The organism is Streptomyces bluensis (assembly GCF_014650715.1).
Classification (GTDB): domain Bacteria; phylum Actinomycetota; class Actinomycetes; order Streptomycetales; family Streptomycetaceae; genus Streptomyces; species Streptomyces bluensis.
The window spans coordinates 56640-285196 of sequence record NZ_BMVM01000010.1; the positions used below are offsets into that span (position 1 = coordinate 56640).

Below are 228557 nucleotides of genomic sequence, written 5' to 3' on the forward strand. Positions count from 1 at the left end.
GCCCGCCCCCGATCCCAGGGCCAGCCCGGTGAGCAGGGGACCGGACCAGCCGACGCCCGTGCCGCGCTGTTCCAGGAGGGCGGGCAGCATGAGTTCGGCCAGACCGAGGATGGAGAGGGAGGCCGCGCCCGTGACGTAGACCGGCCAGGCGCGGGCCAGGAGGCGGAGGACCGATGTGCCGTCGCCGTCCGCCTTGTCCGCTTCCCAGCCCACGGGCAGCAGCCACAGACCCGCCACGGACGATCCCATGAGGGCGGCGGCGAGCAGCAGCGGAACCCAGGGGGCGACGCCGAGCGCGAGACCGGTGACCGCGGCCGGGGACACCGCCCATATGGCGGACACCAGCATCGACTCCGTGGACAGGGCCTGGGCCACGGCGCGCTTCGGGACGATGCTGGTCAGCAGGGCGCGGAGACCTCCGGTGGCCGCGGCGGGGGCGGCGCCCGCGAGGAAGGCGAACGCGGCGAGGACCACCGGGTGCGCGGCCGGTAACAGACCGAGTCCCGCGAAACCGGCCGCGCCCGCCGCGAGGCCCGCGGCGAGCTGGGGGCGGGCTCGCTCGGGACGGGTGCGCATGCCCAGGAGGGGAGCGCCGATGATCTCACCGATGACGTACGCCGCCGCGAGCGCCGCGCCCAGGGGGTAGCCGCCCGGACGTTCGCGGACCAGGAAGACCAGGGCGAGCGGGGCCATGGCGACGGGCATACGGGCGCCGATGGACACGATGGCCCAGGTCAGGACCTGCTGGGAGGCGATGTCTCGGTAGGTCATACGTCGAAGGTAGGCCACGGGACTGACAGTGCCCCAGGCGTTTTCGGGCCTGTACGCCGCACCCCCGTGGGGGTGCCCCGTCGGGTGCCCCGCGGGGGTGCCCCGTGGGGGTGGCACCTCAAAACGTGAGCACGCCGCGCGCCACCCTCCCCTCCCTCGCGTCCTGTGCCGCCTTCTCGAAGTCCTCCACCGGGTACGTCGCCGTCACCAACTCGTCCAGCAGCAGGCGTCCTTCGCGGTACAGGTCGGCGTACAGGGCGATGTCGCGCTGGGGGCGTGAGGAGCCGTAGCGGCAGCCGAGGATGGACTTGTCCAGGTACATGGACGAGACCTGGAAGGACGCCTCGGCCGTCGCGGGCGGCACCCCGAGCAGGACGGCCTGACCGTGGCGGTCCAGGAGGTCGACGGCCTGGCGGATGAGGTCGACACGGCCGACGCACTCGAAGGCGTGGTCCGCGCCCGTGGGGAGAATGTCCCGTACACCGTCCGTCGAGGTCAGGAAGTGGGTCGCACCGAAGCGGCGGGCCACCGCCTCCTTGTCCGGGTTCGCGTCCACCGCCACGATCCGCAGCGCGCCCGCGATCCGGGCGCCCTGGAGGACGTTGAGGCCGATACCGCCCGTACCGATCACCAGGACGCTGTCGCCGCGGTCCACGCGCGCGCGGTTCAGTGCCGCCCCCACACCCGTCACCACCCCGCACCCGATCAGGGCGGCCGACGGCAGCGGGATGTCCTTCGGGATGCGGACCGCCTGCACGGCCCTGACGACGGTGCGTTCCGCGAAGGCCGAGTTGCTCGCGAACTGGTACAGCGAGCGCCCGTCCCGCGTGAACGGGCGGCCCGGCCTGCCGATCGCGCTCCGGCACATCGTCGGCCGGCCCCGGTCGCAGTCCGCGCAGGCACCGCAGTTCGCGAGCGTGGACAGCGCCACGTGGTCCCCCGGCCGGACGTGTGTGACGCCCTCGCCCACCGCCTCCACGACCCCCGCGCCCTCATGGCCGAGCACCACAGGTACGGGGAAGGGTATGGTCCCGTCCACCACCGACAGATCGCTGTGGCACAGCCCGGCCGCCGAGACCGCGACCCGCACCTCGCCGGGCCCCGGCTCCCGTACCTCCAAGTCGTCGACGACCCGCACCCGTTCCCCGTCGAAGACCACGCCTCGCATCACAACCCCCTTCAGCCCCTGGGCTCCTTCGGCAGGCCGAGCACGCGCTCGGCGATGATCGTGCGCTGGACCTCGTCGGAGCCGCCGTAGATGGTGTCGGCCCGGGAGAAAAGGAACAGGTGCTGCGACGGGTCGAGTTCGTACGGCTGCGCGGGCGACCAGTCCCGCGGGCCCACGGCCGCCCCCGCGCCCCGTACCAGCATCGCCAGTTCCCCGAGCCGCTGGTGCCAGCCGCCCCACAGCAGCTTGGCCACGCTCGGCACGCCCGTCTCACCGCCCGAACCCCCCAGCGTCCGCAGGGCGTTCCAGCGCATGGTGCGCAGCTCCGCCCACTGGCGTACGAGCCGGTCGCGTACGACGGGGTCGCCGGCGGCGCCCGTCTCGACGGCCGTACGGATGACCTGCGCGAGCTCCTCGGCGAAACCGATCTGCTGGGCGAGCGTGGACACCCCCCGCTCGAAGCCGAGCAGGCTCATGGCGACACGCCAGCCGTTGCCCTCCCCGCCGACCAGGTGCTCGGCCACGGCCCCGTCGAAGAAGACCTCGTTGAACTCGCTCGTCCCGGTCATCTGCCGGATGGGCCGCACCTCGACGCGGCCCGGCTGGTCCATCGGGACGAGCAGGAAGGACAGGCCGTGGTGGCGGCGCGAGCCGGGCTCGGTGCGGGCGAGGACGAAACACCAGTCCGCCTCGTGCGCGAGGGAGGTCCAGATCTTCTGGCCGGTCACCCGGTACGTCGTCGTGGCGCCGTCGCGGACCGCCGCGGTGCGCACGCCCGCCAGGTCCGAGCCCGCTCCCGGTTCGCTGTAGCCCTGGCACCAGAGTTCCTCGCCGCGTGCGACAGGCGGCAGGAACCGCCGCTTCTGCTCCTCGGTGCCGTGCTCGATGAGGGTGGGGGCGAGGAGTTTCTCGCCGATGTGCCCGGACCGGGCGGGTGCCTTCGCGCGCGCGTACTCCTCGGCCCAGACGACCTGCTGGACGAGACTCGCGGTCCGGTTCCCGTACCCGCCCTCCGGCCAGCCGATGCCGATCCACCCACCGCGCCCGAGCTCCCGCTCCCACGCACGCCGGCTCACCCCCTCGGCGGGGTGCGCCCCCAGCCAGCCCCGCACCTCACCCCGAAACGCCTCGTCGTCCGTACCGAACCCGAAGTCCACGGGCTACCTCCTCACCCGAGCTGCACGCCCCCGTCAAGGGGCGCGGGGAACTGCGCGACCAGCCACCGAAAAACCCGCACCCGCCGTACGACCTCTCCCACCACCCCCTTAGGCGTTCGGCCGACCCCCCGCGGCAGCGGCCCGCGCCATCGCCTCCACCCGCTCCAGCATCGGCATCGGATCCACCCCCACGCTCCCCGGCAGAACCTCCGCGATCCGCTCCGGTGTCCAGGAGCCCTCCGCGAAGGCCGAGCGCAGCTCGCGCGGCTGGGCCCAGACCGCGATCCTGGGCCCGGCGACGGTGTAGACCTGCCCGGTGATGCGTGCCTCGCGCGCGCGGTCGCTCAGCAGGTAGACGACCAGGGCCGCCACGTCCTCCGGCTCACCGATCTCCGCGAGTTCCATCGGGACGTTCGCCGACATCCGGGTACGGGCCACCGGCGCCACCGCGTTCGCCGTCACCCCGTACTTGTGCATCCCGAGCGCCGCGCTGCGGACCAGGGAGATGATGCCGCCCTTGGCCGCGCTGTAGTTGGCCTGGGACACCGAGCCCTGGTGGTTGCCGCTGGTGAAGCCGATGAGGGTGCCGGACTTCTGCCGGCGCATCAGGGCCGACGCGGCGCGGAAGACGGTGAAGGTGCCCTTCAGATGGGTGGCGACGACCGGGTCCCACTCCTCCTCGGACATGTTGAAGAGCATCCGTTCGCGGAGGATTCCCGCCACGCACACCACGCCGTCGATCCGGCCGTACACCTCGACGGCCGTGTCCACCACCCGCTGCCCGCCGGCCATGGTCGACACGTCGTCGGCCACCGCGACCGCCTCGCCGCCGGCCGCCACGATCTCCTTGACCACGGCCTCGGCGACCGCACTCGTCGGCTCGGAGCCCTCGATGGAGACCCCGTAGTCGTTGACGACGACCCGAGCGCCCTCGGCCGCCGCCGCGAGCGCCACCGCCCGGCCGATGCCGCGCCCGGCCCCCGTCACGGCGACGACCTTGCCTGCCAAGAAGTTCCCCACGCCCGACCCCTTCCCGCAGTTTCTGACGGACCGTTAGATTCGGCGGTCGGGCCGATTCTACGACCCGTCAGATACCTGGAGACAAGACCCCGGAGCGGATGGGGAAGACCGGCAGACCGCGGGACGAGGGGGGAACAGGAGGGATCATGTCGTTGCCGGAGGAGTTCCACGAGATCGCGGGGCGCGTGAACAACTGGGGCCGTTGGGGGTCCGACGACGAGATCGGGACGCTCAACCTGATCACCGACGAGGTCGTACAGGGCGCCGCCGCCTGCGTGCGGACCGGGCGGCGCGTTCCGCTCGGCCTCCCGCTCCAGCAGGACGGCGTGCAGACCGGCATGGTCCCCGGCCGCGTCAATCCGCTGCACACGATGGTGCAGATCAACCTGGAGACGTTCGGCCCCGGCACCGTCGCCTGGAGCGACGACGCCGTGACCATGGGGCTGCAGTCCGCCACCCACTGGGACGCCCTCACCCATGTCTCCCACTCGGGGCGGATCTACAACGGCCGCCCGGCGGACACCATCACCCCGCACGGCGGCGCCGAGTTCAGCGGCATCGACAAGGCGCGGCACATCGTCACGCGCGGTGTCCTCCTGGACGTCCCGCGCGCCCTCGGCCTGGACCGGCTCACGGGCGATCACGCGGTCACCCCCGACGACCTGGAGGCGGCCGAGGAACTGGCGGGTACGCGGGTGAGGAGCGGTGACGTCGTCCTCGTACGGACCGGGCAGATACGGACCTACCTCGCCGGCGACCGGCACGCGTACGCGTACCCCTCACCCGGCCTGTCGGTGCGCACACCGGAGTGGTTCCATGCCCGCGACGTCGCCGCCGTCGCCAACGACACGCTCACCTTCGAGATCTTCCCGCCGGAGATCGAGAACCTGTGGCTGCCCGTACACGCGCTCAACCTGGTCGAGATGGGGATGCTCCAGGGCCAGAACTGGAATCTCGAAGAGTTGTCCACAGCCTGTGGAGAAGAAGGGCGCTACAGCTTCCTGCTGTCCGCGACACCTGAACCGTTCGTCGGCGCCACGGGCACTCCGGTGGCACCCGTGGCCGTGCTCTGAGGTGCCGCCGGGGATCCGGGACCGCCGGACCCGCCCTGGCCCCCCAACTCCACCCACTCCGCTCTCCGGATGGCGGCGCGCTCCCCCACCTCCCGTCCGCGCTCGGGCGACAGCGCCCCCACCTCGCCCCGAGCGCGGCATCGCGCGCCGCCATCCGGTTCCGGCGTACCAGCTCTCGCTCCCCGGACGTCCCCGTGCCGGCGGGCCGTCCGGCCCTGTGGGAGCCGACGCCGAATCACGACCCACGCTCGTCGAGGGCGCCCGTCACCGGAGCCCTCGCCGTCCCCTCACGGTGAATCGTTGAACACAAGCGTGATCAAACGGACACGGCACGTCAACACCCGTTCGGGGATTTGCCCGTTATGAGCTTTTCATTACGGCGCGCAATGGAGCACACCCCCGGCGCACCGACCCCGGTCCTCCCCGGATACGTCCGGGCCCGTGCGACCGCGCGCAGGCGCATGCGTCGTGACGCCCCGGCCGAGGGTGACCCCATACGGCCACATACGACCCTATACAGCCCTATACAGCCCTATACGGCCTCGTACGCGCACCCCACGTACGCCATGGAGGTCGAGACGGGGGTGCTGGCCGCGCCGCGGCGGGGGCCGGGGTCATAGCGGTCCAGTTCGCACCAGATCCGTTTGCCGACGCCCTCGGAGTTCCAGCCCCAGCGGTCGGCCAGCCCTTCGACGAGGGCCAGGCCGCGGCCGTTGGTGTCGTCACCCTCCGCGTGCCGGGGCACGGGCGGCCGCTCACAGGTGTCGGCCACCTCCAGGCGGACGGTACCCGCCGAGCCGTCCCGCACCCCGGACAGCAACAGCCGCAGCACCGCGGGGCAGCCCGTGTGCACCACGGCGTTGGTGACCAGCTCGGACACCAGCAGGACCAGCGTCTCGGCCAGTGGCTCATCGGCCTCTATCCCGGACCCGGCGAGCCGTGAACGGGCCCATTTCCGGGCGCGCCCCACCTCCGTGGGGTCGGGCCGGATCTCCAGCTGCACTTGAAGCACCTGCACCGCTCACACCATCCGAACCGGCGGGCACATCACCGCGTGCCTCGCCAAGGCCACGATCGTGGTCATCTTCTGCACGGCCATCGACTGCATGGCCCGGACAGGGATCACCGAACGTGATCCCGTTACGTACCAGCATGGTTGACGTACAGTCACCCCAACAAGCGCTTCGGGCATATTCCAGCGCGAAGGAGTACGCATGCGGCATACTGTGCGACGCTCGCCACGGGGAGTCGAACAGGCGGAGCCACACCCCCGCCCACCAGTGCGAGTGGCGCGCATCGCCCGATCCGGCGTCGCCTCGGGGGCGACACCGGGATGGCTCGTTCTCGGAACCACTCGCACCTCACACAAGGTACCGGAGCGGAGCTTCGACTCCAGGGCGTGACAAGTCACGCGTAGGACACAAGCCGATATCAACGCTCGGTAATTCCCCTGTGCCACGATCCACGGCATCCGCCACAGGAGCCCCGGTGACCCCCTGGTCAGACGACCGCACCCGGCGGATCGCCCAACAGGTCACCCGCGAGCATCTCCTCACTCTGCGTCACGTCGCCGCTGCGGCGGGCGCGCACCCAGGCCCGCTTGAGGTGCAGGTGAACGTCGGACTCCCAGGTGAAGCCCATGCCGCCGTGCACCTGGAGGCAGTCGCGGGCACCGTGCAGGGCCGCCTCGTCGGCGAGCAGCCGGGCCGCGGCGATGTCCAGCGGGTCGGCGGTGACGGCCGCCGCGTACACGGCGGCCCGCGCCGTCCCGACCCGTTCCAGCATCCCGGCGCACAGATGCTTGACCGCCTGGAAGGCTCCGACGGGCCGTCCGAACTGCTCTCGGGTCCGGGCGTGTTGCACGGCGAGTTCGCAGGTGCGGGACGCCGAGCCGAGCTGCTCGGCGGCGGTCAGGAGGACGGCGAGGGGATCGGCCGGGAGATCGGCCAGCCGATCCCTTCCGCCTCCGTCCGGTACGCGGTGCAGCGGGGTCAGCGGATCCACCGACCGCAGCGGTACGGCGCCGGACGCGTCGCCCCGTACGACGTCCGCCTCCTCCAGCCACTCCACCAGACCGCCCTGCACGGCGGTCACCACGGCCTCCCCCGTCGCGGCTCCGGGCACCCGCGCGTCCGCCGCGAGATGCGTGGCCACCAGGGGCCCGGGCAGCAGGACCCGGCCGGCCTGTTCGAAGGCCAGGACCGCTTCGGGGAGCCCGAGCCCGACCCCGCCCTCCGCCTCGGGCAGCGTCAGCGCGAAGAATCCCGCCTCGCCCAACTCGCGCCACAGGGTGCGGTCGAGTCCGGGCGTGTCCAGGGCGATGCGCAGCGCCTGACGCCCGAAGCGTCCTTCGAGCAGTGCGCGCACACCGTCCCGCAGCGCTCGTTGATCGTCGGTGAGTTGGAAGTGCACGGATCGCGTCACCGCCCCTTCGGCAGGCCCAGGATGCGCTCGGCCACGATGTTGCGCTGGATCTGCGAGGTCCCGGCCGCGATCGTGTACGACAGCGACGACAGCCGGTCGAGCACCCACGGCCGGTCGAGGTCGAGCGCCTCCGGGCCCAGGATGTCGGCGGCCGTGTCGTACAGCTCCTGCCGTGCGTGCGAGTAGCGGAGCTTGAAGACCGAGCCGCCCGCGCCCGGGACCCCGCCGCTGCGCTCGGCCTCGCTGACATTCCACTGCGTCAGCCGCCACAGCGCGCGGAACTCGGCGTTCAGCCGGCCCAGCCTGCGCCGGAGCGCGGGGTCGTCCCAGCGGCCGTTCTTCCGTGCCTCGCGCGCCAGCTCGCCCAACACGCGACGGCACGAGACCACTTCGCCCACGAACGCGGTGCCCCGCTCGAACGACAGTGTCACCATGGTCACGCGCCAGCCGTCGTTCTCCGCCCCCACCCGGTGGCCGACCGGCACGCGCACCTCGTCGAGGAAGACCTCCGCGAACTCCGCCGACCCCGCGAGGGTCTTCAGCGGCCGTACGGTGATCCCCGGGGCGTCCATGGGCATCGCGAGCCAGGTGATCCCCCGGTGCTTGGGCGCCGAGGGGTCCGTGCGCACCAACAGTTCGCACCAGTCGGCGACTTCCGCGTGGGACGTCCAGATCTTGGACCCGCTCACCACGTAGTGGTCGCCGTCCCTCCGCGCGCGCGTGCGCAGCGCCGCGAGGTCGGAGCCCGCGTCCGGTTCGCTGAAGCCCTGGCACCAGACCTGTTCGCCGCGCAGGATGGGCGGGAGCCAGCGCGCCCGCTGCTCGGCCGTGCCCTCGGCGGCGATGGTGGGTCCCGCGTGCAGCAGTCCGACGAAGCCCGCGCCCACGTAGGGGGCGCCCGCCCGCTCGGTCTCCTCCAGGAAGATCAGGTGCTGGGTGGGGGTGGCCCCCCGGCCGCCGGCGTCCACCGGCCAGTGCAGCCCCGCGTATCCGGCGTCGTACAGCATCCGCTGCCAGCCGAGGTCGTAGGCCCGGCGTGCCGGCCAGTCCTCGGGCGGCGGCTTCGGCGGCAGTGTGGGCAGCACCCCGGCCAGCCACTCCCGCAGCCGCGCCCGGAACTCCTCCTCCTCCGGGGTGTACGTGAGGTCCATTCCGAGCCTCCTCCGGCATCTTTTCTGACGGCTCGTCAGGCAATGCCTGCGGGAAGGCTAGCCCCGCACCCCTGGACCGACAAGGCGGGGCGCCCTACGCTCTTCCCACGACCTGACTACTCGTCAGATACCGACCGGCGAGTGAGCCGAAGGGGCGCGCCGGTGTCGAGAGCGCATGGGGTCCCCCCGCGCGAGCGAAGCCGAGCGTGGGGGAGCGCGGAGGCCCGAAGGGTCGAGCACGGTCGGGCTCTCGACACCGGCTCCAGCGCACCGGAGGCGAACCGAGCCTCAAAAAAAGGGGGGCCCGCCGTGAACGAGAACGACACCGCCCACGCGCTGAGCACGTCCCGCACCCTCTGGGAGCTGCTCTCCCGTCGCGCCGACCTCACTCCCGGCCGGCCCGTGCTCCTCCAGGACGACCGGGTCCTGACCTTCGGTGAGTTGCGCGGGCGGGCCGAGCGGGTGGCGGCGGGGCTGTACGGCATGGGGGTGCGCCCGGGCACGGTGGTCGCCTGGCAGCTGCCCACCCGTGTCGAGAGCGTTCTGCTGTCGTTCGCGCTGGCCCGCCTGGGCGCCGTGCAGTCACCGGTCATCCCCTTCTACCGGGACCGCGAGGTCGGCTTCGCGCTGCGGGAGTCGAAGGCGGAGTACTTCGCCGTGCCGGGCGAGTGGCGCGGCTTCGACCACACGGAGATGGCGCGGCGACTGGGCGCGAAGGGCGTCTTCGAGGCGTACGACCGCCTCCCGGACGGCGATCCGGCCGTCCTGCCCGCGCCGCCCTCGGAGGGCACCTCGGTCCGCTGGATCTACTGGACGTCGGGCACCACCTCCGACCCCAAGGGCGTGCTCCACACGGACCGTTCACTGATCGCGGGCGGCTCCTGCCTCGCCCACGCCCTCCACCTCTCGGCGTCCGACGTGGGTTCGATCGCGTTCCCGTACGCGCACATAGGCGGCCCCGACTACATGGTGATGCTGCTGCTGTACGGCTTCCCGGCGGTGCTGTTCGAGCACTTCGCGCTGCCGGACGCGCTGGAGGGGTACCGCAGGCACGGGGTGACGGTGGCGGGCGGGTCCACCGCGTTCTACTCGATGTTCCTCGCCGCTCAGCGCGAACAGCCCGGCACGCCGGTCGTCCCGACGCTGCGGCTGCTGGCGGGCGGCGGAGCTCCGAAGCCGCCCGAGCTGTACCACCGCGTCGTGCGCGAGATGGGCGTCCAGCTCACCCATGGGTACGGCATGACCGAGGTGCCGATGATCACGATGGGGTCGCCGGACGACTCGGCGGAGAACCTGGCGACGACCGAGGGGCGGCCCCCGGAGGGGATGGAGATACGGATCGTCGACGGGTCAGGCAGGCCGGTGGCGTACGGCGTCGACGGGGAGGTGCGGCTGCGGGGGGAGGCCGTGTGCCAGGGGTATCTGGATCCGGCGCAGACGGCACAGGCGTTCGACGCCGACGGGTTCCTCGTCACGGGTGACCTCGGGCGTCTCACCGAGGACGGTCACCTGGTCCTGACGGGCCGCCTCAAGGACGTCATCATCAGGAAGGGGGAGAACATCTCCGCCAAGGAGATCGAGGACCTGCTGCACCGGCACCCGGCGGTCCGGGACGTCGCCGTCGTCGGGCTGCCGGATCCCGAACGCGGGGAGCGGGTCTGCGCCGTCGTCGAGCGGGTGCCGGGGGGCGGGGAGTTGTCCCTGGACGACATGACCTCGTACCTGCGCTCGGAAGGGCTGTCCGTGCACAAGCTGCCCGAGCAACTGGAGGTGGTGGACGCCCTTCCGCGCAACGACACCCTGCGGAAGGTGCTCAAGTACAAACTGAGGGAACGCTATGCGTGACGTGAGGGAACGCTGTTCGTGCGGTACGTGAGTTACGTGCGTTATTCGGGCACCGTGAAGTAGCGCGCGAAGGCCGTGACGACCTCCGCCTCGCCCACCTTGCCGTCGGCGTCGGTGTCGAGGGTCGCGGCGGCCGCGGCGGCGACGTGCTCGGGCACACCGAGGGCCCTGAGGACACGGGTGGCCGCCTCGACCGTGACCGAACCGTCCCCGTCGTCGTCCGCGACGGCGAGGGCCGCGTGCAGGAAGGGGCGGGCGATCTCGGCGAACCGGCCGGGGTTGTCGCGCAGGCGCTTGACCGCGCCGTTCACGAACTCCTCCCGGGTGATGCGCTGGTCGCCGTCCCGGTCCGCTATCCCCGCCATGCCCTGCCACAGGGCCTCGGCGCCGCCGTACAGGGCCTGGCCCTTGTCGGACCGGGGTGTGGTGGCGAACTCGGCGAGGACCGCCTTGGCCGCCGCGCTGAAGTCCGCGCGGTCGATGTAGCCGTTGCCGTCCTGGTCGAAGGTGGCGAACCGGGCAGCGATCCTGCGCTCGTACTCGGTGCTGACCATGTCTGTTCGGGACCGCCTTACGTCGTCACGAGGGGATTGGTCTGAACGGAGCGTACGACGTCAGGGGCCGGGTCGGTGCGGGAAAACGACGCTTGTGCCAAGACCGGGGGAATTTCGCGACAACGGCGTGGCGTGCGCGTGACCTGCGCGTGGCCCGGGTAGGGGCGCCTTCGCGTGCGTGCCGCTCACGCCGACAGTGGGCCGGCCTCCTCGTCGTCGTCCGGGGCGCCGTCCACAGCCGTGGCCACGTCCGGGTGGACGTCGAACAGGCGGCGGACCCCGAGGGCGCCGAGAACGCGGTTGACGTGCGCGCCCTGTCCGCGTCCGCCGTCCGCCCCGCCCCCGCCGGCGGCTGTGCCGGTTCCGTCGGTCGGGAGTATCAGACGTAGTTCGCCCCGGCAGGAACGGATGAGGCGGCGGGTGGCGATGAGGACACCGACACCGCTGGAGTCGCAGAACACGACACCGGAGAGGTCCAGGACGAGGCTGCGGCGGCCGTCGGCCACCGCGTCGTGCACCCGTTGCCTCAGCACCGGGGACGTCACCAGGTCCATCTCGCCCGACACATGGAGCACGGCCCACTCGCCGTGCTCGCCGCCGGTCACCTTGAGCGTCACCACCACGCCTCTCAGTCGCCGGAAATCCCTGGAACTCCCGGAATGAGCACCGGAAACGGAAGCCGCAGTTACGCTTCCATCTGCGCGGCTGCCCCAGCCTCGTTCCATGAAACACCGAGGCCTGGCCGAAAGCGTGGGCTAAGACTGGCCATTTCAGTCCGGATCGGTCTTGTACGATCCAATACGGTCACGCTTGATCGGTTTCGCGCGGGGTAGGTGCAGCGCAGCAGCGAAGGCCGACCGGCCGCGGCCCATACCACCCCGGGCCTTCCCGGGGGCGCACATTGCCGCAATGGGGCGTGCGCCGCTGGTGGTGCCGACTACATTCGAGGTGGCACAGGACACAGGCTGGGTTTGGAGAACGGCGCACAGCACGAGCAGGGATGAGGGGCCACATGGCGACGAACGACGCGCCGCCCCGCTGGGACCGCAGGATGCAACAGCGGCTGGCGCACGGCGAGGCGGCGGCGCTCGGCGAGTTGTACGACCGGTTCGCCTCACTCGTCCACGGCCTCGCCCATCGCGTGCTGGGAGACGAACCCGCGGCCGACGCCCTCACCTGCGACGTCTTCGCCCACATCTGGGAGCACCCGGACGCCTACGACCCGCACGAGGGCCCGATGCGCTCCTGGGTCGCCGCGCTGACCCACCGCCTCGCCGTACAGCGCCTGCGCACCACCGGGACCGCGGCGCTGGCACGCGGCGGCGAGGGCACCACGGAGGACCTGGAGCGCAGGGTCCACCGCGCCTCGGCGGCCGCCCGCGCCGACTACATCGTCCAGTCCATGCCCACCCCGCTCCGCGCCGCCCTCGAACGCGCCTACTTCCAGCGCCGCGACTACCGTCAGGCCGCCGCCGACCTCGGCATCACCGAGGACGAGGCACGCCGCCGCCTGCGCCTCGGCCTCCAGCTCCTCTCCACGGCCCACCACACCGGGCCGTCCGGGGTGCCTCCGGAACACGGAGGCGCGAGGTGAACGGGGGTGCGGAGCGGTTCGAGAGATTCGAGGGGTTCGGCAGGCACGAGAGGCGGCAGGTCGGCGCGGGCGACGACAGCCGTGACGGCAGCGGCGGCCGCGACGGTGGGGAGGCCGTGCCGCCGCGGGTGCCCGCCGAGGACGGCGGACAGCCGGTGCCCGAGCCGCTGACCGCGCCACCCGTCCTGGCGCACGGGGTGCTCAAGGCGCTGCTCGGCGCATGGGCTCTCGCGGCGTGCTCGGCTCAGGAGACGGCCGCCGTCGAGGAGCACCTGGGGACGTGCGGCCCCTGCGCGGACGAGGCGCTGCGGCTGCGCGAGGCCGTGGGGCTGCTGCACGCGGAGGACAGTCTCGACCTCGCCCCGGCCCTGCGCACCCGTGTCCTTCAGGGTTGCCTCGACCGCCGGGCGCCCCGCATCCCCGTACCGGACTGGGTTGCTCCGTACGACGCGGAGACGGCCCGGCTCGACGCACTGCTGCAGGACATCGGGAACGCGGAGTGGCACGCTCCGGTGCGGCTGCGGTGGTTCGAGGGCGACCGGCCGGTGAGCCGCCGTACGACCGTCGCCGGGGTCATCGCGCATCTGCTGAGCGTCGACGGGCTCGTCGCGGTGGCGCTGGGCCTCGACGACCCGCTGCCCAGGGCGGCGGACGCCCCGACGCCGACGGCCCGCACCGAGGCGTACCGGCGGGCCTCCCGCTTCCCGCCCTCCCGCGGCGTACGCGGCCCATGGCGCGAACAGAGCCACGCCCTCGTCCGCACGGCGTCCCTCACCAGCGGGAACTCCGGGTCCGAGAAGCTCAGCGTGTCGTACGGCGACTTCGAGCTGCCGTTGCGGGACGCGATGCTGGACCGGGCCTTCGAGTGCTGGATCCACGCGGAGGACATCGCGGAGGCGGTGGCCTACCCGTACGAGCCGCCCGCACCGCGCCATCTGCACCGCATGATCGACCTGGCGGCCCGCGTCCTGCCGACGGTCCTGGCCGAGCGCCGCCGGGCCGGACTCGCCACACCGCCGCGGCAGACCCGCCACCTCGTGCCCGCCGGTTCACCCGGCCGCAGCCTGCGGCTGGAGATCGAGGGCCTCGGCGGCGGCGAGTGGCTCATTCCCCTCGACTCCCCCGCCGCGGTGGGCTCCGCCGATCACGCCGTGGCCCACGTCGCTCTCGACGGCGTCGAGTTCTGCCGGCTGGCCGCGGGCCGGGTGTCCCCGGAGGACGCGGCCGCGGGGCAGGAGGGCGACCGGGAGGCCATCAGAGACGTGCTGTCCGCGGCGGCGTCCTTGAGCCGGATGTAAGTCCGTAGGCAGCCCGTATGGTCCGTCGGGCTACGCGAAGACCACCGTCCGCCTGCCGTTCAGCAGGATGCGCCGCTCCGCGTGCCACTTCACCGCCCGCGCCAGGGCCTGGCACTCCACGTCGCGGCCGATGGCGACCAGCTGGTCGGGGGTGACGTCATGGCCGACGCGTTCGACCTCCTGCTCGATGATGGGGCCCTCGTCGAGGTCGGCGGTGACGTAGTGCGCGGTGGCACCGATCAACTTCACGCCGCGGGCGTGCGCCTGGTGGTACGGCTTGGCGCCCTTGAAGCTCGGCAGGAAGGAGTGGTGGATGTTGATGATCCGGCCACTGAGCTGCTTGCACAGGTCGTCGGAGAGGACCTGCATGTAGCGGGCCAGAACGACCAGCTCGACGTCGTTCTCCCGGACGATCTCCAGCAGCCGCGCCTCGGCGTCCGCCTTGGTGTCCCTCGTCACCGGAATGTGGTGGAAGGGGATGTTGTACGACCCCACGAGCTCGGCGAAGTCCGTGTGGTTGGACACCACCGCCGCGATCTCCACCGGCAGCGCGCCGATCCGGGCGCGGAACAGCAGGTCGTTCAGGCAGTGCCCGAACCTGCTGACCATGAGGACGACCCGCATCCTCTCCTCGGCCCGGTGGATCTGCCAGTCCATCTGGAACGAGTCACCGATCGCCGCGAAGCTCGCCCGCAGCTTCTCGACGGTCACCGGGGCCTCGGCCGAGAAGTGGACCCGCATGAAGAACAGGCCCGTGTCGTGGTCGCCGAACTGCTGACTGTCCTCGATGTTGCAGCCGGTCATGAACAGGTAGCTCGACACGGCGTGCACGATTCCCTGCTTGTCCGGGCAGGAGAGGGTGAGGACGTACTGGTCGGGGCGCGACGCCGCGGCTCGGATGGACTGCTCGCTCATGCGAGACAGGGTCCCACACACAGAGGGCAAGCCCCGGTTAGGGGCGCAGCCCCTAAGAGGGGCGCGGGGAACTGCGCGACCAGCCACAACAAACCCGCAGCCGCAGAACAACCGCAGCCCTACGGCGAAAAGGCGCAGACCACCCCCAACGAACCCGCACCCTCAAACCGCGCCCCAAGCGGAGCGCCCAGGCGGAGCGCCTACGCCGAGCGCGTCAGAATCCGCAACACCTCAAGCGTCCGCGGCGGCGCCTCCGGATCCTCCCCGTCACTCATCGCGAGCCGCACATGCGCCTCGCGGGCCGCCCGCACCGCCTCCGGCCACCCGTGGTGGTCGACGTAGGTGCTCACTGGCGCGTCGGGGCCCACCTGGTGCATGATCCGCAACACACGCAGCACGGCGGTGTCGACGAGGGCCGCCTCCTGCTCGTCGCGGAAGATCGTGCCCACGTACTTCTCGGCGGACCAGTTGTCCAGCCAGGTGTCCTCGACCAGGCGGTACACGGCGTCGGTGACGTCCCCGTACCCCTCGACACCGGCCAGCCAGACGTCCCGCTGGAACACCGGGTCGGAGAGCATGTGCAGCGCGGAGCGCACATTGCTGCGCCAGCGCCACCACGGCATGTCATTCAGTGGCATGCCGCCCATGGTGGATGAGCGACGCCCGCGACGGGAAGGGTTCTCCGAGTCATGCACAGTCACTGATCGTACTTTCCTCACGAAAACTCGGTCATCCCGCCTCGCAATTCACCTCTACGTCACCTGCCGTTGACCGTGAGGCACCCTTGGGTTGACGGTGTAACGGAATCGTGCGTGACCATGACCGGCAGGCGACGCACGCGCTCCTTCCTCCCCGTCCGCATCCGGCCCGTCCGCAGCACCGCGAGAGGGACACGCTCACGCGGGAAGTCCCTCGCGCTGTCCGCCGGCGCGCTGGCGGCGTGTGCCTCGCTCGCCGCCGGCTGCGGTGTCGTCCCCGGTACCTCGGGGAGTTCGGACGATCCCGTCACCGTCATGACCTGGGCGCCCGAGAAGACCGCCGCCACCAACGAGCCCGGCATGCCGGCCATGGCCAAGGCGTATGCCCGCTGGGTCAACTCCCGGGGCGGCATCAACGGCCGCAAGCTCAACGTCCTCACCTGCAACGAGAAGAACGACGCCGTGGCCGCCGCGAAGTGCGCCAGGCGCGCGGTCGACGCGGGCGTCGTCGCGGTCGTCGGCTCCTACAGCCAGCACGGCCGGTCCTTCCTCTCCCCGCTGGAGGCCGCGGGCATCCCCTACATCGGCGGCTACGGCGTCACCGACGACGAGTTCACCAGCCCGCTGTCGTACCCCGTGAACGGTGGCCAGCCCGCGCTCATGGCCGGCCTCGGCGAACAGCTCGCGGGGCCCTGCGGGCCCGTCGTCCTCGTCCGCCCGGACTCGGTCGCCGGCGACCTGATGCCGGAGCTCCTCAACGCCGGCCTGCGCACCGGGCCGCACGCGGCCGCGACGGACCAGCTGGCCGCGGAGGACGCGACCCAGTACTCGGAGCAGACCCGGAACGCGCTGCGGCGGGCCAGCGCCGACCCCGCCCGGATGGGCTGCCTGGTGCCCTCGCTCGGCGACCGTACCGACACCTTCATGGACTCCGTGCGGCGCGCCCGCGAGGACTACCCGGAGGTCCGGACCGCCGGCGTGCTCGGCAGCATCGACCAGCCGCTCATCGACGCGTCCGGCGGCAAGTCGGGACCGTACGAGGGGGCGTACGTCACCGGCTGGTACCCGGTGGGGAACGACAAGCGCTGGAACACCATGAACAAGGTGATCCGCGAGCACGCCTTCGGTGACAACCGGATCGATCCGGCGGACCCGGGCGTGCAGACCACGTGGATCGCGTACACGGTGCTGAAGTCGATCGTCCAGGAGCTGGGCGACGGCGAGGTGAGCGCACGCACCGTGCGCCGGACCCTCGACAACGGGACGAAGGTGACCACGGGCGGGCTGACCCCGCCCCTGAGCTGGCCCTTCGACAACCTCGTCGCCCCCGGCGGCTTCCCGCGCCTGGTCAACGCGAACGTCACGTTCCAGGTCGTCCGTGAGGGCCGTCTGGTGGCCGCCCGGCAGGGCTTCGTCAGCGTGCTGAAGACGCTGGAGGACGCCTGAGCGACCCCGGGGACCCGCTCAGCCAGGGCGGCGGGACCTCACAGCTGCGTCGGCTGGCGCTGGGTGAGTCCGTAGGTGGACGCGATGGAGTTCCACAGCTCGGCGGCCTTCGCCTTCTCGGTGCTCGCCGTCGTGCTGGCGCGGTTGCCGGCCTTCGTCCGCTCCGTGACGCGGGCCTGGCCCTTCTTGCACCCCTTCTTCTGGGCGGTCTGGTCGGCCCAGGCGGCGTAGTGGTCGTCCGCGGCGGCGGAGGCCTTCCAGGCGCGGGTGAGCGCGCTGGTCAGCGCGGCGTTGTCCGGCAGCTTGTCCACGGAGAGCTGGGACAGGCGCGTGACCAGGTCGTTGCGCTGCTTGGCCGCGTCACGCAGGTCGGTGGCGGCCTTGCCGAGGTTGTCGCAGCGCCGGATGTCCGCCACCGCGTTGATCACGGCGGTGCGGCTGTCGCCGCTGTCGGCGAGGAGCTTGTCGAGGGCGACGGCCTGCTCCTTCGCCGGGTCGGCGGACGGAGACGGCGACTCGGCGGCGTCGGACGCGGCCGCGACGGGCTTGTTCTCGGCGGCCTGCTTGTCCTTGCCTCCGCCGTCGCTGAGCAGGGCGCCCGCGCCGACGCCGAGGACGGCGATCCCGATGCCGACGGCCGCGATGAGGGGAACCCGGGAGCCCGTACGGCCCCGCGCGCCGCTGTCACGCCGCGCCGCGGCCCGCCCGCCGCCTCCGTGCGGGGCCTGCGGGGCGTGCGGTGCCTGCGGTGCCTGCGGGCCGTACCCGCCCTGCGGAGGCTGGACACGGGGCATCTGCTGGGTGGCCCCCGCCCCGTCAGCGCTCGGCTCGCTGCGGAAGAGGCTGTCGAAGACGTCCGGCTCCGGCCGCTGCCCGGCTCCGCCGGGGGCCCCACCGTACGGCTGTGCGGGTACGGGAGCGATGTACTGCGTGGCCTCGGCGTCGGGGTTCCCGGGGGCGGCCGCGGGCGGCGGCGGGGCCGTTGCGGGCATGGGTCCGGCGCCCGGTCTGGAAAGGTGGCCCAGGACCTGCGTCTGGTCGGACGACACCTCGGGCGGGAGTGCGCCGGGGCCGACCGGCGGAAGGAACTGCGTCGCCGCCTCGTCCCCGGGAGGGGCGGTGACCGGGGGTATGAGCTGGGTGGCGCCCTCGTCGACCGGCGCCGGGGGCCCGGCGGGCGGCAGCGGCGCGCTCTGCGCGGGGGACGACGGCGGGCCCGGCGGTGGGAGCGGGCTGCCCGCCTGCCGTTCGACCACGCCCGCCTGCGGGGGCAGCGGGACCGCCTGCTGGGCGCCCTCGGGCGGCATCGCGCCGGGCGCGGGCTGAGTCGGCTGAGGCGGCTGGGGCTGATGGGGCGCCTGCGGGTAGGCCTGCTGCTGCGCCTGGGAATAGTGTTGCGGCTGCGGCTGCGCATGGGGCTGCTGCGGCTGCTGGTGGGCCGGCGGCGGTGCGCCCCAGCCCTGGTCGCCCCAGGCAGGGGCCGGTCCCCCGGCCTGCTGCTCACCCGGTGAGTACCACGGCTGGGCCGGCGGCGGAGCCGGGGCCGCCGACGCGTCGGGCCCCCACGGCCCGTCCCAGGACCGGCCGGGCGCCGGTGCCGACTGCTGCTCGCCGGGCAGGAGGGGTGCGCTGCCGTCGGAGGGCAGCACGATGCCTTCGCGCGGGATCCGCGCCTCGGGCTCCTCGCCCTGTCCACTCTGCGTCACCGGGGCTCCTACGAACGGGGGACTTTCGGAATCGTCGGCTCACGCTACCGGTTCCCCACAAGCCGATGCCACGCAGCGCAGAGCGTGATAGCTCACGGCTCCGGCCGCTTCAAAGGGGCCGCAGGCCCCCTTTGAAGGGGCGCGGGGCTGTATCGACATGCGGCTCCGCCGCGTGGGCGCGACAAGCCACGACGAACCCGCACCCCGCAACGAACCAACCCCCGACGACGCACCCCGGAACCGCTCAACCAGCGGAGCTAAGCCGCCTGCAACTCCATCCGCGCCCCGAACTCCCGCACCACCGGCTCGTCCCGGAACGGTTCGAGCCGCTGCCGGAAGTCCTCCAGATACTCGGCCCCACGGTTCGACCGCAGCGTGCCGAGCAGATCGACCGCCTGCGAAGCCGTGTGACAGGCCTGTTCGACCTCGCGCCGCTGCACCTGCGCGGTGGCCAGCAGGACGAAGCCGATCGCGCGGCGCCGGGCGCGCGACTCGGGGTGCCCGTCGAGGGACTGCTGCGCGCACCGGGCCGCCGCGTCGGCCTGCCCGAGGTCGCGGTGGCAGTGCGCCAACTCGTCGGCGAGATACGCCTCGTCGAAGTGCCCGATCCACACCGGGTCGTCGCCGGACGCCGGATCGGCCGCCTCCAGGGCCGTGACCGCCCGCCCGGAGGCCAGTTGGGCCGCGCGCGCGTCACCCAGCAGCGCGTGCCCCCGCGCCTCCGCGGCGTGGAACATGGCCTCCGCGCGCGGTGTCACACGCCCCCGGGCCCCTTCCTGCGCCGCGCGCGCCAGTTGCGCGATCTCTCTCGGGTTCCCGAGCTGCGCCGCCAGGTGGCTCATGGACGCGGCCAGCACATACCCGCCGTACCCGCGGTCGCCCGCGGCCTGCGCGAGCCGCAGCGCCTGGATGTAGTACCGCTGGGCCAGGCCCGGCTGCCCGGTGTCGACGGCCATGTAACCGGCGAGCTCCGTCAGCCGCGCGACCGCCGCGAACAGGTCACGCCCCACGGCCTCCCGGTACGAGCCCGCCAGCAGCCCGGAGACCACGCTGTTGAGGTAGTGCACGACGACCGGGCGCACATGCCCGCTGCCGTACTGGTGGTCCAGGTCCACCAGGGCCTGGGTCATCGCCTTCACGGCGGCCACGTCGGACTGCCCGACCCGTGGCCCCGCCGAGCGCGACACCTGCGAGTCGGGCGCGGAGATCAGCCAGTCACGGCTCGGCTCGACCAGCGCGGACGCGGCGACGGACGAGCCGGAGAGGAAGTCCCGGCGGCCGACGTCGCTGCGCCACAGCTCGCAGACCTGCTCGATGGCGCCCAGCACGGTCGGCGAGAACTGCAGGCCCACGCCCGAGGCGAGGTTCTTGCCGTTGGCCATGCCGATCTCGTCGATCGTGACCGTACGCCCCAGCTTGCGCCCGAGTGCCTCGGCGATGATGGCGGGCGCCCGCCCGCGCGGCTGCTGTCCGCGCAGCCAGCGCGCCACGGACGTCTTGTCGTAGCGCAGATCCAGAGCGTGTTCCGCGCCGCACATGTTCACCCGCCGGGCCAGCCCCGCGTTCGAGCAGCCCGCTTCCTGAATGAGTGCCTGCAGCCGTTCGTTCGGCTGCCTGGCGACGAGAGGCCTTGCGGCCATGGCGTACCCCCTGTGGCATGCGGTGCCTGCCCACGCACCGAGTTGACATGTCTTCAGTGACCGGAAAAACCGAAAGAATCCGGCCTTGAAGATCAATGCCCCGCCAACATGCTGACAATGCGGGACATGTGAGGATTGCCGGAGTAGTGACGACTACCCATCGACTACCGATCCCCCACACGTGGCTACCCAGCCCCCATGGACATTCCTCCTACGCGCCCCCGGATGTGCGCCCATGCGCCCCGGACGGGGAGCCGGTGCCCACCCCCGCGCATGTGACATCCGTAACCCCTGATGACGGCTAGAGTTGTGTTCATCGTGGAAGAGACCATCGCGGGCCCTGAAGCTGCCCAAATTCCCCAGCAGCGCGGCGAATCGCTCCTGGAAGCCGCCGTACGTTACGCCGAAGAACGCCACTGGGACGTGTGCCCCGGTACATGGCTTGAAGCCGTCGACGGGGAGCATCACTGCTCCTGCGGTCAGCCCGCGTGCGCCGTCCCCGGCGCACACCCGGCGCGTAAGGACTGGGCGTCGCAGGCCACGGGCAGTGCGACCGTCGCGCGCCGGCTGTGGTCCCAGCAGCCGACCGCGTCGATCCTGCTGCCGACGGGCCTCACGTTCGACGCGATCGACGTGCCCGAGAGCGCGGGACTGCTGGCGCTGGCCCGGATGGAGCGCATGGACCTGACGCTCGGGCCGGTGACCTGGACCCCGGACCGGCGCATGCAGTTCTTCGTACTGCCCGGCGCGTCCGCGAAGATCTCCGATCTCGTACGGAAGTTGGGCTGGTCGCCGCTCTCTCTCGACCTGACGGCGCTCGGCGAGGGCGCGTACGTGACGGCTCCGCCGACCCGGTACGGCTCCCGGGGCGCCGTGCAGTGGGCTCGCCGCCCGACTCCGGCGAACCGGTGGTTGCCGGATGCGGAGGAGCTTATTTCTCCGTTGGCGTACGCGTGCGGTCGGGACGGGCGCCGGTAGCTCCGCGGGGGGCACCGTAGAACCGCGGGTGGGTCCGCGACTGCGGGCCGTCTGTGGTGGGTCGCGCCCGCGCGGTGGGAGCCGCATATCCAGTACAGCCCCGCGCCCCTTCGGGGGGCGCCCGGCCCTCGTATCGTGAGCGGCATGACTGAAGGCGCAGTGGGCGGGGCCGCCGTACGTGTGCGGGGGCTCTGGAAGCGGTTCGGGCAGCAGGTCGCCGTCGCGGGGGTCGATCTGGATCTGCCTGCGGGACGCTTCATCGGGCTGGTCGGGCCGAACGGCGCCGGGAAGACCACCACCCTGTCGATGGTCACCGGCCTGCTCCGGCCGGACCAGGGCACCGTCGAGGTCGTCGGGCACGACGTGTGGCGGGACCCGGTGGAGGTCAAGGCCCGGATCGGGGTGCTGCCCGAGGGGCTGCGCCTGTTCGACCGGCTGTCCGGGCGGGAACTGCTCGCGTACACGGGCAGGTTGCGCGGTCTGCCCGGCGCCGAGGTCGACAAGCGCGCCACCCAGCTCCTCGACGTCCTCGACCTCGCGGGCGCCCAGCACAAGCTCGTCGTCGACTACTCGACCGGCATGCGCAAGAAGATCGGCCTCGCCGCCGCCCTCCTCCACAACCCCGAAGTCCTGTTCCTGGACGAGCCGTTCGAGGGCGTCGACCCGGTGTCGGCCCAGACCATCCGCGGCGTCCTGGAGCGGTACACGGCCTCAGGCGCCACCGTCGTCTTCTCGTCCCACGTCATGGAGCTCGTCGAGTCGCTGTGCGACTGGGTGGCCGTCATGGCGGCGGGCCGCATCCGCGCGCACGGTCCGCTCGCGGAGGTGAGGGGCGAGGCGCCGTCGCTCCAGCACGCGTTCCTGGAACTGGTGGGTGCGCACACGCGGGACACGGGATCGGCCCTGGACTGGCTGGGCGGCGGGGCGCGATGAGCTCGGCCGCGGGAACGGGTACGGGCACGGGTACGGAACGCGCGGCCGCGGCAGGGGCTTCGGTCACCTCTGTCGTCGTACGGCTGAAGCTGTCGCTGTTGCGCAACGGGCTGCGGCAGTCGGGCGGGCGGCGGGCCGCCTATGTCGCCTCCACCGTCCTCGTCCTGCTGTTCGCCGCGTTCCATCTGCTCGGGCTGATCGCGCTGCGGGGCAACGCGCACGCCGCGTCCGTGACCGTGCTGCTGGTGGCCGTGCTGGCGCTCGGCTGGGCGGTGATGCCGCTGTTCTTCCCGAGCGGCGACGAGACCCTCGACCCGACACGGCTGGTGATGCTGCCGCTGCGGCCGCGCCCGCTGGTCCGGGCGCTGCTGGTGGCCTCGCTGGTGGGCATAGGGCCGCTGTTCAGCCTGTGCCTGCTGGTCGGCTCGGTGATCGCGGTGGCCCGTGGCGCGGCCGCGTACGCCGTCTCCGTCGTGGCCGTCCCGCTCGGGCTGCTGGTGTGCCTGGCCCTCGCGCGGGCCGTGGCCGCCGCCAACATCCGCCTGCTGACCAGCCGCAAGGGCCGGGACCTGGCCGTGCTGAGCGGTCTGGTGATCGCGATCGGGGCCCAGCTCGTCAACTTCGCGGCCCAGCGCCTGGAATCGGCCGGACTCGGGCAGCTCGACCCGGCCGCGAACGTGCTGAGCTGGGTGCCGCCGGCGTCGGTGGTCGGCGCGGTGGACGCGGTGAGCGAGGGATCGTACGGCGTCGGGGCGGCTCGGCTCGCGCTGAGCGCCGTGGCGTTGGCCGGGCTGCTGTTCCTCTGGTCGCGCACCCTGACCCGGCTGATGACCTCGCCGGACTCCTCCACGCTCCCGGCCGCCGAACCGGCACGGGACCGTACGCGGTCCGCGGGGCTGGGCCGGATCCTTCCCGCGGGCCGCACCGGCACCATCATGGAGCGCAGCCTGCGGTACGTGTGGCGCGACCCGAAGACCAAGGCGGCCTGGGTGACATCGCTCGCCATCGGGCTGATCGTCCCCGTCTTCAACGCCCTCCAGGGCACCGGCTCGATCTACTTCGCGTGCTTCGCCGCGGGGATGCTCGGCATCCAGACGTACAACCAGTTCGGGCAGGACACATCCGCGTTCTGGATGGTCGCGATGACCATCTCCTCGCCCCGGGACGCGTACGTCGAACTGCGCGGCCGCGCCCTGGCCATGCTGGTGATCACCCTGCCGTACGCGACGCTCGTGACCGTCCTGACGACGGCGATGCTCGACGGCTGGCCCGCGCTGCCGGAGGTGCTGGGCCTGTCCTTCGCGCTGCTCGGCGCGATGCTGGCCACGGGTGCCTGGTCCTCGGCCCGCTTCCCGTACTCCATCCCGCAGCAGGGCTACAAGAACGTGGCCCCCGGGCAGGCGGGCCTCGCCTGGATATCGATCTTCGGCGGCATGGTCGCGTCGGCCCTGCTGTGCGTTCCGGTCATCGCCCTCACCATCTGGCTCAACGTCACGGCGGGCGGCGACGACTGGACCTGGCTCCTGCTCCCCCTGGGCACCGCGTACGGCGCGGGCATCACCCTCCTGGGCCTCCGCCTGGCGGCCTCCCGAACGGCAACGAGACTCCCGGAGATCCTGTCAGCGGTCAGCAGGGGGTGAGCTCCGCGCCCCGAAAGGCCTGCGGCCCGTGAGGGGCGCGGCCTTTCAGGGGCGCGGCCTTTCAGGGGCGCGGCCTTTCAGGGGCGCGGCCTTTCAGGGGCGCGGCCTTTCAGGGGCGCGGGGAACTGCGCGACCAGCCACAACTCACCCGCAGCCAAAAGACGACCCGCACATCAACGGCGCTCGCTTTTCACGGCGCCCCGAGCGGAGCGACCCCGTCCAGAAACGGCTCGATCGCGGAGCGCCACGCGTCCGGCTGGTCGTAGTGGACGAGGTGGCCGGCGTCGGCGACCTCCGCGTACTGGCCGTTCGGCAGGACGCGGACCATCTCCTGGGACTCCGCGCGGCCCAGCTCGCCGTCGAGGCCACGGACGACGAGGGCCGGGCACCGGACCTGGGCGAGTTCCTCCCAGTGCGCGTCGTACACCCAGGTCTCGCGGGACTTGAGCATCTGGTCGAGGTCGAAGACCGGGCGCCAGCCGTCCGGGCCCTCGTGCATGACCTCGGCGTAGAACTCGCCGCGGGACGGGTTGGGGCGCTCCACCCGGGGGTCGTCCTCGCCGAACCACTTGCGGACGTCGGCGAGCGTGGCGAAGGGCAGGGGCCAGGTCTTGAACCAGTTCTCCCACTCGCGCTGGGAGGCGGCGCCCAGCGCGGAGGCCCGCATGTCGCAGATGATCAGCCCGCACACCAGGTCGGGGCGCTTGGCGGCGAGCTGCCAGGCGGTCAGCGCGCCCATCGCGTGGCCGATGAGGACGGCCGGGGCGAGCCCGAGCTGTTCGAGGGCGGCCTCGACGTCGTCGACGTAGGCCTCACGGGTGTACTCCGCCTCGGACGGCTTGGCGCTCTGGCCATGGCCGCGCTGGTCGAGCGCGACGGCGCGGCGGCGCTCGGAGAGCCAGCGGGCGGTGGGCGCCCAGTGCGAGGCGCGGCCCATGAGACCGTGCAATAACAGCACGCCGGGCGCCTGCGCGGCGCCGGAATCCGCGGGTCCTTCGGCCGCCTCGCCCCGCGCCTCGTCCTGCGCACCGGACCCGACGGCGGGACCGGCCCCGACGACGGGGTCCGGCCCGGTCGGGTCGGTCTTGGGAGGGTCCCCGAACTCCCAGGCCGCGAGACGTACGCCGCCCGCTCCGGTCACGTCGATGCGCCGCACCATTGGCACCCCCCAGGCTCCCCTCGGACCGCTCTGCTCCCGTTCCGAGCCGGCCGGTCCCTCGTCCTACGGCTTGTTGTTCCGCTGCTTCCGCTGCTGCGTCCGGGCTTCTGCTGCTGCTTCTGCTGCTGGCCTTGCTCTTGCTCGCGGTGCTGAAGTTGTGTTGCTTCTGCGTGCCGCACGTGACGGCCGATCTTGATTGTTACAGCGTGCGTCCCGCCCAATACGTCACGTGGGCACCTCCGGGCGCACGTTCCCCGGGAGTACTTCCCCTTCGTTCTCCCGTGCGTTTCCTTTCCCCACACCCCTGACAGACCCCCCAGATTATCGAATGTGCATTCGAAGAGGTCGTGTCTGGCGGCAACACCCCTCGTTCGAGTGACCCCCCGCCAGGATTGCCCGCTGTCGCCGCGGGGAGATCTTCACCGGGAGGCGGACCGCTCGGGGAAAACGGTCCGAGGGGAATGACCCTGAGAGCTCGGGGCTCCGGGTCAGCACAGGGGAGGACAGGCCCCGGCGCCACTCGGCGCCGGGGCCCTCCCAACGTCTCGCCCGCATATGCCCGCCCCCTCACTCCTGAGGACAGACTCGCACGCAATCCGCGAAAGCGCTGCGATTCGGGCCAGCCACCTTCTCAGCCGTCGAACAGCCGAGCCCAGCGACCCGGACCCCGCGGCACTCGGTGCCGCCTCGTGTCAGCGCTTGGCCACGAAGACATGCGAGGCGACGTCCGACTGCAACTCCGCGGCCTCGCCGCCGCTGCCCACCAGCACGCCGCCCGCCGACTCCGTCACGCTCACCACGGAACCCGGCTGCACACCCGCCCGCCGCAGCGTGTACATCAGCTGCGCGTCGGTCTGGATCGGCTCACCGATGCGCCGTACGACGACGGTCTTGCCCTCCGTGCCCGGGTCGAGGTCGGACAGCGCCACCATGCCCTCGTCCAGGAACGGGTCCGCGCCGTCCTTCTCGCCCAGCTCCTCCAGGCCCGGGATCGGGTTCCCGTACGGCGACTCGGTCGGGTGGCGCAGCAACTCCAGCACGCGGCGCTCCACGGCCTCGCTCATCACGTGCTCCCAGCGGCACGCCTCCGCGTGCACCTGCTCCCACTCCAGGCCGATCACATCGACGAGCAGGCACTCCGCGAGTCGGTGCTTGCGCATCACGCGCGTGGCCAGGCGGCGGCCCTCGTCCGTGAACTCCAGATGGCGGTCCGGGGCGACCGACACCAGACCGTCGCGCTCCATGCGCGCCACCGTCTGGCTGACCGTCGGGCCGCTCTGGTCGAGCCGCTCGGCGATCCGGGCGCGCATCGGGACCACACCTTCCTCCTCCAGTTCGAGGATGGTGCGGAGATACATCTCCGTGGTGTCGATCAGTCCGGACATTCGTGTGCCCCTTGATGAGATCTGCCGGGGGCTCGACGGCTCCTCGGCGTGTGCGCTGGCCCTGGATTCAATTCTGCCGGATACCACTGACAACCGTGCCGCGCCGGTGAAACCACGCGGTGACGACTGGGGTCATGACCGTACCGACGGGAACGCGGAACCGTCTCCCCGGGCCGCGATCCGGCGCGCAGCCATGGCGTGGAGCGGACCGGCCGCTCGTACGGGCCGGGGAGTCGGCAGGGAAGGCGGCAGGCAAGTCGGCCGGGAAGTCGCAGGGAGTTGACAGGGAAGTGGTCCAGACCGCACCGTGATCGGCATCCGTTCCGCGGGCACGACGGGACCGCGACGGGCGACACCGGACAACGGGCGGCACCTGAACCGGAAGGGCTGTTTTCGGATGGGCGACAGCAAGCTGGCCGAGCGGTTCTTCGACGCCGCGACGGACCTGCTGCGGCAGGTGCGGGACGAGGAGGCGGAGGCCATCACGGCGGCCGGCACGCTGATCGCGGACACCGTGGCCGACGGCGGCCGGCTCTTCGCCTTCGGCGCCGGGCACTCCTCGCTCGCCGCGCAGGACATGGTCTACCGCGCGGGCGGCCTCGCCCTGATGAACCTCCTCGCCGTGCCCGGCGCTGTCGGCGTCGAAGCACCCGCCACGCTGGGCTCCGCCCTGGAACGGGTCGGCGGACTGGCGACCGCGGTCCTGGACACCAGCCCGCTCCGCTCCGGCGACCTCCTCGTGATCATCTCCCTCTCCGGCCGCAACGCCCTCCCGGTCGAGATGGCGGCGCACGCACGCGAGCTGGGAGTGAGGGTCATCGGCGTGACGTCGGTGGCGTACGCCTCGCAGACCACGTCCCGGCACGCCTCCGGCACGTATCTGAAGGACCACTGCGACGTCGTCCTCGACTCCAAGATCCCCGTGGGCGACGCGGAGCTGACCACCGAGAACATCGAGGCCCCCTTCGCCCCCGCCTCCACCGTCGTCACCACCGCCCTCCTCCAGGCCGTCATGGCCACCGCCGCGGGCACCCTGGCCGACCGCGGCACCGAACCCCCGCTCCTGCGCTCCGGCAACGTGGACGGCGGCCACGAGTGGAACGACCGCATCATGCGCGAGTACGGCGACCGGATCTTCTACCTGCGGTCCTAACGATTTCCCTCAATCTTGCGAGAAGCTGGTGTGTGCTGCGTCACGTTCGAGTTGAATGACTCCTGAGTAGCAAACCGACGCGCCGTACGTGCGGACGCAGCCTGCAGGGGGTTCAGGTGAGTGCTTCCCGGCGTAGGGGGACCACGGAGGAACTGGGGCCCGACGAGCCCGAGCGCGACGACTCGGACCTGCTGGCCGCACTGCTCGACGGGATGGACGCCGCGCTGTGCGCTTTCGACGCCGACGGGGTCGTCACGCACTGGAACCGGGAGGCCGAGCGCATCCTCGGCTGGACCGCCACGGAGGCCGTGGGACGCCATGGATTCGCCGGCTGGGCCGTACGGACGGCCGACGCCGAGGAGGTCGAGGGGCGGCTCCTGTCCGCCATGCACGCCCCCGGACGGCAGGTGCACGAGTTCGCGCTGCTGACCAAGGACGGCGGACGCGTCCTCGTCCGCACCCAGTCGGCCGCCGTACGCGGACCCGACGGCAAACCCGCCGGCGTCTACTGCGCCTTCAGCGAGGTGCACGCCCAGATAGACCTGGAGCGGTCCATCGCCCTCAGCGAGGCACTCTTCGAGGACGCCGCCTGGGGAGTCGTACTCGTCGACGCCGACCTGCGGCCCGCCGTCGTCAACGCCCACGCGGCCCGCTCGCTCGGCACCGGACGTACGACCGTGCTCGGACGCCCCCTCGGCGAGCTCCTCACCCAGGGCGTCGAGGAACTCGAAAGCGCCCTCACCCACGTACTCGCCGAGGGCGCCCCGCCCGCACCCGCCGAGATCTGGGTGGGCGTGCGCACCCCCGACGGCGAGAAGCGGCGCTGCTGGCGCAGCGGCTTCCTGCGCCTGGCCTCCCCCCTCGCGGAGGAGCCCGTCCCCCTCGGCGTCGGCTGGCTCTTCCGGGACGTCACCGAAGCCAAGCAGAGCGAACAGGAAGCCGCGCTGCTCCGCTTCCGCACCAACCAGCTCCACCGGGCCACGCGCGCCGCCGCCGAGTGCGAGGACCCCGCCGAGGCCGCCACCGTCCACCTCGACTTCTCCCTCGCCGGCTTCGCCGACCACGCGATCGTCGACCGGGTGGCCCCGGGCCCGGCAGCGGACGCCGACGCCCCGGTACGGCTCGTACGCGCCGCCGCCACCCCCTCCGGCACCCCAGGGCCCAGCCACCTCACCGGCCACGCGGGCCTTCCCGTCCGCTACCCCGAGGGCCACCCCGCCCTCCAGTGCGTCGAGCGCGCCGGTTCCGTACGCGCCAGCGCCGACACCACCACGCCCGAGATCGCCCGCGCATGGGCCACCGCACGCCAGTGGCCCCCCGACACCGTCCACGCCCTGTGCACCGTCCTCCGCAGCCGCGGCCGCACCCTGGGTGTCGTGACGTTCCTCCGGGGCAGGGGCCGCACCCAGTTCGAACGCCCGGACGCCGGCTACGCGGAGGACGTGGCGGCGCGGATCGCGGGGGCGCTGGATCTGGCGGGCTTGGTGGCGGAGTAGCCGGTCAGTGCAGTGATCTTCCTGGGGAGATCTCCTCGGGAGATCTCCTCGGGAGATCTCCTCGCAAACCGCCTCCGAAAATGGCCACGGAAAATGGCTTGAGCGCCTCCGCGCTCCTTCTTAGGGTGGGTTCCACGCGTGAAAGGAGGTGATCCGGTACATGTATGAATCCCGGACTCGCGAGGTGGCTGCGGGCTAGCGGCCCGTCACCACACTCAGTGCGGTGCCGGACCAGCGCGTCAGACGAGCGCGCAGCCGGCCCAATCTCAAGCAGTCACCCGACCCGCAGGCTCGCCGGTAAGTCCGGCCGGCTTCTCGCCGTGAGGCGAGGACCAGAGCCTGCGGGTCGTCTGCGTCTCAGGCGGCCCGCACGGTTCAGGGCACCCCGGCGGTCTCAGCGCGCCATGTCCTCGTAGCCCTCGATCTCGCGGGGGTTGCGTGGGCCGGGGCCCACGTAGCGGGCGGAGGGGCGGACCAGGCGGCCCGTGCGCTTCTGTTCCAGGATGTGGGCCGACCAGCCCGCCGTGCGGGCGCAGGTGAACATCGAGGTGAACATGTGGGCGGGGACCTCGGCGAAGTCCAGGACGATGGCCGCCCAGAACTCGACGTTGGTCGCCAGGACGCGGTCGGGGCGGCGGGCGTGGAGTTCCGCCAGGGCCGCCTTCTCCAGGGCTTCGGCGACCTCGAAGCGGGGGGCGCCCAGGTCGCGGGCCGTACGGCGCAGGACGCGGGCGCGCGGGTCCTCGGCCCGGTAGACGCGGTGGCCGAAGCCCATCAGGCGCTCGCCCCTGTCCAGCGTCTGCTTCACGTACGCTTCCGCGTCGCCCGTGCGTTCGATCTCTTCGATCATGTGCAGGACTCGGGAGGGGGCGCCGCCGTGCAGGGGGCCGGACATCGCTCCCACCGCGCCCGACAGCGCCGCGGCCACGTCCGCGCCCGTGGACGCGATGACGCGGGCCGTGAACGTGGACGCGTTCATGCCGTGCTCCGCGGCGCTCGTCCAGTACGCGTCGACCGCGGCCACGTGCTTGGGGTCCGGCTCGCCGCGCCAGCGGATCATGAAGCGCTCGACGACGGACCGGGCCTTGTCGATCTCCCGCTGGGGAACCATGGGCACACCCTGGCCCCTGGCGGACTGGGCGACATAGGACAGGGCCATGACGGCGGCGCGGGCGAGGTCCTCGCGGGCCTGTTCGGCGTCGATGTCGAGGAGGGGTTTCAGGCCCCAGACCGGGGCCAGCATGGCGAGCGCCGACTGCACGTCCACGCGGATGTCACCGGAGTGGATCGGGATGGGGAAGGGCTCGGCGGGCGGCAGGCCGGGGTTGAAGGCGCCGTCGACGAGCAGGCCCCATACGTTGCCGAAGGAGACGTTGCCGACCAGATCCTCGATGTCGACACCCCGGTACCGGAGGGCACCGCCCTCCTTGTCCGGTTCGGCGATCTCCGTCTCGAACGCGACGACTCCTTCGAGTCCGGGTACGAAGTCGGACATCAGGCGGCTCCTCGTGATGTGTGCGACGGATGGCGTTGTGTGTGGTCCGTGACCTGGTCTGGCGGTCTGTCTATGGCCGGAAAGCGGTGCTCACCTGTCGGTTCCACGGTCTTCCCGAAGACTCGCGGTCCGAAGCGGTCACCCCGGTGATGCCCCGTAGGGCCGGCGGTCATCCAATCGGAACGATGGCAGAACCATATCCCTGAGTGCCACCTTTGGGGAGAGTCCGCGGCACTGAGTGCCAGGGAGTGAAGGAGGACACCCTGGGGCGCCCCGCGTACCGACACCCGCCGTGCGACGGCGGGCGTATACGGCAGGATGACCATGTGACCGATCACGAAGCCGTCTACGATCCGTCCTCCCCTCTTCCGGACCCCGCCGCGATGCGCAAGCAGTACCGGGCCGAGGGGCTCGACGAGGGCGAGCTGGCCGGGCACCCGATGGTGCAGTTCGCGAGCTGGTTCCGGCAGGCCTCGGCCCAGGGCGCGGTGTTCGAGCCGAACGCCATGGTGGTGTCGACCGCGGACGCGGCGGGCCGGCCGAGCTCCCGTACGGTGCTGATGAAGGCGTACGACGAGCGGGGCTTCGTCTTCTACACGAACTACGAGTCCCGCAAGGCCCGCGACCTGGCGGAGAACCCCTACGTCTCGCTGCTGTTCCCCTGGCACCCGATCGCCCGGCAGGTGATCGTGACCGGTACGGCGCGCCGTACGGGCCGCGACGAGACGGCGGCGTACTTCCGCACCCGGCCGCACGGCTCCCAGCTCGGGGCCTGGGCCAGTGTGCAGTCCGCGGTGATCCGTTCGCGGGCCGAACTGGACGCCGCGTACGAGGAGTTGAACGCCCGCTATCCGGAGGGCGAGCAGGTGCCGGTGCCGCCGCACTGGGGCGGTTTCCGCGTCGAGCCGCAGTCGGTGGAGTTCTGGCAGGGGCGGCCCAACCGGCTGCACGACCGGTTGCGGTACGTGGCGAAGCCGGACGGGTCGTGGCGGGTGGAGCGGCTCGGCCCCTGAGAGCGGCTGTGGCCTTCTTTCTTTCAGACGAGCGCCTCGTCCAGCAGCACCGCCCACTGCGCCACCACCCGGTCGCGGCGGCCGGTGTCGTCGGTGAGCAGGTTCGCGAGGCCGAGGCCGCGGGCCATGTCGAGGAGGCCCTGGACGGTCTCGCGGACGCCGGGGACGGACTCGTCGGCGCCGAGCAGGTCCACGGCGATCCGGTGCGCCTCGCGGCCGACGTGTGCCTCCAGTTCCGTGACCCTCGGGCGGAGCTGGTCCTCGTTGGAGGCGGCGACCCACAGGTGGAGGGCGGCGCGGAAGAGGGGGCCTGTGTAGAGGTCGACGAGGGCGGCGATCACCGCCCGGCGGTCGCCGGCGCCGTCGGGGAAGAGAGCGCGCAGGGCCGTGGAGCGCTCCTCGGCGACGTACTCGACGGCCGCGGTGAACAGGTCCTCGCGGGTGGGGAAGTGGTGCTGGGCGGCGCCGCGCGAGACTCCGGCGCGTTCGGCGACGACGGAGACCGTGGAGCCCGCCCAGCCGTGTTCGGCGAGGCAGGCCACGGCGGCCTCCAGGAGCCGCTGCCGGGTGGCCCGGCTGCGGTCCTGCTTGGGCACACGGTCGGGAACGCGATCGGGTACGTGGTCGGGCACGCGACCGGGTACCTGGTCGGGCACGCCGTCGATGGTGTTCACTCCGCCCATGTGGGGTCCCGTCGTTCGAGGAAGGCCGTCATTCCCTCGCGGGCCTGCGGGGAGGAGAACAGCCGGGCCGAGAGCGCCGTGAGGTCGGCCGCGTCCCGGTCGAATGCCTCCAGCACCCTAGCCGTGAGCAGCTGTTTCGTCTCGGCCAGGCCCTGGGGGGAGGCCCGGCGGAGGCCGTCCAGCACGGGGGCGAGGACGTCGTCCACGTCGTCGCCGGTCGCCGTGAGCAGCCCGATGCGGGCCGCCTCGGGCGCCTCGAAGCGTTCGCCGGTGAGGCAGTAGCGGGCGAGGGCGCGCGGATCTGTGCGGGGCAGGAGGGGCAGCGAGATGACGGCGGGCGCGACGCCGATGTGCACCTCCGTGAAGGCGAAGGTGGCCGTGGTGGAGGCCACCGCGATGTCACACGCGCCGAGCAGGCCGAGGCCGCCGGCCCGTACGTGTCCGGTGACCCGGGCCAGGACCGGTGTGCGGAGTTCGACGATCCGGCGCATCAGCCCCACCAGGGCGTCCGGGTGCGGGGGGTCGCGCAGGTCGGCGCCCGCGCTGAAGGTGTTCCCGGTGTGGGTGAGGACGACGGCGCGGACGCCGTGGTCCTTGCCGCACCGGGTCAGCGCGTCGGAGAGTGCGCCGACGAGCGTGGCCGACAGGGCGTTGCGGTTGGCGGGTGAGTCGAGGGTGAGGGTGGTGATGCCGCGGTGGTCGGCGCGGTGGACGAGTTCCGTCACTGCTTCTCCGTGTTCTCCCGTACTCAGTACGACTTGGGCAGGCCCAGGGTCTGGTGGGAGACGTAGTTGAGAATCATCTCCCGGCTCACCGGTGCGATACGGGACACGCGCGCGGCCGTGATGAGGGAGCCGAGTCCGAACTCGCGGGTGAGGCCGTTGCCGCCGAGGGTGTGCACCGCCTGGTCGACGGCCTTCACGCAGGCCTCTCCGGCGGCGTACTTGGCCATGTTGGCGGCCTCGCCGGCGGCCGCGTCGTCCCCGGAGTCGTACAGGAAGGCGGCCTTCTGCATCATCAGACGGGCCAGTTCGAGGTCGATGTGGGCCTGTGCGAGGGGGTGGGCGATGGCCTGGTGGGCGCCGATGGGTGTCTTCCACACGGTGCGGTCGCGGGCGTACTCGACGGCCTTGGCGACGGCATGGCGCCCCATGCCGATCGCGAACGCTGCCGTCATGATGCGTTCGGGGTTGAGTCCGGCGAAGAGTTGCAGCAGGCCCGCGTCCTCGTCGCCCACGAGCGCGTCGGCGGGCAGCCGTACGTCGTCCAGCGTCAGCTCGAACTGCTTCTCGGCGGACTGGATCTCCATGTCGATCGGCCGTCGTTCGAACCCGGGGGCGTCCCTGGGGACGATGAACAGGCAGGGCTTGAGGGTGCCGGTGCGGGCGTCCGCGGTGCGGCCGACGATGAGGGTGGCGTCCGCGATGTCGACGCCGGAGACGAAGACCTTGCGGCCCGTGAGCAGGTAGTCGGCGCCGTCGCGGCGGGCGGTGGTGGTGATGCGGTGGGAGTTGGAGCCGGCGTCGGGTTCGGTGATGCCGAAGGCCATGGTGCGGGTGCCTTCGGCGATTCCGGGGAGCCACTGCTGCTTCTGGGTGTCGGTGCCGAAGCGGGCGATGACCGTGCCGCAGATGGCCGGGGAGACGATCAGCATGAGGAGGGGGCAGCCCGCGGCGCCGAGCTCTTCGAGGACGATGGAGAGTTCGGCTATGCCGCCGCCTCCGCCGCCGTATGCCTCCGGCAGGTTGACGCCGAGGTAGCCGAGCTTGGCTGCCTCGGACCAGAGTTCGTCGGGGTAGCGGCCTTCTTGGGTGACGGTGGTGAGGTAGTCGCGGCCGTAGCGATTGCCGAGGGCGGAGGCTGCTGCTCGTAGGGCCTTGTGTTCCTCGGTTTCCATGAGGGTGGGCACGGGACTCCTAAGGGGGAGGGACGGATTGCTGGTTGGAGAGTGCGGGTTGTACGTGGCTTGTCGCGCAGTTCCCCGCGCCCCTTATGCGTGAACCACCGCCAAGAGGGTGCCCACTTCTACCTGCTGGCCCGGAACTGCGTGCAGGGCCGTGAGTGTGCCTGTGGCCGGGGCTGTGATCTTGTGTTCCATCTTCATCGCCTCCAGCCAGAGGAGGGGCTGGCCCGCCTGCACCTGAGTGCCCTCGGTGAGGCCCTCGGCGATCCGTACGACCGTGCCCGGCATCGACGCGAGGAGGGAGCCGGGGGCCTCGTCGGCCGTCGGGTCCGGGAAGCGGGGTAGCGCCCTGAGTGCCGTGGTGTTCACGTACACCTCGTCGCCGTAGCGCGTCACCTCGAACCTGCGCTGGACTCCGTCCACTTCGAGGACGACCAGACGGGCGTCGGCGTGCACCACACGTACGCCCTGGGTCGTCAGGCCCGCCCGCGTGTGGTGGTAGCGCACCTCGTGTTCCTCGCCCGCCATGGCGTACCGCTTGGTCTGCGGCTGGGAGGGCAGGTTGCGCCAGCCGCCGAAGCGGGAGCGGCCGTGGGCGTCGGCGAGGGCGGCGGCCAGGGGGGCGTAGGGGTCGGAAGCGGAACCGGTGAGGGCGGGCAGGTGGCGGTCGTAGAAGCCCGTGTCCATGCGGGCCGTGGTGAACTCCTCGTGCCTGAGCGACCGTACGAGCAGGTCCCTGTTGGTCGTCGGGCCGTGGATGTCCGCTCGTTCCAGGGCGGCGGCGAGCTTGCGCAGGGCCTCCGCGCGGGTGGGGGCGTGGGCCACCACCTTGGCGAGCAGGGGGTCGTAGTGAACGCCGATGGGGTCGCCGTCGGCGTAGCCGGTGTCCAGGCGGACGCCGTCCGGGACGGTGAGGCGGTGCAGGGTGCCGGTCTGAGGGGCCCAGGCGCGGGCCGGGTCCTCGGCGTACAGGCGGGCCTCGACGGCGTGGCCCCGCACGCGTGGGGGGCCGTCGGGGTCGTTTTCGGGAGCCCCGAGAGCGCGGCCCTCGGCGACACGGATCTGGAGGGCCACCAGGTCGACGCCGAACACCGCTTCCGTGACGGGGTGTTCGACCTGGAGGCGGGTGTTCATCTCCAGGAAGTGGGCCGTGTCGCCGGACACGAGGAACTCGACCGTGCCCGCGCCCACGTAGTCGACGGCCCGGGCGGCCCGTACGGCCATCGCGTACAGCGACTCGGTCAGTTCGGAGGACAGGCCCGGCGCCGGGGCTTCCTCGATGACCTTCTGGTGGCGGCGCTGGAGGGAGCAGTCCCGGGTGCCGAGCGGCCACACGGTGCCGTGGCTGTCGGCGAGGATCTGCACCTCGACGTGCCGGCCGCCCTCCACATAGGGCTCGACGAAGACCTCGTCGTCGTCGAAGGCGCTCAGGGCCTCGGCGCGGGCGGCGGCCAGTTCGTCCTGAAGGGCGGCGAGGTCGCGGACGACGCGCATGCCCCGTCCGCCGCCGCCCGCCGCCGCCTTCACGAGGACGGGCAGGTCGTCCTCGGTGACCTTGTGGAGGGGGAGGGTTTCCAGACCCATGAGCTTCTTGGCGCGCGTCTTCGACGCCATGGCCTCGATCGCCTCGGGGGACGGGCCGATCCAGACGAGACCCGCGTCGAGGACGGCGCGTGCGAAGCCGGGGTTCTCGGAGAGGAAGCCGTACCCGGGGTGGATGGCGTCCGCTCCCGCGTCCAGGGCGGCCTTCACGATGAGGTCGCCGCGCAGGTAGGTGTCCGAGGCCGCCGCGCCCGGCAGCCGGACCGTCGCGTCGGCCACGCGCGCGTGGAGGGCGTTTTCGTCGGCGTCGGAGTGCACGGCGACCGTTCGGATGCCCGACTCACGGCAGGTGCGGACGATACGGCAGGCGATCTCGCCCCGGTTGGCGACGAGGACAGAAGTGATCACTGAGGGCTTCCTTGTCTCCGTCATGGTCCCCACCGTCATCGTCTCCGTCTTGGTCTCCGTCTTGGTCTCCGTCACGCTCTCCGTCACGGCCTTCACATCCGGAAGACGCCGAAGCCGCCGCGCGCACCCTCGTAGGGCGCGGTGTGGATCGCGGACAGGCACAGGCCGAGGACGGTACGGGTGTCGCGCGGGTCGATGACCCCGTCGTCGTACAGCCGCCCGGACAGGAACATCGGCAGGGACTCGGCCTCGATCTGCTGCTCCACCATGGCGCGCAGGGCGGCGTCCCCGTCCTCGTCGTACGGCTGCCCCTTCGCGGCCGCCGACTGCCGGGCGACGAGGGAGAGGACCCCGGCGAGCTGCTGCGGCCCCATGACGGCCGACTTGGCGCTGGGCCAGGCGAACAGGAAGCGGGGGTCGTACGCCCGGCCGCACATCCCGTAGTGCCCGGCGCCGTACGACGCGCCCACGAGCACGGACAGATGGGGCACGCGCGAATTGGAGACCGCGTTGATCATCATCGCGCCGTGCTTGATGATGCCGCCCTGCTCGTACTCCTTGCCGACCATGTAGCCGGTGGTGTTGTGCAGGAAGAGCAGCGGGATGTCCCGCTGGTTGGCGAGCTGGATGAACTGGGCGGCCTTCTGGGACTCCTCGCTGAAGAGGACCCCTTGGGCGTTCGCCAGGATGCCGACCGGGTAGCCGTGCAGGCTCGCCCAGCCGGTGGCGAGGCTGGTCCCGTACAGCGGCTTGAACTCGTCGAAGTCGGAGGCGTCGACGATCCGGGCGATGACCTCGCGGGGGTCGAAGGGGGTCCGCAGGTCGCCCGGGACGATGCCGAGCAGTTCGTCCTCGTCGTACTTGGGGGGCGCCGCCGGGCCCGGATCTCCGTACGCCTTGCGGTGGTTGAGGCGGGCGACCACGCGGCGCGCCTGGCGCAGGGCGTCCGGCTCGTCGACGGCGACGTGGTCGGCGAGGCCCGACACGCGTGCGTGCATGTCGGCGCCGCCCAGGGACTCGTCGTCGCTCTCCTCCCCCGTCGCCATCTTCACCAGGGGCGGGCCGCCGAGGAACACCTTCGCCCGCTCCTTGACCATGATCACGTGGTCGGACATGCCGGGGATGTACGCGCCTCCGGCGGTGGAGTTCCCGAAGACGACCGCGATGGTCGGGATGCCGGCGGCGGAGAGCCGGGTGAGGTCCCGGAAGATGGCTCCGCCCGGGATGAAGATCTCCTTCTGGGAGGGCAGGTCCGCGCCGCCCGACTCGACCAGGCTGATGCAGGGCAGCCGGTTGGCGAGGGCGATGTCGTTGGCCCGCAGGGCCTTCTTCAGGCTCCAGGGGTTGCTGGCGCCGCCGCGTACGGTCGGGTCGTTCGCGGTGATCAGGCACTCCACGCCCTCGACGACTCCGATGCCGGTGACGAGCGAGGCGCCCACCGTGTAGTCGCTGCCCCAGGCGGCGAGCGGCGACAGCTCCAGGAAGGGTGTGTCGGGGTCGAGGAGCAGCTCGATACGTTCCCGGGCGAGCAGCTTGCCGCGCTCGCGGTGCCGTGCGACGTACTTCTCGCCGCCGCCCGCGAGGGCCTTCGCGTGCTCGGTGTCGAGCTCGGCGAGTCTGGCGAGCATGGCCTCGCGGTGGGCCGTGTAGTCGGGGCTGCCCGTGTCCAGGGCGGAGCTGAGGACGGTCACAGCAGGGTCTCCGGTATGTCCAGGTGACGGGAGCGGAGCCATTCGCCCAGGGCCTTGGCCTGGGGGTCGAAGCGGTGCTGGGCGGCGACGCCCTCGCCGAGGATGCCCTCGACGACGAAGTTGAGGGCGCGGAGGTTCGGCAGGGCCTGGCGGGTGACGGTCAAGTCCGCCGTCTCTGGGAGGAGTTCGCGGAAGCGGTCGACGGTGAGGGTGTGTGCGAGCCACCGCCAGGCGTCGTCCGAGCGGACCCAGAGGCCGACGTTGGCGTTGCCGCCCTTGTCCCCGCTGCGGGCACCCGCGACCAGTCCGAGGGGCGCGCGGCGGGTGGGGAGCCCGGAGGGGAGCGGCTCGGGGGGAGGAGGTTCGGGCGGAGGGGGTTCGGGGGTGGGCCGGGGTACGAGGGTGCCGTGGGCCGAGGCTGTGTGGGCCGAGGCTGTGTGGGCCGAGGCTGTGTGGGCCGAGGCTGTGTGGGCCGAGGCTGTGTGGGCCGAGGCTGTGTGGGCCGAGGCTGTGTGGGCCGGGGGTATGTGGGCCGGGGGTATGTGAATCCGGCGCCCGTCCTGGAGGACCGCCACATGGTCCGCGACCCCATGGTCTACGTACACATCCTCGAAGACCCCATAGGGTGCGCCCTTTCCCGGTGGCGCCAGCACATGGAACCCGGGGTAGCTCGCGAGCGCCAGCTCCACGGCGGCCCCGCTGAGCGCCCGCCCCACGGTCTTCTGGTCCGGGTCGCGCACGACGAGCCGCAGCAGCGCGCTCGCGGTCTCCTCGGTGGGGGCGTCGGGGTGGTCGGTGCGCGCGAGGGACCAGGTGACCTGCGCCGGGCGGGACGTGGCCGCGTTCAGCGCGGTCTCCATCTGGTCGCGCACCAGGGCGGCCTTCTTCTCGATGTCCAGCCCGGTCAGGACGAACGCGACCTCGTTGCGGTAGCCGCCGATCCGGTTGAGGCCGACCTTGAGCGTGGGAGGCGGGGCCTCACCGCGCACACCGGTGATCCGTACGCGGTCGGGGCCCTCCTGGGTGAGTTCGACCGTGTCCAGCCGGGCGGTGACGTCGGGGCCCGCGTACCGGGCGCCGGCCGTCTCGTACAGGAGCTGCGCGGTGACCGTGCCGATGTCCACCACACCGCCCGTACCGGGGTGTTTGGTGATGACGGCGGTGCCGTCCTCGTGGAGTTCGGCGAGGGGGAAGCCGGGGTGGCGCAGCCGTCGTACGCCGTGGTCGGTGACCTCGGTGAAGTCGGTGAAGAAGGCGTAGTTGCCGCCGGTGGCCTGGGTGCCGCATTCCAGCACGTGCCCGGCGACGACGGCGCCCGCGAGCCGGTCGTACGCGTCCGGGTCCGGCCTCCAGCCGAAGTGCGCTGCGGCCGGGCCGGTGACGAGGGCCGCGTCGGTGACCCGCCCGGTGACGACGACGTCGGCGCCCTCCCGCAGGCAGGCCGCGATCCCGAACCCGCCGAGGTAGGCGTGCGCGGTGAGGGCGTCCGAATGACGGTGCGTGAGGTCGTCGCCCTCGACGTGGGCGACCCGGACGGGGATGCCGAGGCGGTCCGCCAACTCCCTTACGGCGTCGGCGAGTCCGGCCGGGTTGAGGCCGCCTGCGTTGGTGACGATGCGGACGCCCCGCTCATGGGCGAGCCCCAGGCACTCCTCCAGCTGGCCGAGGAAGGTGCGGGCGTACCCGGCCGCCGGGTCCTTCAGACGGTCGCGGCCCAGGATCAGCATGGTCAGCTCGGCGAGGTAGTCGCCGGTGAGGACGTCGAGTTCGCCGCCGGTGAGCATCTCGCGCATCGCGTCGAAGCGGTCGCCGTAGAAGCCGGAGGCGTTGCCGATGCGCAGGGTCCGTGGGGATTGCGCCGTCCGCGGGGTCACTGTGCGTCCCCCTCCGGGGGCCGCCCCGCACCCGGCGGCCCCGCGAAGGCCTGGGCGATGTCCAGCCAGCGGTCGGCGTCGGGGCCCTCGGCGCGGAGGGCGAGGTCGGCGCGGTGGGCCCGCCGGGTGACCAGGCGGCAGAAGTCGAGGGCGGGGCCGGTGACGCGCTGCGGGGCGTCTTCGGGGCCGTACGTCCAGAGGTCGTCGGCGGGGCCGGTCAGCTCGACGCGGAACTCCTCGACGGGGGCGGGGAGACCGTGCACCCCGAAGGCGAAGTCCCGGGTGCGCACCCCGATCCGGACCACATGCCGGAGCCGGTCGGTGGGTGGGCGCACCACACCCAGAGTGTCCGCGATGTCCTGGCCGTGGGCCCAGGTCTCCATGAGCCGGGCGGTGGCCATGGAGGCGGCCGACATGGGTGGGCCGTACCAGGGGAAGCGCGTCTTGGCGGGTGCCGCCTCCAGGGCCGTGGCGAGGGCCTGCCGTCCGGCCCTCCAGTCGGCGAGGATCCGGGCGGGGGGCAGCGCGGCGCCCTGCTCGGCGCCCTCGTCGACGAACCGGTCGGGCGCGCTGAGTGCCTTCTCCACCTCCCGCGCGAAGGCGTCGGGATCGGTGACGGCGAGCAGCGCTGATCGGTCGGTCCAGGCGAGGTGCGCGATCTGGTGGGCGACGGTCCAGCCGACGGCGGGGGTGGCGAGCGCCCATTGCTCCTCGCTCAACTCCCCCACGAGGGCGTCGAGTTCCTCGCTCTCCCGCTCCAGGTCGCCGAACACGTCCACGGTGGCGCTCCCTCGGGCACGACGGTGTGTGGTCGGGAGCATGCCAGCGGGGACAGAAACAAGCAAGCGTGCTTGCATTTTTGAAACTCGGCCGCATGCCGGAATGCGGGCCATGCACGCACCCCTCACCCCCACCAGGTCCATTACTGTGCACGAACGAGTGCACTACACTGAACAAGCCCAGCCCGACCCTCCTGGACGGCCCCCGTGAACCTCTCCAGCGCTGACCAGTCCGCGCCCACACCCACGCCCGCACTCGCACCCGCACCCACGCCCGCAGCGACCGCCGCGCCCACACCTGTCGGCCGAGCCCGGGGGCGGCGTGCCCTCGGGCCGGTCGGGCTGGTACTGGCCGGGGGGATCTCGGTGCAGTTCGGCGGGGCGCTGGCCGTGAGCCTGATGCCTCGGGTCGGGGCGCTCGGGGTGGTGACGCTGCGGCTGCTGGTGGCCGCCGTCGTGATGCTCATCGTCTGCCGGCCCCGGGTGCGCGGGCACTCGCGGACCGACTGGGGCACGGTGATCGCCTTCGGCGTCACGATGGCCGCGATGAACGGCCTCTTCTACCAGGCGGTCGCCCGTATCCCGCTCGGCCCCGCCGTCACGCTGGAGGTGCTCGGCCCGCTCGCCCTGTCCGTGCTCGCGTCGCGCCGCGCGGTGAACCTGGTCTGGGCCGGGCTGGCGCTCGGCGGAGTCTTCCTGCTCAGCGGCGGCGGCTTCGGCGACCTGGACCCGGTGGGTGTGGCCTTCGCCCTGGGCGCCGGAGCCATGTGGGCGACGTACATCGTCTTCAGCGCGCGTACGGGGCGCCGCTTCCCCCAGGCCGACGGGCTGGCGCTGGCCATGGCGGTCGCGGCGGTGCTGTTCCTGCCTCTCGGGGTCGTCGAGTCGGGGGTACGGCTGCTCGACCCGGTCACGATCACGCTGGGCGCCGCCGTCGCCGTACTGTCGTCCGTCCTGCCGTACACGCTGGAGCTTCTCGCGCTGCGCCGGCTGCCCGCCTCCACCTTCGCCGTCCTCATGAGCCTCGAACCGGGCATCGCCGCCATCGCCGGTTTCCTCGTCCTCGGCCAGGCCCTCTCCCTCACCGAGGGCCTCGCCATCGCGCTGGTCATCGCGGCGAGCATGGGGGCGGTACGGACGCAGGTGGGGCGGGGGAAGCCGAAGTCGGCACAAGGGTGACGCCCTCGACTTCGCCGGGTGCTGTGGGCGCATGCGCCGGTGACACCCAGCACGTCCCGCACGGTGTCAGCGGCGCGCCATGTACAGAGCCATCGCCTTGTGCAGCAGCCGGTTGAGCGGGAAGTCCCACTCGCCGAGGTACTCCACCGCCTGTCCGCCCGTGCCCACCTTGAAGCGGAGGAGGCCGAGGAGGTGGCTGGTGTCCTCCAGGGTGTCGGTGATGCCGCGCAGGTCGTAGACGGAGGCGCCGAGCTCGTGGGCGTCGGTCATCATGCGCCACTGGATGGCGTTGCTGGGCTGGACCTCGCGCTTGCGGCTCGTCGAGGCGCCGTACGAGTACCAGACGTGCTCGCCGACCGTCAGCATCGTGGCCGCCGCGAGGACGTCGCCCTCGTGGTGGGCGAGGTACAGGCGCATACGGTCGGGGTCCTCGGACGTGAGCGCCCCCCACATGCGCTGGAAGTAGGCGAGGGGGCGCGGGACGAAGCGGTCGCGGCCCGCGGTCTCGACGTACAGCTCGTGGAAGACGGGCAGGTCGTCGTAGCCGCCCTGGACCACCTTCACACCCGCCTTGTCGGCCTTCTTGATGTTGCGGCGCCACTGCTGGTTGAGGCCGGAGCGGATGTCCTCCAGTGTCCGGCCGGCGAACGGCACCTGGAAGACGTACCGCGGCTGCCCCGCCGCGAAGCCGTCCTCGCCGCCCGGGTCCGGCTGCCGCCAGCCGGTCCGGCGGAGCGCGTCGGCCACCGCCGTGGCGCGCTCGTCGTGCTCCGTGGCCCGCGCCCCGTGCAGCCGCCGGGCCGCCGGGTCCGCGATCGCCGCCTTCACCGCGTCCGCGCTCCAGCGCCGTACGACCACGGGCGGGCCCATCTTCACGGAGAACGCCCCGCGCGACTTCAGATACGCCAGCATCGGCTCCAGCCAGCGCTCCGCGAGATCGGGCGCGTACCAGTCGATGACCGGGCCCTCCGGCAGGTACGCGAGGTGGCGCCCGATCGGCTTCGGCAAGGGGCGCATCAGGACCAGGCCCACCCCCGCCAGCCGGCCGTTCCCCTCGAACCACCCGAGGCTCTCCGCCCGCCAGTCCGGCTTCACATCGCCCCACGACGGCACCTGCATGTGACTGGCCGAGGACAGCGACTTCACGAACGCCAGGTGCTCGTCCCGGGTGATGGCCTGGAGGCGGAGCGGCATGCGGGCTCCCTGTGGGCTGCGTACGGTCGGGTGCGCCAGCGTAGGCACGCCGAGCTGCGGATCGCCTGTTGCCGCGCGGGCTCGTACGACCCCCGTACTACGCCTCCTGCACCCCGGAGGGCTTCGTGCCGGGCTTCCGCGAGGCGGATGGGGTCACACGATCAGCGGCCGTCTTCCAGGGGTGCCCACTGTCGGCTGAGCCTGAGCACGTCGCTGACAGTCCGGGGGTCGGTGCTTCCGCGGAAGGCAGGGACGGGGTTGGCCTGAGGGCCGATGAGCAGGCCGGTCCGCCCGTCGAGTGAGGCGTCGGTCGCTGCGACGATGGACGACCGGGCGGCCACGGACGCGGGGCCGGCGGTGGAACGCTCGAAGGTCCGCCGGACCAGCGGCCACAGCAGGCGCAGTGCCGGGGAGACGATCTTCGGTGAGCGCATGGTGCCATGGGTCAGGTCGGTCGCGGCGCCGCCGGGATCGGCCGCGAAGACCGTGATACCGCTGCCGCGCAGGCGCTCTGCCAGATCCAGGGTGTAGGCGAGGTTGGCGAGCTTGGCCCGGCCGTACCAGTGGAAGCCGTAGTAGCCACCCGGGGGTTCGACGGTGTCGAAGGTGCGCTTGGCGGCCCGGATCGCGCCGGAGCTGACGTTCACGATCCGGCTCGGTCCCCCGGCCCGGAGCTGATCGAGCAGCAGTTCGGTCAGCAGGTACGGCGAGAGGTGATTGACGGCGAAGGTCGCCTCGATCCCGTCGACGGTCTGCTGCCGGTCCGCGAACATCGCCCCCACGTTGTTGACCAGAACCTTCAGCGGCCCTTCGGCCGCCAACTGGGCTGCGAGGGCCCGGACGTCGCCGAGCGATGCGAGGTCGGCCGCCACGAACCGCGGCTCGCCTCCGGTCGCGACCGCGCCGATCCGCTCCACCGCGCGGGCGCCCCGCTCGGTGTCGCGGCCGACCACGGTGACGGCGAGCCCGCACGCCGCCAGTCCCCTCGCGGTCTCCAGGCCGATGCCCCCGGTCCCCGCCGTGACGACCGCCCGCGGCTCCATAAGGTCCGCCCTCTCTGTACTCCGCCGTCCCACCACCGAAACCGGATAGCTATCCGGTTCGACGGAAGGCACGCTAACACAACCGGATAGCCATCCGCTTAGGGGGAGCCTGAAGCACCCGTTGGTCCCTTGAGCCGATGTGCGGATGTGCGGATGTGCGGATGCGCGGATGCGCGGATCGTTGAGCCGGGGTCAGCGCGGGGGACGCAGGCCCTCAAGGAGCACGTCGAGGTAGACCTCGGTGTGTGCCGGGTCGCTGTCGCCGGAGCGTACGGCGTGCTCGATGCCACAGAGCAGGCGGCGCACGTCGTCGGCCTCGACGTCGCGCCTGATCGCACCGGCCCGGCGGGCACGGTCGAGCAACTGCGCGACGGCCCGGTCCAGCTCGGCCTTCAGCGCCGAGGTCTGCGCCTCGGCATCGCCGGCGGATTCGAGCACGGCGGCGAACCCGCTGTCGTCCAACATGCGCATGAGGGTGAACCGCAGCAGATGGTGCAGACCCGCGAGGGCGTCCTCGTCGTCGGCGGCGGCCCGGGCCTCGTCGACCAGCTCCTGGAAGCGCTCGGCCGACAGTGCCTCCCACAGCGCGTGGCGGGTGGGGAAATGCCGGTACACCGTTCCCACGCCTACGCCGGCGAGCCGGGCGATGGCGTTCAGCTGGAGCGAGTCGTCACCGGCGGCCAGTTGTTCGCGGGCCACCCGCAACACCCGGGCGCGGTTGCGTGCGGCGTCCGCCCGCAGCGCCGGCCCCTGCTCGCCTGTCGGTGTCACGGGCCCAGCTTAAAGGCCTGCCGACCACAGCCCGACGCTCCCCGTTTCCCCTGACTGGCCCGTCCAGCGTCTGGCCCAGCGGGTACGGCGACAGCATCGGTTACACGGCATCGGTCACGTGGAGGGGTGTCGTCCCCGGGGTTGTCCCGGCCGCTCCTCCAGCGCCCCCGCCAGCCCCTCCGCCAGCACCTCCGCCAAGTGCCTGCCCTTCCGTCCCGCCAGCTGTTCCAGCTGGGTGCGGCAGGAGAAGCCGTCCGCCAGGATCACCGCGTCACGCGTCGCCGCGCGTACCGCCGGCAGCAGTTGCTCCTCCGCGCAGGCCGTGGACACGTCGTAGTGGCCCTGCTCGAAACCGAAGTTGCCCGCGAGGCCGCAGCAGCCGCCGCTCAGTTCGCCGGTCAGGCCCGCCGCCTCGCGCAGGCGGCGCTCCGCCGTGTCGCCGAGGACAGCGTGCTGGTGGCAGTGGGTCTGGCCGACGACCGGGCGGTTCACGGCGGGAGGGGTCCAGTGCGGGGCGTGCTCCGCCAGCGTCTCGGCGAAGGTCCGTATCCGTGAGGCCAGTTGAGCGGCTCTCGGGTCGTCGTGGAGCAGTTCCGGTACGTCCGTGCGGAGTGCCGCCGCGCAGCTCGGTTCCAGGACGACGATCGGGGCGCCGGAGTCCAGGACCGGTTCCATGAGGTCCAGCGTGCGGCGCAGTACCGCGCGGGCGCGGTCCAGTTGGCCCGTCGAGATGTACGTCAGGCCGCAGCAGGGCCGCTCCCGGCGGAGGGCCGGGCCGAGCGCGGCCCGCGCTGTTCGCGACCTTCCGTCCCCGATCGGCGCCCGCGCCCAGTGGACCGTCGGGGGCAGGGCCACGGTCAGGCCGGCCTCCTCCAGCACCCGTACGGCCGCGCGCCCCACCGACGGCGACAGGTACTCCGTGAAGGTGTCCGGCCAGAGGATCACCACCGGCCCGGCACCGGAACCGACACCCTCCCCGCCACCGGCCCTGGCCCCGTCGGGCACCCGCCTGCGCGCCCACCATCGGCTGAACGGCTCCCGCGCCAGCCGGGGGATCTCCCGCTCACCCGCGATCCCGCCGAGCCGCTTGGCGAGCCGGGCCAGTGGTCCCACCGCGGCAAGGGAGTTCACCAGCCGTGCCGCCCTCAGCCGGGCAACCGTCCGCAGCCACACCGGGAGCCACCCCAGCGCGTAGTGCGCCGCCGGGCGCCGACGGCCCGCGTAGTGATGGTGCAGGAACTCCGCCTTGTACGTGGCCATGTCCACCCCGACCGGGCAGTCCGAACGGCAGCCCTTGCAGGACAGGCACAGGTCGAGGGCGTCCCGGACCTCCGTGGAGCGCCAGCCGTCCGTGACCACCTCGCCCGTCAGCATCTCGTGCAGCAGCCGCGCCCGGCCCCGCGTGGAGTGCTCCTCCTCCCCGGTCGCGCGGAAGGACGGGCACATGACCCCCGAGCCGGAGCCACTGTGTGAGCCGGCGGTCGTGGCGCGGCACTTGGCCACGCCCACGCAGCGGCGCACCGCCGCCGAGAAGTCGCCGCCGTCCTCCGGGTACCCGAAGGCCACGTCCACCGGTTTGCGGGGCAGGACCGCGAACCTCAGGTTCGAGTCGAGGGGTGCGGGGCGTACCAGCATCCCCGGGTTGAGCAGGTCGTCCGGGTCCCACACGCCCTTCGCCCGCTCGAAGAGCCGGACCGCCTCCTGCCCGTACATCCTCGGCAGCAGCTCGGCCCGTGCCTGGCCGTCCCCGTGCTCGCCCGACAGCGAGCCCCCGTGGGAGACCACCAGATCCGCCAGCTCCTGCGAGAAGCGGCGGAAGCGGGCCACCCCGGCGTCCGACAACAGGTCGAAGTCGATGCGGACGTGGATGCAGCCGTCCCCGAAGTGGCCGTACGGCGTACCGCGCAGGCCGTGCGCCGACAACAGCGCCCGGAAGTCCCGCAGGTACGCACCCAGCCGGGCCGGCGGCACCGCGCAGTCCTCCCAGCCGGGCCAGGCCTCGGAGCCGTCCGGCATACGGGTCGCCGTGCCGCTGGCGTCCTCGCGGATGCGCCACAGGGTGCGCTGGGCGGCCGGGTCGGCGACCACCAGCGCGTCCACGACGTCGGCCGCCCGGACGACGGCCTCCGCGCGCGCCCGCGCCTCGGCCGACGAGTCGCCGCCCGTCTCCACGAACAGCCACGCCCCGCCCCTCGGCAGCCCCGCGCCCTCGCGCACCAGGTCCGCCGCCATGCCCTCGACCGTCAGCGGCCGGTACGACAGCAGTCCGGCGGCCGCCTCCGCCGCCGCGCTCTCGTCGGCGTACGCCAGCACGGCCAGCGCACGCGCGCGGGGTGCCTGGACGAGCCGTACGACCGCCTCCGTCAGCACCCCGAGCGTGCCCTCGGAGCCGCAGAAGGAGCGGGCCACGTCCGCGCCGTTCTCCGGCAGCAGGGCGTCCAGGGCGTAGCCCGAGATGCGGCGCGGGAGGCGGGAGAGGGAGGGGAAGTCCGTGCGCAGGCGCGCCAGTTCCCCCTCCACCAGCGTCCGTAGGCCGGCGGGGGCACCGGCCCAGTCACGACCCGGCCGCAGCAGGTCACCCGTACCGCTGATCACCGACAGCTCCTGGACGCTGTCCGCCGTCGTGCCCCAGGCCACCGAGTGGGACCCGCACGAGTTGTTCCCGATCATTCCGCCGAGTGTGCAGCGGCTGTGGGTGGACGGGTCGGGGCCGAAGCGGAGGCCGTGCGGGGCGGCGGCCTCCTGGAGGCGGTCCAGGACCAGGCCCGGCTGGACGACGGCCCGGCGGCCCTCGGGGTCGAGGGACACGAGCCGATTCATGTGGCGGGTGAAGTCCAGCACCACGCCCGTGCCCGTGGCCTGGCCCGCGATCGACGTGCCTCCACCGCGCGCCACGACCGGCACGCCGTGCTCCCGGCACACGGACAGCACCGCCGCCACGTCGTCCGCGTCCCGCGGCGCCACCACGCCCAGCGGCACCCGGCGGTAGTTGGAGGCGTCCATGGTCGTCAGCGCCCGCGCGGTCGCGTCGAAGGCGACCTCACCGCGCACGGCCGCCCGCAGCCCGGCCTCCAGCCCTGCCCTCACTTCCCCGAGATCCGTCATGCCCCCAGCATGCCCTCCACCACTGACAGTGACCGCCCGACCACCCATCGCTCCACTCGCCGCCCCCGCGTATCACCGAGTGAGAAGTCCGGTCGGATTCCGAGAACGCCTCCGGAACCCGCCCAACCCGATCACGAACTCCCATATAGTGACGGCCAGTTGTGCACCAAGTGTCACTTCACCGTCAGAACATGATCAAAGACCGGAGGTGGCGGAGGCACGGAGGCGCGGAGGAAGGTTCAGGACGCGCCGGCCACGGTCGGCGTCCGGTGGAGCGCACCCAGGGCGCACACCAGGCAGAACAGCTCGCACCGCCCGTTCACCCGGCACCTTCACCCAACACGTACACCAAGCACGTTTGGCAGGCCCGCGCACCGAGCACGTACGACAGGCCCGCACAGAACGCTCGCACCACAGGCCCGCACACCCACACGCGTACCAGGCACACACGCACCCGAGGCCACGACCAACGCCACAGCCGAGGCCACGACCGAGGATCAACTCATGACGCCGCCCATCCCCCGAGGCGAACGGCCCGCCCTCCGCACACTGGTGCCCGCGCCCCTGCTCACCGCCGTGCTCACCGCGCTCGCCGTCGGCGGGTCGGTCGCCGTGGCGCCCGAAGCGGTGCGGCCGGCGCTCGCCTGGGGGGCGGGCGCCGCCGCCGTCCTGCTCACCGCCGCGGTCGCGAGGGCCACGCACGCCGCGCAGACCGTCAAGCTCGTCCGCCGCCGCCTCGACGCCGTCTCCCAGGACACGGGGCGGCTGCTGCAGGAACGGGCCCGGCTGGCCGAGGAGTTGCGCCAGGAGCGGGCGCGGCTGAGCGACGGCTTCGTACGTGAGCGGGCGCGCCTCGCGGAGGACTTCGAGCGCGAACGGACCCGGCTCGCCGAGGAGTCCGCACAGGAACGGCGCCGGCTCACCGCCGACCGCGCCCGCCTCGCCGAGGAGAAGGCCGAACTCGCCGGCCGGGCCCGCAAGGCCGAGAGCGAACGCGCCGCCGCCGTCGCCGCCACCGCCAACGCGGCCGGCCGCATGCAGGCGCTCGCCACCGGCACCCTCGCCGACCTGCGCGAGATGGAGGAGCGCCACTCCGACGAGGACGTCCTCGCCGACCTCCTGCACCTCGACCACCGCACCGCCCAGGCGAGCCGTCTCGCCGACTCCGTCGCCGTGCTCTCGGGTGCGCGTTCGGGCCGCCGCTGGGCGCGGCCGATCCCCATGGAGTCCATCCTGCGCGGCGCGATGGGCCGCATCGGCGGCTACCAGCGTGTGCGTCTGCACTCCTCCAGCGAGGCCGCCGTCGCCGGACACGCCGCCGAGGCCGTCATGCACGCACTCGCCGAACTCCTCGACAACGCCGCGACGTTCTCCCCTCCGACGGCCGAAGTGCACGTGTACGTCGAGGAGGTACCCGCCGGCGTCGTCGTGTCGGTCGAGGACGCGGGCCTCGTCATGAGCGACGTCCAGCTGCGCCGCGCCGAACGCGCCGTCTCCGGCGAGGGCGCCGACCTCGGCGGGCTCTCCGGCACCCGGCTCGGGCTCGCCGTCGTCGGCCGCCTCTCCCGCAAGCACGGTCTGAAGGTGTCCTTCCGCCCGTCCGCGCGCGGTGGCACCGGCGTGCTGATGCTCATCCCGCAGGACCTGCTGGCCGGCGCGTCCGCCCCGGCGCCGACGCCGACGCCGGCGCCACGGCCGGAGCCCGCCCCGCGATCCTTCGGACCGTCGTCGTACGCCACCGCCCGCGCGCCCCAGGACCTGGACCCCGAGCCCGTTCCGACGCACGAGTCCGCGGCGAGGCCGAACGGCCACAGCCTGACCGCGACCGGCGCGCCTACGCCGAGCGATCCGTCCCCGAGCGTTCCGTCCCCGAGCGTTCCGTCCGGCGATCAACCCGGCGAGCTGCCCAGCGAAGTGCCCATGGATCTGCCCATTGATCTGGCCGGCGGGCTGCCCAGGCGCCGTCGCGGTCAGAGCCTCACCGCCGCTCAGGCCCGCACCCGCGGCCGCATCCCGCCCCGGCCCGCGCCCGAGACCCGCCCCGCCACCGATCCACAGGTCAGGGCCGCCCGGTTCAGCAGCTTCCGCAGCGCCGTCCGCGGCACGGTGCCGGACCAGGCGCTGGTCCAGGGCACGACGACGGAGGTGCCGGTCGTACCGGAGCCGGTGGAGGCGGACGCCACGGCCCCGCAAGACGCCGTACGAGACACGCCAGAGGCACCAGAGGCACCAGAGGCACCAGAGGCCCCCGCCACATCGCAACGGCAACCGCAACCGCAACCGCACTTACAGTCGTACCCGCACCCGGAAGGTGACCCCACTTCATGACCGGCCCCCTCGGCACCAGCACCGCCGACGAGAAGCTCGCCTGGCTCATCCAGGGCCTGTTGGAGCGCACGCCGGGCGCGCGGCACGCACTCGTGCTCTCCCGGGACGGCCTGAAGCTGTGTCGCACGCCCGAGCTGTCCGTCGACCAGGCCGACCATCTCGCCGCGATCGCCGCCGGTATCCAGTCGCTGTCGCAAGGGGCGTCGGTCGGGTTCGGCGACGGCAGCGGTGGCGTACGGTCGGCGATGGCCGAGTTCTACGGCGGGGTCCTGTTCATCGTGGAGGCCGGACGGGGCGCACACCTGGCCGTCGTCACCGACGAGGACGCGGACGCCGGTCTCGTCGGGCACAACATGAGCGAGCTGGTGGAGCAGCTCGGCGAGCACCTGAGCGCACAGCCGCGCGCGGTCCGCGGCCCGGCACCCGGTACGGCCCCAGGCACCTCATGACCCGGCCCGGCAGGGACGACGCGCCCGACCGGCTCTACACCCTCACGGGCGGGCGCAGCCGGTCCGCGCCCGACAACCCGTTCGACCTGGTGACGCTCGTGGTCGCCGAGTGCGATCCGGCGCCCGGCATGCAGTCGGAGCACACGGCGATCCTGCGGATGGCCCGGAAGCCGATGGCCATCGTGGAGATCGCCGCCGAGCTGCGGCTGCCCGTGAGCATCACCAAGGTCCTGCTCTCCGACCTCCTCGCCGCCGGCCGTGTCAGCGCCCGCCACCCGCACATGGCCGCGGTCATCGACCCCGACATTCTGGAACAGGTGCTCGTTGGACTCCGCAGCCTCTGAAGACGGTACGAGAACCGCTCAAGACGGTACGAGCGGTACGAGGACCGAGGGCCTCACGGGCCCCGAAGAACACACCAGCCTCGCCCCCGCGCGCGTGCCGCTCGGCGGACCCCGCTTCCAGAGCGAACCGGACGCCGTGTACCGGGAGTTGCGGCAGGAGCACGGGGCCGTGGCGCCCGTCGTGCTCGACGGTGGGGTGCCGGCGTGGCTGGTGCTGGGGTACCGCGAGCTGCATCAGGTGACCGGCGATCCGGTGCTGTTCAGCCGCGACTCCGAGCTGTGGAACCAGTGGCCGGACATCCCCGACGACTGGCCGCTGCTGCCGATGATCGGCCGCAAGCAGCCCTCGATCCTCTACACGGTCGGCGAACGCCACCGCGAGCGCGCCGCGATGATCAGCAACGCCCTCGAAGCCGTCGACCCCTTTCAGCTCCGCGCCCTCGCCGAACGGCTGGCCGACGAACTGATCGACGCCGTGTGCCACAAGGGCGAGGCAGACGTCGTAGCGGACTACGCGATGCTGCTGCCGATGCGGGTGCTGGCGACACTCTTCGGCTTCGCGGAGGAGCAGGGCCCCGGGCTGGTCGACGCCCTGAACGACATGATCGACGGCCAGGAGCGCGCCCTCGCGGGCCAGGCGCACCTGGCCTCGTCCATGGACCGGCTGGTGGCCGACCGGAGAGCGGCCCCGGCGGACGACGTGGTGTCGCGGATGCTCGCGCACGCTGCCGGGCTCGGCTCCGGGATCGGCTCCGGGATCGGAGACGAGTTCACGGACGAGGAGATCGTCCAGGACCTCATGGTCATGACGGCCGCCGGGCACCAGCCGACCGCCGACTGGATCGGCAACTCGCTGCATCTGATGCTGACGGACGACCGTTTCGCCGCCTCCCTCTTCGGTGGCCGCAACAGCGTGGCCGAGGCCATGAACGAGGTCCTCTGGGAGGACGCCCCCACCCAGAACGTGGCCGGCCGCTGGGCGTCCCGCGACACCCGGCTCGGCGACCGCCACATCCGCGCGGGCGACCTGCTGCTGCTCGGCCTCCAGGGCGCCAACTCCGACCCCCGGGTCCGTACCCACGGCTCCGCCCTGACCGGTGGCAACAACGCGCACTTCTCCTTCGGGCACGGGGAGCACCGGTGCCCGTTCCCCGCTCAGGAGGTGGCCGAGGTCATCGCGCGGACGGGCATCGAGGTCGTACTGGACCGGCTGCCGGACATCGATCTGGCGGTACCGGCCGGGTCCCTGACCCGCCGGCCCTCCCCGTGGCTGCGCGGCCTGACGGAACTGCCGGTGACGTTCACGCCCACCCCCGCCCTTGGAGGCACGCGCGCATGACGACTGACGTCGAACAGACCCGTATCGTGCTCGACCCCCTCGTCTGCGACCTGGACGGGGAGAGTGCCGCGCTGCGTGCCGCCGGGCCGCTCGCCGCGGTGGAGCTGCCGGGCGGTGTCCCCGTGTGGGCGGTCACCCACCATGCCGAGGCGCGGCAACTGCTCACGGATCCCCGGCTGGTGAAGGACATCAACGTCTGGGGTGCCTGGCAGCGGGGCGAGATCGCGCCAGACTGGCCGCTGATCGGGCTCGCCAATCCGGGCCGCTCCATGCTGACGGTGGACGGAGCGGATCACCGTCGTCTGCGGACGCTGGTGGCGCAGGCGCTGACGCCGCGCCGGGTGGAGCACATGCGCGACAAGATCACAGAACTGACGGAGGACCTCCTCGACCGGCTGCCCACGGACGGGACGGGGGACGGGAACGCGTTCGGGACCGGGGACGGGGGCGGGGGCAGGGGCAGGGGCAGGCCGGTGATCGACCTGAAGGCGGAGTTCGCCTACCCGCTCCCGATGTACGTCATCGCGGATCTCATGGGCCTCGACCAGGCCCGGCTTCCCCGGGTGAAGGTGCTCTTCGACAAGTTCTTCTCGACGCAGACGCCGCCGGAGGAGGTCGTCGCGACGCTCACCGAGCTGGCGGGGATCATGGCGGAGACGGTGACGGCGAAGCGGGCGCAGCCCGGCGACGACCTCACATCCGCGCTGATCCAGGCCTCCGAGAACGGTGACCACCTCACCGACCAGGAGATCGTCTCCACGCTGCAACTGATGGTGGCGGCGGGCCACGAGACGACGATCTCGCTCATCGTCAACGCGGTGGTGAACCTGTCCACGCATCCGGACCAGCGCGCTCTGGTCCTCGCGGGGAAGGCGGACTGGTCCTCGGTGATCGAGGAAACGTTGCGCTACTCGACGCCGACGTCGCACGTACTGATCCGCTTCGCGACGGAGGACGTGCCCGTCGGTGACAAGGTCCTTCCTGCGGGGGACGCGTTGATCGTCTCGTACGCCGCCATCGGCCGGGACGAGGCGGCCCACGGGCCCTCGGCCGGCGTCTTCGACATCACGCGCCCGACCGCGAACCGGCACATCGCCTTCGGACACGGCCCGCACGTGTGCCCCGGCGCCGCGTTGTCCCGCCTGGAGGCCGGGGTGGCCCTCCCGGCCCTGTACGCCCGCTTCCCGTCCCTCGATCTGGCGGTCCCGGCGGGCGAACTCCGCAACAAGCCGGTGGTGACCCAGAACGACCTGTACGAACTCCCGGTCCGCCTGCACGGCTGACCGACTCACCGACTCACCCACTCACCCACTCACCGGCTGACCGGCTGATCCGGCTGATCCGGCGGCGAAAACTCGTCTCACCCGACGGACGAGGTTGCGCCCGGGTTTCCAGAAAGGGCTACGCTCCCTCCCGTGGCTGATATCCAGATTCCCGCTGACATCAAGCCCGCCGACGGACGGTTCGGCGCCGGCCCCTCCAAGGTGCGCACGGAGGCGCTGGACGCCCTCGCCGCCTCCGGTACCTCCCTGATGGGCACCTCCCACCGCCAGGCCCCGGTGAAGAACCTGGTCGGCGCGGTGCGCGAGGGCATCAGCGAGCTGTTCCAGATCCCCGACGGCTACGAGGTCGTCCTCGGCAACGGCGGCTCCACCGCGTTCTGGGACATCGCGACCCACGGACTCATCGAGAACAAGTCGCAGCACCTCTCGTTCGGCGAGTTCTCGTCGAAGTTCGCGAAGGCCGCGAAGCTGGCCCCCTGGCTGGCCGAGCCGACCGTCATCTCCAGCGACCCCGGCACGCACCCGGAGCCCGCCGCCGAGGCTGGCGTGGACGTGTACGCGTTCACCCACAACGAGACCTCCACCGGTGTCGCCGCCCCCATCAAGCGCGTCGACGGCGCGGACGAGGGCGCGCTCGTCCTCGTGGACGCCACCTCCGGCGCCGGCGGCCTCCCCGTCGACATCAGCGAGACCGACGTCTACTACTTCGCCCCGCAGAAGTCCTTCGCTTCGGACGGCGGCCTCTGGATCGGCGTCTTCTCCCCCGCCGCGATCGAGCGCGCCGAGCGCGTCCACGCCTCCGGCCGCCATGTCCCGGAGTTCTTCTCCCTGCCGACGGCGATCGACAACTCGCGCAAGAACCAGACGTACAACACCCCGGCCCTCGCCACGCTCTTCCTGCTCAACGAGCAGCTGAAGTGGATCAACGGTCAGGGCGGGCTGGCCTGGTCCGCGGGCCGTACGGCCACCTCCGCCCGGACGCTCTACGGCTGGGCCGACGACAGCAAGTACGCGAACCCGTTCGTCACCGACCCGGCCAAGCGCTCCCAGGTCATCGGCACGATCGACTTCTCCGAAGAGATCGACGCGGCCGCCGTCGCCAAGGTGCTGCGTGCCAACGGCATCGTCGACACCGAGCCCTACCGCAAGCTCGGCCGCAACCAGCTCCGCGTCGCCATGTTCCCGGCGGTCGACCCGGCGGACGTCGAGGCGCTGACGAAGTGCGTGGACTATGTGATCGAGAAGCTTTGACCTCTCGACGCGTACGACAGTGAAGGGCGCCCGGTGAGCAACCGGGCGCCCTTCGTCATGTGCCGTACGTCAACCGCGCTGGATCCCCATGGTGTCCAACAGCAGGCCCCTGCGCTGGTCTTGGGTCTGGACGAGGATCGCATCGCCATGCCGTGCCACGGCCAGATACCAGGTTCCCGGTGCCAGCTCCGCGATGATCTGCCCGCTGCCGTCCTCACTCCGCAGCGGGCGCGGCACCGGTACGGCGAACCAGAACGGCTCGGACCCATGCCCGGATCGCGCCTGGTGGCCTGTGGACTCGGGCCCGGTGACGAGGCCTGCGGCACGCATGGCGCTCTGCAGGTTCCGCAAGGCGCGCTCCCGGCCGGTCTCCACCGCGCCGACCCCGGGTTCGCCCGAGGAGCCCGGCAGACCCGACATCTGCTGGAGGAATTCCGTCTGCGTCGGCTGCTCCTCGTTCGGTTCCTTCTGTATACCGCTTGTGTCGAGCAACAGCCCACGAGTGCCGTCGCTGCCGACCACCGTCATGGCATCACCGCGCCGCCCCACTGCCAAGTACCAGGTGCCTGGGGCCAGTTCGGACCGCGGTTCCAGCGAACCGTCCTCGGCGTACAGAAGGCGCGGCGCCGGAACGGCGAACCAGTGCGGTGCGTAGGTGACATCAGGTGAGGCGGCGATCGCCCGTGCAAGGCGCTGCGCGGTCTCAAGCTGCTGTCGGAACTGGGCTTCGGCCGCACGGCGCAGTTCCTCCGACTCCCGGCGCAGCCGTTCCTCCCGTTCCTCCATCTCCGCCAGCCGCTCGGCGGCCTCCCGCCGACGGGCCGCCGCATCCAGGTCCTCCCCGCCGCCCGGGCCTGGCGCACAACGATTCCGCGCGATCGCGATCAGGCCCCCGGTGTTGCGACTGCGCTGCTGGGGAAGCGGGCGGGAGCGGGCGGCCAGTCGTCGGTGGACATGCCGATACAAGGTGTCCATGTCGACCGGATCGGGCCCCTCGGCGATGCCGTCCCGCAACGCTGCGATCAGCTCGCCCGTGAATGCGGTGTACGTCTCCCCCGGCGGCGAGAGCGCGGGCCGGGTCTCGGCCGAGGCCGTGAGCAGACAGGTGCCCTCGACCACCGCCTGATCGGCGATGTGCGCACTGGCGCTCATCCGGCCGAGCAGGGCGCGCCCGCTGTAGCAGCAGTCGAGGATCACGACGGTGCGCCGGGCGCGCACCCCGAGGTCCAGGACGGCCCGGCGCAGATACTCGTAGCGCAGCGAGGTGTACTCGCGTTCGGGGTCGGAGTTCGTCAGCGCGAGGTACAGCTCGTCGGTGTGCAGGTCGGTCAGGCCATGTCCCGCGTAGTACACGAGGAGGGTGTCCTCGGCCAAACGGCCCTTCTCCCGTACGACATCCAGCACCTGGTCGGTGCGCGACGGCTGCTCGATCACCGTGCAGGACTCCTCGGCCAGCCCCCATACGGTGGGCTCGGCCAGGATCTCGCGCAGTCCCCGCAGATTGTTGGCGACCGCCGGCAGGTCCTCCAGCACGGAATACGCGTGCACGCCCACCAGCACGGCCTGGGAACAGGCCGGATCGGACAGCGCGACCACGGCTAGGCGTCTTCGCCGTCCGCGCCGGAGCCCACGGGGTCGGGGGCGTCACCGAAGCGGGCGAGAACCTGCTCGACGGTCTCCGGCGATGCGTCGTGGACCGTGACCACGACGCCGTCCCGCTCCAGGGTGATCTGCGGGGGCCGTGGGCGGGAGGAGCGCCAGCCGGCCAGAGCGACGAGCAGGGAACCGAGGGCGATGGAGTTGCTCACCACGACATTGATGACGTCCAGGCCCCCGCCCCCCATGGTGCCCGCTGCTGCGGCGCCGGATGGCGGGGCGATGGTGACCCCGCCACGCAGCTCCGGATCAACCGCGAGCCAGCGCTGCAGGGACGCCTCCGCCGCGCCGGAGGACGCAGGCTCCTCCACGATGGTGATGCCGAACTCCATGCGCCCCTGGCCCCCTTCTCCTGGTCGCCCGGTGTGGGCTCACCACTGCTTCATCCTAGAAGCCAACACCGACAGCGCTCCGCCGCGTCCTTCGACGCGTACGACAGTGAAGGGCGCCCGGCGGAGTGCGTTCCACCGGGCGCCCTTCGTCGTTGCGTGCGACGCCTACGCGAACTGCTGGAGGAAGGCCTGCCAGCTGTCGCGGGAGACGGTGAGGAGGGGGCCGTGCGGCTGCTTGCTGTCGCGGACGGCTCGGCCGTTGCCGGTGGTGTCGGCGATCTCTACGCAGTTGCTCTGAGCTCCGGAGTACGACGACTTCCGGAAGGGGCCTATAACCTCGATCACGATGCGTCTTCCTTCAAGCTCCGCAGTACGCCCCGAATGAGCTTCGCGCTCGCGTCCGGTGCCAGTGCCGACGATCGTAGTAGGTCGTACATATTGGCGTAAGCGGTGAGGTCTTCCGGACCCTCAAGGACCGATGTGCCTCTCAGGTTCTCCAGGGCCACGGCTTGGGCCGTCGGTTCGGAGTCGAAGCTGAAAGCCGAGAAGGCAGAAGTCACGGTGGCCAGTGCTCCCACGCTGAACGGGAGTACCTGCACGGTGACGTTCTTCCGCTTGCCGACCTCAAGGATTGCCGAGAGTTGCTCCCGGTGGACTTCGACGCTCACCAGAGGGTGTGCGATCACCGCTTCCCAGATGATGGCGGAGTACGTTGCCCCGCCCTCCTCGATCTTTGCCTGGCGAGCCTCGCGCACCTTGACCATCTGGGCGACGCGTTCGGGAGCCATGTAGTCGGGGCTCGTCTGGATGACAGCCTCTGTGTAGGCGGGAGTTTGCAGGAGCCCTGGCACCAGTACTTGCTGCCACTCCCGGATGTAGGTCGCGTCGTCCTCCAACGCGATGTGATCCATGTAGTCCGGCCGCAGATGTTCCGCATGCTCCAGCCACCACCCCCGGTTCTTGGAGTGCTTCGCCAACTCCTCCAAGTTGGCGCGCACTTCCGGATCCGTAACGCCGTACGCGTCCAGCAGCAGCCGTACTTCGATGACGCGCGCGGTGACGTGGCCACTCTCAAGACGGCTGACCCTGGCCTGACTTGACGCGATGATGTCGGCGGCCTGCGGCTGATCGAGCTTCGCGTCCTGCCGGTACTGCCTGAGCGCCGTACCCAGGCGCCTGCTGCGTACGGTCGGCCGTCCACCTGCGGGCATGGAAACTCCCTTCTCCAGCGGCCACGATGCCACACGAGTTGTCGCATTTGAGAGCCCATCACTCGATCGAGTGGACGACTGCATGTATTCACTTGAGCGAATTGTGCGTGCACCGAATGCGGCCGTAGCTTCGTGAGCGCGCCGCTACGGAGCGCAACCTTGACGCCACGTCAGGAGGTACGGCACCCCCATGCCCGAAACCGCAACCTTCCGCATCCCCAAGCGCAGACAACACGTGTCCACCGCCCGCCAGCGCATCCGCAAGGCCCTCGCGGACTGGGGGATCACCGACGAACTCGCCGACGCCGTCATCCTCTCGGCGAACGAACTCGTCACCAACGCCGTCGCCCACTGCCGGACTTCGTACGCCGAGGTCGAGGTCACGCTCACTGTCGACGGACCGGAGTTACTGCTGGAGGTCTCGGACCTGGACAGGGACCGGCTCCCCCGCCCCCACGACTCCGCCCCGGACGAGGAGTGCGGTCGCGGACTGGCACTCGTGGCGGCGCTGGCCGACACCTGGGGGCATCGGCAGGAGTCGTACAGGAAATGCGTGTGGGCGCGGTTCACACTCACGGAGAGCCCCACGCCAGCAGCGCCGTACGTTCTCAGACCGTGATGCTCCGGCGGACGCGGGCGATCACCTGCTGGGCGTCGGCGCCGAAGACGGCCGACTCCGCGAAGGTGTCCCAGACTCGGCGGTAAAGAGCAATCGTTTCGCCGTCGTCCAGCCAGAGTTCGGCGTGCCAGTCCTCGACCACGACAAGGCGCTGGTCCAGCATGCAGAACGAGTTGCCCAGCGCCAGACGCAGCGGGGCGTCCAGCGGCAGGATGCCCATGCGCACGGTGTCCATGCCCACCACACCAAGCAGACGGTCCAGTTGAGCCACCAGTACTTCGGGTGGGCAGACCCGAGCCCACAGCACGCTCTCATGCATGAGCAGCTTCAGCTCCTTGCCCGGCAGGTACAGCCACTCCTGTCGTTTCATGCGGGCCCGCACCGCGTCTTCCGTGTCCCGTGGCGCATTCTGGAGTGCTGTGTGGTGCTCAAAGATGTATCGGGCGTAGTCGGCCGTCTGAAGCATCCCGCTGATGGCGGCGTTGCTCAACGCGTGCATCGTCCGCGCGTTGGAGACGAGAGTGTTCCAGGTTTCCTGGACTGGCCCATGTCCTGCCGCGAGCTGGCGCCGCCAAGACCGGATATGACTCTCGAACCCCTTCAGCCGGGCGCGCAGTTCTCCGAAGACCGCAGGCTGCCCCGTCGCACGGGCCCAGGCCAGGAGATCTTCGTCCGTGGGGGTCTGGCGGCCGTTCTCCAACTTACTGATCTTCGACTGCTGCCAGCCCAGCCGCTTTGCCAGGTCGACACCGGTGAGCCGGCCATCCGGGCTCTCGACGCGCAATTCCCGAAGCCTGCGGCCCAGTTCCTCGCGCGCCCTCTGATAGTCCGTGCTCACCGGTACCCGCTCTTGTCCCTACGCGTCGCCGTTCATCTCGGCCGTGAACCGTTGCCACGGTACGGCGTGATGCCAAGCAGCATCCCGCACCATGGAGCAGCGCACCACCTCTGCGGGTTCGGTGATCAGATCCACATGCGTGAGCTGATCGTCGTCGTCGAACCGCAGGAGCGCGATAAGGCGACTGTCGAACAGCCAGAAGTCCTCAGCAGGGAGCCGCAGTCGATCCGCGTCGGCGCGCCACATATTGCGAATGTCCTCACCGACGCCGATGTTCCACCTGGCGCTGTCGAGGAGGTAGCGCTGGCCGACGGTGGCGGGCTGATCCACGATGCGTACCCGCTCGATCCGCTTTCCCTGTGCGGTCTGCGCGCGGATGTTCTCGGTCCACCAACTGAATGCCGGGCCTGATGCCGAGTTCTCGCCGACCGTTCCGGTCTCGATGAACCGGCGCCAGCGGTCGCTTGCCTCGTCACTCGCGTACCGCCGCCGCGTCTCCAGCCGCCATGCGGTGTGCTCGAACTTCGTGAACAAGCCGTTGAACTCGTCAAGATCAATCGCCCGCACCTGCCGCTTTCGCCCCTTCGGGGACCAGTCGACCAGCAGGTCCCTCGGGACCACGATCGCGACTTCTCCCTCCGAGAGGTGCTGGAGTTGCGCGACGTCCTCCGGGTCGCTGAGCGGAGGGCCATGCACGATCACCTCCCCGCTGTCCAGGTCCTCATGAACGGACGGGCATCCAGTGACGTCACTTCCCGTCCCGTTGAACCGCAACCTGCGCGCCATACGGCCACCCCCTGGAGTCTCGACGATGTTCGTGCGCCCAGCCTGTCGGTACCTCTGGGTGAATGTCCATGCATTCAGAGTAACCGCACGCGAATAATCGAGAATATTCGCCTTCTTGCTGCTCTCCCGGCACCTACGGTCATCCCACCCGAAGCCACACCAACTCCCGCAGACACAACAACCAAGCAGGAAGGTGCAAGCGATGCCGAACGGAACTGACCTGTACACGCTCGACCTCAGCGGTGCCTCGTTCGTGAAGGCATGTGGAGGTCCCTGTACCGAAGGGTGCGTGACCCTTGCCCGGATCGGAGAGGACGCCTGGGCCCTCGGTGACAGCAAGCGGCCGGAGGCCCAGCCGCTGCGGTTCACCACCGAGGAACTGGCCGTGGCCGGAATCGATCCGGTGCGGTTCGGCCTGACCGTCTGACGTCTCGCCCTCCACGGCCGGTCCTGGCGTGCCCTCGTGCGGGCCAGGACCGGCCGCCTCACGGATGCCGACACCGAACTGGACGACTCGTGCACCACCACGGCTACCTGTGGACCGGCCCCAAGTCCCGCTTCGACCAGGAGGCGCTACGGCGCCCGCCTCATCCCGACCCGCCCCCCGCAGGGAGCAGACCGGAACTGGTTCAGCGCTACCGGGAGGTGGCGGCGGAATTCCCCACATCGGATCTGCCACCGCTGGAAACGGTGTACTGGCTCGTCAAGCCGCGTTCCCTGGTTCGTGGCACGTGGCCGGACCCGCGCGAGGCGGCGGCGTGGCTGAGCGACCGGTTGACCGAGTACGCACCCCGGTTCGCGTCCGAGGCCCAGCGTGAGGTCAGCCATCTGACCACCCTCGTCACCTCCGCGGCCGAGCAACTGGATTCAGGCGGTGACGTATCCCTCGGCTTCTACCTCGAACGTCCCTCGTTCCTCTCCCTGGCCCTGGTGACGTGTTCCCCCAACAAGGGAAACCGCCTCCTGCCGTGCCCGCTCGCGGCCGGGTCCAGTGGTGGGACCAGAAACGGGGCACAAAATCAGGGTACGCACGCCTCAGAGGCGCCCGGCGAGCGCCGGGCACCCCCGTCTTCCAGGACTTGATCGCTGTCGTCCCGGGCGTCGGCCGCCTTCACCTCGGTGTTGCGGCCGTCGTCCCAGCCACTGCTGACGGCGTAGCGCCCGTGCCGCGAAATCCGGGCGCCTTGATGCTCGCCAGATACCCGTCCTTCACCGTGTCCACGGTCGACCAGTCGTCCTTCAGGATGCCGCCCGTGTCACCGGAGTTGGGGTTCCAGGACCAGAAGGTCCAGTGGAAGCTGTCGGCGCCGTACGCCGACGTCGACCGCAGGTACGTCACCAGCGCGGCCAGCCACTTCTGGTCCACCGTCGACTGCAGGGTCGTACCGAACTCGCCCACCCACACGGGAGCGATGTTCTGCTTGAAGATGTAGCCCCAGTACTTGTCCCAGATCCCGGGCATGTTGTTGGGGAACGACGGGTCATTGAACCAGGGCTGCTGGGCCACGGACGTGGCGTAGTCGTGGGCGGAGTAGACGACCCGGTTGGGCACGTCGAGCTGCACCGGGTACTGGGCGACGCCCATCAGGTTGCCGCCCCACCAGCCGTTGACGCCGTTGTACGACTGCACGCCCTCGACCAGGATCAGCAGCTCGGGGTTGACGGACAGGACCGCGTTGCCGGCGCGCTGGGCGGCCAGCCGCCAGTCCCTCGTGGTGTCACCGCAGCCCCAGCAGGCCGGATCGTGGGGTTCGTTGTGCGGGTCGATGCCGACGACCGTGGAGTTGCCCTTGTAGCGCGTCGCCAGGGACTTGAGGTTGGCGATCCACGTCGACTCCGGCACGGCCGCCGTGTACCAGAGTGCCGACTGGCCGCCCGCGTCCGGGCGGTGCCGGTCGAGGATGACCTTCAGGCCGGCCCCACCGGCATACGTCACGATCTTGTCCATCACCTGGAGCGAGGTCAGGCCCTGGAGGTCGGCGTTCTTGCCGTCGGAGAAGTTGATGCTGTCGGGCATGGTGCCGCTCTTGAGGATGTCGTCGCTGTAGGGCAGCCGGATCGTGTTGTAGCCCAGCGACTTCATCTGGTCGATCATGCTCTTGTAGTCGCGTGCCCAGAGACCGTGAACGACGTGATTGCCGGTCTCGAAGCCGAACCAGTTGATCCCGGCGATACGGACCGGCTGCCCGGCCGCGTCCAGGATCTGGCGGCCGCTGGTGTGCCAGTAGCCCGCCCCCGGCTCCGCCGCATCGGCCGTCTGCGCGGCGGCCAGCGGTAACAGGAGCGCCGCGGCGGCTGCGCACAGCGCTCTTCGCAAGCTGCGGAACATGTCGCTGCTTCCTCTCGGGAGGCACGGGCCCGGAACGAGTGGGAGCGCTCCCACAGCCCTGCACCTCCCATGAAAGTCAGGCAACATGAACACGTCAAGGTGTCGGGACTGCCGGCGTGGGGGCCGATGAGTTCTCGATGGCGAAGAGGTCTGCACGGTTATGACTACGCACGTGCTTGAGACTCCCGAGGCCGACCTCGCCTACGACGTTCACGGCCCGCTGCCGACTGCTGACGGACGCCCACCGCTGGTCATGATCGGACAGCCCATGGACGCAAGCGGCTTCGGCTCATTGGCGTCGCACTTCCCCGAGCGCACCGTGATCACGTACGATCCGCGCGGTCTCGGCCGCAGCACCCGCAAGGACGGCCGCGCCGACCACGTACCCGAAACCCAGGCCGCCGACGTGCACGCCGTCATCAGGGCGCTCGGCGCGGGCCCGGTCGACATGTTCGCGAGCAGCGGTGGTGCGGTGACCGCGCTCGCCCTCGTGGCGGCGTACCCCGATGACGTGACCACCCTGGTGGCGCACGAGCCGCCGCTCATTCCGCTCCTCCCGGACGCCCAGGCCGCCGAACGCGCCGGGGCCGCCGTCCGGGACGCGTACCAGAAGAAGGGCTGGGGTGCGGGCATGGCGGCCTTCGTCGTGATGACGTCATGGCAGGGTGAGTTCACCGATGACTACTTCGCCCAGCCGGCGCCGGATCCCACCGTGTTCGGGATGCCCACCGAGGATGACGGCTCCCGTGACGACCCGCTGCTCTCCGACCGGTCCTCGGCGGTCAGTGGCTACCGGCCCGATGTCGACGCGCTCACCGCGGCGCCGACGCGGGTCGTGATCGCGGTGGGCGAGGAATCCCGCGACACCCTCACCGGACGCACCGCGGTGGCGACAGCCGGGCTGCTCGGTCAGCAGGCGACGGTGTTCCCGAGCCACCACGGCGGCTTCCTCGGTGGCGAGTCCGGCTACGCCGGGCAGCCCGAGGCCTTCGCGCGCAGGCTGCGCGAAGTCATCGACAAGGCCGGCTGAGGGTCGCGTCTCCCGGCGTCTCCCGGCGTCACGCGGCGTTCGTCCGGCTCTCCAAGGGAAGTGCGGCGCGCAGCGCGCCCAAGGAGGCCTGACACGGGGTCCGGTTCAGGGTGGGGCGGCGCTGCTCCGCCCCACCCCCTCACCTCAGCGGCTGAGCCGCTGGAACCTCCGCACCGCCAGCGGCAGGAACACCGCCGTCAGGACCAGCGGCCACACCCCCGCCATGAGCAGCGCGTGCTGCTCCACCCACGAGTCGCCGCTCCCCACCGGCGTACCGAACAACTCACGTGTCGCGGCGGCCGTGGAGGAGATCGGGTTCCACGCCGCCACAACACCCAGCCAGTCGGGCATGAGCTGGGGCGCGACGTAGATGCTGGAGATCATCGTCAGCGGGAAGGCGACCGCGAACAGGCCGCCCGCCGCCTCGGGGTTGGGCACCAGGAGCCCGAGCCACACGCCGATCCAGATGAGCGCGAAACGCAGCCACAGCAGCAGGGCGAAGGCGGCCAGGAAGCCGGCGCCGCCGTCGGGGCGCCAGCCCATCGCCACTGCGGTGAGCATCATGATCGCCAACTCCGCGCAGGCGGTGATCAGGTCGGTCACCCCGCGTCCCGCGACCACCGCCGACGACGCCATCGGCATGGAGCGGAAGCGGTCGATGACGCCCTTGGTGGAGTCGTAGACCACGACCGTCGCCGTGTTGATGAAGCCGAACGTCATCGTCATCACGAACATGCCCGGCATCAGGAAGTCCTTGTAGTCCCCGCCGCCGGGCACCTTCATGGCGCTGCCGAAGACATAGCCGTAGAGGAGGACGGAGAGGATCGGGAAGCCGAGTTGCCAGGCGATGTTGACGGGTTGGCGCTGGTAGTGGGTCAGGCCGCGGCGGACGATGTTCCAGCAGTCGGCCAGCGCCCAGTACGCCCGTCCGTGGGCGGGCCGCTCGGTGAGGTCCAGGGAACTCATGCCGCCGCCTCCTTCCCCGGGTCCCCCGTGGTCCCCGCACCCGCCGAAGGTGCCGTACGGTGTCCGGTCAGGCGCAGGAACACGTCGTCGAGGCTCGGCCTGCGCAGTCCGATGTCCTCGACCACCACGCCCTCGTCCCGCAGCGTCCGCGCCACCTCCGTCAGGGCCGCCACGCGGTCGGTCACCTGGGCGTGGACGCGCGACGCCGCCTCGTCGGCCTCCGGTTCGCCGTCCGCGACGCGGGCGACCACCTTCACCGCCCGGGGGAGGTCGGACCGCTCGGCCACGACGACCTCGATACGGTCGCCGCCGACCGTGCTCTTCAGGCCGTCCGGGGTGTCGTCCGCGATGTCGCGCCCCTGGTCGATGACGGTGATACGGGAGGCCAGCTTGTCGGCCTCCTCCAGGTACTGCGTGGTGAGCAGGACGGTCGTGCCGTCGGCCACCAGCGCCCGTACGGACTCCCAGACCTCGCCGCGGCTGCGCGGGTCGAGCCCGGTCGTCGGCTCGTCGAGGAACAGCACGGCCGGGGCGAGGATCATCGAGGCGGCGAGGTCGAGGCGGCGCCGCATACCGCCGCTGTAGTCGCCGACCCCCTTGTCCGCGGCGTCCACGAGGTCGAACCGCTCCAGCAGTTCACCCGCCCGTCGTCTCGCCCGCTTCCCGCCCAGGTGGAACAACCGGCCGAACGTCTCCAGGTTCTGCCGTCCCGTCAACACCTCGTCCACCGCCGCGTACTGGCCGGTGAGCCCGATCCGCGCCCGTACGTCGCGCGGTCGGCGCGCCACGTCGAGTCCGGCCACCGTGGCGCGGCCCTCGTCCAGGCGCACGAGCGTGGACAGGATGCGTACGGCGGTGGTCTTGCCCGCTCCGTTCGGCCCCAGCAGGCCGTGCACGGTGCCTTTGCGCACCGCGAGGCCGAAGCCGTCGAGCGCGCGCTTGGCGCCGTACCGCTTCACGAGGCCTTCGGCCCTTACGGCGTATCCGTCGTCTTCCAACGCCGCCTCCCCCTTCACTTTCACCTTCACCATCCCCATAACCGCCCAATAACTGAGTACGGTGTACCCGTAAAAGAGTACGCCGTACTCAATTTCTGTCCACTGGTTTCCCGAGGCCCGGCAAAGAGCCATGTCAGGAGGGCTACGCTGAGGTTCATGGCGAGGACCGAGACCAGCGGTGGCGGCAACATCAAGCTCACCCTGAAGCTGCTGTGGGGCGGTGGCGAGCGCCCCAGCCGGGGGCCCAAACCGGGGCTGGCCCTGGACCGGATCGTCGCCGCGGCCGTCGGGATCGCCGACGCCGAGGGGCTGGAGGCGGTGTCGATGCGCCGCCTGTCCACCGCGCTGGACGTCGGCACGATGTCGCTGTACCGGTACGTACCGGGAAAGGCCGAGCTGCTCGACCTGATGCTCGACCGGGTGCAGCGCGAGGCGCTGGAGGCGGACCAGGAGAACCTGGCCGGCCAGGAGAGCGCGACGGCACCGACCGGCTGGCGCCGGGCCGTCGAGTCCCTGGCCCGCGGCTACCTGGAGCTCTACCGGCGCCACCCGTGGCTGCTGCGGGTCAACGAGGCCCGCTCGGTTCTGGGCCCGAGTTCCCTGCGCTCGCTGGAGGTCGCTCTGATCCCGCTCCAGGGCATGGGGCTCAGCGACCCCGAGCTGATGTCGGTGATCATCTCGGTGCAGTCCTTCGCCGGGGGCATCGCGCGCATGGAGATCGACACCGACGCCGCCGCGAAGGAAACCGGCCTGAGCCACGAGGAGTTCTGGGAGCAGCAGCGGCCGTACCTCGAACAGGCCATGGAGAGCGGGCAGTTCCCGGTACTCGCCACGCTGGCCGAGGACACCTTCTCGGAGGACTTCGACCACTTCGCCTTCGGCCTGCGGCGGTTCCTGGACGGCCTGGAGGTCCTGGTCGCCGAGCGGGCAGGGCGGACCGGGCGGCGCGGAGAAGGATGACCCGGCACGCCCCTCCGGGACCGCTGTAGCCCTGGGGGCGGCCGGCGGGGCTGGGTTCGCACGGTGGTCGGCCACCGAAGTCGACACGGCCGCGTTCCGCGCGCTGGGCGGGGAGTTCCCGCGGAGCGTGTGAGAACGGCCCGGTCGTATACGGGGGTTGCTCCCTGCCCACGGCAACGAAGGGCGCGCGAAGACTGCCTGACCCAGGAAATGATCTTCGGCCCGGCGCGTACGACAATCGTCGAGTTCTTTTGAACCCTGTCTCGTTCCGTGGACCAGGAGGGCTTACCTGTGAGATTGTCCCGCGCCGCACTGTCCGTCGCCGCCGTCGCTCTGACGCCGACGCTGCTGCTCGCCGCGCCCGCCTTCGCCACCGACACGGTCAGCACCTCGTCCACCGGCGCGGTGACGGCGTCGGACACCACCGACCCGACCACGCCGGTGTCCGAGATGTCCGACGACGACGTCCGGGTGGCGATCATGCGCATCATCGCCGACCCCGCCACCGGCAGCGCCGTCCGCGCCGCCGCGCAGGCGGCCATGGACGGCACCATCGCCGACCAGCGGTACTTCCTGGAGACCGGCCGCTGGGAGGCCCAGTTCGAGGACGACCGGGTCGCCGTCGCCCGCATCCTGTACCTCGCCCAGCAGAACGGCAGCAAGGCGGTCGTCCGGGAGGCCAATGCCGCCCTCGACGCCGGCACCCCCGAGGCCCTGCGCGCCTTCCTGGAGACCGGGTACCGCCTCGCCCAGGCCGAGGACGACCGGGTCGCCATCTCCCGCATCCTCGCCGACCCGGCCACGAGCGACGCGCTCCGCGCGGCAGCGGAGGCGGCCCTCGACGACGGCTCCCCGGAGGCACTGCGGTACTTCCTTGAGCACGGCCGCTATGAGGTGGGCGCCTAGGACCTCCCAAGCCGCTCGGGATACGGGCCGTGCTCGCCTGTCGGCAGTCACGGCCCGCTGAACTCCCACCCCGCGTCTGTGGGTTGCACTCGCGTCACGGCGGGAGATCTACCGGGTCCACGCTTGATCACGAGGGCGGAAACGACAGTTTGATCAGAACTCGGTACGCACCCTAGGACGGGCGCCGCGACAGCCTCTTCAGCCCCCACAGAACGACGATGCCGGCCCCCACGAGGATCGCGCCGGTCTTGAACCCGGAGCTCGCGCCGCCACCGCCGCCCCCGGCGGCCTCCGAACCCCCGTCCCCACCCCCGGAGGACGAGGCCGAGCCGCCGGTGGCCCCGCCGGGCGCGTCCCGCGCCACGACCGTGCTGCCCTCGCCCTCAGTGCCGTACAGGATCTTGGACCCGTCGGGCGTGTACGTCACCGACTCGCCCTGTCTCTGCAGGGGGACGCTCAGCTGCTGGATCCGCTTGATCTTCCCGTCGTTCCAGTCGTACAGGATGCCGCCGAAGTACCCGCGTACGGCGAGCCGCTTGCCGTCGGGTGAGAAGGCCGCGTCGGTGGCCCACAGGTCGACGGGGGCGACGGGCTCGTAGACGTTCGTGCCGGACGCGGAGAGCTTCGCGGGCCCCTCGTACAGATGCCCGCCGTCCTCCTGCTTGTCGATGATGTAGACGCGCCCGGTCCTGGGGTGGACGACCAGGGACTCGGCGTCGCGGGAGCCGTCGGAGTACTTCACGACGTACTGAGTGGCCCGGATCGTCTGGTCCTTGAGCTCCTTGGGCTCGGGCAGCTGGTAGATCCACACGTGGGGCCAGGTGACGCCGTCGTTGTCGCCGATGTCGCCGACCCAGATCTGGTTGCCGGGCCCGATGGAGATGGCCTCGACGTCACGCGGTGTGCCGACGCCGGTCATGGTGACGGTGGCGACGGTCCTGCCGGTCCTGCTGTCGACGGCGTAGAGGTAGGCGCCCGTGTCCTGGTCGTTGTGGGTCCAGTAGATCCCCGGGTGCAGGCGCGAGGCCGCCAGGCCGCTGGACTCGGTGATCCTCGGGTCCTTGAGGGCGAACTCGCCGTCGTCGTCAGCGGCGACCGGCGCGGCCGAGGCGGCGGCGAGGAGAACCCCGGCGAGGCCGACGAGGACGGGGAGGAGGGGAAGGCGAGGGAGCCGGAGGAGGGATCGACGCGGCAATCGACGAGGCATGCCGTCAACCGTATGCCGTCTTCCGCCCACGGGCTGTGCCCGTCCGGTACCGCGGCAGTCCCCGGCACGTGGCGAGGCTCACAGCGCGGAACCGCCCCGCAGCGCCTACCCCTTGGTAGCGCTGCATCATGATGGCCGGATGCTCAGGTTCATGCCCGTCGGCGACTCCATGACCATCGGCAGCGCGGGCGATCACACGTGGCGTTACCGGCTGTGGCAGCACCTGTGCGCGACGTACGGCGGTCCCTTCAAGATCGTCGGCCCCCGGGAGGCGCTCCACGACAAGATCACGGACACCGCGACGTCGTACGCCTACGCGGACCCGGACTTCCCACGTGCCCACCTGGCGGGGTGGGGCGAGGGCTGGCTCCACATGGCGCCGCTGATCACGGAGACGGTGCGGACCCACCGCGCGGACGTGCTGCTCGTCTCGCTGGGCCTGATCGACCTGGGCTTCTACACGGACGCGGACCAGACGGCGGAGAACGTACGGCGCTTCGTGGCCGGAGCCCGCCTGGGGAACCCGCGCGTCCGCATGGTCCTGCTGCCCGTGATCCCGAACATCCGGGCGGAGTCGGACGCCTCCTTCGCCGCCCAGGTGACCCGCTTCAACGAACTCCTCGCCAAAACGGCGGCCGACCTGGACGAACCCCGCTCCCCGCTCCTGCTCGCCTCGTCCCCGCCGTCGTACGACATCCACCGGGACACCTACGACGGCACACACCCGAACGCGAGCGGCGAGCACCGGATAGCGGCGGCCTTCGCCGACACGATGCACCAGGCGTGGGATCTGGGGGAGCCGTACGACGCTCAGCGCTGAGGCCTCCGAGTAAGAGAGCCGTGTCCCCGGCGCCGTGCGTATCGTTATACCGCGCGGCTTCACTCGTCCATGGGGCAGCCGGCGAGGAGCGCCACGATGACCGTCCTTGAAGACAGGATCGCGATGGCCGAGAGCGACAACACGCGCCAGCTCGACGAGATGTTCGAGCGGCTCGAAAAGATGCCCGTCCCCGAGGGATACAAGGTCGAGATCGTCGAGGGGGCCGTCTACATGTCGCCGCAGCGGGATGTTCACTGGGAGACCATCCGCATGATCATCTGGGCGCTCGAAGATCGCTTCGGCAGGCGTGCGAAAGTATTCTCGGATGTCCGCATCGACTTCCCCGGCCACCTGAACGGCCTCGCCCCGGACGTCGCCAAGCTGCGCGACGGCGCCGAGAAGGACCCCGAGGGCCGCTGGCGTCCCGAGGACGTGGAATTCATCGGCGAGGTCATCTCCAAGGACACGGCCAAGAACGACTACGGCCCCAAGAAGACCGCCTACGCCCTCGCCGAAGTCCCCGTGTACCTCATCGCCGACCCCTACCAGGGCAAGTGCCACCTCTACACCCAGCCCAAGGGCGGCGAGTACCTCACCGAACTGTCCGTCGCCTTCGGCGCTGACGTCGACATGACCACCACCCTCCTCGGCCTCACCCTCACGACCGACAAGTTCCCCCGCGACTGACGCGCCCGGACCACGGACACCTTGCGTAGAGCGCACTCCACGCCGTTGGCTAGGGAGTCATGAAGTACACACAGCTCGGACGCACGGGACTCAAGGTCAGCCGGCTGGTCCTCGGCACCATGAACTTCGGCCCGCAGACGGACGAAGCGGACAGCCACGCGATCATGGACGCCGCGCTGGACGCGGGCATCAACTTCTTCGATACCGCGAACGTGTACGGCTGGGGCGAGAACAAGGGCCGTACCGAGAGCATCATCGGCAACTGGTTCGCCAAGGGCGGCGAGCGGCGCGACAAGGTCGTGCTCGCCACCAAGGTCTACGGGAACATGAGCCCCGACGACACCTCCGTCTGGCCCAACCACCACAAGCTCTCCGCGCTCAACATCCGGCGGGCGGTGGAGGCCAGCCTGAAGCGCCTCCAGACCGACTACATCGACCTGTACCAGTTCCACCACATCGACCGGAACACTCCCTTCGAGGAGATCTGGCAGGCCATCGACGTCCTCGTGCAGCAGGGCAAGATCCTGTACGCGGGCTCCAGCAACTTCCCCGGCTACAAGATCGCCCAGGCCAACGAGGTCGCCGCCCGGCGGGGCGGCACCATCGGCCTCGTCAGCGAGCAGTGCCTCTACAACCTCGCCGAGCGCCGCGCCGAGATGGAGGTCATCCCGGCCGCCCAGGAGTACGGCCTCGGAGTCATCCCGTGGTCGCCGCTGCACGGCGGGCTGCTGGGCGGTGTGATCAAGAAGGAGGCCAAGGGCGGGCGCAGGACCGGCGGCCGGACCGCCGAGGCGCTCACCGATCCCGCCGTCCGCGCGCAGGTCCAGGCGTACGAGGACCTGCTGGAGAAGCACGGCACCGAGCCCGGCGAGGCGGCCCTCGCCTGGCTGCTGACCCGTCCGGGCATCACGGGCCCGATCGTGGGCCCGCGCACCGCCGAGCAGCTGGAGTCGGCGGTACGGGCGTCCGAGCTGGAGCTGTCCGCGGAACTGCTGACCGCACTGGACGAGATCTTCCCGGGCCCGGGCCCGTCTCCGGAGGCCTTCGCCTGGTAGGAGCCGCCCGTGTAAAGGGGCGTAAAGGGGCGCTCCTACCAGGGGAGCGCCCCGCGCGGTTCCACGGCTCGCCGGGGGGGGGCGGGCGACTACCTGCCGAGCGCCGAGGCCATGGCGACGAGGGCGAACATGAGCACGAGCACACCGGCCATGATCCGGTTACGGGTCTTCGGGTCCACGTAGGTGAGGTTAACCGGCCGCCCCGAGCGCCCAGCGGGCGACCGTCTCATACCGGGGCTGCTCCCCCGGCACCCCCGACCTCGGCAGGTTGCTGCGCACCATCGCCAGCTCGGACACCGTCCACGTACGGCTGGTGAACAGGGCGAGGCTCTCGACGTACGGCCGTACGCGGACCGTCTCCCGGCTGCGGGCCACCGTCAGGTGCGGCGTGTAGCGGCGGTGCTCCCCCATCGGCACCCCCGCCTTCCGCGCCGCCGCCTCCGAGCGGTCGGCCAGCAGCCGCAGGGCGTTCAGGTCGCCCTCCGCTCCCGCCCACAGCGCCCGGCCACGCCCGAAGTGCCCGCCGCCCCGCACCGCGAGCGGGAACGGCTCGGTACGCCGCGCGGCACGCTCCAGCCGCTCCGACAGGCCGGGGACGAGGTCCTCGTCGACCTGGCCGTAGAAGGCGAGGGTGAAGTGCCACCCCGGCCGCCCGGTCCAGCGCAGCCGGTCCGCCCCCGGCAGCTCCTTCAACTCGCTGACGACGCGCCCCAGTTCGTCGACCACGTCGGACGGTGGCAGCACCGCCGCGAACAGTCTCATGGTGCTCATCGCCCTCACGCCCCAACGACGACGTCAGCTTCTCAGGCCGAGACCGCGGCCGGCTGCTCCTTCGGTACGAACCGTACCCGCGGGTGACCGTCGTGCCAGCCGACCGACAGGCGCAGACCGCCCACGCGGGCCAGGACCAGGCCGATCGTGACCGCGGCGGTCACGGCGACGGCACCACCGAACGCGAAGCCGACGCGGGGACCGTATGTGTCCGTGATCCAGCCGGCGATCGGCGCGCCCAGCGGCGTACCGCCCACGAACACCATCATGTACAGCGCCATCACGCGCCCGCGCATGGCCGGATCGGTGGCCATCTGGACGGCGGTGTTCGCGGTGACGTTGACCGTCAGGCCGAACATCCCCAGCGGGGCCATGAGGAGCGCGAAGATCCAGTACGACGGTGCCAGCGCGGCCACGACCTCCAGGGCGCCGAAGGCCGCCGCGCCCGCGATCAGTATCCGCATCCGGGCCGTGCCCCGGCGGGCCGCCAGCAGGGCGCCCGCGACGGAACCGACCGCCATGAGCGTGTTGAAGAGGCTGTACGCGCCCGCGCCCGCGTGGAAGACGTCGTCCGCGTACGCCGAGAGCCAGACCGGGAAGTTGAAGCCGAAGGTGCCGATGAAGCCGACGAGGACGATCGGCCAGATCAGCTCAGGACGGCCGGCGACGTAGCGCAGCCCCTCGCGGAGCTGGCCCTTGGCGCGGGGCGCGGGCTCGTTGACGTGCAGTTCCCGGGCGCGCATCATCAGCAGCCCGGCGATCGGCGCGACGAACGACAGTCCGTTGAGCAGGAACGCCCAGCCGGTGCCCACGCTCGTGATCAGCACACCGGCGACGGCCGGGCCGACGAGGCGGGCGGACTGGAAGTTCGCGGAGTTCAGGCTGACCGCGTTCTGAAGTTGCTCGCGGCCGACCATCTCGGAGACGAAGGACTGGCGGGCCGGGTTGTCGACGACGGTGGCCATGCCGACGGCGAAGGCGGCCAGGTACACGTGCCAGACCTGGACATGTCCGGAGAGGGTCAGGAAGGCCAGCACCACGCCCGTGACGGCCATGGCCGACTGGGTGACGAGCAGGGTGGGGCGCTTGGGAAGGCGGTCGACCAGGAGACCGCCGTACAGACCGAACAGGAGCATCGGCAGGAACTGCAGGGCCATGGTGATACCGACGGCGGTCGACGACCCGGTGAGACTGAGCACCAGCCAGTCCTGGGCGATGCGCTGCATCCAGGTGCCGGTGTTGGAGACGACCTGACCGATGAAGAAGAGCCGGTAGTTCCGGACCCTCAGGGAACGGAACATCGAGCCGTCGGACGCCTTGGCCTTGACCTTGGCCTCGGCCTTGGCCTCGATTGCGGCCTTGGCTTCGATGTCGGCGTTCGTCTCGATGTCGGCCTTCGTCTCGATACCGGCCTTGGTCTCCATGTCCCCGGGTATCGATTCGGGCGTAACGGTGCCGGCGGCCACGCGGATCAAGGCTGAGGCTGCCGGGTCGTGGGTGGGCAGGGAGTCGCGGGTGGTCGGTGCGGGGGCGGAATCTGCTCCGGGTCCCGAACTCAAAGGGGTTCGCCTCCTCGGCTGTCACGGACTTCGTCGGCCGTCCTCGGGACTGCGCCGGCGTCGGCAGTCACGATCATCGTGGTCCTCGGCGCCGCCCTCGGGAGGGGCGCCCAGGGGTCTCACGGAGGCGCGGCTCGCTGCGGGGCGGCATACGCGCGCCGTGGGCGCCCTGTGCGGCGGCTCACAGGTGCGCGAGCTTCTCCAGGACGGGCGCGGCCTCGCGGAGCTTGGCCCACTCGTCCTCGTCAAGGCCCTGGGCCAGGGTGGTCAGGAAGGCGTTGCGCTTGCGGCGGCTCTCCTCAAGCATCGCCTCGGCACGCTCGGTCTGCTTGACCACCTTCTGGCGCCGGTCCTCGGGATGCGGCTCCAGGCTGACCAGCCCCTTGCTCTCCAGCAAGGCGACGATGCGCGTCATCGAGGGCGGCTGCACATGTTCCTTGCGGGCCAGTTCGCCCGGGGTGGCGGTGCCACAGCGGGCCAAGGTGCCGAGCACCGACATCTCCGTGGGGCTCAGCGACTCGTCGACCCGCTGGTGCTTGAGCCGGCGGGACAGACGCATCACGGCGGAGCGGAGGGCGTTCACGGCGGCTTCGTCGTCGCCATCGGTCTGATCGGACATGTTCTTTAGGGTAACTCATTACCCTCCCTAAAGACCACTGCGATGCCACAGGTATGCCCGTGACCCCGCCCACTCATGCGACCCGTCAAGGGGCCATCACCCATACGGGTGAGTCAGGCGCGAAACGTGACACACCGCCGCCGAACGGGCCCGACCCTCGTGTCCATGGGGACCAGCGTGCTCAGCCTGCGCATAGACCGCGACCTGCTCGAACGCCTCCGACAACACGCCGCGAAACGCGGAATGAGCGTCCAGGACTACGTCGCCCAGACGCTCATTCGTGCCGACTTCGACGAGCGGTTCCAGACCGCGGTCGAGGAGACGGAAAAGTTCTACGGGGTCAGGTGACTCAAGCCACTCAGCGACATCACGTGAGGCCCAGCGCCGGCATCAGGTAGTAGAAGGCGAACACCGCCGACACCACGTACATCGCGACCGGCACCTCCCGGCCCCGCCCGGCGGCCAGGCGGAGCACCACGAAGGTGATGAAGCCCATACCGATGCCGTTGGTGATGGAGTACGTGAACGGCATCATCACCATGGTCACGAAGGCGGGGATCGCGATCGTGTGATCGGCCCAGTCGATCTCCCTGACCGAGTTGGCGAGGATCAGGAAGCCGACCGCGAGCAGTGCCGGAGTGGCCGCCTGGGACGGGACCATCGTGGCGACGGGCGTGAGGAAGAGCGCGACGGCGAAGAGCGAACCGGTGATGACGTTGGCGAACCCGGTCCGGGCCCCCTCGCCCACGCCCGCCGTGGACTCCACGAAACAGGTGGTGGCGGAGGAGGAGCTCGCACCGCCCGCGGCGACCGCGATTCCGTCGACGAAGAGGACCTTGTTGATGCCGGGCATGCCGCCCCGCTCGTCGGTCAGCTTCGCCTCGTCACCGACACCCATGATCGTGCCCATCGCGTCGAAGAAGCACGACAGCAGCACGGTGAAGACGAAGAGCGTGCCGGTCAGCAGACCGACCTTGCCGAACCCGCCGAAGAGGCTGACCTGGCCGATGAGCCCGAAGTCGGGCGTCGCCACCGGGTTGCCGGGCCACTTCGGCGTGGTCAGGCCCCAGGACGGCACCTTGGCCACGGCGTCGATGACCACCGCGAGCACGGTCATGGCGACGATCGAGATGAGGATGGCCCCCGGCACCTTGCGCACGATCAGCGCGAGCGTGAGCAGCGCCCCGAGCACGAAGACGAGGACGGGCCAGCCGCCCAGGTGACCGCCGGCGCCGAGCTGGAGCGGCACGGTGGTCTGCGCGACGTCCGGGATACGCGAGACGAACCCGGAGTCCACGAGACCGATGAGCATGATGAACAGGCCGATGCCTATCGAGATGCCCTTGCGCAGCCCGAGCGGTACGGCACTCATGACCCGCTCGCGCAGCCCGGTCGCGACCAGCAGCATGACCACGAACCCGGCGAGCACCACCATGCCCATGGCGTCCGGCCACGACATGCGCGGGGCGAGTTGAAGCGCCACGACGGTGTTGACACCGAGGCCGGCGGCCAGGGCGATGGGCACGTTCCCGATGACGCCCATGAGCAGGGTCGTCAGTGCGGCGGTGACGGCGGTGGCGGTGACCAGCTGACCGTTGTCCAGCTGATGCCCGTACATGTCCTTCGCGCTGCCGAGGATGATCGGGTTCAGCACGATGATGTAGGCCATCGCGAAGAAGGTGGCGAAACCGCCCCGGATCTCACGGGAGAGCGTGCTGCCCCGCTCCGAGATCCTGAAGTAGCGGTCGAGAGCGCCGGGCGCGGGCCGGGATGCCGGCTCCTGGGGCTGGGGCGCGGTGGCCTTGTCGGGGGCCGAGGTGGACATGCGGGACCTCATCACCAGCAGCGTCCCCTCGGAGCTGTTGGCGTTTCCTACGAACACAAGTGGCCAGGGACAAACGGTTTCAGTATGAACATATGAGGCCCGTGAAATGAAATCGTCACCCGAGGACCTCCCCGCCCCCGATCTGCCCTCCCCACCCCCGATCTGCCCTCCCTTCCTCCGACCTCCCCTCCCCCGACCTCCCCGCCCTCCCTGACCACCCTCGTAAGCTGTCCCCATGGCGAAGTGGACCCCCAAGCACGAGGCGCCGGAGCCCCTGGAGGGCCCCGTGGTCGCGACGATCACCGGCGGCACGATCGTGTGGTTCGTCCTCTTCCTCGTCCAGCTCCCCTTCTACGACTGGTTCGCCGACCGCGGCCACACCTGGTGGCTGTGGACCTGCCTGGCCGGCGGCGGCCTCGGCCTGATCGGCACCTGGTACGTACGCAGGCGCGACGCGGCACTCAAGCGGGCGGCGGCGCGGGACGCCACGGAGCGGACCGAGCAGACCGCGGGCCTGGACGGCCGGCCCTGACGCAGGCCGTACTACTACGGCATCACCCCTGTCCTCCCCAGGTCGGATCTTTCGCCCACTCGGCGGGTGAAGCACCAAATCCGCACGTACCGTCTAAGGCATGACGCACATCGACGCGGGCGCGGAACTCGATCCTGTGCATCCGGTCCCCCTCCCCGCCCCCGGACGGGCGCTCGGGCTGACGGCCGCGGAGGTGGCCGAGCGGGTGGCCCGCGGCGAGGTGAACGACGTCCCCGTACGGAGCAGCCGCTCCACCGCGGACATCGTCCGCGCGAACGTCTTCACCCGGTTCAACGCGATCATCGGTGTGCTCTGGCTGATCATGCTCTTCGTCGCGCCGTTCCAGGACAGCCTGTTCGGGTACGTCATCCTGGCGAACACGGGCATCGGGATCATCCAGGAGTGGCGCGCCAAGAAGACGCTGGACTCGCTCGCGGTGATCGGGGAGGCACGGCCGACGGTGCGCAGGGACGGCGTCGCCGCCCAGGTCGCCACGTCCGAGATCGTGCTCGGGGATCTGATCGAGATCGGGCCGGGGGACAAGATCGTCGTCGATGGCGCGTGCGTGGAGACCGACAACCTGGAGGTCGACGAGTCACTGCTCACCGGGGAGGCCGATCCCGTCGTCAAGCAGCCCGGGGACCAGGTCATGTCCGGGAGCTTCGTCGTCGCGGGCGGCGGAGCCTTCACGGCGGCCAGGGTCGGGCGCGAGGCGTACGCGGCGCAGCTCGCCGAGGAGGCGTCCCGTTTCACGCTGGTGCACTCCGAGCTTCGCTCCGGTATCTCCACGATCCTGAAGTACGTGACGTGGATGATGATCCCGACCGCGATCGGGCTCATCATCAGCCAACTGGTCGTGAAGGAGAACGCCTTCAAGGACTCGGTCGCCCGGACCGTCGGCGGCATCGTGCCGATGGTCCCGGAGGGCCTGGTCCTGCTCACGTCCGTGGCCTTCGCCATCGGGGTGATCCGGCTCGGGCGCCAGCAGTGTCTCGTGCAGGAGCTGCCCGCCATCGAGGGGCTCGCCCGTGTCGACACGGTCTGCCTCGACAAGACGGGCACGCTCACCGAGGGCGGCATGGACGTCACCGAGCTGCGGCCGCTGGACGGCGCCGACGAGTCGTACGTACGGAAGGTGCTGGGCGCCCTCGGCGAGTCCGACCCGCGCCCGAACGCCTCCCTCCAGGCGATCATCGACGCCTACCCGGACGGCGACGACTGGCGCTGCACCGAGTCGCTGCCGTTTTCCTCGGCCCGCAAGTACAGCGGCGCCACCTTCAGCGAGGGCACGGGCGAAGCGAGTACGTGGCTGCTGGGCGCCCCCGACGTGCTGCTGGCCGACGGCGACCCGGCGCTCGCCGAGACCGAGCGGCTGAACGAGGAGGGGCTGCGGGTCCTGCTGCTCGCGCGGGCGGCCCGGGACCTTGACGCCCCGGACGTCGTGCACGGCGCCCGGCCCACCGCGCTCGTCGTCCTGGAGCAGCGGCTGCGCCCGGACGCCGCCGACACACTGCGCTACTTCGACGAGCAGAACGTACGGGCCAAGGTCATCTCCGGCGACAACGCGATCTCCGTCGGCGCGGTGGCCGGGAAACTGGGGCTCAACGGAGAGGTCGTCGACGCCCGGCGGCTGCCCGCCGAACGGCACGCCATGGCGGACGCCCTTGACACGGGCACCGTGTTCGGACGGGTCAGCCCACAGCAGAAGCGGGACATGGTGGGCGCCATGCAGTCGAAGGGGCACACCGTGGCCATGACGGGCGACGGCGTGAACGACGTGCTCGCCCTCAAGGACGCCGACATCGGGGTGAGCATGGGCTCCGGCTCGGAGGCGACCCGGGCCGTGGCGCAGATCGTGCTCCTCAACAACAGCTTCGCGACACTGCCCTCGGTGGTCGCGGAGGGCCGGCGGGTCATCGGCAACATCACGCGCGTGGCGACGCTGTTCCTGGTGAAGACGGTCTACTCGGTGCTGCTGGCGATCCTGGTGGTGTGCTGGCAGGTCGAGTACCCGTTCCTGCCCCGGCATCTGACGCTGCTGTCCACCCTGACGATCGGCGTCCCCGCCTTCTTCCTCGCCCTCGCACCCAACAAGGAGCGGGCGAAACCGGACTTCGTCGGGCGGGTGATGCGGTACGCGATTCCGGGCGGTGTGGTGGCGGCGCTGGCGACCTTCACGACGTACCTGATCGCGCGGCACTACTACACGGGTCCCGGCTCGCTGGACGCGGAGACGAGCGCGGCCACCCTCACCCTGTTCCTGATCTCGATGTGGGTGCTGGCCATCATCGCCCGCCCGTACACCTGGTGGCGCCTGTGCCTGGTGGCCTCGATGGGCGTCGCGTTCCTGGTGGTGCTGGTCGTGCCGCGGTTGCAGGAGTTCTTCGCCCTCAAGCTGGTGGGCGCCGCGATGCCCTGGCTGGCCGTGGGCATCGCGGCGGTGGCGGCGGTCGCCCTGGAGTTCCTGTGGAGGCAGGCCGACCGCCGTCTGCCCGGCTGACCGCTCCGCCTCCTACTGCACGTCGACGAAGTCACCCGACGACGTGACCGCCGGCGTGGTCGACGTGCCCGCGAAGACAAAGCGGAAGGTGCCGTCGGTGGTGGCCGTGACCGTGGTCTTCAGGGCGCCCGCGGAACCGGACTTGATCGTCTTGACGTCCGCGTAGGTGGTCGCACCCTTCTTCTTGAACTGGAGCTTCACGAACTGGTTTGTGTAGCCGGCGTACTTGCCCGTGTCCCAGTTGGCGCGGGTCAGGGCGCCCGTGACCGTGATGGTCTTGCCCTTCTTCACCGGCTCGGGCGAGGCGTTGACCGTCAGCCTGGAGTAGCGCTTGACGCTGTGGGTCTTGTACGCGTCCTTGAGGACGTAGTCGCCGTCCTTGCCCAGGGCACCGGCGAACACCTTCCACTTGCCGGCGAGGACGTTGCTGTAGATGTTCTCGTTCGGGTCGGCGACGACGGTGACCTTGCAGGTCGCGCTGCGCGCGTTCAGAGCGGTGCAGGTGCCGGTCTCGGCGTCCGGGACGATCGCACCGTCCACGTCCGTGTCGATGTCGGTGCCGTGCCACAGGAACGCGTAACCGTCCTCGATGCCGGACGGGTCGGTCGCGGTCACCGAGATGGTGAAGGTCTTCTTGTTGGTGGTGCCGACCACGACGTCCTTGCCGCCGTTGACGGTCACCTTGTCGATCACGGTGTCGCCGACGACCTCGTCCGCCGCGGCGGTGGCACCGAACGCGTCGGCACCGAACGGCGTGACCGACGACGCGAGTGCGCCGGGCTCGGCATCGGCCTGCGCGGCCGGTACGGCGAGGGCGGAGAGCGCCAGGGCGCCGGAGACGGCGGCCACGGTGGCACGCATGCGCATGTGTTTCCCCACGTGTCAGGGGGGTCCCGCGGCAGCTGGAGTTGCTCAGCTGCTCGACTGCTCAGCTGCTCAGCTGCTCGGCGGGAGCCCGAGTTGGTCCTTGGTGCTGATGAACCGGATGGCTCGGGGGATCAGATCCACGTGGGGACAGAAAGGTTGTACGGGAGGTGAACACAATGCGCAGATGTCGCGTAGATCACGTTCAGTCGAACCAGCGGTCCCGCGCCAGTTCCTCCGTCCTGGACGGGTCTTCGAGCAGCGCGGCCACCTCGAAGCGGCGCGGCCACTGGCCGGCGGCCCATGCCAGCCCCGCCGCGACGCCCTCAAGGGTCGCCGCGTGCAGCACACCGTCCCGGGTACGGCGCCAGTCCAACTCGACGCCGTCGACCACGAGTTCCTCGTGCTCGACGTAGGTGGACGGGGTGGCGGGGCCGAGCAGCACGCGCACGGACTCCGGTACGTCGTGCTCCGTGCCCTCGGAGTCCACCTCGCCCGTCACCGACTCGCTCAGCCGCCGCACCTGGAACAGTTCGGCGAGGTCGGCGGCCCTGGACGGCCGTACGGGCAGCAGCGGCACCCCGCCCGTGAACGGCAGCAGATCGGGCGAGTCGACGACCACCGCCTCGGCCGCGTCCACGACCACGACCTCCCCGTCCAGCACGGCCCGCAGCGCGTCCGGCAGGGTCACCTGCTCGGGGTCGAGGTCGGCCAGCGCGCCGTACAACGCGTGCAGTTGCGCCGACGACACGTGCCGCTCCGGGTCGGCGAGGCGGTCGAGGAGCTCGGCGGCGCCGCCGGGCTCGTCCAGCAGGGCGGCCACGGACGTGCGGACGCCGAGCGCCCGCAGTACCTGCTCGTCGTCGAAGCCGGTGGCGTCGGCCTCGTCGTACAGGCCGTGGAGGAGCGGGTCGCCGCCCGCGGCGCGCAGTCCCGCCGGGCGGCGCCCGTCGAGCACCGGGTTCCCGCGCAGCCACCACGCCGTGTACGAGCGGACGATCTCGTGCGTCCCGTCCGGCAGCAGAACGCGCACCGGCTGGGTGAGCGCGTCGCGCAGCGGCGGCCGCGACAGCAGGGCGAGGGCCTGCGGCCAGCGGTCGTCGTCCACGAGGTCGAGATCCCGCACGGCGACGATCTCGGTCGCGACGGGCGGTACGGGCGTGTCCGGGAGCCGGTCGAGGACGTCCTCGCACCACACGTCCACGGCGTCGAGGAGCCCCGCGTCGTCGGGCTCCGCGAAGTCGCCCTCCCTGGGCTCCAGTTCGTCCGGGTCGAGGACGACGTCCGTGGCGCGGACGAGCAGGAAGTTCGCGAGCACACCGCACGCGGCCAGCGGCTGTTCGCCCCAGCGTTCGGCCAACTCGACTTCGACGAAGGCGAGTTCGTCCTCGCGCATGACCTGGGCGAACGCGCTGCCGGGGAGGACGAGCTCACCGGCGGGCGCGAGCTCTCCCTCCTCGTCGGGAAGGGCGAGGGCACCGAGCCAGGGTTCGTCACCGGGTTCGAGGCCCGCGTCCCGTACCAGCCCGAGGACGATGTCCGCGAGTTCCTCCGCGTCGAGGGCGTCCTCCTCCCAGGCCCCGGAGTCCTCGTCCAGGGAGGCGGCCACGGCGGCACGCACCTGCGGCGTGGTGAGCACGGCACGGGGCGTCGCGGGCAGCGCGCCCAGCTTCTCCAGCAGCGGATGGGCGGCGTCCGGGTGCGCGACCTTGAGGCCGAGCCGGGCCAGGGCCTCCGGCTCGATACGCGCCGCGTCCGGGGCGGGCAGCAGGACCTGCCGGGGCCCGATCGTCGTACGACCGTCGGCCAGCGGCACCGGCAGCCCGGACAGCCGGTCGGGGTCGACCCCGGCGAGACTGTCGTAGAGCCGCCGCCACCAGCCGGGGTCCTTCTCCAGCCCGGCGAGACGGTCGACGGCCTCGGTGAGCGGAAGCCGGGCCACGCCCAGCGTCCGCAGCTCGACGCGGCGTTCCAGCCCGGCGGGCAGCAGGCTCGGCAGCACCTCGGCGAGGACACGTACGGTCTCGGCCCCGGCACCCTCGACGACCTCCGCGTCACGGGGCCGGAGCGCCTCCGGAAGCTCGTCGCGCTGAGTCGGGCCGATCTCAGCCGGGCCGACCGCCGTCGTGCCGATGGCCGTCGGGTCAATGGCCGGAGGCAGGAAGGCGGTCCTCGGAAGACGGTCGAGGACCGCCTGCCGCAGCGCCCCGTCGAGCTCGCCCTTGCCCAGCGGGCCGGGCACGAGGTCGATGCTTCCGGGGGTCACCGGCCGCCAGTCGGCGAGGAGTTCGGCGTACGCGTCGGCCGCGCGCTCCACGAGGAAGCGGGTGAGCGGGCCGGGCGCGGCGTGGCGGCGCGTGGTGTCCAGCGGAAGCGTGGCGATGAGCAGCGCGGGCACGCCGAGCGGCTCGTCGCTGGGGGTGGGCGCGTGCACGACGGGCGCGGTGCGGGGGCGGACGGGGGTGCCGTCCGCGTCGATGGGCACGGCCCAGGTCACGGACCAGTAGGGGCGCAGCCGCTCCTCCACGGGCCGGTCGGCGAGGAGCGCCGGGTCGAGGGGCCCTGCCTGCGAGACCGTACGCCAGTAGGTGGTGCCCTCGCGGGAGTCCTCGACGGTCACACCGTGCTCGCGGGGCCGGCGGCGCAGCGTACGGGTGCTGTCCCCGACCTCGACGACGACTTCGTCGAGTCCGGGCAGGGCGAGCAGCAGCGCATCGTCCACACCGTTCAGGAGCCGCTCGGCGAGATCCTCGGCGGCGGCGTCCCGCAGCGGCAGGATCACGACCGTGTCGTACGACTCCGGTGCGGTGCCCTCGGCCGGGAACGGCAGCCGCAGCAGGGGTACGTGCCCGTCGCGGCGCCGGATCTCGTCGCCCAGCCCCGGGCTGTGGCGGGCGGTGTCGGCGGCCAGCTCACGCGCCTCGGCGAGGGACCAGCGGACGCCTCCGTGCCGCCCCACGACGGCGGGCTCGTCGGTGACGGCCAGTACGGCGGCGAAACCGACACCGAACCGTCCGACGGTGACCCCGGTGATCTCGGTGCCCTCGTGCGTGTCCCGCTTGGCGGAGGCGCGCAGGGTGGACAGGGACTCCACGCCGGTCGCGTCGAGGGGCGCGCCGGTGTTGGCGGCGACGAGGACACCGCCGCGGAGGGTGAGCCGCAGCCGGCCGGGAACCTTGGCCCGCGCGGCGGCGTCGGCGGCGTTCTGGGCGAGCTCGACGACGAGCCGATCCCGGTACCCGCCGAGTACCAGGTCCTCCTCGGCGTTGGCGTCCTCGCGGAAGCGGGCCGGGCTGGTGGCCCAGGCGTCCAGTACCCCACGCCGCAGCCGGGCCGTGCCGAACGGGTCCGCACCCTCGGCCGCGGGCCGCACGAACTTGCTCACGGTTCTTCTCCTCGTCGACGTGAGGACGAAGGTACCGCCTGAGGAGCGCGGGCGTGCGCGCCGCCCGCCCTGGACCTCGGCCGCGGCTTTGGGCCTTCGTTGTCAGTGTGAGGTTTTGGCTGTGTCCACTACCTCGGAGCCTTCGCGACGGATCCGCTCGACACCCCAGGCACCGAGCGGCCCGAGTGCCTGGTTGAGCGTGCGCCCGTGCTCGGTCAGGGAGTACTCCACCCGCGGCGGCACCTCGGCATGGACCTCCCGGTGCACAAGACCGTCCTCCTCCATTTCGCGCAGGTGCTGGGTCAGCATCTTCTCGCTCACCCCCGGCAGACCACGACGGAGCTCGGAGAAGCGGCGTACGCGATGGGCGTCGAGCTCCCAGAGGATCAGCCCCTTCCACTTGCCGCTCACAACGTCGAGCGCCGCGTCGATGCCGCAGATGTAGGGCCCGCGTCTCGGCGCCTTGGCCATCGCTGAACTCCCCCTTACGAAAAGGTAAGTACCGCAGTATTAAGTGGGTACTTCCGAGATTAGTGGCGCACTCCGAGCATGGAGCGGTGAACGAACAACACACCCCATCCCCCAGGCAGGACAGCCCCGTCACCGTCATCGGGCTCGGCCCCATGGGCCAGGCCATGACCCGCACCCTCCTCGCCGCCGGCCACCCGGTCACCGTCTGGAACCGCACCGCCGGCCGAGCAGACGGAGTCGTCGCCGACGGAGCGACACGCGCGGCCACACCGGCCGAGGCGGTCGAAGCGAGCGATCTGGTGATCCTCAGCCTCACCGACTACCAGGCGATGTACGACATCCTGGGCAGCGTCTCCGGATCACTCGCCGGCCGGACGCTCGTCAACCTGAGCTCGGACACCCCCGACCGGACCCGCGCGGCAGCCACCTGGGCAGCAGACCACGACGCCACCTTCCTCACCGGCGGTGTCATGGCCCCGGCGCCGATGATCGGCACGGAGGCGGCCTACATCTACTACAGCGGCCCCGAAGAGGCACTGGAACGTCACCGGGCGGTGTTGACCCTGCTCGGCACACCGAAGTATCTGGGCGAGGATCCGGGCCTCGCCCAGATGATGTACCAAGCCGCGCTCGCGGTGTTCCTCAGCACCCTGTCCGGACTGATGCACGCGACCGCGATGCTGGGCAGCGTCGGCATGAAGGCCCAGGAGGCACTGCCGGAGTTGCTCACCCTCTCCGACTCGATCGGCGCGATGATGAGAGCGGGCGAGGCGACTCCTGGCGCCGCGCTGGATGCGGGGGAGCATCCGGGCGACCTCAGCACCGTCACGATGATGGGCGCGACATCCGACCACATCGTTGACACCAGCAGATCGCTCGGCCTCGACCTCGCTCTCCCGGAAGCCGTCCAGGCGCACTATCGGCGCGCGATCGAAGACGGACACGGCGGTGACAACTGGACCCGCATCATCGACGGCATACGCGCCCCGCGCTGACCCGGCAGCCCTCGGCCACGTACGGCACGAAGCGCGCCCACGCGTCCGGGGTGAACGTGAGCCGGGGGCCTTCGATGTTCTTGGAGTCGCGGAGGTGGACGGTGCCGGGGGTGACGGCCAGTTCAACGCAGGACTCGCCATTCGTGCCGCCGCTGTAGCTGCTCTTGAACCACGCCAGTTCGGAGGCGTCCCTGGCGGAGGCCTTGCGCATCATGTCTCTCCCAGCAGTTTCTCGATGAAGGCCAGCGACTCCCGTGGCGGGAGGGCCTGCGCCCGGATGGTGCCGTACTGCAGCTCCAGGATGCGGAGTTGCTTCGGATCGGAGACGGGCCTGCCGTTGAACAGGCCATCGGACCGTCCCACCGCCGTACCGTCCGGGAACTTCAGCAACTCGATCCTGCCGTCCAGTCCTGGGTGGGCGTCGGCGTTCGTCGGCATCACCTGAAGCGTGACGTTGTTCAACTGCCCTACCTCCAGCAGACGTTCGAGCTGCTGTCGCCACACCATTGTGGTCCGAGCGGGCCGGGGGGTGCGGGATTCTGCGGGCTCGCACCCCCTACGAACTGGCCCGGAGCCCATGCGCCCCTGCCGACTAAGCGATTGAGCTCGACGCGCACTGGGGATTGAACTAACGGGCCTCGCCTGTTCGAGAGTTGGCCTGGACATCAGATCCAGCGCCGAGAGTCTGTGAGGTGTGCATGGCGGGTTCGCGTACCGCATCCGAGCCGGGGACCTTGTTGGAGCGCTGGGACGAGCGGGGGCTGGCCATCGCCTGCATTGTCGCCGTCGGTGGGTCGGTGACCGCTGCACTCTTCGGATTGTCCGCCGCCTGGCAGATGCCGTTCCTGTTCACGGCGGTGTACGCGATCCTGCGCTCTCTCGTCCCCCTGACCGCGTCGCGCCGAGAACTGGCCACTCTCCACGCCGAAGTCGAACTGCTGCGGCGCGACTTCGATCGGGTGAACTCGTCACGCATCGAGCACTATCCGGACGCGTCAGCCTTCTATCAGGCGGAGATCGACTATCTCGTCAACCGCCACCCCAGACATATGGACGCCTGGTACATGCGGCTCGAAACTCCCGATGATTTCAGGGCGTCAACTGCGGCCTTCTCGGACTACTTCCAGGCCGTACTCGACTGGGCGGGCAACGGCGGATCGGTGCGGCGCCTGTTCTGCCTCGGCTCGTCCAGGGGGTATGCGGGCTGGACAGTACGGCACCGGGAGGAGACCCGCCACCTGCGCAGTTACAGCATTCGCGAGGTGACCTGGCCCATCAAGGCCGACCTTATGAGCATGGCCATCATGGACACGAGCGCGGTGTTCCTCGCATTCACCGTCGGCGACCGGGTCCAAGGCATGCGCATCGAAGACCGCGAGGCCGCGGCGTACTTCAAGGCGTACTTCGACCGGCACTGGGAGAACGCCAGGGAGGTGCGCATTGCAACACCTTGAAGTGCGCTCAAGAGATCATTTTGGCATCGGTGTCGCAGCCGCGGCCCCCTCCCACCACCCATGCCGGGAAAAGGGCTCACCTTTGAGGTAGTCGTACGCGTCGCGCGGGACGGTGGCGAGAGTCCGGTGAGAGTGGGCTCGGATCGGGCCCCGGTTGCGCCACTCCCCTACAGTCGCTTTGTGTTCTTTGGCATGGTGTGCGCCCTGGGTGCGGCAGTCTGTTTCGGTACGGCGACCGTGTTGCAGGCGATGGCCGCGCGCCAGGTGGCGGGCACCGGTGGGGGCGGGGACGCGGCGCTGTTGCTGCGGGCGGTGCGGCAGTGGCGGTACCTGGCCGGGCTGGGGCTGGACGGGCTCGGGTTCCTGTTGCAGATCGCGGCGCTGCGATCGATCCCGATCTATGCGGTCGGCGCGGCGCTGGCGTCGAGTCTGGCGGTGACCGCGGTGGTCGCGGCGCGGTTGCTGCGGGTGCGGCTGAGCGGGGTGGAGTGGGGTGCGGTGGCGGTGGTGTGCGCCGGGCTGGCGATGCTGGGGCTGGCCTCCGGGGCGGAGGGCCATCGGGACGGCTCCACGGCGTTGAAGTACGCGATGACGGCGACGGCCGTGGGGGTGCTGCTCCTGGGGACGGTCGGGGGGCGGTTGCGGGGGCGGGGCCGGGCGCTGTTGCTGGGGCTGGGCGCCGGGTTCGGGTTCGGGGTGGTGGAGGTGGCGGTGCGGCTGATCGACGACCTGGCGCCGGCGGCCCTGTTCACCAACCCGGCCACCTACGCTCTGCTGCTCGGCGGGGGCGCCGCCTTTCTGCTGCTCACCTCGGCCCTGCAGCGCGGCTCGGTGACGACGGCCACCGCCGGGATGGTGATCGGGGAGACGATCGGCCCGGCGGCGGTGGGCGTGGTGTGGCTGGGCGACCGCACGCGCGAGGGTCTGACCTGGCTCGCGGTGCTGGGCTTCGCGCTGGCGGTGACGGCGGCCCTGGCCCTGGCCCGCTTCGGAGAGGCCCCCGTGGCGGGGGCCCACCCGGAGGACGCGTAGGGCTTGTCGTCACACTCCCGACGCTCCCGCGAACTGCGGGCGCAGCCCCGGGGCTACCGGCCACCGGCCACCGGCTACGAGTGACCCAGTTCCGCCGACGCCTCGTCCGCCGTCACCGGTACCGACCCCGAGTCCGGGGACGGACGCAGCGGGAAGTGGTCCACCCTCGTCTCGTCGATCACCGGCGGAGCCGGCCGCGGCGGCTTCGGCATGACCGCGGCCTCCGAGTGGCCCCCGCACCCGTACGACAGGGACACGACGCGCCCGTCCGCCGGGGAGAACTCGTTCGCGCACACACCGAACGCCTGACCCAGCGACCCCCCGATGGGCGTGAGGAAGCCGCAGCTCACACAGGACGCCGGCGCCGCCTGCGCCATGGCCGTCTTGGGGCCGTACGACTCCTCCCAGCGGTCGGCGGCGCTGTGCAGCCCGTAACGCGAGAGGACCCGGGCCCGGCGCATGCCGAGCTCCTCGGCGACCGCCGCGATCGAACCGCGCGCGGGCGCGATCGGCAGGTTCGCCGGCACCCCGGCGGTGACCTCCGCGTCCTCCGCCTCCACCAGCTCGGCCATGTCCTGGGACACGGCGGCGTTCGGCGTCGGCAGGTCCTCGCCGGAGAAACCGGGCTCCAGGCGCAGATCCTCGGCGTCGGTGGGCAACAGGTCCCCCGGACCCATGTCACCGGGGCGCAGCCGCTCGCTCCAGGGCACCCACTCGGGGGCGAGGAGGGCGTCGGGGCCGGGGAGCAGGACGACCTCGTCGAGCGTCACGATCTTCGCGCGCGACGCCCGTGCGACCGTCACCGCCCAGCGCCAGCCGCGATAGCCGAGCTCCTTGCACTCGAAGAAGTGCGTGACAACGCGGTCCCCCTCGGAGATCAGCCCCGCGTGCCCGCCGACGACACCGGGCGCGGCGGCCTCCTCGGCGGCGGCCCGGGCGAGGTCGACGGCCTCCGCGCACAGGCGGTCGGGGGTCCGGCTTCGCGTTGTCGCTGCGCTCACAGGTATCGCTTCTCTCCTACGCCGTCTCATCGTGCGCGGCCCCTTGGCGGGGGGCGCGGACGGAGCGGACCAGTGGGCCGCGTCGACGTCCGTGCGACCGCGCTCGGGCGCACTTACGTCATCCATTCTGCGCTATGCGAGGGCGCGGCGTGGCACCGGCTGTGCGGTGGCCCTGCGGGCGGCCTTCTCGGGTGCCTCTTCCCGGGGCTGCGCCCCGGGTCCCCGATCAGCGACAGCCCCTTCATGTCGTGGGTCGGGTGCGGGTCGTCGGTGGTTGATCGCGCAGTTCCCCGCGCCCCTGGTATGGGGCTTCGCCCCCATATCCCCATCAGCACCAGCCCCGCCTCGCCGTGCGTCGGCCACCGGCCGTCGGTGGCTTGTCGCGCCCACGCGGCGGAGCCGCACCATGTCACAGCCCCGCGCCCCTGATATGGGGCTGCGCCCCAAACCCCCATCAACACCAGCCCCCCACGCCGTGCGTCGCGGGATGTGACCCGCCGGAGGTCGTCCGGGGCGTTACCGCACTACCCGGCCCCGAGTCGGGGCACTATGACGGAGTGGCAGCCGCGAGGTCGTCCCAGGGTGCTACCGGGGTCGGTGGGGCCAAGGTGGACAAGGAGAGCAGCTGGAGTGGCGGATCGGGCCGGGTGACCGGAGCCGTCCGTTCCGTCGGGCGTGCCCTGCACCTCCCCGTGACCGGGGCCGCGCGGGGCATCAGGAAGGCCACGCACGCGCAGGGGGCCGGGGAGTCCGGGCTCGGCAAGCTGATCGAGCTGCACGCGGTCAACGGCGCCGGGGACGTCATGATCACCGTGGCGCTGGCGTCCACGGTGTTCTTCTCCGTGCCCACCGACGAGGCCCGGGGCCGCGTCGCGCTCTACCTCGCCATCACCATGGCCCCGTTCGCCCTGCTCGCCCCCGTCATCGGCCCCCTCCTCGACCGGCTCCCCCACGGCCGCCGCGCCGCCATGGCCGGAGCCATGCTCGCCCGCGCCCTCCTCGCGCTGCTGCTGTCCGGTGCCGTCGTCACGGGAAGTCTGGAGCTGTATCCGGCCGCCCTGGCCGTGCTGGTCGCTTCCAAGGCGTACGGGGTCGTCAGGAGCGCCGTCGTACCGCGGCTGCTGCCGCCCCGGTTCTCGCTCGTGAAGGCCAACTCGCGCGTCACGCTCGGCGGGCTGCTCGCCACCGGGGTGGCCGCGCCGATCGGGGCGGGGCTGCAGTCCCTCGGGCCCCGGTGGCCGCTCTACGGCGCCTTCGTGATCTTCGTCGTCGGTACGTTTCTGTCCTTCTCGCTGCCCCCCAAGGTCGACTCGGCCAAGGGCGAGGCCACGGCGCTGCTCGCGGCGGACCCCGAGCACCTGCACGGGCCGCGCCGCGGCAGGGCGCTGAAGCGGCCGGGCCTGCGGACCGTCGGTATCGCCGTCACCCACGGTCTCGGCGCCAACGCCTCGCTGCGCTGTCTCTCCGGGTTCCTGATCTTCTTCCTGGCGTTCCTGCTGCGGGAGCATCCGATCGCCGGGCAGAGCGCCGCCGTCTCGCTCGGGATAGTGGGCGTCGCGGCGGGAACCGGCAACGCGCTGGGTACGGCCGTGGGGGCGTGGCTGAAGGCCCGCGCGCCCGAGATCATCATCGTGACCGTCGTCGCCTTCGTGCTGGCCGTCGCGATCACGGCGGCCGCCCTCTTCGGAGCCGTCATGGTGGCCCTGCTCGCGGCCGTCGCCGGGTTCGCGCAGGCCCTCGCCAAGCTGTCGCTGGACGCGCTGATCCAGCGGGACGTCCCCGAGCTCGTCCGTACGTCCGCGTTCGCGCGCTCCGAGACGCTGCTCCAGATGTCCTGGGTCCTGGGTGGCGCCATCGCCATGGCCCTCCCCCTCAACGGGGTCCTCGGCCTCGCGGTGGCCGCCGCGATCGTGTGCACCGGGTGGATCACGACCGTGCGCGGACTGCTCTCCTCCGCCCGGCAGGGGAGCGCGCCCAGAGCGCGGGTGGCCTGAGAGGGCCTGAGGAGACTCAAAGAGGTCCTCGTACCCCTCCTGGCAGTGCCGCTGGACATGCCAGATAGCCTTCGGCCATGACCTCCCTGCGTTCCGAAGCGCGCCGACGTCGCGCCGTCGCCACCCTCGGTGCCGTGTCCGCCGGCCTTCTCGTCCTGTCCGCCTGCGAGAAGCCGACCCCGCTGGCCACCGTCACGGTCGGCACGGACTCGGTGAGCTCCGAGACCGACTGCTACAACGAGGGCAAGAGCGTCCCCACCGGCGAGCTCGCGAAGTGCCTGAAGAACAAGGACATCAAGTCCATCAAGGTCGACCCGGACGAGACGGTCCGCTTCGGCGTCGACCCGAAGATCGCGGACAAGGGCTGGACGATCCTCATGAACGGTCAGCCGCTGACCGACAACAGCACGAAGACGTACCGCACGATCCCGGGCAGCGTGTTCTTCAACGCCCAGTACGGCGCCCAGGGCAACACCACGGTCGTCTCCGTCCAGCAGGGCGAGACCAACGTCACCGGACTGTGGTCCTTCAAGCTCACGAAGGACGCCTGATCACTGCCCCGGGGCCGCGCGTGCTCGTGGCCACGGCGGTCCCGGCCGAGAGGGACGCGGTGGCCAGGGCGTTCGGTACGCGCGCCCATGAGGTGCCGCTTCCCGGCGTGAGCACAGAGACGCTGCACCGCGTCGGCGACGACCGGTACGACCTCCTCGCCGTCGGCGTCGGTCCCGCCCTGGCCGCCGCCTCCACCGCCACCGCGCTCACCGCGGCGGCCCTGCACGGCACGCCCTACGCCCTCGTCGTCTCGGCCGGCATCGCGGGCGGTTTCGCGCCGGACGCGCCCCTCGGCTCGCTCGTCGTCGCCGACGCCGTCACGGCCGCCGATCTGGGCGCCGAGACGCCCGACGGCTTCCTGCCCGTCACCGAACTGGGCTTCGGCACCGTCCACCACCGTCCGCCGGAATCACTCGTACGAGAGACCGCGGCCGCCACCGGAGCACGCGTCGGAACCGTACTGACCGTGTCGACGGTGACCGGCAGCGCCGAACGCGCGGCCGAGCTGCGCGCCCGCCACCCCCGCGCCCTCGCCGAGGCCATGGAGGGCTTCGGGGTCGCCGAGGCCGCCGCCGCGCACGGTACGCCCGTGCTGGAGCTGCGGGCCGTCTCCAACCCCGTCGGCCCCCGCGACCGGGCCGCCTGGCGCATCGGGGACGCCCTGGCCGCGCTCACCGAGGGCTTCGGGAAGCTCGCGCCCGTACTGGAGAGTTGGACCTCATATGACCGCCATGACCCCGCAGAACGAACCCCGTGAAGCCCGTGAAGCCCATGGACCCCGTGAAGCCCTCGGTCCGCTGAAGATCGCGTACTCCCCCTGCCCGAACGACACCTTCGTCTTCGACGCCTGGGCCCACGGCCGTGTGCCGGGCGCACCCGCGCTCGACGTGACGTTCGCGGACATCGACATCACCAACGGCATGGCCGAGCGCGGCGAGTTCGACGTGCTGAAGGTGTCGTACGCGGTGCTGCCGTACGTCCTCGACGAGTGGGCGCTGCTGCCGTGCGGAGGCGCGCTCGGCCGGGGCTGCGGGCCGCTGGTGCTCACCAGGGAGCCGGGCGTCGACCTCGCCGGCCGTACGGTCGCGGTGCCGAGCGAGAGGTCGACGGCGTATCTGCTGTTCCGTCTGTGGGCCGCGGACACGGTGCCCGGCGGCGTCGGGAAGATCGTGGTCATGCCGTTCCACGAGATCATGCCGGCCGTGCGGGACGGGAAGGTCGACGCGGGGCTCGTCATCCACGAGGCGCGCTTCACGTACCAGAACTACGGGCTGCACAAGCTCGCCGACATGGGCGAGCACTGGGAACGCACGACCGGGCTGCCGATCCCGCTGGGCGCGATCATCGCCAAGCGCTCCCTGGGCACCCGGACGCTGCGGCTGCTCGCCGAGTCGCTCCGTACGTCCGTACGAGCCGCCTGGGACGACCCGGAGGCCTCCCGCCCGTACGTCCTGGAACACGCCCAGGAAATGGACCCGGCGGTCGCCGACCAGCACATCGGTCTGTACGTCAACGAGTTCACGGCCGACCTCGGCGAGGACGGTTACGCGGCGGTTCGGGGACTGCTGACGCGCGCGGCGGCGGAAGGGCTGGTACCGGCGCTCGGGCCGCACGCGCTGGCGTTTGTCTGAGTCTTGGCCTCGCTCCGATCTCGATGTCAGTGCGTCGTCCTATTCTGACTCGCATGAGCCTCCTCGCCCCAGCTGCATATCCTGAGAACGCGCCGCAGCAGAATTTTGGCGCGGTGTTCACACGCCGTTGGGTAGTCGACCTCATCCTCGACCTCAGCGGCTACACCGCCGACGTGGACCTGACTCAGCTCACGGCCGTCGAACCGTCGGTGGGTGACGGTGCGTTCCTGTCCGCTATGGCCGACCGGCTGCTGACTGCCCGCGCCACGCATGCGCCGGATGCAACATGGGCATCACTGGCAGGTTGCATCCGCGCTTGGGACCTTCAGGAATCCCACGTCAAGACGTGCAGAGAACTGGCCTCGGCCTCGCTCCGTGCTGCCGGGTGTCCTGCTGAGATCGCCAACTCACTTGCCACGTCGTGGGTGCGAGCAGGTGACTTCCTCCTGGACACCCCGGACGAGGAAGCCGCTGATTTCGTGCTGGGCAATCCGCCCTACATCCGGATTGAGGACCTCGCCCCGGATCTCCTTGCAGCGTACCGCCGGGCATGTCCCACCATGGGAGGGCGAGCAGACGTTTACATTGGTTTTCTCGAGCGGAGCCTCGATCTCCTCAAGCCCGGCGGCCGACTCGGTTTTATCTGCGCAGACCGCTGGATGCGCAACCAGTATGGCAAACGCCTGCGACAGAAGATCGCCAAGCAGGGCTTCGCCTTGGACTACGCGCTGACCATGCACGAGGTCTCCGCCTTCGCTGTCGAAGTCAGTGCGTACCCCGCCATCACTGTCCTCAGACACGGTCCTCAGCGAACAGCCATCCTTGGCAACGCCGCTGAGGCTTTCGGCCCCGCCGAAGCCACCCGCTTCCAAACCTGGGCGCTGACTGACAGTACCGTCGAGCTCCTCGAGCCGTCCGTTACCGGCGCTCGTCTTCCCCACTGGCAGTCGACAGCCGACTCCTGGCCCGATGGGTCTCCCCATTTGCTGGCTTGGCTTGATGAGCTGAACGAACGCTTCCACCCCTTGGAGAGCTCGGACTCCCACACACGGATCAGCATCGGTGTCGCCACGGGTGCCGACGCCGTGTACGTCACAAAGAACGCAGAGGCTGCTGAGCCGGAGCGGATGTTGCCGCTTGCCATGGCGGCCGATATCGCGTCGGGCACATTCATCTGGGGTGGAAACTACCTCGTCAACCCATGGGAACAGAACGGCCTGGTGAGCCTCGCCGACTGGCCTGAACTACGGAGATACCTGACCCAGAACAGCGCGGCGGTACGTGGCCGAGCCATCGCCAAGAAGAACGAGCGAACGTGGCACCGCACCATCGACCGGGTCACGCTTCCCCTGACGAAGCAGCCCATGCTTCTACTCCAAGACATGAAGGCCCGTATCCACCCCGTCCTCGCACCGGCCGGTTTCTACCCACATCACAACCTGTACTACATCGTCTCCGAGACCTGGGACCTGGAAGTGCTCGGCGGGCTCCTGCTCAGCGAAGCGGTCGAGCGGCAGGTGGCGGCCTACTGCGTCAAGATGCGGGGGGGCACGCTGCGCTTCCAGGCTCAGTACCTGCGTCGAGTGCGGGTCCCCCAACAGGAAGAGATCCACGAGGTCGTACAGGAGGAGCTGCGCCTGGCATTCCGCAGCCGGGACCGGGATCGAGCGAACACAGCGGCCCTGCTCGCGTACGGCTTGGAATCCTTGCCAGACTAGACCCAGCTAGCACGCAAATCTCGCCAACGGTGGAACTTGAGACTCCGTAAGCTTGCCGACAGGATGCGAGCATGGACGAGAGCACGCAAGTTCGAGTAGGTCGCGCCTGCCGCAGCTGGGTGAACGTCCGCACGGCTCAGGCTGTAAGAGCCTCAGCAAGCGGTCGGGGACAGGAAGGGTCACGATCTGCGGTCACTGGTGGCAAACATCTTGATGGATTCGACCAGTTGGTGCAGGACGAACTGATCGCAGCCGGTGGTAGCGGTCTGAGGTTCCTGTCCGGACGCAAGGCAACGCTTCCGGGCTACTACCGCGCCACGAAGTCCTGGGACCTCATAGCATTGCAGGACGACGAACCGATCCTGGCCGTGGAATACAAGTCCATGCAGGGCAGCGAGGGCAAGAACCTCAATAATCGCGCAGACGAGGTCTTCGGAGTTGCGGAGGACCTGCGGGCGGCTGAACAGGCCGGACTCCTGGCGTCCACGATGCGCAGGGCCTACATCTTCGTGATGGGCATCGCTCCCGAGAGCACTTCTCCTGCGGGAGTTTCCCGGGTCGCCGCCGGAAAGACCGACGCAATCTTCCAGGGTGCCTCCTACCTTGAGCGCGCTGCCATCATGTGTGAGCGCATGCGCAGCACCGGCCTGTACCACCTGACGTGGACTGTGGGCATCCAGGAAGCACCCTTCAGCTGGAGTGAACCACGCTTGTCGGTGGGGTGGGACGCATTCGCTCAAGGCATCAGCGACATGTTCGAAGGTGGGAAGGTGAAGCCGCTCCCTCGCGACGAGATCTGACAGGCAGCACCGCTGCGCCATGCAGCGCATACTGCGATTGCCAGTTCTGGCGTGGGACCGGAGTTCGCACCAGGTCCACACCGGGCGTACTTGACGCTGACGTTCGCCTTTGGACCAGCACCAGCTTGGGCACCTGACACATGCCGTGCCCTGCACATGCACCCGCCGCTCGCACCCAGGGGCGGCTCGTCGGTGGTGACTTCAACCATCACCGACGAGCCGCCATGAACGTCAGACGTCCAGTTGGTCGGCGACCGCTCGCAGCAGGCCCGCGATCTTCTTGCCGGAGGCCTTCTCGGGGTAGCGGCCCTTCTCCAGCATCGGTGTGATGTTCTCAAGAAGGGTCGTCAGGTCCTGCACGATGGAGGCCAGTTCATCCGGCTTCTTGCGCTGCGCGGCCGCGACCGAGGGCGTCGGGTCCAGGATGGTCACCGAAAGCGCCTGGTCACCGCGCTGGCCCGCGACGACGCCGAACTCCACACGCTGGCCCGGCTTGAGCGAATCGACTCCGGCAGGGAGGACCGAGGAATGGACGAAGACATCGCCGCCGTCGTCGCGGGAGAGAAAGCCGAAGCCCTTCTCGCTGTTGAACCACTTGACCTTGCCAGTCGGCAAAGCACACACCTACTTCCGCTACACAAGGCCAACGTTTGGACCAGCCTACCGGGGCTCTCCCCACTCGATCACCTGTGAAAACAGAGAGAGCTCTTGCCAGGATCAGCAGAGACTCAAAGTGACCGCAGCGGCAGTGAGTCCAGGTGGCGGTACAAAGCGGTGCGGGAGACTCCCAGAGCCTCAGCCTGCCGCGCTGATGGGTGGTCAAGCGCTGCTGGCAGCGGGGAGGACCACCAGGGCGCACAGCTCCTACAGGTTGGTGGCCTCGCACGGACACAGGCCCCCTACGCGAGCAACCCGGGCTCGGACCGGAAAGTTGCAGCCGCTACGTGTGACCTTCGAATTTAGACGGGTGCGCCACGAGGCGCCGGTGCGCCGTGAGGCGCGGTGAATCGAAGGAGGTGCAAGACCTCCTCGCCAGGCTGTCGCAGCAGTCTGGTGGGAGCTGAGCGCAGTCCGACCCGGGAGGCGCCGGGGAGGGCGGGAAGCAGCGCTGACAAAGCCGGGACGGTCTGGAACTGCCAGACGGGCCGGGTCCGGCGAGCGGGATCAGAGGGCATACGAGAGGAACCAGTGGTAAAGCTCCGTAAGCGTGACACCGGCTCAAATCTGTTGGATATGGGCCGGGTTGCAGCGCACAGTTCGTCCGAAGGGCGGGCTGACTCCGTAGCCGACTTGGCGTGTCGGTGGGGAGGCCACGGCGAAAGCCTGCGGCGTAACCGTGGCGATGCTGCCGGGGCAAAGCTGGATGCCGGACTGATCGATCGATTCACCGTGAACACGGGAACCATCCCGCACCACTCCCTTGTCCCGGAATCCATCCGGGCCCGAGGGATAGATGCGTCGTCCGTCGAAGGCGCGGGATGGGGCGGAGGCCCCGTAGTAGTCCGAGCGGGCGAGAGGTCCGCGCATGGCGAAGGGGGCCAGCAAGTCGGCAGTACGGATGCTGGAATGCCGGGAGGGCGTTGGTGAATACCGACGAGCTGGAATACGCCTTACTCAAGGCCGAACGCCGGGTACTGGAGATCCAGACCAAGCTGCACCGATGGGCCAGTGATGATCCTCATCGCAGGTTCGATGATCTGTACAACCTCGTCACCGACCCGGGCTTCCTGCTGGTGGCCTGGGATCGGGTGCGGAACAACAAGGGCGCACGCACGGCGGGAGTGGACGGCGAGACCGCCTACTACATCGAGTCCGTGCGTGGGCTGGAGGGGTTCCTTTCGGAATTGCGGGAGGGTCTCAAGGCCCGCACCTTCCGTCCCCTCCCGGCGCGACGGCGCGCGATTCCCAAGCCTGGCGGCAAGGTCCGCTACCTGGGGATCGCGACCATTCGTGACCGGGTGGCCCAGGCGTCCTTGAAGCTGGTGTTGGAGCCGATTTTCGAGGCGGATTTCCTCCCGTGCTCCTACGGGTTCCGTCCGAACCGCCGGGCCCATGACGCAGTGGCCGAGGTGCACCATTTCGCATCCCGCTCTTACGAGTGGGTTGTCGAGGGTGACATCAAAGCCTGCTTCGACGAAATCTCGCATTCCGCCCTGATGGATCGGGTGCGGTCACGCGTCGGGGACAAACGCGTCCTGGCCCTGGTGAAGGCATTTCTCAAGGCGGGCATCCTCGATGAGGACGGCACGCTGGTGGATACCGACGCCGGAACTCCACAAGGGTCGATTCTTTCCCCGTTGCTGAGCAATGTGGCTCTCTCGGTCCTGGACGAGTACATCGCCCAGGGCCCGGGCGGCCCCGGAGCCAGCCCCTATGGAAGGGCCAAGCGACGCCGTCAGGGTCTGCCCAACTACCGCCTCGTGCGGTACGCAGACGATTGGTGCCTGCTCGTGTCGGGCACCAAGGCACACGCCGAAGCCCTACGGGAAGAACTCGCCGGGGTCCTCTCCGCGGTGGGTCTGCGCCTGTCGCCGGAGAAGACCCTGATCACCCACATCGACGAGGGCCTTGTCTTCCTCGGCTGGCGCATCCAGCGCCACCGCAAGCGAGGCACCGGCAAACAGTACGTCTACGTCTATCCGGCCAAGAAGGCCCTGGTGGCCGTCATGGCCAAGGTGAAGACGATCTGCCGGCGGAGCACGAACCTGACGCTCGAAGACCTGCTGCGTCAGCTCAACCGGATGCTGCGGGGCTGGACCGCGTACTTCAAGTACGGATGCTCGAACGCGACTTTCAGCTATCTGAGGGCCTACCTCTGGAAGGAGATCGTCAGATGGCAGGAGCGCAAGCACCGGCGTGTCCCCTGGAAGGTACTACGCCGACGCTACGGCATATGGCCCGCCGAGGGCGGGATGGAACTGTTCGACCCGGCCAGGGTGAGCGCCAAGCGCTACTACTACCGGGGGACACGCATCCCGACACCGTGGCCGAGCACAGCATGAAGTGAACACAAATCCACGGGACTTGTGGAGAGCCCGGTGCGCTTAGCGGTGCACGCCGGGTTCGGGAGGCGACCCGGAGAAACGGGCTGGTCGTGAGGCCAGTACCGCGCTCCGGGTCGACCTCACTTGTTTCGATAGGTGAGAGACCTTCGCCTTCCTCCTGTCGCAGCAGGGCGTTGAAGCTGGGGCAGCCTGATCCGGGTAGTTCCGGGGAGGGCGGGAGCTCCCTCATGGACCGGGTACAGGCCAGGGTCAAGACAAAGGTGTGCCGGCGTTCGTGAAAGCGTTACTCAAGGCCGGAGTCCTCACCTCGGGCCATCAACAGTCGACCATGGCGGCCAGCTGGCGAGTTTCGGGCATCTCAGAGTCTGCGCACCGGGAAAGGAACTGAAGCACGGGTGGCCGATGCGGAGGCGGTCGGTGCCGGTGCGGACGCAGGCGAGCAGGTCCTGTAGCGGGTCCATGGGCAATCCAGGCGGTCAGCGGTGTGCGGAAGCGGCTCTGGATGGCACTACCGCGAGTCGTCGAGACCCGCGGTACCAAGGCTCTTCAGCTGTTGGTGGTTTGCCGTGGTTTCCTGCTCGGATCGGGCGGTGTCGTCGGGGTGCGTGTCTTTGTGTGATGGTCGGTCGTTAGCTCGATCAGATGCGGGGGTGTGCCTGGTCGGGGCCGCGCGGGAGGGGGTGGTGGGTGTGGGCCGGTTGATGGCGACTGCTCCCTGTACCGCCTTTGGCGGTGTGGTCGAGGGCAGTGGGGAGCGGGTCGGGGGGCGGTTGCTGTATCAGCGGGTGTCCTTCCTGGCGGAGCTGTGCGGTGGCCTCACCCGGCAGTTGGTGGCTTCCCGGTGGGATGAGGACTCGCTGGATCTGCTGGCCGCCGGGGTCGACGGGCAGGGCGAGTCGCTGCCGTCCAAGGGTTGGATGGCGCTGCGGCGGTTGGGCTGGGCGCAGGCTGCCGCCCCAGCCGAGGGGGTGTATGTGTCGGACCGGGTGCGGCGGGCGTCGCAGGAGTACGCGGCACGCACCCTGCGGCTGGCCCTGCACCGGCGCGCCCTGGTCGCGGCGATCCTGGCCACGTGGCCGGGCGATCCCCACCGGCGCAGCGAGGCGGAGTGGACGGCGCTGCGAGCCGCCCTGCCCGCGGGAGTCAGCAAGGCGGAGATCCGTAACCGTAGTCGGCAGGTGAGCGCCTATGTGCGCGAGCACGGGCGGCTTCCGGCGGGGCTGTGTGAGCTGGAGGGCCCGCCTGAGGTGGCGGGGCTGGTGGTGCTGGCGGCGATGGACCGCCAGCAGGTCACCCTGGTTCGGGTGGGCGAGGCCACGGCCCGGCTGCGGGTGAAGCTCCCGCTGTGCCCGGCACCGGCCTCCGGGCGGGACTGGGCCTGGCATGTGATCGACATCCGCCTGCCGGGCACCGTGGGTGCGGATGCGGTTTTGCACACCCCGACGCTGCGCCCCACTCGTAGTGGCCGGATCGCGGTGGACCTTCCCCACTCACAGCCCGCCCCGCCGGTCAAGTCGACCGGGCATCGGGGGGCGGTCGGGTTCGACTGGGGCGTCAACACCCTCCTCACCGGCACGGTGGGCCGCCTGTCCGGCCAGGGACCGGAGAGCCGGGTGGTCACCGACGGCCGCCCCCTGATTTTCGACGCCACCGCGATCAGCGCGAAACTGCACCGGCTGCGCGGCCACCGTGAACACCTCGCCGCAAAACGCGACCACTGCCAGCGTCTCGCCGAGGGACTCGGCGCCCCACACCTGGCCTGGGCCGAGCTTCTGGACAAGGCCGCCGTGCTGGAGGTGGAGCATCAGCGGGTATGTGCCCGGATCCGTCACCTCAACCAGGCGCTGGCCTGGTCGGCGGCCCGCTGGGCCGTCGACCAGACAGCCGCACTCGGCGCGAGCGTCATCTACCTGGAGGATCTGGCCACACTGGAGGCCCGCGGCCGAAGGCGCGGTAACGCCCGGCTGTCCGGGCAGGTCCGCGGTACCGTCGCCGATGCGATCCGGCACCTGGCCGCCAAGGCGGGTATCGCGGTGGCCACCGTCCCGGCCCGCGGCACCTCCGCCCAATGCCCCGGATGCCTGGCCCCCCTTAACCACCATCCCGCCCCGAACCGGCTCGATGAGCGCGGCTGGAGTTGGGCCCACTGCACCCGCTGCGGGCTGTCCATGGACCGCGACCATGCCGCCGCCCGACGGATCGTCTCCCGTGGTCTGCTCGCCCAAGCCCACACCGTCACCGAACGCGCCACCGGCACCCGCACCATCCGCACCACCGTCGACGGCACCGTCCGCCCGGTACGCCGCCCGAAGAAGACCACCCGCCGCCTGCGCCGCGCCCGCCAGGCCGCCATGGCCCCACCCCGGCCAAGCGGGCCGAAGACCACCCAGAGCAAGGGCCGCCCCACCCCCAGCAGACCAACAGCCACACACCAACGGCGTCCCCCACACGCCCCCGGACAACCAGCCACAGCCACCACCGCACCCACCACCACAGCCGTGGCCAAGGCCGGGGCTGTGGTGGGGGCTGTGGCTGTGAAGATTTCCCGCCGTATGCCCGATGTGCGTACGGTCCCCGCCACCACCCCCCAAGGGGTGGTCCAGCGTCCGGCGGGGCATGACACCCAGACACCAGCCCTTCCCGGGCCGGTATCAGGTCATGGAGTGCCCACCCCACCCTGCACGGAAGAACCACATCCGAACACGGCGGGGCGGCTCTCACGCGGAACCTGTCGACGGCGCACAGACGCCGCCGAGCGGACCGGCTTCCACCACCTGCACGCCACCGAAGTCCACACCCTCACCCCGAGGTTCGGACCTCACCCAGGCGACAGACGGCCACGCCGCGCCCGAAAAGCCTGAACCCACAGGCACACACAGAGTTCCAGAGACGCTAATGCTCAGGAGCCCGGTGACAAGACGTCACCCGGCTGTTCCCTTGCGCTGGGAACTACCCTGGTCCGGTGCGTGACAAAACCCAAACGAATTCCGCCGAACCCGGCGACCGGCTGATCCGTGCCGGTTCCGTCGTGTTCTTCCTCGGTGCCGTGGCCACCCTCGTCACCCTGGCCCCGCTGTTCCTGGGAACGACGCCTTTCCCGACGTACATGTTCGGACTGAGCATGCTCATGGGCGTCGGATTCCTGATCGCCGGGGCGGGCGTCCTCCAGTCGATCGCGGCGGGCCGCCGCCGGGCCCGCCGCGCGGGCGGCACCGGCGGCGCGGGCAGCGTGGGCGACCGTCAGGCCGCCGCCTCACGGTAGTTCGCCAGCCAGGCCGGGAACGCGGTCAGGTCCGGCAGGACGGCGTCCGCGCCCGCCGCGCGCAGCGCCTCCGCGTCGAACGGTCCGGTGGCCACGGCGAGGGAGTACGCCTCGGCCGTGCGGGCGCCGCGTATGTCGCCCGTGTGGTCGCCGACGTACACGGCCGCGTCGTACTCGCGCAGCGCCAGGGCCTTCTGCTCGGCCCACAGGTCGCCGATCACGGCGTCCGGCTCGATACCGAGATGTTCCAGATGCAGCTTGGCGTTCGGCTCGTACTTGGCGGTGACGACGATCGCCCGGCCGCCCGCGTCCTGGACGGCCCGGATCGCCTCGCGGGCGCCGGGCAGCGCGGGCGTCGCCGTGATGGCGACTGTGGGGTACATCTCACGGTAGAGGTCACCCATGACCGCGAGCTGATCGGCCGGGAACCAGTTGGCCAGTTCCTCCTCCAGTGGCGGCCCGAGCCGGGTGATCGCCAGGTCGGCGTCGATGTACGTGCCCGTCCGGGCGGAGAGCGCCTGGTAGCAGGCGTGGATGCCGGGGCGCGAGTCGATCAGGGTCATGTCGAGGTCGAAGCCGATGGTCAGCGCGGGAGAGGTCGTGAAGGCCATATGGGCCATTGTGCCCAGCCCCGCCCGGGTGACGCCGATCCCTCCCCGGCCCGCACCCGAGGCAATGGGGTCACCCCTGGTCACCCCCACCCCCGCACGGCCTGCGCACACCCCACCCATAGACTCAGGCCAGCCTTGCCTTCCCTCACCCGTCACCCCGGAGCCCGCCCATGCCCGCCGCCCGCCGCGTCCTCGTGATGACGGTGGCCGTCGTGGCGCTGGGCCTGGCGGTGCTGCTGAGCCTCGCGGTCGGTGCCCGCGCCCTGGCTCCCTCGGCGGTGCTCGACGCGCTGCTGCACGGCGGCGACAGCGCAGCCGCCGACGTCGTACGGAGCCTGCGGCTGCCCCGCACCCTCGTCGGGCTCATGGTCGGGGCGGGGCTCGCGCTGGCCGGAGCAGCCCTTCAGGGCATCACGCGGAACCCCATCGCCGACCCCGGCATCCTCGGTGTCAGCCAGGGCGCCGCGGTCGGTGTGGTGCTGGCCATCGCGTTCGCGGGGGTGCACACGCTCACCGGCTACGTCTGGTTCGCGTTCGCGGGCGCGGGGATCGCCTCGGTCGTGGTGTTCGCGATCGCGTCGAGCGGGCGCGGCGGCGCGACCCCGGTGAAGCTGGCCCTGGGCGGGGCGGCGGTCAACGCGCTGCTGGTGTCCGTGACCTCGGCCGTGCTGACCACCCGGGCGTCGGCGCTGGACGAGTTCCGGTTCTGGCAGGTGGGTTCGCTGGCCGGGCGGGACGCCGAGCTGGCGGCGCAGGTGTGGCCGTTCCTGCTGCCCGGGGCCCTGCTCGTGCTGTCCGTGGCCCGCGGGCTTGACGCGCTCGCGCTGGGCGACGACGTGGCGCGGGGGCTCGGGCACCGGGTCGCGACCGTACGGGTCGTGGGCGGGCTCGGCGCCACGGTGCTGACCGGCGTGGGCGTGGCCGCGGCCGGACCGCTCGCGTTCGTCGGCCTCGCCGTCCCGCACCTGGCCCGCGCCCTCGTCGGCCAGGCCCACCGCTGGGTCCTGCCCCTGTCGGCACTGCTCGGGCCGACGATGCTGCTCCTGTCGGACACGATCGGGCGGGTGCTGTTCCCGCCGGCCGAGGTGCCGGCGGGCGTGATGACCGCGCTGATCGGGGTGCCGTTCCTGGTGTTCCTGGTGCGCGGCAGGGCGGTGGCCGCGTGAGCGTCCTGGACTCGGCCGGATACACGGTCGTACGGGCGGGCCGGACGTCCGTCCTCCTGCACCGCAGGGCCACGCTGGTGGCCCTGACCCTGACCGCGCTGCTCGCGGTGACGAGCCTGGCGTACCTGTGCGTGGGCGAGCGGTTCGTACCCCCGGGCGAGGTCCTCAAGGTCCTCACCGGCGAGCCCTCGTCGGCGAAACTCGTCGTGGGCACGCTGCGGGAGCCGCGACTGGTGGTGGGCCTCCTGGTCGGGGTCGCGTTCGGCGTGGCGGGCGGCCTGATCCAGACGGTCGCCCGGAACCCTCTCGCCAGCCCCGACGTCATCGGGATCAGTCAGGGCGCGGGCGCGGTGACGGTCGCGGCGATGACGTTCGGGGTGACGTCGTACGCGGTTCTGCCGTACCTGTCGGTGGCGGGCGGTCTGCTCGCGGCCGTGCTCGTGTACGTGCTGGCCTGGCGCGGCGGCCTGCAGGCGACCCGCTTCGTCCTCATCGGCATCGGCTGCGCGATCGCGCTGCGCTCCGTCACGACCCTGCTGATGACCAAGGGCGACTACCTGGTGGCCCAGCAGGCGCAGATCTGGATGACGGGCTCGCTGAACGGCCGCGGCTGGGATGAGGCGCAGCCCCTCGGCTGGGCGCTTCTGCTCCTGCTGCCCGCCGTGGTGTGGGCGGCCCGGGCACAGCGGTGGGCCGGCCTGGACGACGCCACGGCGGTCGCGCTGGGCGTACGGCTCGGGCGGGTACGGCTCGGTCTGGTGGCCCTGGGTGTGGTGCTGGCGTCCATGGCGACGGGAGCGGCCGGCCCGGTGGACTTCGTCGCCCTGCTGGCCCCCCAGATCGCCCGCCGTCTGACGCGCACGCCCCAGATCCCTCTCGTCTCCTCGGCACTGCTCGGAGCCTTCATCGTGGTCCTGGCGGACCTGCTGGCCCGCCGCCTCTTCTCCCCCACGGAACTGCCGGTGGGAGTGCTGACGGCGGCGGTCGGGGCGCCGTACCTGATCTGGCTGATCATCCGCAGCCGTACGGTGCGCACGGCGGGAGTCTGACGACAGGGCCGGGGCCCTGTCGGCCTCAGCGCGGGCGCTGGGAACGCCAGAGCAGGTAGAGGGCGGAGGCGACGGCCGCGGCGCGCAGGACCCAGGGCCAGGTGTCGGTGACCGCGTCGTTCATGTGTCCCTCGGCGATGGGATCGCCCCACCTGCCGTCCGTACGCCCCCACAGCCAGACGACCCAGGCGGCGGCGACCGTTCCGGGGACGCCCAGGACGGCCCACTTGGACTCGTTGGTGGTGAGACGGCGGGACAGATAGGCGATCAGCCAGCCGAGGGCGAGCGGAACGAGACTGCCCATGACGGCGCCCGCGACGAGAAGGGCGGCGGCGAGGAGGAGCAGGGGGTTGTTCCAGCCACCACCGCCACCGGGACGCAGCCGGGGAAGGAGACGGACACGCCGACGGGTACGCCCGCCGCCGGTTGCGCCTCCGGGGCCCTTCTCCGTCTCACCGCCCTCACCGCGCTCACTGCCCTCACCGCCCTCTTCGGCCTTCTCCAGACCGACCGCGCCGTCCTTCTTCCCGGCCCCCTCGGACTCCGGCGGCTTCGGCGGCGTCGGCGACTTCTCCGGGGGAGGCTTCAGCAGCTCGGGGATCTCCACACCGCCGACGAACCCGGGCACGCTGTCGCCGAGATCGAAGTTGCTGCCGTGCAGACCGCCCTGCGGGCGGGCCAGGGGGTTGCCGTCCACCCGCCACCATTCGGCCTGTACGGCGCTGCCGCTGTCGCCGAGCTCGTCGAGTCCGGCGAGGTGCGGCGGGGTGGGCCCGGCGTCCGGGGCCTGCGTCGGCGGGGGCTCGGCGGGGCGCGGCCGGGGCACGACCCTGCGCAGCCCCCTGGGCCGGTCCTCCGGTTCACTCTCCCGCTGCACGGGAACGGCGGCGCGGGGCTCCTGCGGGCCCGCCGCCCCGCCGTCGGAGCCACCCGCGGCGGCCACGACCTCGTCAGGGGTGCCGAGACGGGCGAGGATGCGGCGCACCGCGGCCGGACTGTCCACCGGCGCCTTCGCCCGCCGCTGGTCGATCTCGTTGCGCAACTCCGCCACGAGCCGCATCCGCGCCCCCGACGGCAACTGCCGCTGCTGAGCCAGGTCACCGACCCGGCTCAGATACTCAAAGACGACCTGGTCACTCTCAATCCCCACGAAGTCCCCTCCGGGGCGGGTACGTTGCGAACGCGGCACGGCAGACGTTACCGCGCCCCCAGGGGGCGCGACGCGACGGAGGGGCGCGCAGCTGTGATGGGGCGCAGCCCCATCCAGGGGCGCGGGGCTGTATCGATATGCGGCTCCGCCGCGTGGGCACGACCAGCCACAAACAGATCGGGGGCATGGGGGCGCAGCCCCCCATAGGGGCACGGGGAACTGCGCGACCAGCCACAACCAACCCGCAGATCTCCCACGACATAAGGGGGCTGTCACCATCAAGCGGGCCTGGGGCGCAGCCCCAGAAAGACGGCGCCCCCACCTCACCGCACCCGAATGATCAACGGCGCCCGAACGACACCCGGTACCGTGAAACGGATGAGCACCGAGGAGCAACCGGACCGCACCCCCGAGGGCGCCCCCCGTTCCCTGGCGGAAGCCCTCCGCACGAGGGACGACCGCTCCCTGTCCGCACTCCTCCGCACCCGCCCCGACCTCATCACCCCCGTCCCCACGGACCTCACCCAACTCGCCACCCGAGCCGGCACCCGCGCCTCCGTCGTCCGCGCCCTGGAACGCCTGGACCACTTCGCCCTGCAGACCGCCCAGGCCCTGGCCGTGGCTCCCGACCCGGCCCCGTACGACGCGCTGCTCGGCCTCATGGCGGGCGACACCCCCGACGAGACGGTCACCGCCGCCCTCCCCCGCGCCCTCGGCACCCTCCGCGAGCAGGCCCTGGTCTGGGGCCCCGACGACCGTCTGCGTCTGGTCCGCACCGCCCGCGAACTGCTCGCCCCGTCCCCGCAGCACCCGTCGCCCACCGGCCTCGGCCCGACCGTCGCCGAAGCCACCGCCGGGATGTCACCGGGCCGCGTCCAGGAGATCCTCACCACGGCCGGCCTCCCCAGCACCCACGACTCGGTCTCGGCCGTGGCGTCCCTCACCGCCCTCTTCACCGACCGCACCCGCATGGCCGCGCTCCTGTCGGCCGCGCCCGCCGAGTCGCTGGACGTGCTCACCCGACTGGTCTGGGGCCCGCCCTACGGCCAGGTCACCGCCCACCCGGCACCTCATCTGCGCTGGCTGCTGGACCGCGGCCTGCTTCTGCCGACGGCACCCGGCACGGTCGTCCTGCCCCGCGAGGTCGCCCTGCGCCTGCGCGAGGGCCGGGCGCACCGGGAGACGGAACCCCTGGCTCCGCCCTTGGAGGCCGCCGCCACGCACCGTCCACAGGCTGTGGACGCCGCGGCGGCCGGCCAGGCGTACACGGCGCTCACGACGGTCGAGGAACTCCTGAAGGACTGGGACGAGGGCGGCCCGGCCGTGCTCCGGGCCGGCGGCCTGAGCGTCCGCGACCTCAAACGCACCGCCACGGCCCTGGACGTGTCCGAACCGATCGCCGCCTTCTGGGTCGAACTCGCCTACGCGGCGGGCCTGTTGGCGTCCGACGGTGAGGCGGACGAGCGGTACGCCGCGACGCCCGCGTACGACGAGTGGCTGGAGCTGCCCACCGCCGAACGCTGGATCCGCCTGGCCACGGCGTGGCTGACGGCGACCCGTACGGCGGGCCTGGTCGGGGGGCGGGACGCGAAGGACCGTACGCTGTCCGCGCTGGGCCCGGGCCTGGACCGGTCGGCCGCGCCGGAGGTCCGGTACCGGGTGCTCGCCCTGCTGGCGGGGCTCCCCGAGGGCACATCGGCCACGGCCGACTCGGTACTCGCCCGCCTCCGCTGGGAACGCCCGCTGCGGAGCCCCCAGACCGACCCGCACAGAACACCAAGCACCCCAAGCACCCCCGGCCCAGGCGGCACCCCGAGGGACGACCTGCGCTCCCGGCTCGCCCAATGGACGCTGTCCGAGGCGGAGATGCTGGGCGTCACGGGCCGCGGCGCCCTGTCCTCGCACGGCCGGGCACTGCTGGGCCTGCCCACGGCGACCACAGCCGGCACAGCCGACACAGCCGTCCTGCCCGCGGAACCCGGCGACAAGCTCCCGGCACACCACCAGCACACGCCCCCGACCGCCCCCTTGGAGCCCCTCGGCCCGGCCGAGCAGGCCGCGGCCGCCGTCCACGCCGCCCGCCTCCTCACCCCGCTGCTCCCCGAACCGCTGGACCACGTCCTCCTCCAGGCGGACCTGACGGCGGTGGCTCCCGGCCCGCTGCAACGCCCGCTGGCCGACACCCTCGACGTGCTGGCGGACGTGGAGTCGAAGGGCGGGGCCACCGTCTACCGCTTCACCCCGGCCTCGGTGCGCCGGGCCCTGGACGCGGGCCGCTCGGCCTCCGACCTGCACGCGTTCCTGACGGCCCACTCCCGCACCCCGGTCCCGCAGCCGCTCGCGTATCTGATCGACGACGTGGCCCGCAGGCACGGCCACCTCCGCGTCGGCGCGGCCTCCGCCTACGTCCGCTGCGACGACGACACGATCCTGGGCGAGATCCTCGCCGACAAACGCTCCGCGCCCCTCCGTCTGCGCCGCCTTGCCCCCACCGTGCTGGCCGCCCAGACGGACCCGGCCACCCTCCTGGACGGCCTGCGTTCCCTGGGCTACGCCCCGGCCGCCGAGTCCGCCGAGGGCGACGTCCTGATCACCCGCGCCCACGCCCACCGCACCCCGCCGCGCACGGCTCCGGAACCGGTCCCGGAGGGTCCGCCGCCGCCGGACGACACCCTCCTCACGGCCGCCCTCCGCGCCATCCGCGCGGGCGACCGCGCCTCCACCGCTCCCCGCAAGGCGACGGCCCCCGCCCCCGGCGGCTCCCTGCCCCGCACCAGCTCCGCCGAGACCCTCGCCACGATGCAGGCCGCCGTCCTCACCGGCGAGGCCCTCTGGATCGGCTACGTCAACGCCGAGGGCAGCGCCAGCCAGCGCGTCATCGCCCCCGTCCGCGTCGAGGGCGGCTTCGTCACGGCGTACGACCACACGGCGGACGAGGTGCGCACGTATCCGCTGCACCGGGTGACGGGCGTGGCGGAGCTGGCCGACGGCACGCCGTAAGTCGGCAGGCCATGAAGCGGAACGCCTGGCCGTTCCCCCTCACGAGGGAGCTTGCCGCGCGCCCCGCATCGCGGCGCGCGCCGCTGGGCAGCCACTCACGGCCCGTCCGAACCGTGAAAGGCCGCCACCACTCATGCACACCGCATCCGTCACCCCCAGCGCGAACGCCACCTGTTCCCGCGCCGCCCTCCTCGCCGCCGTGACCGTCGTCGTGCTCGGCGCTCTCGCGCCCGCGACAGCGGCGGCGTCGGCAACGGCGGCCAAGTCGTCGCCGCTGCCCCTCCCGGCCGCCGAGTCCCTGGTCACCGAGTCCCTGGTCACGGTGGAGGGGCCGTTGATCAACAACCTCACTCTGCCCATGACGAAGTAGCCCGCCGCGTGCGGTAGCTCTCCCCGTCGAGCCGGACGATCTCGGCGTGGTGGGCGAGCCGGTCGGCCATCGCCGCCGCGGCTCCCCCGCCGAAGATCTCGTCCCAGCGGCCGAGCGGGCGGTCGCTGGTCACGATCAGCGAGGCGCGTTCGTAGCGGTGCGCTACCAGTTGGAAGAACAGGTGGGCCGTGTCCGCGTCGAAGGGGACGTAGCCGACCTCGTCGACGATCAGCACGGCGTGGGCGTCGAGCGCGGCCAGTTCCTCGGCCAGCCGGCCCTCGGCACGGGCACCGGACAGCCGGGCGGCCCACTCCGCGGCGGTCGCGAACAGCACCCGGTGACCGGCCTCGCAGGCGCGGACGCCGAGACCGGTCGCGAGATGCGTCTTGCCGGTGCCGGGGGCACCGACGAACACGACGTTCCGCCGGGCGGTGACGAAGTCCAGCTTGCCGAGCCGGGCCACGGTCTCCCGGTCGAAACCGCGCGGGTGGTCCTCGTCGAACTCCTCCAGCAGCTTGCGGGAGGGGAACCCCGCGGCACGGATCCGGGTCTCGGCGCCCGCCTCGTACGCGGCCGGGGTGCGCTGGACCTGGGCCGGAACCGGAACCGGAACCGGGGCGGAAACCGGAACTGAGGCCGGAACCGGCACCGGGTCGGAAACCGCAACCGGGGCGGGCGGCGCGGAAAGCTCGTGCCGCGCGGGCCGGTGCTCACCGCGCGCTCCGGGCTCCCCGTGCCCGTCGCCACGCCCGTGCTGTTCCTCCCGCTCCTTGTGTCCCCGGTCCGCACGCATCGCCATCGGCCCCGACATGTACGCCAGGATCGCCGCCGACGCGATGAAGGCCATGTGGATCACCGTGCCCCACAGCAGGGCGTGGCGCGAGGTGTGGTGGACGTCGACGAACATCTGGAGGAGATGGACGGAGGAGATGCCCACGATGGCGGTGGCGAGCTTGACCTTCAGTACGTTGGAGTTGACGTGGGAGAGCCATTCGGGCTGGTCCCGGTGGCCTTGGAGGCCGATGCGCGAGACGAAGGTCTCGTAGCCGCCGACGATCACCATGATGAGCAGGTTCGCGATCATGACGACGTCGACGAGTTTGAGGACCGCGAGCATCACGTACGTCTCGGTCGCCTGCCCCGTCACGCAGCGGAGAATTAAACTCCACAGCTCCTTGAAGAACTTGTAGACGTACACGCCCTGGGCCGCCACCAGCCCGAAGTACAGCGGCGCCTGAAGCCAGCGGGTCGCGAACAGGGCGTACCCCAGCGTCGCGGTCGTCGGGGAGGCTGGGGACGTGAGGGACTGACTGCGACCGGGCAAGGGGCTCACTCCAGGGCTACGGCACGGGCTGTGACCTGCACGGTCCGCCATTCTGCGCAGTCAGTGCCGTATATCCGAATTCCGGCCACTCATTGGAGTGGATAGACATCCGATACGACGTGACGCGGACGTCACCCTCGATCCGCACCGGCCCGCACCCCGACCGGGCCCGATCGGGCACACTGGACGTTTGGCCGAGCAGAGCCATCCTGAAGGCCACCCGAAGGCCATCCCGAAGGCCACCCCGAAAGGCAGCCGCGCGTGACTGGTCCACTCATCGTCCAGAGCGACAAGACCCTCCTGCTCGAAGTCGACCACGAGCAGGCCGACGACTGCCGCCGGGCGATCGCGCCGTTCGCGGAGCTGGAGCGGGCTCCGGAGCACATCCACACCTACCGTGTGACCCCGCTCGGCCTGTGGAACGCGCGGGCGGCCGGGCACGACGCCGAGCAGGTCGTGGACGCGCTGGTGCAGTACAGCCGGTATCCGGTGCCGCACGCGCTGCTGGTGGACGTCGCGGAGACGATGGACCGCTACGGGCGGCTGACCCTCACCAAGCACCCCGCCCACGGACTCGTCCTCACCACCACCGACCGGCCGGTGCTGGAGGAGATCCTGCGGTCGAAGAGGGTCGCTCCGCTCGTCGGGGCCCGTATCGACCAGGACACCGTCGCCGTGCACCCCTCCGAGCGCGGGCAGATCAAGCAGACGCTGCTGAAGCTGGGCTGGCCGGCCGAGGACCTAGCCGGGTACGTGGACGGCGAGGCGCACCCGATCGAGCTGGCCGAGGACGGCTGGGCGCTGCGCCCGTACCAGAAGCAGGCGGTGGAGAACTTCTGGCACGGCGGCTCCGGGGTGGTCGTGCTCCCCTGTGGCGCGGGCAAGACGCTGGTCGGCGCCGGGTCCATGGCCCAGGCCAAGGCGACCACGCTCATCCTCGTCACGAACACCGTCTCCGCCCGGCAGTGGAAGCACGAGCTGGTGCGGCGCACCTCGCTGACCGAGGACGAGATCGGCGAGTACAGCGGGACGAAGAAGGAGATCCGGCCGGTCACCATCGCGACGTACCAGGTGCTGACGACGAAGCGGAAGGGCGTCTACCCGCATCTGGAGCTCTTCGACTCCCGCGACTGGGGTCTGATCGTCTACGACGAGGTGCACCTGCTGCCCGCGCCGGTCTTCAAGTTCACGGCGGATCTTCAGGCGCGCCGGCGCCTCGGGCTGACCGCGACGCTCGTACGGGAGGACGGCCGGGAGTCGGACGTGTTCTCGCTGATCGGGCCCAAGCGGTTCGACGCGCCGTGGAAGGAGATCGAGGCGCAGGGCTACATCGCGCCGGCCGACTGCGTGGAGGTCCGGGTCAACCTCACGGACGGCGAGCGGCTCGCGTACGCGACCGCCGAGACCGAGGAGAAGTACCGCTACTGCGCGACGACGGACACGAAGCGGAAGGTGGCGGAGGCGCTGGTGCGGCGCTTCGCCGGGCAGCAGATCCTCGTCATCGGGCAGTACATCGACCAACTCGACGAACTGGGCGAGCACTTGAACGCGCCGGTGATCAAGGGGGAGACCAGCAACGCCCAGCGGGAGAAGCTCTTCGACGCGTTCCGTGAGGGCGAGATCAGCGTGCTGGTGGTGTCCAAGGTCGCGAACTTCTCGATCGACCTGCCGGAGGCGACGGTCGCGATCCAGGTGTCCGGCACGTTCGGGTCACGGCAGGAGGAGGCCCAGCGGCTGGGGCGGGTGCTGCGGCCCAAGGCGGACGGTCACCAGGCCCACTTCTACTCCGTCGTCGCCCGCGACACCATCGACCAGGACTTCGCGGCCCACCGCCAGCGCTTCCTGGCCGAACAGGGCTACGCGTACCGGATCGTGGACGCGGACGAGCTCCTGGCCGAGAGCTGAGCCCGGTCAGTCACGGAAGCGGGCGGTGCCTCCGCGGCGGCGTACGCCCGCCTCGTCCGTGTACTCGCCCAGCACGGCCACCTCGAAGGCGGCGCCGACGAACACCTTGATCGCGCGCACCGCGTCGCCCAGCCAGTGACGGTGGTGGTGGCCGTCGTCGACGGCCGTCGCCCCGGACGGCGGACCGTGCCGGGAGGGGATCGGGGAGAAGGTCGCTGCACTCATATGTCCATGATGCGATCGATGCCCCCCGAATGGCGTCGGTCCAGGGAGCCAATTCTCCCGGCCGCTCCGTCCCTCTCAGGTCTGCCGTCCCGTACGCCTCTGAGGTGAGGCGATCCCCTAGGGATACGGCGTCCCAACCCCGAGGCCGACTGACTTCCGAGCTCCGAGCCCCGAGGCCGACTGACCTCCGAGCCCCGAGTCCCGAGTCCCGAGGTGCAGGAAAATCCGTTCGCCGCCGCAGCTCTGCCTCCCCTACAATCTCCGCTCTTGCCCGCCTCCCTTCGGAGTGCCGCCGACCGGACGGAAACCGGACGGTACAGCCACACGTTCCCGCGTCATCACCCACGGCAGTCGACCGGTCACGCGCCCGCGGTACCTCCGTCCCGCGCCACCGGTCGGCACACCGTCACGCCCGGAGGCAGAACCCGTGTCCACCCAGCCCGCCGACCTCACCGATCCCGCCGACCCCACCGATCCCGCCGATCCCACTGACCCGCTCGCCCGTGAGCGGGCCCATCTCTCCTCCTCCCGGGCCGCGCTGCGGACCATGCGGGAGGACGTCGAGTCGCTCGACATCCGTGACGTCACCGCGAACTGGGTGAACGCGGAGGCGCTCCAGCACCAGATCAGCGAGCGCATCAAGGCCCTCGCCGACCTCAGCGACACGCCCCTCTTCTTCGGCCGCCTCGACTACCTCCACGCCCCGGGCGCCGAGCAGGCGGAGGGCGCGGAAGGGGAGAGGTTCTACATCGGGCGCCGTCATGTGCACGATGCGGCCGGTGACCCCATGGTCATCGACTGGCGTGCGCCCGTGTCGCAGCCCTTCTACCGGGCGTCCAAGCGGGACCCGATGGACATCGGTCTGCGCCGCCGTTTCGGGTACACAGGCGGCGACCTCACCGCCTACGAGGACGAGCACCTCTCCGACCCTTCCGAGGCGGCCACCACCAGCAAGCTGCTCCAGCAGGAGATCGAGCGCCCGCGCGTCGGTCCGATGCGCGACATCGTGGCGACGATCCAGCCCGAGCAGGACGAGATCGTCCGGAGCGGGCTGGCGGGCACGGTCTGTGTGCAGGGCGGTCCGGGCACCGGGAAGACGGCCGTCGGCCTGCACCGCGTCGCGTATCTCCTCTACGCCTTCCGTGAGCGTCTCGCCCGCACGGGCACCCTCGTCATCGGACCGAACCGTTCCTTCCTCCACTACATCGAGCAAGTGCTGCCCGCGCTGGGCGAGTTGGAGGTGAAGCAGGCAACCGTCGACGACCTCGTGGCACACGTCGAAGTGCGCGGCACCGACGACGCGGCAGCGGCCGTCGTCAAGGGCGACGCCCGGATGGCTCAGGTGCTGCGCCGTGCCGTGCGCTCGCACGTCACGATGCCCACCGAGCCGGTCGTGGTGGTGCGCGGCTCGCGTCGCTGGCGCGTCCCGGCGTACGAACTCGAAGACATCGTCCGGGAGTTGCTGGAGCGCGACATGCGCTACGGCGCCGCCCGCGAGGCTCTGCCGCAGCGGATCGCGCACGCGGTGCTCGTCCAGATGGAGCGCTCGGGCGAGGCGCCGGACGACCGCGTGCAGGATGCCGTGGCGCGCAACCCCGCGGTGAAGGCGGCCGTCAAGGCGATCTGGCCGCCCGTCGACCCCGCGAAACTGGTGCTGCGCCTCCTCACGGACGCGGACTTCCTCGCCGTCCACGCGGACGGTGTCCTCACGGACGACGAGCAGAAGACGATCCTGTGGGCGAGGCCGGCCCGGAGCGTCAAGTCGGCCAAGTGGTCGGCGGCCGACGCCGTACTGATCGACGAGGCGACCGACCTCGTCCAGCGCACCCACTCGCTCGGCCATGTCGTGCTCGACGAGGCGCAGGACCTGTCCCCCATGCAGTACCGCGCGGTGGGCCGCCGCTGCACCACCGGGTCCGCGACCGTGCTCGGCGACCTCGCGCAGGGCACCACGCCCTGGGCGACGCGGAGTTGGGAGGAGGCGCTCGCCCACCTCGGCAAGGGCGACGCCGTGGTCGAGGAGCTCACGGCCGGTTTCCGCGTGCCCACGGACGTGATCACGTACGCGTCCCGGCTGCTTCCCCACATCGCGCCGGGGCTGACCCCGGTGGCGTCGGTCCGCGAGAACCCGGGGTTCTTCGAGCTCCGCGACCTCCGTGCGACCACACCCGGTAACGACCCGGACGCCCAGGTCGTCGCCGCCTGCGAGGAGTTGCTGCGCCACGAGGGCTCGGTCGGTCTCATCGCCGCCGACGCCCGTGTCCCCGCCCTCACCGAGGCGCTCTCGGCGGCCGGCATCGCCCACCTCGACCCCGGCGAGGAGACGACGCCCGACAGGCGCCTCACCCTGGTCCCCGCCTCGCTGGCCAAGGGACTGGAGTACGACTACGTGGTCCTGGACGAACCCCGGGCGGTCGTCGACGGCGAACCCGACGAACGCACCGGCCTGCGCCGCCTCTATGTGGCGCTCACCCGTGCGGTGTCGGGCCTGATCGTGACGCACGCGGCAGGGCTGCCGCCGCAACTCGCCTGAGTTGTTGCGCCGTTGAGCCGTTGAGCCGTTGAGCCGTTGAGCCGTACGCGGTGCGGAGAGTCAGGCGTCCGGCGACGCGTCCAGCGCCGTACGCCACTCCCGTACGGCGCCGGCGGCGACTGGTGCGCTCCAGCCTCCGGGACGGGCGGCGCCCCCGATGTGGAAGGCGTCGACCCCGGCCGCCCGCAGCTCCGGGAGGTGGTCGAGGCGGAGGCCGCCGCCCGCCATGAGCCGCTGGCTGTAGCCGGGCTCGCCACGCCGGGCGGCCTCGGCGAGCAGGACGGGCAGCCCGTCGTCGACGCCCTCGGCGGAACCCGCGGTCAGATACGTGTCGAGCCCCGGCTGTTCCGCGAGCTGCTTGCGCAGGGCGTCACGGTCGGCGGCGCGGTCGACGGCCCGGTGGAAGGTCCACCGGCAGCCGTCCAGCACGTCCAGAAGGCGCTCGACGGCCTCCAGGTCGGGCCGCCCGTCCTCCCCGAGGAACCCGAGCACGAACTCCTCGGCCCCGGCGGCGCGCAGGGCGTACGCGACCCGCACCAACGCGTCCACGTCCCCCGCCGCGAACCCGTCCGCCGCCCGCAGCATCACCCGCACCGGCAGGTCCACGGCCGCCCTGACCTCGGCGAAGGTCCCGGCCGTCGGCGTGAGTCCGTCCGCGCCCATGTCGGTGACCAGCTCCAGCCGGTCGGCCCCTCCGGCCTGAGCGGCGACCGCGTCCTCGGCGTCGAGGGCGATCACCTCCAGGAGCGCACGCGTGGTCATGGGACCCCTTCCCGTGGTTACCCTCACCGAACCGATTACAGGTCTAGTCCACTCTCCAGCGTACGGCGGATCAGCCGAACAGATTGAGGTCGGCCTCCGCCGTTCCCGCCAGCTCGTACCGCGTCCCCACCAACGGGCGCCCCGAGTACAGCCGTACGAGGGTGGCCGCGTCGCCCAGGTAGCGGGCCGGTGACCGCTCCCCGGAGGGCGCGCCGAGCAGCAGCGGCTCGTCCACGTCGTCGAGGTCGGCGTGCAGGGCGAGGTGCTTCCGTTGACGGCTGAGCCACGCCAGCAGCGCCAGGGCGGGCTCCACCTGGTCTCCCCCGTACGCTCCGGGTGCGCCCCAGGCGTCGCGTACGTCCCCCGCGTGCACCCACTCCCCGAGTGCGATGCCGTCCAGCGCGCCGCCCGCCCCGGCGATCACCGGCCCGGCCTCGGTCATGCCCCGCTCCAGCTCGTCCACGATCCGCGCCACCGGCCAGCCGTCCCGCTCGGCGATGTCGCGGTCGTTCGACTCCGGGCTGAAGACCCCTTCCTCGAACCGGTTCTCCACCACCCGCGCCAACGCGGACGAGCAGTGGGCGAGTACGTGCCGCACGGTCCAGCCCGGACAGCAGGTCCTGGCCGCGAAGTCGTCCTCCGGGCGCCCCCGAAGGAGGGGAATCAGTACGTCGCGCTCCGCGGTCAGCAGTCGGCCGGGGAGTTCCGGGTCCCGTTCGTCGTGTGATGCAGCAGCAACCATGGGGACCACGCTATGCGGCGGGGCGACCCGCCCGCCCCTCCGCCCCTCTTGCCCTTCCCCACGGATCTCCGCACGAACGCCGCTCCGTCCTGCGCGCCACTCGCATTACACTCCACACACCGTCAACGAGCATTTACTCTCTGGCTTGACGGCATCTCCGGGGTATACGGGTGGGGTTCACGGAGGGGGGAAGCCTGGTGTCCGGAAACAGAGACACGCACAACAGTGTGAGTGGAGGACAGCAGCAGGGCGGTGTCACCCAGGCCCACACGGTCAACAACCTGTGGGTCGACCTGTCAAAAGCGGCGCCCTCGAAGCCAGGTACGTGGCTCCTGATCCTGGAGGTGGTCGGTCTCGTCCTCGCCGCGCTGTACTGGCCGGGCGGTCCGCTGAGGCAGTACGTGGTGTTCGGCCTGCTGTGCACGTCCGCACTCGTCACCGCCGGCTGCTCCGTCGTGACCGGCCTCCCCGACCGCGGCCGCGGTGCTCCGCGGCCCCAGCAGGCGGAACCGAGGGACGCCGCGCAGCAGCAGTGCGGGGAGAAGAAGGGCAACCGCCGAAAGCGCGTCGCCCGGGTCACGTTCCCCGTCCTGTCCGTGCTCTTCTCCATCGCCGGGCTCCTGGCCTTCCAGAACGTCGCCGACACCGGCGAGGTTCCCATTGAGATACGTATCGATGGCGCCCAGCCCCTGAACGGTCCGCGCTCCGCGCCCCTCACCCTCACAGTGCCCACCCCCGAAGAACCCCGAGAAAAGCTGCGCCTTTCACTGACCACCGTCGACAACGAGCCGAGCACCGGCACGTGTGTCCACAAGACCACGGCCGCGGTCACCGCGGTCACCGCGGGCATCACCCCGCACGCGTACTACGAGGTGACCGCCGAGGACACCGTCGACTTCGACCTCGGCGGCAACAAGGGAGAACTCCGGTTCACCTTCACCCTGCAGACCGAAGCGAACTGCTCGATGCGGCTGGCGAAGGCGACCGGAACACTCCACAACTGACAGCGAACAGGAGTGAGAGCACATGACCGTAGCCAGAACGGGGGCACGGGCGCGCGTCCTGCGCACAGCGACCGTGGTGGCCCTGCTCTGTTCTCTCGCCGCAGGCTGTTCCTCGAAGGAGTCGATGTTCGACGACGGAAAGGTCCATGTCGGCGCGAAGGGCGACCAACCCGGCACCAGCTTCGAGCCGCACGACGGTGAGTTCAACGGCTTCGACGTCACCGTGGCGCGGGAACTGCTGACCGCGGTGGACGTCGACTCGCCGTACTTCAGCGGAGTGCTCTCCAAAAACCGCGCGGCCAACCTGCAGAACGGCGACCTGGACCTCGTGGCCGCGACCTTCTCCATCACCCCACAACGGATGAAGCCGCAGGACGAAGGCGGAGAGGGGCTCGACTTCGTGGGCCCCTACGCGTCCACGCAGCAGGGGATCCTCGTGCGGGAAGAGGATTACGGGCAGTACAAGGACCACGACGACCTCGACGGCAGGCTCGTCTGCGTCTGGGAGGGCACCACGTCCGCCCAGGAGTTGAAGGGCCCGGCGTACGACAAGATTCGTACCGTCGAGGAGGACGATGCCGGCTACTGCATCAAAGCGCTGCGGGAAAAGCGGGTGGACGCCGTCTCCACCGACCAGTTGATCCTCTACGGCTTCATGAACGTGGAGCGCGGCCTCAGGGTCGTGCCCGGCATCAGGTTCGGCGAGCCGAACGACTACGGCATCGCCATGCTCAAGGGGCATCGCGAGGACTGCGAGCGCCTCCGCGACGCCCTGCGGACCTACGTGAACGGCAACGACTGGGATCGCGACTTCGAGAACAACCTGCCCAAGGTCCCGAAGGCCGACCGGGACGAAGCGAGACCCACGCCCGAGGAGATCGACGCCTTGTCATGCAGGGACAAGCCGAGCAACGCTGCCGTCGGCTGAGCCGCACCGCCCGCCTCCGTCCCTCCGCAGGACCGGGACAATGGCTCCATGCCCGACCCGGACGCCCTGAACACCTCCGACGGCCCGAACACCTCCGGCGCCCTTGACGCCCTCCGTTCCCGCTGGCTGCGCACCCTGCTGGCGGCCCGCGACGGCGCCTGTCACCCAGACCCGTACCCCTACGCGGACAACCTGCTGAAGCGCTGGTCGGAGCCGCAGCGCCGGTACCACACGCTCGACCATCTGACGGCCGTCCTGGACCGGGTCGACGAGTTGGAGGAGTACGCCGACGACCCGGACGCCGTCCGGCTGGCGGCCTGGTTCCACGACGCGGTGTACCTGCCGGAGCGTTCCACGAACGAGGAGCGGTCGGCGCGGCTCGCCGAGCGTGCCCTGCCCGAGGCCGGGGTCCCGCAGGAGACGACGGACGAGGTCGCCCGTCTGGTCCGGCTGACCGTCACCCACGATCCCGCCGACGACGACGCCAACGGGGCCGTCCTCTGCGACGCGGACCTGGCCGTTCTGGCCGCGCCCCCGGAGTCGTACGCCCGGTACGCGGCCGCCGTCCGCGAGGAGTACTCCTTCGTTCCGGACGACGCCTTCCGTACGGGCCGGGCGGCCGTACTGCGCCAACTCCTCGATCTGCCACGGCTGTTCCGGACGCCGTACGGGGAACGGGAGTGGGAGGCACCGGCCCGCCGGAACATCGCGGCCGAGATCGAGCGGCTCAGCGGCGGGTCCTGAGAGGCGGCGGGTCCTGAGAGGCGGCGGGTCCTGAGAGGCGGCGGGTCCTGAGAGGCGGCGGGTCCTGAGAGGCGGCGGGTCCTGAGAGGCGGGCGGCTGGCGGTCCGGCGGACGGTCCGGTGACAGTGGGGCGGGAATGCCGACCCCGCCACCGGCGTTGCCCATGCACATGCCCTCCCGCACTCCGCGCCGCACTCCGCCCCGAACTCCCTCCCGCACTCCGTCCCCCAGCGGCACCGACCGCTCCCGCATGCCCCTCGCCGTCTATGTCCTCGGCCTGTCCGTCTTCGCTCTCGGCACCAGCGAGTTCATGCTCTCCGGGCTGCTGCCGCCCCTCGCGGAGGACATGGGAGTGAGCATCCCCCGGGCGGGGCTGCTGATCTCGGCGTTCGCGATCGGGATGGTGGTCGGTGCGCCGCTGCTCGCCGTGGCCACGCTGCGGCTGCCCCGCCGTACGACCCTCATCACGCTGATCACCGTCTTCGGATTCGGTCAGGTCGCGGGTGCTCTCGCGCCCAACTACCCGGTTCTCTTCGCCTCCAGGGTCCTGAGTGCCCTGGCCTGCGCGGGGTTCTGGGCGGTGGGGGCCGCCGTGGCGGTGGCGATGGTGCCGGTGAGCGCACGAGCCCGCGCGCTCGCCGTGATGATCGGCGGGTTGTCGATCGCGAACGTCCTGGGTGTCCCGGCGGGCGCCTTCCTCGGGGAGCACTTCGGCTGGCGTTCGGCGTTCTGGGCCGTGGCCGTCGCCACCGGGATGGCGCTCGTCGGGGTCGTCTTCCTGATCCCCACCCTCCCCGTGCCCGACGAGCGGCCCCGGCTGGGGCAGGAGGTCCGGATCTACCGCGACCCCCAGGTCTGGCTCTCCGTGTCCGTCGTGGCGCTGGCCGCCGGCGGGGTCTTCTGCGCGTTCAGCTATCTCGCGCCGCTGCTCACGGACGTCGCCGGGCTCGACGACGGCTGGGTGCCGACCGTGCTCGCGCTCTTCGGGATCGGCGCGCTGATCGGTACGGCGGTCGGCGGGCGGATCGCCGACGCCCATCTGTTCGGCGTGCTGCTCAGCGGCACCGGCGCCTCGACGGTCCTCCTCGTCGCGCTGGCCCTCCTCGGCGAGTACGCGGTCCTCACCGTCGTCCTCTCCTTCCTCCTCGGCGTGTCCAGCTTCTACACCGCGCCCGCGCTCAACGCCCGGCTGTTCAACGTCGCGGCCGCCGCACCCACCCTCGCCGGGGCCACGACCACCGCCGCCTTCAACCTCGGCAACACGGGCGGCCCCTGGCTCGGCGGGGCGGTCATCGACGCGGGCTTCGGCTTCACGTCCACGGCCTGGGCGGGCGCGGCCCTCACGGCGACGGCCATCGGCGCCACGGCGGTCTCCCTGCGGCTGCACCGTCGTACGGCACGTACGACCCGTACGGCTTCCGCGTCGCGCGTGATCACCGGTGCGGGCGCGGACGGCACACCCGACCCACCCGACCGGGCCGGTCAGCACGTACCTGCCGATAAACCCGTACGTACGGACACGTGATCGCCCCTATCCTCGCCGCCATGCGACCAATGGGTGGGGACCAGGTACAGGAAGCCGTCGGACACGCGCTCGCGCTGCTGCGGACCGCGACGCACCGGGACTGGGAGGGCACCAGGGCGGGCCGCCTGGAGTGGAGTTGCCATGAGACGGCCGTGCACATCGCGTCCGACCTCCTCGCGTACGCGGGTCAGCTGGCGGGACGCGCGACCGAGGCGTACGTGCCCTTCGAGCTGATCCTGGAGGACGGCGCCGACACCACGGGCCTGCTCGACGTGATCGGGACGACGGGCACCCTGCTCGCGGTGACCGTCCAGACGACCCCGCGCGACGTGCGCGCCTTCCACCCGTACCCCTTCCGCGCCGCCGACCGCGAGGGCTTCGCCGCGATGGGTGTCACGGAGGTCCTCCTGCACACGCACGACATCGCCGAGGGCCTCGGCCTGCCGTACGAGCCTTCCGCCGAGCTCTGCCAGAACGTCCTGACCCGCCTCTTCCCGCACGTCCGGCCGGGCCCCGAACCCTGGCCCACCCTCCTGTGGGCCACCGGCCGCGGCGACCTGCCCGGCCGCGCCCCGGTCACCGCGTGGCGCTGGAGCAACCCCCTGGTCATCCCCGCCGAACGGCTCGCGCTGCACGGCGTCACCCCGGCCGCAGCCGCCGATCTCGCCGCGGGCGGCACGGGCGGCTTCGCGTGGATCGAGGGCGGCCCGGTCGAGGGCACGCGCGAGGGCGCGGGCATGATCGTGAAGCTGTACGAGACGGGGACGCTCCGCGCGGAGTGGGGCATGTACGTCCTGGTCCGCGACGAGGACGGCCGCGCCCTCGGCGCCCTCGGCTTCCACGGCGCCCCCGACGAGGAGGGCCGCACCGAGATCGGCTACGACCTCGTCGATGCGGCCCGCGGCCACGGCTACGCCACGGAGGCGCTGCGCACGCTGGCCGGCTGGGCGCGGGGGCGCGAGGACGTCCGCTCGCTGTTCGCGGTCGTCGACAAGGACAACGTCCCCTCGCAAGGGGTCGTCACCCGGTCCGGGTTCACGCGGGTCAGCGACGACGGGGAGCGGTTCGCCTACGAACTGCGGCTGCGGTCCTGACGCACGGGCACGCGGGCACGGGGGCCGCACCGGCGTACGCGCACGAAAGCATCAACGGCGTACGCGCGCGGGAGCCTCACCGGGGTTCCCGTGCCGCCCCGCGCCGCTTCGGCCGGCGCAGGCCCGCTTGCGTGAGCCTGCGCAGCAGTTCCTTCGCGCCCACCTCCACGGCACCCGCGCGCACCACGTCCGCGTAGCGGTGCGAGGGGATGTCGTAGTGGTCGCGTTCGAAGGCACGCTCGGGAATGCCCAGGGCCCGTGCGAACGCGTGGAGTTCGTCATACGACTCGTCGCTGACGAGATGCGACCACATGCGGCCGTGGCCCGGCCAGGTGGGCGGGTCGATGTAGAGCGTCACGAGGTCGTCGTCCCGCCGGCCGCCGCTCCCAGCGAGCCCACCGCCGCGACCTTCACGCCCGCCTTGTGGCAGACCCAGTGCGGGTCGGTGCCCAACTCGGGCTCGACGTCGAGGGCGTGTGGATCGCCGGAGGGGCACACCGGGCACAGGGGCCAGCGCCCGTACCGCTCCAGCAGCGCGTCCTGGACGTCCTGCGCGACCAGCCCGGCCACGTACCCCGCGCCCTCGGGCCACTGCTCGACCCACCACCGGCGCTCGACGACCGAGTTCTCGACCAGCGAGACGACATCAGCGTCCGCGACCTCGCCCGCGATCAGGTCGGCGAGCACGAGGGCGCGAGCGGCGTGCAGTGCCTGCTCCAGGGGGCTGACGCGGTCGCCGGGGCTGAGGGGATCGCCGGTGGGGTCCATGCCCCCATTGTGCTCACCCTTGACCGTACGGCAGCTCGGAAAATACCTTTCAGAGCGTGAGCAGCCACGTGAAGAAAACTTTCGGGGGTGGTGCGCCACCGGCTCCCGCCGCCCTCGCGGCCAAGGTGCGCACACTCGCTCCGTCCATGACCAGATCCATGCAACGGGTCGCCGAGGCCGTCGCCGGTGACCCGGCGGGCTGCGCGGCCCTCACCGTCACGGGACTCGCCGAGCTCACCGGCACCAGCGAGGCGACCGTCGTCCGTACGGCACGTCTGCTCGGCTATCCGGGTTACCGGGACCTGCGCCTCGCGCTCGCCGGGCTCGCCGCACAGCAGCAGTCGGGCCGCGCGCCCGCCGTCACCGCCGACATCGCGGTCGACGATCCCCTCGCCGACGTGGTGGCGAAGCTCGCGTACGACGAGCAGCAGACCCTCGCCGACACCGCGGCCGCGCTCGACACGGTCCAGCTCGGCGCGGCGGTCACGGCACTGGCGGGGGCCCGGCGGGTCGATGTGTACGGCGTGGGCGCGTCCGGGCTCGTCGCCCAGGACCTCAGCCAGAAGCTGCTGCGCATAGGGCTCATAGCCCACGCGCACAGCGACCCGCACCTCGCCGTCACCAACGCGGTGCAACTCGCCGCCAAGGACGTGGCGATCGCGATCACGCACTCCGGTTCGACGGGCGACGTCATCGAGCCGTTGCGGGTCGCGTTCGAGCACGGGGCGACGACGATCGCCGTCACCGGGCGCCCCGACGGTCCCGTCAGTCAGTACGCCGATCATGTGCTCACCACGTCCACGGCCCGGGAGAGCGAGCTGCGGCCGGCGGCGATGTCGTCCCGGACGAGTCAGCTGCTGGTCGTCGACTGCCTGTTCGTCGGAGTGGCGCAGCGGACGTACGAGACGGCGGCGCCGGCGCTGTCCGCTTCGTACGAGGCGTTGGCGCACCGGCATCGCCCCTGAAGGGGCGCGACAAGGGGCGGCGCGGCCTCCTTCGCCCCCTCCCCCGACGAACCACCACACCGCACGGAAAGAGCCCGTAGCCATGGCCTCCCCCACGAACGCCTCCGCCGCCCGTACGTCCCCCTCCGACTCCCACTCCGATCTGAAAGCCCAGCTGGAGACCCTCACCACCGAGGCGTTCCGCCCGGAGCTGGCCGAGATCGACCGACTGCCCACCCTCGACATCGCGCGGCTCATGAACGGCGAGGACGCGACCGTACCGGCCGCCGTCGCCGCGCAGTTGCCCCGGATCGCCGCCGCCATCGACGCCCTCGCCGAGCGGATGGAGCGCGGCGGCCGACTGGTCTACGCGGGCGCGGGCACCGCCGGGCGGCTGGGCGTACTGGACGCCTCCGAGTGCCCGCCCACCTTCAACACGGACCCGACCCGCGTGGTCGGCCTGATCGCGGGCGGCCCCGAGGCCGTGGTCACCTCGGTCGAGGGCGCCGAGGACTCCAGGGAACTGGCACGGGCCGACCTCGACGCACTCGCCCTGACCTCCGCCGACACGGTGGTGGGGGTCTCGGCCTCCGGCCGCACCCCGTACGCGCTCGGCGCGGTGGAGTACGCCCGTGAACGGGGCGCGTTGACCATCGGCCTGTCCTGCAACGCGGACAGCGCGCTCGCGGCCGCCGCGGACCACGGCATCGAGGTCGTCGTCGGTCCCGAACTGCTGACGGGTTCGACGCGGCTGAAGGCGGGCACGGCGCAGAAGCTGGTCCTGAACATGCTCTCGACGATCACGATGATCCGTCTGGGCAAGACGTACGGGAACCTGATGGTGGACGTCCGCGCCTCGAACGAGAAGCTCCGCGCCCGCTCCCGCCGCATCGTGGCCCTGGCGACGGGTGCGCCGGACGAGGAGATCGAACGGGCCCTCGCGGCGACGGACGGCGAGGTCAAGAACGCGATCCTCACGATCCTCGGCGGGGTCGACGCGCCGACGGCGTCCCGCCTCCTGGAGGAGAGCGAAGGACATCTGCGGGCGGCGCTGGAGGCGGCGGGAAGGTGAGTGAAAATACCGGGCGGCATACTCAACTCCCTTGTTAACGTAACCAATTGGCCATGCATGCGGAGGCGGCCGAGGGGGACGGAGACGGCAGATGGAACCGACCAGGACCACGACCACCACCAGAACCAGGACCACGTTCCGGATCGGCGGGGATCTTGAGGTGCGGCGACTCGGACTGGGCGCCATGCACCTGTCCGCCGAACCCGCCGACGCCCGCGCAGCCTCCCTCACGCTCGCCCGGCGGGCCGTGGAGCTGGGCGTCACGCTGATCGACACGGCCCACATGTACGGCTGGGGAGCCAACGAGGAACTCCTCGCCGAGGCCCTGCACCCGTACCCGAAGGACCTGCTCGTCACCACCAAGGTCGGCATCGCGAGGCTGCCGTCGGGCGAGGCACGGCTGGACGGGCGGCCCGAGGTCCTGCGCCACCAGGTGGACGAGGCACTGCGCCGACTGCGCGTCGAGCGGGTCGAACTGCTCCAACTGCACCGGATCGACCCGGAGACGCCCCTGGCCGACCAGCTCGGCACGCTGCGGGAGCTCCAGACCGAGGGCAAGGTGGGCCGGATCGGACTGTCGGAGGTCACCGTCGCCGAACTCGACCAGGCGCGGCAGATCGTCGACGTCGTGAGCGTGCAGAACCGCTACAACCTGCTCGACCGCGAACACGACCCGGTACTCGAAGCGTGCACGGCGGCGGGCATCGCGTTCCTGCCGTGGCGGCCCGTCGCGCACGGCACGTCGGGTGAGCGGGCCGAGGTCGCCGCCGTGGCTGCCGAATTGGGTGCGACCGCCACCCAGGTCGCGCTCGCATGGCTCCTCGACCGCTCCCCGGCCGTCCTCCCGATCCCGAGCACCACCCGCACCGACCACCTGGAGGAGAACCTCGCGGCGGCGGACCTGCGGCTGACCCGGGCCCAGCGCGATCGCCTCGAACGGTTGACGGAGCAGGCGTAGCCCTCGCTGTTCACTGTCAGTGGCCCATGCCATGCTCGACCACGACAGCACAACCACGACAGCAGGACACCGTCCGAGGAGCAGGACTCCGTCCGGGGAGGGAACGACCAGGTGAACCACGCACAGCTGACCGCCCTCGGCCGAGCCCTGCGCCTCCTCGGCGAGCACGGTGAGGCCCTGACGTCCACCACCCCCGACGCCAAGCTGCACGAGGTCAAGGCCGACCTGCGGCGCGCCCTGGACCTGCTGGACGAGACGGTCACGACCGCGGCGCCCACGACGCGCTGCGCCGAACACCCGAACGGCCCCGTGGACGAGGACGCCCCCGACCGCTGCCTCCTGTGCGAGACCCGCCGCCGCGCCGCCCGCCGCGCCCAACTCAACGGCACGTACGGGCCACCCCGCGCCACGGCCCCCACGGACCCCGGCTCGTCCCGCTACGGCATGCGCGGCGACCGCCCCCAGCCCCAGCAGCGCTGGCTCCCGGAGGCGTGGAACGGCCAGGCGTGGCAGCTCTGCGGCACCCCACGCCGCGACCGCCGCGAGGCCGAGCTGTACCTGGCCGCCCAACGCCGCGGCCCACGCCCGGCGATGGCGTACCGCCTGGTCCACGAGTTCACGGACTACGAGGTACTGCGGGTGTGGGGCGAGCCGGTGAGAGTGGACATCGAGCCGATGGGGGGTTTTTGACGCCCTCACCCACGGGGACGGGGCGTCCACCCCCCGGAGCCGTTCAGTGGCGCAGCCGCCAGGTGTGGACATGTTCCCAGGCCAGGGTGTGCCACCAGCGGCCCGCCCAGTCGTCGCTGCGGGTGCGGTAGAGGCTGACGGTGTCGCCGGAGAAGCTGTCCGAGAAGGACACGGGGAGCCTCTTGACGTAGTCCTCGACCTCTTCGAACAGGTCCGGGCGCTCGTACATGTCGTGCGAGAGCAGAGACAGGTGCGCCTGGAACGTGTCCTCGTCGAAGGGGTGTTGCGCGGGGTTGGGTGCGGGAGCCTCCAGGGGCACAACCGCCTCGTCGACCCGGCCGGCGAGGTCCACGAACGCCGCGTTCGGGGTGATGCCGTCGGCGAGGTGATGGACGTCGTAGACGAGTCCCACTCCCATGCGGCGGACGCCGGCGTTGTGGACGGTGAAGGCGGAAACGTCGGTCAGTGCCCTGGTCACGGCGGCGACGATCTCCTCGGCGGGAGCCGGGATGTGTCGGCTGCCCACCAGGGTCGCGTGGGGCGGGAACGCGCCGGCCGAGACGAGCCCGTACTGCGCCCGCAGTTGTGTGGTCACGGCGGTGACCGCGGCGCAGGTCACGGGGTCGGGGCGCAGGTAGACGCCGTAGCGGTACGGGTCTCCCGGGGCCTGGGCAAAGCGTTCCGCCACGGCCGGAGCCGCATTCGACACCTTCGCCGCCTTCGTCACCTTCGTCGTTCCCGTCGTCACCGTCGTCCTCGTAGTCATGGGCGTGGTCGTGGGCGTGGTCATGGGCGTGGTCATCGCCGTCTCGGTCTCCGTCGCGGTCTCGGTCGCGGTCTCGGTCGCCGTCACTGGCCTGCCTGCTCGCGGTAGTCCTTGATCTTCGCCGTCGCCGCCTTCTCCGCCGTCTTCAGTGCGTTGTCGAGCGGGGTCTTGCCGCTGAACGCCTGCTGCATCTGCGGTACGACCACGTCACGCACGCCCTGCATGGCGCCGCTGAGGCACCCGGAGGTCGGCGTCGTCGCCGGGGTGTTCGCGAACTGCTTGTCGAGCACGGCGTAGGGCTCGTTCTTCGCCAGGAACGCCTTCCACGAGGGCGAGGTGTCCACGTCGGTGTTGATCGGGGCGTAGCCGGACGCCTTGGCGAATCGTTCCTGCGCTGATCCGGAGGCCAGGTAGCTGATCACCTTCCAGCTCGCCACCTGCTCGGCCGCGCTGTGCCCCGCCTGGTCCACCCACATCGCGGCACCGCCGATCGCGGCCCCCGCGGTGGACGGCGAACCCGAGAGGGGGTAGGGCAGCGCGCGGTAGTCCTTCATGCCCGCCTGTGTGAGGCCGCCGATGGCACCGCTGGAGTTGAACATCATGGCGGTCTTGCCCGCCGCGAAGGCGGACAGGGCGGCGTTGCCCTCGGCGCCGGTGTCCAGCGCGACGCCGTCGGTGTAGAGCTTCGCCATGGTGCCGATCGCGGCGCGCTGCGGCCCGCTGGTCAGCGACAGCGCCGTGGCCCCGCCGTTCCTGCGGCCGTTGTCCGCGGTGCAGTAGGGGACCCCGGCGGCGGCGGTGAGCTGTTCGAACCACCAACCGTCGAGGGGCTGGTCGATGCCCTTGACGCCGGGCACTTCCGCGTGGATCTTGCGCGCGGCCGCGGCCACGCCCTCCAGTGTGCCGAGGGTGGAGCGGTCCACCTTCGCCCGGTCCAGCAGCTTGTCGTTGACGTACAGCAGGGGCATGGACGTGTTCAGCGGTACGGCGAGCAGCTCGCCGTTGGCCGTGTAGTAGGTGCGCGCCGCCGGGCGGAGCTTGTCGAGGTCGAGGTCCTCGGGGTTGGCGGCGGCCATGGCCTGGGCGGAGACGGTCTGCTCGGCGTCGCGCAGATAGCCGGTGGTGATGTCGTTGGAGACCATGATGCTCGGCGTTCCGCCACTGCGGATCGCGGAGGTGTACTTGGCGATGGCGTCGGCGTAGCTGCCCTGGAACGACGCCTTCACCACGATCTTTCCGCGGTTGGCCTGGTTGAACGCGTCGATCTCGGCCTGCAGCGCCTCGCCGGCCGGGCCGCCGACCCCGTGCCACAGGGTCACGGTCACCGGTCCCTTCGCGGCGGCCAGCGCCGACGGTCCCGGCGCCGCTCCGGCGGCCTTCCCGCCGTCGGAACCTCCGTCGGAACCTCCGCAGGCCGTAAGGGTCAGTGCGGCGGCGGCCGTCAGGCAGACGGAGACGGCCAGGACGCGCGATCGTGATCCGGGTCGTGCGGACGGACGGTCCACGAAGAGCAGGGAGAGAAGGCAGGGCCGGGAGGGGAGGGAGGGCATGACGGTTCGTTTCTCTTTCTGGAGGGAGTGGGGGCGTCTAGGTGGTGACCCGCGCGGCCAGCCCCCGGACGAGGAAGCGCTGGCCGAACAGGACGAGCAGCAGGGTCGGCAGCAGGACGAGCAGGGTCCCGGCGTAGATCACGGCCGGTGCGGCGGCCTGGTCGACGACGAGTTGAGCGAGGCCGACCTGAATGGTGCGCCGCTGCGGGGAGTCGGTGATCAGCAGCGGCCAGAAGTAGCCGTTCCACGCCGAAAGGGCGCACCACATCGCCGCGGTGACCAACTGCGGCCGCGCCATGGGCAGGACGACGTGCAGGAGCGCGCGCAGTTCTCCGCAGCCGTCCAGGCGGGCGGCCTCCCAGGTCTCGCGCGGCAGGGCGAGGAATGCCTGGCGGAGCAGGAAGACCGCGTAGCCGGCGGCCAGGTACGGAATGACGATGCCGAGCAGGGTGTCGCGCAGTCCGAGCCCGGTGACAAGCTCGAAGTTGGGGATGACCAGGCTCTCCCCGGGGAACGCCAGGGTGGCAAGGACCAGGGCGAAGGCGACGCCCCGGCCGCGCCAGCGGGGGAAGACGAGCGCGTACGCGGCCAGCGCCGCCGTGGTCAGCTGGGCGACCGCCTGCAGCGCGGTGACGGCCACGCTGACCAGGTACTGCCGGGCCAGCGGCGCGGAGTCCAGCGCCGCGCGCACGTTGTCCAGGGTCAGCCGGCCCGGCACCGGGAGGAGCCGGCCGGCCGCGACGTCGCCTTGGGGCAGAAGTGCGGTGACGACGGTGACGTAGACGGGGAACGCGACGACCAGGACCACCGCGCCGAGCCACAACCAGCGCAGGACGGAGCCGGGTTGAAGGCGTCTCATGCCCACCTCCGCAGCACCCGGAACTGGAGCGCGGTGATCGCCAGGACGAGGAGCAGCAGGACCACGGCGAGAGCCGAGGCCGAGCCGACGTGGGGCAGCGCCTCGCCGAACGCGCGCTGATACAGCTCGTGCACCAGCGTCGAGGTCGACCCGGCCGGACCGCCCCGGGTGAGCACCTGGACCTGGGTGAACACCTGCAGTCCGCTGATGGTCTGGGTGACCACGAGGAACACCAGGCTCGGCCGGAGCATGGGGATGATGACCGACCAGGCCATCCGCAGCCCCGACGCGCCGTCCAGCGCGGCCGCCTCGATGACCTGCTGGTCGAGCTGGGTCAGCGCGGCCAGCAGGACGAGGAAGGCGAAGCCGAACTCGTACCAGGCGGTGGCGACCGAGATGCTGACGATGGCCCAGGCCGGCGAACGCAGCCAGTCGGGCCCGGTGACGCCGAGGTGGGCCAGTACCTCGTTGAGCGTCCCGACCGCCGGTGCGAACAGTCCCGCGAACACGGCCGCCGACGCCGCCGCCGAGTAGGCGAACGGCAGAGACAGGAGCACCGACACGACGGCACGCGGCCTGCGGGCGGCCCGGCGCAGCGGGAGCACCGCGGCGAGCGCGCCGCCCACGGAGAGCAGCACACTGAGCCCGGCGATGGTGCCGGTGGCGAGCAGCGCCCGCCTCAGATCCGGGTCGGTGACCACGTCGGCGTACTGGGCGAGGCCGACGAACCGGGAGGGGTCACCGAGCAGATCGTTGCCGTACAGGCTCAGTACGACGCCTCGGACGACCGGCCAGTACGCGAAGACGAGCAGCAGTCCCAGCCGACCGGCGGCCCCGTCGTCCGGCCCACCACGAGCGTGCCGGGCAGCGCCTGGTGATGGTCGGGCGGCCGCTCACCGTCGAGCAACTGCACTACGGCGTCCACGGCCCGGCTGCCGATGACGTCGATCGGCTGGCGCCAGTGCGTCAGCCCGATCAGCGGCGTCGCCAGATCCCCGATGCCGTCGTAGCCGGTGACGGAAAGGTCTCCCGGCACATCCACACCGCGCAGCCGGAGCTGTTCCAGCAGGGCGACCGCGTGCCGGTCGCTGGGAGCCATCACCGCGGTGATCCCGGGGTGCCGCAGCGCCTCGACCGCCCACGCTCCGGCCGTCTCCCGGTGCGCGCCCGGGATCTCCAGGACACGCGCCCCGCGCTCGTGCAGACGGCGGACCATGGCAGCCGTGCGCGGGCCCAGCGTCACGGAGTCCCTCATCGACACCGTGACCACGGCGACTTCCCGGTGCCCCAGTCCGAGGAGATGGTCCGCGAGCGCGGCGCCCCCCTCGTCCTCGTCGCAGTAGACACTGGTGATGCTCGGATGGGTCTCCGGGCGGCCCGCCACCACGGTCGGCAACCGCTCGGCGAACGGCAGGATCCGCTCGCTCGGCAGCAGCCCGCTGCACACGATCAGCGCTTCGACCCGCAGCATCGCGAGGGTCTCCAGAGCGCGGTACTCATCACTCACCTCGAACCGGCCGGACCCGGTCGCGGTGACCACCCGGTAGCCGTGACCGGCAGCGCGCTCCTGCATCGCGGTGAGCAGATGGCCGTAGAAGGGGGTCGCCGCATCCCGCACGAAGGCCCCGACGGTGTACGTGCGGTGGGCCACCATGGCCCGGGCGGACGCGTTGACGACGTAGCCCAGCTCCTGCGCGGCGCGGACGACCCGCTGCCGGGTCTCCTCCCCGACGCTGCCGCGCCCCGAGACGACACGGGACACCACCGACTTGGACACTCCGGCCTGCCGCGCCACATCGATGATCGTGGGATTGCGCGGCCGGTCAGTCATCGAGCACGCCCTCGCGCGCGAGCACCGCCCGTGCCGCCTCGCCCCCGGTCCACACGTGGGCGCGCCAGCCGTGGGCGCGGGCCGCCTCCACGTTCTCCGGCCGGTCGTCGAAGAACACGACCTCTCCGGGCGAGCGACGCAGCCGCTCGTCGGCGGTCCGGTAGACGCGCGGGTCCGGCTTCATCAGCCCGAGATCCGACGAGAAGACCAGGGTCTCGAACCGGCCGCTCCACGACGCCCTACGGACTGCCGCCGCCAGCGAGCCCGGGGCGTTGGACAGGATTCCGAGCGGTGTTCCGCGCTCCGTGATCCGGGCGAGCAGTTCGGCGGCTTCGGAGCCGAGGACCGCCCAGCACTCGGTGTCGATACGGTCGAGCCGGTCGACCCATGCCTCGCTCAGCGGGCGCCCCAGCGCCTTCGCGATCCGGCGCCAGTACTCATCGGGGGAACCGCCGAGGTCGTAGGCGTCGCGGTAGGCCCAGTACGGGTCGGCGAGTTCGGACTCGGGTACGTCGAGAGCCTCGGCCAGCGCTCCCAGCGCACGGCCCGACGGCGCCAGGACGCCGCCGAGATCCCACACGACCACAGTCGACGATTCAGTTTGGGAACGTTCCACAAGGCGCGATCATAGCGACTCACGCCGCACCGCTGTACGCCGGGAGCCGTTGGCGCGGAGGCACCGATCACGGCAACACGTCATCACGGCTGTTCTCGTACAACTGCGGCGAACGGCCATGGAGAGCTGGGTGATGCTCGGGGCTGTCCACGAGGCCCGACGGTACGGCGAACACCGACCGGCATGCCTTCGGACGAGGTCCGCCCCGAAGGCGTGCCGACCGGCGCGGCCATTCGGGTCCGCACGGTGTGTGACAGCCCGGCGCGCGTGGACGCGTCCAGGACACCGCCCGGCCAGGGGTCGGTGTCGTCCGTGCAGAGGGCGTCGAGCCGGGCGTTGCGCGCGCCGGGCGCGGGTTGGCACGCAGCGCGGTGGTCAGCCACTGTCCTTCCCCGAACGATCCCGGCGGGGGCGGGGCGGCCGCCGAGGACGCACAGCAGTTGCCAGAAGCGCTCGGCGGCGGGCTCGGCCGCGGCGGTGAGCTGCCGGCGCGGCCGCCACCTCGGAAAGCCCGTCCTCGCGATCCAGGGCGGCCCGGATTTCACCGAGACCCAACCCCGGTCCCGCAGAGTGTGGGCCAGGTGCAGCCGGGCTACGCCAGCGGTGTCGTAGCGGCGGCAGCCGCCGGCGGTCCGGCCGACCGGTGCCACGACGCCCACATCCGACCAGTCGCGGGCGCATGTCGTCCACTCTTGGCTCTCCCTTCCTGGGAGAGCCAAGCAGCCTCATGGCCCTGTCGCAGCAACCGGAGTCAGTGCGGCAGTGCCGGAACGGCGGGACGGACGTGACGATCGATGCCGGTTCCCGGAGTCGGCCGCACCGATGTCCGAAGTCGCCTGCGCGCGGCTGCAGAAGACTCTGCCCGCCTATCGGTCACACGCCGATGAAGCTCACTGTTTCCGTGATGTCCGCCCGCCCGGTACGCAGCCGTGGCACGCCTTCCTTCTCGAACCCCACCGCGACTCCGCAAAACAGCACGAGCCCGTCATCGGCTCCGACTATCCGGCTGACGGTCTTGCGGTACATCGTCCACATCACCTGGGGGCAGCTGTGCACCCCTTCCGCCCTCAGCAGCAGCATGACCGTCTGCAAGTACATCCCTGCGTCCCCCCACTGTCCGGGCCCCATCCGCCGGTCGAGGTAGCAAAACAGTACGACCGGCGCCCCGAACGCCTCCGAGTTCAAGGCGGCGATCTTCATGGGCCTGTCGGGGTCGTCGCGCTGGATTCCCAGCGCGTTGTACCGCTGGGCAGCGGCGGCAGAAAAGCGGTCCACATACGGCGAGGTCAGTTCGGCCGGGTACATCGGATACTCCCGCTCATCGCCCGGGTCTCTCGTCAGCGCCCTGGCCGTTGCACGCCTCTTCAGTTCGGCCAAGGGCTCGCCGGTCACGACATACACATGCCACGGCTGGAGGTTCCCACTCGACGGAGCTCGCGTCGCTGCAGCCAGCACTCGTTCGAGCAACTCCTTGGACACCGGCTCATCGCTGAACGCCCGCACGGCCCGGCGACTGTCCACGGCCTCGTACACATCCACGTCTTCTCGTCCTCTCATTCACCTGACCACAACCACCCTCTACCGTCTTCAGCCCGCACAAGAGGCAACAGGTGATCCGGATCGCACGTCGATCTGCGGCACACGGCGCTTCGGCCACGGCGCGGGCGCGAACGACCCACGGCATGCCGCACACACTCCACCTGCCCCCTTCGCGGAGACGGCCGGCGAGGAGCGGCCCCTGCTTGGGTAATTGGCAGATTTCGGCCACCCACCCCATGGAAGTGCGCGAGGTCGAGCAGCTCGACCATGTCCAACACCTGCCAATTAGCCTCTCCAACGGGGCCTGTGGGGCTGGTGTGACTGGCAAGGGGGCTTTGCCGCCGCGCCGACCCGGCGTGCCCCGCCCGCTGCCGCGCCCCTTCACCGGCGTAAGACGCCGAACCCTCCCGGCGTGCATGCGAGACGCGGTCGCGCCCGCCGCCTCCGGCCGGCAAGCCAACCCCCGCCATGCACCCATCCCCCTGGCGCCCCGCTCTCCCGGGCTGCCCGCTCGCTTCTTCCCCGTGCTGGAGCGAGCCGAGTCAAGGGTCGGCCGTAGGCCGATCGCCGAAGGCGACGCGGAGCGACAGCGGAGCGCCCTTTACTCGGGTCGCGGAAGCACGACACTGACCAAGAAGCGGGCCGCCCCCACGGTCACTTGAACTCCCGGAGAAGTACATGGCCCGAGGCTCAAGCCCTCAGTTCCCAGCTCCGAGCCCTCTTTTCAAGGAATGGGTGGAGGGTTCCAACCCACCCTCCCACCCAGCGTGTTGACTTGACGCATTCGATTTGCCACGCACAGTCACGAGGCTCTAGCGTGCCCACATAAGCAAACAGCCCCCGTCAGGTGCGGGAACACCTGCGGGGGCTTGACCTACCAGATCGGACACATCGATCCAGTGGCTGAACCCAAGCTTAGTGCCGCCGTCCTGCCCGCGCACGCGTCCCCGCACCCCATGGCCAATCCGGGCTACGGCAAACGCTCCGCGCCGGACCAACGCCCCCGCACGAACCACGACTTCGCCCACCTCCCACCCCGCGAAGCCGCCATCGCCGCGTACGTCGACCGGCTCCCCGACGGGGCCGACATCTCCGTAAAGACGCTGGCCAAGCAGCTCCCGTACGGACAGTGCGCCCTCCGCACCGCCCTCAACAACCTCCAGCGGGCAGGCCACTTGCGCCGAGGCAGAGAGCACCTGGCCGTGGACTCGGGCGGCTCTCGCTGGATCACCCGATCGTGGTTCTCGCGCACGGCGCGGGACGACGACTGGTGGGCGGCGTTCACGCGAGGCGACGTACCGCGGGAGTCACAGGAACCGCCCGACCGGCCCCGCTCCACCCGCTCCCGCGCCCACATCCTGCTCGCCGCCCTCGGCCGTACCGCCCCGGTGCTCTCGCTCTCCCAGGCGGACTGCGCGGAGTTGGCCCCGCTGCTGGCGGACTGGTTCGCGCGCGGAGCCACCGACGAGGCCGTACTCCACGCCCTGACGACGGGCCTGCCCACGCCGGTCCACCACCCGGCGGCCTTGGTACGCAACCGACTGACCACCAAGCTTCCACCGGAGCCCGCACAGCCCCCACGCCCGCCCCTCCGCCTTCTGGAGTGCGCGAAGTGCGGCACACCCGGCCGCCCGGAGTCACTGCCGGGCGGCATCTGCGGCGCCTGCCGGGGCGAGCGCGCCCCCGCCCGCCCCCACACGCCCCTGTCTCCTTCTGCGGTCCGCGCCCGCGTGGCCGGGATCCGCGCAGCAATGGACGAACGACGAGAGAGGACACATGTATGACAGCTCCTACGGTCCGCCGACACCTTCGAAGCGTAGAGGTCAGGATCTGACCTATATCGCTCCTAGCGTGGTGGCCCTACCGACGGAACACGAACCCCCGGAAGGCCACCCCATGAACGACACCTTGATCACCACCGACGAGCAAACCAACGAGCGCACCAACGAGCGCACCGACCTGCTGGACACCCTCGCCAAGCACCGGCACTTCCTGCGGTTCACCACCCGCGACCTCACCGACGAGCAGGCCGGTCAGCGGACCACCGCCAGCGAACTGTGTCTGGGCGGGCTGATCAAGCACGTCACGTCGGCGGAGCGGAACTGGGCGGACTTCATCCGGAAGGGGCCGTCGGCGATGGGTGACTTCACCGCCATGACCGAGGCCGACTGGGCCCGGCGGGCCGACGAGTTCCGGATGCTGCCCGGTGACACCCTGGCCGGTGTGCTGGCCGCTTATGAGGAAGTGGCCCGGGAGACCGACGAGTTGATTACCTCCCTGCCTGACCTGGACGCCGCTCAGCCACTGCCCAAGGCCCCGTGGTTCCAGCCCCAGGCACAGTGGTCGGCCCGCAGGGTTCTGCTGCACATCATCGCCGAGACCGCCCAGCACGCCGGCCACGCCGACATCATCCGGGAGGCCCTGGACGGCGCCAAGACGATGGGCTGACCGTCCCCGAGGCGCTTACGGCGTCTCGCGGACGCTGTCCACCACCCCTACGTCCAGCACCGCCTGTTCCGTTGACCCCAGGTAGGTCAGGTCCGAGGGGCGGAACACCCAGGTCGTGCGCTCGTCGCCGTCCGATGTGATGGTGAGGCCGATGCCCTCGCGGCCCGCGGCGTCCCGTGCCGTGTCCACCGCGACGACCCCGGGCAGTTTCGCCACCGCGCGGTAGAGGGCCGCGCTCTTCTCGGGGAGCAGGGTGGCCGTGTCGAGCATGTCGCCCACGGCCTCGAAGACGGCCTTCTGCTCGGCCGGCCCGTCGCCCCCGGCATCCTCGTAGAGCTTGTCCACCAGCTTGTCGGGGTCGGTGGGCAGTGCCGTCAGTTCGCGGTAGGTGGACGCATTGGGGTCCGCCTCGGCGCGGCCGGTCCCCGGGGGCGTGTTCGTCGGCGGGCCGGAGACCACTTCCTGGCGGATGTAGCCGTCGCGGGAGCCGTCGACGGACGTCCAGTCCTCGCGTTGGACCTGCCATGTGCCCACCACACGGAAGGAGTTGCCGTACCTTCTGACGGCTTCCTGGGAGCCCTCCGTCTTGACGTAGATGAACTGGTCGTCACGGATCGTCGTGGCCGGTGCCGCCGCCGCGGCCACGGCCAGGCGGTCCAGGAGTTCCACCGCCTGCCGGTGCCGGGCCTCGTCCACCTGGGGGCCGAAGACATCGGTGAGCCCACCCGTCACCGCCACACCGGCCACCAGTGTTCCGGCCAGTGCCGTGGGCAGCGCCACCTTCAGCCACTTGGGACGGGGGCGGGCGGGCCGGGCTCCCTCGTCGAGATCGCGCCGGAACTCCTGGGTCAGCCGGCTCCGGAGCGCCCGGTGCCGCTCACCGGGCAGCGCGGGGGCGTCCGCGGGAGGGAGGGCCGCGTGCAGACCGGCCACGAGGTTCTGCTCGTCCTCGGCGTGCGGCGTGGAGATCTTCATCATCGGTTCGTCTCCTCGGTCGTGCGGGCGGCGGCCCCGCGGCCCGCGCCCTGTGTCTGTCCGGCCGCTCCCTCGTACCGCGTCGTCCTGCGTGCCCTGACCAGCTCCGACTCGGTCTGGGCGCGCAGCCGTGTCCGTGCCCGGGACAGCCTGGAGCGGACCGTCCCGGGAGAGACGCCGAGCGCCTCGGCGGCGGCCGCCGAGTCCAGGCCGGACCAGACGCAGAGCATCACCACCTCCCGCTCGTGCCGTCGTAGTCGGTCCAACGCGGACCGCGCGGCGGTGAGTTGTTCGACGTCGGCGATGCGGCCGACCACCTCGTCGGCGAAGTCGGGCACGGTGTCGTGAAGGGCGACGCGGGCCAGCGCGTTCCTGTGCCGGCGCAGGGCACGGGACTGGTTGCGCAGCACGTTCACACAGATCCCGAGCAGCCAGGGCAGGAGGGCGTCTCCGTCCGGGTGCACGCGCTGCCGCAGCCGCCATGCCTCCAGGAAGGTCAGCGAGACGATGTCCTCGGCCTGCCCCCAGTCGCCCGTGCCGCGCGCCGCCAGCCGGTGGACGGCCGGGGCGCACTGGTCGAAGAGTTCCGCGAAGGCATCGGGATCACCGGCTCTCACCCGAGCACGCAGTGAAGGGTTCATGCCCGGTTCTGTCCACCCGCCCCCGGCTGCTGCGTGATCTGCGTCACGTCGGGATGGGCTCGGCTCAGCTCAGCGACCCCAGCGACGCCGGGTCGTACGCCTTCAGCTCACCGGTACGGCCCTGAAGCACCTTCGCCGCCCACTCCGGGTCCTGGAGCAGGGCACGGCCGACGGCGACCAGGTCGAACTCCTCGGCCTCCAGGCGGTCCAGCAGGTCGTCGATGCCCCGCAGCGTCGAGCCCTCGCCGGCGAAGGCGCGGACGAAGTCGCCGTCCAGGCCGACGGAGCCGACGGTGATGGCGGGCTTGCCGGTGAGCTTCTTCGTCCAGCCCGCCAGGTTGAGGTCCGAGCCGTCGAACTCGGGGAGCCAGTAGCGGCGCGTGGAGGCGTGGAAGGCGTCCACACCGGCCGCGGCCAGCGGCGTCAGCAGCGCCTCCAGTTCCTCCGGCGTCTCGGCGAGCTTCGCGTTGTACGCCTCCTGCTTCCACTGCGAGTAGCGGAAGATGACGGGGAACTCCGGGGACACCGAGTCCCGTACCGCCGCCGCGATCTCCGCCGCGAACTTCGTACGGGCGACCAGGTCGCCGCCGTAGGCGTCCGTGCGGCGGTTGGTGCCGGACCAGAGGAACTGGTCGATCAGGTAGCCGTGCGCGCCGTGCAGTTCGACGCCGTCGAAGCCGATGCGCTCCGCCTCGGCCGCGGCCTTGGCGAACGCGGCGATGACGTCGTCCAGGTCCTGCTGCGTCATCTCCTTGCCGGTGCCGGGCGTGCCGTCGAGGCGCAGGCCGGAGGGGCCGACCGCCGGGGCGTCCGCGAACGGCGGATCGCCCGCCTTGCGCACCATGCCGATGTGCCACAGCTGCGGCACGATCGTCCCGCCCGCCGCGTGCACCGCGTCCGCGACCTTCGCCCAGCCGGCGAGCTGCTCCTCGCCGTGGAAGCGCGGGATGCTGTCGCTCTGCCCGGCCGACTCGTGGCCGACGTACGTGCCTTCGGTGACGATCAGGCCCACGCCCGCGGCGGCGCGGCGCGCGTAGTACGACACCACGTTCTCACCGGGGATGCCGCCCGGCGAGAACTGCCTGGTCATGGGTGCCATCACGATCCGGTTCGGAATGGTCAGACCGTTCAGGGCAAGGGGGCGGGAGAGGACCTGTGCCGCGCGGGAGGCGGACTCGGGGGCGGTGACGGTCACGTGGAGGGCTCCTCAGGCAGAAGGGATTGTTCCGGAAGGGAAACCGGACGGTATGTGCGTATGCATCGACTGTCTGTTACGGATCAACCGTCCCGCCGGCCACGGCATTCCGGTCCCGGCCGCCCCCCTCTGTGATCCCGGACACGCCCGAGGGCGGCACCCCTGGAAGTAGAGGTGCCGCCCTCGGTACCGCGGACGGGCCGATCCGGAGAACCGGATCAGAAGTCCATGTCACCGCCCGGCATGCCGCCACCGGCGGGCGCGGCGGCCTTCTCCGGCTTGTCGGCGATGACGGCCTCGGTGGTGAGGAACAGCGCGGCGATCGACGCGGCGTTCTGCAGCGCGGAGCGCGTCACCTTGGCCGGGTCGGGGATGCCCGCTTCGAGCATGTCGACGTACTCACCGGTCGCGGCGTTCAGGCCCTCGCCGACGGGGAGGTTGCGCACCTTCTCGACGATGACGCCGCCCTCAAGGCCGGCGTTGACGGCGATCTGCTTCAGCGGGGCCTCAAGCGCGAGCTTGACGGCGGCGGCACCAGTGGCCTCGTCGCCCTCCAGCTCCAGCTTCTCCAGAGCCGTGGACGCCTGGAGCAGGGCCACGCCACCACCGGCGACGATGCCCTCCTCGACGGCCGCCTTCGCGTTGCGGACGGCGTCCTCGATGCGGTGCTTGCGCTCCTTGAGCTCGACCTCGGTGGCGGCACCGGCCTTGATGACGGCCACGCCGCCCGCGAGCTTGGCCAGGCGCTCCTGGAGCTTCTCGCGGTCGTAGTCGGAGTCGCTGTTCTCGATCTCGGCGCGGATCTGGTTCACGCGGCCCGCGACCTGGTCGGTGGAGCCGGCACCGTCGACGATGGTGGTCTCGTCCTTGGTGATGACGACCTTGCGGGCGCGGCCCAGGAGGTCCAGGGTCGCGTTCTCCAGCTTGAGGCCGACCTCCTCGGAGATGACCTCGCCGCCCGTGAGGATGGCGATGTCGCCGAGCATGGCCTTGCGGCGGTCACCGAAGCCCGGGGCCTTGACGGCGACGGACTTGAAGGTGCCGCGGATCTTGTTGACGACCAGGGTCGACAGGGCCTCGCCCTCGACGTCCTCGGCGATGATCAGCAGCGGCTTGCCCGACTGCATGACCTTCTCCAGGAGCGGGAGCAGGTCCTTGACGTTGGAGATCTTGGAGTTGGCGATGAGGATGTAGGGGTCCTCAAGGGCGGCCTCCATGCGCTCCATGTCGGTCGCGAAGTACGCCGAGATGTAGCCCTTGTCGAAGCGCATACCCTCGGTGAGCTCCAGCTCCAGACCGAAGGTCTGGGACTCCTCGACGGTGATGACGCCTTCCTTGCCGACCTTGTCCATCGCCTCGGCGATGAGCTCGCCGATCTGCGTGTCGGCGGCGGAGATGGAGGCGGTGGAGGCGATCTGCTCCTTCGTCTCGACCTCCTTCGCCTGGTCGAGGATGGCGGCGGACACGGCCTCGACGGCCTTCTCGATGCCGCGCTTCAGGGCCATCGGGTTGGCACCCGCGGCCACGTTGCGCAGGCCCTCCTTGACCAGCGCCTGGGCGAGGACGGTCGCGGTCGTCGTGCCGTCACCGGCGACGTCGTCCGTCTTCTTCGCGACCTCCTTGACCAGCTCGGCGCCGATCTTCTCGTACGGGTCCTCCAGCTCGATTTCCTTGGCGATGGAGACACCGTCGTTGGTGATCGTGGGCGCGCCCCACTTCTTCTCAAGGACGACGTTGCGGCCCTTGGGGCCGAGGGTCACCTTGACGGCGTCGGCGAGCTGGTTCATCCCGCGCTCAAGGCCGCGCCGGGCCTCCTCGTCGAACGCGATGATCTTGGCCATGTGAAGTGGTCCTCCCGGACGGATGGGGTCCCCCCGTGCTCGAAGCGAAGCCGAGAGCTCGGGGGAGGATTGCTCCGGACCGTGCTGGCGCCCGCGACGGACGGCTCGCCTGCCTGTGGTTCCCTGCCCCACCCGGCTGGCGGGCCTCACCGACCCGGTCCTCGTTGTCACTCTCACCTTCAGAGTGCTAACGCCCAATGATTAGCACTCGACCCCTGCGAGTGCAAGCGCCTGGGGATGATCCCCAGGTGAACGCACCCGTGCGCCCCCGCCCGGACGGAACCGGACAGCACCCGGACAGCACCCGGACCAGGATTCCGGCCGGAACACGGACAGCACCCGGACCAGCGGATCGTGGACCGGATCCCGGGCAGAACGAAGGGCCCGCGCCCCGAGGGACAACTCCCCAGGGGACACGAGCCCTTCGAAAGTGAAACGAAGTGCGTCGCTGCTGTTCAGTCGGCGCGTGCTTCAGCCTGCCAAGCGGACCATGTCCGCCTGCGGCCCCTTCTGACCCTGCGAGATCTCGAACTCGACCCGCTGGCCCTCCTCCAGGGTGCGGTAGCCGTCCATCTGGATCGCGCTGTAGTGGACGAATACATCCGCACCACCGTCGACCGCGATGAAGCCGTACCCCTTCTCCGCGTTGAACCACTTGACGGTGCCCTGAGCCATGCCTAACTCCCCTATTACTGGCCCTTGCACAGATCCACACTTCGCGGATCCGGGTCAGACCTCACCCCCCAACGGTTGGGGGTGTGCGCCGGAACGCGTCGACCGCGGCTGAATGTATCTGTCCAACTGCCGTCTGCAACAGGTCAGTCGGACGAGAAATCTGGACAGGCCCGGTCGGGAATGTACGGAGAATTCACCGAAATTCAGGGCAAGTCGGGCCCCGCAAAAGGAACATAAGGCGCAAATGCCTTGCCGGGCCTCGCCCACTTTGGCTGCTTCATATCGGGCGCGCGGCAAGAACTCATATGTACGCGGGGTGAAACCGGAGCCTGAGGCCAACCGCGTTCCCCAACTGTACCGTGCTCAACCATAGAGAATGGCCCCCTCCGCTTCTCTCACGGAGGGGGCCATTCGATGAACTCTCGGTAACCGACGTTACCGAAGGTAATTATCGGCGCCGCTCAGCCTCCGGCGACGGCCGGGATGATGGACACGCCCGCCCCGTCCGGGGTCGCCGTCTCCAGGCCCTGCTCGAAGCGGACGTCGTCGTCGTTCACGTACACGTTCACGAACCGGCGCAGCTTGCCCTGGTCGTCCAGGACCCGGGCCGCGATGCCGGTGTGGTTCTTCTCCAGGTCGGCGATGACCTCGCCGAGGTTCGCACCCTCGGCACTGACCTCGGCCTGACCGCCGGTGTAGGTACGCAGGATGGTGGGGATGCGGACGGTGACGCTCATGGGTTGACCTCCGGTCAGGGTGCGAGGGGGCGCCCCGGCAGGGGCGCGGGGTGGTCCGAACGACGAGCCGGACCTATACGAGGCCGGCCTCACGGAACGAGTCGAGGCTCGGACGGATCGTCGCCGTCAACCCCGTACCCGCCACCGCGTCCAGCGTCTTGAGGCCGTCGCCGGTGTTGAGGACGACCGTGGTCAGGGTCGGGTCCAGCACACCGTTCTCGATGAGCTTGCGCGTGACACCCACGGTCACGCCACCCGCCGTCTCGGCGAAAATGCCCTCCGTGCGCGCCAGCAGCTTGATCGCGTCCACGATCTGCTCGTCCGTCACGTCCTCCACGGCGCCGCCCGTCCGCCGGGCGATGTCGAGGACGTAGGGGCCGTCCGCGGGGTTGCCGATGGCGAGCGACTTGGCGATGGTGTCCGGCTTCTGCGGCCGTACGACGTCATGGCCGGCCTTGTAGGCGACGGAGACCGGCGAGCAGCCCTCGGCCTGCGCACCGAAGATCTTGTACGGCTTGTCCTCGACGAGCCCGAGCTTGATCAGCTCCTGGAGACCCTTGTCGATCTTCGTGAGCTGGGAGCCGGAGGCGATCGGGACCACGATCTGGTCGGGGAGCTTCCACCCCAGCTGCTCGCAGATCTCGTACGCCAGCGTCTTCGAGCCCTCCGCGTAGTACGGCCGCAGGTTGACGTTGACGAAGCCCCAGCCCTCGCCCGCCGGGTCGCCGATGAGCTCGGAGCAGAAGCGGTTGACGTCGTCGTAGTTGCCCTCGATGCCGACGAGTTCACCGCCGTAGACGGCGGCCATGACGACCTTGCCCTGCTCCAGGTCGTGCGGGATGAAGACACAGGAGCGGAAGCCGGCGCGGGCGGCGGCGGCCCCGACGGCGCCGGCGAGGTTGCCGGTCGAGGAGCAGGAGAGGGTGGTGAAGCCGAACGCCCGCGCGGCTTCCAGCGCCTGGGCGACGACCCGGTCCTTGAAGGAGTGCGTCGGGTTGCCGGAGTCGTCCTTCACGTACAGGCCGCCGGTGACGCCCAGTTCCCGGGCCAGGTTGTCGGCCTTGACGAGGGCGGTCCAGCCGGGGTTGAGGTTCGGCTTGCCGGCCACGTCGGCCGGGACGGGCAGCAGGGGCGCGTAGCGCCAGATGTTCGCCGGGCCGGACTCGATCAGCTTGCGCAGTTCTTCGGTCTCGTACGCGGAGAAGTCGTATGCGATCTCCAGCGGGCCGAAACACTCCTCGCAGGCGAAGAGCGGGCCGAGCGGCACCCGGTGGCCGCACTCGCGACAGGACAGAGCGGCGGCGGAGCCGAGGTCGACGGGGGTGGCGGCGTTCGCGGTGCTGGGGTTCGTCGTGCCGGGGTTCGTCGTGTTTCCAGCGGTCTGCACAGCCATGTGAGGCGAGGCCCTTTCTCCTCATCTTCCTCACGACGCATCTCGCCGTGAGACGGATTTGGCACCTTCCCTAGCCGGGAGCCTCGCGAAGTCGATCTACGGTGATCCGTGAACGATCGACGTTGATCGGGTACGAGAACCGGCTGGAGGGTTGCCGGGGCTTCATCGGGCCGTGTCCCTCTGCCCCTCTGGATGAGCGGTATGCGGTTGTTGATCGTTTGTTGATCATTGAAACGCAACGGGGACCCCGCAATGCGATGGTCATCCGCGTTGTTCAAGACTGTAACCGAAGGCCAGGAGAGTTGAGAGAGACGTCCGAACCGCGAGATGGATCACACCGGAGTCCGTGTGATCGAAAAGTGAGGAGCCGCAGACCGTGCTGAACGAAGTCGAGCGCTGGCTGAGCACACGCTCCTGGTCCGTGACCGATCGCCCGCTTCACCGCATCCTGGCAGCCAAACGTTCCTCGGGCCAGTCGGTCAGTGTCGTGCTGCCCGCGCTCAACGAGGAGGAGACCGTCGGCGAGATCGTCGCCGCGATCCGTCGCGACCTCGTGCGGCAGGTCCCGCTCGTCGACGAGATCGTGGTCGTCGACTCGGGATCGACGGACCGTACGTCGGCGGTGGCCGCCGCCGCGGGCGCGACGGTGGTGCACCGGGACGAGATCCTCCCCCGCATCCCGGCCGTGCCCGGCAAGGGCGAGGTGCTGTGGCGTTCCCTGCTGGTCACCCGCGGGGACATCGTGTGCTTCGTCGACGCGGACCTGAAGGAGTTCTCGTCGGACTTCGTCTCCGGGATCGTGGGACCGCTGCTCACCGATCCGGACGTCGACCTGGTCAAGGCGATGTACGACCGGCCGCTGGGCGCCGCGGCGGGCCAGGGCGGCCGGGTCACGGAACTCATGGCCCGCCCCCTGCTGAACATGCACTGGCCGCAGCTCGCGGGCTTCGTCCAGCCCCTGGGCGGCGAGTACGCGGCCCGCCGCTCGCTCCTGGAACAGCTGCCCTTCCCGGTCGGATACGGGGTGGAGCTCGGCATGCTGGTGGACGCCCTGCACCTGGTGGGCCTGGACGCCCTCGCCCAGGTCGACGTCGGCGTCCGCAAACACCGCCACCAGGACGGCCAGGCCCTCGGCCGGATGTCCGCCGCGATCTACCGCACCGCCCAGCTCCGCCTGGCGCGGGGCCACCTGATCCGCCCCTCCCTGACCCAGTTCGAGCGGGGCGAGGACGGTTTCGAGCCGCGCACGTACTCGGTGGACACCGAGGAGAGGCCGCCGATGGCGGAGATCGAGGAGTACGTGGAACGCGAGGCGGCGTAGCGCCCTGTAAGAGGCGCGGGGAACTGCGCGACAAGCCACAGAAGACCCGCACTCGCGACACAACAGTTCCCCCCGAGCTCTGAGGCGCCCTCGGTCACCCCACGGACCGTACGTTTGAGCGGATGCGACGACGGCTAGGTTGACGAACATGGCTTCCGCTTCTGCCAACGGCGCCCACGTCCTCGTCGCGTCCAACCGCGGCCCCGTCTCGTACGCCCTGGACGAGAGCGGCGAGCTCACGGCCAGGCGCGGCGGAGGCGGGCTGGTCTCGGGGCTGTCGGCGATCGGGCCGGAGGCCGGCGCGGTGTGGGTGTGCTCCGCGCTGGGCGACGGCGACCGCGAGGCCGTACGGCGGGGCGTGGGAGAGCCCGGCGTCCGGATGCTGGACATCGACGCCGCGACGCACGCGGACGCGTACAACGGCATCGCGAACTCGGTGCTGTGGTTCGTGCACCACATGCTGTACCAGACGCCCCTGGAACCGGTCTTCGACGCCGGGTTCCGGCGGCAGTGGGCGTCGTACGAGGCGTACAACCGGGCGTTCGCCGAGGCGCTGGCCGAGGAGGCGGCGCGGGGTGCGGCCGTGCTGGTCCAGGACTACCACCTGGTGCTGGTCCCGCGGATGCTGCGCGAGCTGCGCCCCGACCTGCGGATCGGGCACTTCTCGCACACGCCGTGGGCGCCGCCGGAGTACTTCCGGATGCTGCCCGACGACATCGCGGCGCAGGTGCTGCGCGGCATCCTCGGCGCGGACCGGGCGGCGTTCCTGACGCAGCGCTGGGCGGACGCCTTCACGGACTGCTGTCAGGCGGTGCTGGGCGGCCCCGGCATCCCGTCGGGGACACGGATCGGGGTGCACGGCCTGGGCGCCGACGCGGACTTCCTCCGCCGGCGGGCGCACGAGGCCGACGTGGACGAGCGGATGGGCTCGCTGCGGGAGCAGATCGGTACGGCGCCGGACGGGAGCCCGCGCCGGTCCATCGTGCGGGTGGACCGCACCGAGCTGTCCAAGAACATCGTGCGGGGGCTGCTGGCCTACGAGCAGCTGCTGGAGGACCGGCCGTCGTGGCGGGAGCGGGTCGTCCATGTGGCGCTGGCGTACCCGTCCCGGCAGGACCTCAAGGTGTACCGGGACTACATGGACGAGGTGCAGCGGGTCGCGTCCGCGATCAACTCCCGTTACGGCACGGCGGACTGGACGCCGGTCGTGCTGCATCTGAAGGACGACTTCGCGCGCTCGCTGGCCGCGTACCGGCTGGGGGACGTGGCGCTGGTGAACCCCATCCGGGACGGTATGAACCTGGTCGCCAAGGAGGTGCCGGTCGTCTCCGACGAGGGGTGTGTGCTGGTGCTGTCCCGGGAGGCGGGGGCGTACGAAGAGCTGGGGGAGGACGCGGTGGTGGTGAATCCGTACGACATCGGGGGGACGGCGCGGGCTCTTCACGAGGGGCTGTCGATGGCGCGGGGTGAGCGTGCCGAACGCACGAAGCGGCTCGCCGCGGCGGCGACGGCGCTGCCGCCGACGCAGTGGTTCCTGGCTCAGCTGCGTGCGCTGGACGACTAGCTTTTCCTCGCCCCCGCCGCCCCTACCCGTCCCCTCCCTGGGGGCTGCCGCCCCCAGACCTCTGCTTTTCGGCTGCTTTTCGGCCTGAACGGCCTCGTCCTCACACGCCGGACGGGCTGAACAATCAGCCAGTCGTGGGTGAGTTCATCGCCGCTGCCATGGCCCCCAGTAGCCGTACGACACCCGCCGGGCCGTCCACCACCAGATCCGCCCGCTTCGCCAACGCAGTGACCTCGTTGCTGCCGCTGCACACCAGGAGTCCGGGCACGCCCTCGGCGCGGAGGTCCTCGACGGCGGTGAAGGCGGGGAGGTCACCGAGGTCGTCGCCGGCGTACAGCACCGCTTCGGCGCCGACCTCCCGTACGTACTCGCGCAACGCCACCCCCTTGTCCACACCCGGCGGCCGGAGCTCCAGGACCAGACGGCCGGGCTCGACCACGAGACCGTGGCGCGTGGCGAGCTCGGCGAGCGGCTCGCGCAGAGCCTCGAAGGCCGCGTGCGGGTCGGCGGCCCGACGGGTGTGGACCGCGACGGCACGGCCCTTCTCCTCGATCCACGTGCCCTGCCAGGCCCCGGCCCGTTCGAGGACACCGGGAAGTTCGGCGCGCACGGCGGCGACGCCGGGGTGGGCCGGCGGCGCCGTGACGGTGCCGGTGACCGCGTCCCACCGTTCCGCACCGTAGTGACCGAGGACGACCAGGTGCTCCAGGCCGGCCACGCCCGCGAAGCCCCCGTGGTGGACCGCCACACCGGCCGGGCGGCCCGTGATCACGGCCACGGAGGCGACCTTCGGGGCGAGGGCCGCGAGCGCGGGCACCGCCTCGGGGTGGGCGCGGGCCTGTTCCGGGTCGGGCACGATCGCCGCGAGCGTCCCGTCGAAGTCGAGCCCGACCACCGCTCGGCCGGGACGGGCGAGGATCACGTCGAGTGCGTCACGCCCGGCCGCGGTCACGGGGGCGGGCAGCGCGTCGGAGAAGCCTGGGGAAGCCGTAGGGGGGTTGGGGGCCTTGGCGGCGTTGAGGTCGTGGGAGTCCGTCGGTTCCGAGTGGGTGCCCATACGGGGACCCTATCCACGCGCCATCGAACAAATGCCAGGACTCACCTCCACATGCCAGGACTCATCTCTCCTTCCGCCGCGCCTCCCGCACCCTTCGCAGCCGGTTCACCGTCACCGGGTCGTGCTCCAGGGCCCGCCGGTCGTCGAGCAGCGCGTTGAGCAGCTGGTAGTAGCGCACGGGCGCCAGTCCCAGCTGCTCCCGTATGGCCCGCTCCTTCGCCCCGGGGCCCGCGAAGCCGCGGCGTTCCAGGGCGAGGATGGCCAGTTCGCGCGGGCTCAGCTCGTCCATGACCAGAACCGTAGCCCCCGCCACCGACACCGTTGACAGCACTGAATCCGCTGAGGCCGCTGAGACCTACCGGTCCGCGGTCTCCGCCGCCACCGCCAACTGCTGCAGTCCCGCCAGCACCGCCTTGGGGTCCCCGTTCTCGGAGACGGCCTTGCCTATGCGTTCCTTGACGGCGGCGCTGACCTCGGCCCAGGACTTCTTGCCGACGGGAGGCAACTCGGCCTGCGGGAGTTCGTCGAGGAAAGGCGTGAGGTCGGCGTCCGACTCGCTGGCGGACATGGTTTCCGAGGCGGACGTCGTGACGGGGAGCAGGTCGTACTGGCGGGAGAAGTCCAGCACGTTCTTCTCGCTGTAGACGAAGTCGAGGAACTCGCCGATCTCCTGGCGGTTGCCGTTCTGTTTGAAGGCCATCATCCAGTCGGCGACGGCGAGGTTGGCGTGGGCCGGACCGTCGCGGCCGGGCAGGGGCACCATGCCGAACTCCACCCCCTGCTCGGTGGCGGCCTTCATGAGGGTCGGGTGGCCGTTGAGCATGCCGACCTCGCCGCGCGTGAACGCGGTGAACGCGTCGGCGCGGTTCAGCTTCGCGGGTTCCGTCGGGCCGGTCAGGCCCTTGTCGACCAGTTCGTCCTTGAGCCAGGTGAACGTCTCGATGTTCGTGTCGGAGTCGAACTTGTACGAGCCGGCGTCGGCTGTGTAGCCGGCCCCTCCGCTCAGCAGCCACTGCATGGTCTCGGCCTGGGCCTCCTCCGGGCCCAGCGGCAGCGCGAACGGGGTCTTGACGCCGTTCGCCTTGAGCGCGGCCGCGTCCTCCGCGAGGTCGTTCCAGGTCTCGGGTGTGTCGCTGATCCCCGCGTCGGCGAACAGCTTCTTGTTGTAGAAGAGCACCCGCGTGGACGCGGCGAACGGCATCCCGTACGCGATCCGCCTCACCTTGCCCGCTTCACTGAGCTGCGGCAGGAAATCGGCCTGTACGGGGATGGAGAGCAGCCGGCCGGTTTCGTAGAGCTGGTTCCGTGCGGCGTAGTCGGCGTACGCGCCGATCTGCGCGAGGTCGGGCGCCTTGCCCGCCGCGACCATCTCCTTGACCTTGCGGTCGACGTCGTTCCACGAGTAAACGCTGACCTGCACCTGCACGCCCGGGTGATCGGCCTCGTACTTCTTGACGAGCGCGTCCCAGTATTTCTTCGAGCTGTTCGCCGCGGAGTCACCGTACTCGGCGGCCACCAGTCTCAGCGTGACCTCCTGCGCCGTGGCAGGGCCCGCGCAGCCGGCGACCGCCGCCGTCACGCCCAGCGCGGTAACCACCGCGAGCCAACCCGTCGTACGCCGGCGATGCGCAGGCAGATGCACAGTGAGTACTCCAACTTCTTGGTCCAGGCCCCGTGCGTCCAGCCTGGGTCGTAGGCAGACGTTCAAACCTGTACTTCTCGAACTTCGGCACAAGGTCTACACCACGCGAGTGGACTAGACCTCTTCCGGGTGTACGGGCCACACTGTTCCCGTGAGACATGTCATCGCCCTCGACGTGGGCGGCACCGGGATGAAGGCCGCCCTGGTGGGGGCCCACGGCACCACGCCCCCGGCCGGGGCACCCCCCACGCCTCCCCTGCTGCACCAGGCCCGCCGGGCGACCGGCCGTGAGCGCGGCCCGGACGCCGTCGTCGAGTCGATCCTCGGCTTCGCCGCCGAGCTGCGCGCCTACGGCGAGCGCCGCTTCGGCGAGCCCGCCGCGGCCGTGGGCGTCGCCGTCCCCGGCATCGTCGACGCCGAGCAGGGCACCGCCGTGTACGCGGCCAACCTGGGCTGGCGCGACGTCCCGCTGCGTGCGCTGCTCAGCGAACGGCTGGGCGGCGTCCCGGTCGCCCTCGGCCATGACGTGCGGACGGGTGGACTCGCCGAAGGCCGCATCGGCGCGGGCCAGGGCGCGGACCGCTTTCTGTTCGTGCCACTCGGCACCGGCATCGCGGGCGCGATCGGCGTCGGCGGCACGGTCGAGGCGGGGGCGCACGGCTTCGCGGGCGAGATCGGCCATATCGTCGTACGGCCCGGGGGCGTGTCGTGCCCGTGCCGGCAGCGCGGCTGTCTGGAACGGTACGCGTCGGCGTCCGCCGTCAGCGAGGCCTGGGCCGCGGCGTCCGGGAACCCCGAGGCGGACGCGGCGGACTGCGCCAAGGCCGTCGACTCCGGGGACCCCCGCGCACGCGAGGTCTGGCAGGGCGCCGTGGACGCGCTCGCCGACGGGCTCGTCACCGCGCTCACCCTCCTGGACCCCCGCACCCTGATCATCGGTGGCGGGCTCGCCGAGGCGGGGGAAACCTTGTTCACACCGCTACGGGCCGCCGTACGGCACCGCGTCACCTTCCAGAAGCTGCCGTCCATCGTCCCCGCGGCCCTCGGGGACACCGCCGGATGCCTGGGCGCGGGACTGCTGGCCTGGGATCTGCTGACCACCACTCCTACGACTGTCGGAGGTAACCACCTGATGGCCACGGCCAGTGAACGGGACCTGGAACGGGACCGGAACCCGGACCGGGACCAGGACCGGGACCGAGACCAGGACCGGCAGAGTCCGGTGCCGGGTCGCGCCCCGCGCCCTTCCCACCATGCCTCCCGCAGCGCGCCGCGCACGGTGCTCTCCGGCGCCCGGGTGGTCCTGCCGACCGGCATCGTGGACGGCGGCCGCGTGGTCGTCGAGGGCTCCCGGATCGCGGACGGGTCGCGGTGGCCGGAGGGGGCCGCCGGGATCGCCGGGATCGCCGAGGGCGCCCAGGTGATCGACCTCACCGGTCACTGGGTGGTCCCCGGCTTCGTCGACATGCACAACCACGGTGGTGGCGGCGCGTCCTTCACCTCCGGGACGGCCGACGAGATCCTCCACGGCATCCACACCCACCGCCGCCACGGCACCACCACCCTCGTCGCCTCGACGGTCACCGTCGACATGGACTTCCTCGCACAGCGGGCGGGCCTGCTGTCCGAGCTGGCCGAACAGGGCGAGATCGCGGGCGTCCACTTCGAGGGTCCGTTCATCTCGCCGTGCCGCAAGGGCGCGCACTCGGAGTCGCTGCTGCGCCACCCGGACCCGGAGGAGGTCCGCAAGGTGATCGACGCGGCACGCGGCCGCGCCAGGATGGTCACGCTCGCCACCGAACTCCCGGGCGGCATCGACTCCGTACGGCTCCTGGCGGAGCACGGGGTGATCGCGGCGATCGGGCACACGGACGCGACGTACGAGCAGACGGCGGAGGCGATCGACGCGGGGGCGACCGTGGCGACGCATCTGTTCAACGCGATGCCCCAGCTCGGGCATCGTGAGCCCGGGCCGGTGGCGGCGCTGCTGGAGGACGAGCGGGTCACCGTCGAGCTGATCAACGACGGGGTCCATCTCCATCCGGCCTCCCTGGAGCTGGCGTTCCGTCACGCGGGCGGCTCCCGGGTGGCGTTCATCACGGACGCGATGGACGCGGCGGGCTTCGGTGACGGGCGGTACCGGCTCGGTCCGCTGGAGGTCGAGGTCAGCGCGGGCGTGGCGCGGCTGGTGGAGGGTGGCTCGATCGCGGGCTCGACGCTCACGCTGGACCGCGCGTTCCAGCGGGCGGTGACGGTGGACCGGCTGCCGGTGGAGGACGTGGTGGCGGCCATCTCCGCCAATCCGGCCAGGCTGCTGGGCGTCCACGACCGTGTGGGCTCCCTCGAACCCGGCAAGGACGCCGATCTGGTGGTCCTGGACGCCCAGTTCGGGCTGAAGGGGGTGATGCGGCGGGGTGAGTGGGTGGTCGCCCCCTGATACCGGACTGCCCCCTGATGCCGGACTGCCCTCGGATAGCGATGTGCTCTCGGCTTCCGGGCTGCCCTCGGCTTCCGGGGCTGGGCCGACCGCCACCTCTTTGGCATGATCAGGACCAGCAACACAACAGCTTTCCCAGCCCGAAACCGAAGCGCGCCAACGAACCTGGGGGGAGGGTCGGCCTGGTGATCCTCACGGTCACGCTGAACACCGCTCTCGACATCACGTATCGCGTACGGAACCTCACACCCCACGCCTCGCACCGGGTGACCGAGGTGACCGAACGCCCCGGCGGCAAGGGCCTGAACGTGGCCCGCGTCCTCGCGGCCCTCGGCCACGAGGCGACCGTCACGGGCTTCGCCGGCGGCACGACGGGACGCGCCCTGCGGGAGCGGCTCGCCCACACCACCGGCGTCGTCGACGCACTGGTGCCCGTGGAAGGCACGACGCGCCGTACCGTCGCCGTGGTCGACGCGACCGGTGACACCACTCAGCTCAACGAGCCGGGCCCGGCCATAGCGCCCGCCGAGTGGAGCGCCTTCCAGGAGGCGTACGAGGACCTGCTGGGCTCCGCGTCGGCGGTCGCCCTGTGCGGCAGCCTGCCGCAAGGAGTGCCCGTGGGCGCGTACGCGGGACTGGTCCGGGCCGCGCGGGCGGCACACGTCCCGGTGCTCCTCGACACGAGCGGTGAGCCCCTGCGCCGGGGCGTGGCCGCCCGCCCGGACCTGGTGAAGCCGAACACCGATGAACTCGCCGAGCTCACCGGTTCCCACGAGCCCTCCCGGGCCACGCGGGACGTCCGCCGCCGTGGCGCCCACACGGTGGTCGCCTCCCTGGGGCCCGAGGGACTGCTGGCCCACACCGCCGAGGGCCGCTGGCGGGCGACACCGCCCCGCCGCGTCCGCGGCAACCCGACCGGCGCGGGCGACTCGGCGGTCGCGGGGCTGCTGTCGGGTCTCGTGGAGCGCCTGCCGTGGCCCGAGCGGCTGGCCCGCGCGGTGGCACTGTCGACCGCGACGGTCCTGGCACCCGTGGCGGGCGAGTTCGACCGGGCGGTGTACGAGGAGCTGGTGGGGCGGGTGCGGGTGACCGGGGAGGCCGACGCGGCCTGAGCACCGGTCACCCTTCTGCGGTCACCGGGCCGTCCGGGTCACTCCTTCACCAGGTACAGCTGGTCCAGGTTGACGTCGCACTGGTTGCCCTGCTCGCAGGAGATCTTGATGGTGTTGGTGCCCTTGTTCAGCTGGACGTTCGCCCAGGTCTCCGTCCAGCCCTTCTCGTAGTCGCCCTCGGCGGCGTTCGCGAAGTTCTTCATGTTCAGCGGGCGGGTCTGGGCCGTGCCGTTGACCGAGAGCGTGGCGTCGGCGTCCTTGCCGGGCACGCCGTAGTTGACGTACAGGCGGTACTGGCCCTTCTTCGGGATCCCGTTCACATTCCACGTCACGGACGCGCCGGGCGTGTTGAAGCCGGTCACGTACGTGCCGCCGTCCGCCTTCGCTCCGGAGATGTCCGACGCGGTGGTGGCGCCGCCCCCGAGCAGCAGCGCCTTCGCGTCTATCTCCGGCAGTGCGGCCTCGTCGTCGGTCTGCTCGGAGGGCTTCCGGCTGGGCTCGCCTGCGCTCTCGTCGGCCGACGGGGCCGAGGACGCGCCGGTGTCGCCGCCGGTGTTCTCGCTGTCGTCGCCGCCGAGCATGGCCACGCTGATGCCGATCACGACGGCGGCGACCACGGCGATCGCGCCGATGAGGAGGCCCTTGGTGTTGGGACCGCGGCCCCGGCCGCCACCGCCACCGCCGTGCGCGGACTGACGGGTCGTGGGCGCGCCGCCGGGGAACGCCTCGGGCGCCTGGTAGTTCGCGTTCGGCTGGCCGTAGCCGCCCTGTTGCGGCACCTGGCCATAGGCGGCCGTCTGGCCGGGCTGCTGCGGGGCCTGGGCGGCCTGCTGGCCGTACTTGCGCTCACCGACCGCCCGCACCCTGTTGACGGCGTTCGGGTAGCCGTAGCCCCCCGACGGCGGCTGGGCGCCCCGGGCCTGACCGTCGGCGTACAGATAGCCGAACGGGTCGTCGTCCTCGGGCGTGCTCGCGCCGTTGCTGCCGGGCGTCATCCCAAGTTCTCCTCAGCGGTGCGGTACGAATCCGGTACGTGCGTGAGTGGCGAGCCTACCCGCTCCAGGTGACCCAAACGGGTGACTCCGGTTGGATCATCGCGCCGATCACACCGTCCGTTACCACCGGGATCACCGTGCTGACCTGCGGGAAAAGGGCCGTGCATCTGGAGTGCACGGGGAGTACACCCGTGATTCACCCCGCACGCCGGTGCTGTCTGGGACGAGATCGTTTCTCGATGTACATCCGCTCGTCGGCCGACTTCAGCACCTCGTCGGCCGTCATGCCGCAGTGGGCCCAGCCGATGCCGAAGCTGGCACCGACCCGCATGGCGCGGCCGTCGACCCGGATCGGCTGGATGATCTCGTTGCGCAGCCGTACGGCGAGGTCCTGGGCGTCGGCCCGGCCGAGTCCGTCGGCCAGGACCACGAACTCGTCGCCGCCGAGCCGGGCGACCGTGTCCCCGTCGCGCACGGCGCCGCCGAGGCGCCGGGCCACCTCGATGAGGACGGCGTCGCCCGCGTTGTGCCCGAAGCGGTCGTTGATCGACTTGAATCCGTCGAGGTCGCAGAAGAGCACGGCGAGGCCCTTGGTGCCGTCGTCGTGCTCGCCCTCGGGGGCGACGACGTGCACATGGTGGTCGAAGGCGTCGTACGCCCCGGTTCCGGCACCGGATCCGGGCCCGGTGCCGAACGCGAACCCCTGGCCGCTCACGTCGAACGCGGGGTGGCCCTCGGCGAACGGGTCGTGCCGCTCGAACGCCGCGTCCATCGAGTCGGCCGCGCCGGCGGGCAGCGACTGCGGGCGCCGGCAGAGGCGGGCGGACAGGCGGGAGCGCAGCTCGGCGGAGTTCGGCAGGCCGGTGAGCGAGTCGTGCGAGGCGCGGTGGGCGAGCTGGAGCTCGCGGCGCTTGCGCTCCTCGATGTCCTCGACGTGGGTGAGCAGGAAACGGGGCCCGTCGGCGGCGTCGGCGACCACGGAGTTGCGCAGGGACACCCAGACGTACGTCCCGTCGCGGCGCCCGAGCCGCAGCTCCGCGCGTCCGCCCTCGGCGGAGGTCCGCAGGAGGGTGCCGATGTCCTCGGGGTGGACGAGGTCGGCGAAGGAGTAGCGGCGCATCGCGGAGGCGGGGCGGCCGAGCAGCCGGCACAGCGCGTCGTTGGTCCTGAGGATCCGGCCGTGCTCGTCGCCGCCCATCTCGGCGATGGCCATGCCGGACGGGGCGTACTCGAAGGCCTGGCGGAAGGATTCCTCACTCGCGCGCAGGGCCTGCTGCTCCCGTTCGAGCCTGACCAGGGCGCGCTGCATGTTGGCCCGCAGCCGGGCGTTGCTGATCGCGATGGCGGCCTGGAAGGCGTACATCTGGAGCGCCTCGCGCCCCCATGCGCCGGGGCGGCGCCCGTTGCGCGGCCGGTCCACGGAGATCACGCCGAGCAGTTCGCCGCACGAGGTGCCGGAGGTGCCCGAGGCACCCGGGGTGTACATCGGCGCGAAGAGGCGGTCGGCGGGGTGCCACTCGTCCTCGAAGCGGGGGGCGGGGCCGTCGGTGAACCACTGGGGCACATCGTCGTCGTCGAGTACCCAGCCCTCCGTGTGCGATATGAAGCGCAGGTCGCCCCAGGCCTCGGCCATGGCAAGGCGGCGCTCCCAGGACTCGCGGGAGCCGACACGGCCGGTGATCAGCGCCTCGGCCGCGGAGTTGCCGGCGAGCGCGGCGACGACGAGGTCTCCGTCGGGGCGGACGAGGTTGACGCACGACAGCTCGTAGCCGAGTCCGTTCACGATGCCGTCGGCGACGGTCTGCAGCGTGTCGGCCAGGCTGCGTGCGGTGTTCATGTCCGCCATGACCTGGTGCAGCTGCCGCAGAGTCCTCAGCCGGACGTACGGCTCCGAGTCGGTGTCGGTCTCCATTCGCCCTCCCCCCGAGGTCTCGCAGCAACTCCAGGGTTGTCTTCGGCGTGCTGGTCGGCGTACTACTCGTAAGCTCCCAGCCACTGAATCACAGCGCGCTGCCCACTCGGTACACAGGGTCAACAAAAAACGGCACCTGTGACTCAAGTCACAGCAAAACGTGAACAATTGAGTGGAGGTTCTGCATTTTCGCCATCCGCCGACTGAACACTACGCGGGGCTCTGTGTGGGGGCTGTGACCGAATGTGTTCGCGCGGGCGCCCCCGTCTCTCAAGCCTCTCCGTCCGAGGTCCTAGGACCGGCTCCGGACTCTCTCCGGACTCTGGTCGGATGCGGCGCACACCGGCCGGGAGCTAGCGTCCGACTGTGCCGAAGACCTCTCCTGCCCCGACCGTATCCGCCCCCGCCGGGCATGCTGAGGGGGTGAGCGAAGACGAGTTCCGTGCCGCGCTGTCCCGGCTGGCCGCAGGAGTGGTCCTGGTGACCGCGCACGAGCCACCGCTGGACCCCGAGGGGCCGCGCGGCGAGGACGTCGGCATGACGGCGACGTCCTTCATGTCCGTGTCCCTGGACCCGCCCCTGGTCATGGTCAGCCTCCGTGAGGGTTCCCGGATGGACGACCTGCTCGCCGAGCAGCCGCTGTGGGCCGTCTCCGTACTCTCCGAGACCCAGCGCCAGATCGCGGGCCGCTTCGCCATGAAGGGCCGCGTCAGCGACCGCCTCCTCTTCGCGGACATCCCCCACGTCCGCGGCGAGGCCTCCGGCGCACCCCTCGTGGGAGGCGCCCTGGCGACCCTGGAGTGCCGCACCGAACAACGCGTCACGGCCGGCGACCACACCCTCGTGATCGGCCGCGTCCTGACGGCGTCGGCCCCGGGCGCGGGCGGGGGGCCGCTGACGTACTTCCGGGGGCGGTACCGGCAGTTGGGTTGAGGCGGGAAGCCGGCGGTGTGAGGTGTGCGGGGGAAACCGACGACGGGCGGCGGGGAATTCGCTCGCCCCTCGGTGATCCACCGCCTTAGGGTGCGCGGATGACGACGACGCCCGCACTCCGCCTCGAAGAGGTAACCCCCCGGAATTTCGAGGCCGCGACCGGCATACAGGTCCGCCCGGAGCAGGAATTCGCGGTCTCACCGGTGATGAAGTCCCTCGCCGAGGCGTACGTCCACCCGGCCGGTGTCGCCTGGCCACGTCTGATCGTCGACGGTGACCGGCCCGTCGGGTTCCTCATGGCCTTCTTCGACATCGACTGGAGGACGGACGGCGGCAGCCTCGTCCGGTCCGGGCTGTGGCGGCTGAACATCGCGGCCGGGGAACAGGGCCGGGGCTACGGCCGGTTCGCCGTCCGTTCCGTGGCCGACGAGATCCGCCGCCGGGGCGGCACCGAGTTGTACGTCACCTGGCATCCCGGACCGAACGGCCCCGAGAACTTCTACCTGCGGCTCGGCTTCCGCCCCAACGGGGAGACGGTCGAGGGCGAGACGGTCGGGGTGCTGGAACTGTCGTAGCTCCTGGGGAGCCGGAGTCACCCCCAGTCGCGCCCGGACCTTCCCCGCTTGGTGTCGGAGCGCTGCTTCTTCTCGCGGAGGCGGCGTTCGTTGATGCCGCGGGGTATGCGGGTCGGCCTGCGCGGCTTCGGCGGGGGCGCCGTGGCCTCGGCGAGGAGCGCGGCCAGCCGGACGGCCGCCGCCTCCCGGTTGCGCCACTGCGAACGGTGCTCGGAGGCGCGGACGGTCACCACGCCGTCCACGAGCCGCCCTGCCAGCTTGGCGAGGGCCCGCTGCTTCCACACCTCGGGCAGGGCCTCGGTCTTCGCCAGGTCGAACCGCAACTCCACCTGCGAGTCGCTGGTGTTCACATGCTGGCCGCCGGGCCCGCTCGACCGCGAGAAACGCCACATGAGCTCGGCCTCGGGAAGCGAGACGGAGCCGCGGATGAGATAGGGACCGGACATGCCATCCATGGTCCCGCGCGTGACCGGTCCCCGTCACGCACTTTTCCCGGGCGTCCTGCTGGGCGTACGGCCGGGCGTACGGCTCCCCGGACCGCAGGTAAAGAAAGTAAAGAGGGCCGGAACCTTCGGTACCCCCCGCCGCGTTCATAGGGGTAGCTGTAGCTTCGTGCCCGGTACGAAGCCCGTACGCAACGAGGGAAGGACTCCCAACAATGGCTGTAAGCCTGTCCAAGGGTGGCAACGTCTCGCTCACCAAGGAGGCTCCGGGCCTGACCGCCGTCACCGTGGGCCTCGGCTGGGACGTCCGCACCACCACGGGCACCGACTTCGACCTCGACGCCTCGGCGATCGCGGTCAACCAGCAGGGCAAGGTCTACTCGGACGCCCACTTCGTGTTCTTCAACAACAAGCAGACCCCGGACCAGTCCATCGTCCACACGGGCGACAACCGCACGGGTGAAGGCGCGGGCGACGACGAGGCGATCAACGTCAACCTGGCGGCCCTCCCGGCCGACGTCGACAAGATCGTCTTCCCGGTCTCCATCTACGACGCGGAGTCCCGCTCGCAGAACTTCGGCCAGGTGCGCAACGCCTACATCCGCATCGTCAACCAGGCCGGCGGCGCCGAGATCGCCCGCTACGACCTGTCGGAGGACGCGGCCACGGAGACGGCGATGGTCTTCGGCGAGCTGTACCGCAACGGCGCGGAGTGGAAGTTCCGCGCGGTCGGCCAGGGCTACGCCTCGGGCCTGGTGGGCATCGCCCAGGACTTCGGCGTGAACGTCTGAGCCGTACGCGGCAACTGGAGCCCCGACCCGGGCAGGACCCGCCGGGCCGGGGCTCCTGCGCGCGGTCCAAGCACGTCCCGTTCGAGTTCCACGGACGCCGGAACGGAACTGGATAACCTGCCGCGCATGCGTCTTGAGCCGCTCCCCCTCACCGCCGACCACGACATCCCGGGCCCGCTCCTCACCGAACTCACCGCCCTGTATGCCTCCAACCGCGACTTCCACGCACTCAGCGGCGACTTCCCGGACCCGGACGACATCCGCCCGGAGCAGGTGGCGGCTGCCCTGGCGGAGGAGTTGGTGAATCCGGACGTGGAGGTGCTGCTGGCGCGCAGCGCGGGGCGGCTGGTAGGGGTCGCGATCACGCTCGCCCGGCACCCCGACCCGGCCGATCCGGACCCCTGGCTCGGGCTCCTCCTCATCGACGCGGGCGAGCAGCGCAAGGGGTACGGACGGGAGGTCGCGGGGCTCGTCGAGGAGCGCTTCCGGGCGCGCGGACGTGCCGCCCTGCGCCTCGCCGTACTCGACAACAACCCTCGTGGGCTTACCTTCTGGCAGGCCCTCGGGTATGCCGTCATCGACCATCGCAGGGACCGGCAACGGCAGCGCCCCTGCGCCGTGTTGCGCAAAGCGCTGTGAGAGCGCGCCGGGCTGGTACGTGGTACGTGGAGTGCGACACTTTCCGGAAAACTGTCACACTTCACGCGCAGGTGACCCGTCACGCGCCCCAGGACGCCGCGGCACTCTCAGGGCCTCCCCGGCTTCCCGTCCCCGTACAGCCACTCCTTCCAGATCCCGCTGAAGTCCTCGTCCGGGACCTGTCGCTCGACGTACGCCGTGAACTCGGCCGTGTCCGCGTTGCCGTGGCGGTGCGCGGTGGCCCAGCCGCGGAGGAGGGTGCGGAAGGTGTTGTCGCCGGTCTTCTGGCGGATCTTGTGGAGGACCATGGCGCCGCGCTCGTAGACCGGGCTGTCGGAGATGTGCGCGGCGCTGGAGGGTTTGGCGGGTGGGAAGGCCCAGATGGCCTCGTCGTCGGTGCGGTCCTGGTAGTAGTCGCCGTCGTACAGCGCGTCGAAGACCTGCTGGGCCGTCCGCCCGCCGTGTTCCTCCTGCCACAGCCACTCGGCGTAGGTGGCGAAGCCCTCGTTGAGCCACATGTCCCGCCAGGTCCGGGGGGTCACGGAGTCGCCGTACCACTGGTGGGCCAGTTCGTGGACGAGGAGTTCGGTGTCGGGGGCGCCGGGGAAGAACGGGCGGTTCTGGGTTTCCAGGGCGTAGGCGGCGTCGTCCGGGCGGTCGACGATCGCGCCCGTGGAGGAGAAGGGGTACGGGCCGAAGATGTCCTCCGACCACGTCATGATCTCCGGGATGCGGGCGAGGACCTTTCGGCTCGCCTTCGCCTGGGAGGGGTCGACGGCGACGTACACGGGCAGGCCGTCGGGCGTCGTGGAGCGTCGGATGTCGTAGCGGCCAATCGCGACCGTGGCCAGATAGCTCGCCATGGGTTCCGCGGTGTGCCAGGTGGTGGTCGTGCGGCCCTTCTTCGTCGACTCCTTCGTCAACTCCCCGTTGGACACCGCCTGCACGCCTTCCGGGACGGTGACCGTCACGTCGTAGGACGCCTTGTCGGAGGGGTGGTGGTTGCCGGGGAACCAGGCCATCGAGCCCGTCGGTTCGCCGAGGGCCAGCGCGCCGTCGCCCGTCCGTAGCCAGCCCTCCTCGGAGCCGTCCGGGTCGGTGATCGTCTCCGGGGTTCCGGAGTAGCGCACGGTCGTCCGGAAGGTCTCCCCCTTGTCCAGGTCCTCCTTCGGGCGCACGGTCAGTTCCTGCCCCGCCCGGTTCCAGCGGGCTTCCTCGCCCTCGACGGTGACGCCCTTGACGTCCAGCCCCTTCAGGTCGAGGTCGAACGCGCTGAGGTCCTGCTTCGCCCGTGCCGTGATGACGGCCGTGGCCCGCAGGTGGTTGCCGTCGGGGTGGTAGTCGAGGGTCAGGCCGTAGTGGGTGACGTCGTAGCCGCCGTTGCCCATCTTCGGGAAGTACGGGTCCCGCAGGCCGGGGGAACCGGGGGTGCCCTTCGCTCCGTCGTCACCGCCGCCGGTGCACGCCGACAGGGTGAGCGCGAAGGCGAGCAGGGCGGCGGGGACAACCGGTGCGGATCGGGACATGGCGCCGATCCTATGAGGACATGACACCATCGCTTCGTGCTCGACATCGGCTACGCCCTCTCCACCCGCTTCCCCGACCCGCCGCAGACCGACTACCGGCGCGCCGACGTGTACGCGCTGCGGCACGACCTGTTCTGCGGGGACGTGTACCTCGCGGACACGAAGGAGGACCGGGAGCTGTCCACAGCCTGGGGATGGGTGCCGGTGCTCGACTTCGCGTGGGCGCTGTGCGACATCGTCGAGCGGATCGACAAGGACCCGCACGGCAGCCGGGCCGCGCGGCCCCAGCGGGCCGAGCTCGACTTCACCGAGTCCACGGACCGGATGCGTTTCGAGCGCCGCTTCGGATGGGTGGACATCGAGGCGGACTGGCTGCCGCCGGCCGAACCGCCCCTCACCTTCTCCCACGCCGAGTTGCGCCGTGAGGCCAGGGACTTCCTGCACGATCTGATCGCCGACCTCACGGATCTCCATGAGGGGCTGCGGGAGAACTCGGTGATCTGGACGTTGGAGGCCAGGTTTCCGCGCGTGGGATGACCCTCCCGCCGCGACATACCCGGCTCCCCCTCCACCGGACGACTACGCCTGCACCCGGATCCCCATCTCCGCCGCCAACACAGGTGCCAAGTCCAGCAACTGCCCCGGACTGATCACCGCCCCCGCCAACCGGTCCACCCCCCGCGCGATCTCCAGCTGGGCCGCGGCCCTCATATCCACGTCCCTGAGGACCGCCCCGCTGAAGTCGACCCCCTTCAACGCACAGTCCACGAACTCGACCCGCTCCAGCCGGGCACCCCCGAAGTCCGGCTCCACGAGGACGCAGTCCTCGAAGACCACGTCCTTGAGGCGGGCCTTGCGGAGGTTGAGATAGTCGATCTTGCCGCCGCGGATGACGACCCGCTCCAGGACGGAGCCGTGCAGCTGTACGCCGCCCAGCCGTGCGTCGACCAGCTCCACGTCCCGCAGGGTGGACTCGGCGAGGTCGGTGCCCACGCCGCGTATCCCGGTGAGGACGCAGTCCAGCACGCGGGCATGGTGCAGCCGCGTCTCGTCCAGGGCGCAGCCCCTCAGCGCGCAGTCCATGAAGCGGGCTCCCGCGCCGTCCTGGGCGACGAAGTCCTCCTCCGTGAACTCCAGCCCGTCGTAGTCCCCGTCCGGCTCAAGCCCCGCACCGCCGTACGGCTCCAGCGGCGGCAACCGCACCTCCGGCCGCCGCGCACTGCGCACCTCGGTTCCGCCGGTCCCGCCCGTCCTGCCGGTCCCGCCCGTCGCCTTCCTCGCCATGCCCCCATCCTGCACTCCTCCACTGACAATCCGCCTGACCTGCGTCTTCTCCCGAAGGCCCGCCGTGATGTCACATTCCGGCGCCCTCGACGTGTCGTAGTGGTGACCCAGGAAGACCGGAACACCGGAGCAACAGGGAGGCCCCAGTCATGCACCGCATCACCGTCATCGGTGGCGGCTTCGCCGGACTCACCGCCGCCATCACCGCGGCCGAGGCGGGCGCCAAGGTCACCGTGTACGAGGCCCATCACACCCTCGGCGGCCGGGCGAGGACCGCCGAGGGCCCGTACCGGACGAACGAGGGTCCGCACGCGCTCTACAACGGCGGCCCGCACTGGACCTGGCTCAGGCAGCGCGACCTCATCGGGCCCCTCGCCCCGATCCCGCCCCTGGAGGGCGCCCGTCTCAGGCTGCACCACAAGGGTGTGCTGCGCCGTACGCCGCCGTTCGCGATGCTCAAGCTGCTGCGGCGCCGTACGGCGCACCCGGCGCCCGTCGACGTGGACTTCTTGACGTGGGCCACCGAGCAGGCGGGCGAGGAGGCCGCACGGGCCGCGGCCCACTACTCCGCCGTGGCGATCTTCCACCACGATCCCGGGTCGTTGTCCGCCGCCTTCGTGCAGGAACGGCTCCGCCGGGCCACGAAGCTGCCGCCGGAGGCGCAGTACCCGCGGGGAGGCTGGGGCTGCGTCGTGGACCGGATGGCCGCGAGGGCCTGGAATCTGGGTGTCCGCGTGGAGACCCTGGCCCGGGTCGAGACGGTTCCCGAGGGTCAGAGGCCGGTCGTCGTCGCCACCTCCCTCGACGCCGCCCGGCGCCTCCTCCGGGACGACTCGCTGACCTGGCCCAGCGGCCGTACCGCGCTCGTCGACGTGGCCGTCCGCAGCCGTCGCGGTGACGCCTTCGCCGTGTCCGACCTGGACGCACCCGGCTGGCTGGAGCGCTTCACCGCCCAGGACCGCACCCTCGCCCCGGCCGGGGAGCAGCTGGTCCAGGGGCAGATCCCGATCGGGCCGCGCGAGTCCCGTGCCTCCGGAGTCGCCCGCGCCGAGCGTCTCCTGGACCTCGCCTTCCAGGGCTGGCGCGAGCGGGTCACCTGGCGGCGCGAGGCCACCGCGAACGGGCGTACGGGCGCGGTCGACCTGCCCGGTACCACCTGGCGGGACCGGCCCGCCGTCGACCGCGGCGACGGCGTCTACCTGGCGGGCGACCAGGTGGCGGCGCCCGGTGTGCTGTCGGAGGTGTCGTTCAACAGCGCGCTCGCGGCTGTGTCTCTGGCCCTCGGCCGGCAGTCACCCGGCCGCCAAGGGCTTGACCTCAAGCATGCTTGAGGTCACAGAGTGATCCGCATGGACACCAAAACCTCAGACATCGAGGCCATCGAGCAGGTCGTGGCCACAGTCGAACGCACGCAGCGCGCCAAGGACGTCGAGGGCTTCCTCGCCCTGTTCCATCACGATGCTCTCTGGACGACCGGCCACGGCAAGGTCCTCATCGGCTTCGACGCGATCTCCGAGTTCACCCGCGCCGTACTGCCCGCCGCGAGCTGGGACGGTGAAGTCACCTACGAGGCAGTGCACACGCGGTTCCTGAGGCCCGACGTGGCGGCCGTCAAGGTCCGGCAGGTCTACCACTCGGCGGAGGGCGACACCGAAGGCTCTCCGCTCTACGTCATGACCAAGCACGATGACGGCCGGTGGCTGCTGCACGCGGGCCAGAACACCGAAGTGCGGGTCGACCAGGGCCAAGACCGATGAGCGACATCAGACATGGCGGCCCGTCACCCGGTCCGCCAGCCGCGCCAGGCGTGACGACTCCGCGCCGGACAGGGCGAGTTCACGCTGGTCGGCGGTGCGGTACGCGGCGTACAGGCCGTGGACGCCCAGCCAGCGGAAGGGTTCCGGCTCCCACTTGCGGACCCGGTGCCCCACCCACGGCAGCGACGTCAGATCCGTCGCCCCCGCCTGGCCGGAGTCCTGCTGGACCAGGTCGCGCAGGGTGCGTGCGGCCAGGTTCGCGGTCGCCACGCCCGAGCCGACGTAACCGCCCGCCCAGCCGAGGCCGGTGGAGCGGTCGAGGGTCACCGTGGCGCACCAGTCGCGCGGTACACCGAGCACGCCCGACCAGGCGTGGTCCACCCGCACGCCGGTGAGCGACGGGAAGAAGCGGACCAGGATCTCGTACAGCTCTGTGATCGTCTTCGCCTGTGTCCGGCCGTCGTTGTCGGTGCGCGAGCCGAATCGGTACGGCACGCCGCGGCCGCCGAGGGCGATGCGGTCGTCGGCGGTGCGCTGGGCGTACATGTAGGCGTGCGCCATGTCGCCGAGCGTCTCGCGGCCCGCCCAGCCGACGGTCTCCCACTGCGCCTCGGTGAGCGGCTCGGTCACGATCATCGAGGAGTTCATGGGCAGCCAGGTGCGCCGCTCGCCCTTCAGCGCGGCCGTGAAGCCCTCGGTGCAGCGCAGCACGTAGGGGGCGCGGACCGTGCCGTACGGGGTGACCGCGTGCTTGGGGCGGATCTCCGTGACCGGGGTCGACTCGTGGACGGTCACCCCGAGGGCCTCCACCGCGGCCACCAGCCCCTTGACCAGTCGCACCGGCTGCAGCCGTGCGCCGTGCGGCGACCAGGACGCGCCGACGGCGTCCGCGACGCGTACCCGCTGCGCGGCCTCCCGGGCGCCGTACAGCTCGCGGTCCCTCTCGCCGTACGACAACTCCGTGGCGTGGAAGGCCTTCAGCCGCGCCAACTGAGCAGGCGTACAGGCCACTTCGAGGACTCCGCCCTTGTGGATACCGGCGTCGATGCCCTCCTCCGCCGCGACCCTGACGACCTCGTCGACCGTGTCGTTCATCGCGCGCTGGAGCCGTACGGCGGCCTCGTGGCCGTGCAGCTTCGCGTACCGGTCGCGACCCGCGATGCCGTTGTAGAGCCAGCCGCCGTTGCGGCCGGAGGCACCGTAGCCGCAGAACTTCCGCTCCAGCACGGTGATTCGGAGGAACGGGGCCGCCTTCTTCAGGTAGTACGCCGTCCACAGCCCCGTGAAGCCGCCGCCGACGATCACGACGTCGGCGGTCGCGTCCCCGGGCAGGGGCGCACGACGCTCGGGGAGCCCGTCGTCCGCGTACCAGAAGGAGACGCCTCCGTTGACGACACCACCGGGGCCACCGGGGACACCGGGGACAGCCGTGCCTGATCTGCTGCTCATGAGCCGGACGTTAACCCGTGTAAGTGGCGGGTGTCTCCTTCGGATTTCGTGGTTCTGCTTTCGTGGTTCCGCGCGGACCCGGGACGGTCACTTCTGTGAACTGGGGCGGACTCGGGAGCTGCCGTACGGATCGGCGGGGATTGTCAGTGGGGGCGGTTACTGTCCAGGATCTGTGGTGATCATCGGCGACCACCACTTCCCGACTGAGGAGCTGTCTCGCCATGACTGATCTTTTCACCGTGTCCATCGACACCGTCGAGGACTCGACGTTCCGCGGGAGAGTGCACCTCATCAATCCAGACGCTTGGCAGGTTCCAAGCAACCCCACGTTTCCCATGGCCCTGCTGGTGGACGCGTGGTTCCTGCTGACGAACGGATACCTGGGCACCGACGACGATCGAGTGCCCCGTGGCGACCGGTACCCCTTCTCCAAAGAGCGGGGCAAGGAGATCGTCGCAGGCATGCGGCTGAAGGACGACTTCCAGGAACTGCATGACTTCGTCTTCGGCAAGGAGCTTCGCGTCGACGCGGCCGGATATCTGCTGACGGACGACGGCAGGACCCTGCTCGAACCCCGACGCAAGGCGAAGGATGTGTACGAGCTGAGCGGAGGATCAGGACAGGATGAGATATCCCACTACGTCCTGACGGCGAGTAGTGCCGAAGCGTTCGCTCAGCGGGCCGCCGACGTGGTGACCACCTACCACTCCAGCCCGGTCCGCAACGTACCGCTGTGGAGTGAGGTGGCGACACTGGAGGACGAGGACCAGCCTTGGGAGCCCGGAGAATCGCGCGCGGACATGGCTACGTGGGACGACCCCGCCGATCTGGATTACTGGCGGGTGTGGCGACTGCTGGAAACCCGCCCGTTCGAAGAGCGTCCGTACGTCGACATCACAGTGACGGTCAGCGACCCGGCCTATCTTGAGCATGTGACGGATGGGATGCGCTGGTCAACGACCCACACCGGCCGCGTGTAGGTCCGTCCAGGTCCGTCTAGGCCTGTCCAGGTCCGTCTTTCCCAGTGATCTTGCCCGGAGCACGAACAAGGAGGTCGGCTGGATGATCGAGGTCCCCGAGAAACTGGCAGCGTCACAGAGCGAGTTCAACGGGGAGGCGGGGCGCGCGTTCGTCGCCGGTCTGCCGCGGCTCGCGGCCGACTTCCTCGACCGCTGGGAGCTGCGGGTCGACGGCCCGTCGATGTACGGCGTGTCCGCGCTGGTCCTGCCGGTGGTCCGCCGGGACGGCGCCCCGGCCGTGCTCAAGCTGCAACTGCTGGACGAGGAGAGCGTGGGCGAGCCGGTCGCGCTGCGCGTGTGGGACGGCGACGGGGCCGTACGGCTCCTCGACCACGACGACGCCACCGGCACGATGCTCCTCGAACGGCTCGACCCGGCCCGGATGCTCTCCCACGTGCCGGACACCCGCGAGGCGGTCCTGGTCATCGCCCGGCTGCTGGCCCACCTGACCTCCTTCCCGGCGCCCGAGGGCATGCGCCGGCTCGCCGACATCGCGGCGGCCATGGTCGACGAGACGCCGAGGGCTCTGGAGCGGGTCGCGGACCCCGCCGCCCGCCGGCTCCTCGCCGACTGCGCCGCCGCCGTACGGGAGGTCCTCGACGAGCCCGGCGACCGGCTCCTGCACTGGGACCTCCACGACGAGAACGTGCTCGCCTCCGAGCGCGCCCCCTGGCTCGCCATCGACCCCAAGCCCCTCGCCGGTGACCCGGGCTTCGACCTCTGGCCCGCCCTCGACAACCGCTTCGATCCCGACGAGCTCTCCTGGCGCTTCGACGCGATGACCGACGTCCTCTCCCTGGACCGCGCACGCGCCCGCGCCTGGACCCTGGGCCGCGTCCTGCAGAACTGCCTGTGGGACATCGAGGACGGCCGGGGCCTGGACCCCCAGCAGCTGGAGATCGGCCGGCGGCTGCGCGACAGCTGAGCAGGTCTCAGTGGCCGGTGGGGCGTACGGACAGCCGGTGGTGGAAGACGTTCCGCGGGTCCCAGCGGTCCTTCGCCCGCTGGAGCGCCGGATAGTGGGCGCCGTGGTAGAGCACGTGCCAGGGCGTGCCGGAGGTGTTGTGGCGCGGGTCGGCGAGGTCGGCGTCGGCGTAGTTGATGAAGGCGCCGGTGCGGGCGGGGACGCCGCCGGTGTCCGCGTACACGTCCCGGTAGAGCTCGCGGAGGAAGCCGCGGTGCCGCTCGTCGTCGGCGGCCCCCTCCCAGCCGGTCAGGAACATGAGCTTGAGCACGGAGTCGCGGTGGGCGACCGCTGTCGCGTCCGTCGGCACGGCGTTGACCCGGCCTCCGTAGGTGTTGAGGCTGACGATCCCGGCGGGGTAGTCGTAGTCGGTCCGGGTGAGGTGGTGGTGCACCGTGTGGATCTGGGCCCTCGTCAGCCCCCGCTTCGCGTAAGCCGACTTCACGGCCAGCCTGTAGAGCGGGCCCGGGTCGTCCGGGCTGCCGATGACGGACGCCGCGGTCAGCCACGACAGTGTGTGGGTCTGGACGAAGGGCTGCGCCCCGACGCCCCGGCCGAGCGCGGTGAGCAGGTCGTCGAGGAGGCGGCGGGCGGCCTGACCGGTGTCCGCGACCTGGCCGACGAGGAGGTGGTTGCCGGCCATCTCCCGGAACAGGACCAACTCGCTGTACAGACGGGTGCCGTGCGCCCCGGCGGCCGAGTTGTGCTCCGTCCAGGTGCCGTAGTTGCCGACGAGGCGGGTGAACTCGTCGCGTCCGAGACCCTTCCAGGGCCACTCGACGCGGAAGGACAGCACGGAGGCGGGCGGCTCGGGCAGGTCACGGAACCAGAAGCGGGTGACGATGCCGAAGCTGCCGGCCCCGCCGCCGGTGTGGGCCCACCACAGGTCCCGGTTCGGGTCGTTCTCGTCGCCGGTGGCGATCACCGCACGGGCCCGGCCCGCCCGGTCCACGACGACCACCTCGACGGCGTACAGCCGGTCCACGGACAGTCCGTGCAGCCGGCACAGCGTGCCGTACCCGCCGCCCGGGACATGGCCACCCACCCCCACCTCGGGGCACCAGCCGGCGGGCAGCGTCACGCCCCAGCCGACGAACAGCGCCCGGTAGGCCGCGCCCAGGCTGCTGCCCGCCTCGACCATGAACGCCTTCCGCGCGTCGTCGTAGCGCACGGCTGTCATCCGGGACAGGTCCACGATGACACGGACGCCGTCGTTGTCGACGAAGTCCTCGAAGCAGTGTCCGCCGCCGCGCGCCACGACGTGCTCGCCCCGGCGTACGGCTTCCTGGACCGCGTGCACCACCTGGCCGGTCGTGGTGGGGAGGTGGATCCGCCGGGGGCGGCCGGTGAACCGGCGGTTGTAGCCGCGGGCGGCGAGGGCGGCGTAACGGGGGTCGCGCGGGTCGAGGACGATGTCGGGCGTCACGGGCGTCACGGGTGTCCCCGGGACGGCTTCGGACGGTAAGGGGCCGGCGGCGGCAGGCTGAGTGCCTGCCGAGGCCCCGGCCGCGGCGGCGGCGCCGACGGCTGCGGCGCGCAGGACGGTACGTCGTCGGGTGGGCTCGGGCATGGTCTGGCTTCCCTCCTGCGGTGCGCGGCCGTGCGGTGTGCCGCGAATGCCGGCAGCACGACAGCACGACAGCACGGACAGCGCTGGACAGCGCTGACACCACCGACGCTAGGGAGCTCCGGGCCTGCCGGGAATCCGGCTGGCCGGTGGCCCGAAGGTGCACCCAGCCCCCTTGCGTTCCTTCTCGCGAGCCCTCTCGCGTGCCCCGGGCCTCAGCCGAGGACGTGCCGCAGATAGGCCTGTGGGTTGTCGAGATAACGGCGCCAGTGGTCGACGAGGGCGAGCTCCTGCCACTCCACCCGGCGCAGGCCGTGCTCCCCGACCTCGACGATGTCGGCGCCCGGCAGCGCGGTCAGCAGCGGGGAGTGGGTGGCGCAGACGACCTGGCCGCCGCTCCTGGCCAAGTGGTTGACATGCCCGAGGAGTTCCAGGCAGGAGGAGAAGGACAGCGCCGCCTCCGGCTCGTCCATCACGTACAGGCCGGGCTCCATGAAGGCCCCCCGGAACGCGGCGAGAAATCCCTCACCGTGGCTGACCGAGTCGGGCGCGTATCCTTCCCGGTTCAGCGCGTCCATCGCCGTCTCCGCGCGCAGGAAGAACCCCTTGCGGGCCGACCAGCTGCCGAGCATGCGCCGTCCGCGCGGTGCGGCGTCGAAGCGGATGCGTTCGCCCAGCTTGGACTTACGGCGGTGGCTGGCGTAGCGCCAGTCGTGCGAACCGCCCCAGGGGTCCAGACCGAAGCCCTCCGCCAGAGCCTCGACCAGCGTCGACTTGCCGGAGCCGTTCTCGCCGACGAGAAACGTCACCGGCGCGGTGAAGCGCAGCCCGTCCGTGAGGAGCCCGCGCACACAGGGCAGGGACCACGGCCACGTCCCTTCGTCGTAGGAGCCCACGTGTGCGTACGCACGTTCGACGATCATGTGGTGAGTCTTCCATGGCCGACCGCTGAGCCACAGCCTCTCCACCTACTCTCCCCGTGCCCGGGCTGAACCGTCCCGCCGTCGATCTCATCGTGCTGAGTGAGTGAGCTCGATGCGGAAGAAGAGCTCGGACAAGAGAAAGAAGCCCATGAGTCACCGAGGAATCCTGCCCATGCCACCGTTGACGGGACGCGAACCATGCACGACGACGTACGGGTTCTTCCTCGACGACTACAACCCGCACAGCGGCGAGGTGATCGCCGCCACCACCATGTGCCGCCGCTGCCCGGCGATACGAGCGTGCTTCATCTGGGCACTGACCAACCCGGCCCTGTCCACTGACGGCATCTGGGGCGCCACCACCCCCTGGCAGCGCAGAGAACTGCGCAAACGGTTACGGCACCGACTGGGCTCCAAGACCATGAGGCGGGCACTCGTCACCGAGTACGCCAAAGCCCTCGCGGAACTGCCCGGCCCGGGGCGACCCGACGGCGCGAGCGCCTGAGCGCCCGCAGGCGGCAGGCCGTCACCCGCGGGGACGGCCTGCCGGCGGGTGCAGGGGCGGTCAGGTGCTCCAGATCGTGGTGTTGCCGTCCACGACGGCCACCTTGCCGTCCGTGCGGAGGACCAGCTTCGCTCCCTCGTGACCATTGGTCCGGGAGGCCCACACGGGACGGTCGTCGGCGGTGTAGACGACCAGGTTGCCGTCCTTCTGGAAGCGGACCTTGTGGTTCTCGCCGAAGACGCCGGCCGCCCAGATCGGATCGTTGTCCTCGTTGTAGACGACGAGGTTGCCGTCCCCCTGCATGGTCATCCTGATCCGGTTCGTCCACCAGGACTGGCCGGAGACGAGCTGGCTGCCGGCCGAGACGGTCTTGGTCGTCCACTTCGAGGACTTGGGCTTCTCGACCACGGTCTTCGACCCGGCCGGCTCAACACGGTCGGGGGTGCTCTTCCGGGACTCCGGTTCCCGGGATGACTCCGCGGACGGCGTGCCCGCTGCCTTGGGCTTGGTGGCAGGTGTCTTCGACGGGCTGGCGCTCGGGGAGGCGGTGGGCTTCCCTGTGGCGTAGTCGCCCGGGGCCATGTGCGGCTCATCCGCGCCGAGAGTCGTGTCGGCGCCGAGCGCCACGCCCTGTGTCCGGCCGCGCTGGTCGTCCTTGTCGTTTCCGCCTGCCATCAGCAGGAGAGGGACGGAGAGGAGCACGGCACCAGCCATGGCCGCGGCGGCCAGCATCGGCTTCTTCGGGCGCCCACGGTGCGCCGCCGTGGGGTCTTCGCCCTCAGGGGGCAAGCCGTCCTGGCCCACCGCCACCGCCAGGGACGTCGTGCCGCCGGACTTCTCGGCCCGTGCCGCCGAGGTCGCGGTGGTCTTCTTCTCCGCCTCGGCTTCGGCTTTGGCCTCGGCCTTGGCCCTGGCAAGCGCCGAGGTCAGGCGTGCGGTGGGCCCGCCCACGGTGGCCCCGCTCACGGTGACCGGCCCGCCCGTGCCGCCCGACTTCCGGCCCAGCCCGTGGATCGGGGCGTCGGCGGTGTCTGCCCGCTCCTCGGCGCCTTCCTTGGCGGCCTCCTCGGCGCCTTCCTTGGCGGCCTCCTCGGCGCCTTCCTTGGCGGCCTCCTCGGCGCCCCCCTTGGCCCCCTTCCCGGACTCGCCCGCCTCCGGCCCCTTCCGGCCGCGAGCACGCTCGGCGTCGGCCTGCGGTCCGGAGGGGGACAGCACGGCGCTCACCTCCTGAGCCTGGGCCGTGCCCCTCGCGGGCTCGGGTGTCGTGTCCTGTCCGGTGTTTCGTTGGGCAGCCATTCAGTGTTCCCCTCAGCAAAAGCCGGTCATTGGTATGGAGTTCCGCCCCGGAGATGAAGAGTGCTGCGGCCACCTGCGAGTTGCCCCGCGCCCGCTCTCCGGGACGGGGCAGGCCCCGGACGGCCTCAGAGGCTCCGCGCGCCGGCGGCGCTCACCGGCAGAGGTGCGGCCCGCGACGATCACCTCTCGAACACCTCCGTGGCGGCTTTCGCCGGAGTTGAACACCTGGAGATCGACCGATTCATTGGCCTTCCCGGAGAGGGTGACACTGGTGCACGGCCCAGGGGCACGACGAACATCGAGAAGAAGCCGCCTCAAGCCCGGAACGACGCCTGAGCGTTGTAGCCGTTGCCGTAGGTGCAGGGGGTGAACGTGTTGGGGGGCGCGGCCGGCGCTTTGGCGGCCAGGGCCGGTGCGGCGGCCAGGGCGATCATAGCGGGGGCGGCCGCCCCCAACACGGCGGGTTCCACGAAGAGTTGGCCGGACGGCCCGCACCCGCTGCCCCGTCGTGCGGCTCTCCTTCTGCAGATGCTCGCCGAGGTGCTGCCGCAGGTCGTCGCCAAGGCGTCCGAGCCGCTGAGCGCCGTGGACAAGATGACCGTCATCTCCGCGGACGGTGCCGGCCAGAGCCGCCGAGGCCAACGGAAAGGCGCCACCAAGACCAGCCCATCGACCGGCAAGCTCGCCGCCCGCGGGCGGCCCCGCCGCGGAATCCCGACCATGGCGGAAACCACCGAGATCACGCGCCCCGCGGCGGGTCGTCCATGCTGTTGGAGCCCCCTGTCGGATTCGAACCGACGACCTTCGCTTTACAAGAGCGGCGCTCTGACCAGCTGAGCTAAGGAGGCCCGTGCACGGGTGCGCGGAGTCGCTCACGCATGCACGCCCGTGCAGTGTACCCACGTCCCGGCCGACACCCGTCGAGAATTCCCCCGAAGTTCACAGGGGCCGGACTGCTGACAGACCAGGTGAACGCCAGGTACCGTCCTGATCCAGTCCACCCGCGTGGACCAGCCACCACGGAATCATCCGTAGTGGCACCACCTTCCACAACGGATCGTCCGGCACGTTCCTGCCGGTGAAGGGGGCCTACGACCCATGGCCACTGTCTCGTTCGACAAGGCGACCCGGATCTACCCGGGCACCGAGAAGCCCGCCGTGGACGCGCTCGACATCCACATCGAGGACGGGGAGTTCCTCGTCCTGGTCGGCCCGTCCGGCTGCGGCAAGTCCACCTCGCTGCGGATGCTCGCCGGACTGGAGGACGTCAACGGCGGCGCCATCCGCATCGGTGACCGCGACGTCACGCACCTGCCGCCGAAGGACCGGGACATCGCCATGGTGTTCCAGAACTACGCGCTGTACCCGCACATGACCGTCGCCGACAACATGGGCTTCGCGCTCAAGATCGCCGGTGTGCCGAAGGACGAGATCCGCCAGAAGGTCGAGGACGCGGCGAAGATCCTGGACCTGACCGAGTACCTCGGCCGCAAGCCGAAGGCCCTCTCGGGTGGTCAGCGCCAGCGTGTCGCCATGGGCCGGGCCATCGTGCGTGAGCCGCAGGTGTTCCTCATGGACGAGCCGCTGTCCAACCTGGACGCCAAGCTCCGCGTCTCCACCCGTACGCAGATCGCCTCGCTCCAGCGCCGCCTCGGCATCACCACCGTCTACGTCACCCACGACCAGGTCGAGGCCATGACGATGGGCGACCGCGTGGCCGTCCTCAAGGACGGACTGCTCCAGCAGGTCGACACCCCGCGCAACATGTACGACCGCCCGGCCAACCTCTTCGTCGCCGGCTTCATCGGCTCCCCCGCCATGAACCTGGTCGAGGTGCCGATCACCGACGGCGGCGTGAAGTTCGGCAACAGCGTGGTGCCGGTCCAGCGCGACGCGATCGCCGCCACCACCGACAAGACCGTCACCGTGGGTGTCCGCCCCGAGCACTTCGACGTGGCCGGCTCCGACTCCGACCAGGGCCTCGCGGTCACCGTGAACGTGGTCGAGGAACTCGGCGCCGACGCGTACGTCTACGGCACCGCCAAGGTCGGCGAGGACTCCAAGGACCTCGTCGTCCGCGTCAGCGGCCGTGACGTCCCGGAGAAGGGCAGCACCCTGCACATCGTCCCGCGCTCCGGCGAGACCCACGTGTTCTCGACGTCCACGGGCGAGCGCCTCTCCGACTGACGCGCACACCCCAGGTTGACGAGGAGGGCCCCGCAGACCACCGCGGGGCCCTCTTCGCTGCTCGCACACACTCCGGCAAAACCGGTCATTTCGAGCAATGCACGTCAACCCCCTACCCACAATCCCGCACCTCTACATCCCCCGAACCGGTGACAGAGTGTCGCCGAACAACCACCCCACGCTACCCTCGCTCGCGTGAAGCACACCACTACCCAACGGATCCAGCGCGGCCCGGGCCCCGCCCGCCGGATCGGCCGCAGCCTCGCCCTCGTCCTCCCCGTCGTCCTGGTGCTCTCCGGGACCCTGGCGGTGACCCGGGTCAACTGGTCCGGGGGCTCCTCCTCGGACTCGGTGCTCGCCGCCGCCGAGGCCCCCTCGGGCACCAAGGCCCGCACCAAGGCCCGTGCCGCGCACGAGGTGCTGCGCGACAAGCTGCTGCTGGAGCTCCAGGAGCAGGACCCGGGCGTCGCCCTCACCCACCTCCAGCAGGCCGTGAACGGCCGCCCGTCGCTGGCCCGTCACTGCAGGTCGATCGCCCGCACCCTGGGCCGCGCGGCCGTCAGGGTGTACGGCCCGTCCCGCGCCCAGTCGTACGCCCGCCCGGTCTGCGACACGTCCTTCGCGTCCGGCGTGCTGACCCAGCACGGCTGAGCACCCGCAGGGCCCGCCCGCCCTCCGCCCATGCGGTGACGGCCGCGCCCCGAGCCCCAGGGTCGTGCTCCCGCGAACGGGGCGCCACGTACAGTTCCGGTCATGACCGATCCGAACGCCGCGTCGCGCCCCGTTCAAGCCGTCGTCCTGGCCGGTGGCCAGGGCTCCCGGCTGCGTCCGTACACCGACGACCGGCCCAAGCCCATGGTCGAGATCCCCGGCACGGGCACCCCGATCATCGGCCATCAGCTCGCCTGGCTCGCCGAGGAGGGAGTGACCGATGTGGTCGTCTCCTGCGGCCATCTCGCCGATGTCCTGGAGAAGTGGCTGGACTCGGCCGACCTGCCCGTCCGCGTCACCACGGTCGTCGAGACGGAGCCCCTCGGCCGCGGCGGCGGCCTCAAGTACGCGGCCGCCCACCTCCCCCGCCCCGACCTGCCCTGGTACGCGGCGAACGGCGACATCTGGACCCGTTTCTCGCTCCGCGACATGGCGGACTTCCACACCGAGCGCGACGCGGTCGCCACGCTCGCCCTCGCCCGCCCGCGCATCCCGTGGGGTGCCGTGAAGACGGACGGCTTCGGCCGCGTCACGGACTTCATCGAGGCCCCGCTGACGACGTATGAAATCAACGCGGGTGTCTATGTCTTCTCGCCCGAGTTCGCCTCCCTGCTCCCCGAGCGCGGCGACCACGAGCGCACCACGTTCCCGCGCCTGGCCCGTGAGCGCCGTCTGGCGGGCTTCTCGATCCCGCAGGGCGCGTACTGGCGCGCCATCGACACGGCGAAGGACCTGACGGAGGCGGCGAAGGAGCTCGCGGCGCTGGGGCGTTGAGCTCCGGTCCGAGGCCCTCGGGCCGCCCAGTACGTCGGACCGCACAAGTCCTCGGACCGCGCAAGCCCTCGGGCCGCACGTCCCGTTGTACGTCGATGGGGTCCCGCACGTTTCCTGTGCGGGACCCCATCGTCGTACGCGCCGCTGGTCGTTACCCGAGGAGGCCGCCCACGAGTCCGTCCCGGCCCGCGTCGGAGCCGCCCGAGCTGCCCGTGCCGCCCGTGGCGGCGCCGCCCGACGCGCCGCCGCTGGAGGTCGGGCCCGTGGTGGTACTCGGGGCCTGCTGGCCGGGGGACGTCTGGCGGGGCGGGATCTGACCGGCCGTGCCCTGGGTCTCGCTCGGCCGGCCGCCGGTGACGGCACCCGCGTCCCGGGTCGCGCCCGGGCTGCTCGCGCCCTGGGAGGGGCTGGCGGATGTGGCGCCCTGCGTGGGCGAGTTGACGGCGGACGGGGCGCGCTTCTTGTTCCCGCCGGTCTCCTCGGGGACGGGCGAGCCGGGCAGTTCGTTGCGCGGGGCCTCGCCGGGGCCGGGGACGACGACACGGTCGGCGTCCCGGACGGCTCCGCCGAGCACCGAGCCGACGAGGAGGGTGAGTCCGACGACGACGGTGGCGATGAGGGCGCCACGGCGCAGCACGTACCGCCGCAGTTCCCAGATCTCCGCGCGTGGGCCGAGCCGCCGCCAGGCGTTGCCTGCGAGGCGGCCGTCGGTGGAGTAGACGGGTGCGCCGGCGATGATCAGCGGGGACCAGGCGGCGAGGTAGATGATGTCGGGCGTCTCGTAGGCGGGGGCGGTCTTCCAGCTGACGGTGACGAGCAGCGCGGCCGACAGCAGGGCGCCGGACACGGCGGCGACGCGCTGCCACAGGCCGAGGACCGTGAGGACGCCCACGACGACCTGGGCGAAGGCGATGGCGAGTCCGGTGCCGACGGGGTGTTCGAGGCCGAACTGCCGGAGCGGTTCGGCGATGTCCCACGGGTGGAGTGTGCTGAGCCACTTCACCATGGAGCCGCGCTTGCCGCCGTCGAAGTAGTGCGGGTCGCAGAGCTTGCTCATGCCGGCGTAGACGGAGATGAAGCCGAGCAGAACGCGCAGCGGCAGCAGCACCACGCCGAGGTTCATACGGCGGCCCGGGTAATAGGCGTGCCGTAGCCCCGCCGCGGCAGCGGCTGTTGTCAGCTCGTCGCCGTGGCGCCCGGCCGTGCGCCGCGCATCGGCGTCCTCGTACGGCTCCTCGAACTCCTCGTCCGCGTAACCCGGTTCGGCGTAACGGGGATCGTCGTAACCGGATGCGTCGTAACCGGCGTCCCCGTACCCGGGTTCGTCGTACGCGCTGCCCACGCCTCGCATGGCGGGCAGGATGCGGCCACCGGAGGGGGCGTGGTCGCTGTGGCTGCGCTGGGCGCCGACGACGGGGGTCTCGACCGTCTCGACGGTCAGGTCGCCGTCGTACCGGCCGTGTCCGGTGCCGTCGATGCGTGGGATGACCTGGGTCGCGCCGGCGTCACCCGCCGGGTCTGCCGCTTGGTGGTGCACGCTCGTGTTCCGCACCGCCTGCAGCAGCCGGTGGGCGCCGGTGTCGTCGGGTGCGGACCTCCCGCTCCAGACGACGGGAGCCCGGCGGCGGGTACCGGCAGCCGCGCCGGACCGGCCCGCCGCGCCCGCGGCGGGGATGCGCCCGGTGTTCTCGGTGGCGCTCGTGTGCCCTGCGATCCGCGGGGACCGGTCCCTCGGCGCGGCGCCCAACTGCACGCGGAAGCTCGCGTGGTTGACGATGATCTGCGCCGGATCGCTCGGCACCTTCACCATGCTCAGCGCGGGAGCGTCGTCGAATCCCGACGAGCGGTCCCCCGTGGGTGTGCGGGGTGTTCTGGTGTCCACACTCATCTAACCGAGTGACGTGACGTTAGGACACTGCCTTGACCGCCCCGATCTGTCCGGACAGCATCAAGATCATCCGTACCGGGATCATTCACACCAAGACGGTCCGCATCGCGCCCATCCGGGATTTCCCGGACACCCGCTGAAACGTGGCGTCAGGCGCGCCGGCGCGCCGCCTCGTACAGCACGACTCCCGCCGCCACACCGGCGTTCAGCGATTCGGCGCCACCCGGCATCGGAATCCGCACCCGGAAGTCGCAGGTTTCGCCCACGAGCCGGGACAGCCCCTTGCCCTCGCTCCCGACGACGATGACCACGGGCCCTTCGAGCGCCTCCAGTTCGTCGACCTCGACCTCGCCGTCGGCGGCGAGTCCGACGACCACGATCCCGGCCTTCTTGTACGCCTCCAGGGCGCGCGTGAGGTTGGTGGCGCGTGCGACGGGCGTACGGGCGGCCGTACCGGCGGACGTCTTCCAGGCACCGGCGGTCATGCCGGCCGCGCGCCGCTCGGGCACGACGACGCCGTGCCCGCCGAACGCGGAGACGGACCGGACGACGGCGCCGAGGTTGCGCGGGTCGGTCACTCCGTCGAGGGCGACGATCAGCGGGTCCTCGCCCTCGTCGTACGCGGCGTCCGCGAGGTCCTCGGGGTGGGCGTACTCGTACGGCGGGACCTGGAGGACGAGGCCCTGGTGGTTGAGGCCGTTCGTCATGCGGTCGAGCTCGGGGCGGGGGGCCTCCATGAGGTTGATGCCCCCGCGCTCGGCGGCGAGCTGGAGCGCCTCGCGGACCCGCTCGTCGTTGTCGATGAACTGCTGCACGTACAGCGTGGACGCGGGCACGCCCTCGCGCAGCGCCTCGACGACGGGGTTGCGCCCGACGACCAGCTCGGCGGCGGACCTGCCGCCCCGGCCCTTGGGCTGGGGCCGTCCCGTCGCCCGCCGCGACTTGGCCTGCGCGGCGCGCTGCTTGGCGTGGCCCTTGCGCATCTCGGCGGGCGGGGTCGGCCCCTTGCCCTCAAGGCCCCGGCGCCGCTGGCCGCCGCTGCCGACCTGCGCGCCCTTCTTGCCGGACATGCGGCGGTTGTTTGCGGCCATGACCTACCTGTCTCCGTGTGTCTGTGTCGTCTCTGGTGGCGGAACGCGCACCGCGTCCGTATGCAGTGTGCCGCCCGGAGAGCCGGGCGGCACAGTCGATCAAGCTTCGATCAAGAAGTGCTCAGCGCGATCCGAGGGACCATCGAGGTCCCTGCGGGCTGTCCTCGATGGTCAGACCGGACTGGTTCAGCTGGTCCCGGATGGCGTCCGCCGTCGCCCAGTCCTTACGGGCGCGGGCGGCCTCGCGCTGGTCGAGCACGAGCCGTACGAGGCTGTCGACGACCCCGTGCAGATCCTCGCCCCGGTCGTCCTCGCCCGCCCACTGCTCATCGAGCGGGTCGAGACCGAGGACGCCGAGCATGGCGCGGACCTCGGCGAGGCGTGCCACGGCGGCTTCCTTGTCGTCGGCGGCGAGGGCGGAGTTGCCCTGCCGGACGGTGGTGTGCACGACCGCGAGCGCCTGCGGCACCCCGAGGTCGTCGTCCATGGCCTCGGCGAAGGCGGGCGGCACCTCGGCCGACGGCTCGACGGCACCGCCGGCCATTTCCATGACCCGCTGGACGAAGCCCTCGATCCGGGCGAACGCGGACTCGGCCTCGCGCAGGGAGTCGTCGCTGTACTCGATCATCGACCGGTAGTGCGGCGTGCCGAGGTAGTACCGCAGGACGATGGGCCGCCAGCGCTTGACCATCTCGCTGACGAGCACCGAGTTCCCGAGGGACTTCGACATCTTCTCGCCGCTCATGGTGACCCACGCGTTGTGCACCCAGTACCGGGCGAACTCGTCGCCGTACGCCTTGGCCTGGGCGATCTCGTTCTCGTGGTGCGGGAAGATCAGGTCGAGCCCGCCGCCGTGGATGTCGAACTCCCGGCCCAGGTACTTGTGGGCCATGGCCGAGCACTCCAGGTGCCAGCCCGGCCGCCCGCGTCCCCACGGTGTCTCCCAGGTCGGCTCACCGGGCTTGGCGGCCTTCCACATCGCGAAGTCACGGGGATCGCGCTTGCCGGTCTCGCCCTCGCCGGAGGGCTGCAGCAGGTTCTCCAACTCCTGGTTGGACAGCTGCAGGTACTCCGGGAAGGAGCGCACGTCGAAGTACACGTTCCCCTCGGCCTCGTAGGCGTGCCCGCGCTCGATGAGCCCGCGCATCATCTCGACCATCTCGGTCACGTGCCCGGTGGCGCGCGGCTCGTAGGTCGGCGGCAGGCATCCCAGCACGCTGTAGCCGTCGTTGAACGCGCGCTCGTTCTCGTATCCGATCGCCCACCACGGGCGGCCCTGGTCGGCCGACTTGGTGATGATCTTGTCGTCGATGTCGGTGACGTTCCGGATGAACGTCACCTCGTAGCCGCGGTACGCGAACCAGCGGCGCATGATGTCGAAGTTGAGGCCCGAGCGGATGTGCCCGATGTGCGGTGCGGCCTGCACGGTCGCGCCACACAGGTAGATCGAGACACAACCCGGCCTGAGCGGGGCGAAGTCACGGATCTGCCGGGCGCTGGTGTCGTACAGGCGAATAGTCACCACTCCAGGGTAGTGGGCGCGGGCAGCGCGCAGTGACCCATGACCCGAGGTCCACGCATTCGTGACCTGCGGGTGCGGTGATGCTCCGCGGGCCGGGGTCATGCTTCTCCTCGCCCCCGCCACCCCTACCCGTCCCATCCCTTCCCTGAGGGCTCCGCCCCCAGACCCCCGGGCAATCCAGCCCCTCCGGCGTTTGAGGAGCGGGGGTCCGGGGGCTGGCCCCCGAAACGGGGTCCGGGGCGGAGCCCCGAATCCCTGGGGGTCCAGGGGGGCGTAGCCCCCTTGGCGGGGTCGAAGGGGCGGAGCCCCTGGGGATGGGACGGGTAGGGGCGGCGGGGGCGAGGAAACCCCGGTGGGGCAACCGGTCCGGACCCGGCGGGTCAGGCCCGGTGGGGCAACCGGTCCGGACCCGGCGGGTCAGCCGGTTCGGACGACGAGTGCCGTCGCCACCGCCATCAGGCCCTCGTCCCGGCCCGGAAACCCGAGCCCGTCCGTCGTCGCCCCGGAGACGGACACAGGAGCCCCCGCCGCCTCCGACAGCACCTTCTGCGCCTCGTCCCGCCGCTTGCCGATCTTCGGACGCGGGCCGACGACCTGGACCGCGATGTTCCCGATCGCGTACCCGGCCGCACGCACGATGCGGGCGGCCTCGGCGAGCAGCACGACCCCCGACGCACCGGACCACTCCGGGCGCCCGGTGCCGAAGTGCTGCCCCAGGTCACCCAGCCCGGCGGCCGAGAAGAGCGCGTTGCACGCGGCGTGCGCGACCACGTCCGCGTCGGAGTGGCCGGCCAGCCCGGGCCCCTCCCCCTCCCAGAGCAGCCCGGCGCACCACAGCTCCCGCCCGTCCTCGAAGGCGTGGATGTCGGTGCCGATGCCCACCTGGGGCAGCGGGAAGGGGACGGCTTCCCCGGCTCCCCCGGCTCCCCCGGCTCCCGCGGGCGGCTCAGAAGCCATCGTTCAGCCTCCTCCGTGCGAGGACCGCCTCCGCGAGGACCAGGTCGAGGGGCCTGGTGACCTTGAAGGCCTCCTCGTGCCCCGGCACCACCACGACCCGCAGCCCCAGCTGCTCGACCATGCTCGCGTCGTCCGTGACGTTCTCGGTGACCGTCTCATGGGCTCGGACGAGCGTGTCGCGATCGAAGCCCTGCGGGGTCTGGACGGCACGCAGCCGGGAGCGCTCCGGGGTCGCCACCACGGGCTCCGGCGCACCGGGCGTGTCCGCCGGCTGGACCTGTTTGACGGTGTCCGCGAGCGGCAGCGCCGGCACGACGGCGGGCGCCCCGTCCCGTACGGCCTCGATGACGGTGTCCACCGTGTCCACGGGCACCAGCGGCCGGGCCGCGTCGTGGACCAGCACGATGTCGATGCCGGGCGGCAGCGCGTCCAGCCCGAGTTTCACCGACTCCTGCCGGCTTCCGCCGCCCGGTACGACGAGGAAGTCGGTCCGCTCGGGCAGCGCGTGCGTGTCGAGCAGGCTCTTGACCTCGGCGGTGTCGTCGGGGGGCGCCACCACCACCACGAGGGAGACGGCACGCGACGCGGCCATGGCGCGCACCGCGTGGATGAGCATCGGGGTGCCGTTCAGCGTACGAAGCGCCTTGGGGGCACCGGGACCGAGGCGCACGCCCCGGCCCGCGGCGGGGATCACGGCCGCCGTACGAGGGCGCGGATCTTCAGACATCGGTTCCTGTCAGGTTTGTGTGCTCGGCATGCGTGGGTATGGCCTGTGGGGAGTGCCGGGCGCGAGCCTTGACCGAACCCTTCCGTGACGTCTGGTCGAGCCAGCTGCCCGGGCCCGGCACGCCAGTATCGGGGAGCTTTCCCGTCGACGTACGGCACGGCGGCAAGCGGTACGGCGGCACGACGCAGGCGTACGAACGCATGAACGGGCCGTGAAGGATATCGGCGCGCCCGCCATCGGAAGCCGAACATGCCGCAGCGCCCGGCGACAGCTGTTGCGTCATCGGGCACCACGGCATTTCATTGCACTGAAGCGAGCTGCCGGCGCGCTGCTTACGCCGGCCTCAGGACGCCAGGACCTCGTCGAGCAGGGCCTCGGCCTTGTCCTCGTTCGTGTTCTCCGCGAGGGCGAGCTCACTCACCAGGATCTGCCGGGCCTTGGCGAGCATCCGCTTCTCACCGGCGGAAAGCCCGCGCTCACGCTCACGACGCCACAGGTCACGCACGACTTCCGCGACCTTGATGACATCACCGGAGGCGAGCTTCTCCAGATTCGCCTTGTAGCGACGCGACCAGTTCGTGGGCTCCTCGGCATACGGCGCACGCAGCACCTCGAAGACCCGGTCCAGTCCGTCCTGACCGACCACATCACGCACGCCGACGAACTCCGCATTGTCCGCTGGCACACGCACCGTGAGGTCGCCCTGGGCGACCTTCAGCACCAAGTAGGTCTTGTCCACGCCTTTGATCTGACGAGTTTCGATGGCCTCGATCAGCGCGGCCCCGTGATGGGGATAGACCACGGTGTCGCCAACCTTGAACGTCATGTGACAGGTACCCCTTCCGTGGCTATCCAGGGTAACACGGATACGGCGTCTTCTGAATGGCGTTTTCGCAGGTCAGGGCATATCTCGGGGCTTGACAACAGCAACAGGAACGTGCTTCGGAGGGGGAACGAGGCGGGGTATTCGCAGGTGGGAGCAGCTCTGCGGGCGGAGCGAAACGCGCACGTTACACGCATCCGGAGCGCGCCAACGGCGGTCAAATGTCCCGTTATGCCCACCCCCAAGTGTGCGAGTCACGCTACTCCGTTCGGCGGGTGGAGACGGATCCGAGACGAATCCGGAATTGATCAAGGGGAGAGTCGGGGGATGGTCGAGTGACGGTCTTCAGCCGTTGGCGGTGATCAATTTTCGGTGGGGTCATGCATTCCGTACGGGAAATCCTCAGCTGCCACCAAAGAGGCCACTGGGGCTTATGTGAATGTGACACGAGGGGACATCACCGGTGGCGCTTCCCGGGCGATGGTGTCGGCTCAAGGGAGGGTCGGGTGCGGGGGCCGCGGAACGGCTCGGTAGCCTAGGCCCGCTGACCAACCCTTAGGGCGGCTTTACGGCCGTACGGCCGCCCGCACCCGTATCGCCCACGCCCAAGGAGACGCCGCCGCAGTGAGCAGCAGCCTTCGACGCGGCACCCTTGCCGCCACCGCCATCGCGTTCTCGATCGCCTCGCTCGCCGCGTGCGGTGCCGGCAACAACGCCCAGACTCTGGAGGTCAAGCCGGACAACGCGGCCACGGCCGTCGGTGACATCAAGGTCCAGAACGCGATCGTCGTCACCCAGCCCAGCCTGGAGTCGTCGACGGGCCCGGCCGTGATCTCCGCGACCGTGTTCAACACCGGCCGCACCGCCCAGACGCTGGAGGCCGTCACGGTCGCCGGCACCGGCAGGTCCGCCGAGCTCAGCCCCGCGAAGGGCACGGGCAAGCTGACCATCCCGGCCGGCGGCTCCGTCGTCATCGGCGGCGAGGGCAACGCCTCCGCGGTGCTGCCGAAGACGCCCGCGGCCGTCAAGGACGGCAACGCCCAGGCGATCACCTTCACCTTCAGCAGCACCGGCGACGTGAGCCTGCGGGCGTTCGTCGTCCCGGCCGAGAGCTACTTCGAGAAGTGGGGCCCGAGCGAGATGCCGACGGTGCCGTCGCCGAGCGCCAGCCCGTCGAACAGCCCCAAGGCGCCGTCCGGCTCCCCGTCCGGGACCCCCTCGGGCTCGGCGTCGGCGTCGGTGGGCGCGGGCGGCGAGGCCCCCGACGCCGCGGCGTCGGCATCGGCCTCGCAGAGCCAGGGCTCTGCCGAGAACTGAGCCTCGTACAGACGCAAGCGGAAGGGCCGCACTCCTGTGAGGGAGTGCGGCCCTTCCGCTTGCTCTTCATCTCTGCCGGGCCGGCCTACGGCTCGAACTTGTATCCGAGTCCACGCACCGTCACGAGGTACCGCGGCGCACCCGGGTCCGGCTCGATCTTCGCGCGGAGGCGCTTGACGTGGACGTCGAGGGTCTTGGTGTCGCCCACGTAGTCGGCGCCCCAGACGCGGTCGATGAGCTGCATACGGGTCAGTACGCGTCCCGCGTTGCGCAGGAGCATCTCCAGCAGGTCGAACTCCTTGAGGGGCAGGTCGACCTTGGAGCCCGAGACCGTGACCACATGGCGGTCGACGTCCATGCGGACCGGGCCCGCCTCCAGCGCGGCCGGGGCCACCTCCTCGGGCTCGCCGCGGCGGCGCAGCACGGCCCGGATGCGCGCCACCAGCTCGCGCGAGGAGAAGGGCTTGGTGACATAGTCATCGGCTCCTATTTCCAGGCCCACGACCTTGTCGATCTCGCTGTCCTTGGCCGTAACCATGATCACCGGGACGTTGGAGCGGCCGCGCAGCTGGCGGCAGACCTCGGTGCCCGGCAGCCCGGGCAGCATGAGGTCGAGGAGGACGAGGTCGGCGCCGTTGCGCTCGAACTCGTCGAGGCCGTCGGGCCCGGTGGTCGCGATGGCGACCTCGAAGCCCTCCTTGCGAAGCATGTAGGACAGAGCGTCGGAGAAGGACTCCTCGTCCTCGACGACAAGCACTCGGGTCACGGGAGGACCTCCGGGGCGGGAAACGGTTCGTACGGGGATGTTTCGGTGGTGGGTTGTCCGTCCTCGTCGTCGAGGTCCGGGTGCTGCGACGCGCGGTCGCGGGCCGCGCCCGCCTCCGGCAGTCTGAGGGTGAACGTGGAGCCCTGACCCTCGGAGCTCCACACCGTGACCTCCCCGCCGTGCGAGGCGGCCACGTGCTTGACGATCGCGAGACCGAGGCCCGTGCCGCCCGTGTGGCGGGACCGGGCGGGGTCGACGCGGTAGAAGCGCTCGAAGATGCGCTCCTTGTCCTTCTCGGAGATGCCGATGCCCTGGTCGGTCACGGCGACCTCGATCAGGTCCCCGCCCGGCGCGCTCACCCTGCGGGCGGCGATGCCGACGCGGGTGCGGGCGGGCGAGTAGTTGACGGCGTTCTCGACGAGGTTGCCGAGAGCCGCGGCGAGCTGGCCGCGGTTGCCCCACACATGCAGGTCGGCGGTGCCGCCGGCGGCCATGGTGATCTGCTTGGTGCCGGCCTGGTGGCGGCACCGGTCGATGGCCTCGGCGACCAGTTCGTCCACCCGTACGGGCTCGGCGTCCTCCAGCGGGTCGTCGTTCTGCACGCGCGAGAGGTCGATGAGTTCCTGCACGAGGTTCGTCAGCCGGGTCGCCTCGATCTGCATGCGCCCGGCGAAGCGCTCCACCGCCTCGGGGTCGTCGCTGGCTCCCATGACGGCCTCGGAGAGGAGGGAGAGCGCTCCGACGGGCGTCTTCAGCTCATGACTGACGTTGGCCACGAAGTCCCGTCGTACGGCCTCTATGCGGCGGGCCTCGGTGAGGTCCTCGACCAGCAGCAGGACGAGCCGGGAGCCCAGCGGGGCCACGCGCGCGGACACCGCGAGGGCCTCGCCGCGGCCGGTGCCGCGCCGGGGAAGGTCCAGCTCCACCTGGCGTATCTCGCCGTCGCGCCGGGTGTCCCGCGCCATCTGCATCATGGGCTCGATGGCGAGCTTGCCCCCGCGCACCAGCCCGAGGGCGTACGCGGCGGAGCTGGCCTTGACGACGCTGTCGCCCTCGTCGAGCACGACGGCCGAGGAGCGGAGCACGGACAGCACGGTGTCGACGCCGGGCGGCAGCACCGGGTCCGTGTGCAGGGAGGTCCGGGTGGGACGCTTCTGCTCGCGCTCGCTCCAGCGGAACGCCAGCATGGCGATGACACCGGTGAGCACACCGGCGATCGCTGCCGCTGCGGCGACCGCCGCGTTCACGTCCATGCGAACAGGTTAGGCACGACGTCGTGCCTGGCCACAGCCATCAGTGTGCGAGCTCGAACACTCGTCGCCCAGAGTTCACCTTGGAGCCAGTATTGGTTCATTTGTGATGTCGGAAACGGACGCGTGCGGGGCGGAACGTGACAGCGTGGGGTTCATCTGGCCTCCTGGCGGCCGGTTGGCCGAGAGGCGCCGTACGCGGCGGCGTCCGATGGTGGACGTGGCTGGTGGAAACCCCGGAGCGCCTGGAACCCCCGAAAGAGACGTTAGAGAAGAGGGACCCTGATGCGGGACGCGTACCACGAGGAACTTGACTCGATCGGCGATGACCTGGTCGAGATGGCCCGGCTGGTCGGGTCGGCGATCGGGCGCGCCACGACGGCCATCCTCGACTCCGACCTGAAGCTGGCGGAGAGCGTGATCGAGGCCGACAAGAAGGTCGACGACCTCCAGCACGACCTGGAAGCGCGCGCGATAGCCCTGCTCGCCCGCCAGCAGCCGGTGGCGACGGACCTCCGTATCGTCGTGACGTCGCTGCGCATGAGCGCCGACCTGGAGCGCTCGGGCGACCTGGCCCAGCACGTGGCGAAGCTGGCCCGCCTGCGGTTCCCGGAGCGGGCCGTCCCGCGGGACCTGCACGCCACGATCCTGGAGATGGGCCAGCTGGCCCAGCGTCTGATGGCGAAGGCGGCGGAGGTCCTCATCACCAAGGACGTGGACCTGGCCCTGCAGCTGGAGCAGGACGACGACGAGATGGACCTCCTCCACCGCACCCTCTTCCAGCACCTCATCGACGATCGCTGGAAGCACGGCATCGAGACCGCGGTGGACGTCACCCTGCTGGGCCGCTACTACGAGCGCTTCGCGGACCACGCCGTGTCCGTGGCCAAGCGCGTGGTGTACCTGGTGACGGGCGAGCACGCGGACGAGATCCAGCCGGAGATCCAGCCGGTGACGGGGGTCGAGGGGGCGTAGGGCCTCTCCGGCTGGTACGGGTCGGGCGTGCGCGAGCCTCAGTGCGCCGTTGATGCGCCCAGCGGAAGGGGCGTCCACTGGGCACAGGCACCAGCCTTCGAGGACCAGCTTCGAGGAGGGACCCATGGCCGAATCCCCCATCACACCCGACCCCACGCAGGACCGCGAGACGGAGCACCCCGCCGAGATCAGGACCCTGCCGCTGGTCGCCGCCTGCGGCTGCGGTTCGGGCTGCGGCTGCGGCTGCCAGTCGGGCGGCCCCTGCCAGTGCGGCTGACGCGCGGCGCGCCACGAGTGGGCTCGCCTCTGCCGTCGCGCGGGAGCAGCATGGAGAAGGGGAACGAATGAACGCGAGAACGAGATAGAACGAAAGATTACGAAAGAGAACGAACGATAACTGGCGGACTCGGAAGGAGGTGCGAACCCTCATGACCCGGTTCATGGACGTCCACCACGGAGTGAAGGGCGTCACGGCTGAACGGATGCGCGAGGCGTACCAGGCCGATCTCGCCATAGAAGAGGAAGAGGACGTCCACTTCGAGAGGACCTGGGCGGACCCGGAGTCCGGCACGGTGTACTGCCTCTCCGAGGCCCCTTCGGCCGAAGCGGTCCAGCGCGTCCACGAACGCGCCGGCCACAAGGCGGACGAGATCCATCCGGTGCCGCTGAGCATGTGAGTGCCCCACCCATGCGACGGTCTCTGCCCGCGCGGCGCGATGCGATGTGATGCGATGCGGCGCGGGCAGGGGCCGGGGGCCTGCCAGAGGGCCAGCCGAAGGGCCCACCCGGGGGTCAGCTGAAGGGAACGGCGTCAGCTGAAGGGAACGGCGTCCGCAGGGGCGGTGTGCCAGTTGGTGACGATCGGGTCCTCGACAGTGATGGTGCCGACCGGCAGGGACACCGGGTTGGGGTCGTCGTCACCGACGCCGACGATGATGCTGTCCAGTTCCTTGCCACCGTCTCCGTTGGTGGTCTTCGTCTTCACCCCCGCGTAGGCGGTGGTGCTCCCACTCAGCTTGACCTGCTCGCCGACGGACTGCTCCGCGGGCCCCGCCTGGGTGCCGTCGGACCCGAACGCCACGGTCGGAAGCGCGGCGGGCAGATAGCAGCTGATCCCCGACTTCGCCTTCGCGCTGATCAGGATGTATCCGCCGGCCTGGGTCTCGGACTTGGTGCTCCAGGAGATGTCGTTGGCGCCGCAGGTCTGCCCGACGGGCTCCCGCTCGCCGTTGCCGGTGTCGGCGCCGGAGCCGGCCCCGTCCACGGTTCCCTGGCCCGACGCGTCGGAGCCCTTGTCGCTGCCCTTGTCGGTGCCCTTGCCACTGCCGGCGGTCGACGAGTCGGACGCGGCGGACGAAGACCCCTGCGCGGTGCCGGTGTCCTGGGCCGTGTCCGTGTCCTGGCACGCGGTCATCAGCAGGGCGCCGCCCACGAGGGCTGCGGAGACGAGGAAGGCCTTGCGACGGTTGCCGGACATGAAATCCCCTTGGTCATCGGTGAGTTGAGGCCGAAGCGGCTTCGGCTTCGCGGTGCTTGTTCGATCACTATGAGGGGGCTGCGAGCCAAAGGGATCCCGGCGCCTTCGTTCCAGGACACCGCTGTCACACGCTGGTGACATGATCACGAACACCTGAGGGAGCTTCTGCCGGGCTCCTTGCGGCCGCGACCGCGGACCCGGCTCACCTCGTCGTCGGCGTGGTCAAAGACGCCTGCAACGCGTCCCGGGTGAGGGCACGTTTCGATGCGCAGGCGGGCGATGCCGAGCATGGCGTGATGGACGGCGTCGCCTTTGAGGCGGCAGTCGCGAAGGATCTTCCAGCTCTTCATGCGTGCGAAGACGTGTTCAACGCGAGCCCTGATCTGCTTGTGTGCTCGATTGTGTTGCTCCTTCCAGGAGGGCAGTTCTTCGCCCGTGCGGACATCGTGTTCCCGACAGCGGCTTTGGCGCCGGACTCCTCCCAGCCTCGGGAGTCATGCCAGGTACCCGGAACGGGCCGGCCGACGACTACGACCCGGCGGGTATCGGCATCGATCACAACCTGATGGGCCGTGGAGTATCGATCGTTCTTCGACTGCTCGGCCACCGAGTGGTCGCGGGTGGGCACCAGGGTGCCGTCAACGATGAGGACGGTGTCCCTGCGGAACCGGCTCCGCTGCCGGAGTGCCAACAGCGGACCGAGGTGGTTAATGATGCGGTCCGCGGCCGACTTGGAGATCCCGAACAGCGGCGCCAGCTGGCGCATCGTCAAGTTTGTGCGCCAGTACGCCGTGACGAGCAGGACGCGATCCTCCAGTGACAGACTCCAGGGTCGGCCGCGCGGTCGATCTGCGGCCTGCTCACGTCGTACTGCGGCTACCAACTTGCCGAAGCAGCGCGGGCTCAGCCCCGTAAAGGGGCCTGTCCAGGACGGCACCGACGCCGTGATCATTCCAGCCACACCGTGATCGTTTCAGCCGAGGCGAGCGGGTCGGTGAGGGGCCGCATTGACCTCGGCTGAGCATGATGCCGCTGGGTGCGACGGAATCAACATCACGTTGGTAAAACTCGACGTTGTGTAGACTTTCTGGGTGAGGGGGCAGTCCAGCTCCTCGCGAGACCTTTCTGGAGGAGCAGTGCAGCAGCAGAAGTGGCTCATCACCGGCGTCAGCACAGGCCTTGGACGTGCCTTCGCCCAAGCCGCCCTGACCGCCGGGCACACCGTCGTCGGCACGGTCCGCTCCGAGGACGACCTGCGGGCCTTCGAAGGGCTCAAACCCGGGTACGCTCACGGCCGCATCCTGGATGTGACCGACGACGCCGCCGTCTCGAGTGTGATCACGGAGGTGGAGCAGAGCGTCGGCCCCCTGGATGTCGTCGTCGCCAACGCGGGCTACGGCCTGGAGGGCACCTTCGAGGAAACGCCGCTGGCCGAGGTGCGGCGGCAGTTCGAGGTCAACGTATTCGGGACAGTGGCCACCCTGCAGGCAGCACTGCCCCACATGCGCCGGCGCCGCCGCGGACACCTGATGGCCGTCACCTCCATGGGCGGGCTGATGGCCGTGCCCGGCATGTCCGCCTACTGCGGCAGCAAGTTCGCCCTGGAAGGCATCCTCGAGGCACTGGGCAAGGAGGTCGCACAGTTCGGGATCCACGTGACGGCGATCGAGCCCGGCTCCTTCCGCACCGACTGGGCCGGACGGTCCATGACACGCACCGCGCGGTCCATCGACGACTACGACGAGCTGTTCACCCCTATCCGTGAAGCGCGGCAGAAGGCCAGCGGGAACCAGCTGGGCAATCCGGCCAAGGCCGGGGACGCCGTCGTGCAGATCGCGTCGGTCGACCAGCCGCCGGCCCACCTCGTCCTGGGCTCGGACGCGCTGCGACTGGTCACCGCCGCGCGCACGGCCGTGGACGAGGACATCCGCGCATGGGAGACGCTCTCCCGTACCACCGACTTCGCCGAGGGCGCTCAGCTCTGATGCCCGGCCACCACCCCGCGCGGAGTCGACGCACCACCGAACGCAAGGGTGACGTCCGGGAGCGGGCCATCCTCGACACCTGCGAAGCTCTGCTAGCACAACAGGGCTATGACGCCATGACCGTCGGCGACATCGCGCAGGGCGCCGGCATCACACGTGGCGCCCTGTACTTCTACTTCGGCTCCAAGCAAGAAGTGGTCACGGCGCTCGTGGCCCGGACCGTTGAGCACCTGTGGGAGCGGTCCCGGGCCACCGCGCAGACCGACGAGCCACGCCAGGCCATCGCAGCAGCCATGCGGCGCACGGTCGAGCTGTGGAACGAGCACGGTCTGGTCATGCGCACGGCGATCGACCTGTCGTTGACCGTACCGGAGATCGGCGAGTTGTGGAGCCACACGGCAGACTTGTTCATCACGGCCATCGCCACCGTCCTGGAACGAGCCGGCGTTCAGGCCGGCACCGAACCAGAGCAAGCGTCGGCGATGGCACGCGCCCTGTGCTGGATGATCGAGCGGACCTTCTACCACGCCTCGCAAGAGTCCTGCGAGGAGTTGCAAAAGGCATCCTCGACCTGCGAACACATCTGGCTGATCAGCGCCGGCCTGATCACCTGATGCATCTGGTGTGCACGGTGAGGCGCGAAACCAAACCCCGTGACGCCGAGGCCCCCCTCCAGGCACTCCGCCACCGGAAAACCCGCGAGGCACAACATCCTCTCCCAGCCCGATCCACGGGATCCGGCGTCCACAACTCCCCTGTATGGGCCTTCCGGATCAGAGTGCGAGACCTGGAAGGTCACTTACGGGACAGCCCTTAGTCGATCGCATGTCGCTCTTCGTGCTCGCAGAGGTGGGCAGTGCGCCTGCCGAGGGCCGATTCAGTACTACGTTCGGGCTACTGCGCCGGATCCGGTTCACAGTCGCCGAGGAAACGCCTCTCGGGTTCTGCGATGGCACTGTCCCATGTCCGAGTGAGGCAGCGCTGCCGAATGGCGTACTTGAGTGGCTTTAGGAAGTCACAAAGGCCCCTTGCTGCTTACCGTCACCCGAGGACAACTCCCGATCTCGGCCATTCTGGATCGGAGGGTTTAACCGGACAGAGGGTCCGAAGACTGAGCGGCATCGCCAGGGGCCCAGACACCCAGGAGGTCGGCAATGGCGACGCGAGAGCTGTGGGATCGCCGGGCACGAAAAAGGACCCACCGCACTGCCGGAGTATGCCTGCTCGTAGCGGGGTGTGTCATCGCAAGCTGCGTGCCCTCGGCCGCGGCGAGCCCAAAATTGGGCGCCCGACTGTGCGCGACGAAACCCTTCCCTCCGTCGGAAAGCACTCCACCCCCGATTCTGTCGGGCAGCGACGTGTGGAGTTTCGTCACCGAGCCGGCCCTTCACCCCATGCGAGTAAAGGTGACCGCGAACAAACCGGGGACGGCTCGCGGAGACATCTTCGTCGCCCCGTTCAGCGCGGACCAGATGGTCGGCCAAACCGGAGCACTGATCAACAACAACTCCGGCGATCCAGTCTGGTTCCGCCCCCTGCCCTCCACCAACCTCCAGAACGCCGACTTCAAGGTCCAAACCTATTACGACAAAAACCGACGCAGGGGGCAGCCGGTACTGACCTGGTGGCAAGGAACTCTCGCTCTCCCCCCGGCGTATACGAACTTGCCGGCCGGTGCCCCGGAGCCGGGCGGGTGCTACTACATCTACGACACGCACTACCGTCTGCTCAAGACGGTCTTCGCGCATCACGGCTACTACCCGGACGAGCACGAATTCACCCTGACCCGCCGGGGTACCGCGCTGTTCATCGCATCCAAGCCCGTACCCATGGATCTCACCCCCTACGGAGGGCCGAAGAACGGCTCCATCGAGAACAGCGAAATTCAGGAGGTCGACCTGGCCACGGGCCGACTGCTCTTCTCGTGGAACGCACTGGACCACCTGGACCCCGCGGACTCCGAAGAGCCGGTCTCCAGCGCGTCGTCGTCCGACGGCGTGTGGGATGCCTTTCACATCAACTCCGTCGACGAGGGACCTGACGGCCGACTGCTGATCTCGGCCCGGAACATGTGGGCGATCTATGACGTCAACAAGAGATCCGGGAGAATCCGCTATCAGATCGGAGGGAAGAAAAGCGACTTCACTTTCGGCCCGAACGCGGACTTCTACTGGCAGCACGATGCCCGATACCGGCCGGGGAACAGGATCAGCATGTTCGACGACGGCTGCTGCGACCTGCCCAACGGCGCCCCCGAACAGGTGTCGCACGGCCTGATCCTCGACCTCGACTTCCGCAGCCGGAAGGCGACCGTGGACCGGACCTACTACCACCAGCCGCCGTTGGAGTCACCGACCCAGGGAAACACGCAGGCACTTCCCAACGGTAACGAATTCATCGGATGGGGCCAGAGCCCGTACTACTCGGAGTACGCGGGGGCGGGGAACACCGAGGGCGACGGCTCGCGGAACCTGCTCTACGACGCGCAACTGCCTGGCTCGAACATCTCGTACCGGGCCTTCCGGAACAAGTGGGTCGGCAAGCCCTACTATCCGCCGAGCGCAGCGGCGAGGATCGTCGACGGGCACAGCGTCGTCTACGCTTCCTGGAACGGTTCGACGCAGACCAGAGCGTGGCAGGTGCTGGCAGGACCGGACCCCGTTTCCATGTCGGTGGTGGTGCGATGTGCCGAACGGACCGGGTTCGAGACGGCGATCCCGACGGACAATCCCGGACCATACTTTCAAGTCAAGGCGTTGGATGAAGAGGGGCGCGTCCTCAAGTCCTCCGACATCGTGCGCCTGAACCGTTGAAGGCTTGCGTCCATGACGGAGACCCATCCCGATCCCTACCGCCGGACACATCTGGGAATGCGGCCCGGCGATCTCAACGGCAAGTGGTACGCAAAGTAATGGACTCCGCTGATGGCGCCGCTTCCGGAGCACATCAAGGAGACGATCAATCTCATCACGCGGTCGAGGACCACAGAGGTAGGTATGCACCTCCGGCAACGGGTCCGAGTTGCGTCATGGCGGGCAACGCAGCGGACAGCCCACAGTGGGGCCGCCCTGGCCGTGAGAATGCCCCCGATCCGGGCCGTAAGGCGCAGGTCGGGGGCATTCTCACCGCACTCCTACTTCTTCTTGCCCGGGGTCTTGTCAGAGATCTTGGTGAGCTGGTTTTCGCTGCTCGGGAATCCTGGCAGCCTCGCGTCGTGACCTTCTGATCCGTAGCTCTATATGGATGGGTCGGCGGTGGTCATAGCGGTCGCGCCATGGCCTCCGGAGGGCGTCACGGACGAGGTCGGTTTTGCTGTGGTTGCCGTACTTTGCTGCTGTAAGGCTGGCCCGAGATGGACACTCGGTGGTGGGACAGGTTCCCCAGCTGAGGCGAGGTGCTCAGGCCACGAGCCATGGTGCAGCGGGCGGAGTCCGTCTCTGGGCGCGTCGTCTGGCTATGTACCCCCCAATGCCGAGCAGAGTCAGCGCAACTCCAAGGCCTCCGATTGTCACCAGCGTTGTTGGCGCGGCGGAGTTCTCCATTACTCGCCCCTGCACTCCGGAGGCCGCGAAGCTGCCTGACTGCTCACGGAGGTGGTAACGCGAGTCGTTGGAGTTCGCACGGTGGTCGCCGAGCACGAACAACCGCCCCTCCGGGACCTTCACGTCGTACGGGTCGACCCCCGGGTCCTCGTAGACATCCGTCACATATGGCTCGTCGAGTGGCTTTCCGTTCACCGTGACCCGGTTCCCAGCCCCCACCACGTGATCGCCACCTATCCCGATGACCCGACGCAACACCGGTTCCGCCATATAGCGCTCGGGCGGATCGATGAGTACGACATCACCTCGACGTATCTCGGTCGCGTCGATCTGCTCGATCAGCAGTCGATCACCCGGGCGGAATGTGGGCCTCATCGAGTCGCCCATCTCTGTGACCATCTTGTAGTTCGCGAGGGTGTACACGATGGCCCCTACCAGGAGGACCAACCCGAATGGCGCCAACACCCAGGCCACATCTCTCAACCTAGCGATCGTTCTTCGCTGCCGCATGAGCATCCCTCCCCCTCGAATCGCCCGACGGCTGTGCGGGCCAGCAGAGGCTATGCGACCTCGGTACAGAAACGCACCCAGCTCCTGCCCGCGCTGATCACCCGCGGTCGACTCCTCTCCTCAGCCGCCACTCGCCCCAGCTCCCGTCCCGTGCACCGCCGACCCACGCGCGAGTGATGGCCAAAGTCCCCGGCGTGCGGCGGCTCACTGCGGCGAGCCTGTGACCTGCGTGGATTCCGGGACCAGCAGACACTCACCCCCTGTGCTTCAAGGTGAGCACCAGTTGTGGTCGGTTCGTGCGCTGCCCTGGGCGAACGGTCGGATCGTGGCACCGTCGGGCTCAGCTGCTGTCACCGGGGTTCCTCGCTGTTCCCCGCTCGATCTGGTGCGGGGTGAGCGGAACACAAGTGAGGAGTGCCACGTTCGCAGGTCGGCTGTCAGTGCCCGTGGCTAGAGTTTTCAGAGGCGCGGTCGGCTTCCGAGGTACCCGGTTCCGTAGAGCAGTTGCATCCCCGGCTCTGTCTGGGGGCGGCCCGGGACCAACCCGGGACCTAACCAACGGTCGTGCTTCGTCGATGGCCAAGAGTGAGACCTGTCCGCGCCGACCGCGCACCAATCAGTGCCGTACGTCGACCGCAGGCACACGCTTTCCAACTGTGGTGGTGGCTCGCAAGGCCGCGTACAGGGCCGTTCACCTGCTTGCATGGGCGGCCCGCTCGTGGGCTCCCCCCGACTCCTGGTCTCGTCTGGACCGCCGTGAACGGGGCTGAATGAGACGGAAACTGAGACGGGCGGCCATCACGGGTTCCTGGTCACGCCCCTGGGAGTGTCTTCAGGCTCACCGCGCTCGTCCCGGTTCCACATGACAGCATCTTTCCCGCTGGGTGTAGCCTCCGGGCACGCCGACGCAGACGGAATTCCAGAAGGGCTCGGCCTCGCGGAAATGGCCGCCGCCCGTGTGCCACTGGACTCCTGGGTAGGCATGGCGCAGAGACCGGAGAGCGGCTGAGGCGAGGCCGTAACGCTTGTAGCCCTCGTAGGAGTGAGGCGCCTCAACCCAGCCGATCTTGCATGCATTGCAGACCACGTACTCGACCTCGAAGGCCAGGTCGGATCTGACGTAGGCCGCACGGATGCGCCAGCCCGTTCGCTCGAAGTAGCCGGCGGGCCGGTCGACCCAGGGTTCTGGTGGGGTGGCGGTCCGGGCGAAGTGGTACGGCGCGGGATCTATCCATCGGCGAAGCCGGTCCCGCCAGGTCGGCTTGTCGGGCCACTCCCGTACCCAGTACACGTGGTCAGCGCGGTGCGCCACAGCACGGACTGCTGCCTCGTTGTCCGCCATGCGTCCTCCTCCCCGGGCTCTGGAGTTGCCCTCGGCCATGGTGGGGTGCGCGGGAGGCTGCTGTACCACAGGGTTCGACGGCACTGCAGCGCCCTCAGCTTGGGAAGCTGTGGTCATTTGTGGCTGGCTTGGACGCTGACCTGGGCAAGTGACTGGCTGCGGCCTCTTGGTGGTTTGGCTGCTTTCACCGTGGTTGCGGAGCGCCACCGCCCTCTGGGCGGGTCCGGACGATGATGCGAGAGTGGGCCCGTGACGGCATCAGAAGCCACGCGCGTGGCAGTCGACGAGGTCGAGGGACTCGCGGTGGACGGGCTGCGGTGGCTGACCGAGGCGGCGCGAGAAACCTCCGAAGGAGGCCTCGCCTGGACGACCAGGCCCTCGGACAACGAGCTCGACCCAATGCTCTACAGCGGTACGGCCGGGAACGTCCCCGTGCTCCTGGAGGCGTGGCGGCACTTCGGCGACGACTCTTACGCCGACGCCGCCCTGCGCGCCGCCCGCAGCCTCGCGCACTCCGTCGACGGCATCGACGACGACTCTCTCTACTTCGGCCGCACCGGAATGGCGCTCGTCCTGCGGGCCCTTCACGAAGAACTCGGCGACACGGCCGCCGGCGCCGCCGCCGACCGCGCGTTGGAACTCGTGCGGTCACGCTTCGACGGCACCCGCTGGGGCGATCTGTTCGAGCTGATGGGCGGCAACGCGGGGATCGGCCTCGGGGCACTCCTGGCCGGCGACACCGAACTGGCCGTCCTCGCCATGGAGCCGTATCTGCGGACGGCGGAACAGACTCCGGCGGGCGTCCACTGGGCCCATCGCACCGGCATCGACTCCCGTCTGCATCACGTCTCCCACGGCACCCTCGGCATCGTCCTGGCGCTTGCCCGGGTCGGCGGGGCCACCGGCCGTGCGGACCTGGTCGAACTGGCGCTGGCCGGTGCTGCGGACGTCATGGCACGTGACGAAGCAGGGCCGGAGGGCTTCCTGGTGCTGCACTCCACCCCTCAGTACCGCCCCGATGTGATCGAGCCCATCAGCTACGGCTGGTGCCACGGCCCGGCCGGCGACGCCCAAGTCTTCCGGGTACTGCGGGACATCACGGCCGACCCTGTCTGGCCCGCCCTCGCCGACCGCTGCTGGCACACTGTCACCCACTCCGGCCTACCCCAGCGGCTGCGCCCCGGCTTCTGGGACAACAACGGCCGCTGCTGCGGCACTGCGGGCGTCCTCGCCCTGGCCTGCGACCGGATCGCCGAACAGCAGGACCCACACGACTTCGCCCACGTCCTCGTCGCGGACCTCGCCGCCCGCGCGATCCGGGACAGTGACGGCGCTCGCTGGTCCAACTTCGAGCACCGGGCCACCCCGAGCAACCTCGAACCGTGCACAGGCTGGGCCATGGGCAACGCGGGCATCGTCCGCGAACTCCTACGCTTCGTGCGACTGAGCCGAGGGGGCGATCCCCGGTACGCGTTCGCCTGGCCGGACCAGCCTCCGGTGCCCGCTCAGGCAACGACCCTCCGCCGTGGTACCGACGCCGTGTTGTGACGTATCGGGTGCGCAAGCCTGTCTGTAAACCGTGTCGGTGTCGAACGGAGCTACTACAGGACCGTTCACCGACGCGGCCGCCTGGTCTTGCGCCCTGTTCCGGCGACACCTGCGCCCGACCCGACACCCAGGCCTCGATGAAGTCGCAGCTCCGGTTGCACGCGTTCCCGTTCCTGGGTGCGCGCCCTCTCAGCTCCTTCCAGCCTGCCCACCTCCGTGACTGGGTGCGCAAGCTCCAGGAGAACGGCGTCCGTGGCTCCTACGCTCGGACGATCTACACCAACGTGCGCGCCGCACTCAGCGCGGCCGTGGACAGCGGCCACCTTCCCCGAAACCCCTGCGCCGCTCGCTCCGGCCTGCCACTCCGGAACGCGTCTTCGCCGTCCAGGCCGCCATGCCTGAGCGCTACGAAGCCATGGTCGACCTGGGCGGCGGCTGCGGGCTTCGTCAGGGCGAGATCCTCGGCGTCGCCGTCGACGCGATCGACTTCGAGTCAGAGACGCTCCACGTGGTCCAGCACCTCAAGCTGAGCCGGAGCAAGGCCGTGTTCGCTCCGCCCAAAGGCGGCAAGCTGCTGGACGTCCGCTTCCCGGCCCGCTGATGCCCTCCAGGCACACATGAAGCGGTGCCCGCCCGTCGAGATCACCTTGCCGTGGAAGGTGGCCGACGGGCCTCCGGTCACCAAGCGGCTGGTCTTCACCGGGCCACGCGCCGGTCACGTCGGGCGGACGTTCCTCAATGAGGAGGTGTGGAAACGGGCACTGGCTTCGTGGGTGATCCCTGAGCGGAAGCCGGGCGAGTCATACGCCGAGTACCGCGAGAACGGCATGCGTCTCCTCCGCCACTTCTACGCCTCTGTGCTCCTCGACGCTGCGCGTCTACGCACACCTCATGCCTTCCAGCCAGGAACGCACGTGCAAGGCCGTGGCTGCCGTCTTCGGCACGGCCCGGTCCGGCCCGTCCCGCATGGCGGCCCAGAGACGGCCAACGGCCACGAATAAGCCCCCTACCGGCGGAGAACCCGCAGGTAGGGGGCTTCTCCGTGCAGGCTTACTTCTTCTTGCCCTGGTTTTTGACCGCCTCGATCGCGGCCGCCGCGGCCTCGGGGTCGAGGTAGGTGCCGCCCGGGTTCAGCGGCTTGAAGTCGGCGTCCAGTTCGTAGGAGAGGGGGATGCCGGTCGGGATGTTCAGGCCCGCGATGTCGGCGTCCGAGATGCCGTCGAGGTGCTTGACGAGGGCGCGGAGGCTGTTCCCGTGGGCCGCGATCAGGACCGTGCGGCCGGCGAGGAGGTCCGGGACGATGCCGTCGTACCAGTACGGGAGCATGCGCTGGACGACGTCCTTCAGGCACTCGGTGCGGGGGCGCAGCTCCGGCGGGATGGTCGCGTAGCGCGCGTCGTCCGACTGGGAGTACTGGGTGCCGTCCTCAAGCGGGGGCGGCGGGGTGTCGTACGAGCGGCGCCACAGCATGAACTGCTCCTCGCCGAACTCGGCGAGTGTCTGCGCCTTGTCCTTGCCCTGGAGGGCGCCGTAGTGCCGCTCGTTCAGGCGCCAGCTGCGGTGGACCGGGATCCAGTGGCGGTCCGCGGCCTCCAGGGCCAGCTGGGCGGTGCGGATCGCGCGCTTCTGGAGCGAGGTGTGCAGCACGTCAGGGAGCAGGCCGGCGTCCTTCAGCAGCTCGCCGCCGCGCGTCGCCTCCTTCTCGCCCTTCGCGGTGAGGTTGACGTCCACCCAGCCGGTGAACAGGTTCTTCTCGTTCCACTCGCTCTCGCCGTGGCGGAGGAGGATCAGCTTGTACGGTGCGTCGGCCATGGCCCGAGCGTAATCCAACCTCTTGATCGCTTGGGCGGGCGGCCACCAGGCGGACGTTTGACTGCGTTTGTTAATTGAGTGGTCCTGCCCACGCAGCGCTCGTAATGTGTGGCATCGCCCAGCGCCACTTACTTCTGTGTGTCAGCTTCTTCCGTGGGGGACCCCTATGCCAGTCACCGCCCTGAGACGTGCCGTCCGTGAGAGCGTCTCGGGGTTGCCCCGCGAGTTCTGGTGGCTGTGGACCAGCACGCTGGTCAACCGGCTCGGTGGTTTCGTCGCCACCTTCATGGCCCTGTACCTCACGCTCGACCGCGGCTACTCCGCCTCGTACGCCGGTCTCGTCGCCTCCCTGCACGGTCTCGGCGGTGTCATCTCCTCGCTCGGTGGCGGCGTCATGGCCGACCGGCTCGGGCGGCGGCCCACGCTGCTCGTCGCCCAGGCCTCCACGGCCGTCTTCGTGGCGCTGCTCGGCTTCGTGCGCGACCCCGTCGCGATCGCCGGCGTCGCCTTCCTGGTGGGCGCGGCCAGCAACGCCTCCCGGCCCGCCGTCCAGGCGATGATGGCGGACATCGTGCGGCCCGAGGACCGCGTCCGCGCCTTCTCCATCAACTACTGGGCGATCAACCTCGGTTTCGCCGTCTCGTCCGCGGCCGCGGGGTTCATCGCCGAGGTCAGCTATCTCGCGGGGTTTCTGATCGAGGCCGGCATGACCATGGCCTGCGCGATCGTCGTCTTCGCCAAGGTGCCCGAATCGCGGCCCACGTCCACCGCCAAGGAGTCCGCGGGCGGGCCCGAGGTCGGGCTCGGCACCGTTCTGCGCGACGGGCGCTTCATGGCCGTCGTCGGGCTGTCCTTCCTGGTCGCGCTCATCTTCCAGCAGGGCTCGGTCGGGCTCCCGGTCGCGATGGGCGAGGCGGGTTTCACCCCTGCCGACTACGGGATGGCCATCGCGCTCAACGGCGTCCTGATCGTCGTCCTCCAGCTCCCGGTCACCCGTTTCATCGAGCACCGGGACCCGCGCCGGCTGCTGGTGATCTCGTCCGTCCTCGCCGGGTACGGTTTCGGGCTCACCGCCTTCGCCGGTTCGGTCGGCGTGTTCGCCCTCACGGTGTGCGTGTGGACCCTGGCCGAGATCGTCAACGCGCCCACGCAGACCGGCCTCGTCGTGAGCCTCTCACCCGTACAGGGGCGCGGCCGCTACCAGGGCATGTACACGATGTCCTGGTCCGTCGCCGCGCTGGTCGCGCCGCTGATGTCCGGGTTCGTCATCGACCGGTGGGGCGCGGAGTGGCTCTGGGGACTGTGCGCCGTGGTGGGGACCGTGGCGGGGGTGGGGTATGGGGTGCTGATGCGGCGGGTGCCGGTGGAGGAGCCTTCGGCTCAGGGGTCGGAGTCTCCGGTGGCGAAGCCCGTACCCGAGCAGGCGGCCTGACCTGCCCGGCCCGGTCGGCGCGTGCATCGTCACGGCACTGCTCTGTGCGCGGCGAGAGGGGGCCGGTGTGCGCCACGTGGAAGGCTCGCTCCCGTAGCGTGGTGGTAAGACCTCGCCACGGGGGTGACCATGCAGGCTCACGAAGAATCCGGCATCGGAGACCGCATCGCCCGGCTGCGTGTGCGCCGGAAGCTGACACAGGAAGGGCTGGCCGAACGTGCAGGGCTCTCAGTCGATGTTGTCCGCAAGCTGGAACAGGGAGTTCGGCAGACCGCCCGCCTCACCACACTCAACGCGCTCGCGCGCGCTCTGGACGTGGAGCCGTCCACACTGATGGGACAGCCCGCTACCTTCGAGGTGCGAAACGAGGACAATCAGCCTTCTGTCCTCGCCCTGCGACAGGCTGTCTCTCCCGTCTCCGATCTGCTCGGCGAAGAGCGGGACCCGGAGGATCCTCCCTCGATCGAAGAGCTGCGGGCCTCGCTACAGTCCACCGAGCGCATTCGGCGCGAGGGACGCATAGGAGAAATCGGCTGTCTTCTGCCGCAGTTGATCCGAGATGCCAAAGCCGCAACTCGGACTCACGGCAGCAGTCAGGCTGCTGCCGCCCAATCCGTCCTTGCCGAGGCCTATCAAGTCGCCGCCACCACTCTGACAGCACTGGGCAAGGAAGACGCCGCTTTCACCGCTCTTGAGCGGTCGATGGAGGCCGCTCGGCAGGGGGACGACCCACATCTCGAAACCGTCGGATTCTCCAGCCTCGCCTGGGTGCTCACCAAGCAAGGCCGACTCGCGGATGCCGAACGCGTCGCGACCACAGCAGCCGAACGCATCGAACCCACCTTCCGCTCCCAACCCATTGAACTCGCGCTCTGGGGAATCCTCCTGCTCCGCGCCGCAACCGCAGCCGTACGGCTGGAACGGCGGGACACGGTGCGAGACCTCCTCAACATGGCCGGCGCGGCGGCCGCCCGGATCGGCACGGACCGGATCGACTACGCCACGCCGTTCGGCCCGACCAATGCCGGTGTGGCCAAGGTCAACTTCCTTGTGGAGATGGGAGAAAGCTCGGACGCGCTGCGCGCAGCCCGAGCCGTACCGGATCTGGCGTCTCTGCCACCAACTTGGCGCGCGAGGTTCCACGTCGACCGGGCGCTGGCCTACGCCGAACTGGACAAGGACGACGGTGCGTTCCAAGCACTGCTCACCGCTGAGCGCACCGCTCCCGAGTGGATGCGCTACCACTCCACGAGTCGTCGGCTCGTTGCCGAGTTGCGGGGCCGGGAGCGTCGTCGTACGTCCCCCATCACGGAACTCGCAGACCGCTTGCACCTCGACGGGTAGGACGCGCTGTCCTACCCGCCCTGCGAAATGGCACGGTGCGTCACTGTCCGTACCGGACATCTCTCTTTAGCGTTACGGCTCCGTCAAAAATGGCGGACCCCCGCGACCGCGCTGCATGCGGCCCGGGGGCATGGCCCACCTGACGAAGGCAGGTAGACATGGCGCACTGTATCGCCCTCCTCTGCACGCTGCTGCTGAGACTGATGCTGCCCCCGCGCGGCCGGCATCGCGCAGCTCGTCGCGGCATCGCAGCCCCACCCTCACCGACCACCAACACCGCGCCCACCGAGCCGCGCTCAGCCGCCCCACCGCCCCGCCCACACCTCCTCCGGGGCGAGGACTCCCCCCTCGTACGCCCCTACGTCCTCACCCCCGCCGAACGACACGCTCAGAAGCGCCACCGTCAGCAGCAGCGCCAGCGCCGTCGCACCCTGTGGCTCGCCGTGCACGGAATCGACGTCGGCCCGCGCTGGATCCACGGGATGAAGGTGGCCGCGTAATGAACAACTCCGCGAAGACCAGGTCCACCATCACCCGCCTCCTCCCCTGGTCCGGCACCGACGGGAAACCCTGCTACCTCCTCACCGACGACCACGGCGGCGGCTACGTCACCCGGCTCGCCGACAACGTCGAGTCCGTTCAGCTCGCCATGGGCAACCAACTGCTCGGCCACGCACAAGAGTTGATCAGCGATCCCAAGACAGGGCCCGTAGAACTCCGGTACCTCTCCGCGCGACTGACCGAGTCCCTGCGCGACGTCCTCCGCGTCGCCGAGAGCCGTGGCGCCCGGCTCCCGGTGCTCGACGACAGCGACGACAGCGACGACAACAGGGGGCCGCGAGAAGACGACAACATGGCCCCCTGAGCGAGCAGAACACCAAGCGTGCCGGGGTGCGCTCGATGTCTCTCTCGAAAGCGCACCCCGGCACTGGGTTGGAGAGCACCCATCCACGAGCTGTAGGCACACACCATGGAGGCGCCATGTCCCACACCGTGATCGACCTCGACGACGACGCCTTTGCCGAGGCGGCATGTCACCTCGGCACGAGCACGAAGGAAGACACGGAAGACAAGGAAGACACGGTGAGTGCAGCGCTTCGAGAGGTCACCGATCGCTCTCGCCGGTGCGCGGCGGTGGAGCGGATGCGGCAGATGGTCGCGGAGGGGAAGATCGTCCTGCCGGACGGCCCGGTCACGGATGCATCCGCGCCCCCTTCAGCACCTTGTCCACCGCGTTCCTCGGTCCGTACACCGACAGGCCCACCAGGTCCAGCTCCCCCGTGCCCACGGCCCGTACCGCCGCGCGGTTGTCGCGGTCGTTGCCGGTGGTGAAGAGGTCCGAGGTGAACAGGGCGCGGGGCAGGGCCCGGGACAGGGCTCGGGTGTGGGCCGCCCTCAGGGTCTCCTTGGTGCCCTCGAAGATCAGTACCGGCTGGCGGAACATCGGCAGGTACGGGACCCCGTCCCCGTCCTCGTACGCCTCGCCGACCACCTCCGGGAGCTCCGAGCCCAGGCCGCTCACGAGGAAGGCGGTCACGTTCAGGCGCTGCCAGGGCTCCAGGTCCTCCCTCAGCAGCACGGCGATCTTGGTGTCGAAGCGGATGGGCGCGAGGTGGTTGTCGGCGTCGTTCTCAGTGCTCATGCAACGAACAGTGCCGATCGCCGTACGGCAGCGTCTTGTACGTTCTTTGCATGTCCCTCGGAGCGGAACGCAGACACATCCGCGACGTCACCGCCTGGCAGCCCCGCGTCCCCGGCGTCGTCGAGGTCTTCCACGCGCACTACACCGAGTACGCGTACCCCATGCACGTCCACGACGCCTGGACACTGCTCGTCGTCGACGACGGCGCCGTACGGTACGACCTCGACCGGCACGAGCACGGCACCCCGCACGGCACGGTGACGCTGCTGCCGCCGCACGTGCCGCACAACGGGGAACCGGTCACGGAGGCGGGCTTCCGCAAGCGGGTGCTGTACCTGGAGCCGGGCGCCCTCGATACGAGTCTCATCGGGGCGGCGGTCGACGAGCCCGATCTGCGTGATCCGCTGCTGCGGCGGCGCGTGGGCCAGTTGCACACCGCGCTCGCGCACCCCGGGGACGAGCTGGAGGCGGAGAGCAGGCTCGTGCTGGTGAGGGAGCGGTTGCGGCACCATCTGCGCCCCCGGCCGGTGCGTCAGCTCCACCCCGACGACCGTCCCCTCGCCCGCCGGCTCCGCGAACTGCTCGACGAGCGGACCGCGCAGGGTGTGACCCTCGGTGAGGCCGCGGCGCTGGTCCACGCGCATCCCGCCCATCTCGTACGGGCGTTCAGTACCGCCTTCGGGATCGCACCGCACCAGTACCTCATGTCACGACGGGTCGAGCACGCCCGCCGGCTGCTGCTCGCCGGGCAACCGCCGGGCGAAGTGGCCGCCCTCAGCGGCTTCTACGACCAGGCCCATCTCACACGCCACTTCAAGCGGTGGGTGGGGGTACCGCCCGGTCGTTACGCCCGCACCTCCGCCTCCCTCACCTGATCCGCAGCGCCCGCAGCGCGCGCTGCGCCTCGTACAGGTTGCGCGGCCGTACGGCGTCAGCGTCCGTCGTGCCGTACAGCTCCAGGCGCGCGTGCAGATCCCCTGTGAAGTCGGGCACGTCGATCTGGTCGAACTCGCGCACCTTGTTGACGGCCACCGTCGCGCTGTACGGGGCCAGGCCGTCGATCTTGATCATTCCGGCGCGTTCGTTGGTCACCCTGATGTTCCAGTGCGTGAAGCGGGCGCCGAAGAGCGGGCCGGAGATGGCGTCGCCGCCGTGTCGGCCGTTGTTGTTCACGGTGATGTCGGTGCGGACGTTGGCAAAGGGCAGGCCCTTGTGCGAGTCGAAGGTGCCCATCCGCATGTCGCCGCGCGACCAGACGTTGTACGAGGACAGGCCCTCGACGTTGATGCCGTGCAGTTGGGTGCCCGCCGGCGCCGGGATCGTGCGCTGTTCGATCGTGAAGTCCTCGATGAGGTTGTCGTGCGAACCCTCACGGCAGAAGTACGGGTGGTGGGAGCCACGGCCCGCCACCGTCGTACGACGCAGGGTGCACGCCGAGGCGGCGACCAGGCCGAAGCCGTTGTCCACGTGGCGTACGACCACGTCGTCCACCCAGCAGTCGTACGCGCACTGGAGCACGACCCCGTTGTGGCCCAGGTCGAGGAGGTGCGGGGACTGCGGGGTCTCGACCGCCTCCAGGGTGAGCCCTTCGACGCCCGCGCCGGTCAGCTCCCTGACGTGGGTCGTCAGACGCGGGTCCCACTCCGGGCGCACGTCCAGCGGCAGCGGGCGCTCCAGGGTGACCTTCCTGCCGCGTACGTGTGCGATGCGGACGGGCCACTCGTAGGGGACGTACGACGTGAGCTTGGTGTGGCGGTCCCAGGGGTACGCCTCGGCGCCGGGACCGCCGCCCGCCATGTGCTCCAGGAGCGTGTGGCCGGGGTCGTCGGCGAGGCGGAGGAGGACGAGCCGGCCGGGGCGCAGGCGGGTGGGGTCGGTGACCGTGATCGTCCAGGTGCCTCGGGGTGCGGGCCGGACCGTCGTCAGGGTCTCCCACTCGTCCCGCCGGTTGCCGGTCCAGCCCTCGAAGGGCCAGTCGCGCTGCTGGACGGCGGTGACCAGGGAGTTCCAGCGGGCCTCGGGGGCCAGCCAGATGGTGCCGCCTGCCCAGGACCACGACGACTTGTCGCCGCCGTAGCGGGAGCCGTACACGCCGATGAGTTCGGTGAGGTTCCGGGTGGCGTACAGCTTGGTACGGGTGCTGCCGGCGCCGCGCAGGACGACGTTGTCGTGGCCGATGCGGATGAGGCCGTCGATGCGGTACGTGCCGGGCGGGACGAACACCGTGCCGCCGCCCGCGCGTCCGGCGGCGGCGAGGGCGCGGTTGATGGCGGGCGCGCAGTCCGTGGTGCCGTCCGCCACGGCGCCGTGGTCCGTCACGTCGGCCACCACGGCGCGGCGGGGGAAGCGCCGGGCCCCGCCGTGGCAGCCGGCGCGGCCGACGTACGGGATCTGCGGGTGGGTGAAGGGGGTGCGGGCGAACTCTCGCCAGAGGGTGGGGACTTCGCCGGGCGGCGGTACGGGTGGGGGCGGGGCCACCGCACCGGCCACCCCACCGCCCGCCACAGCGGCGGCCGTGCCTCCGACGCCCCCGACGAAGCCCCTTCTGGTCATGCCCTCGCGCGTGTTGCTCATACCGCCCGCCTTTCATGGATGTGAATGACGTTCAGATGCGCAGCATCGGGCGCGAGCATGACATGTCACGAGCCGGGCGTGAAGGGGTCATGCACCCCCACAGCGCGTCTTGGTCAGCGGCCCGGGGGTCTACTGGGGCTGGGTCAGATGCGTGAACGCGTCCAGATTGCGGGTCGACTCACCGCGGGACACCCGCCAGGCGTACTCCCTGCGGATCGCGGAGGCGAAGCCGAGTTCCAGGAGCGTGTTGAAGGAACCGTCGGCGGCCTCCAGGACGGAACCGAGCAGCCGGTCGACCTCGTCGGGCGTGACGGCGGCGAGCGGCAGCTTGCCCACCACGTACACGTCACCCATCGGGTCGATCGCGTAACTGACGCCGTAGAGCTTGAGGTTGCGTTCGAGGAGCCAGCGGTGGACGCCCTCCTCGTTCTCGTCCGGGTGCCGGATCACGAAGGCGTTCAGCGAGAGCGAGTGTCGGCCGACGATCAAGGAGACGGTCGTCGACAGCTTGCGGGTGCCGGGCAGCTTCACGACGTAGGAGCCGGGCTCGGGGCTCTCCCACTCCAGCTCGGCCTCGGTGAGGACCTGCTCGATGATCGACGCTGCGTCAGCCATGAGGCGAGCGTACGGGACGTACGGGACGTACGACATCAGCGGCGTACGACATCAGCGGCGTACGGGCCAGCGGCGTACGACATCAGCGGCGTACGACATCAGCGGCGTACGGGCTCAGCGGCGTACGGGCTCAGCGGCGTACGCGGTGGCGGACGCCTCAGCCGTGATGCTCGCGCACACCGTGGCGGTAGCTGTGCATCGCCGCCATGTACACATCCGCCGTAGCGGAGGCCGCCGTGCCCCAGCCGAACGACGCGGCGTGCCGGGCGGCGGCCGCGCCCATACGCTCGGGCAGCTCGGGACGGTCGGCGAACTCGCGCAGCACGCGCGCGTAGTCGCCGGGATCGTGCCCCTGGACCAGGAACCCGGTGTGCCCGTCGCGCACCGCGACCGGAAGCCCGCCCACCGCGGCCGCGAGCACCGGCGTACCCGCCGCCTGCGCCTCTATGGCGACGAGCCCGAAGGACTCGCTGTACGACGGCATGACCAGCACGGACGCGGCCCGGAACCACTCCGCGAGCTGCGCCTGCCCGACGGGCGGCCGGAACCGTACGACGTCGGCGATGCCGAGCCGCGCGGCCAGCTTCTGCAGCCCCTCGGGCTTGGCGAGCCCGCTGCCGCTCGGACCGCCCACCACAGGGACGACGGTCTTCGACCGCAGGTCGGGCCGCTCGTCCAGGAGCACGGCGATCGCCCGCAGCAGCACGTCCGGGGCCTTGAGCGGCTGGATACGGCCCGCGAACAGCGGAACGAACGCGTCCTGCGGGAGCCCGAGGCGGGCGCGGGCCGCGACACGACCGTCGGCCGGCTTGAAGCGTTCGAGGTTGACGCCGGGGTGGACGACGGCGACCTTGGTGGGCTCGGCCTCGTAGTGCCGCACCAGTTCGTCGGCCTCCTCGGCGGTGTTGGCGATGAGCCGGTCGGCGGCGCGCACGATCTGGGTCTCGCCGATGACGCGGGCGGCCGGCTCGGGGGTGTCGCCCTCGGCGAGAGCCGCGTTCTTGACCTTGGCCATGGTGTGCATGGCGTGCACCAGGGGTGCGCCCCAGCGCTCGGCGGCGAGCCAGCCGACATGACCGGAGAGCCAGTAGTGCGAGTGCACGAGGTCGTAGTAGCCGGGGCGGTGACCGGCCCAGGCCTGCATGACGCCGTGCGTGAACGCGCACAGCTGGGCCGGCAGCTCCTCCTTGGCCAGCCCCTCGTACGGCCCGGCGTCGATGTGCCGTACGAGCACGCCCGGCGCGAGCTCCACGACCGGCGGGAGCCCGCCCGTCGTCGCCCGCGTGAAGACCTCGACCTCTATGTTGATCGCGGCGAGGCGCTGCGCGAGCTCCACGATGTACACGTTCATGCCGCCCGCGTCACCCGTGCCGGGCTGGTGCAGCGGCGAGGTGTGCACGGAGAGCATCGCGACGCGACGAGGCTTGCGGAGGGCCAGCCTCAACCGCAGGGGTGCCGCCGGGGAGCGACGCCCGAGCCTGCCGACGTACTGGCTCACGAGGCGTTCCTCCTTGATACGGGCGCCGAATTGCGGACATGCCGTGCAGAGGGCGCACGGCACCCTCCGGAAAGGGGGAACACCAGAGCGGCCCGGCGCATTTCCGCTTTGCCGAACTATTACCCGGGTTCGCTCAACCGTTCGGGAGCTGCACGCAAGGGGGCCCGGGGCTGTGCCGATATGCGGCTCCGCCGCGTGGGCGCGACAAGCCACAACAAACCCGCAGCAGAACCACGACATCGTGGGGCAGACGCATCCATGGGGGTCTGGGGGCACAGCCCCCACGAGGGCCACCCACACCCACGGCACCCGGAACCCCGCGCCCACATACCCTCGTACCCATGCCCACCCGCCCCCAGGGAACCGTGACGCGCGGGACCACGAACCCCAACCGCCTGCGCCGCATGGACCGCTGGATCGCGGCGACCCACGGCGCCGAGCTGCGCCGCGCGGCGGACCCGCTGGCGGTCGACCTCGGCTACGGCGCCGCGCCCTGGACCGCGGTCGAGCTGCTCCAGCGGCTGCGCACGGCCGCCCCCCGCACCCGCGTGGTCGGCGTGGAGATCGACCCGGCCCGGGTGGCGGCCGCGCGGCCGTACGAGCGGGCGGGGCTGGTCTTCCGGCACGGCGGCTTCGAGGTACCGGTGCAGGGCAGGCCGACCCTGATCCGCGCGGCGAACGTGCTGCGCCAGTACGACGAGGACGAGGTGAGCGCGGCCTGGGACCGCCTCCGCGCACGGCTCGCCCCCGCCACGACCACGTCCGGGGGCGGCCTGCTGGTCGAGGGCACGTGTGACGAGATCGGCCGCCGTCACGTCTGGGTCGCACTCGGCCCGGAGGGCCCCCGTACGGTCACGTTCGCCACCCGTCTCGGCTCCCTGGACCGCCCGTCCGACCTCGCCGAACGCCTCCCCAAGGCCCTCATCCACCGCAACGTCCCCGGTGAGCCGGTGCACGCCTTCCTCCGTGACTTCGACCGCGCCTGGGCGACCGCGGCGCCGTACGCCGCGTACGGCGCCCGTCAGCGCTGGATACGCGCCGTGCGCGCCGTGCGCGCCGACTGGCCGGTGCGCGACGGCGCGGCCCGCTGGCGCCAGGGCGAAGTCACCGTGGCCTGGGAGGCGTTGGCGCCGCGCGGCTGACGTGGGGCGCGCGGCCGACGTGGGGCGCGCGGCTTACGCGGGGGCGCGCGGGAACGCGCACCGCGACTCGTTCGTCACCCAGGGTGGGGAGGGAGTTCGTGTCCGCCTCTGTCGTATTGCGGCACGACATGGCACGATCCCCGAGTGTCAGGACGCTACTGACGGTTCATCAGTTGGGGGGCAGAGGTATGACTGCGGGCAAGCGGAGCCTGACCACGGCGGCCGTGGCACTCGTCTGCGCGGTGACCGTACTGGGCGCACCGGGCATGGCCCACGCGAGCCAGGCACGACCGAACCCCACGCCCTCCCCGTCCACGAGAGCGAGCACCGAGGAACTGGAAGCCGTCCGCAAGAGGCTGGACAGGCTCTACCACGACGCGGCGGTGGCCACGGACGCCTACAACGCGGCCGAGGAGAAGACCGAGAAGCAGTCCGCCGAGATCGTGGAGCTGGCCCGCGACATCGTCAAGGGCAAGGAGAAGCTGGAGAAGCTGAAGGACCTCATGGGCGCGGCAGCCCGCGCCCAGTACCGCGGCGGCGGCCTGCCGCCCGAGGTCCGGCTCTGGCTCAGCGAGAACCCGCAGGACTTCCTCGACAGCGCCGGCCGCGTACGGCAGGGCCAGCACGCGTCCAACGGAGTGCTCGCCGAAATGGAGCGCACGCAGCAGGACTTGGAGCTGTACGCGAAGGACGCCTCCGCCCAGTGGAAGAAGCTGGAGGCCAACCGGAAGGCCAGGGCCGAGGCCAAGAAGGAGATCAAGAAGCGGATCGCCGCGGCCGAGGAACTGGAGTCCCAGCTGGAGCAGGAGGAGCGCGAGCGGCTGGCGGAGCTGGAGGAGCGGGCCGCGCGGAAGGCGCAGACCGCGTGGCTCGGCTCGGGCGTGCTGGACGAGATCAGCGGCAAGGCGTCCGAGGAGGGCAAGAAGGCGGTGAAGTTCGCGACGGACCAGATCGGCAAGCCGTACGAGTGGGGCGCCGAGGGCCCCCGGACGTACGACTGCTCCGGCCTCACCTCGCAGGCCTGGGCCTCCGCCGGGCAGGGCATCCCGCGCACCTCCCAGGAGCAGTGGAAGCGGCTCCACCGCGTCGACATCAAGGACATGCGCCCCGGCGACCTGATCATCTACAACGCGGATGCCAGCCATGTGGCGATGTACATCGGCGACGGCGCCATCGTCCACTCCCCCCGCCCCGGCCGCACGGTGACGATCGCGGGCGCGGGCTCCATGCCGATCCTGGGAGTCGTACGACCGGACGCGTGAGCGGTAGCGCAAGGGGGGCGCGTTGCGCCTTCAGGAGCGCGGGGAACTGCGCGCCCCGCCACGACGATCCCGCGGCAGACCACCGACACGACGATCCCGCGGCCGACCACACCGTCACACGATCCGCGGCAGACCACCGACAGAACCTGACAGGGGCGACCAACAGCCCCGAACCACAAGAAGAACAGCAAAAAGGGAACACTCCACCCATGTGACCCCCACCTTGCTCCCCCCGCCCCCCACCCCCGCCCGCGTGACATTCGTCATCCCCGGCGGAGCCCCCCGTGTCCAAGTGCGTTACCGGATGCGGCATATGACGGTGGCCAGTCGCCGACAGGCGCCCCGCGGACCATTCCGCTGCGGCGCCGCCTACCGCTATGGTCCCGGTCGGTGGTTCGAGGTCCCTCGTTCCCACCGCGCCCTCGGGGGAGGGAAGGAACCCAAGACGATGCCCATACCCATACCGCGGCAGAGAGCGATCCCGGCCGTGGAGGGTGGTCAGGCGCACGCCGTGTCCCCACCCAGCGGCCCACCCGGAGAGGGGGCGGCACTGAACGCCACACCTGCAACACCTGCCACCCCTGCCGAAGGCACCGGCAGTGCTGACAGCACCCGCGGCGCCGACGGTCCTGGCGCCGCGGGCAACCACGCCCACCTCACCGTGCTGCTGATCGAGGACGACCCGGCAGGGTCGCTCAGCGTGCCCGAACTGCTCGACGCCGCGGGCAAGCCGATCCGGGTCCGCACCGCCCGCAACCTCACCGAGGCCGGGCGGCTCCTCACCGACGACGTGAACTGCATCCTCCTCGACCTCGCACTGCCGACCCCGGGCAGCGGCGACGCCGGCAACGACGACGAGCTGGCCGTGCTCAAGCACGTCCTGCGGCTCGCGCCCCGGCACGCCGTCCTCGCGCTCACCGGTTCCGGCGACGCCGAGCGCGGCGCCGAGGCGGTGCGGGTGGGCGCCCAGGACTACCTCTTCCGAGACGAGCTGGACGGTCGTCTGCTGAGCCGGGCGATCCGGTACGCGGTGGAGCGGAAACGTTCCGACAAGGCCGAGCGACACCTCACCGAGTCCAGGCTGCGGGCCCAGGAGAACGCCCGCCTGGAGCGCGGTCTCCTCCCCACGCCCCTGCTGGAGGGCTCCCCGCTCCGCTTCGCCGCCCGCTACCGCCCGGGCCGCTCCCGCGCGCTCCTCGGCGGCGACTTCTACGACACGGTCCGTACCCCCGACGGCACCGTGCACGCCATGATCGGCGATGTTTGCGGGCACGGGCCCGACGAGGCGGCGCTCGGCGTGGAGCTACGGATCGCCTGGCGGGCGCTGACGTTCGCGGGGCTGTGCGGGGACCAGCTGCTCTCCACCCTCCAGCAGGTCCTGGAGCACGAACGCGAGAGCGACGAGATCTTCGCGACGCTGTGCACGGTCGACATCGCGCCGGACGGCCGCAGCGCGGGCCTGTGCCTGGCCGGCCACCCGGCCCCGCTGCTCACCCGCCCCGGCGCGGAGGGCACTCCGGTGGCCGAGCTCCTGCCGTACGGCAACAACGGCCCGGCCCTCGGTCTGCTGCCGAACGCCCGCTGGCCGCGTACGCAGATCGAGCTGGGCGGCTCGTGGGGCCTGATGCTCTACACGGACGGCCTGATCGAGGGCCGCGTCGGCACGGACGGCGAACGCCTCGGCCAGGACGGCATGGTCGACCTGGTCCGCCGTCTTCTCGACCGGGGCCTGACCGGCGAGGCCCTGCTCCAGGCGGCGGTGAGCGAGGTCCGCGACCTCAACGGCGGGGAGCTGACGGACGACGTGGCGGTCCTGCTACTGAACCGCGGCGGTTAACCGGGGCGGCGCCGATCAAAGGCGTTTCGCTGTGAGCGGGGAACGGTCAGGTCACCGACCGCGGGGAGCGGTCCGGTCACCGGCCGCCGTTGTACGGACCGTACGGACCGTCGCTGCTCGATCCGCGGCGGCCACCGCCCCCACCACCGGAGACCTGCCGGATCGCGGGGCGGACGTCGACGAAGAAGACGATCGTCGCGATAAGGCCCGCGATCTGCAGGAAGAGCATCGGCACGAGCAGGTTCACCGCGACCGTGACGCCCAGGATGATCAGCCAGAACATCTTGTTCTGCTTGTCGGCGGCGCGATACGCGTCCTCGCGCGCCACTGCGGCCAGCACCAGCGCCGCCACCGCGAGCAGCAGCATGGCGAGGTAAAGCAGCGACATGAAGCCGCCGAATGCCGTCATCAGCACAATGCCCACCACCCGGGTCGATTCGTCTTACGGCCACCGTACCCGGAGAACGGGCCGCACACCCCAAAGGTGCCCGACCCGTTCTCGTACGGCTGTTCGCCCCGGCGAGGTTCCTACTTCGAAGGAGGCGTGATCTTCTTCGCGGTGGTCTTCTTGCCGGCCGGGGCCTTCTTCGGCGCGGGCTTCTTGGCAGAGGCGCCGGGCGCGGGCTGCACGGCGGGAGCGGGCTGGGCAGCGGGCGCAGGCCGGGCGGCAGGCGCGGGCTGGGCGACGGCGGGCCGCTCCTGCTCCTTGACCTCGACGGGCCGCGGCTCCGACTTCGGCTCGACGGCGACCGCGAGCTCCTCGATCTCCTCGGCGGCCTCACCACGCCAGGTCCGCACGGCCTGCTCGCCGTGCTCGGCCACCTTCTCGTACGTCTCCCGCGCCTTCACCGCGTACTCGGCGGCGACGCCGACACCGCGCAGGGCGAGGTCCTGGGCGGTCTCGCCGAGCTTCTTCAGGTCGGTGTCCAGGGATCCGAGGATCTCGGTGATCCTGACCTGGAGGGTCTCCTGCGCCTCCTTGGCGCGTACGGCGGCCCTCTCCTGCGCCTCCTTGGCACGGGCGGCAGCCTTCTCCTGGCTCTCCTTGAGCCGGGCGGCGGCCTTCTCCTGCGCCTCCTTGGCACGGGCGGTGGCCTTCTCCTGGACCACCTTGGGGTCGGTGTTGCGTACGGCCTCGATGCGGGACGGGGCCTCGGCCCGGATCTGCTCGACGATGGCGGGCACCTTCTTGGCCTGCTGGAGGGCCAGGTCGGCGGTGCCGGCGGCGAAGTAGAGCGGCGTCGGGTCGCTGAGGGTCTTGCGCAGGTCTTCCGTGATGGCCATGGTGACCGTCCTCCCGTAATGGCTTTCAGCTGAGGGTTTTGTGGTTCGGTTCACAGCGGTCCGGCACCTTTGCCGACCGCGAAGTCGTGCCCGCCTCGGTGACGGGCCCGCTCTTCAGAGCTCGGGGTCAGCTCGCCGTCTGCTGCGAACCGGCATCGCCGCCGTCGGCCGTGCGAGGGCCGGGGCGTTCGGTGTCCTGGACGACGCGTATCTCGCCGCGCACGCCCGTCACATCCGTCGCGCCCTGAGCACCCTGGAGACCCTGGTCCCGGACGCCCTGGTCCTGAACGTCCCCCGGGCCATCCCCGTCCGCCGTGCCGACGACCTCGAAACCGTTCTCTTTGCGGAACGACTCGTAGATCTGGAGCAGCACCTGCTTCTGCCGCTCGTTCAGCGTGGGATCGGCGAGGATGACGGCACGCGTCGCACCGTCCCGTCGGCCCTCCTCCCCGTCCCGCTCGGCGTCGAGGATGCCGGCGCGCACGTACAGCGTCTCCGCGGAGATCCGCAGCGCCTTGGCGACCTGCTGCAGCACCTCCGCGCTCGGCTTGCGCAGCCCGCGCTCGATCTGGCTCAGGTACGGATTGGACACCCCGGTGGCGGCGGCGAGCTGCCTGAGGGACAGCTGCGCGTTGCGCCGCTGTTCGCGGAGGTACTCACCAAGATTGCCGACGTTCAGCGATGCCATACCCCTACAGTGCCCCACCCCCGCTAACTTTTGCAAGCACCCGCTTGCAAAAGTGTGCCAGCGGCGGCGGCCCCACCATCAGTCCACGACATCAGGGTGCACATCAGGGTGCATGTCCCGTCTCGCGCCAGCTGCTCTGATGTCGCTGAAGCTGAACCAGCCCGACCCGGGATCTCACTGAATCCGCTCCGTTGCCTGCCCGGTCTCATCGTCGACGCGTCCACGTCTCAGTGAACCCGCCTCGTTCGGGTGGATGTCTCACGAACCTGCCCCAGTGGCAGCGGCAAGTGCTTACGGTCGCTTGTCGTGCCGCGAGGGGAGGGCTGATGGGGGATGCCGTACTCAGGGTGGACAGGTGAGGCCGGCCGGGAGTTCGCTTCGGTCTGGAGTTCGTTGTCCCGGGCCAGGGGCAAGTGGCGGGCTCCCTCGCTGATCATTGGGACGTCCGGTTCGAGGATGTCGCGCCGGTCCGGCAGTTTCACTTCGCCAAGGGCGCCAGGAACTACCCGGGTCTGTACTGGTCAGCGACTGTGGGCACGTGGGCTACGAGTCTTGGCTGGAGCGGGATCACCTGAAGCTCCTGGACTTCGACCGGCGGGTCGTCGGAGTCGCTTCGCAGCCCTTCAGGATCAGTTGGGAGCAGGACGGTGTCGTACGACGCCATACCCCTGACTTCTTCGCCCGTTGCGCGGACGGAACCGGTGTCGTGGTCGATGTGCGGGCCGATGACCGGATCGCCGACGAAGATGCCGCGTCCTTCGCGGCGACTGAGGTGGCCTGCTCGCAAGTCGGCTGGGAGTTCCGGCGTGTCGGTGTCCCTGATCCGGTGCTCATGGCGAACGTCCGGTGGCTCGCTGGCTACCGGCACCCGCGTGTGCCAAGAAGCGGTGAGCCAGAGGCTCAAGGAGGTTTCCGCAGAGCCGACTCGGCTCCTGGCGGGGGCAGCACGGGTGGGGCACCCGATCGCAGTGCTTCCGGTGCTTTTCCATCTGCTGTGGACCAGCGTGCTGGCCGTCGATCTTCGCGGCGACGTTCTCAACGGTGGGACCGTAGTCCGTACGGGTACGGAGGCGCTGTGACGAGCCAGGCCCGGCCGGGCGTACTGCGCATTGGCGATCGAGTGCGACTGGCAGGGGTAGGTCATACCGTGACCGGCTTGGCCGGGACGATGGTCCACCTTTCCGATGAGAAGGGTCTGGCCAGTGTGGTCAGTCTCCCGGACCTGCTGCTGCGGGCCGACGTGGTGCCGGGTCCGGCACCGTCGGTGCCTCGCTTGCCGATGGCCCGCTTCCATGGTCTGCCCGCCAAAGCCATCGAGGAAGCGACCTGGTGGGAGCCGCACATCGTTGAGATCCTGACCGGCTTGCCTCCCGACGCGGCTCCGCACGCCCGGCCATCCGCGGAGTACGACCCCGCGACGCGGACGTTGGCGGAGCGGGAAGTGGCGAAGGCCACCGAGCTGACCACGGCGGGGCACACCGGTGTCAGCGCTGGCACGGTGCATCGCAAACGTCTGCGCTACCAGGCGCAGGGGGTCGCCGGTCTCGTTGACGGCCGGGCGGATCGGGCACGGCCGCCAACGGGGCCGGAACGACCCTCGGGTGGTGGATGCACTACGGCGCATTCTCGCCGTGGAGGAGACGGTGCAAGGGCCGAGCCGCACGGTGGAGTTCTTCCGTTGGCGCGTTGAGCAGGTTCTGGAGGCCGAGTATGGAGTCGATGGGGTTTCTCTCCCTTCGGGTTCGACTTTCTACCGGCTGTTCCGGAGGCTGTCAGCCGGGCAGCACGCGACCGGATCGGCGCGCACGCGGCGGTCGCTGGCCGGGCGCCCAGAGGGGCCGTTCGGACAGGTCATGCCCGTGCGTCCAGGTGAGTTGATGCAGATCGACTCGACACCGCTCGATGTGCTGGTCCGCCTGGACAACGGCAAGCCGGGCCGGGTCGACCTCACTGCGGTGATCGACGTTGCCACGCTTACTGTCACCGCGGCCGTGCTCCGCCCCACGACGAGATCGGTGGACGCGTCGTTGCTCCTCGCTCGCACGGTTACGCCCGAGTCGATGCGTCCAGGATGGGCTGAAGCCCTGCGGATGTCGCGGTCGGTGCTGCCGTTCGCTCACCTGCACGAGCTTGATGAACGTATTGCTCACGCTGCAGCCCGCCGGTGATCGTGCCGGAGACGATGGTCTGCGACCACGGCATGGTGTTCATCTCGGACAATTTCCGCTCGTCGTGCCGGTGGCTGGGCATCGACTTCCAGCCCGGTCACCTTGCGACGCCCACCGACAAGCCTCACATCGAGCGGATGATCGAGACGGTGGGGACGCAGTTCCTCCAGCTATGAGCCGTTCACCAGATGGGTGCTCGACGAACTCGAAGACCACTTCGCCCCTTCCCCATACGGCTCCCGGCGTCACCAGCCCGAAATCTTCGAGCGGGAGCCAAACGCTTTTTGAGAGAGCCAGCTCCCCTTTCATCCCCTAAGCCTTTACCAACTCCAGTCTGCGCTACTCAGGACCCCCCACGCCGATCTCGTAGGTGACACCTGACGGAAAGTCGCGCGGCTTCCAAGTGGCGATGCCGATGACCGCTTCATCGGCACGCACGATTGCCGCCGCTGCGGAGTCAGCGGAGATGTACCCATCGGTCTCCCAGCGAACTTACGGGATGTAGCTGGGTTGGTTAGGGGTGACCCACTGGAATCTGTCTTGCGGCACTTCGAGTACTGTGCTGTCTCCTGCATAGTACGTTGACTTGTAGGTGTGATTGGAGGGAGCTGCTGAGACACGGAATGTGTAACTGTCAGGCTTTTCTCCCAGCTTCCAGGTGGCCGGAAGTTTCAGACGGTACGTCTTTCCGTTCGATGAAACAATCAAGTGCGCGTTAAACGTGCAGGATTTTGTGCGTGAGAAGAACTTGATTACGAACCCACGCTGATCCCCTTGTTCCAGCGCGATCTGTTTTGTGAACGGGCGTCCGGGTTCCCCGCTCTCGTTTAGCTCGCGGGTGACAGGGCGTGCGGCGTCGACATTGAGTGCCATGTCTACTGGGATAGCTTCCTCGCCGCCGTCGCCGATCCCTGGGGGTTGCAGAAGGGTTCCGTCGAATGGCTTCGCACAGGCGAGGTTCGAGATCTCCACTCCCTGCACGAGAGTCGTCTTCTTGTGCTCGCTCAGTACGTTGATAGAGACGCCGGTCAAGTGCAGCGGGGTCCAGTGCTTCTCAAGCCAGCCCCACGACGGGCGGTCCGTTTCCAACGTCTCCTGGTCGAACGGAACTCCATGGTATTGGCCTGTGCGATCTTCTTCGCTTACCCACATGCCCGGCCCGTAGTAGGATCCGCCTGCCGAAATTGTGACAGGAGGGCCGTTCTCGATTGCCTCTTCCTTCCGGTCCTCATCCTTCTCTCTATTGTTTGTCTCGAACGAGGGAATTAGCCCGAAGACGGAAGCACCGAAGGCGGCAGCCCCGAAGAATGCACTAGCGACGCCGACCCATAACGTGACCCGAAGCGTCTTCTTGGAGATTTGATTTCCAGCTCTTGAAATATCGTTCGCCTCCCGAGGGAAGCGATCGGGGTCAGAAGGAACCACCCACGTGTGCGGTGATCCGGGCTGGGGTCCGGGGGTGACAGCGGGAGGGAAGGCCCCTGGCGGTGAGGGTGGCGCGGAGGGGCCCTGAGCGGGTAGCGATGTTCCGCCGTTCGGTCCAGCGGGTTGTCCGGCTGGTGAACCGTTTGCGTGCCCGGGGGGAAGCGGGGGCGGTGTGGACACGTCGTTCTCCTGTGAACCCTTGGCTAAACCGAACTTGGTTGCTGTACAGCTTAGTTGTGGCAGGAAGACAGTCGTGTTGTCTACCGGTCGCCGTGGATCGGCGTGTGCCTCTCGCCGCCAACCGACTTGAATGCACACGTCCTTGAACATCCGCTACGCCGCCGGTGATCAGAAGACCGCGAAGTTGACGGAGAGCACACCGAACCGCAGGAGCCTGCCGCAAGTGCCCTCTCCGTGCTCGCGGGAGGAAGGGGGAAACGGAGCAGGTTCAGTGGAACGCAGTAGGACGCCGCACGGAACGAAGCACCTTCGACGACATGCCCTCCGCCCAACTCATCTCACCGAACGTGCACTGCCCTGGTCACAGGATCATGGACAACTCACTTCCGATGGGACAGGACAATGCACAGCCGACCAGTCGGCGCTGATCCGGGCGGCCACGGAGAAGTCCGTGTCGCAGTCCGGGCAGGTCCCATCGCCGAACACGTAGGTCAACGCGGCAGCGACATCCCGCTGACCGTCGGCGAGGGCGGTGTCGTGGAGACGCCGGCCGATGCCGTCCAGTTCCTCGGGGTGGGCGGGGCGCAACGGTTTCGTCTCCGCCTCCACCTGGTCGTCCGACAATGCGTAGTCATCGCTGGTGGTGAAGAATCCGCGCTCGCCGATCACCACGAACAGGCCCGCCTCGCACTCGGGGCAGGAGACCTCGTACTCCTCGTTCGTGAGCCCCCACGCCAGCTCCTCGCTCCAGCCGACGACACCCTCGAAGGCCAGGACGGCTTCGAGTAGGTAGACGTACTCGTCGCGATCACCGGCCGTCCGAAGACGCTCGTTCGCCAGCGACAGCAAGGCGGCAACCTCGGCCGCATGCCTGGCGCGGACGTCGTCGGCTCGCGCCCCGGGCCCGCGCCCGCCATGATGGCGCCCGCCAGGGTCAGGGCGTTCACCGCCTGTTCCCGATCGTCCGAGCCGGCTGTGCCGGCCAGCCAGGGCAGCGCGGCGAAGCTGGCCGAGTACACGCTGCCCTGGTGGCACAGGGCCGACCAGAGATCGCTCCAGAGCTCGGAGGTCGGCTCCGCAGCGATCCGGTCCAGCAGAGCCGGTATGTCTTCCGCAGAGCCGTAGGCATGGCTGAGTCGCGACCAATCCGTCATGCGAGGAATCCAACCAGACCGACTCCAGACCGACCGACGCCAGGCCGACTGCGACAGCGGCAAAATCGGTCAACGCCGAATAACCGCATTGCCGTTTCTCTCATTTGGCATTACGGTTGCCGCCATGACTGCCGGGTTGGCGGCCTTGTGCCGTGAGCGAGTTGGTTGCCCGGCCTCCGAGTGAGGCCGGTGCGGGCCAGGGGCCCGCCGTTTTCTCCACCGGATGTTCGGCCTGTTCCGTGGGTTTCGCGCGACGTTTCCGCGTTACCACGCACCGCTTGCATGCCTCCCCCCTACCGCAGGCGCCTTCTCACCCACCATTCTCACACGCAATTCTCGCGTGATTCTCGGGTGATTCTCGCGTGCAATCTCGCGCGCCCTACGGCAATACCCCTGCCCGAAAACAGAAAGCAGAGAATGCCCCACCACTTCAACCAACAGGTCATCGAAGAATTCCGCGCCAACCGCGGCCGGGTCGGCGGCCATTTCGAGGGCGCCCGGCTCATCCTGCTGACCACCACCGGCGCCCGCACGGGCACCCCGCACACCACCCCCGTCGGCTTCCTCCACGACGGCGACGGCCGGATCCTCGTCATCGCCTCGGCAGGCGGCTCACCCAAGCACCCCGACTGGTTCCGCAACCTGGTCGCCCATCCGCGGGTGACCGTGGAGAGCGGAGCGTTCACGTACGAGGCCGAGGCCGTCGTCCTGACCGGAAAGGAACGGGACCAGGCTTTCGCGCGGGCGGTCGAGAGCGATCCGGGGTGGGCCGAGTACCAGGCCAGGACGGACCGGGTCATCCCCGTGGTCGCCCTACGGGAGATCGCCAAGGGCGGCCCGCCGAACATCAACGCGGGCTCGATGGGCGAGCAGGTGAAGGTCGTGCACGATGTCTTCCGACGCGAACTCGCACTGATCAAAAAGGAGTTGTCCCAGGGCGGCGGCGCTGACGGAACCAAGTCCCTGACCCGCCTCGGCGCTCAGCTCCGCATCAACTGCCTCACCCTCTGCCAGGGCCTGCACAACCACCACACCGGCGAGGACGTCGCCCTGTTTCCGTTCCTCGCCGACCGCCACCCCGAACTGGCCCCGGTCCTCGACCGACTCCGCGACGAGCACGAACAGATCGCCGCGCTCCTGGAGGACCTCCGCCGGATCGTCGCCGACGAGGCCGGGGACACCGAACCCGGCCTCGTCCTGCGTGAGGTGGAACGCCTGACGGCCGAGCTCGAAGCCCATCTCGCCTACGAGGAGGAGCAGTTGCTACCCGCCCTGGACGCGGCGACGGTGTGAGGCAGACCGCCGGCCCCCTCCGGGGTGGGCGGGAGCGCGCAGGTGCCGGTGAGCGGCGGGCGGGCCCTGGGGGGTGCCTCTATGTCTTTCGTCAAGCGAGGCGTGGGGTTCTGGGTTGGTAGAAGGTGCCGTCGCGGAGCATTGCGAACAGCACGTTGATCCGTTGTCGGGCGAGGCGGAGAAGGGCCTGCGTGTGGGTCTTGCCGCGGGCTCGGCATCGGTCGTAGTAGGTGCGGGAGGTGGGATCGTGCAGGGCGGCGAATGCGGACAGGAACATCGCGCGTTTGAGCTGCCGGTTGCCGCCTCTGGGTGCGTGTTCGCCGTGGATCGAGGTCCCCGACGACTTGGTCGTCGGGGCGAGGCCGGCGTAGGAGGCGAGGTGGGCGGCGGTGGGGAAGCTGGTGCCGTCGCCGACGGTGACCAGCAAGGTGGCGGCGGTCCTGACCGCGACCCCCGGAATCGAGGTCAGGACCGGGGAAAGAGGGTGAGTCTCCAGCAGCTGTCCGATCTGCGTTTCCAGGGCTCGTCGCTGTTCGTGGACGGCAGCGAGCGAACGGGCCAGGGACGGGATCACGAGGTCGAGGGTGCCGGTGCCCGGGACCACGACGGTCTGCTCATCGAGCGCGTCGAAGACCTCGTCGATCAGCCGCTGGGCCATGCGCGGGGCCTTGGGCCGGATCACCTCGACGAGCCTGCGGCGACCGGCCTTTCGCAGCGCGGCCGGAGATCCGTAGCGTTCCAGCAGCCAGGTCACGGCCTGATGGTCCAGACGCGGCCCGAGCACGCGCTCCAGTGAGGGATGGAACTGGGTGAGCAGGCCGCGTATCCGGTTGGAGGTGCGGGTGGCCACGGCCGCGAGGTCCTGGTCGAAGCCCACCAGCACGGTCAGTTCGGCGGTGATCTCGTCGGTCAGTTCCAACGAGCGCAGGGTGTGCGGCATGGTCCGGGCTGCGTCCGCGATCACCGCGGCGTCCTTCGCGTCGGTCTTCGCCTCGCCCGGGTAGAGGTCGGCGATCCGTCGCATGGCCAGCCCCGGCAGGTAGGCGACCTTGCAGCCCGCGTCCCGGGCGACCGTCAAGGGGAGGGCTCCGATCGAGGCGGGCTGGTCCACGATCACCAGCACGGTGCCGAACTTCGCTGCCAGCTTGTCGAAGACGGCCCGCAGCTTCGGCTCGCTGTTGGGCAGTTGTTTGTCGAAGACCTTCTTGCCGGCCGGGGTGAGCCCGTGCCCGTGATGGGCGCTCTTGCCTACGTCCAGGCCGAGGAAGACGCCCACGTCGTCGATGTCGTCCAACCCATCCTCCCGAACGGGGTTCGTGCGGTGCTGGCCAGGGCTTCGGCGTCGTATGCGCGCATCCACGTTATGCAGACCTGCCGCCCGCAAGCGGCCGGGCATTGCGCCAGGCCAGGCGGTAGTCGGACCTCTCATCAGCGTCTCCAACGGCGCCTCCCAGGCCCGGTGACACCACCCCCCAGGTCATCCGTTCGACAGGGGGGCAACAGTCATGCCGGGCCCGGAGGCCAGCGGCCCTCTTGCAGGACCGCGAAGAACATAACGGGGGGGAGTTGGGCCCGCCGGGGGGAGAGTATGCCGCTCACCGGCACGTTCGTCACAGTAGTCACAGGGATGATCACCGTGGTGCGCACTCGGTCATGACTCGGTCGCCTGCACGTAACACCACGAGGCAGTGGACGCCGGTCACCAAGGCAACCCAGGCTGCGCCCCCCCGTGGCGTCTCACCTGCCGCCGGGAGGTCCGTCCGTCAGTGCCGTTCCCTGGTCTCCGTGGGGCAGGGCGAGGGCGAGGTAGGGGTTCGCCGTCGACTTGGCCCTGAGGCCCAGGGTCGCCGTCGCGGCGGTCAGGGTCATGGCGTACGTGTCCACCGCCCGGCGTACGTTGGGGGCCTCCAGGCTGTCACCCGTCACGAGGCGGTCCAGGTCCACGTACGCCGAGCGCACGGTCTCGATCCAGCGGTACACACGCCAGTCGTCGCGCCAGCCCTTGGTGCAGTCCTCCGGCAGCCGACGGGACCAGCGGGCGAACAGCCGCTCCCGGATCTCGGGCAGCGTCGGCGTCAGGTGGATGTGGCGGACCAGGTCGTAGAGCGGATCGCCCACCATCGCCATTTCCCAGTCGATGAGGGTCAGCCCTGTGCCGTCCTCGCGGCGCACGAGGTTCCACGGGTTGAGGTCGCCGTGCAGGAGCACGGACCGGCGGGGCGTCACCATGTGCCGGTCGAGGATCTCGCCCAGCCGGACACTGCTGGACGGCAGGCCGAGTTCCCTGGCCAGATCGAGGGTCTCCTTGGGGAGTTCGGAGACCATGCGGATCAGTTCGTACCGCAGCCTCCAGGAGAAGTCCGCGCTGTCCGCGTCCGGATCGAGCAGGCCACCGTCGATCTTCGTCAGCTCACAGAGCTGGTCGACGAGGTCGTCCGCCTCGTGCGGCAACAGCCCGTCAGCCGGATGGTCGGGGTGCCGGATCTCCCCCTTCGGCCCCTCGTAGGAGTGGATGGTGAACTGGTCCCCGAGGTCACTGACGCCCAGCGCCAGCACCCTCGGGGCACGCACCCGTACCCCTGACTCCTCGATCACCCGGAGGACGGCGTGCTCGTTGAGGTAGCGGCGCTCCCGGGGGCTGGCCGACCCCACCTTCCGCCGCACCATGACGGGGAACGGCACGCCCGTGACCCACACCCCCGTACTGAGATGGGCCGTGCCCTTGAACACCCGGTCCGCGGCGGCGGCACCTTCCTCGAACAGCGCTTCCTGTACGGCCGCGGCGGGAAAGTCCCGGTGCTCGGGCACCCGCGGGTCGCTCGTCCAGGAGAGGGACGACACCGCCCGGTCGCGGCTGTGCCGGTTGCCGTGCGAGACGTTCCACCGGAAGAGAATGCGTTCGATCGCCTGCTCGTCCGGTACACGCTTCAACCGCAAGGGGGCCTCGGCCGCCAGCAGCGCCCGGTGCACCTCATGGGCCGCCCTGCCCAGGTCCCGCTCGTCGAAGGAGTCCCGGAGCGAGGTCGCCGCACGCATCACGTCCGGGTAGACGGACTGGGCCCTCTCGAAGGCGACATAGTGCTTCAGATCCCGCGTCAGACCGTTGACCGCCGTGGGGCGCCGCTGTGCCATCGCCGTGCACCACGCTTCCATCACCTCCGCCCACTGGTCGTCGGGGTACCGCATCCGCACCAGATGGGTGGCGAGGTCGTGCAGCGGATCACCGTAGGTCGCCAGTTCCCAGTCGACACAGATCAGCGGCGGGTCTCCGTGGTACGACACGATCACGTTGTCGCGGTGCAGATCGGTGTGGAGCAGGCTGAAGGGCCGGCCGGCCATGGAGGGCACCCGCTCGGCGAAGCGCACCAGGGCGTCCTCGGGAATGCCCAGCATCGCGAACAGACCACCGAACTCGTCCCAGTTGCGCTGCCGGATCTGCTCCTCCGCCGCGAGCGCCAGGGTCCGCAGGAAGGCCCGGCTGTCCCTGCCGGTCCGGGGCCAGGACTGCGGCAGGGCGGGCAGATCCTTCCTGCGCACCTGTGTCATGTCCGCCAGCAGGCCGGCCAGGGCGGAGATCACAGGGGAGTCGACCGGCTTGCCGTCGCGGCAGATGCCGGCCAGCGGCACGCCCCGCACATGGCTCAGGATCGCGACGTCCCGGCGCCTGACCAGGCACCGGGGGACATGCGGCAGCACGCGGCAGACCGCTGCGAGGATCTCGGTCTCGTCCGGCCAGGTTCTGATGACGACCGGAAGCGCGGTACGGATCTGCTCGCGCACGGTGACCCGGTCATGGCCGGCGAGGGCCGTGAGCCACAGGTCGACGCCCTCGGGCGGCGCCACCACGTAGGTGCGATGGTGGTGGCCCTGGCTGAACTCCCCCTGGGTCCTGGCATACGACACCAGCCTGTCGAACGCCTCATCGGCCGCGTGTGCCAGGCCGCGAGTACCGGGCTTCGGCGGAGCACCCACGGGCCACTCCTGAATAACTGTGCGTCACTTCTGATGTTCATGCGAAGTGAAAGAGGTGGCCCCAACTGTAGTTCCCCGAGTGACCCGCGGCGCGCCGACCCGAGGACCTCGTGGCCCTGATGGCTCAGGGCCGGCTCTTCAGCTGGTCGAGGACGAGCTTCAGAGAGCCGACGATGGACTCGGGGGCGACTCCCGCGTTCCTCAGTTCCGCGGCCTTCCGCCCGTTGCGCGCGTACCCCAGGAAGGCCACGCCGGCCTCACGGGCCGCCTGGAAGTCGGTCGGTGCGTCGCCGACCATCAGCGACGTGGAAGGGTCGGCACCCATGGCGTTCAGCGCCTGAACCAGGATGTGCGGGTTCGGCTTCATCAGATCCAGGTTCTGCGTACGGCCGTAGATGTAGGGGAAACAGCCGGTGAGGCCACGGCTCTCTATGTAACGAGCCGCCGCCAGCGCCGAGTTGTTGGTGGTGATGGCGAAACGGGCCCGTGTCGCCCAGGTCCTGATGAGCGGATCGGCGTACTCGGTGGGAAACGCCCTGGGGACGGCTTCCAGCTCCTGCCGGGTGAGCCACTCCTCCAGTTCGACGATCAGGTCGCTGCGGGGGTGTCGTCTGTTGACGCCGAGCAGCGCCACCTGCGGGTCCGTGGTGCGTCGCTCGGTCTCGGTGAGCAGCCCACCGAGACCACGCCCGTCGATCAACCGCACCAGGCTCTCGGCCACCTCCTCCGCCGGATGCCCCGCGAACAACCGGCATATCGGCCCGTCCAGATCCCACAGGACGAAACGAACGGAGGTGACCAGTTCTCGCAGGTTTTCTGTCTCTACTGTCACCAACTCAGTCTGCGCCGCATCAGAAGTCACTAGGAGAGTGTCAGGTCCGTGGTGATGGTTTCCCAGAGGGCGTTGAACCACCTCTGCGACTCGTCCACGAACGCCGAGTCCCGCCGGCCGGCGCGCTTCTCGAAGGAGAAGAGCAGCGACTCCGTGCCCAGGACGTCGTACATGTCCAGGGTGCCCGTGTCCGACGGCTCCTCACGGCGGGTGATCATGTAGTACGCCATCAACGCCTCCGACTCGTTGATGAGGTACAGCTTCATCGGCGGCGTGAAGGGGAGCGCCCGGAACGTGACGCGTACGTCGATGCCGTGCGAGGAGCGCAGTGAGCGGAGGTTGTGGCGCAGGACGTGACCCTGGGCGTTGCGCTGGGCCAGCCAGCGTGTGTGGACCGGGTCGGCGTCGCCGTGTTCCGTGACGGAGATCGGGAAGGCCAGGTTGATGTCCCGGGACGGCAGCAGGATGCGGACGTCGATGGACTCGGGGCGGACGCGGCCCTCGTGGACCAGGCGGACGGGCTCGCCCAGGGCCAGCATCAGGGTCTCCGCCGTGAGGCACGCCGCGTCGATACGGACGTGAGGGGTAGAGAACGCCTCCGCCAGCCGTGGCGCGAGGCCCACCATCGTCGGCTGGGGCTGGTCGTGGGTCGGGGCCGGTTCGGCGACGCGGGGCGGGCTGCCCTTGCTCACGTTGCTGAGCAGACCGTCGTTGTGGAGCACGCGCAGCGCCTGGCGGACCGTGCCGCGTTCCACGCCGAACTCCTCGGCGAGCTCGGCCTGGGTCGGCAGGCGGTCGCCGGCCTTGAGATCTCCGGCGCGTATGCGGTCGCGCAGGACATCGGCGATCTCCTGCGGTGAGAGCCTTCTGCTGCCGTTCACTGCAACGTTCTCCTGGGTCACGGCCAAAACGTACAACTTCCGTCCATCTTTGGGGAGTTGTTTTTGAGTTGTTTGTAGATGACGACCAAGTGGGCATAACTTAGTCGAAGTTGGTTGCCAACTTGATGGACTTGGGCGGAGGTTCTGCCTCCTTTCGCAAACCTTTGGCACGTAGTCGCCCTCAGCACGTGTGCACATGACGCCCCGCGTCACTCGGTTCCGCACCCGCTCCACCGAAACGCCCCGAAGGAGGAACACCCATGCCCGTCCTCGCCCTCCTCTCCGCAGTCCTCGTCGCCGGTTTCGAGCAGTTCGTCCAGTGGCGCTACGGCCCCATGGGTATCGTCGGCCTGCTGCTCCTCACCATCGGACTCAAGGCCAAGAGCCCCCTGTGCAGCTCCATCGGGGCCGTCGTCCTGGCCCTGATGGTCGCCGGACCGGCCCTGTGAGCAGCGCCGGTCAGTTCGTGAGCAGCAGCTCCGAACTGATCGTCTCCCACAGGGCGTCGAACCACAGGTGCGACTGTTCCACGAAGGTCGTGTCCCGTAGGCCGGCCCCCTGCTCGAAGGCGAACAGCATCGACCGGGTGCCCTCGGCGTCGTACGTCTCCAGCTGTTCACTGTCCACCTCCTGCTCCCGGCGCTGGACGGTGTAGTAGGCGAAGAGCGCCTCCGAGCCGTTCAGCAGGTACAGCTTCACCGGCGGGGTGAAGGGAAGCGCGCGGAAGGAAACGTGCACGTCGATGCCGTGCGTGGAGCGGAGCGCTTGCAGGTTGTGCCGCAGGACCTGGCCCTGTGCGTTGCGCTGGGCGAGCCAGCGGCGTTGCAGCCGGCCGTCGGACGAGGGGTTCACCGGGGCCGGGAAGGCGAGGTCGATGTCACGGCTGGGCAGCAGGACGCGGACGTCGATCCTGTCCGGTTTGATGCGCCCCGCGTGAATCTCGCGCAACGGCTCCCCCAGAGCGAGGGTCAGCGAGACCGCTGTCAGGCACAGTGCGTCGATCTCGACGTGCCGGGCGGTGAAGGCGGCCGAAATACGTGGGGCGAGCGCCACCATCGTGGGCTGGGGCGGGACCTCGGGACCAGTGGGCACCTTCCCCGGGATCGGAGCCACGGTGGCAGGGCTGCCCTTGGAAACGTTGGTGAGCAGCTGCTCCGACTGCAGGATGCGCAGCGCCTGGCGTACGGCACCCCGCTCCACGCCGAACTCGTCGGCCAGCTGGGCCTGAGTGGGCATGCGCTGGCCCGGCCTCAGTTCGCCGGACCTGATCCGGCTGCGCAACGCGTCGGCCACCTCGTGATGTGACCTCTGTGGCGGATGTGACCTCTTCCGCCCATTGACTGCGGCATGTTCCCCGTCCACGACCGAACATTACAACTTCGCGCCATCTTTGGGCAGTTCATGAGAAGGTGGTTATGAGACGACCCCAAACGGAGATAAGTAACGTTGAGTTGGTCGCCAACTTGAGCAACATGGTCAAACTTAACGGGGGTTGGTCACCCACAGGTGACCACGGATCGCTGAGGGTGACTCCGTCGACAGGTGAGCGATCAGCAACACAGGGCCGGACTCCCTTCCGGAGGGGAGCCGGGAGCTCGGCCGGCCGCGTACAGCCATAACCGAAGAGCACAGCCACAGTTGAACAGCACAGTCACAACTGAAGAGCACCGTCACAACTTCATATGGGGAGCCATCACAACTGCATAGCTACGGATACGCAATTCAGCACCACAGCAGAACCAGAACCAACTGCACCACCCGCACATCAGCACGGAAGGAGCACCACTCACGGGAGGTCCGGGCACCACGCGTGCCTGGACGTACTCGGCCGTACGCAGCAGGGCGCCCAACTCGCCACCTTCGATGGTGAGTTCGGCGCCCTCATGTGTCTCCCCTTCCGCCCTGTCCCTCACCGGAGCAGGTCGGACACCTGGGCTTCCCCGTCGCGGTACCTGCGGGCGATCTCCGCACTGCAACCGTCGGCCGTGCGCTGGAGCTGCTGGCGGCGGCGGGAGATCTGCTGCTCGTAGCGGACGAGACGGCGCAGGCCCGCGCCGAGCTCGTCGTCCGTGCGGGCCTGAAGGTCGGACAGCTCCACCTCGGCGAGCATGTCGGAGGCCAGGGCCCGGTATTCCTCACCCTGTGGGGTGCCCAGCGTCACATGGCGGGCCGAGGAGCGGTGCCGGGCGGGCGCGTCCGTGAGGATCTCCGGGAGCCGGTCGACCACGCCGACGGGCGCCGCCGCCCCGTCCCCCTCCGCGGCCCCGCCCCGCCCTGCCAGCTCGGCCCGCAGAATGTCGATGCGGCCCTGGAGCAGCCGCCGTACATAGCTGAGGTCGGCCTCGTCCCGCTGGGCCTCCCGGCGCAGGGCCCGCAGGTCGGACAGCCGGAGCAGGGTCAGATCCCGGCTGGACTGATCGGGCGCCACCGGTGTGCTGTTCGTACGCTGCACGGGCGGGCGGTGAGCGCCCCCGACCACCCGCTCCACCCACTCCGTCCATTCCGCCGACGGCTGCCCCGTACTGGTGTTCGTACCCGAAGTGCTCATGCGTCTCAACCGTCCCCTCAGCCGGCGCGGTGCACCCCACGCACGCACCGCAACACCAGGCATCGTGCCACCCGAAGTAGCCGCTATGTGACCGAGTGACCCTGATCTGCCCCTGATCTGCCCCGGATGCGGGGTTAAGAATCAAAAGGATCATTAACGATGATCGCCCGAGTCACCGCTTCGGCCGTACGGTGAGGACGAGCCTGCCGGGGCCGCGTCCAGGCCCCCTCCCCTGGCGCCGTCAGTACCTCCATACGAGTGACGCGTCATCGCACGGCATCATGGTCCCCATGCGTGCGGTGGTACAGAGGGTGGACGGCGCGAGCGTCGTCGTGGGCGGGGAGACGGTCGGCGCGATCGAGGGCGAGGGGTTGTGCGTCCTCGTCGGAGTCACGCACGACGACACCAAGGAGAAGGCCGCCCAGCTCGCCCGCAAGCTGTGGTCGATCCGGATGCTGCACGACGAGAAGTCGTGCAGCGACATCGACGCTCCGCTGCTGGTCATCAGCCAGTTCACGCTGTACGGCGACGCCCGCAAGGGCCGCCGCCCCACCTGGAACGCGGCCGCCCCCGGCGAGGTCGCCGAGCCCCTCGTCGACGAGGTCGTGGCCCAGCTGCGTGCGCTGGGCGCGACGGTGGCCACGGGCCGCTTCGGCGCCCGGATGCGGGTGTCCCTGACGAACGACGGCCCGTTCACCGTGCTGCTGGAGATGTGAGCGGCCCCGCTGCTGAAGACTCCGAAGACGTGAGCCTCAGGGCTCGACCACGACCTCCTGGGCCGCCGCCGTCGTGTCGGCCATCAACGGCGCGTCCGTCGGCACGTTCCGCTTGACCAGCGCCAGCGCCACCGGGCCCAGCTCGTGGTGGCGTACGGACGTGGTCACGAAGCCGATCTTCCGGCCGTCGGGACCGTCGTCCGCCAGGCGGATCTCCGTGCCGTGCGGCGGCAGGTGGACCTCGCTGCCGTCCAGGTGGAGGAAGACGAGGCGGCGC

The 228557-nt window shown here is 70.6% G+C and carries 204 protein-coding genes, 1 tRNA gene, 9 pseudogenes and 1 riboswitch (2 of these 215 cut by a window edge); of the genes and pseudogenes, 101 read left to right on the top strand and 113 right to left on the bottom strand.

Annotated elements, in window-relative coordinates; translation table 11 throughout:
- From IE262_RS23670 to IE262_RS23685, 4 genes and pseudogenes are all read right to left on the bottom strand, one after another.
- Nucleotides 1-771: pseudogene (locus IE262_RS23670) on the bottom strand (MFS transporter); its annotated part reaches 444 nt to the left of the window's first position; the annotation flags it as partial.
- 118 nt (nucleotides 772-889) lie between these two features.
- A complete protein-coding gene (locus IE262_RS23675) occupies nucleotides 890-1939 on the bottom strand; it encodes a Zn-dependent alcohol dehydrogenase (protein ID WP_189876337.1) in 1050 nt (349 codons plus the stop codon).
- A gap of 11 nt (nucleotides 1940-1950) precedes the next feature.
- The gene (locus IE262_RS23680; protein ID WP_189876338.1) at nucleotides 1951-3096 is read right to left on the bottom strand and encodes an acyl-CoA dehydrogenase family protein; all 1146 of its coding nucleotides are present in this window, start codon (nucleotides 3094-3096) and stop codon (nucleotides 1951-1953) included.
- Between the two features lie 108 nt (nucleotides 3097-3204).
- The gene (locus tag IE262_RS23685) at nucleotides 3205-4116 is read right to left on the bottom strand and encodes an SDR family NAD(P)-dependent oxidoreductase (RefSeq protein ID WP_189876340.1); all 912 of its coding nucleotides are present in this window, start codon (nucleotides 4114-4116) and stop codon (nucleotides 3205-3207) included.
- 146 nt (nucleotides 4117-4262) lie between these two features.
- Here IE262_RS23685 and IE262_RS23690 point away from each other — a divergent pair, with 146 nt between their 5' ends.
- Nucleotides 4263-5189 (top strand): cyclase family protein, encoded by a 927-nt coding sequence (locus IE262_RS23690; RefSeq protein WP_134033742.1) that lies wholly within the window; start codon nucleotides 4263-4265, stop codon nucleotides 5187-5189.
- Between the two features lie 532 nt (nucleotides 5190-5721).
- Here the strand turns inward: IE262_RS23690 and IE262_RS23695 are convergent.
- The 3 genes from IE262_RS23695 to IE262_RS23705 form a co-directional block, all read right to left on the bottom strand.
- Nucleotides 5722-6207 carry an ATP-binding protein gene (locus tag IE262_RS23695; protein ID WP_229877427.1) on the bottom strand — a complete coding sequence of 162 codons (486 nt, stop codon included), beginning with the start codon at nucleotides 6205-6207 and terminating at the stop codon, nucleotides 5722-5724.
- A gap of 482 nt (nucleotides 6208-6689) precedes the next feature.
- A complete protein-coding gene (locus IE262_RS23700) occupies nucleotides 6690-7601 on the bottom strand; it encodes an acyl-CoA dehydrogenase family protein (protein WP_189876621.1) in 912 nt (303 codons plus the stop codon).
- Nucleotides 7602-7609: 8 nt separating this feature from the next.
- The gene (locus tag IE262_RS23705; protein ID WP_134033735.1) at nucleotides 7610-8764 is read right to left on the bottom strand and encodes an acyl-CoA dehydrogenase; all 1155 of its coding nucleotides are present in this window, start codon (nucleotides 8762-8764) and stop codon (nucleotides 7610-7612) included.
- Nucleotides 8765-9073: 309 nt separating this feature from the next.
- Between IE262_RS23705 and IE262_RS23710 the strand changes: the two genes are divergently transcribed.
- Nucleotides 9074-10609, top strand: a complete 1536-nt coding sequence (locus IE262_RS23710) for a class I adenylate-forming enzyme family protein (RefSeq protein ID WP_189876342.1) — start codon at nucleotides 9074-9076, stop codon at nucleotides 10607-10609.
- 41 nt (nucleotides 10610-10650) lie between these two features.
- On the opposite strand, the gene IE262_RS23715 is transcribed toward IE262_RS23710, so the two are convergent.
- Nucleotides 10651-11163, bottom strand: coding sequence for an EF-hand domain-containing protein (locus IE262_RS23715; protein ID WP_134033728.1), 513 nt, complete (start codon nucleotides 11161-11163; stop codon nucleotides 10651-10653).
- 185 nt (nucleotides 11164-11348) lie between these two features.
- Nucleotides 11349-11786 carry an STAS domain-containing protein gene (locus IE262_RS23720; protein WP_189876344.1) on the bottom strand — a complete coding sequence of 146 codons (438 nt, stop codon included), beginning with the start codon at nucleotides 11784-11786 and terminating at the stop codon, nucleotides 11349-11351.
- A gap of 389 nt (nucleotides 11787-12175) precedes the next feature.
- Between IE262_RS23720 and IE262_RS23725 the strand changes: the two genes are divergently transcribed.
- Together IE262_RS23725 and IE262_RS23730 are read left to right on the top strand one after the other, a co-directional pair.
- Entirely contained in the window at nucleotides 12176-12757 is a 582-nt protein-coding gene (locus tag IE262_RS23725; RefSeq protein WP_134033722.1) for a sigma-70 family RNA polymerase sigma factor, read from the top strand.
- Nucleotides 12754-14055, top strand: a complete 1302-nt coding sequence (locus tag IE262_RS23730; RefSeq protein WP_189876346.1) for a zf-HC2 domain-containing protein — start codon at nucleotides 12754-12756, stop codon at nucleotides 14053-14055. Before IE262_RS23725 ends, IE262_RS23730 begins: the two co-directional genes overlap by 4 nt.
- Before the next feature lie 30 nt (nucleotides 14056-14085).
- On the opposite strand, the gene purU is transcribed toward IE262_RS23730, so the two are convergent.
- Together purU and IE262_RS23740 are read right to left on the bottom strand one after the other, a co-directional pair.
- Nucleotides 14086-14970 (bottom strand): formyltetrahydrofolate deformylase, encoded by an 885-nt coding sequence (gene purU, locus IE262_RS23735; protein ID WP_134033715.1) that lies wholly within the window; start codon nucleotides 14968-14970, stop codon nucleotides 14086-14088.
- 200 nt (nucleotides 14971-15170) lie between these two features.
- Nucleotides 15171-15671: an SCO4402 family protein gene (locus tag IE262_RS23740; RefSeq protein WP_134033712.1), complete on the bottom strand. Its 501-nt coding sequence runs from the start codon at nucleotides 15669-15671 to the stop codon at nucleotides 15171-15173.
- 117 nt (nucleotides 15672-15788) lie between these two features.
- On the opposite strand from IE262_RS23740, the gene IE262_RS23745 reads away from it, so the two are divergent.
- Nucleotides 15789-17114 (top strand): ABC transporter substrate-binding protein, encoded by a 1326-nt coding sequence (locus tag IE262_RS23745; RefSeq protein WP_189876348.1) that lies wholly within the window; start codon nucleotides 15789-15791, stop codon nucleotides 17112-17114.
- A gap of 38 nt (nucleotides 17115-17152) precedes the next feature.
- On the opposite strand, the gene IE262_RS23750 is transcribed toward IE262_RS23745, so the two are convergent.
- Nucleotides 17153-18820: a hypothetical protein gene (locus IE262_RS23750; RefSeq protein WP_189876350.1), complete on the bottom strand. Its 1668-nt coding sequence runs from the start codon at nucleotides 18818-18820 to the stop codon at nucleotides 17153-17155.
- A 257-nt stretch (nucleotides 18821-19077) separates the two neighbouring features.
- Nucleotides 19078-20460, bottom strand: coding sequence for an NsdA family TPR-like regulatory protein (locus IE262_RS23755; protein WP_134033703.1), 1383 nt, complete (start codon nucleotides 20458-20460; stop codon nucleotides 19078-19080).
- Nucleotides 20461-20778: 318 nt separating this feature from the next.
- Here IE262_RS23755 and IE262_RS23760 point away from each other — a divergent pair, with 318 nt between their 5' ends.
- From IE262_RS23760 to IE262_RS23770, 3 genes are all read left to right on the top strand, one after another.
- Nucleotides 20779-21438 (top strand): bifunctional DNA primase/polymerase, encoded by a 660-nt coding sequence (locus tag IE262_RS23760; RefSeq protein ID WP_373305114.1) that lies wholly within the window; start codon nucleotides 20779-20781, stop codon nucleotides 21436-21438.
- 144 nt (nucleotides 21439-21582) lie between these two features.
- On the top strand, nucleotides 21583-22371 hold the full coding sequence (locus IE262_RS23765; protein ID WP_189876352.1) for an ABC transporter ATP-binding protein: 789 nt from the start codon (nucleotides 21583-21585) through the stop codon (nucleotides 22369-22371).
- Nucleotides 22368-24011 carry a transporter gene (locus IE262_RS23770; protein WP_189876354.1) on the top strand — a complete coding sequence of 548 codons (1644 nt, stop codon included), beginning with the start codon at nucleotides 22368-22370 and terminating at the stop codon, nucleotides 24009-24011. Before IE262_RS23765 ends, IE262_RS23770 begins: the two co-directional genes overlap by 4 nt.
- Before the next feature lie 190 nt (nucleotides 24012-24201).
- Here the strand turns inward: IE262_RS23770 and IE262_RS23775 are convergent, their stop codons facing one another.
- Nucleotides 24202-25170 (bottom strand): alpha/beta fold hydrolase, encoded by a 969-nt coding sequence (locus IE262_RS23775; RefSeq protein ID WP_189876356.1) that lies wholly within the window; start codon nucleotides 25168-25170, stop codon nucleotides 24202-24204.
- 692 nt (nucleotides 25171-25862) lie between these two features.
- Entirely contained in the window at nucleotides 25863-26555 is a 693-nt protein-coding gene (locus tag IE262_RS23780) for an iron-dependent transcriptional repressor DtxR (RefSeq protein ID WP_134033690.1), read from the bottom strand.
- A 397-nt stretch (nucleotides 26556-26952) separates the two neighbouring features.
- On the opposite strand from IE262_RS23780, the gene IE262_RS23785 reads away from it, so the two are divergent.
- Both IE262_RS23785 and IE262_RS23790 read left to right on the top strand, forming a co-directional pair.
- On the top strand, nucleotides 26953-27708 hold the full coding sequence (locus IE262_RS23785) for an SIS domain-containing protein (protein ID WP_189876358.1): 756 nt from the start codon (nucleotides 26953-26955) through the stop codon (nucleotides 27706-27708).
- A 116-nt stretch (nucleotides 27709-27824) separates the two neighbouring features.
- The gene (locus tag IE262_RS23790; RefSeq protein WP_134033684.1) at nucleotides 27825-29204 is read left to right on the top strand and encodes a PAS domain-containing protein; all 1380 of its coding nucleotides are present in this window, start codon (nucleotides 27825-27827) and stop codon (nucleotides 29202-29204) included.
- Between the two features lie 394 nt (nucleotides 29205-29598).
- Here the strand turns inward: IE262_RS23790 and IE262_RS23795 are convergent, their stop codons facing one another.
- Entirely contained in the window at nucleotides 29599-30699 is a 1101-nt protein-coding gene (locus IE262_RS23795) for a citrate synthase 2 (RefSeq protein WP_134033680.1), read from the bottom strand.
- A gap of 383 nt (nucleotides 30700-31082) precedes the next feature.
- On the opposite strand from IE262_RS23795, the gene pdxH reads away from it, so the two are divergent.
- Nucleotides 31083-31712, top strand: a complete 630-nt coding sequence (gene pdxH / locus IE262_RS23800; RefSeq protein WP_189876625.1) for a pyridoxamine 5'-phosphate oxidase — start codon at nucleotides 31083-31085, stop codon at nucleotides 31710-31712.
- Nucleotides 31713-31735: 23 nt separating this feature from the next.
- On the opposite strand, the gene IE262_RS23805 is transcribed toward pdxH, so the two are convergent.
- The 7 genes from IE262_RS23805 to IE262_RS23835 all read right to left on the bottom strand — a co-directional run bounded on the left by IE262_RS23805 (nucleotide 31736) and on the right by IE262_RS23835 (nucleotide 40592).
- Complete coding sequence (locus IE262_RS23805) at nucleotides 31736-32395, bottom strand: TetR/AcrR family transcriptional regulator (RefSeq protein WP_229877428.1); 660 nt, start codon at nucleotides 32393-32395, stop codon at nucleotides 31736-31738.
- Entirely contained in the window at nucleotides 32383-33120 is a 738-nt protein-coding gene (locus tag IE262_RS23810; RefSeq protein WP_134033677.1) for an enoyl-CoA hydratase family protein, read from the bottom strand. Before IE262_RS23810 ends, IE262_RS23805 begins: the two co-directional genes overlap by 13 nt.
- Before the next feature lie 23 nt (nucleotides 33121-33143).
- On the bottom strand, nucleotides 33144-34304 hold the full coding sequence (locus IE262_RS23815) for an acyl-CoA dehydrogenase family protein (RefSeq protein ID WP_189876360.1): 1161 nt from the start codon (nucleotides 34302-34304) through the stop codon (nucleotides 33144-33146).
- A gap of 81 nt (nucleotides 34305-34385) precedes the next feature.
- Nucleotides 34386-36248, bottom strand: coding sequence for an acetyl/propionyl/methylcrotonyl-CoA carboxylase subunit alpha (locus IE262_RS23820; RefSeq protein ID WP_189876627.1), 1863 nt, complete (start codon nucleotides 36246-36248; stop codon nucleotides 34386-34388).
- 92 nt (nucleotides 36249-36340) lie between these two features.
- Nucleotides 36341-37939: an acyl-CoA carboxylase subunit beta gene (locus tag IE262_RS23825; protein WP_134033671.1), complete on the bottom strand. Its 1599-nt coding sequence runs from the start codon at nucleotides 37937-37939 to the stop codon at nucleotides 36341-36343.
- Nucleotides 37936-39813: an acyclic terpene utilization AtuA family protein gene (locus IE262_RS23830; RefSeq protein WP_268249578.1), complete on the bottom strand. Its 1878-nt coding sequence runs from the start codon at nucleotides 39811-39813 to the stop codon at nucleotides 37936-37938. Before IE262_RS23830 ends, IE262_RS23825 begins: the two co-directional genes overlap by 4 nt.
- Nucleotides 39810-40592 (bottom strand): TIGR03084 family metal-binding protein, encoded by a 783-nt coding sequence (locus IE262_RS23835; protein ID WP_229877429.1) that lies wholly within the window; start codon nucleotides 40590-40592, stop codon nucleotides 39810-39812. The genes IE262_RS23830 and IE262_RS23835 overlap by 4 nt, the downstream gene beginning before the upstream one ends.
- Before the next feature lie 207 nt (nucleotides 40593-40799).
- Here IE262_RS23835 and IE262_RS23840 point away from each other — a divergent pair, with 207 nt between their 5' ends.
- Complete coding sequence (locus IE262_RS23840) at nucleotides 40800-41771, top strand: EamA family transporter (RefSeq protein WP_189876364.1); 972 nt, start codon at nucleotides 40800-40802, stop codon at nucleotides 41769-41771.
- 66 nt (nucleotides 41772-41837) lie between these two features.
- On the opposite strand, the gene IE262_RS23845 is transcribed toward IE262_RS23840, so the two are convergent.
- The 4 genes from IE262_RS23845 to IE262_RS23860 form a co-directional block, all read right to left on the bottom strand.
- A complete protein-coding gene (locus IE262_RS23845; RefSeq protein WP_189876367.1) occupies nucleotides 41838-42965 on the bottom strand; it encodes a lipid II:glycine glycyltransferase FemX in 1128 nt (375 codons plus the stop codon).
- Between the two features lie 161 nt (nucleotides 42966-43126).
- On the bottom strand, nucleotides 43127-44008 hold the full coding sequence (locus IE262_RS23850) for an SDR family NAD(P)-dependent oxidoreductase (RefSeq protein ID WP_189876369.1): 882 nt from the start codon (nucleotides 44006-44008) through the stop codon (nucleotides 43127-43129).
- Between the two features lie 192 nt (nucleotides 44009-44200).
- Nucleotides 44201-44779, bottom strand: coding sequence for a TetR/AcrR family transcriptional regulator (locus IE262_RS23855; protein WP_229877430.1), 579 nt, complete (start codon nucleotides 44777-44779; stop codon nucleotides 44201-44203).
- A 114-nt stretch (nucleotides 44780-44893) separates the two neighbouring features.
- The gene (locus IE262_RS23860) at nucleotides 44894-47884 is read right to left on the bottom strand and encodes an FAD-binding and (Fe-S)-binding domain-containing protein (RefSeq protein WP_189876371.1); all 2991 of its coding nucleotides are present in this window, start codon (nucleotides 47882-47884) and stop codon (nucleotides 44894-44896) included.
- Between the two features lie 504 nt (nucleotides 47885-48388).
- On the opposite strand from IE262_RS23860, the gene IE262_RS23865 reads away from it, so the two are divergent.
- The 6 genes from IE262_RS23865 (at nucleotide 48389) to serC (ending at nucleotide 54878) form a co-directional block, all read left to right on the top strand.
- Nucleotides 48389-50212 (top strand): sensor histidine kinase, encoded by a 1824-nt coding sequence (locus IE262_RS23865; RefSeq protein ID WP_189876373.1) that lies wholly within the window; start codon nucleotides 48389-48391, stop codon nucleotides 50210-50212.
- Nucleotides 50209-50661: a roadblock/LC7 domain-containing protein gene (locus IE262_RS23870; protein ID WP_134033645.1), complete on the top strand. Its 453-nt coding sequence runs from the start codon at nucleotides 50209-50211 to the stop codon at nucleotides 50659-50661. The genes IE262_RS23865 and IE262_RS23870 overlap by 4 nt, the downstream gene beginning before the upstream one ends.
- Nucleotides 50658-51005, top strand: a complete 348-nt coding sequence (locus tag IE262_RS23875; RefSeq protein ID WP_134033642.1) for a DUF742 domain-containing protein — start codon at nucleotides 50658-50660, stop codon at nucleotides 51003-51005. Before IE262_RS23870 ends, IE262_RS23875 begins: the two co-directional genes overlap by 4 nt.
- A 94-nt stretch (nucleotides 51006-51099) precedes the next feature.
- Complete coding sequence (locus IE262_RS23880) at nucleotides 51100-52344, top strand: cytochrome P450 (protein WP_189876375.1); 1245 nt, start codon at nucleotides 51100-51102, stop codon at nucleotides 52342-52344.
- Nucleotides 52341-53627, top strand: coding sequence for a cytochrome P450 family protein (locus IE262_RS23885; protein WP_189876377.1), 1287 nt, complete (start codon nucleotides 52341-52343; stop codon nucleotides 53625-53627). The genes IE262_RS23880 and IE262_RS23885 overlap by 4 nt, the downstream gene beginning before the upstream one ends.
- A gap of 132 nt (nucleotides 53628-53759) precedes the next feature.
- On the top strand, nucleotides 53760-54878 hold the full coding sequence (gene serC / locus IE262_RS23890; protein ID WP_189876379.1) for a phosphoserine transaminase: 1119 nt from the start codon (nucleotides 53760-53762) through the stop codon (nucleotides 54876-54878).
- A gap of 69 nt (nucleotides 54879-54947) precedes the next feature.
- Here the strand turns inward: serC and IE262_RS40575 are convergent, their stop codons facing one another.
- The 4 genes from IE262_RS40575 to IE262_RS23910 all read right to left on the bottom strand — a co-directional run bounded on the left by IE262_RS40575 (nucleotide 54948) and on the right by IE262_RS23910 (nucleotide 58077).
- Nucleotides 54948-56474 (bottom strand): caspase family protein, encoded by a 1527-nt coding sequence (locus IE262_RS40575; RefSeq protein WP_189876381.1) that lies wholly within the window; start codon nucleotides 56472-56474, stop codon nucleotides 54948-54950.
- Between the two features lie 2 nt (nucleotides 56475-56476).
- The gene (locus IE262_RS23900; protein ID WP_189876383.1) at nucleotides 56477-56866 is read right to left on the bottom strand and encodes an effector-associated constant component EACC1; all 390 of its coding nucleotides are present in this window, start codon (nucleotides 56864-56866) and stop codon (nucleotides 56477-56479) included.
- 165 nt (nucleotides 56867-57031) lie between these two features.
- The gene (locus tag IE262_RS23905; protein ID WP_189876385.1) at nucleotides 57032-57211 is read right to left on the bottom strand and encodes a DUF397 domain-containing protein; all 180 of its coding nucleotides are present in this window, start codon (nucleotides 57209-57211) and stop codon (nucleotides 57032-57034) included.
- Complete coding sequence (locus tag IE262_RS23910; protein ID WP_189876387.1) at nucleotides 57208-58077, bottom strand: helix-turn-helix domain-containing protein; 870 nt, start codon at nucleotides 58075-58077, stop codon at nucleotides 57208-57210. Before IE262_RS23910 ends, IE262_RS23905 begins: the two co-directional genes overlap by 4 nt.
- Before the next feature lie 190 nt (nucleotides 58078-58267).
- On the opposite strand from IE262_RS23910, the gene IE262_RS23915 reads away from it, so the two are divergent.
- Nucleotides 58268-58696, top strand: coding sequence for an ATP-binding protein (locus IE262_RS23915; protein WP_189876389.1), 429 nt, complete (start codon nucleotides 58268-58270; stop codon nucleotides 58694-58696).
- On the opposite strand, the gene IE262_RS23920 is transcribed toward IE262_RS23915, so the two are convergent.
- Nucleotides 58686-59534, bottom strand: a complete 849-nt coding sequence (locus tag IE262_RS23920; protein ID WP_189876391.1) for a helix-turn-helix domain-containing protein — start codon at nucleotides 59532-59534, stop codon at nucleotides 58686-58688. The genes IE262_RS23915 and IE262_RS23920 overlap by 11 nt on opposite strands.
- A gap of 18 nt (nucleotides 59535-59552) precedes the next feature.
- The gene (locus IE262_RS23925) at nucleotides 59553-60320 is read right to left on the bottom strand and encodes a DUF6879 family protein (RefSeq protein WP_189876393.1); all 768 of its coding nucleotides are present in this window, start codon (nucleotides 60318-60320) and stop codon (nucleotides 59553-59555) included.
- Nucleotides 60321-60522: 202 nt separating this feature from the next.
- On the opposite strand from IE262_RS23925, the gene IE262_RS23930 reads away from it, so the two are divergent.
- A complete protein-coding gene (locus IE262_RS23930) occupies nucleotides 60523-60747 on the top strand; it encodes a DUF397 domain-containing protein (RefSeq protein ID WP_189876395.1) in 225 nt (74 codons plus the stop codon).
- 89 nt (nucleotides 60748-60836) lie between these two features.
- A pseudogene (locus tag IE262_RS23935) lies at nucleotides 60837-61301 on the top strand (hypothetical protein); the annotation flags it as partial.
- An 88-nt stretch (nucleotides 61302-61389) separates the two neighbouring features.
- Here IE262_RS23935 and IE262_RS23940 read toward each other — a convergent pair.
- Nucleotides 61390-62649, bottom strand: a pseudogene (locus IE262_RS23940) (glycoside hydrolase family 5 protein); the annotation flags it as partial.
- A 160-nt stretch (nucleotides 62650-62809) separates the two neighbouring features.
- Between IE262_RS23940 and IE262_RS23945 the strand changes: the two are divergent.
- Nucleotides 62810-63679, top strand: coding sequence for an alpha/beta fold hydrolase (locus IE262_RS23945; RefSeq protein WP_189876397.1), 870 nt, complete (start codon nucleotides 62810-62812; stop codon nucleotides 63677-63679).
- Nucleotides 63680-63823: 144 nt separating this feature from the next.
- Here IE262_RS23945 and IE262_RS23950 read toward each other — a convergent pair whose 3' ends face one another.
- Both IE262_RS23950 and IE262_RS23955 read right to left on the bottom strand, forming a co-directional pair.
- A complete protein-coding gene (locus IE262_RS23950) occupies nucleotides 63824-64645 on the bottom strand; it encodes an ABC transporter permease (RefSeq protein ID WP_189876398.1) in 822 nt (273 codons plus the stop codon).
- Nucleotides 64642-65643 carry an ATP-binding cassette domain-containing protein gene (locus tag IE262_RS23955; RefSeq protein ID WP_229877432.1) on the bottom strand — a complete coding sequence of 334 codons (1002 nt, stop codon included), beginning with the start codon at nucleotides 65641-65643 and terminating at the stop codon, nucleotides 64642-64644. The genes IE262_RS23950 and IE262_RS23955 overlap by 4 nt, the downstream gene beginning before the upstream one ends.
- Nucleotides 65644-65799: 156 nt before the next feature.
- On the opposite strand from IE262_RS23955, the gene IE262_RS23960 reads away from it, so the two are divergent.
- Complete coding sequence (locus tag IE262_RS23960; protein ID WP_189876402.1) at nucleotides 65800-66603, top strand: TetR/AcrR family transcriptional regulator; 804 nt, start codon at nucleotides 65800-65802, stop codon at nucleotides 66601-66603.
- 291 nt (nucleotides 66604-66894) lie between these two features.
- Complete coding sequence (locus IE262_RS23965; protein ID WP_189876403.1) at nucleotides 66895-67509, top strand: ALF repeat-containing protein; 615 nt, start codon at nucleotides 66895-66897, stop codon at nucleotides 67507-67509.
- Between the two features lie 172 nt (nucleotides 67510-67681).
- On the opposite strand, the gene IE262_RS23970 is transcribed toward IE262_RS23965, so the two are convergent.
- Entirely contained in the window at nucleotides 67682-68716 is a 1035-nt protein-coding gene (locus IE262_RS23970; RefSeq protein WP_229877433.1) for a TolB-like translocation protein, read from the bottom strand.
- Between the two features lie 139 nt (nucleotides 68717-68855).
- On the opposite strand from IE262_RS23970, the gene IE262_RS23975 reads away from it, so the two are divergent.
- From IE262_RS23975 to IE262_RS23985, 3 genes are all read left to right on the top strand, one after another.
- Nucleotides 68856-69536 carry a GDSL-type esterase/lipase family protein gene (locus tag IE262_RS23975; protein ID WP_189876405.1) on the top strand — a complete coding sequence of 227 codons (681 nt, stop codon included), beginning with the start codon at nucleotides 68856-68858 and terminating at the stop codon, nucleotides 69534-69536.
- 96 nt (nucleotides 69537-69632) lie between these two features.
- The gene (locus IE262_RS23980; protein ID WP_189876407.1) at nucleotides 69633-70223 is read left to right on the top strand and encodes a Uma2 family endonuclease; all 591 of its coding nucleotides are present in this window, start codon (nucleotides 69633-69635) and stop codon (nucleotides 70221-70223) included.
- Nucleotides 70224-70282: 59 nt separating this feature from the next.
- Nucleotides 70283-71278 (top strand): aldo/keto reductase, encoded by a 996-nt coding sequence (locus IE262_RS23985; protein WP_134033577.1) that lies wholly within the window; start codon nucleotides 70283-70285, stop codon nucleotides 71276-71278.
- A 189-nt stretch (nucleotides 71279-71467) separates the two neighbouring features.
- On the opposite strand, the gene thpR is transcribed toward IE262_RS23985, so the two are convergent.
- From thpR to IE262_RS24000, 3 genes are all read right to left on the bottom strand, one after another.
- Entirely contained in the window at nucleotides 71468-72040 is a 573-nt protein-coding gene (gene thpR / locus IE262_RS23990; protein ID WP_189876635.1) for an RNA 2',3'-cyclic phosphodiesterase, read from the bottom strand.
- A 41-nt stretch (nucleotides 72041-72081) separates the two neighbouring features.
- Nucleotides 72082-73350 carry an MFS transporter gene (locus IE262_RS23995; RefSeq protein ID WP_134034095.1) on the bottom strand — a complete coding sequence of 423 codons (1269 nt, stop codon included), beginning with the start codon at nucleotides 73348-73350 and terminating at the stop codon, nucleotides 72082-72084.
- Between the two features lie 439 nt (nucleotides 73351-73789).
- Entirely contained in the window at nucleotides 73790-74227 is a 438-nt protein-coding gene (locus IE262_RS24000; protein WP_134033575.1) for a MarR family winged helix-turn-helix transcriptional regulator, read from the bottom strand.
- A 165-nt stretch (nucleotides 74228-74392) separates the two neighbouring features.
- Here IE262_RS24000 and IE262_RS24005 point away from each other — a divergent pair, with 165 nt between their 5' ends.
- The gene (locus IE262_RS24005; protein WP_189876409.1) at nucleotides 74393-74575 is read left to right on the top strand and encodes a ribbon-helix-helix protein, CopG family; all 183 of its coding nucleotides are present in this window, start codon (nucleotides 74393-74395) and stop codon (nucleotides 74573-74575) included.
- A 19-nt stretch (nucleotides 74576-74594) separates the two neighbouring features.
- Here the strand turns inward: IE262_RS24005 and IE262_RS24010 are convergent, their stop codons facing one another.
- Nucleotides 74595-76052 (bottom strand): NCS2 family permease, encoded by a 1458-nt coding sequence (locus IE262_RS24010; RefSeq protein ID WP_134033572.1) that lies wholly within the window; start codon nucleotides 76050-76052, stop codon nucleotides 74595-74597.
- Between the two features lie 235 nt (nucleotides 76053-76287).
- On the opposite strand from IE262_RS24010, the gene IE262_RS24015 reads away from it, so the two are divergent.
- A complete protein-coding gene (locus IE262_RS24015; protein WP_134033569.1) occupies nucleotides 76288-76584 on the top strand; it encodes a DUF2530 domain-containing protein in 297 nt (98 codons plus the stop codon).
- Between the two features lie 100 nt (nucleotides 76585-76684).
- Nucleotides 76685-79084 carry an HAD-IC family P-type ATPase gene (locus IE262_RS24020; protein ID WP_189876411.1) on the top strand — a complete coding sequence of 800 codons (2400 nt, stop codon included), beginning with the start codon at nucleotides 76685-76687 and terminating at the stop codon, nucleotides 79082-79084.
- A gap of 12 nt (nucleotides 79085-79096) precedes the next feature.
- Here IE262_RS24020 and IE262_RS24025 read toward each other — a convergent pair whose 3' ends face one another.
- From IE262_RS24025 to IE262_RS24035, 3 genes are all read right to left on the bottom strand, one after another.
- A complete protein-coding gene (locus tag IE262_RS24025) occupies nucleotides 79097-79951 on the bottom strand; it encodes a calcium-binding protein (protein ID WP_189876413.1) in 855 nt (284 codons plus the stop codon).
- Nucleotides 79952-80153: 202 nt separating this feature from the next.
- Nucleotides 80154-83333 carry a sacsin N-terminal ATP-binding-like domain-containing protein gene (locus IE262_RS24030; RefSeq protein ID WP_189876415.1) on the bottom strand — a complete coding sequence of 1060 codons (3180 nt, stop codon included), beginning with the start codon at nucleotides 83331-83333 and terminating at the stop codon, nucleotides 80154-80156.
- Nucleotides 83334-83435: 102 nt separating this feature from the next.
- Entirely contained in the window at nucleotides 83436-83804 is a 369-nt protein-coding gene (locus IE262_RS24035) for a winged helix-turn-helix transcriptional regulator (protein ID WP_189876417.1), read from the bottom strand.
- An 86-nt stretch (nucleotides 83805-83890) separates the two neighbouring features.
- On the opposite strand from IE262_RS24035, the gene IE262_RS24040 reads away from it, so the two are divergent.
- Complete coding sequence (locus IE262_RS24040; RefSeq protein ID WP_189876419.1) at nucleotides 83891-84799, top strand: NAD(P)-dependent oxidoreductase; 909 nt, start codon at nucleotides 83891-83893, stop codon at nucleotides 84797-84799.
- Here IE262_RS24040 and IE262_RS24045 read toward each other — a convergent pair.
- Nucleotides 84771-85013 (bottom strand): DUF397 domain-containing protein, encoded by a 243-nt coding sequence (locus tag IE262_RS24045; RefSeq protein ID WP_189876421.1) that lies wholly within the window; start codon nucleotides 85011-85013, stop codon nucleotides 84771-84773. The two genes, IE262_RS24040 and IE262_RS24045, sit on opposite strands and share 29 nt — an antisense overlap.
- Nucleotides 85010-85315 (bottom strand): annotated as a pseudogene (locus tag IE262_RS24050) (Scr1 family TA system antitoxin-like transcriptional regulator); the annotation flags it as partial. The pseudogene IE262_RS24050 and the gene IE262_RS24045, both read right to left, overlap by 4 nt.
- 221 nt (nucleotides 85316-85536) lie before the next feature.
- Here IE262_RS24050 and IE262_RS24055 point away from each other — a divergent pair.
- Together IE262_RS24055 and IE262_RS24060 are read left to right on the top strand one after the other, a co-directional pair.
- Nucleotides 85537-86253, top strand: coding sequence for a hypothetical protein (locus IE262_RS24055; protein WP_189876422.1), 717 nt, complete (start codon nucleotides 85537-85539; stop codon nucleotides 86251-86253).
- 192 nt (nucleotides 86254-86445) lie between these two features.
- Nucleotides 86446-87285, top strand: coding sequence for a DMT family transporter (locus IE262_RS24060; protein ID WP_189876637.1), 840 nt, complete (start codon nucleotides 86446-86448; stop codon nucleotides 87283-87285).
- A gap of 74 nt (nucleotides 87286-87359) precedes the next feature.
- Here the strand turns inward: IE262_RS24060 and IE262_RS24065 are convergent, their stop codons facing one another.
- The gene (locus IE262_RS24065) at nucleotides 87360-88286 is read right to left on the bottom strand and encodes a DUF3027 domain-containing protein (protein WP_134033531.1); all 927 of its coding nucleotides are present in this window, start codon (nucleotides 88284-88286) and stop codon (nucleotides 87360-87362) included.
- 557 nt (nucleotides 88287-88843) lie between these two features.
- Here IE262_RS24065 and IE262_RS24070 point away from each other — a divergent pair.
- The 6 genes from IE262_RS24070 to IE262_RS24095 all read left to right on the top strand — a co-directional run bounded on the left by IE262_RS24070 (nucleotide 88844) and on the right by IE262_RS24095 (nucleotide 94981).
- The gene (locus IE262_RS24070; RefSeq protein WP_189876423.1) at nucleotides 88844-90280 is read left to right on the top strand and encodes an MFS transporter; all 1437 of its coding nucleotides are present in this window, start codon (nucleotides 88844-88846) and stop codon (nucleotides 90278-90280) included.
- Between the two features lie 77 nt (nucleotides 90281-90357).
- Nucleotides 90358-90831, top strand: a complete 474-nt coding sequence (locus tag IE262_RS24075) for a DUF2771 domain-containing protein (protein WP_134033525.1) — start codon at nucleotides 90358-90360, stop codon at nucleotides 90829-90831.
- The gene (locus IE262_RS24080) at nucleotides 90801-91589 is read left to right on the top strand and encodes a futalosine hydrolase (protein WP_189876424.1); all 789 of its coding nucleotides are present in this window, start codon (nucleotides 90801-90803) and stop codon (nucleotides 91587-91589) included. Before IE262_RS24075 ends, IE262_RS24080 begins: the two co-directional genes overlap by 31 nt.
- A 46-nt stretch (nucleotides 91590-91635) precedes the next feature.
- Nucleotides 91636-92463: a 1,4-dihydroxy-6-naphtoate synthase gene (locus IE262_RS24085; protein ID WP_189876639.1), complete on the top strand. Its 828-nt coding sequence runs from the start codon at nucleotides 91636-91638 to the stop codon at nucleotides 92461-92463.
- Between the two features lie 53 nt (nucleotides 92464-92516).
- A complete protein-coding gene (locus IE262_RS24090) occupies nucleotides 92517-94181 on the top strand; it encodes an Eco57I restriction-modification methylase domain-containing protein (RefSeq protein ID WP_189876425.1) in 1665 nt (554 codons plus the stop codon).
- 71 nt (nucleotides 94182-94252) lie between these two features.
- Nucleotides 94253-94981 (top strand): PaeR7I family type II restriction endonuclease, encoded by a 729-nt coding sequence (locus IE262_RS24095; RefSeq protein WP_134033516.1) that lies wholly within the window; start codon nucleotides 94253-94255, stop codon nucleotides 94979-94981.
- Nucleotides 94982-95212: 231 nt separating this feature from the next.
- Here IE262_RS24095 and IE262_RS40375 read toward each other — a convergent pair whose 3' ends face one another.
- Nucleotides 95213-95596, bottom strand: a complete 384-nt coding sequence (locus IE262_RS40375) for a cold-shock protein (protein WP_134033513.1) — start codon at nucleotides 95594-95596, stop codon at nucleotides 95213-95215.
- 968 nt (nucleotides 95597-96564) lie between these two features.
- Here IE262_RS40375 and ltrA point away from each other — a divergent pair.
- From ltrA to IE262_RS24115, 3 genes are all read left to right on the top strand, one after another.
- A complete protein-coding gene (gene ltrA / locus IE262_RS24105; protein WP_189876426.1) occupies nucleotides 96565-97983 on the top strand; it encodes a group II intron reverse transcriptase/maturase in 1419 nt (472 codons plus the stop codon).
- A gap of 704 nt (nucleotides 97984-98687) precedes the next feature.
- Entirely contained in the window at nucleotides 98688-100847 is a 2160-nt protein-coding gene (locus tag IE262_RS24110; RefSeq protein ID WP_189876427.1) for a zinc ribbon domain-containing protein, read from the top strand.
- Between the two features lie 101 nt (nucleotides 100848-100948).
- Nucleotides 100949-101248 carry a hypothetical protein gene (locus IE262_RS24115; RefSeq protein ID WP_134033504.1) on the top strand — a complete coding sequence of 100 codons (300 nt, stop codon included), beginning with the start codon at nucleotides 100949-100951 and terminating at the stop codon, nucleotides 101246-101248.
- On the opposite strand, the gene IE262_RS24120 is transcribed toward IE262_RS24115, so the two are convergent.
- The gene (locus IE262_RS24120; RefSeq protein WP_373305117.1) at nucleotides 101227-101859 is read right to left on the bottom strand and encodes an HAD family hydrolase; all 633 of its coding nucleotides are present in this window, start codon (nucleotides 101857-101859) and stop codon (nucleotides 101227-101229) included. The genes IE262_RS24115 and IE262_RS24120 overlap by 22 nt on opposite strands.
- A 170-nt stretch (nucleotides 101860-102029) precedes the next feature.
- Here IE262_RS24120 and IE262_RS24125 point away from each other — a divergent pair, with 170 nt between their 5' ends.
- On the top strand, nucleotides 102030-103025 hold the full coding sequence (locus tag IE262_RS24125) for a FecCD family ABC transporter permease (protein WP_134033498.1): 996 nt from the start codon (nucleotides 102030-102032) through the stop codon (nucleotides 103023-103025).
- Nucleotides 103022-104074 (top strand): FecCD family ABC transporter permease, encoded by a 1053-nt coding sequence (locus IE262_RS24130; RefSeq protein ID WP_189876428.1) that lies wholly within the window; start codon nucleotides 103022-103024, stop codon nucleotides 104072-104074. Before IE262_RS24125 ends, IE262_RS24130 begins: the two co-directional genes overlap by 4 nt.
- Nucleotides 104075-104099: 25 nt before the next feature.
- On the opposite strand, the gene IE262_RS24135 is transcribed toward IE262_RS24130, so the two are convergent.
- On the bottom strand, nucleotides 104100-105224 hold the full coding sequence (locus IE262_RS24135; protein ID WP_189876429.1) for a hypothetical protein: 1125 nt from the start codon (nucleotides 105222-105224) through the stop codon (nucleotides 104100-104102).
- Nucleotides 105225-105602: 378 nt separating this feature from the next.
- Here IE262_RS24135 and IE262_RS24140 point away from each other — a divergent pair, with 378 nt between their 5' ends.
- Together IE262_RS24140 and IE262_RS24145 are read left to right on the top strand one after the other, a co-directional pair.
- Nucleotides 105603-108224, top strand: a complete 2622-nt coding sequence (locus IE262_RS24140; protein ID WP_189876431.1) for a helicase-associated domain-containing protein — start codon at nucleotides 105603-105605, stop codon at nucleotides 108222-108224.
- Between the two features lie 133 nt (nucleotides 108225-108357).
- Nucleotides 108358-108594, top strand: a complete 237-nt coding sequence (locus tag IE262_RS24145; protein ID WP_189876669.1) for a hypothetical protein — start codon at nucleotides 108358-108360, stop codon at nucleotides 108592-108594.
- On the opposite strand, the gene istB is transcribed toward IE262_RS24145, so the two are convergent.
- Nucleotides 108572-109918, bottom strand: coding sequence for an IS21-like element helper ATPase IstB (istB, locus tag IE262_RS24150; protein ID WP_189876433.1), 1347 nt, complete (start codon nucleotides 109916-109918; stop codon nucleotides 108572-108574). The genes IE262_RS24145 and istB overlap by 23 nt on opposite strands.
- Before the next feature lie 261 nt (nucleotides 109919-110179).
- On the opposite strand from istB, the gene IE262_RS24155 reads away from it, so the two are divergent.
- Complete coding sequence (locus IE262_RS24155) at nucleotides 110180-111823, top strand: DNA repair helicase XPB (protein ID WP_134033480.1); 1644 nt, start codon at nucleotides 110180-110182, stop codon at nucleotides 111821-111823.
- 6 nt (nucleotides 111824-111829) lie between these two features.
- Here IE262_RS24155 and IE262_RS24160 read toward each other — a convergent pair whose 3' ends face one another.
- Nucleotides 111830-112048 carry a hypothetical protein gene (locus IE262_RS24160; RefSeq protein WP_134033477.1) on the bottom strand — a complete coding sequence of 73 codons (219 nt, stop codon included), beginning with the start codon at nucleotides 112046-112048 and terminating at the stop codon, nucleotides 111830-111832.
- 427 nt (nucleotides 112049-112475) lie between these two features.
- On the opposite strand from IE262_RS24160, the gene IE262_RS24165 reads away from it, so the two are divergent.
- Nucleotides 112476-114581 carry a HelD family protein gene (locus IE262_RS24165; RefSeq protein ID WP_189876434.1) on the top strand — a complete coding sequence of 702 codons (2106 nt, stop codon included), beginning with the start codon at nucleotides 112476-112478 and terminating at the stop codon, nucleotides 114579-114581.
- A gap of 60 nt (nucleotides 114582-114641) precedes the next feature.
- Here the strand turns inward: IE262_RS24165 and IE262_RS24170 are convergent, their stop codons facing one another.
- Nucleotides 114642-115343, bottom strand: a complete 702-nt coding sequence (locus IE262_RS24170) for a copper homeostasis protein CutC (protein WP_189876436.1) — start codon at nucleotides 115341-115343, stop codon at nucleotides 114642-114644.
- A 70-nt stretch (nucleotides 115344-115413) separates the two neighbouring features.
- Nucleotides 115414-116085 (bottom strand): maleylpyruvate isomerase family mycothiol-dependent enzyme, encoded by a 672-nt coding sequence (locus IE262_RS24175; protein WP_189876438.1) that lies wholly within the window; start codon nucleotides 116083-116085, stop codon nucleotides 115414-115416.
- 227 nt (nucleotides 116086-116312) lie between these two features.
- Between IE262_RS24175 and IE262_RS24180 the strand changes: the two genes are divergently transcribed.
- From IE262_RS24180 to IE262_RS24200, 5 genes are all read left to right on the top strand, one after another.
- On the top strand, nucleotides 116313-117089 hold the full coding sequence (locus IE262_RS24180; RefSeq protein WP_189876440.1) for a hypothetical protein: 777 nt from the start codon (nucleotides 116313-116315) through the stop codon (nucleotides 117087-117089).
- A 22-nt stretch (nucleotides 117090-117111) separates the two neighbouring features.
- The gene (locus IE262_RS24185) at nucleotides 117112-118017 is read left to right on the top strand and encodes a transporter substrate-binding domain-containing protein (protein ID WP_189876442.1); all 906 of its coding nucleotides are present in this window, start codon (nucleotides 117112-117114) and stop codon (nucleotides 118015-118017) included.
- Nucleotides 118018-118065: 48 nt separating this feature from the next.
- The gene (locus IE262_RS24190) at nucleotides 118066-118761 is read left to right on the top strand and encodes an HD domain-containing protein (RefSeq protein ID WP_189876443.1); all 696 of its coding nucleotides are present in this window, start codon (nucleotides 118066-118068) and stop codon (nucleotides 118759-118761) included.
- Nucleotides 118762-119011: 250 nt separating this feature from the next.
- Nucleotides 119012-120286 carry a Cmx/CmrA family chloramphenicol efflux MFS transporter gene (locus IE262_RS24195; protein WP_189876445.1) on the top strand — a complete coding sequence of 425 codons (1275 nt, stop codon included), beginning with the start codon at nucleotides 119012-119014 and terminating at the stop codon, nucleotides 120284-120286.
- A 20-nt stretch (nucleotides 120287-120306) separates the two neighbouring features.
- A complete protein-coding gene (locus IE262_RS24200) occupies nucleotides 120307-121380 on the top strand; it encodes a GNAT family N-acetyltransferase (RefSeq protein ID WP_229877435.1) in 1074 nt (357 codons plus the stop codon).
- Nucleotides 121381-121456: 76 nt separating this feature from the next.
- On the opposite strand, the gene IE262_RS24205 is transcribed toward IE262_RS24200, so the two are convergent.
- Nucleotides 121457-121738 carry a DUF4031 domain-containing protein gene (locus tag IE262_RS24205; protein ID WP_134033449.1) on the bottom strand — a complete coding sequence of 94 codons (282 nt, stop codon included), beginning with the start codon at nucleotides 121736-121738 and terminating at the stop codon, nucleotides 121457-121459.
- Nucleotides 121735-122148, bottom strand: coding sequence for a DUF8819 family protein (locus tag IE262_RS24210; RefSeq protein WP_189876448.1), 414 nt, complete (start codon nucleotides 122146-122148; stop codon nucleotides 121735-121737). Before IE262_RS24210 ends, IE262_RS24205 begins: the two co-directional genes overlap by 4 nt.
- Before the next feature lie 56 nt (nucleotides 122149-122204).
- Between IE262_RS24210 and IE262_RS24215 the strand changes: the two genes are divergently transcribed.
- The 4 genes from IE262_RS24215 to IE262_RS24230 all read left to right on the top strand — a co-directional run bounded on the left by IE262_RS24215 (nucleotide 122205) and on the right by IE262_RS24230 (nucleotide 125812).
- Nucleotides 122205-123113 (top strand): MurR/RpiR family transcriptional regulator, encoded by a 909-nt coding sequence (locus tag IE262_RS24215; RefSeq protein WP_134033443.1) that lies wholly within the window; start codon nucleotides 122205-122207, stop codon nucleotides 123111-123113.
- An 82-nt stretch (nucleotides 123114-123195) separates the two neighbouring features.
- A complete protein-coding gene (murQ, locus tag IE262_RS24220) occupies nucleotides 123196-124164 on the top strand; it encodes an N-acetylmuramic acid 6-phosphate etherase (protein ID WP_189876450.1) in 969 nt (322 codons plus the stop codon).
- A gap of 91 nt (nucleotides 124165-124255) precedes the next feature.
- Nucleotides 124256-125122 carry an aldo/keto reductase gene (locus tag IE262_RS24225; RefSeq protein WP_134033437.1) on the top strand — a complete coding sequence of 289 codons (867 nt, stop codon included), beginning with the start codon at nucleotides 124256-124258 and terminating at the stop codon, nucleotides 125120-125122.
- Nucleotides 125123-125233: 111 nt separating this feature from the next.
- Entirely contained in the window at nucleotides 125234-125812 is a 579-nt protein-coding gene (locus IE262_RS24230) for a hypothetical protein (protein WP_189876452.1), read from the top strand.
- Nucleotides 125813-125855: 43 nt separating this feature from the next.
- Here IE262_RS24230 and IE262_RS24235 read toward each other — a convergent pair whose 3' ends face one another.
- The 7 genes from IE262_RS24235 to IE262_RS24265 form a co-directional block, all read right to left on the bottom strand.
- Nucleotides 125856-126665 (bottom strand): 2'-5' RNA ligase family protein, encoded by an 810-nt coding sequence (locus IE262_RS24235; protein ID WP_229877436.1) that lies wholly within the window; start codon nucleotides 126663-126665, stop codon nucleotides 125856-125858.
- A complete protein-coding gene (locus IE262_RS24240; protein WP_189876454.1) occupies nucleotides 126662-128128 on the bottom strand; it encodes an extracellular solute-binding protein in 1467 nt (488 codons plus the stop codon). Before IE262_RS24240 ends, IE262_RS24235 begins: the two co-directional genes overlap by 4 nt.
- 37 nt (nucleotides 128129-128165) lie before the next feature.
- On the bottom strand, nucleotides 128166-128987 hold the full coding sequence (locus tag IE262_RS24245; RefSeq protein WP_134033431.1) for a carbohydrate ABC transporter permease: 822 nt from the start codon (nucleotides 128985-128987) through the stop codon (nucleotides 128166-128168).
- Entirely contained in the window at nucleotides 128984-129688 is a 705-nt protein-coding gene (locus IE262_RS24250) for a carbohydrate ABC transporter permease (protein ID WP_189876456.1), read from the bottom strand. Before IE262_RS24250 ends, IE262_RS24245 begins: the two co-directional genes overlap by 4 nt.
- Before the next feature lie 65 nt (nucleotides 129689-129753).
- A complete protein-coding gene (locus IE262_RS24255) occupies nucleotides 129754-130818 on the bottom strand; it encodes a LacI family DNA-binding transcriptional regulator (RefSeq protein WP_189876458.1) in 1065 nt (354 codons plus the stop codon).
- Nucleotides 130811-131434 (bottom strand): HAD family hydrolase, encoded by a 624-nt coding sequence (locus IE262_RS24260; RefSeq protein ID WP_189876460.1) that lies wholly within the window; start codon nucleotides 131432-131434, stop codon nucleotides 130811-130813. The genes IE262_RS24255 and IE262_RS24260 overlap by 8 nt, the downstream gene beginning before the upstream one ends.
- An 873-nt stretch (nucleotides 131435-132307) precedes the next feature.
- Entirely contained in the window at nucleotides 132308-132973 is a 666-nt protein-coding gene (locus IE262_RS24265; RefSeq protein ID WP_134033418.1) for a nitroreductase, read from the bottom strand.
- Between the two features lie 956 nt (nucleotides 132974-133929).
- On the opposite strand from IE262_RS24265, the gene IE262_RS24270 reads away from it, so the two are divergent.
- Together IE262_RS24270 and IE262_RS24275 are read left to right on the top strand one after the other, a co-directional pair.
- On the top strand, nucleotides 133930-134757 hold the full coding sequence (locus IE262_RS24270; protein ID WP_189876645.1) for a hypothetical protein: 828 nt from the start codon (nucleotides 133930-133932) through the stop codon (nucleotides 134755-134757).
- Between the two features lie 112 nt (nucleotides 134758-134869).
- Nucleotides 134870-135421, top strand: a complete 552-nt coding sequence (locus IE262_RS24275) for a DinB family protein (protein WP_189876462.1) — start codon at nucleotides 134870-134872, stop codon at nucleotides 135419-135421.
- 15 nt (nucleotides 135422-135436) lie between these two features.
- Here IE262_RS24275 and IE262_RS24280 read toward each other — a convergent pair whose 3' ends face one another.
- The 7 genes from IE262_RS24280 to thrC all read right to left on the bottom strand — a co-directional run bounded on the left by IE262_RS24280 (nucleotide 135437) and on the right by thrC (nucleotide 142878).
- Complete coding sequence (locus tag IE262_RS24280) at nucleotides 135437-136399, bottom strand: CU044_5270 family protein (protein WP_189876464.1); 963 nt, start codon at nucleotides 136397-136399, stop codon at nucleotides 135437-135439.
- Complete coding sequence (locus IE262_RS24285) at nucleotides 136396-137037, bottom strand: RNA polymerase sigma factor (RefSeq protein WP_189876465.1); 642 nt, start codon at nucleotides 137035-137037, stop codon at nucleotides 136396-136398. The genes IE262_RS24280 and IE262_RS24285 overlap by 4 nt, the downstream gene beginning before the upstream one ends.
- A gap of 64 nt (nucleotides 137038-137101) precedes the next feature.
- Nucleotides 137102-138232 carry an NADH:flavin oxidoreductase gene (locus tag IE262_RS24290; RefSeq protein ID WP_189876468.1) on the bottom strand — a complete coding sequence of 377 codons (1131 nt, stop codon included), beginning with the start codon at nucleotides 138230-138232 and terminating at the stop codon, nucleotides 137102-137104.
- A gap of 218 nt (nucleotides 138233-138450) precedes the next feature.
- Nucleotides 138451-140073 (bottom strand): chaperonin GroEL, encoded by a 1623-nt coding sequence (gene groL / locus IE262_RS24295; RefSeq protein WP_131571650.1) that lies wholly within the window; start codon nucleotides 140071-140073, stop codon nucleotides 138451-138453.
- Between the two features lie 471 nt (nucleotides 140074-140544).
- On the bottom strand, nucleotides 140545-140748 hold the full coding sequence (locus IE262_RS24300; protein ID WP_009339379.1) for a cold-shock protein: 204 nt from the start codon (nucleotides 140746-140748) through the stop codon (nucleotides 140545-140547).
- A gap of 461 nt (nucleotides 140749-141209) precedes the next feature.
- Nucleotides 141210-141485, bottom strand: coding sequence for a MoaD/ThiS family protein (locus IE262_RS24305; protein ID WP_134033403.1), 276 nt, complete (start codon nucleotides 141483-141485; stop codon nucleotides 141210-141212).
- 73 nt (nucleotides 141486-141558) lie between these two features.
- The gene (thrC, locus tag IE262_RS24310; RefSeq protein WP_134033400.1) at nucleotides 141559-142878 is read right to left on the bottom strand and encodes a threonine synthase; all 1320 of its coding nucleotides are present in this window, start codon (nucleotides 142876-142878) and stop codon (nucleotides 141559-141561) included.
- An 18-nt stretch (nucleotides 142879-142896) separates the two neighbouring features.
- Nucleotides 142897-143077, bottom strand: a riboswitch (SAM riboswitch).
- A gap of 177 nt (nucleotides 143078-143254) precedes the next feature.
- On the opposite strand from thrC, the gene IE262_RS24315 reads away from it, so the two are divergent.
- Nucleotides 143255-144199: a glucosyl-3-phosphoglycerate synthase gene (locus IE262_RS24315; protein ID WP_189876470.1), complete on the top strand. Its 945-nt coding sequence runs from the start codon at nucleotides 143255-143257 to the stop codon at nucleotides 144197-144199.
- A 148-nt stretch (nucleotides 144200-144347) separates the two neighbouring features.
- A complete protein-coding gene (locus IE262_RS24320) occupies nucleotides 144348-145763 on the top strand; it encodes an alpha,alpha-trehalose-phosphate synthase (UDP-forming) (protein WP_189876472.1) in 1416 nt (471 codons plus the stop codon).
- A gap of 124 nt (nucleotides 145764-145887) precedes the next feature.
- On the opposite strand, the gene otsB is transcribed toward IE262_RS24320, so the two are convergent.
- The 3 genes from otsB to IE262_RS24335 all read right to left on the bottom strand — a co-directional run bounded on the left by otsB (nucleotide 145888) and on the right by IE262_RS24335 (nucleotide 148399).
- Nucleotides 145888-146820, bottom strand: coding sequence for a trehalose-phosphatase (gene otsB / locus IE262_RS24325; protein ID WP_189876474.1), 933 nt, complete (start codon nucleotides 146818-146820; stop codon nucleotides 145888-145890).
- Between the two features lie 61 nt (nucleotides 146821-146881).
- Entirely contained in the window at nucleotides 146882-147109 is a 228-nt protein-coding gene (locus IE262_RS24330) for a DUF3263 domain-containing protein (RefSeq protein ID WP_134033387.1), read from the bottom strand.
- Nucleotides 147110-147175: 66 nt separating this feature from the next.
- Nucleotides 147176-148399, bottom strand: a complete 1224-nt coding sequence (locus IE262_RS24335; RefSeq protein WP_308432784.1) for an extracellular solute-binding protein — start codon at nucleotides 148397-148399, stop codon at nucleotides 147176-147178.
- 253 nt (nucleotides 148400-148652) lie between these two features.
- Between IE262_RS24335 and IE262_RS24340 the strand changes: the two are divergent.
- The 3 genes and pseudogenes from IE262_RS24340 to IE262_RS24350 all read left to right on the top strand — a co-directional run.
- Nucleotides 148653-149486 (top strand): annotated as a pseudogene (locus IE262_RS24340) (ROK family protein); the annotation flags it as partial.
- 255 nt (nucleotides 149487-149741) lie between these two features.
- On the top strand, nucleotides 149742-150899 hold the full coding sequence (gene nagA, locus IE262_RS24345) for an N-acetylglucosamine-6-phosphate deacetylase (protein ID WP_229877452.1): 1158 nt from the start codon (nucleotides 149742-149744) through the stop codon (nucleotides 150897-150899).
- A gap of 185 nt (nucleotides 150900-151084) precedes the next feature.
- The gene (locus IE262_RS24350; protein ID WP_189876476.1) at nucleotides 151085-152011 is read left to right on the top strand and encodes a 1-phosphofructokinase; all 927 of its coding nucleotides are present in this window, start codon (nucleotides 151085-151087) and stop codon (nucleotides 152009-152011) included.
- 38 nt (nucleotides 152012-152049) lie between these two features.
- Here the strand turns inward: IE262_RS24350 and IE262_RS24355 are convergent, their stop codons facing one another.
- Both IE262_RS24355 and cdgB read right to left on the bottom strand, forming a co-directional pair.
- Nucleotides 152050-153006: a CBM35 domain-containing protein gene (locus IE262_RS24355; RefSeq protein WP_134033377.1), complete on the bottom strand. Its 957-nt coding sequence runs from the start codon at nucleotides 153004-153006 to the stop codon at nucleotides 152050-152052.
- Nucleotides 153007-153202: 196 nt separating this feature from the next.
- Complete coding sequence (gene cdgB, locus IE262_RS24360) at nucleotides 153203-154918, bottom strand: diguanylate cyclase CdgB (RefSeq protein WP_189876478.1); 1716 nt, start codon at nucleotides 154916-154918, stop codon at nucleotides 153203-153205.
- Between the two features lie 366 nt (nucleotides 154919-155284).
- Here cdgB and IE262_RS24365 point away from each other — a divergent pair, with 366 nt between their 5' ends.
- On the top strand, nucleotides 155285-155851 hold the full coding sequence (locus IE262_RS24365) for a flavin reductase family protein (RefSeq protein WP_189876480.1): 567 nt from the start codon (nucleotides 155285-155287) through the stop codon (nucleotides 155849-155851).
- Between the two features lie 98 nt (nucleotides 155852-155949).
- The gene (locus IE262_RS24370) at nucleotides 155950-156426 is read left to right on the top strand and encodes a GNAT family N-acetyltransferase (RefSeq protein WP_134033367.1); all 477 of its coding nucleotides are present in this window, start codon (nucleotides 155950-155952) and stop codon (nucleotides 156424-156426) included.
- A gap of 17 nt (nucleotides 156427-156443) precedes the next feature.
- Here the strand turns inward: IE262_RS24370 and arfB are convergent, their stop codons facing one another.
- Entirely contained in the window at nucleotides 156444-156881 is a 438-nt protein-coding gene (gene arfB, locus IE262_RS24375; protein WP_134033364.1) for an alternative ribosome rescue aminoacyl-tRNA hydrolase ArfB, read from the bottom strand.
- Nucleotides 156882-157084: 203 nt separating this feature from the next.
- Between arfB and IE262_RS24380 the strand changes: the two genes are divergently transcribed.
- Nucleotides 157085-157660, top strand: coding sequence for a TerD family protein (locus tag IE262_RS24380; RefSeq protein ID WP_189876482.1), 576 nt, complete (start codon nucleotides 157085-157087; stop codon nucleotides 157658-157660).
- A 126-nt stretch (nucleotides 157661-157786) separates the two neighbouring features.
- Nucleotides 157787-158296 (top strand): annotated as a pseudogene (locus IE262_RS24385) (GNAT family N-acetyltransferase); the annotation flags it as partial.
- Nucleotides 158297-158406: 110 nt separating this feature from the next.
- Here the strand turns inward: IE262_RS24385 and IE262_RS24390 are convergent.
- Complete coding sequence (locus tag IE262_RS24390; RefSeq protein WP_189876484.1) at nucleotides 158407-159825, bottom strand: M1 family metallopeptidase; 1419 nt, start codon at nucleotides 159823-159825, stop codon at nucleotides 158407-158409.
- A gap of 36 nt (nucleotides 159826-159861) precedes the next feature.
- Here IE262_RS24390 and IE262_RS24395 point away from each other — a divergent pair, with 36 nt between their 5' ends.
- Entirely contained in the window at nucleotides 159862-160362 is a 501-nt protein-coding gene (locus IE262_RS24395; RefSeq protein WP_134033347.1) for a hypothetical protein, read from the top strand.
- A gap of 42 nt (nucleotides 160363-160404) precedes the next feature.
- Here IE262_RS24395 and IE262_RS24400 read toward each other — a convergent pair whose 3' ends face one another.
- Nucleotides 160405-161109, bottom strand: coding sequence for a pentapeptide repeat-containing protein (locus tag IE262_RS24400; protein WP_134034068.1), 705 nt, complete (start codon nucleotides 161107-161109; stop codon nucleotides 160405-160407).
- A gap of 149 nt (nucleotides 161110-161258) precedes the next feature.
- On the opposite strand from IE262_RS24400, the gene IE262_RS24405 reads away from it, so the two are divergent.
- Together IE262_RS24405 and IE262_RS24410 are read left to right on the top strand one after the other, a co-directional pair.
- A complete protein-coding gene (locus IE262_RS24405; protein WP_189876486.1) occupies nucleotides 161259-162440 on the top strand; it encodes an FAD-dependent oxidoreductase in 1182 nt (393 codons plus the stop codon).
- 18 nt (nucleotides 162441-162458) lie between these two features.
- Nucleotides 162459-162866 (top strand): SgcJ/EcaC family oxidoreductase, encoded by a 408-nt coding sequence (locus IE262_RS24410; RefSeq protein ID WP_134033342.1) that lies wholly within the window; start codon nucleotides 162459-162461, stop codon nucleotides 162864-162866.
- A gap of 6 nt (nucleotides 162867-162872) precedes the next feature.
- Here IE262_RS24410 and IE262_RS24415 read toward each other — a convergent pair whose 3' ends face one another.
- Complete coding sequence (locus tag IE262_RS24415; protein ID WP_189876488.1) at nucleotides 162873-164315, bottom strand: NAD(P)/FAD-dependent oxidoreductase; 1443 nt, start codon at nucleotides 164313-164315, stop codon at nucleotides 162873-162875.
- A 221-nt stretch (nucleotides 164316-164536) separates the two neighbouring features.
- Here IE262_RS24415 and IE262_RS24420 point away from each other — a divergent pair, with 221 nt between their 5' ends.
- Nucleotides 164537-165295, top strand: a complete 759-nt coding sequence (locus IE262_RS24420) for a hypothetical protein (RefSeq protein WP_189876490.1) — start codon at nucleotides 164537-164539, stop codon at nucleotides 165293-165295.
- A gap of 82 nt (nucleotides 165296-165377) precedes the next feature.
- Complete coding sequence (locus IE262_RS24425; RefSeq protein WP_189876491.1) at nucleotides 165378-166259, top strand: aminoglycoside phosphotransferase family protein; 882 nt, start codon at nucleotides 165378-165380, stop codon at nucleotides 166257-166259.
- Between the two features lie 7 nt (nucleotides 166260-166266).
- Here the strand turns inward: IE262_RS24425 and IE262_RS24430 are convergent, their stop codons facing one another.
- A complete protein-coding gene (locus IE262_RS24430) occupies nucleotides 166267-167868 on the bottom strand; it encodes an FAD-binding oxidoreductase (protein ID WP_189876494.1) in 1602 nt (533 codons plus the stop codon).
- Nucleotides 167869-168080: 212 nt separating this feature from the next.
- Complete coding sequence (locus IE262_RS24435) at nucleotides 168081-168788, bottom strand: AAA family ATPase (protein WP_134033327.1); 708 nt, start codon at nucleotides 168786-168788, stop codon at nucleotides 168081-168083.
- Nucleotides 168789-168960: 172 nt separating this feature from the next.
- On the opposite strand from IE262_RS24435, the gene IE262_RS24440 reads away from it, so the two are divergent.
- The gene (locus IE262_RS24440; RefSeq protein ID WP_166681586.1) at nucleotides 168961-169293 is read left to right on the top strand and encodes a WhiB family transcriptional regulator; all 333 of its coding nucleotides are present in this window, start codon (nucleotides 168961-168963) and stop codon (nucleotides 169291-169293) included.
- A gap of 60 nt (nucleotides 169294-169353) precedes the next feature.
- On the opposite strand, the gene IE262_RS24445 is transcribed toward IE262_RS24440, so the two are convergent.
- Complete coding sequence (locus tag IE262_RS24445; RefSeq protein ID WP_189876496.1) at nucleotides 169354-170589, bottom strand: mannose-binding protein; 1236 nt, start codon at nucleotides 170587-170589, stop codon at nucleotides 169354-169356.
- Between the two features lie 513 nt (nucleotides 170590-171102).
- Here IE262_RS24445 and IE262_RS40380 point away from each other — a divergent pair.
- A pseudogene (locus tag IE262_RS40380) lies at nucleotides 171103-171225 on the top strand (flotillin domain-containing protein); the annotation flags it as partial.
- A gap of 135 nt (nucleotides 171226-171360) precedes the next feature.
- Here IE262_RS40380 and IE262_RS24455 read toward each other — a convergent pair.
- Nucleotides 171361-171437: transfer RNA gene (locus IE262_RS24455), tRNA-Thr, on the bottom strand.
- A gap of 250 nt (nucleotides 171438-171687) precedes the next feature.
- On the opposite strand from IE262_RS24455, the gene IE262_RS24460 reads away from it, so the two are divergent.
- The 3 genes from IE262_RS24460 (at nucleotide 171688) to IE262_RS24470 (ending at nucleotide 174261) form a co-directional block, all read left to right on the top strand.
- Complete coding sequence (locus IE262_RS24460) at nucleotides 171688-172776, top strand: ABC transporter ATP-binding protein (protein WP_134033318.1); 1089 nt, start codon at nucleotides 171688-171690, stop codon at nucleotides 172774-172776.
- A gap of 195 nt (nucleotides 172777-172971) precedes the next feature.
- Nucleotides 172972-173427: a hypothetical protein gene (locus tag IE262_RS24465; protein WP_134033315.1), complete on the top strand. Its 456-nt coding sequence runs from the start codon at nucleotides 172972-172974 to the stop codon at nucleotides 173425-173427.
- Nucleotides 173428-173529: 102 nt separating this feature from the next.
- Nucleotides 173530-174261 carry a nucleotidyltransferase family protein gene (locus IE262_RS24470; protein ID WP_134033312.1) on the top strand — a complete coding sequence of 244 codons (732 nt, stop codon included), beginning with the start codon at nucleotides 173530-173532 and terminating at the stop codon, nucleotides 174259-174261.
- 151 nt (nucleotides 174262-174412) lie between these two features.
- Here IE262_RS24470 and IE262_RS24475 read toward each other — a convergent pair whose 3' ends face one another.
- The 5 genes from IE262_RS24475 to ispD form a co-directional block, all read right to left on the bottom strand.
- A complete protein-coding gene (locus IE262_RS24475; RefSeq protein WP_189876500.1) occupies nucleotides 174413-176149 on the bottom strand; it encodes a DoxX family membrane protein in 1737 nt (578 codons plus the stop codon).
- A 149-nt stretch (nucleotides 176150-176298) separates the two neighbouring features.
- Nucleotides 176299-177240 carry a 23S rRNA (guanosine(2251)-2'-O)-methyltransferase RlmB gene (gene rlmB / locus IE262_RS24480; protein WP_134033305.1) on the bottom strand — a complete coding sequence of 314 codons (942 nt, stop codon included), beginning with the start codon at nucleotides 177238-177240 and terminating at the stop codon, nucleotides 176299-176301.
- A gap of 121 nt (nucleotides 177241-177361) precedes the next feature.
- Nucleotides 177362-178762: a cysteine--tRNA ligase gene (gene cysS, locus IE262_RS24485; RefSeq protein WP_134033302.1), complete on the bottom strand. Its 1401-nt coding sequence runs from the start codon at nucleotides 178760-178762 to the stop codon at nucleotides 177362-177364.
- Nucleotides 178763-179179: 417 nt separating this feature from the next.
- A complete protein-coding gene (gene ispF / locus IE262_RS24490) occupies nucleotides 179180-179719 on the bottom strand; it encodes a 2-C-methyl-D-erythritol 2,4-cyclodiphosphate synthase (RefSeq protein ID WP_189876502.1) in 540 nt (179 codons plus the stop codon).
- Nucleotides 179709-180446 carry a 2-C-methyl-D-erythritol 4-phosphate cytidylyltransferase gene (gene ispD, locus IE262_RS24495; protein WP_189876504.1) on the bottom strand — a complete coding sequence of 246 codons (738 nt, stop codon included), beginning with the start codon at nucleotides 180444-180446 and terminating at the stop codon, nucleotides 179709-179711. Before ispD ends, ispF begins: the two co-directional genes overlap by 11 nt.
- Before the next feature lie 68 nt (nucleotides 180447-180514).
- Between ispD and IE262_RS24500 the strand changes: the two genes are divergently transcribed.
- A complete protein-coding gene (locus IE262_RS24500; protein ID WP_166681585.1) occupies nucleotides 180515-180661 on the top strand; it encodes a hypothetical protein in 147 nt (48 codons plus the stop codon).
- Nucleotides 180662-180789: 128 nt separating this feature from the next.
- Here IE262_RS24500 and IE262_RS24505 read toward each other — a convergent pair whose 3' ends face one another.
- Entirely contained in the window at nucleotides 180790-181272 is a 483-nt protein-coding gene (locus tag IE262_RS24505; protein WP_003953493.1) for a CarD family transcriptional regulator, read from the bottom strand.
- A gap of 621 nt (nucleotides 181273-181893) precedes the next feature.
- Between IE262_RS24505 and IE262_RS24510 the strand changes: the two genes are divergently transcribed.
- Complete coding sequence (locus IE262_RS24510; protein ID WP_189876506.1) at nucleotides 181894-182586, top strand: copper chaperone PCu(A)C domain-containing protein; 693 nt, start codon at nucleotides 181894-181896, stop codon at nucleotides 182584-182586.
- An 85-nt stretch (nucleotides 182587-182671) separates the two neighbouring features.
- On the opposite strand, the gene phoP is transcribed toward IE262_RS24510, so the two are convergent.
- Together phoP and phoR are read right to left on the bottom strand one after the other, a co-directional pair.
- Entirely contained in the window at nucleotides 182672-183343 is a 672-nt protein-coding gene (gene phoP, locus IE262_RS24515) for a two-component system response regulator PhoP (protein WP_464823599.1), read from the bottom strand.
- Nucleotides 183344-183348: 5 nt separating this feature from the next.
- The gene (gene phoR / locus IE262_RS24520) at nucleotides 183349-184605 is read right to left on the bottom strand and encodes a two-component system sensor histidine kinase PhoR (protein ID WP_189876508.1); all 1257 of its coding nucleotides are present in this window, start codon (nucleotides 184603-184605) and stop codon (nucleotides 183349-183351) included.
- A 282-nt stretch (nucleotides 184606-184887) separates the two neighbouring features.
- On the opposite strand from phoR, the gene phoU reads away from it, so the two are divergent.
- The 3 genes from phoU (at nucleotide 184888) to IE262_RS24535 (ending at nucleotide 186254) form a co-directional block, all read left to right on the top strand.
- Nucleotides 184888-185577, top strand: a complete 690-nt coding sequence (phoU, locus tag IE262_RS24525) for a phosphate signaling complex protein PhoU (protein ID WP_134033287.1) — start codon at nucleotides 184888-184890, stop codon at nucleotides 185575-185577.
- Between the two features lie 124 nt (nucleotides 185578-185701).
- Nucleotides 185702-185854 (top strand): hypothetical protein, encoded by a 153-nt coding sequence (locus IE262_RS24530; RefSeq protein WP_166681584.1) that lies wholly within the window; start codon nucleotides 185702-185704, stop codon nucleotides 185852-185854.
- Nucleotides 185855-186005: 151 nt separating this feature from the next.
- Nucleotides 186006-186254, top strand: a complete 249-nt coding sequence (locus IE262_RS24535; RefSeq protein ID WP_189876510.1) for an SCO4226 family nickel-binding protein — start codon at nucleotides 186006-186008, stop codon at nucleotides 186252-186254.
- Nucleotides 186255-186388: 134 nt separating this feature from the next.
- Here the strand turns inward: IE262_RS24535 and IE262_RS24540 are convergent, their stop codons facing one another.
- Complete coding sequence (locus IE262_RS24540; protein ID WP_189876512.1) at nucleotides 186389-187054, bottom strand: DUF4232 domain-containing protein; 666 nt, start codon at nucleotides 187052-187054, stop codon at nucleotides 186389-186391.
- A gap of 143 nt (nucleotides 187055-187197) precedes the next feature.
- Nucleotides 187198-188015: pseudogene (locus IE262_RS24545) on the bottom strand (transposase family protein).
- A 175-nt stretch (nucleotides 188016-188190) separates the two neighbouring features.
- Here IE262_RS24545 and IE262_RS24550 point away from each other — a divergent pair.
- The 3 genes from IE262_RS24550 to IE262_RS24560 all read left to right on the top strand — a co-directional run bounded on the left by IE262_RS24550 (nucleotide 188191) and on the right by IE262_RS24560 (nucleotide 191852).
- Entirely contained in the window at nucleotides 188191-189039 is an 849-nt protein-coding gene (locus IE262_RS24550) for an oxidoreductase (RefSeq protein WP_189876514.1), read from the top strand.
- Entirely contained in the window at nucleotides 189039-189653 is a 615-nt protein-coding gene (locus IE262_RS24555) for a TetR/AcrR family transcriptional regulator (protein WP_189876516.1), read from the top strand. Before IE262_RS24550 ends, IE262_RS24555 begins: the two co-directional genes overlap by 1 nt.
- 540 nt (nucleotides 189654-190193) lie before the next feature.
- The gene (locus tag IE262_RS24560; protein ID WP_229877437.1) at nucleotides 190194-191852 is read left to right on the top strand and encodes an arylsulfotransferase family protein; all 1659 of its coding nucleotides are present in this window, start codon (nucleotides 190194-190196) and stop codon (nucleotides 191850-191852) included.
- A 585-nt stretch (nucleotides 191853-192437) separates the two neighbouring features.
- Here the strand turns inward: IE262_RS24560 and lepB are convergent.
- Together lepB and IE262_RS24570 are read right to left on the bottom strand one after the other, a co-directional pair.
- Nucleotides 192438-193004: a signal peptidase I gene (gene lepB / locus IE262_RS24565; RefSeq protein ID WP_229877438.1), complete on the bottom strand. Its 567-nt coding sequence runs from the start codon at nucleotides 193002-193004 to the stop codon at nucleotides 192438-192440.
- Nucleotides 193005-193929: 925 nt separating this feature from the next.
- Entirely contained in the window at nucleotides 193930-194433 is a 504-nt protein-coding gene (locus IE262_RS24570; RefSeq protein ID WP_189876518.1) for a hypothetical protein, read from the bottom strand.
- Between the two features lie 249 nt (nucleotides 194434-194682).
- Between IE262_RS24570 and IE262_RS24575 the strand changes: the two genes are divergently transcribed.
- Both IE262_RS24575 and IE262_RS24580 read left to right on the top strand, forming a co-directional pair.
- Nucleotides 194683-195981: a lanthionine synthetase LanC family protein gene (locus tag IE262_RS24575; RefSeq protein ID WP_189876520.1), complete on the top strand. Its 1299-nt coding sequence runs from the start codon at nucleotides 194683-194685 to the stop codon at nucleotides 195979-195981.
- Nucleotides 195982-196094: 113 nt separating this feature from the next.
- Nucleotides 196095-196920, top strand: a pseudogene (locus IE262_RS24580) (site-specific integrase); the annotation flags it as partial.
- 111 nt (nucleotides 196921-197031) lie between these two features.
- Here IE262_RS24580 and IE262_RS24585 read toward each other — a convergent pair.
- A complete protein-coding gene (locus tag IE262_RS24585) occupies nucleotides 197032-197793 on the bottom strand; it encodes a phosphoglyceromutase (RefSeq protein WP_134033266.1) in 762 nt (253 codons plus the stop codon).
- Nucleotides 197794-197959: 166 nt separating this feature from the next.
- Here IE262_RS24585 and IE262_RS24590 point away from each other — a divergent pair, with 166 nt between their 5' ends.
- Together IE262_RS24590 and IE262_RS24595 are read left to right on the top strand one after the other, a co-directional pair.
- Nucleotides 197960-199225: an MDR family MFS transporter gene (locus tag IE262_RS24590; RefSeq protein WP_189876521.1), complete on the top strand. Its 1266-nt coding sequence runs from the start codon at nucleotides 197960-197962 to the stop codon at nucleotides 199223-199225.
- A gap of 129 nt (nucleotides 199226-199354) precedes the next feature.
- Entirely contained in the window at nucleotides 199355-200569 is a 1215-nt protein-coding gene (locus tag IE262_RS24595) for a helix-turn-helix domain-containing protein (RefSeq protein WP_189876522.1), read from the top strand.
- Between the two features lie 296 nt (nucleotides 200570-200865).
- On the opposite strand, the gene IE262_RS24600 is transcribed toward IE262_RS24595, so the two are convergent.
- Nucleotides 200866-201048, bottom strand: a complete 183-nt coding sequence (locus tag IE262_RS24600; RefSeq protein ID WP_166681583.1) for a hypothetical protein — start codon at nucleotides 201046-201048, stop codon at nucleotides 200866-200868.
- 20 nt (nucleotides 201049-201068) lie between these two features.
- On the opposite strand from IE262_RS24600, the gene IE262_RS24605 reads away from it, so the two are divergent.
- Nucleotides 201069-201434: a hypothetical protein gene (locus IE262_RS24605; RefSeq protein WP_189876523.1), complete on the top strand. Its 366-nt coding sequence runs from the start codon at nucleotides 201069-201071 to the stop codon at nucleotides 201432-201434.
- Nucleotides 201435-201761: 327 nt separating this feature from the next.
- Here IE262_RS24605 and IE262_RS24610 read toward each other — a convergent pair whose 3' ends face one another.
- Nucleotides 201762-202211, bottom strand: coding sequence for a DUF2000 domain-containing protein (locus tag IE262_RS24610; RefSeq protein WP_189876524.1), 450 nt, complete (start codon nucleotides 202209-202211; stop codon nucleotides 201762-201764).
- A gap of 50 nt (nucleotides 202212-202261) precedes the next feature.
- Between IE262_RS24610 and IE262_RS24615 the strand changes: the two genes are divergently transcribed.
- A complete protein-coding gene (locus IE262_RS24615; protein WP_189876525.1) occupies nucleotides 202262-203086 on the top strand; it encodes an AraC family transcriptional regulator in 825 nt (274 codons plus the stop codon).
- Here IE262_RS24615 and IE262_RS24620 read toward each other — a convergent pair.
- The 3 genes from IE262_RS24620 to mshA form a co-directional block, all read right to left on the bottom strand.
- Nucleotides 203079-204785 (bottom strand): glycosyl hydrolase family 28-related protein, encoded by a 1707-nt coding sequence (locus IE262_RS24620; RefSeq protein ID WP_189876526.1) that lies wholly within the window; start codon nucleotides 204783-204785, stop codon nucleotides 203079-203081. The two genes, IE262_RS24615 and IE262_RS24620, sit on opposite strands and share 8 nt — an antisense overlap.
- Before the next feature lie 129 nt (nucleotides 204786-204914).
- On the bottom strand, nucleotides 204915-205400 hold the full coding sequence (locus IE262_RS24625; RefSeq protein WP_134033241.1) for a type III secretion system chaperone family protein: 486 nt from the start codon (nucleotides 205398-205400) through the stop codon (nucleotides 204915-204917).
- 157 nt (nucleotides 205401-205557) lie between these two features.
- Nucleotides 205558-206898: a D-inositol-3-phosphate glycosyltransferase gene (mshA, locus tag IE262_RS24630; RefSeq protein WP_189876527.1), complete on the bottom strand. Its 1341-nt coding sequence runs from the start codon at nucleotides 206896-206898 to the stop codon at nucleotides 205558-205560.
- Between the two features lie 341 nt (nucleotides 206899-207239).
- Between mshA and IE262_RS24635 the strand changes: the two genes are divergently transcribed.
- From IE262_RS24635 to IE262_RS24645, 3 genes are all read left to right on the top strand, one after another.
- Entirely contained in the window at nucleotides 207240-208040 is an 801-nt protein-coding gene (locus tag IE262_RS24635; RefSeq protein WP_189876529.1) for a class I SAM-dependent methyltransferase, read from the top strand.
- Between the two features lie 188 nt (nucleotides 208041-208228).
- Entirely contained in the window at nucleotides 208229-209302 is a 1074-nt protein-coding gene (locus IE262_RS24640; protein ID WP_189876531.1) for a C40 family peptidase, read from the top strand.
- 448 nt (nucleotides 209303-209750) lie between these two features.
- Nucleotides 209751-211139, top strand: coding sequence for a PP2C family protein-serine/threonine phosphatase (locus tag IE262_RS24645; RefSeq protein WP_229877439.1), 1389 nt, complete (start codon nucleotides 209751-209753; stop codon nucleotides 211137-211139).
- A gap of 76 nt (nucleotides 211140-211215) precedes the next feature.
- Here the strand turns inward: IE262_RS24645 and IE262_RS24650 are convergent, their stop codons facing one another.
- The 3 genes from IE262_RS24650 to IE262_RS24660 all read right to left on the bottom strand — a co-directional run bounded on the left by IE262_RS24650 (nucleotide 211216) and on the right by IE262_RS24660 (nucleotide 213111).
- The gene (locus IE262_RS24650; RefSeq protein ID WP_373305124.1) at nucleotides 211216-211548 is read right to left on the bottom strand and encodes a DUF2516 family protein; all 333 of its coding nucleotides are present in this window, start codon (nucleotides 211546-211548) and stop codon (nucleotides 211216-211218) included.
- Nucleotides 211549-211667: 119 nt separating this feature from the next.
- Nucleotides 211668-212423 (bottom strand): hypothetical protein, encoded by a 756-nt coding sequence (locus tag IE262_RS24655; protein WP_189876535.1) that lies wholly within the window; start codon nucleotides 212421-212423, stop codon nucleotides 211668-211670.
- 127 nt (nucleotides 212424-212550) lie between these two features.
- Entirely contained in the window at nucleotides 212551-213111 is a 561-nt protein-coding gene (locus tag IE262_RS24660) for a helix-turn-helix domain-containing protein (protein WP_189876537.1), read from the bottom strand.
- Nucleotides 213112-213547: 436 nt separating this feature from the next.
- Here IE262_RS24660 and IE262_RS39625 point away from each other — a divergent pair, with 436 nt between their 5' ends.
- The 3 genes from IE262_RS39625 to IE262_RS39630 are packed head-to-tail and all read left to right on the top strand — an operon-like array spanning nucleotide 213548 to nucleotide 215455.
- Nucleotides 213548-214801: a TnsA-like heteromeric transposase endonuclease subunit gene (locus IE262_RS39625; protein ID WP_229877440.1), complete on the top strand. Its 1254-nt coding sequence runs from the start codon at nucleotides 213548-213550 to the stop codon at nucleotides 214799-214801.
- Complete coding sequence (locus IE262_RS24670; protein WP_229877454.1) at nucleotides 214716-215279, top strand: hypothetical protein; 564 nt, start codon at nucleotides 214716-214718, stop codon at nucleotides 215277-215279. Before IE262_RS39625 ends, IE262_RS24670 begins: the two co-directional genes overlap by 86 nt.
- Nucleotides 215276-215455: a TnsB C-terminal domain-containing protein gene (locus IE262_RS39630; protein ID WP_229877441.1), complete on the top strand. Its 180-nt coding sequence runs from the start codon at nucleotides 215276-215278 to the stop codon at nucleotides 215453-215455. The genes IE262_RS24670 and IE262_RS39630 overlap by 4 nt, the downstream gene beginning before the upstream one ends.
- 316 nt (nucleotides 215456-215771) lie before the next feature.
- Here IE262_RS39630 and IE262_RS24675 read toward each other — a convergent pair whose 3' ends face one another.
- Both IE262_RS24675 and IE262_RS24680 read right to left on the bottom strand, forming a co-directional pair.
- Entirely contained in the window at nucleotides 215772-216704 is a 933-nt protein-coding gene (locus IE262_RS24675) for a hypothetical protein (protein WP_189876539.1), read from the bottom strand.
- Between the two features lie 549 nt (nucleotides 216705-217253).
- On the bottom strand, nucleotides 217254-217733 hold the full coding sequence (locus IE262_RS24680; RefSeq protein ID WP_189876541.1) for a hypothetical protein: 480 nt from the start codon (nucleotides 217731-217733) through the stop codon (nucleotides 217254-217256).
- A 722-nt stretch (nucleotides 217734-218455) separates the two neighbouring features.
- Here IE262_RS24680 and IE262_RS24685 point away from each other — a divergent pair.
- The gene (locus IE262_RS24685; protein WP_189876543.1) at nucleotides 218456-219331 is read left to right on the top strand and encodes a nitroreductase/quinone reductase family protein; all 876 of its coding nucleotides are present in this window, start codon (nucleotides 218456-218458) and stop codon (nucleotides 219329-219331) included.
- Nucleotides 219332-219422: 91 nt separating this feature from the next.
- Here IE262_RS24685 and IE262_RS24690 read toward each other — a convergent pair whose 3' ends face one another.
- The 4 genes from IE262_RS24690 to IE262_RS24705 form a co-directional block, all read right to left on the bottom strand.
- Nucleotides 219423-220625, bottom strand: a complete 1203-nt coding sequence (locus IE262_RS24690; RefSeq protein WP_189876545.1) for an IS110 family RNA-guided transposase — start codon at nucleotides 220623-220625, stop codon at nucleotides 219423-219425.
- Between the two features lie 443 nt (nucleotides 220626-221068).
- Nucleotides 221069-223303, bottom strand: a complete 2235-nt coding sequence (locus IE262_RS24695; RefSeq protein WP_229877442.1) for an aminoglycoside phosphotransferase family protein — start codon at nucleotides 223301-223303, stop codon at nucleotides 221069-221071.
- Between the two features lie 124 nt (nucleotides 223304-223427).
- On the bottom strand, nucleotides 223428-224135 hold the full coding sequence (locus IE262_RS24700; RefSeq protein ID WP_229877443.1) for an HAD family hydrolase: 708 nt from the start codon (nucleotides 224133-224135) through the stop codon (nucleotides 223428-223430).
- A gap of 29 nt (nucleotides 224136-224164) precedes the next feature.
- The gene (locus tag IE262_RS24705; protein WP_189876549.1) at nucleotides 224165-225043 is read right to left on the bottom strand and encodes a GntR family transcriptional regulator; all 879 of its coding nucleotides are present in this window, start codon (nucleotides 225041-225043) and stop codon (nucleotides 224165-224167) included.
- A 233-nt stretch (nucleotides 225044-225276) separates the two neighbouring features.
- Here IE262_RS24705 and IE262_RS24710 point away from each other — a divergent pair, with 233 nt between their 5' ends.
- Nucleotides 225277-225465: a hypothetical protein gene (locus IE262_RS24710; RefSeq protein WP_134033202.1), complete on the top strand. Its 189-nt coding sequence runs from the start codon at nucleotides 225277-225279 to the stop codon at nucleotides 225463-225465.
- Between the two features lie 10 nt (nucleotides 225466-225475).
- On the opposite strand, the gene IE262_RS24715 is transcribed toward IE262_RS24710, so the two are convergent.
- Together IE262_RS24715 and IE262_RS24720 are read right to left on the bottom strand one after the other, a co-directional pair.
- Nucleotides 225476-226378: a winged helix-turn-helix domain-containing protein gene (locus IE262_RS24715; RefSeq protein ID WP_134033199.1), complete on the bottom strand. Its 903-nt coding sequence runs from the start codon at nucleotides 226376-226378 to the stop codon at nucleotides 225476-225478.
- Between the two features lie 547 nt (nucleotides 226379-226925).
- Nucleotides 226926-227564, bottom strand: a complete 639-nt coding sequence (locus IE262_RS24720; RefSeq protein ID WP_134033197.1) for an RsiG family protein — start codon at nucleotides 227562-227564, stop codon at nucleotides 226926-226928.
- A gap of 290 nt (nucleotides 227565-227854) precedes the next feature.
- On the opposite strand from IE262_RS24720, the gene dtd reads away from it, so the two are divergent.
- The gene (gene dtd, locus IE262_RS24725) at nucleotides 227855-228280 is read left to right on the top strand and encodes a D-aminoacyl-tRNA deacylase (protein ID WP_189876551.1); all 426 of its coding nucleotides are present in this window, start codon (nucleotides 227855-227857) and stop codon (nucleotides 228278-228280) included.
- Nucleotides 228281-228316: 36 nt separating this feature from the next.
- On the opposite strand, the gene ygfZ is transcribed toward dtd, so the two are convergent.
- Nucleotides 228317-228557, bottom strand: partial view of a CAF17-like 4Fe-4S cluster assembly/insertion protein YgfZ gene (ygfZ, locus tag IE262_RS24730; protein WP_189876553.1) — the 3' end only. It continues 725 nt past the right edge of the window; only the last 241 of its 966 coding nucleotides appear in the window; the start codon falls outside the window, past its right edge — the gene reads right to left on this strand; its stop codon occupies nucleotides 228317-228319.

Coding starts and splice junctions, on each gene's coding strand:
- IE262_RS24570 (WP_189876518.1), bottom strand. CDS start 194,433: ATGGCGGACAACGAGGCAGCAGTCCGTGCTGTGGCGCACCGCGCTGAC.
- IE262_RS23860 (WP_189876371.1), bottom strand. CDS start 47,884: ATGACGGATCTCGGGGAAGTGAGGGCAGGGCTGGAGGCCGGGCTGCGG.
- cdgB (WP_189876478.1), bottom strand. CDS start 154,918: ATGGAGACCGACACCGACTCGGAGCCGTACGTCCGGCTGAGGACTCTG.
- IE262_RS24090 (WP_189876425.1), top strand. CDS start 92,517: ATGAGCCTCCTCGCCCCAGCTGCATATCCTGAGAACGCGCCGCAGCAG.
- otsB (WP_189876474.1), bottom strand. CDS start 146,820: ATGGGCACCCACTCGGAACCGACGGACTCCCACGACCTCAACGCCGCC.
- IE262_RS23795 (WP_134033680.1), bottom strand. CDS start 30,699: ATGTCCGACTTCGTACCCGGACTCGAAGGAGTCGTCGCGTTCGAGACG.
- IE262_RS23910 (WP_189876387.1), bottom strand. CDS start 58,077: ATGCCCGCAGGTGGACGGCCGACCGTACGCAGCAGGCGCCTGGGTACG.
- IE262_RS23675 (WP_189876337.1), bottom strand. CDS start 1,939: ATGCGAGGCGTGGTCTTCGACGGGGAACGGGTGCGGGTCGTCGACGAC.
- IE262_RS23715 (WP_134033728.1), bottom strand. CDS start 11,163: ATGGTCAGCACCGAGTACGAGCGCAGGATCGCTGCCCGGTTCGCCACC.
- IE262_RS23775 (WP_189876356.1), bottom strand. CDS start 25,170: ATGGTGCGGCGCATCGACGTGACCGGAGCGGGCGGCGTACGTCTCGCG.
- IE262_RS24460 (WP_134033318.1), top strand. CDS start 171,688: ATGGCCACTGTCTCGTTCGACAAGGCGACCCGGATCTACCCGGGCACC.
- IE262_RS24270 (WP_189876645.1), top strand. CDS start 133,930: ATGGCCAATCCGGGCTACGGCAAACGCTCCGCGCCGGACCAACGCCCC.
- IE262_RS24645 (WP_229877439.1), top strand. CDS start 209,751: ATGCCCATACCCATACCGCGGCAGAGAGCGATCCCGGCCGTGGAGGGT.
- IE262_RS24560 (WP_229877437.1), top strand. CDS start 190,194: ATGGCGACGCGAGAGCTGTGGGATCGCCGGGCACGAAAAAGGACCCAC.
- IE262_RS24535 (WP_189876510.1), top strand. CDS start 186,006: ATGACCCGGTTCATGGACGTCCACCACGGAGTGAAGGGCGTCACGGCT.
- IE262_RS23970 (WP_229877433.1), bottom strand. CDS start 68,716: ATGCCTCGTCGATTGCCGCGTCGATCCCTCCTCCGGCTCCCTCGCCTT.
- dtd (WP_189876551.1), top strand. CDS start 227,855: ATGCGTGCGGTGGTACAGAGGGTGGACGGCGCGAGCGTCGTCGTGGGC.
- IE262_RS24285 (WP_189876465.1), bottom strand. CDS start 137,037: ATGAACCCTTCACTGCGTGCTCGGGTGAGAGCCGGTGATCCCGATGCC.
- IE262_RS24595 (WP_189876522.1), top strand. CDS start 199,355: ATGCAGGCTCACGAAGAATCCGGCATCGGAGACCGCATCGCCCGGCTG.
- IE262_RS23950 (WP_189876398.1), bottom strand. CDS start 64,645: ATGAGTTCCCTGGACCTCACCGAGCGGCCCGCCCACGGACGGGCGTAC.
- IE262_RS24160 (WP_134033477.1), bottom strand. CDS start 112,048: ATGAGTGCAGCGACCTTCTCCCCGATCCCCTCCCGGCACGGTCCGCCG.
- IE262_RS24585 (WP_134033266.1), bottom strand. CDS start 197,793: ATGGCCGACGCACCGTACAAGCTGATCCTCCTCCGCCACGGCGAGAGC.
- IE262_RS24605 (WP_189876523.1), top strand. CDS start 201,069: ATGAACAACTCCGCGAAGACCAGGTCCACCATCACCCGCCTCCTCCCC.
- IE262_RS23865 (WP_189876373.1), top strand. CDS start 48,389: ATGACGCCGCCCATCCCCCGAGGCGAACGGCCCGCCCTCCGCACACTG.
- IE262_RS24320 (WP_189876472.1), top strand. CDS start 144,348: ATGGCTTCCGCTTCTGCCAACGGCGCCCACGTCCTCGTCGCGTCCAAC.
- IE262_RS24225 (WP_134033437.1), top strand. CDS start 124,256: ATGGAACCGACCAGGACCACGACCACCACCAGAACCAGGACCACGTTC.
- IE262_RS24720 (WP_134033197.1), bottom strand. CDS start 227,564: ATGAGCACTTCGGGTACGAACACCAGTACGGGGCAGCCGTCGGCGGAA.
- IE262_RS23755 (WP_134033703.1), bottom strand. CDS start 20,460: ATGGCCGCAAGGCCTCTCGTCGCCAGGCAGCCGAACGAACGGCTGCAG.
- IE262_RS24025 (WP_189876413.1), bottom strand. CDS start 79,951: ATGCGCATGCGTGCCACCGTGGCCGCCGTCTCCGGCGCCCTGGCGCTC.
- IE262_RS24470 (WP_134033312.1), top strand. CDS start 173,530: ATGACCGATCCGAACGCCGCGTCGCGCCCCGTTCAAGCCGTCGTCCTG.
- IE262_RS24035 (WP_189876417.1), bottom strand. CDS start 83,804: ATGGCCAAGGCGCCGAGACGCGGGCCCTACATCTGCGGCATCGACGCG.
- IE262_RS24210 (WP_189876448.1), bottom strand. CDS start 122,148: ATGGACCCCACCGGCGATCCCCTCAGCCCCGGCGACCGCGTCAGCCCC.
- IE262_RS24655 (WP_189876535.1), bottom strand. CDS start 212,423: ATGGCCATCACGGAAGACCTGCGCAAGACCCTCAGCGACCCGACGCCG.
- IE262_RS24370 (WP_134033367.1), top strand. CDS start 155,950: ATGACGACGACGCCCGCACTCCGCCTCGAAGAGGTAACCCCCCGGAAT.
- IE262_RS23805 (WP_229877428.1), bottom strand. CDS start 32,395: ATGGGCGGAGTGAACACCATCGACGGCGTGCCCGACCAGGTACCCGGT.
- rlmB (WP_134033305.1), bottom strand. CDS start 177,240: ATGGCCGCAAACAACCGCCGCATGTCCGGCAAGAAGGGCGCGCAGGTC.
- IE262_RS23995 (WP_134034095.1), bottom strand. CDS start 73,350: ATGTTCCGTTCCCTGAGGGTCCGGAACTACCGGCTCTTCTTCATCGGT.
- arfB (WP_134033364.1), bottom strand. CDS start 156,881: ATGGATGGCATGTCCGGTCCCTATCTCATCCGCGGCTCCGTCTCGCTT.
- IE262_RS23870 (WP_134033645.1), top strand. CDS start 50,209: ATGACCGGCCCCCTCGGCACCAGCACCGCCGACGAGAAGCTCGCCTGG.
- IE262_RS24650 (WP_373305124.1), bottom strand. CDS start 211,548: ATGACGGCATTCGGCGGCTTCATGTCGCTGCTTTACCTCGCCATGCTG.
- IE262_RS23945 (WP_189876397.1), top strand. CDS start 62,810: ATGACTACGCACGTGCTTGAGACTCCCGAGGCCGACCTCGCCTACGAC.
- IE262_RS24300 (WP_009339379.1), bottom strand. CDS start 140,748: ATGGCTCAGGGCACCGTCAAGTGGTTCAACGCGGAGAAGGGGTACGGC.
- IE262_RS24195 (WP_189876445.1), top strand. CDS start 119,012: ATGCCCCTCGCCGTCTATGTCCTCGGCCTGTCCGTCTTCGCTCTCGGC.
- IE262_RS23975 (WP_189876405.1), top strand. CDS start 68,856: ATGCTCAGGTTCATGCCCGTCGGCGACTCCATGACCATCGGCAGCGCG.
- IE262_RS24240 (WP_189876454.1), bottom strand. CDS start 128,128: ATGCCCTCCCTCCCCTCCCGGCCCTGCCTTCTCTCCCTGCTCTTCGTG.
- IE262_RS24095 (WP_134033516.1), top strand. CDS start 94,253: ATGGACGAGAGCACGCAAGTTCGAGTAGGTCGCGCCTGCCGCAGCTGG.
- phoU (WP_134033287.1), top strand. CDS start 184,888: ATGCGGGACGCGTACCACGAGGAACTTGACTCGATCGGCGATGACCTG.
- IE262_RS24045 (WP_189876421.1), bottom strand. CDS start 85,013: ATGATGCGCAAGGCCTCCGCCAGGGACGCCTCCGAACTGGCGTGGTTC.
- IE262_RS23875 (WP_134033642.1), top strand. CDS start 50,658: ATGACCCGGCCCGGCAGGGACGACGCGCCCGACCGGCTCTACACCCTC.
- IE262_RS24660 (WP_189876537.1), bottom strand. CDS start 213,111: ATGGCATCGCTGAACGTCGGCAATCTTGGTGAGTACCTCCGCGAACAG.
- IE262_RS24505 (WP_003953493.1), bottom strand. CDS start 181,272: ATGACGTTCAAGGTTGGCGACACCGTGGTCTATCCCCATCACGGGGCC.
- IE262_RS24005 (WP_189876409.1), top strand. CDS start 74,393: ATGGGGACCAGCGTGCTCAGCCTGCGCATAGACCGCGACCTGCTCGAA.
- IE262_RS24405 (WP_189876486.1), top strand. CDS start 161,259: ATGCACCGCATCACCGTCATCGGTGGCGGCTTCGCCGGACTCACCGCC.
- ispD (WP_189876504.1), bottom strand. CDS start 180,446: ATGTCTGAAGATCCGCGCCCTCGTACGGCGGCCGTGATCCCCGCCGCG.
- IE262_RS24330 (WP_134033387.1), bottom strand. CDS start 147,109: ATGGACGAGCTGAGCCCGCGCGAACTGGCCATCCTCGCCCTGGAACGC.
- IE262_RS23925 (WP_189876393.1), bottom strand. CDS start 60,320: ATGGCGCGCAGGTTGCGGTTCAACGGGACGGGAAGTGACGTCACTGGA.
- IE262_RS24430 (WP_189876494.1), bottom strand. CDS start 167,868: ATGCCCGAGCCCACCCGACGACGTACCGTCCTGCGCGCCGCAGCCGTC.
- groL (WP_131571650.1), bottom strand. CDS start 140,073: ATGGCCAAGATCATCGCGTTCGACGAGGAGGCCCGGCGCGGCCTTGAG.
- IE262_RS24635 (WP_189876529.1), top strand. CDS start 207,240: ATGCCCACCCGCCCCCAGGGAACCGTGACGCGCGGGACCACGAACCCC.
- IE262_RS24305 (WP_134033403.1), bottom strand. CDS start 141,485: ATGAGCGTCACCGTCCGCATCCCCACCATCCTGCGTACCTACACCGGC.
- IE262_RS24625 (WP_134033241.1), bottom strand. CDS start 205,400: ATGGCTGACGCAGCGTCGATCATCGAGCAGGTCCTCACCGAGGCCGAG.
- IE262_RS24255 (WP_189876458.1), bottom strand. CDS start 130,818: ATGACTGACCGGCCGCGCAATCCCACGATCATCGATGTGGCGCGGCAG.
- IE262_RS24410 (WP_134033342.1), top strand. CDS start 162,459: ATGGACACCAAAACCTCAGACATCGAGGCCATCGAGCAGGTCGTGGCC.
- purU (WP_134033715.1), bottom strand. CDS start 14,970: ATGAGCGAGCAGTCCATCCGAGCCGCGGCGTCGCGCCCCGACCAGTAC.
- IE262_RS24020 (WP_189876411.1), top strand. CDS start 76,685: ATGACGCACATCGACGCGGGCGCGGAACTCGATCCTGTGCATCCGGTC.
- IE262_RS24475 (WP_189876500.1), bottom strand. CDS start 176,149: ATGAGTGTGGACACCAGAACACCCCGCACACCCACGGGGGACCGCTCG.
- IE262_RS24610 (WP_189876524.1), bottom strand. CDS start 202,211: ATGAGCACTGAGAACGACGCCGACAACCACCTCGCGCCCATCCGCTTC.
- IE262_RS24000 (WP_134033575.1), bottom strand. CDS start 74,227: ATGTCCGATCAGACCGATGGCGACGACGAAGCCGCCGTGAACGCCCTC.
- IE262_RS23770 (WP_189876354.1), top strand. CDS start 22,368: ATGAGCTCGGCCGCGGGAACGGGTACGGGCACGGGTACGGAACGCGCG.
- IE262_RS23930 (WP_189876395.1), top strand. CDS start 60,523: ATGCCGAACGGAACTGACCTGTACACGCTCGACCTCAGCGGTGCCTCG.
- IE262_RS23980 (WP_189876407.1), top strand. CDS start 69,633: ATGACCGTCCTTGAAGACAGGATCGCGATGGCCGAGAGCGACAACACG.
- IE262_RS24555 (WP_189876516.1), top strand. CDS start 189,039: ATGCCCGGCCACCACCCCGCGCGGAGTCGACGCACCACCGAACGCAAG.
- IE262_RS24175 (WP_189876438.1), bottom strand. CDS start 116,085: ATGGTTGCTGCTGCATCACACGACGAACGGGACCCGGAACTCCCCGGC.
- IE262_RS24445 (WP_189876496.1), bottom strand. CDS start 170,589: ATGGCTGCCCAACGAAACACCGGACAGGACACGACACCCGAGCCCGCG.
- IE262_RS24275 (WP_189876462.1), top strand. CDS start 134,870: ATGAACGACACCTTGATCACCACCGACGAGCAAACCAACGAGCGCACC.
- IE262_RS24530 (WP_166681584.1), top strand. CDS start 185,702: ATGGCCGAATCCCCCATCACACCCGACCCCACGCAGGACCGCGAGACG.
- IE262_RS24435 (WP_134033327.1), bottom strand. CDS start 168,788: ATGATCGTCGAACGTGCGTACGCACACGTGGGCTCCTACGACGAAGGG.
- ispF (WP_189876502.1), bottom strand. CDS start 179,719: ATGGCTTCTGAGCCGCCCGCGGGAGCCGGGGGAGCCGGGGGAGCCGGG.
- IE262_RS24440 (WP_166681586.1), top strand. CDS start 168,961: ATGCCACCGTTGACGGGACGCGAACCATGCACGACGACGTACGGGTTC.
- pdxH (WP_189876625.1), top strand. CDS start 31,083: ATGCGCAAGCAGTACCGGGCCGAGGGGCTCGACGAGGGCGAGCTGGCC.
- IE262_RS24540 (WP_189876512.1), bottom strand. CDS start 187,054: ATGTCCGGCAACCGTCGCAAGGCCTTCCTCGTCTCCGCAGCCCTCGTG.
- IE262_RS24120 (WP_373305117.1), bottom strand. CDS start 101,859: ATGGCCTTCACGACCTCTCCCGCGCTGACCATCGGCTTCGACCTCGAC.
- IE262_RS24685 (WP_189876543.1), top strand. CDS start 218,456: ATGCCCCACCACTTCAACCAACAGGTCATCGAAGAATTCCGCGCCAAC.
- IE262_RS24380 (WP_189876482.1), top strand. CDS start 157,085: ATGGCTGTAAGCCTGTCCAAGGGTGGCAACGTCTCGCTCACCAAGGAG.
- IE262_RS24145 (WP_189876669.1), top strand. CDS start 108,358: ATGCACACCGCATCCGTCACCCCCAGCGCGAACGCCACCTGTTCCCGC.
- IE262_RS24620 (WP_189876526.1), bottom strand. CDS start 204,785: ATGAGCAACACGCGCGAGGGCATGACCAGAAGGGGCTTCGTCGGGGGC.
- IE262_RS23885 (WP_189876377.1), top strand. CDS start 52,341: ATGACGACTGACGTCGAACAGACCCGTATCGTGCTCGACCCCCTCGTC.
- IE262_RS24075 (WP_134033525.1), top strand. CDS start 90,358: ATGACCTCCCTGCGTTCCGAAGCGCGCCGACGTCGCGCCGTCGCCACC.
- IE262_RS24425 (WP_189876491.1), top strand. CDS start 165,378: ATGATCGAGGTCCCCGAGAAACTGGCAGCGTCACAGAGCGAGTTCAAC.
- IE262_RS24200 (WP_229877435.1), top strand. CDS start 120,307: ATGCGACCAATGGGTGGGGACCAGGTACAGGAAGCCGTCGGACACGCG.
- IE262_RS23900 (WP_189876383.1), bottom strand. CDS start 56,866: ATGGAGTTCGGCATCACCATCGTGGAGGAGCCTGCGTCCTCCGGCGCG.
- IE262_RS24710 (WP_134033202.1), top strand. CDS start 225,277: ATGCCCGTCCTCGCCCTCCTCTCCGCAGTCCTCGTCGCCGGTTTCGAG.
- IE262_RS24245 (WP_134033431.1), bottom strand. CDS start 128,987: ATGAGACGCCTTCAACCCGGCTCCGTCCTGCGCTGGTTGTGGCTCGGC.
- IE262_RS24390 (WP_189876484.1), bottom strand. CDS start 159,825: ATGTCCCGATCCGCACCGGTTGTCCCCGCCGCCCTGCTCGCCTTCGCG.
- IE262_RS24400 (WP_134034068.1), bottom strand. CDS start 161,109: ATGGCGAGGAAGGCGACGGGCGGGACCGGCAGGACGGGCGGGACCGGC.
- IE262_RS24415 (WP_189876488.1), bottom strand. CDS start 164,315: ATGAGCAGCAGATCAGGCACGGCTGTCCCCGGTGTCCCCGGTGGCCCC.
- IE262_RS24280 (WP_189876464.1), bottom strand. CDS start 136,399: ATGATGAAGATCTCCACGCCGCACGCCGAGGACGAGCAGAACCTCGTG.
- IE262_RS23850 (WP_189876369.1), bottom strand. CDS start 44,008: ATGGAGCCGCGGGCGGTCGTCACGGCGGGGACCGGGGGCATCGGCCTG.
- IE262_RS24640 (WP_189876531.1), top strand. CDS start 208,229: ATGACTGCGGGCAAGCGGAGCCTGACCACGGCGGCCGTGGCACTCGTC.
- IE262_RS24185 (WP_189876442.1), top strand. CDS start 117,112: ATGACCGTAGCCAGAACGGGGGCACGGGCGCGCGTCCTGCGCACAGCG.
- IE262_RS23780 (WP_134033690.1), bottom strand. CDS start 26,555: ATGTCCGGACTGATCGACACCACGGAGATGTATCTCCGCACCATCCTC.
- murQ (WP_189876450.1), top strand. CDS start 123,196: ATGGCCTCCCCCACGAACGCCTCCGCCGCCCGTACGTCCCCCTCCGAC.
- phoR (WP_189876508.1), bottom strand. CDS start 184,605: ATGGACGTGAACGCGGCGGTCGCCGCAGCGGCAGCGATCGCCGGTGTG.
- IE262_RS23725 (WP_134033722.1), top strand. CDS start 12,176: ATGGCGACGAACGACGCGCCGCCCCGCTGGGACCGCAGGATGCAACAG.
- IE262_RS23765 (WP_189876352.1), top strand. CDS start 21,583: ATGACTGAAGGCGCAGTGGGCGGGGCCGCCGTACGTGTGCGGGGGCTC.
- IE262_RS24125 (WP_134033498.1), top strand. CDS start 102,030: ATGCCCGCCGCCCGCCGCGTCCTCGTGATGACGGTGGCCGTCGTGGCG.
- IE262_RS24420 (WP_189876490.1), top strand. CDS start 164,537: ATGACTGATCTTTTCACCGTGTCCATCGACACCGTCGAGGACTCGACG.
- thrC (WP_134033400.1), bottom strand. CDS start 142,878: ATGGCTGTGCAGACCGCTGGAAACACGACGAACCCCGGCACGACGAAC.
- IE262_RS23690 (WP_134033742.1), top strand. CDS start 4,263: ATGTCGTTGCCGGAGGAGTTCCACGAGATCGCGGGGCGCGTGAACAAC.
- IE262_RS24615 (WP_189876525.1), top strand. CDS start 202,262: ATGTCCCTCGGAGCGGAACGCAGACACATCCGCGACGTCACCGCCTGG.
- IE262_RS24355 (WP_134033377.1), bottom strand. CDS start 153,006: ATGACGCCCGGCAGCAACGGCGCGAGCACGCCCGAGGACGACGACCCG.
- IE262_RS23745 (WP_189876348.1), top strand. CDS start 15,789: ATGACCGGCAGGCGACGCACGCGCTCCTTCCTCCCCGTCCGCATCCGG.
- IE262_RS24190 (WP_189876443.1), top strand. CDS start 118,066: ATGCCCGACCCGGACGCCCTGAACACCTCCGACGGCCCGAACACCTCC.
- IE262_RS23705 (WP_134033735.1), bottom strand. CDS start 8,764: ATGGACCTCACGTACACCCCGGAGGAGGAGGAGTTCCGGGCGCGGCTG.
- IE262_RS24060 (WP_189876637.1), top strand. CDS start 86,446: ATGGTGTGCGCCCTGGGTGCGGCAGTCTGTTTCGGTACGGCGACCGTG.
- IE262_RS24015 (WP_134033569.1), top strand. CDS start 76,288: ATGGCGAAGTGGACCCCCAAGCACGAGGCGCCGGAGCCCCTGGAGGGC.
- IE262_RS24590 (WP_189876521.1), top strand. CDS start 197,960: ATGCCAGTCACCGCCCTGAGACGTGCCGTCCGTGAGAGCGTCTCGGGG.
- IE262_RS24110 (WP_189876427.1), top strand. CDS start 98,688: ATGGCGACTGCTCCCTGTACCGCCTTTGGCGGTGTGGTCGAGGGCAGT.
- IE262_RS24170 (WP_189876436.1), bottom strand. CDS start 115,343: ATGACCACGCGTGCGCTCCTGGAGGTGATCGCCCTCGACGCCGAGGAC.
- IE262_RS23960 (WP_189876402.1), top strand. CDS start 65,800: ATGGCGAGGACCGAGACCAGCGGTGGCGGCAACATCAAGCTCACCCTG.
- IE262_RS24140 (WP_189876431.1), top strand. CDS start 105,603: ATGAGCACCGAGGAGCAACCGGACCGCACCCCCGAGGGCGCCCCCCGT.
- IE262_RS24010 (WP_134033572.1), bottom strand. CDS start 76,052: ATGTCCACCTCGGCCCCCGACAAGGCCACCGCGCCCCAGCCCCAGGAG.
- IE262_RS23915 (WP_189876389.1), top strand. CDS start 58,268: ATGCCCGAAACCGCAACCTTCCGCATCCCCAAGCGCAGACAACACGTG.
- thpR (WP_189876635.1), bottom strand. CDS start 72,040: ATGAGACTGTTCGCGGCGGTGCTGCCACCGTCCGACGTGGTCGACGAA.
- IE262_RS23785 (WP_189876358.1), top strand. CDS start 26,953: ATGGGCGACAGCAAGCTGGCCGAGCGGTTCTTCGACGCCGCGACGGAC.
- IE262_RS23985 (WP_134033577.1), top strand. CDS start 70,283: ATGAAGTACACACAGCTCGGACGCACGGGACTCAAGGTCAGCCGGCTG.
- IE262_RS23845 (WP_189876367.1), bottom strand. CDS start 42,965: ATGCCGCTCCGCCTCCAGGCCATCACCCGGGACGAGCACCTGGCGTTC.